Annotated in this window: 143 protein-coding genes, 1 pseudogene and 1 riboswitch; of the genes and pseudogenes, 81 read left to right on the plus strand and 63 right to left on the minus strand. The window is 68.5% G+C overall.

Annotated elements, in window-relative coordinates:
• Window positions 1-9,184: non-ribosomal peptide synthetase (locus tag C8258_RS20640; protein ID WP_233225226.1), on the minus strand; the 9,184-nt coding region annotated here is incomplete at its 3' end.
• Between the two features lie 909 nt (window positions 9,185-10,093).
• On the opposite strand from C8258_RS20640, the gene C8258_RS20645 reads away from it, so the two are divergent.
• From C8258_RS20645 to C8258_RS20665, 5 genes are all read left to right on the plus strand, one after another.
• Complete coding sequence (locus C8258_RS20645; RefSeq protein ID WP_369974793.1) at window positions 10,094-10,507, plus strand: Fur family transcriptional regulator; 414 nt, start codon at window positions 10,094-10,096, stop codon at window positions 10,505-10,507.
• A 36-nt stretch (window positions 10,508-10,543) separates the two neighbouring features.
• On the plus strand, window positions 10,544-12,769 hold the full coding sequence (gene katG / locus C8258_RS20650; protein WP_106956621.1) for a catalase/peroxidase HPI: 2,226 nt from the start codon (window positions 10,544-10,546) through the stop codon (window positions 12,767-12,769).
• A 139-nt stretch (window positions 12,770-12,908) separates the two neighbouring features.
• On the plus strand, window positions 12,909-14,120 hold the full coding sequence (locus C8258_RS20655) for a TerC/Alx family metal homeostasis membrane protein (RefSeq protein WP_106956622.1): 1,212 nt from the start codon (window positions 12,909-12,911) through the stop codon (window positions 14,118-14,120).
• A gap of 47 nt (window positions 14,121-14,167) precedes the next feature.
• Entirely contained in the window at window positions 14,168-14,533 is a 366-nt protein-coding gene (locus C8258_RS20660) for a helix-turn-helix transcriptional regulator (protein WP_106956623.1), read from the plus strand.
• The gene (locus tag C8258_RS20665) at window positions 14,526-15,482 is read left to right on the plus strand and encodes an SRPBCC family protein (RefSeq protein WP_106956624.1); all 957 of its coding nucleotides are present in this window, start codon (window positions 14,526-14,528) and stop codon (window positions 15,480-15,482) included. The genes C8258_RS20660 and C8258_RS20665 overlap by 8 nt, the downstream gene beginning before the upstream one ends.
• On the opposite strand, the gene C8258_RS20670 is transcribed toward C8258_RS20665, so the two are convergent.
• The 3 genes from C8258_RS20670 to C8258_RS20680 all read right to left on the minus strand — a co-directional run bounded on the left by C8258_RS20670 (window position 15,473) and on the right by C8258_RS20680 (window position 17,997).
• Window positions 15,473-16,888 carry an MFS transporter gene (locus C8258_RS20670; RefSeq protein WP_106956625.1) on the minus strand — a complete coding sequence of 472 codons (1,416 nt, stop codon included), beginning with the start codon at window positions 16,886-16,888 and terminating at the stop codon, window positions 15,473-15,475. The two genes, C8258_RS20665 and C8258_RS20670, sit on opposite strands and share 10 nt — an antisense overlap.
• Window positions 16,885-17,448: an isochorismatase family protein gene (locus C8258_RS20675; protein ID WP_106956626.1), complete on the minus strand. Its 564-nt coding sequence runs from the start codon at window positions 17,446-17,448 to the stop codon at window positions 16,885-16,887. The genes C8258_RS20670 and C8258_RS20675 overlap by 4 nt, the downstream gene beginning before the upstream one ends.
• 105 nt (window positions 17,449-17,553) lie before the next feature.
• Complete coding sequence (locus tag C8258_RS20680; RefSeq protein ID WP_106956627.1) at window positions 17,554-17,997, minus strand: MarR family winged helix-turn-helix transcriptional regulator; 444 nt, start codon at window positions 17,995-17,997, stop codon at window positions 17,554-17,556.
• Window positions 17,998-18,172: 175 nt separating this feature from the next.
• Here C8258_RS20680 and C8258_RS20685 point away from each other — a divergent pair, with 175 nt between their 5' ends.
• Both C8258_RS20685 and C8258_RS20690 read left to right on the plus strand, forming a co-directional pair.
• Entirely contained in the window at window positions 18,173-19,693 is a 1,521-nt protein-coding gene (locus tag C8258_RS20685) for a DNA mismatch repair protein MutS (protein WP_106956628.1), read from the plus strand.
• Window positions 19,690-21,168, plus strand: a complete 1,479-nt coding sequence (locus tag C8258_RS20690) for a DNA mismatch repair protein (protein ID WP_106956629.1) — start codon at window positions 19,690-19,692, stop codon at window positions 21,166-21,168. The genes C8258_RS20685 and C8258_RS20690 overlap by 4 nt, the downstream gene beginning before the upstream one ends.
• Before the next feature lie 17 nt (window positions 21,169-21,185).
• Here C8258_RS20690 and C8258_RS20695 read toward each other — a convergent pair whose 3' ends face one another.
• The 3 genes from C8258_RS20695 to C8258_RS20705 are packed head-to-tail and all read right to left on the minus strand — an operon-like array spanning window position 21,186 to window position 22,930.
• Window positions 21,186-21,509 carry a CopG family transcriptional regulator gene (locus C8258_RS20695; RefSeq protein ID WP_143860283.1) on the minus strand — a complete coding sequence of 108 codons (324 nt, stop codon included), beginning with the start codon at window positions 21,507-21,509 and terminating at the stop codon, window positions 21,186-21,188.
• Complete coding sequence (locus C8258_RS20700; protein ID WP_051025322.1) at window positions 21,506-21,799, minus strand: hypothetical protein; 294 nt, start codon at window positions 21,797-21,799, stop codon at window positions 21,506-21,508. Before C8258_RS20700 ends, C8258_RS20695 begins: the two co-directional genes overlap by 4 nt.
• Window positions 21,800-21,826: 27 nt before the next feature.
• Window positions 21,827-22,930 (minus strand): zinc-binding alcohol dehydrogenase family protein, encoded by a 1,104-nt coding sequence (locus C8258_RS20705; RefSeq protein WP_106956630.1) that lies wholly within the window; start codon window positions 22,928-22,930, stop codon window positions 21,827-21,829.
• A 102-nt stretch (window positions 22,931-23,032) separates the two neighbouring features.
• Here C8258_RS20705 and C8258_RS20710 point away from each other — a divergent pair, with 102 nt between their 5' ends.
• The gene (locus tag C8258_RS20710) at window positions 23,033-23,974 is read left to right on the plus strand and encodes a LysR family transcriptional regulator (protein ID WP_106956631.1); all 942 of its coding nucleotides are present in this window, start codon (window positions 23,033-23,035) and stop codon (window positions 23,972-23,974) included.
• A gap of 4 nt (window positions 23,975-23,978) precedes the next feature.
• Here C8258_RS20710 and C8258_RS20715 read toward each other — a convergent pair whose 3' ends face one another.
• Genes C8258_RS20715 through C8258_RS20730 form a run of 4 tightly spaced genes read right to left on the minus strand, consistent with a single transcriptional unit; the run spans window position 23,979 to window position 26,035 of the window.
• Window positions 23,979-24,521 carry a hypothetical protein gene (locus tag C8258_RS20715; RefSeq protein WP_036508398.1) on the minus strand — a complete coding sequence of 181 codons (543 nt, stop codon included), beginning with the start codon at window positions 24,519-24,521 and terminating at the stop codon, window positions 23,979-23,981.
• A 50-nt stretch (window positions 24,522-24,571) separates the two neighbouring features.
• The gene (locus tag C8258_RS20720; protein WP_036508401.1) at window positions 24,572-24,979 is read right to left on the minus strand and encodes a hypothetical protein; all 408 of its coding nucleotides are present in this window, start codon (window positions 24,977-24,979) and stop codon (window positions 24,572-24,574) included.
• The gene (locus tag C8258_RS20725; RefSeq protein ID WP_104379303.1) at window positions 24,976-25,248 is read right to left on the minus strand and encodes a hypothetical protein; all 273 of its coding nucleotides are present in this window, start codon (window positions 25,246-25,248) and stop codon (window positions 24,976-24,978) included. Before C8258_RS20725 ends, C8258_RS20720 begins: the two co-directional genes overlap by 4 nt.
• A gap of 40 nt (window positions 25,249-25,288) precedes the next feature.
• A complete protein-coding gene (locus tag C8258_RS20730; protein ID WP_106956632.1) occupies window positions 25,289-26,035 on the minus strand; it encodes a hypothetical protein in 747 nt (248 codons plus the stop codon).
• Window positions 26,036-26,408: 373 nt separating this feature from the next.
• Between C8258_RS20730 and C8258_RS20735 the strand changes: the two genes are divergently transcribed.
• Window positions 26,409-28,679, plus strand: a complete 2,271-nt coding sequence (locus C8258_RS20735; protein ID WP_106956633.1) for a serine/threonine-protein kinase — start codon at window positions 26,409-26,411, stop codon at window positions 28,677-28,679.
• A gap of 42 nt (window positions 28,680-28,721) precedes the next feature.
• Window positions 28,722-29,432: a metal-dependent hydrolase gene (locus C8258_RS20740; RefSeq protein ID WP_030516984.1), complete on the plus strand. Its 711-nt coding sequence runs from the start codon at window positions 28,722-28,724 to the stop codon at window positions 29,430-29,432.
• On the opposite strand, the gene C8258_RS20745 is transcribed toward C8258_RS20740, so the two are convergent.
• Window positions 29,370-30,242: a helix-turn-helix domain-containing protein gene (locus C8258_RS20745; RefSeq protein ID WP_106956634.1), complete on the minus strand. Its 873-nt coding sequence runs from the start codon at window positions 30,240-30,242 to the stop codon at window positions 29,370-29,372. The genes C8258_RS20740 and C8258_RS20745 overlap by 63 nt on opposite strands.
• A gap of 101 nt (window positions 30,243-30,343) precedes the next feature.
• On the opposite strand from C8258_RS20745, the gene C8258_RS20750 reads away from it, so the two are divergent.
• Window positions 30,344-31,063, plus strand: coding sequence for an SDR family oxidoreductase (locus C8258_RS20750; RefSeq protein WP_106956635.1), 720 nt, complete (start codon window positions 30,344-30,346; stop codon window positions 31,061-31,063).
• A 102-nt stretch (window positions 31,064-31,165) separates the two neighbouring features.
• Here the strand turns inward: C8258_RS20750 and C8258_RS20755 are convergent, their stop codons facing one another.
• The 4 genes from C8258_RS20755 to C8258_RS20770 form a co-directional block, all read right to left on the minus strand.
• A complete protein-coding gene (locus C8258_RS20755) occupies window positions 31,166-31,657 on the minus strand; it encodes a peptidylprolyl isomerase (protein ID WP_106956636.1) in 492 nt (163 codons plus the stop codon).
• Window positions 31,658-31,913: 256 nt separating this feature from the next.
• Window positions 31,914-32,300: a VOC family protein gene (locus C8258_RS20760; protein ID WP_106956637.1), complete on the minus strand. Its 387-nt coding sequence runs from the start codon at window positions 32,298-32,300 to the stop codon at window positions 31,914-31,916.
• A gap of 197 nt (window positions 32,301-32,497) precedes the next feature.
• Window positions 32,498-33,367 (minus strand): fructosamine kinase family protein, encoded by an 870-nt coding sequence (locus C8258_RS20765; protein ID WP_233225227.1) that lies wholly within the window; start codon window positions 33,365-33,367, stop codon window positions 32,498-32,500.
• The gene (locus tag C8258_RS20770; RefSeq protein WP_106956638.1) at window positions 33,364-33,993 is read right to left on the minus strand and encodes a TetR/AcrR family transcriptional regulator; all 630 of its coding nucleotides are present in this window, start codon (window positions 33,991-33,993) and stop codon (window positions 33,364-33,366) included. Before C8258_RS20770 ends, C8258_RS20765 begins: the two co-directional genes overlap by 4 nt.
• Window positions 33,994-34,329: 336 nt before the next feature.
• Here C8258_RS20770 and C8258_RS20775 point away from each other — a divergent pair, with 336 nt between their 5' ends.
• Both C8258_RS20775 and C8258_RS20780 read left to right on the plus strand, forming a co-directional pair.
• Window positions 34,330-35,037 carry a hypothetical protein gene (locus tag C8258_RS20775; RefSeq protein WP_106956639.1) on the plus strand — a complete coding sequence of 236 codons (708 nt, stop codon included), beginning with the start codon at window positions 34,330-34,332 and terminating at the stop codon, window positions 35,035-35,037.
• A gap of 198 nt (window positions 35,038-35,235) precedes the next feature.
• Window positions 35,236-37,896: an excinuclease ABC subunit UvrA gene (locus tag C8258_RS20780; RefSeq protein ID WP_199195787.1), complete on the plus strand. Its 2,661-nt coding sequence runs from the start codon at window positions 35,236-35,238 to the stop codon at window positions 37,894-37,896.
• Between the two features lie 72 nt (window positions 37,897-37,968).
• Here the strand turns inward: C8258_RS20780 and C8258_RS20785 are convergent, their stop codons facing one another.
• Both C8258_RS20785 and C8258_RS20790 read right to left on the minus strand, forming a co-directional pair.
• Window positions 37,969-38,400 (minus strand): tryptophan-rich sensory protein, encoded by a 432-nt coding sequence (locus C8258_RS20785; protein ID WP_233225233.1) that lies wholly within the window; start codon window positions 38,398-38,400, stop codon window positions 37,969-37,971.
• Window positions 38,401-38,714: 314 nt separating this feature from the next.
• Window positions 38,715-39,101, minus strand: a complete 387-nt coding sequence (locus C8258_RS20790) for a DUF1304 domain-containing protein (RefSeq protein WP_106956640.1) — start codon at window positions 39,099-39,101, stop codon at window positions 38,715-38,717.
• Window positions 39,102-39,536: 435 nt separating this feature from the next.
• Here C8258_RS20790 and C8258_RS20795 point away from each other — a divergent pair, with 435 nt between their 5' ends.
• Genes C8258_RS20795 through C8258_RS20810 form a run of 4 tightly spaced genes read left to right on the plus strand, consistent with a single transcriptional unit; the run spans window position 39,537 to window position 43,151 of the window.
• On the plus strand, window positions 39,537-39,896 hold the full coding sequence (locus C8258_RS20795; protein WP_199195788.1) for an STAS domain-containing protein: 360 nt from the start codon (window positions 39,537-39,539) through the stop codon (window positions 39,894-39,896).
• A 6-nt stretch (window positions 39,897-39,902) separates the two neighbouring features.
• Window positions 39,903-40,400, plus strand: coding sequence for an ATP-binding protein (locus C8258_RS20800; protein WP_106956641.1), 498 nt, complete (start codon window positions 39,903-39,905; stop codon window positions 40,398-40,400).
• A gap of 58 nt (window positions 40,401-40,458) precedes the next feature.
• The gene (locus C8258_RS20805; RefSeq protein ID WP_106956722.1) at window positions 40,459-42,066 is read left to right on the plus strand and encodes a PP2C family protein-serine/threonine phosphatase; all 1,608 of its coding nucleotides are present in this window, start codon (window positions 40,459-40,461) and stop codon (window positions 42,064-42,066) included.
• A gap of 26 nt (window positions 42,067-42,092) precedes the next feature.
• The gene (locus C8258_RS20810) at window positions 42,093-43,151 is read left to right on the plus strand and encodes a B12-binding domain-containing protein (RefSeq protein ID WP_106956642.1); all 1,059 of its coding nucleotides are present in this window, start codon (window positions 42,093-42,095) and stop codon (window positions 43,149-43,151) included.
• Between the two features lie 51 nt (window positions 43,152-43,202).
• On the opposite strand, the gene C8258_RS20815 is transcribed toward C8258_RS20810, so the two are convergent.
• A complete protein-coding gene (locus C8258_RS20815; protein WP_106956643.1) occupies window positions 43,203-44,555 on the minus strand; it encodes a wax ester/triacylglycerol synthase family O-acyltransferase in 1,353 nt (450 codons plus the stop codon).
• Between the two features lie 234 nt (window positions 44,556-44,789).
• Between C8258_RS20815 and C8258_RS20820 the strand changes: the two genes are divergently transcribed.
• The gene (locus C8258_RS20820; protein WP_106956723.1) at window positions 44,790-46,250 is read left to right on the plus strand and encodes an NAD(P)/FAD-dependent oxidoreductase; all 1,461 of its coding nucleotides are present in this window, start codon (window positions 44,790-44,792) and stop codon (window positions 46,248-46,250) included.
• Window positions 46,251-46,374: 124 nt separating this feature from the next.
• The gene (locus C8258_RS20825; RefSeq protein WP_106956724.1) at window positions 46,375-48,144 is read left to right on the plus strand and encodes an FAD-dependent oxidoreductase; all 1,770 of its coding nucleotides are present in this window, start codon (window positions 46,375-46,377) and stop codon (window positions 48,142-48,144) included.
• On the opposite strand, the gene C8258_RS20830 is transcribed toward C8258_RS20825, so the two are convergent.
• Entirely contained in the window at window positions 48,130-48,930 is an 801-nt protein-coding gene (locus tag C8258_RS20830) for a helix-turn-helix domain-containing protein (protein WP_106956644.1), read from the minus strand. The genes C8258_RS20825 and C8258_RS20830 overlap by 15 nt on opposite strands.
• A 101-nt stretch (window positions 48,931-49,031) precedes the next feature.
• On the opposite strand from C8258_RS20830, the gene C8258_RS20835 reads away from it, so the two are divergent.
• From C8258_RS20835 to C8258_RS20850, 4 genes are all read left to right on the plus strand, one after another.
• Window positions 49,032-49,541, plus strand: coding sequence for a GtrA family protein (locus C8258_RS20835; protein ID WP_036501181.1), 510 nt, complete (start codon window positions 49,032-49,034; stop codon window positions 49,539-49,541).
• A gap of 102 nt (window positions 49,542-49,643) precedes the next feature.
• The gene (locus tag C8258_RS20840; RefSeq protein WP_106956645.1) at window positions 49,644-50,201 is read left to right on the plus strand and encodes a hypothetical protein; all 558 of its coding nucleotides are present in this window, start codon (window positions 49,644-49,646) and stop codon (window positions 50,199-50,201) included.
• A gap of 821 nt (window positions 50,202-51,022) precedes the next feature.
• Complete coding sequence (locus tag C8258_RS20845) at window positions 51,023-51,535, plus strand: copper chaperone PCu(A)C (RefSeq protein WP_369974787.1); 513 nt, start codon at window positions 51,023-51,025, stop codon at window positions 51,533-51,535.
• The gene (locus tag C8258_RS20850; RefSeq protein ID WP_106956647.1) at window positions 51,528-52,721 is read left to right on the plus strand and encodes a Dyp-type peroxidase; all 1,194 of its coding nucleotides are present in this window, start codon (window positions 51,528-51,530) and stop codon (window positions 52,719-52,721) included. Before C8258_RS20845 ends, C8258_RS20850 begins: the two co-directional genes overlap by 8 nt.
• 83 nt (window positions 52,722-52,804) lie before the next feature.
• Here the strand turns inward: C8258_RS20850 and C8258_RS20855 are convergent, their stop codons facing one another.
• Window positions 52,805-53,155, minus strand: a complete 351-nt coding sequence (locus tag C8258_RS20855) for a hypothetical protein (RefSeq protein WP_036501167.1) — start codon at window positions 53,153-53,155, stop codon at window positions 52,805-52,807.
• A 343-nt stretch (window positions 53,156-53,498) separates the two neighbouring features.
• On the opposite strand from C8258_RS20855, the gene C8258_RS20860 reads away from it, so the two are divergent.
• Together C8258_RS20860 and C8258_RS20865 are read left to right on the plus strand one after the other, a co-directional pair.
• Entirely contained in the window at window positions 53,499-54,479 is a 981-nt protein-coding gene (locus C8258_RS20860; RefSeq protein WP_106956648.1) for a glycosyltransferase family 9 protein, read from the plus strand.
• 80 nt (window positions 54,480-54,559) lie between these two features.
• Window positions 54,560-55,258: a phosphoribosylanthranilate isomerase gene (locus C8258_RS20865; RefSeq protein ID WP_051024579.1), complete on the plus strand. Its 699-nt coding sequence runs from the start codon at window positions 54,560-54,562 to the stop codon at window positions 55,256-55,258.
• Here the strand turns inward: C8258_RS20865 and C8258_RS20870 are convergent.
• From C8258_RS20870 to C8258_RS33310, 3 genes are all read right to left on the minus strand, one after another.
• Window positions 55,197-56,054 (minus strand): DMT family transporter, encoded by an 858-nt coding sequence (locus C8258_RS20870; protein ID WP_106956649.1) that lies wholly within the window; start codon window positions 56,052-56,054, stop codon window positions 55,197-55,199. The two genes, C8258_RS20865 and C8258_RS20870, sit on opposite strands and share 62 nt — an antisense overlap.
• Before the next feature lie 4 nt (window positions 56,055-56,058).
• Window positions 56,059-57,345: a hypothetical protein gene (locus tag C8258_RS20875; RefSeq protein WP_146161290.1), complete on the minus strand. Its 1,287-nt coding sequence runs from the start codon at window positions 57,343-57,345 to the stop codon at window positions 56,059-56,061.
• Between the two features lie 1,426 nt (window positions 57,346-58,771).
• Complete coding sequence (locus tag C8258_RS33310) at window positions 58,772-59,098, minus strand: hypothetical protein (protein WP_223273776.1); 327 nt, start codon at window positions 59,096-59,098, stop codon at window positions 58,772-58,774.
• Window positions 59,099-59,303: 205 nt separating this feature from the next.
• Between C8258_RS33310 and C8258_RS20885 the strand changes: the two genes are divergently transcribed.
• Window positions 59,304-59,639 carry an RNA polymerase-binding protein RbpA gene (locus tag C8258_RS20885; protein WP_030517018.1) on the plus strand — a complete coding sequence of 112 codons (336 nt, stop codon included), beginning with the start codon at window positions 59,304-59,306 and terminating at the stop codon, window positions 59,637-59,639.
• Between the two features lie 65 nt (window positions 59,640-59,704).
• Here C8258_RS20885 and C8258_RS20890 read toward each other — a convergent pair whose 3' ends face one another.
• From C8258_RS20890 to C8258_RS20930, 8 genes are all read right to left on the minus strand, one after another.
• A complete protein-coding gene (locus C8258_RS20890) occupies window positions 59,705-60,505 on the minus strand; it encodes an ABC transporter permease (protein WP_106956725.1) in 801 nt (266 codons plus the stop codon).
• Between the two features lie 101 nt (window positions 60,506-60,606).
• Window positions 60,607-61,596, minus strand: coding sequence for a daunorubicin resistance protein DrrA family ABC transporter ATP-binding protein (locus tag C8258_RS20895; protein ID WP_036501587.1), 990 nt, complete (start codon window positions 61,594-61,596; stop codon window positions 60,607-60,609).
• The gene (locus tag C8258_RS20900) at window positions 61,593-75,242 is read right to left on the minus strand and encodes a non-ribosomal peptide synthetase (protein ID WP_106956651.1); all 13,650 of its coding nucleotides are present in this window, start codon (window positions 75,240-75,242) and stop codon (window positions 61,593-61,595) included. Before C8258_RS20900 ends, C8258_RS20895 begins: the two co-directional genes overlap by 4 nt.
• Window positions 75,243-75,612: 370 nt before the next feature.
• Complete coding sequence (gene lnt / locus C8258_RS20910; protein ID WP_369974794.1) at window positions 75,613-77,202, minus strand: apolipoprotein N-acyltransferase; 1,590 nt, start codon at window positions 77,200-77,202, stop codon at window positions 75,613-75,615.
• 206 nt (window positions 77,203-77,408) lie between these two features.
• Window positions 77,409-79,004, minus strand: coding sequence for an amidohydrolase (locus C8258_RS20915; protein WP_106956654.1), 1,596 nt, complete (start codon window positions 79,002-79,004; stop codon window positions 77,409-77,411).
• On the minus strand, window positions 79,001-79,537 hold the full coding sequence (locus C8258_RS20920) for an FxsA family protein (protein ID WP_106956655.1): 537 nt from the start codon (window positions 79,535-79,537) through the stop codon (window positions 79,001-79,003). Before C8258_RS20920 ends, C8258_RS20915 begins: the two co-directional genes overlap by 4 nt.
• 85 nt (window positions 79,538-79,622) lie before the next feature.
• Complete coding sequence (locus C8258_RS20925) at window positions 79,623-80,282, minus strand: response regulator transcription factor (protein WP_036501594.1); 660 nt, start codon at window positions 80,280-80,282, stop codon at window positions 79,623-79,625.
• A gap of 31 nt (window positions 80,283-80,313) precedes the next feature.
• Window positions 80,314-81,534: a sensor histidine kinase gene (locus C8258_RS20930; RefSeq protein WP_106956656.1), complete on the minus strand. Its 1,221-nt coding sequence runs from the start codon at window positions 81,532-81,534 to the stop codon at window positions 80,314-80,316.
• An 81-nt stretch (window positions 81,535-81,615) separates the two neighbouring features.
• Here C8258_RS20930 and C8258_RS20935 point away from each other — a divergent pair, with 81 nt between their 5' ends.
• The gene (locus C8258_RS20935) at window positions 81,616-82,383 is read left to right on the plus strand and encodes a TSUP family transporter (protein ID WP_106956657.1); all 768 of its coding nucleotides are present in this window, start codon (window positions 81,616-81,618) and stop codon (window positions 82,381-82,383) included.
• A 7-nt stretch (window positions 82,384-82,390) separates the two neighbouring features.
• Here C8258_RS20935 and C8258_RS20940 read toward each other — a convergent pair whose 3' ends face one another.
• Window positions 82,391-83,044 (minus strand): TetR/AcrR family transcriptional regulator, encoded by a 654-nt coding sequence (locus C8258_RS20940; protein WP_083870789.1) that lies wholly within the window; start codon window positions 83,042-83,044, stop codon window positions 82,391-82,393.
• A gap of 206 nt (window positions 83,045-83,250) precedes the next feature.
• On the opposite strand from C8258_RS20940, the gene C8258_RS20945 reads away from it, so the two are divergent.
• Entirely contained in the window at window positions 83,251-84,774 is a 1,524-nt protein-coding gene (locus C8258_RS20945; RefSeq protein ID WP_233225228.1) for a TldD/PmbA family protein, read from the plus strand.
• A gap of 121 nt (window positions 84,775-84,895) precedes the next feature.
• Window positions 84,896-86,281 (plus strand): metallopeptidase TldD-related protein, encoded by a 1,386-nt coding sequence (locus C8258_RS20950; protein ID WP_106956727.1) that lies wholly within the window; start codon window positions 84,896-84,898, stop codon window positions 86,279-86,281.
• 4 nt (window positions 86,282-86,285) lie between these two features.
• Here the strand turns inward: C8258_RS20950 and C8258_RS20955 are convergent, their stop codons facing one another.
• The gene (locus C8258_RS20955; RefSeq protein WP_106956658.1) at window positions 86,286-86,792 is read right to left on the minus strand and encodes a nitroreductase/quinone reductase family protein; all 507 of its coding nucleotides are present in this window, start codon (window positions 86,790-86,792) and stop codon (window positions 86,286-86,288) included.
• 96 nt (window positions 86,793-86,888) lie between these two features.
• Here C8258_RS20955 and C8258_RS20960 point away from each other — a divergent pair, with 96 nt between their 5' ends.
• Complete coding sequence (locus C8258_RS20960; RefSeq protein ID WP_158271289.1) at window positions 86,889-87,536, plus strand: TetR/AcrR family transcriptional regulator; 648 nt, start codon at window positions 86,889-86,891, stop codon at window positions 87,534-87,536.
• 9 nt (window positions 87,537-87,545) lie between these two features.
• On the opposite strand, the gene C8258_RS20965 is transcribed toward C8258_RS20960, so the two are convergent.
• Window positions 87,546-87,809, minus strand: a complete 264-nt coding sequence (locus tag C8258_RS20965) for a helix-turn-helix domain-containing protein (protein WP_039778318.1) — start codon at window positions 87,807-87,809, stop codon at window positions 87,546-87,548.
• A 77-nt stretch (window positions 87,810-87,886) separates the two neighbouring features.
• Between C8258_RS20965 and map the strand changes: the two genes are divergently transcribed.
• Both map and C8258_RS20975 read left to right on the plus strand, forming a co-directional pair.
• Window positions 87,887-88,654 (plus strand): type I methionyl aminopeptidase, encoded by a 768-nt coding sequence (gene map, locus C8258_RS20970; RefSeq protein WP_106956660.1) that lies wholly within the window; start codon window positions 87,887-87,889, stop codon window positions 88,652-88,654.
• Window positions 88,655-88,767: 113 nt separating this feature from the next.
• Entirely contained in the window at window positions 88,768-89,154 is a 387-nt protein-coding gene (locus tag C8258_RS20975) for a PPOX class F420-dependent oxidoreductase (protein ID WP_106956661.1), read from the plus strand.
• Window positions 89,155-89,165: 11 nt separating this feature from the next.
• On the opposite strand, the gene C8258_RS20980 is transcribed toward C8258_RS20975, so the two are convergent.
• Both C8258_RS20980 and cobN read right to left on the minus strand, forming a co-directional pair.
• A complete protein-coding gene (locus C8258_RS20980) occupies window positions 89,166-89,555 on the minus strand; it encodes a PPOX class F420-dependent oxidoreductase (RefSeq protein WP_106956662.1) in 390 nt (129 codons plus the stop codon).
• 94 nt (window positions 89,556-89,649) lie between these two features.
• Window positions 89,650-93,273, minus strand: coding sequence for a cobaltochelatase subunit CobN (cobN, locus tag C8258_RS20985; RefSeq protein ID WP_106956663.1), 3,624 nt, complete (start codon window positions 93,271-93,273; stop codon window positions 89,650-89,652).
• Between the two features lie 28 nt (window positions 93,274-93,301).
• A riboswitch (cobalamin riboswitch) is annotated at window positions 93,302-93,409 on the minus strand.
• Window positions 93,410-93,517: 108 nt separating this feature from the next.
• On the opposite strand from cobN, the gene C8258_RS20990 reads away from it, so the two are divergent.
• The 8 genes from C8258_RS20990 (at window position 93,518) to C8258_RS21025 (ending at window position 100,025) form a co-directional block, all read left to right on the plus strand.
• Window positions 93,518-93,772, plus strand: coding sequence for a hypothetical protein (locus tag C8258_RS20990; protein WP_146161291.1), 255 nt, complete (start codon window positions 93,518-93,520; stop codon window positions 93,770-93,772).
• Between the two features lie 4 nt (window positions 93,773-93,776).
• Entirely contained in the window at window positions 93,777-94,106 is a 330-nt protein-coding gene (locus tag C8258_RS32925) for a hypothetical protein (protein ID WP_199195790.1), read from the plus strand.
• A gap of 64 nt (window positions 94,107-94,170) precedes the next feature.
• Window positions 94,171-95,364: a precorrin-3B synthase gene (gene cobG, locus C8258_RS21000; RefSeq protein WP_106956665.1), complete on the plus strand. Its 1,194-nt coding sequence runs from the start codon at window positions 94,171-94,173 to the stop codon at window positions 95,362-95,364.
• Window positions 95,365-95,517: 153 nt separating this feature from the next.
• Window positions 95,518-96,087 carry a hypothetical protein gene (locus tag C8258_RS21005; RefSeq protein WP_106956666.1) on the plus strand — a complete coding sequence of 190 codons (570 nt, stop codon included), beginning with the start codon at window positions 95,518-95,520 and terminating at the stop codon, window positions 96,085-96,087.
• Between the two features lie 93 nt (window positions 96,088-96,180).
• Window positions 96,181-96,816, plus strand: a complete 636-nt coding sequence (locus tag C8258_RS21010) for a precorrin-8X methylmutase (RefSeq protein ID WP_106956667.1) — start codon at window positions 96,181-96,183, stop codon at window positions 96,814-96,816.
• Window positions 96,813-98,393 (plus strand): precorrin-2 C(20)-methyltransferase, encoded by a 1,581-nt coding sequence (locus C8258_RS21015; RefSeq protein WP_106956668.1) that lies wholly within the window; start codon window positions 96,813-96,815, stop codon window positions 98,391-98,393. The genes C8258_RS21010 and C8258_RS21015 overlap by 4 nt, the downstream gene beginning before the upstream one ends.
• 272 nt (window positions 98,394-98,665) lie before the next feature.
• On the plus strand, window positions 98,666-99,274 hold the full coding sequence (locus tag C8258_RS21020) for a hypothetical protein (RefSeq protein ID WP_106956669.1): 609 nt from the start codon (window positions 98,666-98,668) through the stop codon (window positions 99,272-99,274).
• A 19-nt stretch (window positions 99,275-99,293) separates the two neighbouring features.
• The gene (locus C8258_RS21025) at window positions 99,294-100,025 is read left to right on the plus strand and encodes a cobalt-precorrin-6A reductase (protein ID WP_106956670.1); all 732 of its coding nucleotides are present in this window, start codon (window positions 99,294-99,296) and stop codon (window positions 100,023-100,025) included.
• 181 nt (window positions 100,026-100,206) lie between these two features.
• Here the strand turns inward: C8258_RS21025 and C8258_RS33690 are convergent, their stop codons facing one another.
• Window positions 100,207-100,524 (minus strand): hypothetical protein, encoded by a 318-nt coding sequence (locus C8258_RS33690; protein ID WP_369974788.1) that lies wholly within the window; start codon window positions 100,522-100,524, stop codon window positions 100,207-100,209.
• Window positions 100,525-100,695: 171 nt separating this feature from the next.
• Here C8258_RS33690 and C8258_RS33695 point away from each other — a divergent pair, with 171 nt between their 5' ends.
• The 3 genes from C8258_RS33695 to C8258_RS21035 are packed head-to-tail and all read left to right on the plus strand — an operon-like array spanning window position 100,696 to window position 101,929.
• Window positions 100,696-100,914, plus strand: coding sequence for a DUF5994 family protein (locus tag C8258_RS33695; RefSeq protein WP_369974789.1), 219 nt, complete (start codon window positions 100,696-100,698; stop codon window positions 100,912-100,914).
• Window positions 100,911-101,042, plus strand: a complete 132-nt coding sequence (locus tag C8258_RS33520; protein WP_255420435.1) for a hypothetical protein — start codon at window positions 100,911-100,913, stop codon at window positions 101,040-101,042. Before C8258_RS33695 ends, C8258_RS33520 begins: the two co-directional genes overlap by 4 nt.
• Window positions 101,039-101,929, plus strand: a complete 891-nt coding sequence (locus tag C8258_RS21035) for a phosphatidylinositol mannoside acyltransferase (protein ID WP_106956671.1) — start codon at window positions 101,039-101,041, stop codon at window positions 101,927-101,929. The genes C8258_RS33520 and C8258_RS21035 overlap by 4 nt, the downstream gene beginning before the upstream one ends.
• Window positions 101,930-102,516: 587 nt before the next feature.
• Here C8258_RS21035 and C8258_RS21040 read toward each other — a convergent pair.
• Both C8258_RS21040 and C8258_RS21055 read right to left on the minus strand, forming a co-directional pair.
• Complete coding sequence (locus tag C8258_RS21040) at window positions 102,517-103,662, minus strand: hypothetical protein (RefSeq protein WP_233225230.1); 1,146 nt, start codon at window positions 103,660-103,662, stop codon at window positions 102,517-102,519.
• A gap of 1,539 nt (window positions 103,663-105,201) precedes the next feature.
• Complete coding sequence (locus C8258_RS21055; protein ID WP_233225231.1) at window positions 105,202-105,825, minus strand: TetR/AcrR family transcriptional regulator; 624 nt, start codon at window positions 105,823-105,825, stop codon at window positions 105,202-105,204.
• 97 nt (window positions 105,826-105,922) lie between these two features.
• Here C8258_RS21055 and C8258_RS21060 point away from each other — a divergent pair, with 97 nt between their 5' ends.
• The 14 genes from C8258_RS21060 (at window position 105,923) to C8258_RS21130 (ending at window position 121,238) form a co-directional block, all read left to right on the plus strand.
• Window positions 105,923-106,816, plus strand: a complete 894-nt coding sequence (locus tag C8258_RS21060; RefSeq protein ID WP_106956674.1) for a metal-dependent hydrolase — start codon at window positions 105,923-105,925, stop codon at window positions 106,814-106,816.
• Window positions 106,813-107,856: a PDR/VanB family oxidoreductase gene (locus C8258_RS21065; protein ID WP_106956675.1), complete on the plus strand. Its 1,044-nt coding sequence runs from the start codon at window positions 106,813-106,815 to the stop codon at window positions 107,854-107,856. Before C8258_RS21060 ends, C8258_RS21065 begins: the two co-directional genes overlap by 4 nt.
• Before the next feature lie 26 nt (window positions 107,857-107,882).
• Window positions 107,883-109,376: an aldehyde dehydrogenase family protein gene (locus C8258_RS21070; protein ID WP_106956676.1), complete on the plus strand. Its 1,494-nt coding sequence runs from the start codon at window positions 107,883-107,885 to the stop codon at window positions 109,374-109,376.
• Window positions 109,373-110,842 (plus strand): NAD(P)/FAD-dependent oxidoreductase, encoded by a 1,470-nt coding sequence (locus tag C8258_RS21075; RefSeq protein WP_106956677.1) that lies wholly within the window; start codon window positions 109,373-109,375, stop codon window positions 110,840-110,842. Before C8258_RS21070 ends, C8258_RS21075 begins: the two co-directional genes overlap by 4 nt.
• 208 nt (window positions 110,843-111,050) lie before the next feature.
• The gene (locus tag C8258_RS32930; protein ID WP_199195791.1) at window positions 111,051-111,971 is read left to right on the plus strand and encodes an alpha/beta hydrolase; all 921 of its coding nucleotides are present in this window, start codon (window positions 111,051-111,053) and stop codon (window positions 111,969-111,971) included.
• A gap of 89 nt (window positions 111,972-112,060) precedes the next feature.
• The gene (locus tag C8258_RS21085) at window positions 112,061-112,510 is read left to right on the plus strand and encodes an SRPBCC family protein (RefSeq protein WP_158271290.1); all 450 of its coding nucleotides are present in this window, start codon (window positions 112,061-112,063) and stop codon (window positions 112,508-112,510) included.
• 1,058 nt (window positions 112,511-113,568) lie between these two features.
• A complete protein-coding gene (locus tag C8258_RS21090) occupies window positions 113,569-113,919 on the plus strand; it encodes a hypothetical protein (protein ID WP_106956679.1) in 351 nt (116 codons plus the stop codon).
• A gap of 2 nt (window positions 113,920-113,921) precedes the next feature.
• Window positions 113,922-115,328 carry a caspase family protein gene (locus C8258_RS21095; RefSeq protein WP_106956680.1) on the plus strand — a complete coding sequence of 469 codons (1,407 nt, stop codon included), beginning with the start codon at window positions 113,922-113,924 and terminating at the stop codon, window positions 115,326-115,328.
• Window positions 115,329-115,813: 485 nt separating this feature from the next.
• Window positions 115,814-116,227: a hypothetical protein gene (locus C8258_RS21100; RefSeq protein ID WP_146161292.1), complete on the plus strand. Its 414-nt coding sequence runs from the start codon at window positions 115,814-115,816 to the stop codon at window positions 116,225-116,227.
• A gap of 96 nt (window positions 116,228-116,323) precedes the next feature.
• Window positions 116,324-116,821 (plus strand): hypothetical protein, encoded by a 498-nt coding sequence (locus C8258_RS21105; protein WP_146161293.1) that lies wholly within the window; start codon window positions 116,324-116,326, stop codon window positions 116,819-116,821.
• A 983-nt stretch (window positions 116,822-117,804) separates the two neighbouring features.
• A complete protein-coding gene (locus C8258_RS21115; protein ID WP_106956684.1) occupies window positions 117,805-119,340 on the plus strand; it encodes a CdaR family transcriptional regulator in 1,536 nt (511 codons plus the stop codon).
• A 321-nt stretch (window positions 119,341-119,661) separates the two neighbouring features.
• Window positions 119,662-120,225 carry a CBS domain-containing protein gene (locus tag C8258_RS21120; RefSeq protein ID WP_369974790.1) on the plus strand — a complete coding sequence of 188 codons (564 nt, stop codon included), beginning with the start codon at window positions 119,662-119,664 and terminating at the stop codon, window positions 120,223-120,225.
• A gap of 297 nt (window positions 120,226-120,522) precedes the next feature.
• Window positions 120,523-120,909: a TraR/DksA C4-type zinc finger protein gene (locus C8258_RS33320; protein WP_146161294.1), complete on the plus strand. Its 387-nt coding sequence runs from the start codon at window positions 120,523-120,525 to the stop codon at window positions 120,907-120,909.
• A complete protein-coding gene (locus C8258_RS21130) occupies window positions 120,906-121,238 on the plus strand; it encodes an MGMT family protein (RefSeq protein ID WP_106956686.1) in 333 nt (110 codons plus the stop codon). Before C8258_RS33320 ends, C8258_RS21130 begins: the two co-directional genes overlap by 4 nt.
• On the opposite strand, the gene C8258_RS21135 is transcribed toward C8258_RS21130, so the two are convergent.
• From C8258_RS21135 to C8258_RS21150, 4 genes and pseudogenes are all read right to left on the minus strand, one after another.
• Window positions 121,217-121,762, minus strand: a complete 546-nt coding sequence (locus C8258_RS21135) for a DUF488 family protein (protein WP_106956687.1) — start codon at window positions 121,760-121,762, stop codon at window positions 121,217-121,219. The two genes, C8258_RS21130 and C8258_RS21135, sit on opposite strands and share 22 nt — an antisense overlap.
• 186 nt (window positions 121,763-121,948) lie before the next feature.
• Window positions 121,949-122,479 (minus strand): hypothetical protein, encoded by a 531-nt coding sequence (locus C8258_RS21140; protein ID WP_106956688.1) that lies wholly within the window; start codon window positions 122,477-122,479, stop codon window positions 121,949-121,951.
• Between the two features lie 20 nt (window positions 122,480-122,499).
• Window positions 122,500-122,933, minus strand: a pseudogene (locus C8258_RS21145) (hypothetical protein); the annotation flags it as partial.
• 139 nt (window positions 122,934-123,072) lie between these two features.
• Entirely contained in the window at window positions 123,073-123,468 is a 396-nt protein-coding gene (locus C8258_RS21150; RefSeq protein ID WP_106956689.1) for a RidA family protein, read from the minus strand.
• Between the two features lie 126 nt (window positions 123,469-123,594).
• Between C8258_RS21150 and C8258_RS21155 the strand changes: the two genes are divergently transcribed.
• On the plus strand, window positions 123,595-124,569 hold the full coding sequence (locus C8258_RS21155) for a YafY family protein (RefSeq protein ID WP_106956690.1): 975 nt from the start codon (window positions 123,595-123,597) through the stop codon (window positions 124,567-124,569).
• Window positions 124,570-124,634: 65 nt separating this feature from the next.
• Here C8258_RS21155 and C8258_RS21160 read toward each other — a convergent pair whose 3' ends face one another.
• Window positions 124,635-125,072 (minus strand): nuclear transport factor 2 family protein, encoded by a 438-nt coding sequence (locus C8258_RS21160; protein WP_106956691.1) that lies wholly within the window; start codon window positions 125,070-125,072, stop codon window positions 124,635-124,637.
• Between the two features lie 46 nt (window positions 125,073-125,118).
• On the opposite strand from C8258_RS21160, the gene C8258_RS21165 reads away from it, so the two are divergent.
• From C8258_RS21165 to C8258_RS21175, 3 genes are all read left to right on the plus strand, one after another.
• Entirely contained in the window at window positions 125,119-125,634 is a 516-nt protein-coding gene (locus tag C8258_RS21165; protein WP_106956692.1) for a helix-turn-helix domain-containing protein, read from the plus strand.
• A 406-nt stretch (window positions 125,635-126,040) separates the two neighbouring features.
• The gene (locus tag C8258_RS21170; RefSeq protein WP_106956693.1) at window positions 126,041-126,742 is read left to right on the plus strand and encodes a type 1 glutamine amidotransferase domain-containing protein; all 702 of its coding nucleotides are present in this window, start codon (window positions 126,041-126,043) and stop codon (window positions 126,740-126,742) included.
• Between the two features lie 719 nt (window positions 126,743-127,461).
• Window positions 127,462-127,830: a VOC family protein gene (locus tag C8258_RS21175; RefSeq protein WP_106956694.1), complete on the plus strand. Its 369-nt coding sequence runs from the start codon at window positions 127,462-127,464 to the stop codon at window positions 127,828-127,830.
• A 64-nt stretch (window positions 127,831-127,894) separates the two neighbouring features.
• On the opposite strand, the gene C8258_RS33700 is transcribed toward C8258_RS21175, so the two are convergent.
• From C8258_RS33700 to C8258_RS21200, 5 genes are all read right to left on the minus strand, one after another.
• Window positions 127,895-128,212 carry a transposase gene (locus C8258_RS33700; protein ID WP_369974791.1) on the minus strand — a complete coding sequence of 106 codons (318 nt, stop codon included), beginning with the start codon at window positions 128,210-128,212 and terminating at the stop codon, window positions 127,895-127,897.
• A gap of 302 nt (window positions 128,213-128,514) precedes the next feature.
• Window positions 128,515-129,450 carry an oxidoreductase gene (locus C8258_RS21185; protein ID WP_106956696.1) on the minus strand — a complete coding sequence of 312 codons (936 nt, stop codon included), beginning with the start codon at window positions 129,448-129,450 and terminating at the stop codon, window positions 128,515-128,517.
• 148 nt (window positions 129,451-129,598) lie between these two features.
• Complete coding sequence (locus C8258_RS21190; protein WP_106956697.1) at window positions 129,599-130,552, minus strand: sensor histidine kinase; 954 nt, start codon at window positions 130,550-130,552, stop codon at window positions 129,599-129,601.
• Entirely contained in the window at window positions 130,549-131,397 is an 849-nt protein-coding gene (locus C8258_RS21195) for an MEDS domain-containing protein (protein WP_199195792.1), read from the minus strand. Before C8258_RS21195 ends, C8258_RS21190 begins: the two co-directional genes overlap by 4 nt.
• A gap of 155 nt (window positions 131,398-131,552) precedes the next feature.
• Entirely contained in the window at window positions 131,553-131,816 is a 264-nt protein-coding gene (locus tag C8258_RS21200; protein WP_051025504.1) for a MerR family transcriptional regulator, read from the minus strand.
• A gap of 647 nt (window positions 131,817-132,463) precedes the next feature.
• Here C8258_RS21200 and C8258_RS21205 point away from each other — a divergent pair.
• Window positions 132,464-133,579 carry an aminotransferase class I/II-fold pyridoxal phosphate-dependent enzyme gene (locus tag C8258_RS21205; protein ID WP_106956699.1) on the plus strand — a complete coding sequence of 372 codons (1,116 nt, stop codon included), beginning with the start codon at window positions 132,464-132,466 and terminating at the stop codon, window positions 133,577-133,579.
• A 19-nt stretch (window positions 133,580-133,598) separates the two neighbouring features.
• On the opposite strand, the gene C8258_RS21210 is transcribed toward C8258_RS21205, so the two are convergent.
• From C8258_RS21210 to C8258_RS21225, 4 genes are read right to left on the minus strand one after another with little or no spacing between them, the layout of a single operon-like run.
• Entirely contained in the window at window positions 133,599-134,003 is a 405-nt protein-coding gene (locus tag C8258_RS21210; protein ID WP_106956700.1) for a hypothetical protein, read from the minus strand.
• Window positions 134,000-135,175 carry a molybdopterin-dependent oxidoreductase gene (locus tag C8258_RS21215; protein WP_106956732.1) on the minus strand — a complete coding sequence of 392 codons (1,176 nt, stop codon included), beginning with the start codon at window positions 135,173-135,175 and terminating at the stop codon, window positions 134,000-134,002. Before C8258_RS21215 ends, C8258_RS21210 begins: the two co-directional genes overlap by 4 nt.
• On the minus strand, window positions 135,172-135,846 hold the full coding sequence (locus tag C8258_RS21220) for a DUF2064 domain-containing protein (RefSeq protein WP_106956701.1): 675 nt from the start codon (window positions 135,844-135,846) through the stop codon (window positions 135,172-135,174). Before C8258_RS21220 ends, C8258_RS21215 begins: the two co-directional genes overlap by 4 nt.
• A complete protein-coding gene (locus C8258_RS21225) occupies window positions 135,843-136,505 on the minus strand; it encodes a glycosyltransferase family 2 protein (RefSeq protein ID WP_063011611.1) in 663 nt (220 codons plus the stop codon). The genes C8258_RS21220 and C8258_RS21225 overlap by 4 nt, the downstream gene beginning before the upstream one ends.
• A gap of 114 nt (window positions 136,506-136,619) precedes the next feature.
• Here C8258_RS21225 and C8258_RS21230 point away from each other — a divergent pair, with 114 nt between their 5' ends.
• Genes C8258_RS21230 through C8258_RS21240 form a run of 3 tightly spaced genes read left to right on the plus strand, consistent with a single transcriptional unit; the run spans window position 136,620 to window position 139,775 of the window.
• Window positions 136,620-138,026, plus strand: a complete 1,407-nt coding sequence (locus C8258_RS21230; RefSeq protein ID WP_369974792.1) for a hypothetical protein — start codon at window positions 136,620-136,622, stop codon at window positions 138,024-138,026.
• Window positions 138,027-138,031: 5 nt separating this feature from the next.
• Entirely contained in the window at window positions 138,032-138,721 is a 690-nt protein-coding gene (locus C8258_RS21235; protein WP_106956734.1) for a response regulator transcription factor, read from the plus strand.
• Window positions 138,711-139,775, plus strand: a complete 1,065-nt coding sequence (locus C8258_RS21240) for a sensor histidine kinase KdpD (RefSeq protein ID WP_106956702.1) — start codon at window positions 138,711-138,713, stop codon at window positions 139,773-139,775. Before C8258_RS21235 ends, C8258_RS21240 begins: the two co-directional genes overlap by 11 nt.
• Window positions 139,776-139,784: 9 nt before the next feature.
• On the opposite strand, the gene C8258_RS21245 is transcribed toward C8258_RS21240, so the two are convergent.
• The 4 genes from C8258_RS21245 to fdh form a co-directional block, all read right to left on the minus strand.
• Window positions 139,785-140,852, minus strand: a complete 1,068-nt coding sequence (locus tag C8258_RS21245; protein WP_106956703.1) for an NAD(P)-dependent oxidoreductase — start codon at window positions 140,850-140,852, stop codon at window positions 139,785-139,787.
• A gap of 324 nt (window positions 140,853-141,176) precedes the next feature.
• Entirely contained in the window at window positions 141,177-142,214 is a 1,038-nt protein-coding gene (gene nrfD / locus C8258_RS21250) for an NrfD/PsrC family molybdoenzyme membrane anchor subunit (RefSeq protein ID WP_106956704.1), read from the minus strand.
• Window positions 142,211-143,116: a 4Fe-4S dicluster domain-containing protein gene (locus tag C8258_RS21255; protein ID WP_106956705.1), complete on the minus strand. Its 906-nt coding sequence runs from the start codon at window positions 143,114-143,116 to the stop codon at window positions 142,211-142,213. The genes nrfD and C8258_RS21255 overlap by 4 nt, the downstream gene beginning before the upstream one ends.
• Window positions 143,117-143,118: 2 nt before the next feature.
• Window positions 143,119-146,370 carry a formate dehydrogenase gene (fdh, locus tag C8258_RS21260; RefSeq protein WP_106956706.1) on the minus strand — a complete coding sequence of 1,084 codons (3,252 nt, stop codon included), beginning with the start codon at window positions 146,368-146,370 and terminating at the stop codon, window positions 143,119-143,121.
• Window positions 146,371-146,662: 292 nt separating this feature from the next.
• Between fdh and C8258_RS21265 the strand changes: the two genes are divergently transcribed.
• The 7 genes from C8258_RS21265 (at window position 146,663) to C8258_RS21295 (ending at window position 152,955) form a co-directional block, all read left to right on the plus strand.
• Window positions 146,663-148,060, plus strand: coding sequence for a nucleotide disphospho-sugar-binding domain-containing protein (locus C8258_RS21265; RefSeq protein ID WP_233225232.1), 1,398 nt, complete (start codon window positions 146,663-146,665; stop codon window positions 148,058-148,060).
• Window positions 148,057-149,049 (plus strand): phytoene/squalene synthase family protein, encoded by a 993-nt coding sequence (locus C8258_RS21270; protein ID WP_106956707.1) that lies wholly within the window; start codon window positions 148,057-148,059, stop codon window positions 149,047-149,049. The genes C8258_RS21265 and C8258_RS21270 overlap by 4 nt, the downstream gene beginning before the upstream one ends.
• A gap of 9 nt (window positions 149,050-149,058) precedes the next feature.
• Window positions 149,059-149,400, plus strand: coding sequence for a lycopene cyclase domain-containing protein (locus tag C8258_RS21275; protein WP_106956708.1), 342 nt, complete (start codon window positions 149,059-149,061; stop codon window positions 149,398-149,400).
• Window positions 149,401-149,402: 2 nt separating this feature from the next.
• Window positions 149,403-149,723, plus strand: coding sequence for a lycopene cyclase domain-containing protein (locus C8258_RS21280; RefSeq protein WP_106956736.1), 321 nt, complete (start codon window positions 149,403-149,405; stop codon window positions 149,721-149,723).
• Window positions 149,720-151,297: an FAD-dependent oxidoreductase gene (locus C8258_RS21285; RefSeq protein ID WP_106956737.1), complete on the plus strand. Its 1,578-nt coding sequence runs from the start codon at window positions 149,720-149,722 to the stop codon at window positions 151,295-151,297. Before C8258_RS21280 ends, C8258_RS21285 begins: the two co-directional genes overlap by 4 nt.
• Window positions 151,297-152,334, plus strand: a complete 1,038-nt coding sequence (locus C8258_RS21290) for a DUF5914 domain-containing protein (protein ID WP_106956738.1) — start codon at window positions 151,297-151,299, stop codon at window positions 152,332-152,334. Before C8258_RS21285 ends, C8258_RS21290 begins: the two co-directional genes overlap by 1 nt.
• Before the next feature lie 123 nt (window positions 152,335-152,457).
• A complete protein-coding gene (locus C8258_RS21295; protein WP_106956739.1) occupies window positions 152,458-152,955 on the plus strand; it encodes a cupin domain-containing protein in 498 nt (165 codons plus the stop codon).
• Window positions 152,956-153,124: 169 nt separating this feature from the next.
• On the opposite strand, the gene C8258_RS21300 is transcribed toward C8258_RS21295, so the two are convergent.
• Window positions 153,125-153,982 carry an alpha/beta fold hydrolase gene (locus C8258_RS21300; RefSeq protein WP_106956709.1) on the minus strand — a complete coding sequence of 286 codons (858 nt, stop codon included), beginning with the start codon at window positions 153,980-153,982 and terminating at the stop codon, window positions 153,125-153,127.
• Window positions 153,983-154,270: 288 nt separating this feature from the next.
• Here C8258_RS21300 and C8258_RS21305 point away from each other — a divergent pair, with 288 nt between their 5' ends.
• The 6 genes from C8258_RS21305 (at window position 154,271) to C8258_RS21330 (ending at window position 158,417) form a co-directional block, all read left to right on the plus strand.
• A complete protein-coding gene (locus tag C8258_RS21305; RefSeq protein WP_106956710.1) occupies window positions 154,271-154,504 on the plus strand; it encodes a hypothetical protein in 234 nt (77 codons plus the stop codon).
• The gene (locus C8258_RS21310; RefSeq protein WP_106956711.1) at window positions 154,501-154,944 is read left to right on the plus strand and encodes a GNAT family N-acetyltransferase; all 444 of its coding nucleotides are present in this window, start codon (window positions 154,501-154,503) and stop codon (window positions 154,942-154,944) included. Before C8258_RS21305 ends, C8258_RS21310 begins: the two co-directional genes overlap by 4 nt.
• 275 nt (window positions 154,945-155,219) lie before the next feature.
• Window positions 155,220-155,654 (plus strand): hypothetical protein, encoded by a 435-nt coding sequence (locus C8258_RS21315; RefSeq protein ID WP_146161296.1) that lies wholly within the window; start codon window positions 155,220-155,222, stop codon window positions 155,652-155,654.
• 102 nt (window positions 155,655-155,756) lie between these two features.
• On the plus strand, window positions 155,757-155,987 hold the full coding sequence (locus C8258_RS21320) for a hypothetical protein (RefSeq protein ID WP_106956713.1): 231 nt from the start codon (window positions 155,757-155,759) through the stop codon (window positions 155,985-155,987).
• Window positions 155,988-156,078: 91 nt separating this feature from the next.
• On the plus strand, window positions 156,079-157,320 hold the full coding sequence (locus tag C8258_RS21325) for a triacylglycerol lipase (RefSeq protein WP_106956714.1): 1,242 nt from the start codon (window positions 156,079-156,081) through the stop codon (window positions 157,318-157,320).
• A 50-nt stretch (window positions 157,321-157,370) separates the two neighbouring features.
• Window positions 157,371-158,417, plus strand: coding sequence for an alpha/beta hydrolase (locus C8258_RS21330; protein WP_106956715.1), 1,047 nt, complete (start codon window positions 157,371-157,373; stop codon window positions 158,415-158,417).
• A gap of 17 nt (window positions 158,418-158,434) precedes the next feature.
• Here the strand turns inward: C8258_RS21330 and C8258_RS21335 are convergent, their stop codons facing one another.
• Complete coding sequence (locus C8258_RS21335) at window positions 158,435-159,370, minus strand: SMP-30/gluconolactonase/LRE family protein (protein ID WP_146161297.1); 936 nt, start codon at window positions 159,368-159,370, stop codon at window positions 158,435-158,437.
• A 122-nt stretch (window positions 159,371-159,492) separates the two neighbouring features.
• Complete coding sequence (locus C8258_RS21340) at window positions 159,493-160,314, minus strand: helix-turn-helix transcriptional regulator (RefSeq protein ID WP_106956740.1); 822 nt, start codon at window positions 160,312-160,314, stop codon at window positions 159,493-159,495.
• A gap of 188 nt (window positions 160,315-160,502) precedes the next feature.
• Here C8258_RS21340 and C8258_RS21345 point away from each other — a divergent pair, with 188 nt between their 5' ends.
• Window positions 160,503-162,671 carry an acyltransferase family protein gene (locus C8258_RS21345; protein ID WP_106956741.1) on the plus strand — a complete coding sequence of 723 codons (2,169 nt, stop codon included), beginning with the start codon at window positions 160,503-160,505 and terminating at the stop codon, window positions 162,669-162,671.
• A 66-nt stretch (window positions 162,672-162,737) separates the two neighbouring features.
• On the opposite strand, the gene C8258_RS21350 is transcribed toward C8258_RS21345, so the two are convergent.
• A complete protein-coding gene (locus C8258_RS21350) occupies window positions 162,738-163,628 on the minus strand; it encodes a PHB depolymerase family esterase (RefSeq protein WP_158271293.1) in 891 nt (296 codons plus the stop codon).
• Window positions 163,629-163,892: 264 nt separating this feature from the next.
• Complete coding sequence (locus tag C8258_RS21355; RefSeq protein ID WP_036509744.1) at window positions 163,893-164,168, minus strand: GlsB/YeaQ/YmgE family stress response membrane protein; 276 nt, start codon at window positions 164,166-164,168, stop codon at window positions 163,893-163,895.
• Between the two features lie 1,904 nt (window positions 164,169-166,072).
• On the opposite strand from C8258_RS21355, the gene C8258_RS21365 reads away from it, so the two are divergent.
• Window positions 166,073-166,834, plus strand: coding sequence for a class I SAM-dependent methyltransferase (locus C8258_RS21365; protein ID WP_106956742.1), 762 nt, complete (start codon window positions 166,073-166,075; stop codon window positions 166,832-166,834).
• A 288-nt stretch (window positions 166,835-167,122) separates the two neighbouring features.
• Window positions 167,123-172,010 (plus strand): non-ribosomal peptide synthetase (locus C8258_RS21370; protein WP_146161298.1); only part of this gene is annotated, 4,888 nt, incomplete at its 3' end.

Here is a 172,010-nt window from a genome sequence, read left to right on the forward strand (position 1 = left end):
GGTCGGATTCGTCGTCGAGGTAGCGCAGGGTGATGCGCAGCCCTGGGGCGGCGGTGGGGTCGGTGTGGGTGTCGGTGGGTTCGGGGGCGACGACGAGGCTGAGCGGGTACGGGGTGGCGTCGACGCCGGTGATGTCGTCGATGCGCAGGCCGGCGGCGTCGACGAGGTGCTGCAGGGCGGGCCGGTCGACGGGGAAGGACTGGAAGGCGACGGCGGTGTCGAACAGGGCGGTCATTCCGGCGGCACGGTGGATGTCGGGCAGTCCGATGTGGTGGTGGTCGAGCATGCGGGTCTGGTGTTGCTGGATGCGGGTCAGCAGCTGCTCGACGGTCAGGGTGGGGTCCAGGGGGACGCGCACGGGGATGGTGTTGAGGAACATGCCGAGTGTGCGGTCGACCTGCGGGAGTTCGGGGGGCCGGCCGGAGACGGCGGATCCGAAGACGACGTCGGTGTCGCCGGTGAGTTCGCGCAGGGTCAGTGCCCAGGCCCCGGCGACGGCGGTGTTGACGGTGACGGTCGCGTCGGCGGCGACGCGGCGCAGGTCGGTGAGGCGCTGCGCGGGCAGCACGGTGTCGATTTCGCCGGCCGAGGTGTCGCGGTGGGCGGCGTCGGCGCGGGCGACGCGGGTGGGTGATTCGACGTCGGCGTATTCGTGGGCCCAGGCGGCGGTGGAGGCGGCGAGGTCTTGGCGGTGCAGCCAGCTCAGGTAGTCGCGGTAGCTGGGGGCGGGTTCGGCGGTGTCGATGTGGGCGGGGGTGGCGTAGTACGTGAGTAGTTCGCTCATCAGCAGCGGCATGGACCAGCCGTCGAGGATGACGTGGTGGTTGGTGACGAGCAGCCGGAAGGTGTCGGGGCGCACGGTGATCAGGGTGAACCGGATCAGTGGCGGTGCCGACAGGTCGAACCCTTCGGCGGCGTCGTCGGCGGCCACCCGGTCGAGGCCGGTGTGGTCGGTGTCGGTGAGGTCGATGTGCCGGAAGCGGACGGGTGCGTGGCCGAGCACGATCTGGCAGGGTCCGGCGCTGGTGTCGGTGAAGGCGGCGCGCAGGATGTCGTGGCGGTCGACGAGGGCCTGGGCGGCGCGGCGCAGCCGTTCGGCGTCGACGGTGCCGGTGAAGCCGATCGCGGTCTGGACGGTGTAGTTGTCGCCGGCGCCGGGATTGTAGGTGGAGTGGAAGCGGATTCCGGCTTGCATCGGCGACAGCGGCCACACGTCGGCCAGTTCCGGGTAGCGGTGGTCGAGTCGTTCGACGTCGGCGGTGGTCAGTTCGACGAGCGGGAAGTCCGCGGGGCGCGGGGGGCGGCCTTCGGCGCGGTGGGCGGGTTCGCGCGACAGCGAGGGGTCGGCGGCGACGGTGCCGCGAACCAGTTCGGCAAGGGCGGCAACGGTTTTGGCTTCGAAGACGTCGCGTGGGGTGAGGGTGAGCCCGGCCTCGCGGGCCAACGCCACCAGGCGCATGGAAACGATGCTGTCGCCGCCGAGGGTGAAGAAGTTGCTGTCGGCGTACACGGTGTCGCGGTGCAGGACTTCGGCGAACAGTTTCGCCATGAGTTGTTCGTCGGCGGTGGCCGGTGCCCGGCCCCCGGTCTCGTCGGTCCGGAAGTCGAGTGCGCGCAACGCTTTCCGGTCGATCTTGCCGACCGGGGTGCGGGGCATCTCGGCCAGTTCCACGATGGCGGCCGGGTTCATGTAGTGGGCCAGTTCGCGTTCCAGGTCGGCGTGCAGGGCGGCCGGGTCGAGGGCGGCGCCGGGTGCGGCGACGACGTAGGACACCAGCACGGGTTCGCCGGCGGGTCCGGGGCGGTCGACGGTGGCGGCGGCGGCCACGGTGTCGTGGCGGGCCAGCCGGGCGTCGATCTCCCCCGGTTCGATGCGCAGCCCGTGGATCTTGACCTGCTGGTCGCTGCGGCCGAGGTATTCCAGTTGTGGTCCGTGCGGGGTGTGCAGCCAGCGCACGCTGTCGCCGGTGCGGTAGAGGCGTTGTCCGCGAGGCGATTCCGGGTCGGCGACGAAGCGGGCGGCGGTGGTGGCGGGGCGGTCGAGGTAGCCGCGGGCCAGGGCGGGGCCGCGCACATACAGTTCGCCGGCCACGCCGGCGGGGACGGGCCGCAGCCACATGTCGCGCACGGTGACCGACAGTCCGTGGATCGGGGTGCCGATGGTGACGGGTTCGCCGGGGGTCAGGGTGTCGGATCCGGTGGCCCACACGGTGGTTTCGGTGGGACCGTAGTGGTTCATCAGCCGCCGCCCGGGTGCCCAGCGGGTGACGAGGTCGCTGCTGGTGGCTTCTCCGACGACCGCGATGGTCGTCAGTGCCGGCACGTGCGCGGGATCCATCGTGTCGAGCACCGACGGGGTGATGATGGCATGGGTCACCCCGTGGGTGTGCAGCAGTTCTTCGAGTCCGGCGCCGCCGTAGACGTCGGGCGGGGCGATCACGAGGCCGGCGCCGTGGCCGTGGGCGAGCAGCAGTTCCGACAGGCAGGCGTCGAATCCCGGTGAGGCGACCTGCAAGACGGTCGAGGTGGTGTCGACACCGAATGCGTCGGCGTGTGCGGCGGCCAGTCCGGCGAGGCCGCGGTGGGTCAGGTGCACGGCTTTGGGGGTGCCGGTCGATCCGGAGGTGTAGATCAGGTAGGCGGCGTGGTCGAGCCGCACCTCGTGCACGGTGGTGGTGTCGGGTTCGGCGGTCAGGTCGGTGTCGGCGTGGACCCAGTCGACGGTGCTGGGAAGCCGGTGCGCGAGGGCGCTGGTCGTGACGCCGAGGGCGGTGCCGGAGTCGGCGAGCAGTTCGGCGATGCGTTCGCCGGGGTTGCCCGGATCCAGCGGCAGGAACGCCGCCCCGGTTTCGGCGACCGCCCAGATCGCGACCGCCAGTTCGATCGATCGCGGAACGACCACGGCGACAACGGTTTCCGGGCGTGCGCCGCGGGCGAGCAGCCGCTGCGCGAGCCGGTGGGCCCGCGCGGCGAGTTCCCGATAGGTGAGGGTGGTGGTCCCGGCCCGCACGGCCACCGCGTCCGGGTGCGCGCGGGCGGTGTCGGCGAGGATGTCGCGCAGGGTGCGCCCGGCCGGTGCGCTGCGCGCCGGAATCGGTTCGGCCGCTTCGGTATTCGAGCTGGCGCTGATCGTGGCGACGGTCGCGGTGGGGTCGGCGGTGATCTGGTCGAGGATCTGTTCGTAGCGGTCGAGCAGGGTGCGGGCGGTGTCGGTGTCGAGCCGGTCGCAGGAGAAGCGCAGCATCACGGTGTGGGTGGCGGCGGTGGCCGCGTCGGGGTCGCTGTCGCGGCCGGGTCGCGGCGGGGTCACCTGCAGGCTCAGCGGGTACGGGGTGGCGTCGTGGGCGTCGATGTCGACGAGGCGCAGCCCGGCGTCGTGCAGATTGTGGGTCAGTTGTTCGCGATCGAGCGGATAGGACTCGAGGACGGTCACCGTGTCGAACATGTCGGCGAAGCCGGTGGCGCGTTGCAGTTCGGCCAGCCCGAGATGCCGGTGATCGAGGGTGGCGGCCTGTTCGGACTGCACCCTGGTCAGCAGGTCGGCGACGGTTTCGGCGGGTTCGAGCCGGATCCGCACGGGCAGGGTGTTGATGAACAGCCCCACCATGCGTTCGACTCCCGGCAGCTGGGGTGGGCGGTCGGAGACGGTGTTGCCGAACACGATGTCGGCGCGGCCGGTCAAGGTGGTGAGCAGCAGCGCCCACGCCACCTGCACGGTGGTGTTGGCGGTGACACCGTAGGCGCGCGCCAGGTCGGTGATCGCGGCGGTGGTCTCGGCGGACAGGTTGCGGCTGACGTCGGCGTTGTCGGCGGGCACGGTCCGGTCGGGGCGCCCGGTGACCAGGGTCGGGCTCTCGATGCCGGCGAGCACGTCGCGCCAGGCGGTGATCGCGGCGTCGCGGTCCTGGTTGTGCAGCCAGTGCAGGTAGTCGCGGTAGGTGCCGGCCGATGGCAGGGTGGCCGGGTCGCCGTCGGCGGCGTAGAGGGTGAGCAGTTCGTGGATCAGCAGCGGCATCGACCAGCCGTCGAGCACGATGTGATGGTTGGTGAGCAGCAGTTCGAATCGGCTCGGGCCGGTGCGGATCAGGTGGAAACGCAGCAGCGGCGGGCGGGCGGGGTCGAACGGGGCGGACGCGGCGCCGGTGATGCGGCGGCGTTCGCGGGCGCGTTCCCCGGCGTCGGCGATGTCGGTGAGGTCGCTGTCGTGCCAGTCGGCGCGCACGCCGCTCATCACGATCTGGCGGGGCCCGGCGGCGGATTCGACGAAGGCGGTGCGCAGGCTGTCGTGGCGGTCGATCAAGGTTTGCGCCGCGACCCGCATGCGGGCGGTGTCGACCTGCCCGTCGAGGGTGAGTGTGGCCTGCACGGTGTAGCCGTCGGCGCGGTCGGTGTCGTAGACGGCGTGGAACAGCAGACCGGACTGCAGTGCGGTCAGCGGCCACACGTCGGTCATGGTCGGATATTCCAGCTGCCAGCGGTCGATATCGTCCTGGGTGAGGTCCACGAGCGGGAAGTCCGAGGGGGTGAATCCGCCGGCGGTGTCGGTGCGGGCATGGGTGGCGAGCCCGCGCAGCGCCCGCACCCACAGTCCGGCCAGTTCCTCCACGTCCGCGGTGTCGAGCACGTCGGTGGCGAATTCCCAGGTGGCGTCGAGTTCGAGGCCGTCGGGCCCGGGTTCGGCGATCGCGTTGACATCCAGGACGGCCGGCAGCGCCATCGCCGGGTCGCCGGTCGCGGTGAGGGAGGTGAATTCGGTGGTCGGTGTCCACGGCCCGGACTGTTCGTGCACGCCGACGCGGCCGAGGTAGTTGAACGCGATCTGCGGTTCGGGCACGGCAGCCAGTTCGGCGCCGGCGTCGGGGTCGAGGCAGCGCAGCATGCCGTAGCCGATGCCGTTGTCGGGGATCGCGCGCAACTGTTCCTTGGCTCGCACGATCGCCGTTCCCGCGGCGGCGCCGCCGGCGAACGCGTCGTCGGCGTCGACGCCGCGCAGGTCCAGGCGCACCGGGAAGCGGGTGGTGAACCAGCCGACGGTGGAGCTGAGGTCGGCGCCGGGCACAGCGTGTTCCTCGCGGCCGTGCCCTTCCAGTGAGATCAGTTCGGTGTCGGTGTCGGCGCCACGGTGGCGACGCCACTGTCGCAGCGCCAGCGCCAGCGCCGCCAGCAGCGGATCGTTGGGTGTGCCGTGGAAGCGGGCCGGGACGGTGGTGAGCACCGCTTCGGACACGTCGGCGGGCACGCGCACCTCGACGCGGCCCGCGGTGGCCACGGTGTCGCGTGCCGGGTCCAGATGTCGCGTGCCGAGCAGCGTCTCCCCCGGCGCGAGCACGCTCTTCCACAACTCGAGTTCACCGGCGCGGCGGCTCGCGGCCTGTTCGGTGAGTCCGTGGCTCCAGCGCCGCACCGACGTGGTGACAGGACCGAAGGCGGGTTCGGTGCCGGCGCTGATCTGCTGCCACGCGCCGGCCAGATCGGCGAGCAGGATCCGCCACGACACCGCGTCGACCGCGAGGTGGTGGATCACCACCCACATCAGGTCGGGGCCGGTGGTGTCGTCGCTCATCCGCACCAGGTGCACCAGCACACCGTGGGCGGGATCGAGCCGGTCGGCGGCCGCCTGCAACCGGGCGTCGATCTCGGTGGCGTCGCGGCGCGGCAACCGCACCGACTCGAACAGTGCGGCGGCGGCGACCGTGCCGGGTGCGGCGACCTCGACCGACGGGTCGCCCGAGCCGGCGCCGCGCAGGACCGCGCGCAGCATGTCGTGGCGCTCCAGCACCGCCGCCAGCGCCGCCACCAGGTCGGCGTCGTCGACGTGTTCGGGCAGTTCGATGAGGGTGGCCTGCGCGAATCGGTCGAATCGGCCGCGGTCGAGCATCGCGTACATGATCGGGGTCAGCGGCATGGGTCCGACCGCGCCGCCGGGCAGTTCGGCCAGTTGCGGGCCGCCGCCGGCGTCGGTGGCGACCGCGGCCAGACCGGCCACCGTCTTGTGTTCGAACACGTCCTGGGTGGAGAAGCTCAGCCCCTCTGCCTTGGCCCGCGCCACCAGCTGGATGGACAGGATGCTGTCGCCGCCGAGGGCGAAGAAGCTGTCGTCGGCGCCGACGCCGGCCACGTCCAGGATTTCGGCGAACAGATCCGCCACGCGCTGTTCGCGCGGGCCGGACGGCGCCCGGCCGGCCGGTGCGGCGCCGAAGGCGGGTGCGGGCAGGGCGGCGCGGTCCAGTTTGCCGAACGCGTTCATCGGGAGCGTGTCCAACGCCATGATCACCGCGGGCACCAGATGCGGCGGCAGCGTGTCGCGGGCGAAGCGTTGCAGTTCCAGCGGGTCGATGCGGCGGCCGCGCACCGGCACCACATAGGAGGCCAGCACGGTGGCGTCGGCGTTGTTGCGCACCGGCACGGTGACGGAGATGTCGACGTCGGCGTGGGCGGCGAGCGCGGCGTCGATTTCGCCGGGCTCGATGCGGTAGCCGCGGATCTTGACCTGAAAGTCGGTGCGCCCCAGCAACTCCAGCTCGGGTACGGGTCCGTCGCCCACCCAGCGCGCCATATCGCCGGTGCGGTACATGCGGGCTCCGGGCCCGCCGTGGGGGTCGGCGACGAAACGGGCCGCGGTTTCGGCGAACCGGTGGCTGTAGCCGCGCGCCAGCCCGGGCCCGGCCAGATACAGCTCGCCCGCGGTGCCGGCCGGAACTGCCTGCAGGTAGCGGTCGAGCACCATCGCCGACATTCCGCGGATGGGGCCGCCGACGGTCAGATCGGCGCCTGGTGTGATGGCGGCGCTGGCGGCGGTGACGGTGGTTTCGGTGGGCCCGTACTCGTTGAACATCACCGCGGTGTGGGTCCATCGTTCGATCACGTGCGGCGGGCACGCGTCACCGCCGACCACCACCACCCGCAGTTCGCTCAGCTGCCGCGGATCCACGGTCGCCAGCATCGCCGGGGTGAGGGTGAGGTGGGTGACGTGCTGGGCGGCGAGCAGTTCGGTCAGTTCGTCGCCGCCGATCACCTCGGGCGGGACGACCAGCAGGGTCGCGCCGTTGGCGAAGCACACCAGGAACTGTTCCAGCGAGGCGTCGAAACTGGGTGACAGCGCATACGACACCCGCGCGGTCGCGTCCACACGGCACACGTCGCTGCGGTCGGCGATGAGGTTCGCCAACCCCGCGTGGGTGACCTGCACCCCTTTCGGGATGCCGGTGGATCCGGAGGTGTAGGTGATGTAGGCGAGGTCGTCGGAGCGCAGCGGGCGCAGGCGTTCGCTGTCGCCGATCGGGGCGCCGGTGGTGTTGTGGCAGGCGGCGGCGGTGCCGCGATCGTCGAGCACCACCGGGGTCACCGTGCGCGGCAGCCGGCCGTGGTAGGCGCCGACGGTGATGCCGACACCGGCGCCGCTGTCGGCGATCATGTGCTCGATGCGTTTGGCCGGATATTCGGGGTCCACCTGCACGATGGCGGCGCCGGATTTGGCGACGGCCCAGGCGGCGACGATCGAGTCGATCGAGCGGCGCAGCATGATCGCGACGGTGGTGCCAGGTCCGCAGCCATGCGTGATCAGTTGCCGGGCCAGCTGGGAGGATCGGGTGTCGAGCTCACCGTAGGTCAGTGTGGTCTCGGGTGTGGCGATCGCGTCGAAGGCGGGGTGGCGGCAGGCGCTGTCGGCGAGGATGTCGGGCAGCAGCCGGGGCGCGACCGCGTCGTCGCCGTGCACGGGCAGCAGCCGCTGCTGTTCGGCCCGCGCGAGCAGCGGCAGCCGGTCGATGCGGTGATCGGTTCCGCGGGAGAGGAATTCGTGCAGGAACATCAGGAAACGGCCGTGGTGGCCGGCGAGTTCGTCGGGGCGGTAGATGTTCGGGTTGCCCTGGAAATCGATGTGGGTGCTGTCGCGGCCGGCGCCGGGATAGATGTTGACGAACAGATCGGCGGTGGGCCCGGAAGTGAGCACATGCAAGTGACCGGTGGTGTCGCCGAGGACGACGTCGTTGTCGATCATCATCAGGTTCACGGCGGGACCGAAGGAGGCGGTCTCGTCGCGGGCGATGCCCATATCGCGGAAGATGTCCTCCTGCCGGTAGCGCTGGCGGCGCAGCGCGCTGGTCAGCTCGCCCTGCACGGCGTCGATCAGTTCGCCGACGCTGCGGGAGCCGACCCGCACACGCAGCGGCACCACATTGGCGACCATGCCGCCGGATCGGCGCAGCATCGCCGAATGCCGGCCCGACACCGGCAGGCTCAGCAGCACCTCCGTGCTGCCGGTCATCCGCGCCAGGTAGGCGGCGAAGGCGGCGACCACGATCGGTGTCACGCTCGTGCTGCGCTCGGCGACCACGCCATCCAGCAGTGCTGCGGTCTCGGGTGAGAGCGCTTCGCTGACCAGCGCCGGATGGATGGTCGGTTCGGCGGCGCGACCGGCGAGGCTGACCACCGGCGGGGCGTCGGCCAGATGTTCGGTCCAGTAGTTGCGGTCGTTGTCGAAGCGCGTCGACCCGCGGTACGCCAGGTCCTGTTCGGTGATGTCGGCCAGATCCTTCGCCGCGGCCGCGCCGGGCTCCTCACCGCGCAACCACGCGTTGTACAGCTCGGTGATGCGCTGCAGCATGGTCACCGCGGCGAAGCCGTCGAGGGCGATGTGGTGGGCGCGCTGATACCACAGGTAGTGGTTGTCGCCGACCTGGTAGATGACACAGACCATGAGGTGGTCGTGCAGCAGATCAAGGGGTGCCGCGTAGTCCTCGGTCATCAGCCGGTGGGCGGTGGCCACCGGGTCGGCGTGGCGGCGCAGATCCACCACCGAGATCGGGGCGCCGCGGAAGTGGTCGACGTACTGGCAGGGTTCGCCGTCGACCTCGATGATGTGCAGATGCCCGGATCCGAATTCGATGCTCGCGGCGCGGCAGGCTTCGACGAGCAGGTCGATATCCAATTCGCCGACGATTTCGACGTATTGCGCCACCGAAATCGGCGACTCCCCCGCAAGGTGCTGGGCGAACCATATTCCGCGCTGCGCCGCGGTCAGCTTGAATACCCCGTCCGGGGCCGGGCGCGGGAATACGTGTCCCGAGCCGTGTGCGTGTGTTCCGGTACCGGATGCCTGGTGACCGCCGAGTGGCGCTGCCCCGATCCGCGGTGACTTCGGGGTCTGTCGATCGCCGCCGAAGTTGCTTTTGAATTGGGTCACCGGTCCTCCATCGGATCTCTTTACTTCGACGCAGTGATAAGACGCCGGACCGTTCTCCGAAACGACGTTCGCCGTAATGCGTGAAGCAGGTCGAAATATGCGCCCGGAATTTATTCAGGCGCGACGAACAACGCCCGCGCGGTGCTGTGGGCGGATGTTCGTCCGGGCGCGAAGGCGGTCGTCACGGCGCCCCGACACGCCGCGCCGACCGCCCCCGTGGACCGTCGGGCCAGGTCAGTGCCTGCGTTTGCGGCGGAGCCGGTGATCGCGTGATCGCCGGTCCGCGGATTCGACGCCACCCCGGGGTTCGGAGCCGTCACCGCCGCCGTGCCGGCCGCATACCTCATGCGGGACGGCGTGGCCCGTGAGCGGGCCCGGCGGAGCGGGCGGGTTACCCACATCGTTGGTATTCATCGCGTTCACCGGATCACCTTCTGGCACGTGAAGCCTCACGGCAGTGTGTCGTAGGTAGATTCGGTGGCGGGACACGCCCGGATAAAAAGTAATTTTTTGATAACTGCGAAGTTTCCCCGGTACCGGATAGCCGGACTTTCACCCGGTCGGACGCGGGAAGAACGGGACGCTCCGGGTCGCGGCCCGCGGTTTCCGTGACGGTCGTTATGAAATCGAGCCCCGACGAGGCTCGAATTTCGGTGTGGTCACCGGCATCAGAAACCACAGAAATCACAACAATCACAGATTTCGGCGGCGCGGGACCTGTAACGCAGCGAGGTACCCGGTCCGCCCGGGGCCCGCTCGCGGCCGCCGAGCGCGCGATACCGCGGGTGCGACCCGCCGGTTCCGCGCCGGAGGGCAGAGGTCCGGAAACTGGGTTCTCAAATCCGCACCTACCGGTTACTTGAATGAGTCATACTTCGGACCGTGTCCACTACGGCGGATTTCGAGCGCATGCTGCGCCGGGCCGCGCTGCGGGTGACAGCCCCGCGGATCGCGGTGCTGACCGCTGTGGCCGACCACCCGCACTCCGACACCGACACCATCCTCGGCCTGGTCCGCGGCACCCTCGGCACGGTCTCCCATCAGGCCGTCTACGACGTGCTGCGGGCGCTGACCGAGGCCGGTCTGCTGCGCCGGATCCAGCCGATGGGATCGGTCGCGCGCTACGAGACCCGCGTCGGCGACAACCACCACCATCTGGTGTGCCGCTCCTGCGGCGTCATCGCCGACGTCGACTGCGCGGTCGGCGACGCACCGTGCCTGACCGCCGCCGACGACAACGGCTTCGTCCTCCACGAGGCCGAGGTCATCTACTGGGGGCTGTGCCCCTCCTGTTCCCTGCCGACGTCTCGATCGAACCCGTGATCACAGCCCGTTTCACTCTCTCGGAAAGGAAATACCGTGCCTGAGGAACATCCACCTATCGCCGAGGCCAACACCGAACCGCCCGAGAGCGGATGCCCCGTCGTCGGCCGCATGAAGCGACCGGTCGAAGGTGGCGGTAACCGCGACTGGTGGCCGGAACAACTCAACCTCAAAGTGCTGCAACACAATCCGGCCGAAATTCACCCGTTCGGCGCGGACTACGACTATGCCGCCGAATTCGCCACCCTGGATCTGGCGGCGGTCAAGGCCGACATCATCGAGGTGATGACGACCTCGCAGGACTGGTGGCCGGCCGACTTCGGTCACTACGGTCCCCTGTTCATCCGCATGGCCTGGCATGCGGCCGGCACCTACCGCATCGAGGACGGCCGCGGCGGCGCCGGATCCGGTATGCAGCGCTTCGCCCCGCTCAACAGCTGGCCCGACAACGCCAGCCTGGACAAGGCGCGGCGGCTGCTGTGGCCGGTGAAACAGAAGTACGGCCGCAAACTGTCATGGGCCGACCTCATCGTCTACACCGGCAACGTCGCCCTCGAGCACATGGGTTTCCAGACCTTCGGCTTCGGCGGCGGCCGCGTCGACGAATGGGAGCCCGAGGAGGTGTACTGGGGTCCGGAGCTGGAATGGCTCGGCGATGACCGCTACTCCGGTCAGCGCGATCTGGAGAACCCGCTCGCGGCCGTGCAGATGGGCCTGATCTACGTCAATCCCGAAGGGCCCAACGGCAATCCGGATCCGCTGGCCGCCGCGATCGACATCCGCGAGACGTTCCACCGGATGGCGATGAACGATGTGGAGACCGCGGCGCTGATCGTCGGCGGGCACACCTTCGGCAAGACCCACGGCGCGGGACCCGCCGACAACGTCGGCCCCGAACCCGAAGCCGCGCCGCTCGAGCAGCTGGGCCTGGGCTGGAAGAGCTCGTTCGGCACCGGTGTCGGCAAGGACGCGATCACCAGCGGTATCGAGGTGACGTGGACCCCGACCCCGACCCAGTGGGACAACAGCTTCCTCGAAACCCTCTACGGCTACGAATGGGAGCAGACCAAGAGCCCCGCCGGGGCGTGGCAGTGGGTGCCCAAGGACGGCGCCGGCGCGGGCACGGTGCCCGACGCCCACGACCCGTCCAAGACCCAGGCCCCCGCGATGCTGACCACCGACCTGTCGCTGCGCCTGGACCCCATCTACGGGCCGATCACGCGGCGCTGGCTCGACCATCCCGAGGAACTGGCGCAGGAGTTCGCCAAGGCCTGGTACAAGCTGATCCACCGCGATATGGGACCCAAATCCCGGTATCTGGGTCCGCTGGTGCCCGAGGAGACCCTGCTGTGGCAGGACCCGATCCCGGCCGTCGATCACGACCTGATCGGTGACGCCGAGATCACCACCCTCAAGGCGCGCATCCTGGATTCGGGCCTGACGGTGCCGCAGCTGGTGTCCACGGCGTGGGCGGCGGCGTCCTCGTTCCGCGGCAGCGACAAACGCGGCGGCGCCAACGGCGGCCGGTTGCGGCTGCAACCGCAGAACGGCTGGGAGGTCAACGATCCCGACGAGCTGGCCCAGGTGATCCGCACCCTGGAAGCGATCCAGGAGGCGTTCAACACCGAACAGTCGGGCAGCGTGCGCGTCTCGTTCGCCGATGTGGTGGTGCTCGGCGGTGTCGCGGCGATCGAGAAGGCCGCCCGCGACGCCGGTTTCGGGGCGACCGTCCCGTTCACCCCGGGCCGCAGCGACGCCACTCAGGAGCAGACCGACGTGGAGTCGTTCTCCGCCCTCGAGCCCAAGGCCGACGGTTTCCGCAACTACCTCGGCAAGGGCACCCGTCTGCCGGCGGAGTATCTGCTGGTCGACAAGGCGAACCTGCTGCGGCTGACCGCGCCGGAGATGACCGTGCTCGTGGGCGGTCTGCGCGTGCTCGGCGCCAACCACAAACAGTCGCCGCTGGGTGTGCTCACCGACAATCCCGGTGTGCTGAGCAACGACTTCTTCGTCAACCTGCTCGACATGAGCACCGAGTGGAAGCCGTCGCCCGCCGACGACGGCACCTACATCGGCACGGACCGCGCCACCGGCGAACAGCGCTGGACCGGCAGCCGCGTCGATCTGGTGTTCGGCTCGAACTCGCAACTGCGGGCGCTGGCCGAGGTGTATGCCGCCGACGACGCCAAGGCCAAGTTCGTCGACGATTTCATCGCCGCCTGGGACAAGGTGATGAACGCCGACCGGTTCGACCTGGCCTGATCCCGTATCGCCCGGATGCCCCGCGCACCACCGCCGGTGCGCGGGGCATCCGGGCGTCCGGGCGAGCATGGCGATCGCCGCGGCTGCGTGAGCGCGGACGCTACAGTCACCCGAGACCCCTCGGGCACAGGAGGCCGCCGTGACCGTTCCGCTGCTGGCATGGGCCGGTGCGCTGGCGCTGATCGTCGTGCTGCTGGCGTTCGACTTCGTCTTCCACGTGCGCGGTGCGCATTCCCCGACACTGCGTGAGTCGGCGGCATGGTCGGCGGCCTACATCGGTATCGCCGTGGCGTTCGGGTTCGTGGTGTGGGGGCTGGGCGGATCGGAGATGGGGGTCGAATACTTCGCCGGCTACATCACCGAGAAGGCGTTGTCGGTGGACAACCTGTTCGTCTTCCTGGTGATCTTCACCGCCTTCCGGGTGCCCGCGGCCGCCCAGCAGAAGGTGCTGCTGGTGGGGATCGTGATCTCGCTGGTGGCGCGCACCGGGTTCATCTTCCTCGGGGCGACGCTGATCAACCGTTTCGCGTGGGTGTTCTACCTGTTCGGCGGGGTGCTGCTGGTGACCGCGGGCAATATGCTGCGCCCCGAGAGCGAGGACACCCACTCCGGTGACGGGTTCGTAGTGCGGGCGACCCGGAAACTGTTGCGCACCACCGACTTCTACGACGGTGACGCGATGACCACGATCGTGGACGGGCGGCGCCGGTTGACCCCGATGATGTCGGCGATGATCGCGATCGGCGGCACCGACGTGCTGTTCGCCCTCGACTCGATTCCCGCGATCTTCGGCCTGACCCAGAACGTGTTCCTGGTGTTCACCGCCACGGCGTTCTCGCTGCTGGGTTTGCGGCAGCTGTTCTTCCTGCTCGAGGGACTGCTGGACCGGCTGATCTACCTCGGTTTCGGGCTGGCCGCCGTGCTCGGCTTCATCGGTGTGAAGCTGATCCTGCACGCCCTGCATCACAACAGCGTGCCGTTCGTCAACGACGGCGACCCGGTGCCGGTGGCCGAGATCCCCACCGGGTGGTCGCTGGTCGTGATCGTCGCGATTCTCGTTGTGACAGTGGTGGTTTCGCTGTGGAGCCCGGCCGGGCGCGCGCAGACCGCCGTCGCCGGAGCCCGCCGCTACGCCACCCGCTACCTCGATCTGGGCTACGAGGCCGACCAGGCCGTGCGCGAACGCACCTACGCGCGCATGCTGGACTCGGAACGGGCCATGGCCGGACTGCCGGACAAATATGTGCACCGCTTCCGCGCCGACGACCTGACCACGCTTCTCGACCGCGCGCACGTCGTGCACGAGGACCGCATGGAGCGCATCCGCGCCGGCCTGCCGCTGCGCATGTGACTGCCCGAACCCTCCCCATTATATTCTAGTTCGGCTATATTGCCGATATGGCATCTACGTTCGAGGCGCTGGCCGAACCGCGGCGCCGCGAAATCCTGGACCTGCTGCGCCGGCGCGAACACCTGGTCGGCGAACTGGTCACGGAGCTGCGGCTCGCGCAGCCGACGGTGTCGAAACATCTGAAGATCCTGCGCGGCGCCGGACTGGTCGAGGTCCGCCACGACGCCCAACGCCGCTGGTATCGGCTGCGACCGCAGCCGCTCACCGAGATCGACCTGTGGCTGGCCCCCTACCGGCAGCTGTGGGACACCAGCCTCGACGCGCTGGCCCGCCACCTCGACGTCCTGGCCGCCGCCGACGACAGCACCCCACCCACCGATGCCGAGACCGCGAGGAGTGATGACGATGAGTGACCCGTCCGCCGAACTGACCACGATCGACGGCACCCCGACGTTGCGATTCGAGCGCCGCTTCGCCCACCCCCGCGAACGCGTGTGGCGGGCCATCAGCGATCCGCAGCAGATGACGGCGTGGTTTCCCGCCGCCGTGCAGACCGAACTGCGCCCCGGCGCGCCGATGCGGTTCGTCTTCGACGACGAAGCGCCCGTCGACGACAGCTGGGACGGAGAAGTCCTCGAGGTCGATCCGCCGAAGGTGTTCATGTTCCGCTGGAACCGCGACGTACTGCGATTCGAACTGATCGCCGACGGCGACGGCTGCCGGATGGTGTTCACCCACGCCCTCGGCGACGGCCCGACCGGCCGCCTGGGCGCCGCCCGCACCGCCGCCGGATGGGACGGCTGCCTGACGAGCCTGACCGCCGCACTCGACGAGACCGAGGTGCGCGAGGACCCGGCCACCGGATGGCTGGCGCGAGCCGAAGCCTATATCGACAAGTTCGGGCTGGCCCGCGGCAGCGCCGAACCGGGCGCGGACCCCGAATCCGATGTGGTGCTGCGGTTTTCGCGTGATCTGGTGTGGCGGCCCGCGGACACGATCTGGGCGATCCTGGTCGAGGACCAGTCGCCGCGCGTCGGTGCGATGCCACCCGCCCGCGCGACCAACCCGCAGATCGAACCCGGACCGCTCACCGCATGCGATCCGCCGCGGCTGCTGGAATACGAGGTGTCGGTGGACGGGCAGCCGGCGGGACGGGCGCGGTGGAAGATCGTCGCCGATCCGCGACTGGGCACCCGCGTCGACTTCACCCACACCCTGCCCCACCGCCTCGCCGCGCACCGCGCCGCATTGCTGGCCGCCTGGCAGGTGCAGTTCGAACTGTTCTTCGCCGCCACCCAGGGCGAGATCCGATGCCCGTGGCCGCGGCAGCGCGTCATCGAACTGACCGCCACCTACAGTTGAGTCACCGCGCCGCCCCCCCGGCCGGTGCGGACCGGAATCGTGGTGTCCAGCAACGTCATCAGCGCGACGGCGACACCGAGACCGGCGATCACCCACGCGATGGCATGCAATCCGGCGTCGGTGGTGGCCGAACCGAAGGTCAGCGCGATCAGGCTGGAGGAGAAGATCGCCCCCATATAGGCGAAGGTGCGATACAGCCCCGACGCCACCGCGACCTGCCGGGCCGGCGCCTGCACGTACAGCGCGGCCTGGTTGGCGAACCCGCTGGCGCCGCTGGCCACTCCGAACAGCAGCGACATCGCGATCAGCATGATCACCGGCGAGTCGTGCGTGATCACGACCATCACCAGCCCGGTCGCGATCAACGCCGCACCGCTGGCGGCCAGCGGCACCCGCACCCAGCCGCGATTGGACACCAGGCGCGCGATGACGATGCTGATCGCCGACAGCGGCAGCAGGATCAACCCCACCTGGGAGGCGCTGTAGTGCGCGGCCTGTTCCATCCACTGGCTGGTCCCGTAGAGGGCGGTGTAGGTGCCCAGCGACACCACCGCCTGCCGCAGGTAGGTGCGCAACAGCCCGCCGTTGCGAGTCAGCATCCGCACATCGATGAGCGGGCTGCGGGCCCGCCACTCCCACGCCACCAGCGCGGCGGCCACCCCCAGCGTCACCGGCAGCAACCACCACAGCGGTGAGCGCAGATCCGACAGGAACGTCAGCATGCCGATCACCGCACCGGCGAACAGGCCGATGCCGACGATGTCGATCGCGGCCGGCAGCGACCCCTGATCGCGGCGGCGCGGTTCATCCTTCGGCACACCGGTCAGCGTCGCTACCAGCGCGACCAGCGCGAGCGGGATGTTGACGAAAAAGATCGCGCGCCAACCGAAAACCCCCGCCAGCAGTCCACCCAGCGGCAGCCCCACCACGGAGGTCACCTGCGCGGCGATCGAGAAATTACCCAGCACCCGCGCCGGCACCCCCGTCCCGGCGTCGTCGGCGCGCCGCCGCACCAGCGCCATCGCGGTGGGAAACGCCGCCGAGGTGCCGATCCCGATGAGCGCCCGCGACACCACCAGGAATCCGAAAGCCGGTGCGGAGGCGCCGATCACACCGGCCGCGATCAGAATGATCAGCCCGCTGGTGAATACGCGCCGCGGCCCGAACAGGGTAGCGAGTTTACCCATGGTGGGCTGGGCGACGGCGCTGCACAGATACAGCACCGAGATGAGCACGGCGGTGGTGCCGGGGCCCCGGTGGAAGTCGACGCCGATGCCCACGAGAGCGGTGGCGATAGTGGAGGTGTTGATCGGGTTGAGGGTCGAGCCCAGCAGCAGCGGCCCCACGAAGCGGGCGGTGAACGGGTCGCTGCGGACGGGCGCGGTATCGGCGGGGGCGGCTGTCACGAGCGGGCCGCCAATGTCTGTAGCACGTCGTCGGTGGTGCCGGTTTCGGCGATGCGGCCGAAGATGTGGGTGATGCTGTGGTCGTGGCGTTCGCCGTCGGGATCGGTCATCGCGTCGACGGGCAGTGTGACGTGGAACCCCTGTTCGTGGGCGTCGCGGGCGGTCGATTCGACACCGGCGCCGGTGGCGATGCCCACGACCACCACCTGGGTGACTCCGTCGGCGCGCAACCGGTCGGCCAGCCCGGTACCGGCGAAGGCGCTGCGGGCGTGCTTGGTCACCTGGATATCGCCCGGATGCGGCCGCATCTGCGGGATGAGGGCCGTCCAGTCCGGCGGCAGATCGGTCATGGTGGTGGCGCCGGCGTCGGTGCGCCCCGGCGGGGTACCGGCGACGTTGACCAGCACAACCGGCAGGTCACGGTCGCGGAAGGCTTGGGCGAGCGTGGCCGCGCGCGCGATCACCGGTTCCACCGGATGTGCCAGCGGCCGCCCGACGATGCCCTGCTGCAAATCGATCACGATGAGGGCGGTGGCCGGGTCCAAGGTGGTGACGGGCATGACGAATTCCTTTGCTGGCGTGCGAGTTTCGGAGCACCGGGTGCGGCGCGCGCGGGGACGCGCGGGCCCGGTGGCCGGGTCGCGGATTTCGGTTGTGGGCGCTCGTCAGCCGGCGCGGCCGATGCGGTCGAGCAGGTCGATCGCGGCGGCGAGTTGCCGGATTTCGGCGTCGGTGAATTCGGCCTCGATGACGCGGGTGAGCCAGTCCTCTTTCGCGCGGCGGCCGGTGCGGAATTCGTCGCGGGCGGCGTCGGTCAAGTCCAGGACGGTTTTGCGGCCGTCGGCCGGATCGGGTGTGCCCGCGATGAGACCCGCGTCTTCCAGCGCACGAACGATTTTCGCCATCGATTGCGGGCGCATTCCCGCCGCGTGAGCCAGTTGGGTGGCCGTGGCGGGCCCGCCCTGTTCGAGGCGGATGAGGACCGAGCTCTGGGATTTGGTGAGGTCGCTGCCCTCGGCCTGAGCACGCAACTGCCGCAGCAGCCGGCTGACGGCGACACGCAGATCGCTCGCCACCGCGGCGGCTGTGGGCGCAGGCTTTCCGGACATGACTCCACCGTACCATTTACTAAGCTAACTGTGTAGTTGGCTGCACAACTTCACATCGGCTTCGCCCAGGCGATAGCGATTACTTGACGGCCGGTAAGTGATGTGGCTAGCCTGACCGAAAAGCCCCCTACCGGGTCGTTCATCCGATCCGGCCGGCGTGGGAAGTGGGTGGGGAATGCAGACCGTCAGCGTGTTGTGGCCGGTGCCGGCCGAGCACGTGGCCTCCGTCGAGGTCGGCGAGGACGCGCTGACCGATCTGGAGATCGCACCGCTGATCACCGCCATCGTCGGCGAGACCGATGACCACGATCTCACCGCCCTGCTGCACCGCCCGGTCCGTGATCCCGACACCGTCCGATTCCGCCAGGAAGTGTTCACCGACCTCGACGACAGCGAAACCCACTCCGCCGCGGAAGATTTCGTGATCGCTATGTGGCGGGTGCGGCGCCGGCTGCGCGTCGCGGGCGAGCTGTTTCACCCCCATCAGCGCCACCGCCTGCACCTCGACGCCGCCGCCGACTACGTGACGGCGGTGACCGCGCTGCATACCACGACCGCACGACTGCCCCTGCGATCGCGGGCCCTGCTGCGGTGGCGCACCTACCTCGACACCTATTGCGCGAGTACGGATCTGCGCGCACTGGCCGACGACATCGACGCCACACAGGCTGCGCTGGCCCAGGTGCGGTACGGGCTGCGGATCGTCGACCGCACCCTCGAGGTGAGCGCCGCCCGCCCCGCCCTCGACTACACCGCCGCCGTGACACAGCTGCTCGCCCGCTTCGGCGCACCCCACCGCCACGACCCGCGCCCGCGACCGGAGTGGCCGGATATGAACCAGACCGAGGAGCAGATCCTCGACCGGGTCGCCGCCCGGTATCCGGCGCCGTTCGCGCGACTGGCCGAATTCGCCACCCGCCATCGTGATGTCATCGCCCCCGAGGTGGCCGACTTCGACCGAGGCATGCAGTTCTATCTGCGCTACCGCCGCTTCGCCCACCGCGCCGCCGGAACCGGGCGCAGTGTGTGCCTGCCCGAGATCGCCACACCGGGCGAACCGATCCACGCCGACCGCGCCTACGACCTCGCACTCGCTATGCGCTCGCCGAACCCTGTGGTGTGCAACGACTTCCGGCTCGAAGGCCCGCAACGGCTGGCGGTGGTCACCGGCCCCAACCAGGGCGGCAAAACGACCTTCGCGCGCACGATCGGGCAACTGGTGTACTTCGCCGCGCTCGGCGCCCCGGTGCCCGCGCAGACGGCGCGGCTGCCGTTGCCCGATCGCATCCACACCCACTTCGAACGCGCCGAACATGCCGGCGACCCGGACGGAAGGCTGCTGGCGGACCTGCGGTCGATGCGCGAGATTCTGCGCACCGCGAGCGCGGACACCCTGATCGTGCTCAACGAGAGTTTCTCCACGACCACCACCCACGACGGTGTGCGCATCGCCGGCGAGGTCCTGGCCCACATCGTGCGACGCGGCGCGTGGGGGGTGTGGGTGAGCTTCTTCGACGACCTCGCCGAGGCCGGACCCGAGGTGGTGTCGATGGTGGCACTGACCGACCCGGACGACCGCGCACACCGCAGCTACCGCATCGTGCGCCGCCCCGCCGACGGCCACGCCTACGCCACCGAACTCGCCGACCGCTTCGGACTCGGCTACGACGCGGTGGCTACGAGGCTGGCGCGATGAGGGTCCGGCTGCTCTACCCCGGCGACACCACACCCGCGCCCACCGCGCTCGGCGACACCGCCGTCGAGGATCTGGGCCTGTCCGCACTGTTCGACACGATCGCCGACAGCGACCCGGCGGCCGCCGACGCGGTGCGGGCCGTGATCGCCACCGCCCCGGCCGATCCGGCGGTGATCTCCCACCGCCACGCCGTGCTCACCGACTGCTGCGCGAATCCGCACCTCGTGCGCGCCGTCCACGACATCGCCACCAGCGCGACCGCGGTGCGGCGCTGGACATCCACCGCCGGGCGGCGAGCCAACGGCACACTGGTGCTCGCGCTGCCACCGTTCACCGAACAGCTCGAATTGCTGCGCCGACTGCGCATCCTGCTCGAACGCGACGGCGACCGCGTCACCGCCGCGGGCTGGACCGACCTGATCGCCACCACGAAACAGTTCGACGACACCTACCTGCAAGCGGTTCGCGACGAACTGAGCGTGCTGCGCTTCGACCACGGAGTCGAGTTCGAAGCAGGCCTGGGCGCCGGCAACAAGATCACCGACGTCGTGGTCCACCGGCCACCGCCGCCGCGCCGGACACGATTCGGATTATCGCGCGGCGCAAGCGTTTTCGACGCGATCGCCGACGGTGACCTCACCTCCGATCCGGTGATGCAGCTGAAGGATCACGCGCTGGCCGAACTCGCGGACGTGGTCGCCGCAGCCGCCGACGAGTTGCACGGCTTCTTCCTGCGCTTACGCGACGAAACCGCCTTCTACCTCGGCTGCCTGATCCTGCGAGACCGCCTCGACCGCACCGCGATTCCCTACTGCCTGCCACATCCCCACCCACCCGGCACGCCCCGGCTGCGCTGCCGAGGGCTGCGCGACATCACCTTGGCCCTGGGCGCTGCCCCCGCGACCGTCACGGGTAGCGACCTCGCTGCCGACGGACGATCGCTGCTGATCGTCACCGGCGCCAACAACGGCGGCAAATCCACGTTCCTGCGCAGCCTCGGCGCCGCGCAACTGATGATGCAGGCCGGAATGCTCGTCCTCGCCGAGGAATTCGCCGCCGACGTCCGCGACGGGGTGTTCACCCACTTCGCCCGCGACGAGGACCACACCCTGTCCTACGGCAAACTCGCCGACGAACTGGTCCGGATGAACGCCGTGGTCGACCGGATCGGGCCGCACGGGATGCTGCTGTGCAACGAGGCGTTCGCCTCCACCGGCGAACGCGACGCCGGCCGTATCGCCGGGCCGCTGTTGCGCGCGCTCACCGAGGCCGGGGTGAAGGTCGTGTTCGTCACCCACCTTCACGACTACGCCCGCACCCGCCACGCCGACGCGCACCCGGGCGATCTGTTCCTGCGTGCCGAACGCCGCCCCGACGGCACCCGCACCCACCGCATCGTGCCCGGCACGCCCGAGCCCGGCGGTCACGGCTACGACCTGTGGGCCGCCACCGAATTCGACGCCCTCGGACACTGACGGGCACCGCCCGCGTCTCAGGCCGAGGGACGCAGACTGCTCAGCACCCGGATCGCATCCGAGAGCGGGATCATCCGGCCGGGTTGTTCGGCGAGCAAGCCCATCTCGATGTATTGGCGAATCAGCATCGAGGGGGTGATGCAGTGTTCGGCGGCCGCCTCCCGGATCCGGTCGCGCAGATCCTTCGGCAGTTTCAGGGAGGTGGTGACCATGCCGCGTTCGATCTCCTCGCCGGTCGGCGGCAGCGCGGGTGCGGCGGCGGTGTCGTCGAAGACCAGGGCGTCCACGACCGCCTGCGGGTCGGCGCCGGGCTTCGGTTCGAAGATGTGCTTGTCGGTCATCGGTTCGCCTCCCATGCGGTGTATTCCTCGAGCTGCTGCGGGCGCATCTGCGCGGCCATCACGATCTCCCAGGTGCCGGCCGACTCCGGCGACGGCCGCATCCGCAGCATCACCACCAGCGGACGACCCGCATCGGTGCGGCCCCATACCGTGGTGACGGGCAGCCCTTCCGGGGTGCGGGCCGGGCGCGGCCAGCGCCGCGACGAATACAGCACCTCCATCACCTCCCAGGGCGCCACCTCGGCACGATCCAGGAACGAGTGGATTCCGATCCACCATGCGTACTCCACGCAGCCACCATAATACCCGCGTATTACCTACTCCGGCAGTGGTGACCGCCGCTGCGGCAACACCACCGTGCGATCGAACGCCCCGGGATGGGCCGCGGCATGCTCGACCGCCGCCGCGATCTCCGCCAGCCCGAAGGCCGTGACCGTCTCACCCGACAGATCCAGCAGCCCGCACCGCACCAGCTCGATCAGCCCGCCGACCGCGCTGCGCGGGCACATCCACTGCCCGCGCACCGTGACACTGTTGCGCATCAGCCACGGATACGGCAGCGCCAGATCGGCACCGCCCAGCATCCCCACCCCGCCCATGAGCACGACGCGCCCGAACTCCCGCACCGTCATGGCCGCGGTCCGCACCACCCGCGAATCCGCCGCGGGCGGCAGAATATCGAGCACGACATCCACCGGTCCCCCGCCCGCCGCCTGCATCGCCTGCCGATCCACCTCCTCGTCACCGGTCAACTCGACCGGGCGAACCCGCTCACCGAACAGGTCCCGCAACCGGTTCAGAGCCGCGCGGTTGCGCCCGGGAGCCACCACCCGGCTCGCCCCCATCGCCAGCCCCACCGCTACCGCCGAACCCCCGAAATTGCCGGTCGCCCCGCTCACCAGCAACGTCTCCCCCGCACGCAGGTCCGCCGCCAGCAGGCCCCCGTACGGCACCAGCGGCACCGCCAGCGCCGCCCACCGGGCCACATCCCCGGCATCGATGTCACCGAGCGGCACGGCGTTCTCGGTCGGCACGACCATCCGCTCCGCGAACGAGCCGTGATGGAAATACCGCGACAACCGCAGCCCGCCCGCCCCGCGCGAACTCCAGCCCTGCAATGTGATGTCGGGGGTGCGCGCGTCGTCGCGAGAACGCACCGTCGGGTCACACCACACCAGGTCACCGGGCCGCAGCCGGGTCGCATCCGGTCCGGCGGACACCACCCGGCCCACCCCGCCCATTCCCGGAATCACGGGAGGCTCCAGCGGGTACTTGCGCGCACCACCGAAAACCTCTGCCGCATAAGGCAATACGCAGGTCGCCAGCACATCCACCAGCACCTCACCCGGCCCGGCCACCGGATCGGGCACGGTCGTCACCGTCAACGGCCGCCCGAACTGCTCCAACATCGCCGCACGCATCGCCCGCTCCTCCTGCTTCCGAATTAGCTTCCTCGCCAACGTAGGTCGCGATCCGCCCATGCCACCAGCGAGAGTCCGGCATATCTGGTATGCCGTACCGTCATGGACCTGTCACCGGCCGGGCTGCGGGTGCTGGCCGAGGTCGCCGAACGCGGCTCGTTCACCGCCGCGGCCACTGCCCTCGGCTACACCCAATCCGGAATCTCCCGCCAAGCCGCCGCCCTCGAACGCGGGGCCGGCAAACCCCTGTTCGAACGCCACCGCACCGGCGTCCACCTCACCCCCGCCGGACTCACCCTGCTGCGCCACGCACGCGTCGTCCTCGACGCCCTGGACGCGGCACGACGCGACCTCGACGGCGACGACGTCACCCGGCAGGTGCGGCTGGGCAGCCTCATCAGCACGGGCGTGGTCCTCGTACCCACCGCGCTGGCCGCGCTGCGCCGCACCCATCCCGGCCTGGATGTGGCCACCCGCGAGGGCACCACTCCGGCGCTGGTCCGCGCTATCCGCGCCGGCAGCCTGGATCTCGCCGTGATCACCTCCCGCCCGCCGCACCGGCCACCCGACACCGAGCTACCCCGGCTGATCATCGAACACCTCACCGACGTCGAACTGCTCGTCGCAGCGCCCGCCACCGGCCGCTTCGCCGGCCGCGCCACCGTCACCGTCGACGAACTCCTCGACGCCCCCTGGATCGCGAGCCCCGCCGCCACCACCGAACCCTTGCTGGGCGTGTGGCCCGGCCTGCCCGGCCGCCCCCACATCGCCCACCGCGCCCGCGACTGGCTCGCCAAACTCGCCCTCGTCGCCGCCGGCTGCGGCCTCACCACCGTCCCCTCGGGCCTGTTCCCGATACTGCCGCCGGAGGTGATCACGGTGCGCGTGCTCACCGGTACCCACGACCGCGCCGCCACCGAGCTGCGCCGCCTGTCGCTGATCCGCCCACCCGCCGCACTCACCCCCGCGATCGCCGCCGTCATCGACGCATTGCGAAGCGCCGCAACACCTTTCGCCCCCGCTACCGGGCGGACGCCGGGCTAGTGGGTCACCAGATCAGGGTCCGCTCGGGGACCCGCACACAGGCGAAGAAACGTTTGCCGATATCGCTGCCGTCGTGGTTGTAGGCGTTCATGATCTCGGCCAGCTCGTCGGCCAGCTCCTGCAGGGCCGGACTCGGGTTGTCGATACCGCAGTCGCTGACCCAGCCCCACTCCCGCGGCACGCCCTCGATGGTGACGATGATCTTGCCGACGTACGGCGTCGCGACCGAATAGGAGATCTCGATGGGCGCATCGCGGATCGGCGAACGCTCGGCGAGCTCCGCACGATGCTGCGGCATGCTGAAGATCTTCGCGAAAGCGATGTCCTGACTGATCATCTCGGCGATGCTCGCCAGGGTGGCATGCCGGCCCACCCGGTGATAGCGGGGACCGTAGTCACGATCACCACGCGGCCCCGCCGCCTGCGGATGCTTGGCCAGGATGCGGTCGAGCATGCGCTGGGCGGCATCGCGTTCGGCGGCGCCGGTGGCGGGATGGTCGATCAGCTGGCGCAGCCGGGAAATCCGGGGGCTCAGGGCCGTTGACATGGTCGCGGTCCTCTCCTCGTCGTCGGCACGGCAGCCGCGGCCGCGGTCGGTCAGGGCAGCGGATCGACCAGCACCTGATGGTCGATGCGTCGCAACATATCGGGCCGAGCGGTCAAACACGGCCAATTGCGAGAGACCGCCTCACTGGCGGCGTGTCCGGCGGCCACCAGACCATCGGCATCCGAGCGCCCGGCCAGCAGCGCCGCGACCCGGGAGGCCGCGCCGGTGTCCAGTCCGGTCACCACGGTGTGCGGCAGCTCCAGCAACACCGCGAGAATATCGAGCCGATCCGGCCGGATCAGCGCCTGCCCCGCCGCCGCCACCGCCGCGGGCACCACGATGGTGTGACCGGCCTCGGCCGTCGCCCACGCCACGGCGTGCACATACGGCAGCCGCCGCGTCCAGCCCACCACGGCGGCGGTGTCGAACACCACGCCGCCCAGTGCGGCCGGGCTCACGCGGCGCCGGCGCTTCGCCGATCCAGATCCTCCGCCGACAGCGGCGGCAGGCCCTGCGCACGCCGGGCCTGATTCACCAACTCGAGCGGCGGCACGCCACCGAAACTGGACTCGATGGCATCCAGCGAGATATCGCGATCCATCCGATCCCGCAACGCGGCCGACACGTAGGCGGACAGATTGTCGATCCGCCCCGACGCCTTCCAGCGCTCCAAGGTCGACACATCATCCTTGGGGACCGAGATCGTCACCTTCTTCGTCTCCGCCATACCAACAGGGTACGTCAGTATGGCGAACGGACGGCAGCGACTATCGCGTGAAGATTGTGGCGTAGGCCTGCCGCAGCAGCTCGACCAACTCCTTGCCCGCGGTATCGTCCAGCGCCGCGAAGGCCGGGGCGATCAACTCGTCGGTCAAAGCCTCGGCCGCATCCCAGCGGTCCCGCATCGCGGCGCTCACCTCGGTGGCATCGACCCGCTCACCCCACCCGAACAGCCGCGCCTGCGTGGGCCCGTCGGTCCGCGGCGAACCGCCGATCAGCACCGCTTCGAACGGCGACAGCCCACTCGCCCGCACCGCGATCAGATGCAGGCCGCCGCGCAGCTCTCGCAGACAGTGGATCAACTGCAACACCCGGCCCGGGGCATCGCCGGCGAGCGGCAACGCCCGCCAGCCCGCGAACAGGCTCACCCCCGCGACATCGGCGGAATCGGTGACCACCTGCAGCAATTCGGCCAACCGGTCCACGTCGTCGAATCCGGCGAGTTTGCGGCGACCGAAACCCTGGCACGCCGCCAGATAACCGGCCGCGGCCTCGGCCGGCGCCATCGCCACCGAATTCCACGCCGCCCGAACGGTTTCCGGCTCGAAGAACCCGAACGCCGCGGTCACCACATCGGCATCCACCTCGCCGAGCACCCCGCCGCGGCCGCGGGTATAGGGTCCGATGAAGCCGTCCACGCCGGTGGTGACACCGAAGGCCTTGGCCTCGCGGGAGAACATGAACGCGCCCCCGATGGTCTGGATCTCGGATTTCACCGCGGCCGGCACCGACACGGCGGACCCCTTTCGACGAGAGCGACCGATCCGGCCGCTCGGCTCCTTCGACAATCCCCCGGAGCCTATCTCGCTTCAATCCGCTAATGCCAGCACCCGACCGCAATCCGCCGCACCCGCGAACAACCCCCGAGCTAATCCAGCGCCATCCAGCCCGCCCGCGAGACGGCCTCGCCACCGCCCGCCCGCCGAACCCACCGACCCGACGCTCGCGATATTCCGCCGCCGCAGGCGACCGGCTTCCCAGCACCGCACGGTACGCGCGAAATCCCGTATAACGTAACGGCATCGGCACGTTACCCGGAATTCATGGGAGGATTCACCTATTCTCGGGTCCGGGCCCGGGTACCACCGATTTCGAAGCGAGCGAGGGATGACCGACAACCTCGGCGCGACCGCACCCGACCCCGGTGCCGACCGCGCCACCGCCACGCAGACCGCGCTGACGTCGCTCGTCGCCCGCTTCGCCCGGCAATGGCAAACAGCCGGCGAACCACCCGATCTGTCGGCCCACCTGCCCGCCGAACCCGCGCTGCGCCGCTCCGCGCTCATCGAACTCATCAAGATCGACCTGCACGAACGCTGGCAACGCGACACCGACGCACCGCGCCTGGCCGACTACCGCGAACAATTCCCCGAACTCGCCGCGGCACCCCTGCCACCCGACCTCGTCTACGAAGAGATCAACGCCCGCAGCCGCCGCGACCACCACGCCGTCGACCTCGGCGAATACGAACAGGACTACCCCATCCAGATGGCCCGCATCACCGAAGGATTCGAGGACCTACCCCCCTCGGCACCCGGACTGCGCACCACCATGCTCGCCGACCCCACCGCCCTCGACACACTCGACACCATCAACCCCGGCGCCACCGTCGACGACTTCGACCTGCTCCTGCCCCTCGGCCAAGGCGCGTTCGCCCGCGTCTTCCTCGCCCGCCAACGCTCCATGGGCCGCCTCGTCGCCGTCAAGATCTCCCACGACCGCGGCAGCGAACCACAAACCCTGGCCCAACTCGACCACGACCACATCGTCCGCGTCTTCGACCAGCGCCAGATCACCGACCAGCGCCTCAAACTCATGTACATGCAGTACGTGCCCGGCGGCACCCTGCTCGGCGTCCTGCGCATGCTGCGCCGCACCCCACCCGCCCAGCGCAACGGAAAACTCCTGCTCGAAGCCATCGACGCTGCCACCACCACCGGCGGCGTCCTCGAACCCCAGCCCTCCCCCACCCGCACCGAACTCGCCCGGCTCAGCTGGCCCGAAACCGTCGCCTGGCTCGGCAGCCGCCTCGCCGCCGCCCTCGACTACGCCAACCGCCGCGGCATCCTGCACCGCGACCTCAAACCCGCCAACGTACTGCTCACCGCCGACGGCCAGCCCAAACTCGCCGACTTCAACATCAGCTTCAGCCGCCACCTGCCCGGCGCCAACCCCGTCGCCTACTTCGGCGGCTCCCTGCCCTACATGGCCCCCGAACAACTCGAGGCCTGCCACCCCGAATTGGACACGACCGCTGCGGATCTGGATACCCGCACCGACCTCTACGCCCTCGCCGTCGTGCTGTGGGAACTGCTCACCGGCCGCCTCCCCTTCGACGACGGCCACGACGCCGGCGAAACCGAAGAATCCCTGCAAGCCATGATCGACCGGCGCCGCACACCCGTCGCCGCCCGCTTCGAAGCCGACCTCCCGCCCGACACCCCCGCCCTGCTGCGCCACGCCCTGCTCACCTGCCTGTCACCCGACCCCGCCGACCGCTACGCCACCGGCGCCGACCTCGCCCAGCAACTCGACCTCAGCCAGGACCGCGCCGCCCGCGACCTCGTCGACCCGCCCACCCACAGCCTGCGCGCCCGCCTGCGCATGCGCCCCATGCCCGTGGTCACCCTCTCCAGCCTGCTCGGCCACCTGCTCGCCGGGCTCTACCTCGGCTCCCACAATCTGCGACTCATCCGCGACGCCCTCGGCCCCGACGCCGCCCACCAGATGGTGCGCCTCGGCATCGTCATGATCGCCATCGCCTACCCGATCGCCATCGCCGCCCTCATGTACTGGTGCCGCTCGGTGTTCGTGATACCCAACGGATTACGCCGCGGCAGACAATTCGACGCCGACACCCTCGCCCGTGCCCGCGCCGACACCCTCGCCTGCGGCGACCGCATCGCCGTGGCCACCTTCGCGGGATGGCTTGCCGCACTGGGGGTCTTCCTCGTCAAACTGCACACCCTCGGCGACGTATCCGCCGGCATCACCACCAGCCTCATCGCCTGCAACCTCGTCGCCGCCTGCGTCGCCGTCGTCTACACCTACTTCCCCGTCACCTACTTCGTCCTGCGCTGGTACTACCCGGGCCTGGTCGCCGCCGGTGCCACCACCCCCGCCGACGCCGCCATGCTCCGGCGCATGGTGCACCGCAGCCGCATCTACCTCGGCGTCGCCGCCTGCGTCCCGCTCATCGGCGTCCCAGCCGGCCTCGTATTCCTCACCCCCGACCAGCAACAGACCGTCATCGGCCCCATCGTCGGTCTCTGTGTCGGAGGACTTTTCGCCTTCCTCATCACCCTGCGCACCTTCTATCTACTCGAATCCGACCTCAACGCCCTCGACCGCATCCTCGACCCGCACCCCCACTCCTGACCGGCTGCGGTCACCAGACCAAGATCGGCTAATCTCGAGGCGGTGCTAGGACATTCACATGCGACCAGTGGTGCGCTCGCGTGGGCGGGAGCCGCTGCCGCGCTACCACTTTCGATTCTCACCTTCCCCGCCGCGCAGATCGGCCATCTCGGCACCGTCGACCTGCTCATGGGAACGTTTCTCACCGCCGGCGCCGCCCTGCTGCCCGACGCCGACCACCCCAGCGGCACCATCTCGCATGCGCTCGGACCGATCACGCACACCGCCTGCAAGATCATCTCCACCGTCTCCGGCGGCCACCGCCACGCCACCCACTCGCTGGCCTTCGTCGCGGCCGTCACCTACGGCACCTGGGCCGGCGAACACTGGATCGGCCGCTGGTTCACCCTAGGCCTGGTCTTCTTCCTGCTCGCCCTCGCCGTGCGCGCCCTGAACCTGTGCCCGCCCGGCGAAGGACTGCGCTCCTACGCCACCATCGCCGTACTCGCCGTCGCCGGCACCTTCGCCATGGACCAGTGGATCTCCGACAAACCCGCCTGGCTGCCGTTCTCCGTGGGCCTCGGCGCCCTCGCCCACCTCATCGGTGACTGCCTCACCGACCGCGGCTGCCGGCTGTTCTGGCCACTGGACATCCGCACGCGGATCCCGATCATCGACCGCACCGGCAACAAGGTCGAAACCTGGCTGATCTCACCACTGTTCGTGCTCGGCACCCTCGCCGCGCTCTGGTACGTCATCACCCACCAGCCCTAACAGCGTCACCGCGTCGCGGTCCGGGCTGCCCGGCTCGGCCTGGAACGCGACGAACCGCTGCCCGTCCGCCGCGGTCAGAATCTCCGAGGTCAACTCCATCCGGCCCACCGCCGGATGCCGGAACATCCGCCGCGTACCGCGCTTGGCCCGCACGTCGTAATGCGCCCACAGCGCCTCGAAATCCGCGGTCGCCGCGCACAATTCACCCGTCAGCGCGGCCAGCTCCACCGGATGCGACCCCGCCCCCTGCACCACCCGCAGATGCGCCACACAATCGCGCGCCATCCCCGTCCAATCCTCGAACACCGTCCGCGCCGCCGGATGCGTGAACACATACCGAATCAGATTCCGCCGCAGCGGCTCCCACTCCTCGATACCCCACAGCAACCGCAACCCCTCCGGATTGGCCGCCAGCAGATTGCTCACCTGATCGAGCACGAAAGCCGGTGTGGGCCGCACCGAATCGAGCAGCAACACCATCCCCCGCCCCGCCGATTCCACCGGCGCCGCCACCGCGGCCGACCGCGCCCCTGCCAGCCGCGCCACCCGGTAAAGATGCGCCGCCTCGTCGGTATTCAGCAGTAACGCCGACGCCAACGCCGCCAACACCTCCGGACTCGGATTGCGGTCGCGGCCCTGTTCGAGCCGGATGTAATAGTCCACGCTCAGACCCGCCAGCGCCGCCACCTCCTCGCGGCGCAGGCCCGCCGTCTGCCGCCGCCGCGTCCCCGGCGGCAGACCCACCTGCGACGGCTGCACCCGCGCGCGACGCGCACGCAGGAACTCTCCCAGGGCCCGGCGATCATTCACTCATCCAGTGTGCCCGCTTCCCAGCCACGTTGGGGTAGCCCCGCCAGGACCAGGCCACAGCCGGTCTCCCCGCCGCCCTCGCCGCACCGCACGGTGGATCCATGACCGACACCACCCACACCCTCGTCATCGGCGGCAGCTCCGGCATGGGACTCGCCCTGGCCCAACGGCTTCTGCCCGCCGGCCATCGAATCACCATCGCCGCCCGCGACACCCACCGCCTCACCGCCGCGACCGCACACCTCGGATTTCCCGATCAGGTCCGCTCACAGCGCGTCGACATCGCCGAAGAAGCCTCCATCGCAGCACTTTTCGACACCGTCGGCACGGTCGATCACGTCGTCGTCACCGCCGCCGACATGCGACACGGATACGGACCGCTCACGGAACTCCCCGCACACGACGCGCGGACGGTCCTCGACATCAAGGTGCTCGGGCCGTGGCTGGTCGCCAAATACGCAGCGGACCGGGTGACCAACTCCATCACCGTCACCTCCGGCATCGCGGCCTATCGTCCCGCTCCCGGCGGGTCGGTCGTCGCCACCGCCAACGCCGCCCTCGAAGGCCTGGTCCGAGCGCTGGCCCTGGAATTGGCGCCGATCCGGGTCAACGCCGTCTCACCCGGCTGGGTCGACACCCCGATCTGGGACGACTTCGCCGGCCCCGACAAACACGCCCGCCTCACCGCGATGGCCGCCCGGCTGCCCGCCGGCCGCATCGGCCGTCCCGCCGATATCGCGGCCGCCTTCCACGCCGTCCTCGACAACGACTTCCTGACCGGCGCAGTCCTCCACGTCGACGGCGGCCACCGCCTGGTCTGACGAGACCACCTCGCATATGGCGGCGCCCCGCACCACCCGTCATCGGCACCGCTACCACTGCGGCGCTGAATCGACGGATATGCGGGGCGCGCGCCCTGCCGGTCAGGCCAGCTGAGCCGAGACGATCGTGATCGGCTCGACCGGCACATCCTGGTGGCCGGCCTTGGAGCCCGTGCGGACACCCTCGATCGAATCCACGACGGCATTACCGTCGACGACCCGCCCGAAGACCGCATAACCCCAGCCGTCCTGACCCGGGTAGTTCAGGAAGTCGTTGTTCGCCGTGTTGATGAAGAACTGGGCACTGGCCGAATGCGGATCCGCCGTACGCGCCATCGCGACGGTGTACTTGTCGTTGCGCAGCCCGTTCTTGGCCTCGTTCTGCACCCGGTTGGGCGCCGGCTTCTGCTGCATATCGGCGGTCAGACCGCCGCCCTGCACCATGAAACCCGGAATCACACGGTGGAAGATCGTCCCGTCGTAATGGCCGGACTTGACGTAGTCCACAAAGTTCGCGGCCGTCTGCGGCGCCTTCGTCTCGTCCAATTCGAGGGTGATGTCCCCGGCTGATGTGTTGAGCAACACTGTGGTCATCCGGTCATCGTATGGCAGCCGCCCTCACCCGGCGGACAACCCCTCATCTCGGACGTACGAAAAGACCTTCCTCTTCGTGTGCTTCTTTTCGTTTTCGCTGTTTGAGCTGGAAGTCTGCGGCGCGCCATGATGGAGTCACATAGTTAGATGCGCATATCTCCATCACATATTGCTTTTGCGGTCGATCGCCGCAATGCCGCCCGGCATGGTCTCGAACGCCGGCTTCTCCTGGCCGTCACAACGGCAGAGACGGGTTTCAGGCCTCGTACAACTCCAGCGGCAAGTCGTCCGGGTCGAAGAAGAAACCGAAACGGCGACCGGTGAATTCGTCGACGCGGACCTCCTCGACGACCACTCCCCTCCCCCGCAGCTCCGCCAGGCCCGCGGCGACGTCTTCGACGGCGAAGGCGAGATGACGCAACCCGCACGCCTCCGGCCGCGACGGCCGCGGCGGCGGATCCGGGAACGAGAAAAGCTCCAGCTGGGCGCCGTCCGGCAGTGCGAGATCCAGCTTCCACGAACGACGTTCGGCCCGGTAGTGCTCCGCTACCACCCGCAGGCCGAGCACCTCGGTATAGAACGTTTTCGATCGCTGGTAGTCCAACGCGATGATCGCCGCATGGTGAATCCTCCGCAACTCCATCGCCCGACCGTAGCCACTCCGTCATGGCTGTGGTTGTCACCGGTGAGCCGGTGGTCTACCGCGCGACGACACTGCGGGTCCACATGCCTAGATGCGCATACGTCCATATCGATATGTTCCTTACTTGTGTTTCTCCGCTCGGAACTTGGCCGAACACATCGGCCCTCATCACGAAACAGTCTGTCGCCCAGACGCTTTCACCCTGCGGACAACGCCTGTTCCGCCGCAGCGACGGCCTGTTCCCGGTATCCCCCACCGAACAGCACGACATGCACCAGCAACGGATACAGCTGATGCAGTGCGACCCGCTGCTCCACGCCGGACGAGAGGGGGAAGCGCTCCTGGTATGCCCCCAGAATGTGGCCGAGATGCGGAGCGCCGAACAGCCGCAACATGGCCAGGTCCGTCTCGCGATGACCCCCGTGGGCGGCCGGATCGATGAGCATCACGCCGCGCTCGGTCCACAGCACGTTGCCCGACCACAGGTCGCCGTGAATGCGACACGGCGGTTCCGGCGGGCCGGCCAGTTCGCCGCTCTCGTCGATCACCTGCTCTACGAGCCGAATACCGTTGCGGCCCAGCACGGATGCGGCGGCGGGAAGCAGCGGCTGCAGTCGGTACCGGGCATACCAGGGCCCCCACTCCCCCGCGACCATCGCGTTGTCCTGCGGCACGGTGGCGATGCGACCCACCCACGGGGCACCGTACCGATCGACGGTGTGGGTGTGCAGGTCGGCAAGCGCCGCACCGAACTGTTCCGCGGCTTCGCGGCCGGGCGCTGTCGAGTTCAACCACGGCAGGACGAGTGTGCGGTCGTCGGCGCCCAAAACCTGTGGGATCAGACCGGCGGCGTCGGCCTCGCGCAACCAGCGCAGCCCGGCGGCTTCGGCGGTCAAGGCGTGGTCGGCGGTCGAACCCGGTTCGCCCACAGCACTTTTCACGAAGGCGTCGCGGCCGTCGGCGAGCCGCACGCGATACAGGGTCCACGCGTGGCCGCGGCCGACCGTGTGCTCGGCCACCACCGGCATGCCCAGCAGGGACTCCAGATGCGCCGACAGCTCGCTCACGAGGCGTAGACCGTCTGCCAGATCGCGCGTCCCAGCGCCCGCGCCAGTTGTTCGTCGTCCACCGGATTCCCGGCTGCGAAGGTGAAGTCGATGGCACGCTCGACCATGCAGGTCAGGGCGATGGCGGTGGCCTCCACCTCGAGGTCGGCAGGAACCCGGCCGGCCGCGCGCTCGCGGTCGAGCCGCAGACGGACGAGTTCGGTGAAGCGCTGGACCCGCTCCTGCCAGTAGCGGCCCACATCGCGGTCGTAGCCCGCCACCTCGGTGAGCGCGCGCAACACGCGATGGTGTGACCGGGTTCCGGCGATCATCAGCCGCATCGCGGTGACCACCCCGGCCTCTCCGTCGAGGTGATCCGCAGCCCACCACAGTTCGGCCGTGCGAAATTGATCGTCGGTCGCCAGGTCGGCCATCCGGATCAGCAGTTGGCTCTTGTCGGGAAAGTAGCGGTAGAAGGTGGAGCGGGCGATATCGGCCTCGGCGGCGATCCGGGCCACCGGCAGTTCGGTGTAGGTGACGCCCGTATCCAGCAGCCGATCCACGGCCGCGAGCACCCGCCGCTCCACCGCGTCACGCCGTTCGTCGCGCTCACGAGACCGCGAGCCGGGGCGGGTCAGCGACGCCATGTCGTGGGTTCGTCGAGGACGGCCATGGGCACATTGTCGCTCGAGTCACGAGACAACGCAGGTGAGCACCGGAGGGAATCACCGGACGATTCGGGCATCATGCTGGGAAAAGTCTGTGATAACAGCCACAAACGGCAGTTCAGCCGCATTCCGCTTCATTTCCGGCCTCGCGAGAAAGCATCACTCGCACTGGAGGTTTCAGACGTCTCGCCGACAGCGGGGCGGGCGTGGTGAACGGGATCTGAATGAATGGACTCCGGGCGTTCACTGTCTGTTAGCTGGCCTCGTCTGTGATTCCTTCGTCCCTGAACCACTCCGTCTCGAGGTTCCGCAGAAATGATGATGAGGAAATTCGCCGCGACCGCCGCCATGCTGGTCGCCGCCGTCGGTGTCGCGGCCGGTACCGCCCACGCCGACCCTGCTGCCCCCGCGGCGCCCGAGAGCGTCTACTACAAGGCCAGCGTCGTCGACAACGACAAAGCCGTGATCAAGACCGACGGCGGCTCGATCGTCAACGAAGACGGCATGCTGAAGATCAAGGCCGCCAACGGCACCGTGCTCGCCGGCACCCCGCTGAACTTCCGGGTCGACGACTTCGAGTTCCCGATCGCCGCCGACATCTCCGGCAACACCGCCACCCTGACCCCGCAGTTCGACGAGCAGCACGCGGTCTACAAGCCGGTCGCCCTCCCCTTCGAGGACTCGGCCCCCTGGAAGACCCCCTACGACCGTGAGACCGCCGCCTTCAACCGCCTGAAGGACACCATCTCCACCGGCGCCACCATCGGCACCCTCGCCGGTGGTATCGGCGGCGCGGCCATCGGCTGCATCGCGGGCGCCGCCCTGGGAGTCGTCGCCACCGGTGCGCTGGCCACCCTGTTCGGCCTCGGCCCGCTCGGCGGCTGCATCGCCGGTGCCGCCGCGGTCGGCTTCCTGGGTGTGCTCGCCGGCCAGATCTTCGTGACCGCTCCGGTCGCGATCGGCGCCGCGATCCAGTACTTCGCGACCATCAACGCCCCGTTCAAGCCGGCACCGAGCAAATAACGCGCTTACCGCCGCCAGTCTCCGCGACGATGCCCTCACAGCAGTTTGCTGTGAGGGCATCGTCGTAGGTGCCGGAAATTCACGGCTGGGTTCCGTGCGAGCAGTTTGCCCACGATAGAAGCGACCGGTCCCGGGTAACCGATGAGATCAGAGCATCCTTCGGCACCGGATCGACCACCGTAGACGTGAGGGCAGGTGATGACACGTACTTCCGCGCGGAAGCGAGCACCCGGCGGGGACCCGTCGATCGTCGTCCCCGACTGCGTCCAGGTGCGCGGTGCGCGGGAGCACAATCTCGCCGACGTCGATGTCGATATCCCGCGCGATGCGCTGGTCGTATTCACCGGCGTCTCGGGCTCGGGGAAATCGTCGCTGGCCTTCGGCACGTTGTTCGCGGAATCCCAGCGCCGGTATCTGGAGTCGGTAGCGCCGTACGCGCGCCGGCTCATCGATCAGGTCGGCGTTCCCGATGTCGATTCGATCGAGGGGCTGCCGCCGGCGGTCGCCCTGCAGCAACACCGCGGCGGCGGTAGTGCCCGATCCTCGGTCGGCAGTGTGACGACGTTGTCGAGCCTGGTCCGCATGCTGTATTCGCGGGCCGGTAATTACCCCGCGAAGCAGCCGATGCTCTATGCCGAGGACTTCTCGCCGAACACCGTGCAGGGCGCCTGTCCCACCTGTCACGGTATCGGCCGGGTGTACGAGGTACCCGAGAAACTGATGGTGCCCGACCCGTCGCTGACGATCCGGGACCGGGCGATCGCCTCCTGGCCCCCGGCCTGGCACGGCCAGAACCTTCGCGACATTCTGGTGTCGCTCGGCTACGACGTCGACCGGCCCTGGCGAGATCTGCCGAAGAAGGACCGCGACTGGATCCTCTACACCGACGAGCATCCGACGGTGCCGGTGTACGCGGGGTTCACCCCGGCGCAGACGCGCCGCGCGCTGAAGCAGCAGATGGAGCCCAGCTACCAGGGCACGTTCACCGGCGCGCGCCGGTACGTCCTCGACACGTTCGCGAACACCAAGAGCGCCTCGGTGAAAAAGCGGGTGTCGCGATTCATCAGCAGTGCGGTGTGCCCGACCTGCGACGGCAAACTGCTCAAACCGGAGGCCCTGTCGGTGACGTTCGAAGGGCTCGACATCGCCGAATTCTCCGCACTTCCCCTGGCCCGCCTCGCTGAACTCTTGTCGTCGGTACTCGCCGAGAACTGGCGTCCGGCCGATATCGGCTCCGACGCCGTCCTCGACGAGTCGGCCCGGCGCACCGCGGTCGAGAAACGGGTCGCGGCCGGCGGCTCCGCACACGATGCGGCTCCGGATGTCCGTCACACGCCGAATATGTCGGTCGAAAAACGTGCTGCCGCACAGCGTTTGGTCGCCGAACTGCTGGAGCGGCTGCGGCCGGTCACCGACCTGGGCCTGGGCTATCTGTCTCTGGACCGCAGTACACCGACCCTGTCGTCGGGCGAGTTGCAGCGCGTGCGGCTGGCGACGCAACTCTCTTCCCAGCTCTTCGGAGTCGTCTACGTCCTCGACGAGCCGTCGGCGGGACTGCACCCGCGCGACCGCGACGCCCTGCTGGGCATCCTGGAGGGGCTGAAGCGCCGCGGCAACAGCGTGTTCGTCGTCGAGCACTCGCTCGACATCATCCGCGCCGCGGACTGGCTGGTCGATCTCGGTCCCGGCGCGGGCGAGAACGGCGGCCGGATTCTGCACAGCGGACCGCCCGACGGCTTGCGCGACGTCGATGAATCGGCGACCCGTCGCTATCTGTTCGGCCACGAACGGCCCGCACCCCGGCCGCCGAGGCAGGCGGAGGAATGGTTGCGCCTGAAGAAGGTGCGCCGCAACAACTTACGTGACGTATCGGTGTCGTTTCCGCTGAGATGCCTGACCGCGGTCACCGGGGTCTCGGGTTCCGGGAAGTCGAGCCTGGTCAGTCAAGCACTCCCCGCGCTGGTCGGTGAGCATCTGGGCCATCCGGTGATCACGGCCGACGACGACGGAGACGACCTGCTGCTCTCGGACGAGTCGCAGACCGTCGACGGCACGATCGTCGGCGGAGTCGGCGATCTTCGCCGGGTGGTGTCCATCGATCAGAAACCGATCGGCCGCACTCCCCGTTCGAATGTCGCCACCTACACCGGAATGTTCGACTACATCCGCCGCCGTTTCGCCAGTACACCCAAGGCGCGGCGCAGGCACTACAACGCAGGCAGGTTCTCGTTCAACGTCGCGTCCGGGCGGTGCGCGACATGTGAGGGCGAAGGCTGGGTGATGGTCGAATTACTGTTCCTGCCCAGCGTTTACACGCCATGCCCGGACTGCCACGGCACCCGCTACCAGGCGAGCACACTCGAAATCACGTGGCAGGGCCGCAATATCGCCGAGGTTCTGGAGATGAGCGTCGACGAGGCGCGCGCGTTCTTCGACGGCGACGCCGACATCCTGCGCTCGCTGACGGTTCTGTGCGACGTCGGGCTCGGTTATCTCCGGCTGGGACAGCCGGCGACCGAACTGTCCGGTGGCGAGGCCCAACGGGTCAAACTCGCCACCGAACTGCAGCGCGCCCATCGCGGCGACGCCCTGTATCTGCTCGACGAGCCCACCTCCGGACTGCATCCGGCCGATACCGACCGGCTGATGCTGCACCTGCAGAAACTCGTGGACGCGGGCAATACCGTCGTGGTCGCCGAACTGGATATGCGCGTGGTGATCCAGGCCGACCATGTCATCGACCTCGGACCCGGCGCCGGCAACGAGGGCGGCCGTGTCGTCGTCACCGGCACCCCGGCCGAGGCGGCCGCCGATCCCGCCAGCGCGACCGCCCCTTATCTCGCCGCAGCTCTGCGATAGCGCGCCCCTCGAAAGATCGATATCGGGGCGGCGCGGAAGCTCTCAGGGCCGTAAACAAGGGGGGCCGGTTATTCACCCCCGCAACGCATTTCGGCGCCAGAGCGCGCCGCTCAGTACGGTGGCGAAGCCGCACCACACCGGATAGGCGGCGAGCAGGTAGCCGCTGCGGTCCACCCCGGCCGTGCGGCGGGTGAGGTCGGCGCTGCTCGCAGTCAGGGCCGCCGCGACGGCGGTGGCAGCGCCGAGGCGGTGTGCGCGGAAGAAGACCCAGCTCCAGCTCGCGTTGAGAACCAGGTTGAGCAGCAGAGCGTTGCGGAGTGCCCGGTTCTGGTTCGGCTCGGCGTGGGCGAGCGCTCGGGCGGTCGTGGCGGCGATATCGGCATACAGGGCTGTCCATGCGATGGGAAAGACCACGGGCGGGGGTTGGAAGGGCGGTTTGTCCAGCCGCTGGTACCAGTGCGAGCCGGTCGTGGTCGCGGCCGAGCCTGCTGCCGCGGCGGCGATGGTGGCCGGGAAGGTCCACCACGCTTCCTTCCATCGGCTCGAATCCGTACGCCGAGTGCGCGTTCCGATCACGAGAGGCTCCTTCCTCGCCGGGCTTGCGCTCCGGCCGTGCAGTGTCCCACCGGTGAGCTCGGAGCTGCCGCGCAATCGCGTTCGTCACGAGCCGGCAGCGTGGTCGGTCCTGCTCGGCCTACCCGCACCTCGTCGGCACTAACGGAAGATCGGCTCGCGTGTTGTTCGCCGGTTCGGCATCAGCGTCACCGCGCCGGAAAAGGTGCCCACGCCCCCGGCAGGCGACAGGAGCCACCGGCGCGTTATAGCAGGCCGATTGCCAGAAGGATCACGCCGACCAGCGGCGGCACCAGCTGTTTGAGGGCCGCGCTCGCCTTGTCGGGGCTGGACAGGAGCAGCACCAGGCCGGCGGCGGTCATCGAGCCGGCGCCGGTGAACACCAGGGTGGCGCCGATCGTCGTCTCGCCCACCGCGACGAAGACGGTGCCTGCGATCACGCAGACGGCCAGGAACAGGTTGTAGAAGCCTTGATTGAAGGCCAGCGGCCTGGTCGTTTCCGCTTCGGCGGCCGAGGACACTCCGAAGATGGCCCGCGTCTTCGGCCTCGTCCACGCCACCGATTCCAGGTAGAAGATGTAGATGTGAATCGCGGCCGCAAGGCACGCGAGGATGAGACCTGCTGTCGTCACCGAACACCTCCGTGAACGTCGTCGCGCGATATAACCACGCGGCGGCCTGGACATGTCGGCGACACGGCGGGTGTCGCGGCAGACACACCTGACCGGGCCCGCGAATGCCGCACCAGGCCACCCCGACATGCCGTTCGTCTCTCAATCGTCCATCGGCGTATGCGATTTCGCTCATCGCGCGACCAATGCGGCAGGTCCGCCGTGGGCGGGGCTGGGCGAGCGCGGCTCGATGCGTGTCCCGGAGGGCGCGCAGCGGCCGTTACACTCGGTGATCTTGCGAGGTTGAGACCACAGCCGCGCGCGGCGCCGCGAACTACGCCGAGTATCGCGGTGTTCATCATGCGCAGATGTGCCTGCACACATCCGCCCGGCCGTCACGATTCATACTCGTGGGGGCCGGACACGGATGCCGGGAGTGTAGGGAAGGGTGAACACGTGGGATACGAAGGCCACAGCGGCTGCACCGCCGATGTGATCTCGGTGGGCGGTTTCGTGGTGGTGGCCGCGGCCGGTGAGGTCGATTCGCATACCGCCCCGCGGCTGGATGCGGCTGTCCAGCAGGCCGTGACTCGCCAGCCCGGACAGTTGATCGTCGATCTGTCCGCGGTCGAGTTCTTCGACTCCTCGGGAATGAATGTGCTGGTCCGCGCGCTGCGTCAGGCGGGACGGGTGTTGGTGGTGGCGCCGCGGCCGGTGCGGCGCGTGGTGGAGGTCACCGGCTTGTCGACGGTATTCGCCCTCTTCGACGACCTCGATGCCGCGGTCGCGAACGCGGGCACACACACGAACGGCTGACATCGGATGCGTCACCCCGAGAGCGGCGGCCGGAAGGCCGCGACGACCAGCGGGCAGCGCTCGCTCGAGGATCTGCACATCGAATTCCGGGCCCGCTCCGAGGAGTTGCAGCGCGTGCGGACCCTGCTGCGGGCCTGGCTCGCGGGCACGACGCTCGGACCGGATCGTGCCTACGATCTGCTGCTAGCCGTCAACGAGGCGTGCACGAATGCGGTCGAGCACGGGCATCACGGTGACGGCCGCACCATCGTGCTGCACGCCACGGCTACGCATTCGATCCGCATCACCGTCTCCGACAGCGGGACCTGGCGCGCGCCGCGAGCGGACGAGGAGGTCGATCGCGGTCGCGGCCTGCCCATGATGAACGCCCTGATGCCCGGAACCCGCGTCGTCTCGGGCGCCGACGGTACGACCGTCGAATTCGTGGTCTCGCCCACCACCGAAAAGCGATCCGATCTCGACGCCGGACAACGGTCGCGGCGCAGCTCGGCGGAGCAGCCGTGACGCCGGTTCGGCTGCGGCGCAGCGGGTTTCGCTCGTGCGACCGGATGTGGAGGTCGCCATGCCCGAATCCGTCGTGAGTGACGTGGACCGATGGTCGGCGATACCGCATCCGGCTGTGGTGGTCGATCGCGCGGGCACGGTGGTGGCGCTGACCGGCGACGCCGCGGTGCTGGTGCCCGATGCGGTGGTGGGTGAGCCGTTGCACCGCGCCGCACTGCCCTGGTTGTCCGCGGCACACGACGCGACGGCCGCATCGGACGGCGTGTCGTCGCCCGCCTCGGCGTCCGGGCGCGCAGGCGGGCGCGAACTGCATGCGGTCGCCTCTCCGGGCGCCGAGGGGACGATCGTCTGGTGGTTGCTCGGCGACACCGCGCGCTCGCTGCAGGAGAGCCGTTCGGAGTTGGAGCAGGAACGCGAACGGACCGCATTCCTGTCGCAGGCCTCCGAACGGCTGCTGGCCTCGTTGAATGTCGACAGGTGCCTGGAGACCACAGTCCGGCTCGCCGCCCGCCATCTCGCCGATGCCGCGGTGGTCGTCACTCCCCCGGCCGGGCGGGCGCTGTCGGTCGTCTCATGTGACGAACACGGTGTGGTGCGGGTGAACGTCGTCGAGGAGGATCCCGACGCGGTGGCCGGACTGAGCGAGGCGCTGCGTGGGTTCCCGCCGATTCCCTCGCAGTGGCTCGATGCCGCGGCGGTGCCGGCGTGGCTGCTGCCGCCCGGTTTCGCCAACCGCACAGGCTCGGTGATCGTGACTCCGCTTCCCGGCCATGGAGTTTCGGCCGGGGCGCTGGTACTGCTGCGACACTCCGGCGAGCGGATCTTCGACGAGCGCGACGAAATCTTCGCCCAGTTGTTCGCCGGCCGCGCGGGTATCGCGTTGTCGGCGGCACGGCTGTACGCGGAGCAGACCAGCATCACGGCGATCCTGATGCGCGAGCTGCTGCCGCCGCAGCTGCACCGGGTCCACGGAATCGACTTGGCCGGCGCCTACCGGGCTTCGGAGAATCACGACATCATCGGCGGGGACTTCTACGACGTGCACCGCGCGGCGACACCGGACGGGGAAACCCTCGTCGTGCTCGGCGACGTCTGCGGTAAAGGTCTCGAGGCCGCCGTGCTGACCGGCAAGATCCGCAACACCGTTCACGCGCTGGTGCCGATGGCCGAGGATCACCAGCGGATGCTCGCCCTGCTGAACGACGCGTTGGTGTCCTCGCACCACGACCGGTTCGCCACGCTGGTGCTGGCATCGGCCGTATATCGGGAAGGGCGGGTGCTGCTGCGGCTGACTTCCGCCGGGCATCCGCCGCCGTTGATCGTGCGCGCCGATGGGACCGTCGAGACGGCCGAGACGCGTGGGCAATTGGTCGGCGCGCTCCCCGACATCACCGCCACGACTTTCCGGACTTCGCTCGCGCCCGGGGAGACCTGCCTGCTCTACACCGACGGTGTGACCGAGGCCCGCGGCGGCCCGCTGGGCCGGCGCATGTTCGGTGAGGAGCGTTTGATCGCCGCGCTGGCGCAGTGTGCGGATATGCCCGCGGAGGCGGTGGTCGAGCGCGTCCACATGCTCACCACCCAGTGGGTCGGCCGCAACCAGCACGACGACATCGCGGTCGTCGCGATCACCGCGCCGCGCACCCCGACCCTCGTGATCGACTGACCCGCGCAGCGAAGGAGCCGCCGTACATGTCCGAGCCGCATCGCCGAATCGCCCTCGACGCCTCCGCATTTCGTGACGAGCTGTGGACGGCGGTCACGGGCCGTGACGAACGGGCGGCGATCGGCATCGTGCTCGCGGCGCTGGATGCGGGTCTGGAACCGGAGGCGGTCCTGCTCGATGTGATCGCCGCCGTGCAGCGCCGGGTGGGTGCGGAATGGGCCGCGAACACCCTCAGTGTCGCCGACGAGCACACCGCCACCGCGATCAACGATCGTGCCGTGACGGCACTGGCTCTGCATGCAGCCGGTACGCGCCCCGCTTCGGCCGGGCGGGTGACCGTCGCGTGTGTGGACGGCGAATGGCATGCGCTGCCCGCCCGGCTGGTGGCCGAGGTGCTGCGGCTGCGTGGCTGGCACGTCGACTTCCTCGGCGCCCAGGTGCCCACGCGGCACCTGATCGCCCACCTGCACAACACCGGCCCCGATGCCGTGTTGCTGTCGTCGTCGCTGCCGACCCGCCTGCCGTCGGCGCACGGCACGATCACCGCATGTCAGGCGGCCGGAGTGCCGGTGCTCGTGGGCGGTGCGGCGTTCGGGCCGCAGGGCCGCTGGGCGGACCTGCTCGGTGCGGACGCCTGGGCGCTGGATGCCGCGACCGCGGCCGAGCTGCTCGCCCGGGGGCTGCGACGCGAGCAGCAGGCGCACCGGACGCTGCCGCATCTGACCGATCAGGAATTCACCATGATCGCCCGCAGCACACCGCAGTTGCTGGCGGCCACCATGGCGGAGCTGGAGCACCGTTTCCCCGCGATGCGCGAGTATTCCGAATTCCAGCTGGAACGCACCGCCGAGGATATCGCGCAGATACTCGAATTCCTCGCTACCGCACTGTATCTGGACGACGCCGAGTTGTTCACCGCCTTCGTCACGTGGACCGCCGACGTGCTGAGCGCACGCGCGGTACCCGCCCACTCGCTGTTTCCCGTCATCGATCTGCTCGGTGGGCAGCTGCGGGACTTTCCGCGGGCGCGACGGATTCTCACCGCCGCCACCGAGGCCCTCACCGAAACCGCCCGCATCGCCTGACCATCGAGTGACCGACCGTCGAGTCGCGTCCGGTTGCCGCGCACAGCCCGGCTACTCCAGTTCGGCGAGGGATTCGTCGAGCCCGGTCAGCAGCCGTTGCAGATGCGGCACGCTGCGGCGGCACCCGACGATGCCGAAGTGCATGGCACCATCCGAACTGATCGTCGTGATGTTGACCGCCTGTCCATCGAGGGGAATCGACGCCGGATAGGCGGCTTCCAGGCGCAGGCCGTTCCAGTACCGCGGTTCGGCGGCGCCGGGGACGTTGGAGATGACGATATTGAACGGCGGCGCGACGGCCGGCAGCCGCACCGGTAGCGCCGCCGATGCCAGTCCTGCCACATTGACCGCCGACAGCCCCAGGATCTGCAGCGGCGTCAGCCGCGACATGGCGTTCTTGGTCCGCGCCATCGAGGAGTGGATGCGGGCGAGTCGCGCGGCCGGGTCCGGTTCGTCGGTGGCCAGATCGCATAGTGCCGCACCCACCGAGTTGCCCTCTCCCGCTGCGGTTTCGGCGGTACCGCGCAGCGAGACCGGCACCATCGCGATCAACGGCTCGGCCGGTAGCGCCTGCTCGGCGAGCAGATATCGCCGCAGCGCGCCCGCGCACATCGCCAGCACCACGTCGTTCACGGTCGCCTCCGCGCGCGCTCCGACCGCACGCAACCGCGGCAGCGGCCACGACTGCGCGGCGAACCGCCGGGCACCGGTGATGGCGACATTGAACATTGTGTGCGGGGCCCCGAACGGGCGCGGTTCGGGATAATCCCGCGCGATCGTATATGCGCCCGACAGCAATTCGGGGACGGCGGTGCCGATCCGCCCGGCCGCGCGCACCGCGTCGGCCGAGCGGCGCAACAGTGTGCTCGGGCCGGCGCCGGGATGTCGGCCGGGAGAGCGCCACGGCGGCACGCAGTCGCGGGCAGCGGGGTCGGGCGAGAGGGCCCGCTGCCAGGTGCGGACCGCCGACACGCCGTCCATCAGCGCGTGATGTGTCTTGGTGTACAAGGCGATCCGGCCGTCGGCGAGCCCGTCGATGATGTAGACCTCCCACAGCGGGCGATGGCGATCCAGCAGCGATCCGTGCAGCATCGACACCAGCTCCAGCAGTTCACGCACCCGCCCGGGCGTGGGCAGCGAGAGCAGCCGGACGTGGTAGTCGAGGTCGACGTCGTCGTCGAGATCCCACCGCAGCGGGGAGAAACTCGCCAGCGACCGCGCGGGCCGGCGCCGGAACACCGAGGCGAGTTGGTCGCTGCCCGAGGCCAACTCCTCGTGTAACTGCCGTGCCGATCGTGTCTGCGTGTCCGAGGGACGAAACAGCGAGAGGCCGCCGACGTGCATGGGGTGTTCGCGCGATTCGAGCAGCAGGAATGCCGAGTCCAAGGGTGACATCAAAGCCATCGCGGTACCTCATCACGGTCGTTTCCGATCGGGCCGGGCGGCCACGCCTTCCGGTGATCATTGCGGATGCGACCGGATCAGGTGGGCGATCCGGAGTGTCACCGGCGCGGGCGGCTCGAGCGTCGGTAATTGCCGCGAACAATCGGTCCAAACATATTGACAATGTGAGAGGAGCCACTTCATTCTCTCATTAGGACATAGTGTCCGAACATAGTGACCCCGAAGGCGGCGCCGATGCCCACCGACGAACCTGCCGACTCCTCGCCGACCGATTCGGGCATCCTCGCGACCGTCCGGGAACATCCGGCGAATGACCGCGAACTCCGTGAAAACGACTGCCCGGACATCGAATTCACCGACGTGGTGGTGGTCGGTGCGCGCTGCGCGGGGTCGGCAACGGCCATCGCCTTCGCCCGCGCGGGACGGCGCGTCGTCGTCGTGGACTCGGCCCGATTCCCCTCCGACACCCTCTCGACCCATCTGCTGTGGCCGGCCGGCCTCGCCGAGGTGGCCGCGCTCGGCGCGTTGGAGCGGGTGCTGGCACTCGGCGCGCCCCGATTGCGAGTCGCGTTCGCCGCCGGCGCTGGGCAGGTGGTGCGGGCGCCGTTCACCGCTGTGGAAGGCATCGACTACGCGATGTGCGTGCGGCGCACCGGATTCGACGCAGCCCTGGTGTCCACGGCCCGCGCGGCCGGTGCGACCGTCCACGAATCGATGCGGGTCGTCGAACTCATCCGCGACGCCGGCCGAGTCGCCGGTGTGCGCGCGGTCGATCGTGCGGGGACCACCCACGAGATCCGGGCCCGCCTGGTGGTCGGCGCGGACGGGCGCCGCTCCACCGTGGCGCGGCTGACCGGAGCCCTGGACCCGTACCGCAGCAAGCCCAGCGGGCGGGCGTGCTACTTCGCCTACTGGCGCGACGTCCGCCCGGAATGGCGGTCGACGGCCGCGCAGTGGCGGGCCGGGGATCTGCTGGGAACCGCCTTCCCGTGCGAGGACGGTGCGGTGCTGTCGCTGATACAGCCTCCGGTCACCCACGGGCCGCGCACCGCCGGGCAGACCGAGCAGCGCTACCGCGACATGGTGGCCGCGATCCCGGAACTCGCTGTGCGACTGGCCGATTGCGAACCGATCGGCCGGGTGCGCTCGGCGACCGGCATCGTCTCCTACTTCCGCCGCTCCACCGGTCCGGGCTGGGCATTGCCCGGTGATGCCGGCCATTTCAAGGATCCGGTCACCGCACAGGGAATGCGCGATGCGATGCGCTACGGACGGTTGCTCGGCGAATACGCGGCACCGGTACTCGACGACGCGGCCGCGCTGGACCGGGCACTGACCCGATGGGAGCACCGGCGGGAACAGGACTGCCTGCCCATGTACCAGTGGACCAACCGGCTCGCCCGCGGCACCGAGATGTCACCGCTCGAGGTGCAGCTGTACCGCGCCGGTGCGGCCGACCCGAACCTGGCCGGCCTCGCCTTGGATGTGATGACCCGGGCGCGGACCCCCGACGAACTGCTGACCCCGGCACGGGCGGCGAAGTTCGCGCTGCAGGCACTGGCGCACGCGCCGGCGGCCACGGTGGTGGACACCGTGATTCGCGAGGTGCGCGACAGCGCGCAGGACTGGCGGGAACGTCAGGCGGCGCGGTGGGGTTCGGCGTGGCCGCGGTGGCCGGTGGCGGCGCCGAAGTGAGGGGCGGGCCGCCCGGCGGGCCCTCGATACTGCCGGACCGCGGTGAAAAAGATTCGCAGGCACAGAAATTCGGGCTTCGGGATCGACGCAGGGCCGGTCCCGCTCGCTGATTCGAGGAGTGGACATGACCGGTCGAGACGATGCGGGTGGATTCGGCAGGCGGCAGTTGCTGCGAGGGGCGGCGGTAGCGGGCGCGGCCCTCGCGACGAGCGGCGCATGGGCCACGGCCGCACGCGCGAATCCGCCACGCCGCCAGGTGGGCCCGGGACGCACGGTGGCGGTGTTCGGAGGTGGCGTATCCGGGTTGACCGCGGCACACGAACTGGCCGAACGCGGCTATGCGGTCACGGTGTACGAGCCGAACGCGCTCGGCGGCAAGGCGCGCAGTATGAGCGTGCCCGGCACCGGGGCGGGCGGGCGCGCGGACCTGCCGGGCGAACACGGCTTCCGCTTCTTCCCCGGCTGTTACCAGCACGTACCGGATACCATGGCGCGAATCCCGTTCCCCGGCAACGCGAACGGCGTGGCCGGGAATCTGATCCGGGTGGAGTCCACGGTCGCCGGATTCCCGGATCTGCCCCCGGTGACGGTGCCGACCGAGCTCGCCGGGTTGCGCGAACTGAACCCCGATCGCATCCGCAACTCACTCGTCGCCGGATTCGGCTTCATCCCGCAGCTGCCGCCGCAGGAATTGGCGTTCTTCGGCGACCGGATGATGATGTGGTTCACCAGCTCCCCCGAACGCCGCTTCGGCCAATGGGAGTACCGATCGTGGATGGACGCGGTCGGCGCCGCCGGGAAGTCGCAGGCCTATCGGGACTACCTGGCGCGAGCGCTGACCCGGATCACGGTGGCGGCGAAGTCGGAGACCAGCTCCGCGCGCACCATCGGAACCATCGGGGAGGCACTGGTTTTCGCGGGCGCCGGCATCGCGCCGCAATATCGCGGCGGGGTGGATCGAATCCTGAACGGCCCCACCAACGAGGCGTGGATCGATCCGTGGGTGGCGCATCTGTCCGGACAGGGGGTCCGGTTCGTCACCGGCGCGGGCCTGGCGAGCCTGCGCCTGTCGGGTGACCGGATCAGCGGCGCGAACGTGGGCGGGCGTGCGGTACAGGCGGATTGGTACGTGTGCGCGATGCCGGTCGACCGCGCGGCCACGATCCTCGACGACGACATCCTCGCCGCGGACCCGGCGCTGGCCGGGATGCGGGAACTGGTGCTGGACTGGATGGTCGGCGTGCAGTTCTATCTGCGGCAGCCCACCGGCGTGCCGGAAGGACATATCGCGGCACTCGGCTCGCCGTGGGCGATCACCGCACTGCGGCAGGCGCCGATGTGGCGCGGCGATTTCGCGGCCCGCTACGGCGACGGGACGGTGGTGGAATGCTTGTCCGCGGACGTCTCGGACTGGGACACCCCCGGCATCCTGTACGGCAAACCGGCCAAGCAGTGCTCGAAAGACGAAGTGGTGCAGGAGGTGTGGGCGCAGCTGAAACGCTGGCTCAACACCGGCACCGGCTGGTTACGCGACGACGACCTGCACTCGTGGTTCGTCGATCCGGGTGTGCATTTCGAGGAGGGCGGCAACCGCAACGACACCCCGCTGCTGGTGAACACCGTCGGCTCCTGGGACCACCGGCCGGAGGCGCATTCGGCGATCGGCAACGTGTTCTTCTGCGGCGACCACGTACGGACCGGCATCGATCTGGCGACGATGGAAGGCGCCTGCGAGGCGGGACGCAAGGCTGCCAACGCGGTGCTCGACGCCGCAGGTGACACGGCACCGCGGGCGGCGGTGTTCCCGATGTACGCACCGCCCGAACTCGAGCCGTTCAAGCGCATCGACGCCGACCGCTATCGGGCCGGGCTGCCGCATCTACTCGAGCTGTGAACGGCGGCGCAGGAATTCGGCGGTCTCCGGGCTCGCGGGCAGGAACGACTCGATCGCGAGCTCGGCGACCGTGACGTTCATCGGGCTGCCGAAAATGGTCATGGTGCTGATGAAATCCAGTTCTATGTCACCGCGTTCGCCGTCGTGGTGGCGCAGTCGCAGCGGGACGACGGCCTGATCCGGTTCCGGCAAGCCGGGATCGTCACGGCCCCCGGGATATCCGAGCAGTTCGGTGCGCAGCTCCGCCAGATCGGCCGAGCCGGTGGCCTCGATCTGGCGATCGACGCGTTCGAACAGATGTCCGCGCCACTGCGCCAGATTCAGGATGCGCGGCGCCAGCCCCTGCGGGTGCAGGCTCAGCCGCAGGGCGTTGACCGGCGGTGTGAGCAGGTCGGCGGGAATGCCGTCGAGGAACAGGGCGACACCGGAATTGGCGTCGACCATATTCCACTGCGCGTCCACGGCCAGGGCCGGATACGGCTCATAGCCGGTGAGGATCTGCCGCATCGCGGTGCGGACGGGGGCCATGGTGGGGGTATCCAATCCGGGTTCGGCATAGACCGGGGCGTAGCCGGCGGCCAGCAGCATCCGATTGCGTTCGCGCAGTGGGATGTCGAGCTCCTCGCTGAGGTGCAGGATCAGCTGGCGGCTCGGCGTGGACCGGCCGGTTTCGACGAAGCTGAGGTGACGGGTCGAGGTTTCGGCGCGCCCGGCCAGCTCCAGCTGGCTGAGGCGGCGGGTGCGACGCCAGTGGCGCAGCAGATCTCCGGCGGTATGGGTCGGCACCTGCCCGATCGTATGCGGGTGCGGTCGGCGTGACGATTACCTCCCGGGTCATGATCGCTGTCCGGATGCCCGGCGCCCGGCTCACGGTTAGGGTGGATTGCGTGTCGTTGGTGCAGGCTGGACTGGACCGGCTGCCCGAACGCTGGCGCGCACTGTTGCTCGCCCATCGGGAGCTGATGAAATTCGCCGTCGTCGGCGCGATCACCTGGTTCGTGGACACCGGAGTGGTGTACGCGCTCAAGCTGACCGTGCTGCCGGACAAGCCGCTCACCGCGCGCGCGTTCGGCGTGCTGATCGCGACGATCGTCTCCTACATCCTGAACCGGGAATGGTCGTTCAACACCCGCGGCGGACGCCGGCGCGGCCACGAGGCGGCGCTGTTCTTCGCCGTCAGCGCGCTGGCGGTCGGCGTCACCGTGATTCCGCAGGCGGTCTCGCTGTACGTCTTCGACATCCGGGTGCCGCATGTCAGCCCGTTCACCCAGGCCGTATCCAACTTCATCACCGGGCAGATCCTGGGCGTGCTGCTGGCGATGGCATTCCGGTTCTGGGCGTTGCGGCGATTCGTCTTTCCCCAGGATCTGCGCGAGGCCGAGCTGGAAATCCTCTGACCCCGGACCGCCGAAACCGCGAGGGGTGACGGGCATCACGCCGAGTGGGAACCGCTGGACCTGGCGGCCGAGCACACCGGCGAGCACCGATACCATGATCGGGTGCGAGCAACGGCCGACCCTTCCACGCGACTGCGTGGTGGCTCCGTCGGCGCCGCCGCCGGCACGGTGAGTATCGCCGCGCACGCCCTCGGTGGCGGCACGGTGGCACCCGGTTCCACGGCGATCATGATGCTGATCGCCGCGAGCACCGCGATCGGCTGCCTCGCCGCGCACGCCCGCACCGGACTGTTCCGGCTCATGGGCCTGCTCGCGATCGGACAGCTGCTCGGCCATCTGGCGCTGACGCTGTCGCCGGACTGCCACGACGTGCTGATCACCGCGCCCATGCTGGTCGCGCACCTGGCGGCGACGGTGGCCGGGGCGATTTTGGTCCGCGGCGCGGAAACCACGCTGCGACGCGCGGTTTCACTGATTCGACGCGCGGTCGGCGCGGTTACCCATTTCCTGGGAATCAGCGGCGCTCCGGTCGTCGTCTCGGTGCCGGATACGGTGACAGTGCCGCGGCGGCTCGTGCTGGCGTCGGGCACCGGGCGGCGTGGGCCGCCCGCCCTCAGCCGTTCGTTCGCTGCCTCGCATGGCGTCGTCGCGTGGGCGTGATACCGGTATCTCGGTGGACGTCCACTGTCTCGCCGGATCGGGACCTGAACTTCCGATGACCGTCAACAGCTGAGCTGCGCGATACGCGGATAGTCCCCAGGTAGCCGGGAGCCGCCGCAGGGTGCGCCCAGCGGGGGCCCGCAGCCCACCACCGGTGGTTCGCCACTCGGCAATCGGCAATCGGGGGTACGGCGACCCGAATGGACCGTGCCGCACGGCACCTGGACGGCCCGCTACGCGATCGGAAGCGGTCGCTCGAGCAGTCCAGGCTGCGGGACGCTGTCGGACCGGGCTCACACCCGGTATCAGCCTCGGTTGTCCGGTGCGCCGGGTCGACGTCGGCATGCCCGGCTTTTCCGGTGACGATGACCACTGTGGCCCTCCGCGACCGCCAATCGCTGATCCCAAGCAGTACTGTTCCGGCCGCCCATCCGTCCACGGTTCCGATAGAGCCCGGGTCGATCGGATGCCGGACGAGCCGCATGCGGCCGGTTCCGGGTGGTCATCCAGGTCGAACCCTCCCGCAGCTTGGCAGCAACGAGCGAATACCGATGGCGGAGTACGGCAAACGCTCACTCACCCGTATACAGCGCAACGCGCAGACCCGCGTGCAGCAAGCACCCGGTCGCGGTGAGTGTGTCCGCTACGCACCCTGCCGCCCCACGATGAAACCTCTTCTCATGCAACGGAGTTCACCAATGTTCTCTCTCCCCCACGCCGGGCGTTCCGCTCTCACTTCGGGTGACCGCGGTCCCCGGCGGCCGGCATCCGACGCCCGGCCGCACAGTGCGACACGGCCGCCTCGTGCCACGGCCGGCCCCGTGCACCGGCACCGGTCCGCGGCCCTGCTGATCACCGCCACGGCCTCGATCCCGCTGCTGCTGGCCGGATGTTCGTCCGGCGGCACATCCACTGCCGCGGACGCCAATTCGGTCACCGTGAGCGATCAATGGATCAAGGCCGCCGATGCGGGCATGTCGGCGGCGTTCGCGAATTTCACCAACAACAGCGACCACGAGACCCGCGTCGTCGACGCGACCAGCCCGGCGTCGGCGCGCATGGAGATCCACGAGGTGGTCGAGTCGAACGGTGCGTCCATGATGCGGCCCAAGGCCGGCGGTCTGGCGATACCCGCACACGGCAGCGCGAAATTGACGCCGGGTGGCGACCACCTGATGTTCATCGATCTGAAGGCGCCGCTGCGCACGGGAGCCCAGACACCGGTCACGGTGAAATTCGCCGACGGCACCAGCACCACCTTCACCGCGCAGGTGCGTGACTTCGCGGGCAATCAGGAGAATTACTCACCGACCCCGGCCGCCCACGGTGGCTGAGCGGCTCTCGCGGCGGCGGCTACTCGGCGGCAGTGCGGCCGCGGCCGGTGCGGCGGGCGTCGCGGGGCTCACCCTCGGCGCCGACCGCTGGGCGCGCCACGCCGAGACCGCCGACCCGGGCACCGCGCGCGAACCGTTCTACGGACCGCATCAGGGTGGGATCGCGACCGTGCCGCAGCAGCATGCGGCGTTCGTGGCCTTCGATCTGCGGCCCGGCACCGGCCGGGCCGACCTCGTGGGATTGCTGCGCATCTGGTCCGGCGACGCGGCGCGGCTCGCGGCCGGCGAACCCACGCTGGCCGATACCGAACCGGAGCTGGCTCGCCGGCCCGCCCGGTTGACCGTGACCGTCGGATTCGGCCCGCGGCTGTTCACCGTGGCAGGGCTCGAATCCGCACGGCCGCAGTGGCTCGCGCAACTGCCCGGCTTCACCATCGACCGGCTCGACTCCGCATTCTGTGAGGGGGATCTGCTGCTGCAGGTCTGCGCGGACGAGGCGACGACGGTGGCGCATGCGGTACGGGCGCTGTCACGCAGCGTGACCTCCCTGGTGACGGTGCGCTGGACCCAGCGCGGATTCCGCAACGCTGCTGCCGGGCAGACGATGCGCAATCTGATGGGCCAGGTCGACGGCACGGTCAACATCGCCCCCGGAGCCGATCTCGATCGGCTGGTGTGGGACGACGGCGCGACCGTGCCGTGGCTGCGCGGCGGCACCTCGATGGTGTTGCGACGGATCGCGATGAATCTGGACACCTGGGACCAACTCGACCCCGAGGGACGGGAACTGACCGTGGGCCGGCGCATCGCGACCGGGGCGCCGCTGACCGGTACCCGCGAATCCGATGATCCGGATTTCGCGGCCGTGGACGCCCACGGCATCCCGGTCATACCGCCCTCGGCGCATATCGCCCGGGCGCATCACACCAGCGACGGCGAGCGTTTCCTGCGGCGGGGCTACAACTACGACGATGCCCCCGCGCCCGGGACCACCTCGAATTCGGGGTTGTTGTTCGCCGCCTACCAGCGCGATATCGCGGCGCAGTATCTGCCGGTGCAGCGCCGCCTGGCCGAATTCGACGCCCTGAACACCTGGACCACACCCGTCGGGTCCGCGGTGTTCGTGATTCCGCCGGGAATCACCGACGCACAGGGCTACCTCGGCCAGACCCTGCTGGAGGGCTGAACGGGCGTCGGATGCGGTTCGGCAGTCGATGCCGAACCGCATCCGACGCCGCGCGGCTCAACGCGATCGCCGAGCTTCGCGGTTCAGTGCCACAACACGGCCACGAACACGTTGGCGATGGCCAGCAGTCCGGCGGCGTCGGCCATCCAGGCAATCGTCTTGCCACGCTTGGCATCTGCGTGCGCGATCTCGGCCAGACCGGCCACGGCGACCGCGATGACCAGTTTCACCACGATCTTGGCCATGTCGAGATTCTTGTCGAGGGAATCGATGCCGTCGGCCATGCCGACCAGGATCAGACCCGTGACGATCTGCGCTCGCGCACCCCACAGCATCACCTGCGACACCGCGGGCCGGCCGGCAGCGTATCCGCCGATCACCGCGGCGAGACCGAGCAGGTGGGCGATGACCACCAGGTTGTAGACCACTGTCATGGCTCACAGCGTAGAGGATCGACGCAGATTCAACGACACTGCGTAGTAGAACAGCTCTCGCCCGCCTCCCCCGCATATCCGCACCGCCCCAGGCGTTCTCGCGATGTCGCCCTTCTCACAGCGCCGGTTTCCTGCGTGTAGTCCGGGCGCTCGGCAGGTCGCCGCGACCCCCACGGGGTGCCGACCGGTTTGGATGCCGGCGCGTGGGGAAATACGCGCGTTTCACGCCGGATCGGGTCGGGTAGTCATCTTCAGGTGGCTCTCTTCGTTCGTGCCGCGGCAACGGTGCGGAATCGAGTGGGTCGGGACTGCTGGGTCGCTTGGTGATGGCTAGGAGAAGAGGGTGGCGGTTGTACTCGTGCTGCGCGCACGTGGACTGGGTGATCTCCTCACCGCGGTCCCCGCTCTTCGTGCGCTGCGCCGGGCGAGGCCACGCGATCACATCGTGCTGGCCGCACCGCACCGGCTCAAACCCATCGTCGACCTCATCACGTCGGTGGACGAGATGGTCGCCGCCGCCGACCCGCATACCATGCGCTGGGACGGCGCGCCGCCCGCGCTGGCGGTGAACCTGCAGGGCTCCGGCGCCGAGGGCATCGTCGAATTGGCCCGCACCGAACCCGCCCGGTTGCTCAGTTACCGCAATGCCGCCTTCCCCGATCTCGACGGCCCCGAATGGCAAGCGGATATGCACGACATCGACCGCTGGTGCCATCTGCTGGAGTCGGCCGGAATCAGCGCCGACCGCCGCAATCTCGGCCTGGTGCCGCCCGTGGCCACCACCAGCCACCGCGACTGTGTGGTCGTGCACGTGGGCGCCGGGGCACCCGCCCGCCGCTGGCCCGGTGAACGCTTCGCCGCGGTGATCCGGCATCTGCTCGTCCAGGGGCGCGAGGTCGTGGTGACCGGCGACGAATTCGAACGCGATCTCGCCCTCGGCATCGCCGCGCGTGCCGGCCTGTCGCACGACCACGTGCTGGCCGGGCAGCAGAATCTCATCGAACTGTCGGCCACCGTCGCCGAAGCCGCGCTGGTGGTATGCGGCGATACCGGCGTCGCACATCTGGCGACGGCATTCGGCACCCGCACCGTGGCCCTGTTCGGTCCCACCGCGCCCGGCCGCAGTGGACCGCCGCCGCATCTGTCCGGCCGCCACATCGCGTTGTGGGCGGGCAGCGCCGGTGACCGTGATGGCGACACCCCCGATCCGGGTCTGTTGCAGATCACCGTTCCGGATGTGGTGGAAGCCGTCGACACGCAGCTGGACCGGCGCCGGTGGGCCGAGGCCGACCGCCGCGGCACCGCATATCGCCGCGTCGGCTGAGTTCCGCGCCGCGGACGCGGTCAGCGTGGTAATCGCCACGAACCACCGGACTGGACACGTTCGGGCAGTATCGTGTGCCGATGATCACCGTCCGAACCAAAATCTGCGGTATCCGTAGCGAGTCCGATCTCCGGGCCGTCGTCGCAGCCGATGCGGACGCGGCCGGATTCATTTCGGGCACGACGCATTTCAGCGAAGACGAACTCGACCCGGAATCCGCCCACCGATTGTCCAGGCTGGTGCCCTCCTCGATGGAACGCGTACTGGTCACCCATCTCACCGACGCGGGCGAGGTTCTGCGCCTCGCCGATCGGATCGGCGTCGACTGCATCCAGTTGCACGGCCTGATCTCACACGACACCGCACGCGCGGTCCGGCGCGGCGCGGGCGGTCGGCGGGTGATCCGCGCGATCCACGTCACCGGGCCGGAGGCGATCGACGCCGCCGAGCGGGCGGCGCCCGATTGCGATGGGCTCGTACTGGATTCGCGATCCACCGACCGGCTCGGCGGCACCGGGCGCACCCACGACTGGTCGATCAGCGCACGCATCGTCGAACTGTTCGACAGCCCGGCCTTTCCGGTCATGCTCGCCGGCGGACTCAACCCGCACAATGTCCCCGCGGCGATCGACGCGGTCCGGCCGTCCTGGGTCGATGTCAATTCCGGCGTCGACGACGGCCGGGGTGACAAGGACCCCGCGCACTGCACCGAATTCGTCAGGGCGGCACGCGATGTCGCGGCGCCGATCGCTGCTCTAGCCCGGCCGCGATCAGAATGAGCAGCCCCGCGGCGGCGGTCGCCGCCGTGGGCAGACTGTGCGTGGCCACCGCTCCCACCAGAGTGGCCACCACGGCCTCGTTCAGCCCGATGACGCTGGCCGTGGCCGCGCTCAGTTCCCGCAGGGCCTGCCAGTAGAGCGCGAATCCGGGTCCGAGGAGAGTGGCGCCCACCGCGGCCAGTTCGATCGCCACCCGCCCGGAGGGTGGATCCAGCAGCAGCAGCGGACTGCTCGCGATACCGCCGAACAGCAACTGCAACGCCGCCGAGGTGATCGTGTGGTCCGGACCCGAGTGCCGGGCGATCACGCTGACCAGCAACGCGACACAGGCCGCACTGCCCAGTGCCAGAACGCATCCGGTCACCGCGGCGATCTGCGGGTCGCCGCCCGGGTGCCGCCAGGCGACCAGCCCGATCGCCGCCGCGACCAGGAGCAGTTCGAGCAGTACCGGCAGCGTCGGCGCGCGCCGGCCGCGGACCAGTGCGGCGGCGATGATCAGCATCGGCGCGGTCAGGTGCAGGGCGACCACCACCGGCAGCGGCCCGATCCGCAGCGCCGCCACGTACAGGACCAGATTCGCCGCCTCCAGCCCGCCCAGCCGGAAGTACAACGCCGGATGGGCGGTGAGCGTTGTCCACGGGTGCTGACCGCGCAGCCGCGCCGACACCAGCAGCGGCACCGCTCCGCCGAGAGCCACCAGGCCCGCGGTGGTGGGAGCGGCCAGCGTCGCCAGCAGGGCGCTGGAGGTACCCCACAGGCAGGTCACCGCGACCATGCGCAGGAGCGGGGCGCTCATCGGCTCAGGCGAGCAGATAAGTGACCACCGGCATGACCAGCGCGGTGAACGCGGCGAATACCGCGCTCGCCACCCGCCGCTTGGGTAGTCGCGGAAAGCGCGTCGCGAGACCGCAATACGTGCCCACCGCGATGAGTACCGTGCCCCATACCACCAGCGCGCGGCTGCCGACCGTGCCGAATACGGTGTCGAAACCGACCGCCAACGCGAACACCGTCGCGCCGGCGGACGCCGCCAGCACCAGCAACGCCTGTCCCGCAGTCGAATTCATCAGCAGGCGATGCCCGCCCAGTGTGGCGATCGCCTGCGGGTCGGTGCGATGGGCGCCGTCGACCCGGCAGATCTCGTCGTACACCTTCGCCGGATTCACGCGCTCGTTGATCGCCGGGCGCACCTGCAGCAGTGCCTCCAGCGCCTGCGTGGTGGCATACGAGGTGACCGGCCCCTCGTCCGAGATGCGGAAACCGCCCCGGTAGATGGCCAGTGCGTCCATCTCCTGCATATCCAGCAGCGCGACGATCGCCGCCCGCACGGCCGGGTCGAAGATCGTGCGGCTGTCGGCCGCGATCACCGCCCCGACCGCCAGGTGCAGGGTGAGATGGCGCCAGGTGTCGACGAGATCGTCACGGCGGAAGATCTCGGTCTCGATATCCCACTCACCCCGGCGCAGTCCGGTCAGCAGTCGCTTGACCGCCAGCTCGCACGCGCGTTCGGCGCGTTTGTCACCGATCCGGACGATCTCCGGCCGGGCGAGCACGGCGGCGATGTGGGCCGCCGCGTACATCGGCAACGTCCGCGGCTCCTGATACGTCGACGACACCAGATAGGCGATGCCCCGCGAGATGGCCTGGTGGCGTTCACCGTCGAAGGCCCCGCCACCGATCAGCGCCTCGACCGCGGCAGCCGTCGCGGTGATCGACACCGGGCCCAGGAAGCCCGACATGCGCCAGCCGCCGGTTTCGGAATCCTGTTGGTCCAGCAGATTTCGCACGGCCCCGGCCAGATCGGTGTCGGTCTCCGCGATTCCGAGACAGCGCAGGGCGCGGATCCGCCACGCGACGTCGATCGGGGTGCGGAAGTACCATTCGTCGCCGATCGGCCGTTGCACGACCGTTGCCCGCACCAGCATGGCAACTTTTGCGGCACGCGGGATTTCGCACCCGGCCCGATGCAGGATGCAGACCACCTCGGCGGTGTTCTGCGGATTCGGCGGAACATCGGGGATCCAGCCCCACCCCGCACCCCCGTCGAGATGCGGTAACTGACTGCCGCGCAGCCATTCCACTGCCATCCGGATACGCTCGTCGATGTTCGACACGGCCCTCCGCCCCCTTGATACGAAGCCCCGGAGATTTTCGATGGGGCTGATAACCGCCAAGTTACTCGGATGGTCCGACAAGCCGCGCCGCCGAACAATGCCCGAATTGCCTGGTAGCGAGCATATTTCGGTTTCGTCTCGAGCCGCGGCATCCCGTTCGCCGTGGCCTGTGCAGCGAAACGCCAAGGCCGCGAGCGGGATTCACGCGGGGTGTGCGTGGATGTCGGCAACCGTGGATGGGCCTGTTATCTGCCGGCAGCCGTCCCGTGGCCGTACCGCTTCCGGTCCGACTCGGAATTGCAATCCACGACGCGCCGATAAGGTCGGCGACAGACCGCCGGAGGCAAAACCCGTGACAGAGCTCGCCTTCCGCCGCCACGTACCGGTACCGGAGTATGAGAGCCGAACAGTACGTCCGGGGGACGCGCGACGGGCATCGCCGCTCCTACCTTCGCGTCATGACCACGATCACCTCCCCCGCCCGCCGATGGCACCGGCCGCTGTTGTGCACCTCGGCGGCGATGGCGGCACTCGCCCTGTGCTGCCTGTGCGCCATGCCGTTCGACGATCGCCGCATCCTCGGTGAGTCGGTGTGGCTCAAACCCGGCAAGTTCGGGATCGCCTTCTGCCTGTACACGCTGACCCTGGCGTGGCTGCTGTCGGTGCCGCATCGCGGTGCGCGCGTGACCTGGTGGGCGGGAACCGTTTTCGCCGTCACCGGCGTCGTGGACGTGGGTTTCATCGTGGTGCAGGCCGCTCGCGGCACCTTCAGCCACTTCGACACCGAAACCGATGCGGTCAATTCGATCGGCCAGATGGTGTTCGCCTCCGGGGTCCCGGGCCTGTTCCTGGCGAATCTGGTCGTGGCGGTGATCCTGTGCCGCCAGCGCGTCCTCGACCGCCCCACCAGCCGGGCAGTGCACGCCGGGCTCGCCATCGCGGTCGCCGGGATGGCGCTCGGATATCTGATGGGCTTCACCGGCGAGCAGACCGTGCGGGACGCGCAGGGTCGTCCGGTGCGGCTGGCGGCCGGGCATACGGTGACCGATACCGCCCTGCCCGTGCGCGACGGCGTCGGCGACATGCCGATCACGCATTGGAGCACGATCGGCGGTGATCTGCGGATTCCGCATTTCGCGGGACTGCACGGCATCCAGGTCCTGCTCGCGGCGGTCGCGATCACGGCCTGGCTCGCACGCCGGCGGCCCTGGCTCGACGAACGGGTGCGCGCCCGGTTGATCGGTGTGCTGGGCCTCGGGTACGCCGGGCTGGTGGCGCTGCTGTTGTGGCAGGCGCTGCGGGCGGTGCCGTTGATCCACCCCGATCGCGCCACCGTGCTCGCATTTCTCGCGCTCGGCGTGGTGACCCTGGGCGCGGGCGCGGCCGTCGTGCGGCACGGTCAGCGCAGCCGTTCGGCGTCCTTGGCGAGTGCCACCAGATTGGCGGTCAATTCGGCCAGCTCCGAGGGGTCGGCGCCCTCGGCGACGGCGGTGGCGACATCCTCGGCCGCGCACCGGGCGGCGAACCAGCGGTCGGCGAGGTCGGCGGCCTCCTGAGCGCTCAGCACCACCGAATCCTCCGGTATACCCGTCCCCTCCAGCCCCTTTCGATGTTCGTAGGCGCGCTGGCGGCAGGATTGCCGGCAATACCGGCGGCGACGGCCGATCTCGGTATCGGCGATTTCCCGGCCGCACCACAGGCACGACGACAGCACACGGCGCGACATGACCCGACACCTTAGCCGCCCGCCCGCCACCCGCGCCCGGGCCTCGCCGGAACCGGCGAATCACCGCTACCGGCCGGGCCGAAGGCGGCGAGGCCCGGCCGAGACCGTAAAATACTGCGGTTGACCGTCGCGGGAACCGATCGGGCCGCCGGCGCGTTGATAGTCCAGTAGAACGTTGCCGACAGGCCAGAGAGGACCGCACACCATGGCAGATCGCGTACTCCGAGGTAGCCGGCTCGGAGCGGTGAGCTACGAGACGGACCGCGACCACGACCTGGCACCACGTCGAGTGGCGCGGTACCGGACCGACAACGGTGAGGAGTTCGACGTCCCGTTCGCCGACGACGCCGAAATCCCGCCGACCTGGCTGTGCCGTAACGGTCAGGAGGGCATCCTGATCGAGGGCACCACCCAGGAACCCAAGAAGGTCAAGCCCCCGCGCACCCACTGGGACATGCTGCTGGAACGCCGCTCCAAGGAGGAGCTCGAGGAGCTGCTGCAGGAGCGCCTCGAACTGCTCAAGACCCGGCGCGGCCGGTAATTCGAGGAACAGCAAAAAGTCCCCCCGCACTGCAGGTGCGGGGGGACTTTTCGCTGTCGGGACGGTCAGTGGCTGGCGACCTTGCGGTACTGCAGCAACGCCAGCGGCACCGCGATGAGAAGAATCGCCACCGAACACGCCACCGCGTATTCCACGCAGTGATCGACCGGCCAGCCGTGCGGGGCGGTGAAGGTCGGCGGTGAGCTGTTGGCGAACAATTTCCTCCCCGATGCCGAGACCGCGGTGATCGGATTCCACTCCGCGATCGAGCGCAGCGGGCCCGGCAGGGTCTCGGCGGAGATGAAGGCCGAGGAGATGAACGTGACCGGGAACAGCCAGATCAGTCCCGCGCTTTGGGCGACCTCGACATTCGGCGCGATCAGCCCGGTCAGCGCGCCCACCCACGACATCGCGAACGCGAACAGCAGGATGATCGCGAACCCCAGCGCCGCATCGGCCACCGAGCCGTTGATCCGCCAACCGACCAGATAGCCGCAGGCCACCATGACGGCCAGCGCCACCACGTTGACCATCGTGTCGGACAGGGTGCGGCCCATCAGCACCGCCATCCGCGACATCGGGAGCGTGCGCATCCGGTCGATGATGCCCTTCTGCAGGTCGTTGGCCAGGCCCACGGTGGTGAACGCGGCGTTGAAGGCGACCGTCTGGGTGAAGATGCCGGCCAGCAGGAATTCGCGGTACTGGCCGCCGCCCAGCGACGCCCCGAAGATGTAGGCGAACAGGAACACGAACATCAACGGCTGGACCGTCGCGGTGACCAGCAATGTCGGCACCCGCAGGATGGTGAGCAGATTGCGGTAGGCGATGATCGCGCTGTCGCGGAAGACCCGGACCGGCGCCGCGATGGTATGGACGTCCTTGTCGATGTCGGGCCGCGTCACCGCCGCGTCTGTCTGCGTGGGCTCTGCCGCCGTCTCCGATTCGGCGACCGCCGCTTCGACGGTACTCACGACATGATCTCCTCTGCTACGTCTTCGGTTTCGGATTCTTCGATCGGCTCCGCGGGCGTACCGGTCAGCGACAGGAACACATCGTCGAGACTCGGCCGGGTCACCTCCGCGTCCACCACGCACACCCCCGCGTCGTCGAGCCGGCGCAACGCCTCGACCATGGTGCGGGTGCCGTCGCCGACCACGATCGAGACATGATCGGCGCCCGGTTCGTGGATGGGCTCGCCGAGACCGACCTCGCTCAGCACCGACTTCGCCGGGCCCGGGTCCTGCCCCTCCGCGAGGGTGACGGTGAGGCGGTCGCCGCCGATCGATGTCTTCAGTTCGTCGGCCGAGCCGCGTGCGATCACCTTGCCCTTGTCGATCACGGTGATCCGGTCGGCCAGCTGATCGGCCTCCTCCAGATACTGAGTGGTCAGCAGCACGGTGGTGCCGTCGTCGACCAGGTCGCCGATCACCTTCCACATGTCGAGCCGCCCGCGCGGGTCCAGGCCGGTGGTCGGCTCGTCGAGCACCACCACCGTGGGCCGCGCTACCAGCGCACCGGCGAGGTCCAGGCGGCGGGCCATACCGCCGGAGTAGGTGCCCGCACGGCGCCCGGCCGCATGTTCCAGTCCCAGCGCCGAGAGCAGTTCGGTCGCGCGCTCGGCGGATTTCTTGTGGTCCATCCCGTACAGCCGGGCCACCATCCGCAGGTTCTCGAAGCCGGACAGGTTCTCGTCGACCGCGGCGTACTGCCCCGACAGCCCGATCCGGGTGCGCACCCGCGCCGGATGATGCACCACGTCGACCCCGGCGACCCGGACGTTGCCGGAGGTCGGTTTCAACAGGGTGGTGACGATCCGGACCGTCGTCGTCTTCCCGGCGCCGTTGGGACCCAGCAGACCCATCACGGTCCCCGAGGGGATCTCCAGATCGATGCCGTCGAGCACCCGGGCCTTGCCGTAGGTCTTGACCAGATCGGTGACTTCCACTGCCAAACTCACAGCGTCTCCTCCGTGTCGCCGCCGGCGGCGGCCTCGAGTTGTTGCCGCAGCACCGGGCCGATGACGGCCAGCGCTTCCGGCGTCGTCATGCCGGAATGCCGGCAGCGCAGTTTGCGGTCGGAGATCACACCCGTCACGAACGGTTCCCACGCCGCGGCGCAGCGCTGCGGGTCGGCGAGGTTGATCTCGTCGTCGGCGGCGGTGAAGAACAGCAGATCACCGTCGAAGACCCGCGGCCGGAATCCGTTCGCCTGCACCGTGCCGTTGGCGTATCCGGTGTAGAGCCGCTGCAGATGGTCCATGGTCAGCGCCGCGAACGGGCCGGGCCGGTTGCGCAGCAGCTCGGCCGCCTCGTCCAGGGTCAGACCCGGGTCCACACCGTGGTCGCCACCGAGCAGATCGCTGCCGAATTCGCCGATGATGTCGGCCACGCCCGGCATCGCCTGGTCGAGCCAGCGATCCCCGAGCTGGTAGCTGTCCATCATCGCCAGCAGCGCCACCTGCTGGCCCGCCTCCTGCAGCTGGACCGCGATCTCGTGCGCGATCAGACCACCCAGCGACCAGCCCAGCAGATGGTACGGCCCCTCCGGCTGCACCGAACGCATATGCGTGACATAGTCTTTCGCGGCCGCCCGGATGGAGTCGTGTTCCTGCTCACCGGTGATGTGCGGGGCCTGCAGCCCGTAGACCGGGCGGTCGCCGGGCAGATGCGCCAGCAGGCCCGCGTAGCACCACGACAGACCGATCGCCGGATGCACGCAGAACAGCGGCTCGAGCGTGGACTCGCCGGCGGGCCGGATCGGCAGCAGCGGCTGCATCGCAACCGCCAGCACATCCTCGCCGGAGGCCGCCAGCTGCCGGGCGATACCGGCCGGAGTGGATTCGGCGAACATCAGCTGCACCGGCATCTCGATCCCGGCCGAACGCATGTGCGCCACCACCTTCGTCGCGAGCAGCGAGTTGCCGCCCAGATCGAAGAACCCGTCGTCGGCGCCGGCCTTCTCGACTCCCAGCACCTCGGCGAAGGCGGCGCAGACGGCCGTCTCCAGCGGGCCCGACGGCGCGCGGTAGCCGTGTTCGGCGGCGAAGACCGGTTCGGGCAGCGCCTTGCGATCCAGCTTGCCGACCGGGCTCAGCGGCACCGACTCCAGCAGCATGATCGATTGCGGCACCATATAACTCGGCACCAGACCGGCCACATGGGTGCGCAACTGCGCCGCCGTCGGACTCGTGCCGGTGCGCGGCTTCACATACGACACCAGCGCGGTGGCGCCCGCGGCGGTCCGGTGACCGATCGTGGTGGCCCATTCGACCTGCTCGTGGCGGTGCAGCGCGGCGTCGATCTCGCCCAGTTCGATCCGGAAACCGCGGATCTTGACCTGGTGGTCGGTGCGGCCGACGTACTCGACTTCGGCGCGGCCACCGCGCTGTACCCAGCGCACCAGATCGCCGGTGCGGTACATGCGTTCGCCGGGCTTGCCGAACGGATTGGCCACGAACCGCTGGGCACTGAGCCCCGTGCGATTGTGGTAACCACGCGCCAGCGCCGGACCCGACAGATACAGCTCACCGACCACGCCGGCCGGGGTCGGATGCAGCCGCGAATCCAGCACCACCGCGTGCACGCCGCGGATCGGTTCGCCGATGGTGATCGGCGCCCCCGGCGCGATCGGGGGGGCCATCAGGGTCACGATGGTCGTCTCGGTCGGTCCGTACACGTTGTGCAGGTTGCGGCCGGGCGCCCACCGCGCCACCAGCTCCGGCGGCAACGCCTCGCCGCCGACGAGCACGTGCCGGAACGAGTCGAGCCCGGCCGGATCCACCGTGCCGAGCGCGGCGGTGGTGATGAACGCGTGGGTGATGTCCTCCTCGGCCAGCAACCGCGCCAGATCCGGACCGCCGTACACCCCGGTCGGGGCGATGACCAGCGTCGCCGCCCCGCCCAGGGCGAACAGCAGATCGAGCATGGCCGCGTCGAAGCTCGGGGTGGCGAAGTGCAGCACCCGGCTGTCGGGTCGCACGTCGAACCGTTCGGCGGTTTCGGCGGCGAAGTTCGACAGACCGCCGTGGGTGACCACCACACCCTTCGGTGTGCCGGTCGAACCGGAGGTGTAGATGACGTAGGCCGGGTTCTCGATGCGCAGCCGGCCCCGCCGCTCGTGCGGCGCGATCGGCGCGTCGGAGGCGCGCAGTACGCGCTCCTGCAGGGCCGGTGCGTCCAGGACGGCCCATTCGGCGCCCGCGGGCATCCGATCGCGGTGGGCGTCGAGCGTAATGCCCAGGGTGGCACCGGAATCGGTGAGCATGTGGGCGATGCGGTGTTCGGGGTAGTTCGGGTCGACCGGCACGAACGCCGCACCCGTCTTGGCCACCGCCAGCGTCACCGCCACCGATTCCATCGATCGCGGAATGCCCAGGGCCACCAGCATTTCCGGTCCGACACCGAGCGAGATCAGCACCCGGGCCAGCCGGTTGGTCCAGCGGTCCAGCGCACCGTAGCTGATCTCGGCGTCCGCGGTGCGCAGAGCGATCGCGCGCGGATCGACGGCCACCGCAGCGGCGAAGACGTCGGGCAGTGTCCCCGGCCGGCCGGCGAGCGCACCCCGCACCGGCGCCAGCGTCGACCATTCGATGGGGTCGAGCAGTTCCAGATCACCCACCGGCAGTTCGGGATTCGCGGCCGCGGCCTCCAGCAAGCGGGCGAACCGCGCGCCGAGGCGGGCGGCACTGGTGTCGTCGAACAGGTCGCGGGCGAAATTCACCGAGACCGTGATGCCGGCCGGTTCCCGCTGCTCGGTCCACGATTCGGTGAGGGTGAACTGCAGATCGAATTTCGCGATCCCCGGATCGGCGTCGCACGCCTCGATCGTCAGCTCCGGCAGTTCCAGGCTGCGCACCGGCTGATTCCGCACCGAGAGCATGACCTGGAACATCGGGTGATGCGCCTGCGAGCGCGCGGGATTGAGCACCTCGACCAGCCGCTCGAACGGCACGTCCGCATGCGCGAAGGCCTCGAGGTCGGTGTCGCGGACGGCGCGCAGCAGATCGGCGAAGGTCTGCGCGCCGCTCACCGGCGTGCGCAGGACCAGGGTGCCGACGAACATGCCGACCATCGGGTCGAGGGCCTGCTGTCCGCGTCCGGCGATCGGCGTGCCGACGGTGATGTCGTGCTCGGTGCTGATCCGGTGCAGCAGCGAGGCCAGCGCGGCGTGCAGGACCATGAACATGGTGACGCCGTGGCGGGCGGCGACGACCTGCAGTTCGCGGTGGGTGTCGGCGTCGAGGACACAGTCCACCGTGCCGCCGCGGTAGCTCGGCGTCGCCGGACGACGCCGGTCGGTGGGCAGCGGCAGCAGTTCGGGAATGCCGTCCAGCGCCTCGCGCCAGTAGTCGAGCTGACGGCTGATCGGCGATTCCGGATCGTCCTCCGCGCCGAGCGTGTCCTGCAGCCACAGCGTGTAATCGGCGTACTGGACGGGAAGTTCGGTCCATTGCGGCGCCGACCCGGACGCATACGACCGGTACGCCTCCGCGATATCGGCGGCCAGCGGTTCCAGCGACCAGCCGTCCATGGCGATGTGGTGAACGACCAGCACCAGGACGTGATCGTCTGCGGCGATCCGCAGCAGCTGCGCCCGCAGCGGTGCGGTCGACGCGAGATCGAATCCGGCGGCCGCGAAAGTCCGTACGGTGCCGGTGATTTCGCCCTCGTCCACATCGACGACCGGCAGCGCCACCGCGGCCTCGCCGGGTGCCAGCACCCGCTGGTACGGCTCGCCCTCGACTTCCGGGAAGACCGTGCGCAGCGTTTCGTGCCGCCGCTGCACCGCGTGCAGCGCCGCGCGCAGCGCCGCCACGTCCAGCGCGCCACGCATCCGCAGGGCGACCGGCACGTTGTAGACGCCGGACAGGTCCTCGGCCGAGGAGGCGTTGAACCGGTTGAGGAACCACAGCCGCCGCTGCGCCGCGGACAGCGGCACCCGGGCCGGGCGCTCGCGCCGGGTCAGGGCGGGGCCGTGGTCGCCGTCGCCCGTGCCGCCGTCGAGCAGCGCGGCGAGTTCGGCCACGGTCGGGGCGCCGAAGACCGAACGCACCTGCACTCGCACCCCGGTGGCGTCGCTCAGCCGGGCCACCAATTGCGTTGCCAGCAGCGAGTTTCCGCCGATCTCGAAGAAATTGTCGTCCGCGCCGACGGATTCGGCGCCGATCAGCTCGGCCATCACCTGCGCGACCAGGCGTTCGGTGTCGGTGCCCGGTTCCCGCGCCGCAGTGGTGATCTGCTGCGGTTCCGGCAGCGCGGCGCGGTCGAGTTTGCCGGTCGGAGTCAGCGGAATCCGGTCCAGCACGGTCACGCTGCCGGGCACCATATGCGCCGGCAGATGCGCGGCCACATGGGTTCGCAGCGCCTCGACGTCGATGGCGGCGCCGGGCTCGGCGGGCTGGACGTAGGACACGATCCGCTGTGTGCCGGCGATCTGGCGCACCTCGGTGTGGGCGAAGCGCAGCGCCGGGTGCGCGGCCAGCACCTCGGTGATCTCGCCGAGCTCGATCCGGAAACCACGCAGTTTCACCTGGTGGTCGCTGCGGCCGAGGTAGACGATCTCGCCGTCGGCGCGCCAGCGCACCACATCGCCGGTGCGATACATCCGCGCGCCGGCGGGCCCGTACGGGTCGGCGACGAATCGCCCCGCGCTCATACCGGGCCGGTCGAAGTAGCCGCGCGCGACGGACTGGCCGCCGAGATACAACTCGCCGGGCACGCCGACCGGGACGGGCCGCAGCCGCTCGTCGAGCACCACCGCATGCACTCCGCGCACCAGCGAGCCGATGGTCACCTGGTCACCGACCGCGATCGGTCCGGCGATCGTGACCACGATGGTCGTCTCGGTCGGGCCGTACCCGTTGAACAGCATCCGGCCCGGCGCCCACCGCCCGATCAGATCGGTGCCGAGCGCCTCGCCGCCGACCATGATCGCGCGCAGGTGTGGCAGCGGCCAGCGCCGATGGTCGATGGTGGCCAGCGCGGCCGGGGTCATGAAGGTGTGGCTGATGCATTCGCGTTCCATCAGCGCGGCCAGTTCGTCGCCGCCGTAGATATCGGGCGGGCAGATCACCATGGTGGCGCCCGCGCCGATCGCCAGCAGCAGATCCAGCACGGCCGCATCGAAACTCGGGCTCGCGAAGTGCAGGGTGCGGGCGTCGCGGTCGACGCGCATCCGGTCGCGGATCTCGTCGGCGAAATTGGACAGCCCGGCGTGCGTGACGGCCACGCCCTTGGGCTTTCCGGTCGAACCGGAGGTGTAGATCAGGTAGGCCAGGTCGGTCGTCCACACCGTGCGCCGCCGTTCGGCGTCGGTAATCGTGCGCTCGTCCTGGGCGTCCAGCTCGGCGCGCAGTGCCGCGTCGTCGAGCAGCAGCCACTCGGTGCGCGGCGCCGCGCCGTTGCCCTCGGTGGCGCGGCGCAGCCGGTCCCTGTGGGCGGTCACGGAAATGCCGAGGGCACAACCGGAATCGGTGAGCATGTGCCGGACCCGGTCGGCCGGATAGTTCGGGTCGACGGGCACGAACGCCGCACCGGCTTTGGTGACGGCCAGGGCGGCGGCCACCGATTCGATCGACCGGGTCAGCCCGACGGCCACCCGGTCGCCGCTGCCGACGCCGCGGGCGATCAGAGCGCGTGCAATCCGATTCGAGCAGCGTTCCAGCTCGGCGTAGCTGAGCTCGTCGTCGCCACTACGGATCGCGGTGCGGTGCGGATGCAGGTGAGCGGTGGCGGTGAAGTAGTTCGCCAGGCTGCACTGCGGGGTGGCGGCCGGGCCGCGGCGCGGGGTGAAGTGCGTGCGTTCGATTTCGGTGCGCGCATCGATGTCGCGCACCCGGATGTGGGCGTCGGCGCTCACCGACTCCAGCACCAGCAGCAGGCGCTCGGCCAGCGTACACACCGTGTCCTCGTCGAAAAGCTCTGCGGCGTAGATCATTTCGAGGTCACCGGTATCGGCGGGCGCCCGCAGTTCGAGATCGAACTTGGCCACCGCGATGTCGAGCTCCTCGGCCCGCAACCGCAGCCCCGGCAGTTCGAGGGCCGGCGGTGTGGTGTCCTGCACGGTGAGCGCGACCTGCAGCAACGGCCGCAGTCCGCCGTTGTCGCGGCCGAGTTCCTCGACGATGCGCTCGAACGGCAGTTCCGCATGTGACATGGCGGAGAGTTCACCGTCGCGGTCGGCGCGCAGCTGATCGGCGAAGGCCTGGTCGGGATCGACGTCCGAGCGCAGCATCAGGGTGTTGACGAACATGCCGACGAGATCGTCGAGGCGGGTGTCGGCGCGCCCGGCCACCGGCGTGCCGATGACGATGTCGCGGCCGCCGGTGACGATGCGCAGCACCACCGCCAGCGCCGAGCGCAGCACCATGAACATGCTCACACCCTGCGCGCGGGCCAACTCGTCGAGCCGCTCGCGCAGGTCCTCCGGCATCCGGATCCGGACAGTACCCGCACGGTTGGTCGGCTCGGCCGGACGTGGCCGGTCGTAGGGCAGCGGCAGTTCCTCCGGCAGGCCGGCAAGGGTTTCGCGCCAGAACCCCAGCTGCACCGCCGCGGCGCTGGCCGGATCGGATTCGTCGCCGAGGCATTCGCGTTGCCACAGACTGAAATCGGCGTACTGCACCGGCAGCGGCGCCCACGCCGGGGCCGCGCCGTCACGGCGCGCGGTGTAGGCGACCATCAGATCGGTGGTGAGCGGTCCCAGCGACCAGCCGTCCGCGGCGATGTGGTGGACCACGATGCCCAGCTGGTAGGTGCGGATTCCGGTGCGCAGCACCGTCATTCGCAACGGGATCTCCCGGGTGAGGTCGAATCCGCGCTGGGCCAGGTCGCGCAGCGCCAGCTGAGCGCCGCGTTCGTCGGTCACCACGGGTTCCAGCACCGGCAGGCACCGGTCGGAGTCGAGAACCAGCTGATACGGACCGGCCTGATCCTCGGGGAAGATCGTGCGCAGCACCTCGTGCCGGTCGACCAGATCGGCCAATGCGGCGCGCAGCGCGGGCAGATCCGGGTCGCCGTCGATGCGCAACGCGAAAGCGATGTTGTAGGCGCTGGATTCGGGTGCGTAGCGGTTCAGGAACCACATGCGCTGCTGCGGCAGCGACAGCGGAATCCGGGCGGGGCGCGGGTCGTACTGGGTCAGCGCCACCCGGTTCGTGCGCGGCGCGTGTTCCAGATGGGCCGCGACCCCGGCCACGGTGGGCGTTTCGAAGACGGCCCGGACCGGCAGTTCGACACCGAATTCGGCGTGCAGCGCGGCGGTGAGCCGCGTCGCGAGCAGGGAGTTGCCGCCGGCGTCGAAGAAGCTGTCCTCGGCGCCCGGTACGGCATGGCCGAGCACCGTCGCGAAGACCTGCGCGACCCGCTTCTCGAGCTCCGATTCCGGCGCCCGGGTCGGCCCGGCGGAGGTGAAGACCGGCGCGGGCAGCGCCTTGCGGTCGACCTTGCCGGCCGGAGTCACCGGTACCCGGTCCAGCACCGTGATCGCGGCGGGCACCATATAGGCCGGCAGGTGGCGGCGCGCGGTCTCGCGCACCTCGGCCGGGTCGATATCGGCGCCGGCGTCGGCGGCCAGGTACGAGGCCAGCCGGGCCGCCCCGTGCTCCCCGGTGTGCACGACGGTCATCGCGAACCGCACACCCGGATGTGCGCGCAGCACATGGTCGATTTCGCGCAGCTCGATGCGGAAACCGCGAATCTTCACCTGATCGTCGGCGCGGCCGAGGAAGTGCAGCACGCCGTGCCCGTCGGTCATCACGAGATCGCCGGTGCGGTACATGCGCTCGCCGCGGCGCCCGTGCGGATTCGCCGGGAACCGGGTCGAGGTCAGGGCGTGGCGGCCGAGGTAGCCGCGGGCCAGTCCGGGTCCGGAGATGTACAACTCCCCCGCGACGCCGGGCGGCACCGGATGCAGCCGGTGATCCAGGATGAACAGCCGCATCCCGCGCACCGGCTTGCCGATCGGGACGGGGCGGCCCGCGACCATCGGGTCGCTGGCGGTGGCGGCGACGGTCGCCTCGGACGGCCCGTACATGTTGTGCATGCGACGCCCGGCGGTCCAGGTGCGGACCAGATCCTCGGGGCACGCGTCACCACCGACGATGACGGCCTCGAGATCGTCGAGGCCGTCCGGGGTTACGGTCGCCAGCGCGGCCGGGGTGATGAATGCGTGGGTGATCCGCTCGTCGCGCAGCAACCGCGCGAGTTCGGCGCCGCCGTAGAGTCCGGCCGGCGCGACGACGATGGTGGCACCCGCGGCGAAGCCCAGCAGCAATTCGAGCACCGAGGCATCGAACGAGGGCGAGGAGAAGTGCAGCGTGCGCGCCATATCGTTGACTTTGAACAGATGCATCTGCTCGTGCGCCAGCGAGGCGATACCGCCGTGGGTGACCACCACCGCCTTGGGTTTGCCCGTCGAACCGGAGGTGTAGATCAGATACGCCGGATGCGAAATGCGCAGCGGCAAGAGCCGATCCCGGTCGGTGACCGGCGCGGACGAGACCCGCGCCAGGGCATGGGTGAGGACGGGGGAATCCAGCAGCAGCCAGTCGGCGCCCTGTTTGCGGTGCCGGCCGCGGTGCATCGGCCGTTCCGGCAAGTCGGCGTGACTGCGGGCGTCGGTCAGACCGAGCATCGCACCGGAATCGCTGAGCATGTGCTCGATGCGTTCGGCGGGATAGCCGGGGTCGACCGGCACATAGGCCGCGCCGGTCTTGGCGACCGCCCAGATCGCGGTGATCGAGGCCAGGCTGCGCGGCAGCGCGATCGCGACCACCACCTCCGGTCCGGCGCCGTGTTCGATCAGCACCCGGGCCAGCCGGTTGGAGGCCTCGTCGATCTCCCGGTAGGTGCTGTCGCGGCCCAGGTATCGGACCGCGACCAGATCCGGGACCCGCTCCGCGGTCTCGTGCAGCAGCCGCGCCAGGCTCAGCGGCGGCACGCCCGGCGCACCGGCGATCGGCACCAGATTGCCGATCTCGCGGGCGTCGAGAATCGGCAGATCACCGACCGCGGTCTCCGGCGCGACGACCGCGGCGTCGAGCAGCCGGACGAAACGCCGGGCCACCGCCTGCACCGTGGTGTGGTCGAAGACATCGGCGGCGTAACCGAATTCGGCGCACAGCGGGCCGTCCTCGGCATCGGCGGCATCGCTGTCGTGGACGATCAGTTGCAGATCGAATTTCGCGACGCCGACATCCATCGGCAGCACCCGGGCACTGAGACCGGGCAGGTCGACCCGCAGTTCGGGCGAGTTCTCGTAGGACAGCATCACCTGGAACAGCGGGTGACGGCCGGCGTCGCGGGACGGGTTGACGACCTCGACCAGCCGCTCGAACGGCACATCGGCATTGGCGAAGGCATCGAGGTCGGTTTCGCGGACGCGATCGAGCATGCGGTCGAATCCGGTGGCGGGGTCGACCTCGGTGCGCAGCACCAGGGTGTTGACGAACATGCCGACCAGGTCGTCGAGCGCCGGATCGGAGCGCCCGGCGATCGGGGTGCCGATGGCGATATCGGTGGTGTTGCACAGACGCGAGAGCAGGCTCGCCAGGGCGGCGTGCATGATCATGAACGTGCTGACGCCGCGTTCGGCGGCCACCTCGGCCACCGCGCGCCGGGTTTCGGCCGGAATCGTGAATTCGACTCGGCCACCGGCGGTGTCGCGCTGACGCGGGCGCGGGCGATCCAGCGGCAGGTCCAGCTGATCGGGCAGTTCGGCCAGGGCGGTGCGCCAGTAGGCCAGCTGCCGCGCCAGCGCACTGGTGGGGTCGGTCTCGTCGCCCAGCAGTTCGCGCTGCCATAGCGCGAAGTCGGCGTACTGCACCGGCAGCGGCGCCCAGTGCGGGGCCTGTCCGGTGGTGCGCGCGGCGACCGCGCCCATCAGATCGCGAGCCAGCGGCGCCACCGACCAGCCGTCGCCGCAGATGTGGTGCAGGACGACGAGGAAGACGTGTTCGTCGGGCCCGGTGGCGTACAGCGCCACCCGGATCGGCGCCTGGCTGCGCAGATCGAAGCCGTATCCGGCGTATTCGGTGGCCAGCGCCAGCGCGTCGGCACCGGTGACGTCGATCGGCTCGAGGTTCAGCGGGATCTCTTCGGCCGGATGGATCACCTGGACCGGGCCGGTCGGCGAATCGGGGAAGGTGGTGCGCAGGCTCTCGTGCCGTTCGAGCACGTCGAGCAGCGCGGCGCGCAGCACCTCGACCTCGAGCGGTCCGGACAGCTCGACGGCCAGCGGCATGTTGTAGGCGCCGGCGTGTTCGGCGAAACGGTTGAGAATCCACAGCCGCTGCTGCGCGAGCGAGAGCGGAATGTGTTGCGGCCGTGGGCCCGCGACCAGTTTCGGGGAGGACCGGTCGACGCCGTGCGCGCCGATCCGCTCGGCGAGCTGGGCGACCGTCGGCGATTCGAACAGATCCCGGATGGTCAGCCCGGAGCCGAAGGCGGCGTTGATCCGCGCCACGGCCCGTGCGGCGGACAGGGAATTGCCGCCGAGGTCGAAGAAGCTGTCCTCGACGCCGAGGCTCTCGCAGCCGAGGACCTCGGTGACGAGGACGGCCAGCTGACGTTCGGTGGCCGTGCGGGGCTCGATGATGCTGTCGCCGCCCCGGCGCGCGGGCGCCTCCGGTGCCGGCAGGGCCTTGCGGTCGATTTTTCCGTTGGCGCTCAACGGCAATTCGTCGAGCACGACGACCACGGTGGGCACCATGTACCCGGGCAGCACACCGCGCAGGTCGGCGATCAGCGCGGCGCTGTCGACGGTGCGTCCCGGCGCGGCGACCACATAGCCGACCAGCTCGTCGCCGGCCGGGGTGGTGTGGGCGACGCAGACCGCGCGGGCGATCCGCTCGTCGGCCAGCAGCGCCGCCTCGACCTCACCGAGTTCGATTCGCTGGCCGCGGATCTTGACCTGAAAGTCACTGCGTCCCAAGTATTCCAGGACCGCGGGCAGCCGGTCGGCGCCGGTCGCCGGCGGAATCGGATCCATCCGCCAGCGCACCAGATCGCCCGTGCGATACATGCGCTCGCCGGGTGTGAACGGATTGGCGACGAAGCGGTCGGCGGTCAAGGCGGGGCGGCCCAGATAGCCGCGGGCCAGCTGCACGCCGGCCAGATACAGTTCGCCGATCACCCCGGGCGCGACCGGCCGTAGGGTCTCGTCGAGGACGTAGACCTGGGTGTTCCAGACCGGCGCGCCGATCGGGATGACGTCGTTCTCCGGCGCGCACGCCCAGTAGGTGACGTCGACGGCTGCCTCGGTGGGGCCGTACAGGTTGTGCAGCTGCGCCCCACCGTCCGATGCCGAGGACCCGGCCCGCCGCGCGCCGGGAACGGCGGCGTGGAAATCGCGCACGGTCGCCGCGGGCAGCGCCTCACCGCTGCAGAACACCCGGCGCAGGCCGTCGCAGCCGCGCACATCGGTGTCGGTGACGAACACCGACAGCATCGACGGCACGAAATGGGCTGTGGTCACACCCTTTTCGGCGATGACGCCCGCGAGATAGGCCGGATCGCGGTGGCCGTCCGGGGCGGCGATCACCAGCCGCGCGCCGATCTGTAACGGCCAGAAGAACTCCCACACCGACACGTCGAAGGTCGCGGGGGTCTTCTGCAGGACGGTGTCGCTGTCGTCGAGCGGATAGCGGTGCTGCATCCATGCCAGGCGGTTCACGATGGCGGCGTGGGTGATGCCGACGCCCTTGGGTTTACCGGTCGAGCCGGAGGTGAAGATCACGTATGCCAGGTGGTCGCGGCGCAGCGGTGCGCGCCGGTCGGCGTCGGTGATCGGTGGCTCGGCGCCGGACTCGGCCGGGTCGAGCTGTTGTAAATCGATCACCGCGACGTCGCCGGGGAGGTCGACCTCGTCCCGGGCCGCGGTCAGCACGCACAGCGGCGCGGCCTGTTCGAGGATGTGCGCGGTGCGCTCGGCCGGATGATCGGGGTCGATCGGCAGATAGGCCGCCCCCGCGCGCACGATCGCGTACATGCCGACCACCAGGTCGAGACTGCGCCGCATGGCCAGGCCCACGACCGTGTCGGGTCCGGCGCCGCGGGCGATCAGCATGCGCGCCAGCCGGTCCGCGCGCTGGCGTAGCTGTTCGTAAGTCAGTGTGTCGCCGTCGAATTCGAGTGCGATCGCATCCGGCGTGGCCCGCGCCTGCGCGCCGAACCGATCGGCGAGCGTGCCCGGCTGCTCCGGCACCGCGGTCGCGTTCCACTGCCGCAGCACCTCGTCGCGTTCGGCCTCGGTGATCACCGGTACCGCCGCGATCGGCTCGGCCGGATCCGAGGTGAGGAAGCGGTTCAGGTAGGCGAGGAACCGCTCGTGGTGACGGGTCAGCTCGGCCGCGCCGTAGAGCTGCGGATTGGCCTCGAAATCGACGTGGATGCGCCCGCCCTCGCCGTTGTAGAGGTTGATCGACAGATCCTCGACCGGGCCGGTCGACAGCACGTTGAGCGAGCCGACGAAGCTGCCGAAGTTCAGTTCGCTGTGGAACAGCATGATGTTGACCATCGGCCCGAAGAAGCCGCGGGCATCGCGCGAATAGCCGCAGTCGCGTCTGATGTCGTCGTGGCGGTAGCGCTGGTGCCGCAGGGCGCCGGTGATCTGCAGTTCGGTCGCCTTGACGACATCGGCGACCGTGGTGCCGGCGTCGAATCGCACCCGGATCGGCACCACGTTGGACACCACGCCCGCGGAACGGCGCAGCGCGACCGTGGTCCGCGCGGACATCGGCAGGCTCAGCACCACATCGGAGGTGCCGGTCACCGCGCGCACGTACCCCGCCAGCGCCGCGACCACCAGCGCCGAATTCTGCGAGTCGAATGTGGTGGCGGCAGTGGTGAGTTCGGTCTCGGTGGCGGCGTCGAGCACGGCCGCCGCGAGGCGCCGGCCCGGATCCGGCATGGACGAGGCGATCCCCGACGACGACAGTGTCAGCGGCTCGCCCACCCCCGCGAGCTGCTCACGCCAGTACTCCTGATCGGCGCGAAAGCGGCTCGACTCCCGATACCGCGACTCCCCAGCGTAGATCTCCGCCAGCGGGGTCGCCCGCGAGGCCGAGGGCTCGGTGTGGTTCTCCAGCGCGGTGTAGATCTCGGCGGTGCGGGTGAGCGCGTTCATGGAGCCGTAGCCGTCGATGACGATGTGGTGGGCGCGGCAGTACCAGAGGTAGTCCTGGTCACCGACGCGCAGGACGACGTTGATGGTCAGCGGCTCGTGTTCGATATCGATCGGGCTGCTGGCGTGGTCGTTCATCCACCGCAGCGCCGCCGCGCGCGGATCGGGCTCTTGGCGCAGATCGATCCGAGCCCAGCCGGGCCGATGCGCCGAATCCACCACCTGCTGCGGCACACCGTCGATCTCGACGACGCGCAACTGACCCACCTGGGATTCCGCGCCGAACCGCTCGATCGAGTAGAGCAGCCGGCCCACATCGAGATCACCGTGAATCTCCACGTACTGCGCGATGGTCAGTGGCACATCGGGTCGAATCCGCTGCGCGTACCACAGGGCGGTTTGCGCCGGTGACAGAGCGAAGGGTTGTGCTGAAAATTCGCCGGAAGCACATTGGTCGACACGATCGGTGGCCAATGAACTCATCAATCACTCCGTTCTGCCGCTGTATACGCAACTCCCCGGTCCCCATCCGCGGGCGGAAAAGCGCGCGCCAGCGGGAGGACGTGATCCACGCCCTATGATTCGGAGCCCCGTTGCGGCCGGACTGGTAACGATGTCGTGATCTTCGTCCACGAACGCCACAGGCAGATGAAGCAATTGATTGGCTATTTCACCGCAAACAACGGCCGTTCAGCGCTGATCGCCCGTCAAGGACAAGATCGGCAGCGCACGATGTCCGGATGTGCAACCGAACGGCGAATGCGGATGGGCGGCCCGGAATCGACGGAGTGTGAGAAATTTCGATTCGCGGGTACCCGCGATGTGTGATTGTCCGGGAGAACTGCGGTGGCCGTCAGTCGAATGCCGGGTCGCCGGTGACGTCCTCATCGGTACGACGGGTCGAGCGCATCGTTCGCCGCCGGATAGCCGCGACCAGGGCGACGGCCGCAGCAAGAATACACAACATGCGTTCCGGAAGGGGACCCATCGCGGTCGCGGGTGTCGTGTCGCTGCGCAACGGCAGCGTCGCCTCGAGTGCGGCGGGCACGAATTTTCCGGTGTGCTGCCGCACCACCCCGTCGGCGGTGACGACGGCACTCACTCCGGTGGTCGCGGCGACCACCAGCGCCCGGCCGTGTTCGACGGCCCGCACCCGCGACATGGCCAGCTGCTGATAGGTCATATCGCTGTCGCCGAAGGTGGCGTTGTTGGTGGGAACGGTCAGCAGTTGCGCACCGGCGCGCAGCGAATCCTGGAAGGCCCGGTCGAAGGCGACCTCGTAGCAGGTCGCCACGCCGATCGCGACCATCGGGCCACCGCTCGACGGGCGGGCGTGCACGACACCGTCTCCGTGTCCGGGCACGAAGTAGCCCGCGCGGTCGGCGTAGCTGGAGAAGTGACGGAAGAAGCCGCGATAGGGCAGATATTCGCCGAAGGGCTGGATGATCTTCTTGTCGTGGCGCTCCCCCGGCCCGTCGGCGTCCCACACGATCACCGAATTGGTGGTGGTGCGGTCGTCGTTGACGAGGACGGCGCCCACCAGGATCGGGGCGTGGATGTCGCGGGAGGCCGCGGTGATCTCGTCGTAGGCGTCGGAATTGCGCAGCGGGTCGATATCGGAGGAATTCTCCGGCCAGATCACCACATCCGGCGCAGCGGCGGTGCCGGCGGCGACCGCGCGGGCCAGTTCCTCGGTACGGCGAATGTGATTGTCCAGCACGGCGCGGCGCTGGGCGTTGAAGTCCAGGCCCAGCCGCGGCACGCTGCCCTGGATAGCGGCGACCGTGATCGACCGGTCTCCGTCGTCCGGGGCGGGCAGCGCGGTCCGGAGGATCACTCCGGTAATCGGGATAATAGCCACAAGCGTTGCGAGAGTGATAATTACGACGGGACCACGTGCGGTTACCCGGGGACGCAACCTCAGCAGCAGGGCCGCCGAAACGGTTCCGGTCAGGGCGACCGCGAAGCTCACCACCGGCGCACCGCCGAGCCAGGCCAGCGGCAGATACCAGCCGTCGGCCTGCCCGAAAGCGAGCCGGCCCCACGGGAATCCGCCGAACGGAAAGCTGGAGCGTCCCCATTCGGTGAGCGTCCACATCAAGGCCACCCACACCGGCCAGCCCGGTAGCGGGCACACCAGCCGCGACAGCAGCCCGAACAGGCCGACATAGATCGCGCACGCGGCCGAGAGCGCCAGCCACGGCACCGGGCCGACGTAGATGCCGGTCCACGGCAGCAGCGGCAGGAAGAACGCGAGCCCCGCCAGCAGTCCGTAGCCGAATCCGCCACGCACCCTCGTCGCATCGCGCACGACCAGGGTCAGGATCGCGATGCCGATCGGCGCGAGATACCAGCACGTGCGGGGCGGAAAACTCGCGAAGACCAACAGCCCGGCGACGACAGCGGCCCCGATCCTTCCCCACACCCGCCACGTCACGCCCAGCACCGCGCCAGCCTACTGGGATACCGCGCACCGGCCGGTGCCGGGCTCCGGGGCGCACGCATGCCGGGCCGGGGCGCGTCGTCGATGTCCACGGCGCTCGTCGGTTACCCGGGTCCGTGCAGTGGCGGTGGACGAACGAGTCATGCCGGGCGTCCGCCACGCGCCCACAGGGACGAAGCGCGGCCGATGTCGGTCGCGCACCTTCCTCAGGCCGCGTAGATGATGACTCCCTCACGGACCGTACGCAGGCAACGCGGGAGTTCGGCGCCCGCGTCCAAGGACGGCAGGCCGGGGACGCGTGAGCGCGGATCGGTGGACCAGCGTTGCACCGTGTCCGAGGCGGCGGCGACCACCAATTCCGTTGTGTCCCATATCGCATAGTTGGCCGGAGCGCCGGGCACCAGCGTGCCGGCGATACCGTCGCGCACGCCGCCCGCTCGCCACGCGCCACGGGTGGCGGCGGCGAAGGCCGCGCGCGGGGAGATGTGGTGTCCCGGGGTGCGGTGGTTCGCGGCCGCGCGGACGGCCGCCCACGGGTTCAGCGGCGTCACCGGGGCGTCGGAGCTGATGGCCAGGGAGATGCCGGCGGCGGCCATCGCCGCGAACGGGTTGGTGGCCGCGGCGCGTTCGGCGCCCAGCCGGGTGGCGTACATTCCCTCGGCGCCACCCCAGGCGGCGTCGAATCCTGGTTGCACACTGGCGATCACACCGAATTCGGCCAGTTTCGCGATCTGGGCGGCATCGAGCAGTTCGGCATGTTCGACGCGGTGGCCGCGGGTGGCCACCGCCGGTGCGCCGAGTTCGCCGGCGACGCGGGCGAAGCCCTCGACCACGGCATCGACGGCGGCGTCGCCGATGGCGTGGAATCCGGCCTGGATTCCCGCCTCGGTGCAGGCCCGGACGTGGGCGGCGATCGCCGCGGCGTCGAGGTAGGAGACGCCGGTGGTGTCGCGGTCGGCATACGGTTCGCGCAACCAGGCGGTGTGGGAGCCGAACGAGCCGTCGACGAACAGGTCCCCGGCGAGCCCGTGCACGCCGAGTTCGCCGACCAGCGCCCGCGCCTCGTCGGCGGAGGTGACGGCCTCACCCCAATACGCCCGCACCTGCACACCGTGCTCGAATTCGAGCAATTCGCGCACATCGGTGCGGCCGGAGATCTGGGGGCCCGCGCATTCGTGAACGGCGACCACACCGTGCGCGGCCGCGTAATCGAGTGCGGTGGCCCGGGCCCGGTCGCGCTGAGCGCGGTCGAGACCGTCGAGAGCGGCCTCGCGGACGAGGTGATGCGCGTCGGCGCGCAGCGGTGCGCCGGCGGTGTATCCGGCGGCCGCGCGAACGGCGGCCACCGCGTCGAGCAGCGCGGTCGAGGCGACGGCGGAATGGGCGTCCACACGGGACAGATAGACCGCGCGGCCGGGCCCGGCCGCGGCGTCGATCTCCTCGACCGTCGGCGGGCGTCCCTCGGGCCAGCGGGTCTCGTCCCAGCCGTCGCCGATGATCGTTCCGGAATGCGTGGCGGCGTACTCGCGCACCAGATCCAGGCACTGAGTGAGCGAATTCGCCTGGGACAGATCCAGACCCGTCAGTTGCAGGCCCAGCGCGGTGACGTGCACGTGCGGATCGACGAAGGCCGGGGCGACGAAAGCGCCGTCCAGATCGATGATTTCGGCGTCGGGATGCAGGGCGCGGCCGGGACGTTCGGCGCCCAGCCAGACCACGGTGCCGTCGGTGACCGCCATCGCGGTCGCGTCGGGGGAACTGGAACTGTAGATTCGGCCGCCGACCAGCAACTGGGTACTCACGGGTGACCAGTGTGCCGCACGGCCGGCGGCATGCGATCAGTGCGGGTCGACCAGCGGGGATCGATCATGCGCCGCGCGGGGCCCTGACCGTCGTCGTAGTACTGCTCGACGACCACGCCGTCGACGACCTCACCGGAGGGTTCCACCACCACGCCGCGATATCCGGTGGCCATGGTCAGCCGATCGATGCGCCGCAGCGCCGCGGCCGAGACCAGCGGTCGCAGCAGTGCGCGGGTGGGCAGGAGCAGCAGCAGTCCGAACACCGAGGTGACCAGACCGGGAACGAACATCAGCAGCGCGCCCACCCCGACGAGCGCGCCGTCGGCGACGGCGGTGCCCGGGGCGATTTCGCCGCGCCGGGCCCGGCGGAACTGCTGGAAGACCCGGCGGCCCTGGGAACGCACCAGGATCAACCCGAGCGCGGATCCGGCGATGAGCAGCAGAATGGTCGGCACGGCACCGATGAGGTGGCCGACCACGACCAGCGCCGCGATCTCGACGACGAGATAGAGGGCGAACAACAGGGCGGGCATCGGCGATCCTTTCCACGATCTACCCTGCCCAACGCGCGACGATCCCGATTTTCTCCCGATCCGGGCATATCGCCCCAGACCTGGGTCAGGTACCCGGTGTGACCAGCCCGGTTTCATAGGCCAGCACGACCGCCTGCACCCGGTCGCGCAGTCCCAGTTTGGTCAGCACCCGGCCGACGTGCGTCTTCACCGTGGCCTCCGACAGATACAGTTCGGCGGCGATCTCGGCGTTGGAGCGCCCGGCGGCGATCTGTTCGAGCACCTCGCGTTCGCGCGCGGTGAGCACGTCGAGCACCGACGGGTCGCGCACGCGGGCGGGGTCGGCGGCGATCAACCGGTTCAGCAGCCGTTTGGTCACCTTCGGCGAGACCACGGCGTCGCCCGCAGCGACGCTGCGGATCGCGGAGATCAGATCCTCGGGCGGGGTGTCCTTGAGCAGGAAACCACTGGCTCCGGCGCGCAGCGCGCCGAGCGCGTGTTCGTCGAGGTCGAAGGTGGTCATCACCAGAACCCGGCTGCCGCATCCGGATTCGAGGATCTGGGCGGTCGCGGCGACGCCGTCGACCACGGGCATCCGCACATCCATCAGTACCACGTCGGGGGCCAGTTCACCGGCCAGGCGCACGGCGGTCGCGCCGTTGTCGGCCTCGGCGACGACGTCGACGTCCGGGTGCGCGCCCAGCACCATCTTGAGTCCGGCGCGCATGAGTTCCTGGTCGTCGACGACGAGTACGGTGATCGGCACCGCACCAATCTAACCGGGACTCCTCCCCCGGTCAGTCGGGTAGTTCGCGCTGCAGGGGAATGGTGGCGCAGACGCGCCAGCCGCCCTCGGGGCGTCGTCCCACCTCGAGGGTGCCGCCGAGCACCGCGATCCGCTCCCGCATCCCGACCAGCCCGAGACCGCTGCCGGCGATGCCGTTGCGCAGTGCGGTGTCGTCCACGCCGGGCGCCTTCGCCGCCACGGTGGACCCGGTCGCGGCCGGTCCGGCATCGCCGCGGTCGAGGACTTCGACCAGCACGTCCGCGTCGCGCCGGCGCACCCGGACCCAGGCCTGCGGGTCGGGGCCGGCGTGGCGGAAGGTGTTGGTCAGCGATTCCTGCACGATGCGGTGCATGCCGAGGCTCACCTCGGGCGCGACGTCGTCGAGTTCTCCGGTGAGTTCCAATTCCACGGCGAGTCCGGCGTTGCGCATCATCTCCACCACCTTCGCCAGCCCGGCGGTGCCGTGCTGCGGCAGCTGTTCCGGGGCGTGTTCGGTGCGCAGCAGTTCCACGGTGCGGCGCAGTTCGCGCAGCGCCTCGCGGCCGGTGGCGGCGATGGTGGCCAATGCCTGTTCGGCGATCTCGGGGTCGCGGCGCAGGGCGTATTTCGCCCCGTCGGCCTGCACGATGATGACGCTGACCGCGTGCGCGACCACATCGTGGAGTTCGCGGGCGATGCGGGTGCGTTCGGTCGAGACCGCGTCGTGGGCGCTGCGTTCGCGGTCGTAGTCGGCGACGGCGAGCCGGGCCGCCACCTCGGCGTCATAGGCGTGGCGGGCGCCGAGGAATTCCGCGAGGGTCCAGCACAGCGCATAGAACATGATCAGGAAGCCGATGACGATCGGCACCGACTGGTCGACCACGGCCAGCGAGAACGCCCCGTCCACCGCGAGGCCGACCAGATACAGCAGACCTTCGCGCCGGCCCACATACGCGACGAGCGTGTAGAGCGCCACGCCGACCGCCAGCAGCGCCGGCGGCTGCAGATCCTCGTGCAGCACAACGCTCACCGCGCTGGTCGTGATCGACAACACCAGCAGCGCGACCGCGCTGGCCCGCGGGTAGCTGCGCCGCCAGATCACCGGCACCGGTACGAGCAGCCCCAGGATCAGATAGACGATCGCGTGATCCTTGCCGCCGAGCGTGAGCAGATCGAACAGCACCAGTGCGGCCGCGAGGATGGAATCGGCGACCATGGGTTTGCCACGGAGCCATAGACTGAATCGGCGCACCCGCTCAGCCTAGGTGGCCGCCACCGCAGTATCGGGCGCCACGATTTGCCGCACGTCGCGAACTCTGATTGTGTCGCCGACGTGGATGTGGCTGATTGGGCGGTGCTGCTGCCCGCGGCCACGGTCGCGGGGTGGGTGGACGCCGTGGTGGGCGGCGGCGGGCTGATCATTCTGCCGACCCTGCTGCTGGTGGCGCCGACGCTGGCCCCGCAGACCGCCCTGGGCACGAACAAGATCGCCGCATTCGCCGGAACCAGCGCCGCCGCCCTGACTTTCGCGCGCCGGGTGCCGATGAACCGGCCGCTGATGCTGTCGGGTGCGGTGATCGCGGCGTGCGCGGCGGCCGCCGGTTCGGCCGCGGTGGCGCTGATCGACCGGCGCTATTTCATCCCGATCGTGATGGCAGTGCTGATCGGTGTCGCGATCGTGGTGGCGACGCGGCCCTCGATCGGGGTGACGATGGCCACCCACCCGCCGACCCGGCGCCGCACGATCCTGGTGGTGGGCCTGTCGGCCGGATTGATCGGCGGTTACGACGGGCTGGTCGGTCCCGGCACCGGCACCTTCCTGATCATCTCCTTCGCCACCCTGCTGGGCACCGAGTTCGTGCGCGCCGCGGCCATGGCGAAGGTGATCAACTGCGGTTCCAATCTCGGCGCGCTGATTCTGCTCGGCGCCACCGGGCACATCATCTGGTCGGTGGGCCTGGGCATGGCGGTGGCGAATATCGCGGGGGCCTTGGTGGGTTCGCGGATGGCGCTCGCCCGCGGCGCCGGGTTCGTGCGCGCGGTGCTGCTGATCGTGGTGACCGCGATGGTCATCCGCCTCGGCTGGCAGCAGTTCGGCTGAGCCGCGCTCAGCAGCGCGCCTCCGCGGTCAGATGCCGCCCGGCCGAGAGCCAGGGCGCCAGCACCCGCGACGTGGTCTCGCGAATGGTGCGATGCAGTCGCTCCCCGTCCTCGATCGCGTGGCGGCCGGAGAACAGTACGGTCAGCGCGCCCGACACCGCGCCGACGACGGCGCCGACCAGCGCGGCCGCGCCGACCTCGTCCAATTCGTCGGGGAACGCGTCGCGCAGCCGCCGCGCGATCTCCTGCTGCGCGGCCAGCTGGGCGTGCGCGGCCCGGCCGCTCACGGCGGGAACGGTGCGCGAGACCTGGGCGCGCAACACCGCGATCCGGGCCGCGAGATCGTCGCCGAGGTGGTCACCGGGGTTGTCGCCGGCGGCGCGCAGCGCGCGCAGCAGCACCTCGACGGGGCGTTCGTCACTGCGGCGGCTCGCGATCGCGGCCACCGCCGCGGTCACGCGTTCGTCGGGTTCGGGGAAGAGCAGTTCCTCTTTGCTCTCGAAGTAGTTGAAGAATGTTCTGGTACCCACCTCGGCGGTCGCGGCGATATCGGCGACGGTGGTCGCCTCGTAGCCGCGCGATTCGAACAGGTCGGCGGCAGCCTCGAGGAGGGAGCGGCGGGTGCGTTCCCGCTTGCGGTCACGGAGTGCGGATGGCGGCACGCGGGCAGACAGTACGCCATCGGTGCCGCAACCTGCGGCAGGCTGCGCGTTTCGCGCGCGTTTCAGTCCGTGCCACACCGCATTTCGTGCATGTTTGCATCATCTGCAAACTTGCACGGCGTGTCGCGTTGGGGCCCGGAGTGTTTCGCCGCACCCGTCGGCGAATCTGTTGGCCCGGTCGGCGGTCAGCAATTAGCGTAGGCCGGGTGAGCATCGCATCCGCGACCGTGGACGAACAGTTCCGCGCGCTACCGCTGGCCGCCCTGACCGATGCGGCGCTGACGGCGGCACGCGCGGCCGGCGCCGAACACGCCGATCTGCGGGTGCACCGGCTGGTGACCCAATCGATCCGATTGCGCGACGGCCGGGTCGAATCCGTCGACAACGCCGTCGACCTGGGCTTCGCGGTCCGGGTGATCGTCGACGGCACCTGGGGTTTCGCCTCGCACTGCGAGCTGACGTCCGCGACCGCCGTGGCGGTGGCTCAGCGCGCGGTCACGGTCGCGGCCACCGTGCGGGCGCTCAACCGCGAGCGGGTCGAACTCGCCGACGAACCGGTATACCGCGACGCCACCTGGGTCTCGCCCTACGACGTGGACCCGTTCACCGTGCCGACGCCGGAGAAAGTCGCGCTGCTGCAGGACTATTCGCAGCGCCTGTCCTCGGCCGCGGGCATCGATCACGTCACGGCCTCGGTGCTGCAGGTCAAGGAGCAGACCTACTACGCCGACACCGCGGGTTCCACGATCACTCAGCAGCGGGTGCGGCTGCATCCGCAACTCGAGGCGATCACCGTCGACGCGGCGACGGGTGGTTTCGAGACCATGCGAACGCTCGCCGCCCCGGCCGGGCGCGGCTGGGAGTACGTCACCGGCGCCGACGGAGTCTGGGACTGGGGCGACGAATTGGCGCGGATACCGCAGTGGCTGGCCGAGAAGGTCGCCGCGCCCTCGGTGACGCCGGGTCCCACCGACCTGGTGATCGATCCGACCAATCTGTGGCTGACGATTCACGAATCCATCGGTCACGCCACCGAATACGATCGCGCGATCGGCTACGAATCGGCCTACGCCGGAACCTCCTTCGCCACCCCCGACAAGCTCGGGACGCTGCGCTACGGCACCCCGATCATGCACGTCACCGGCGACCGGACCCAGGAGCACGGCCTGGCGACGGTCGGTTACGACGACGAGGGTGTGGCCGGGCAGCGCTGGGATCTGGTGCGCGACGGCACCCTGGTCGGCTATCAGCTCGACCGGGTCTTCGCGCCACGTCTCGGGGTGCCCCGGTCCAACGGCTGCTCCTACGCCGATTCCGCCCACCACGTGCCGATTCAGCGCATGGCCAACGTGTCGCTGCAGCCCGATCCGCAGACCGATACCAGCACCGCCGAGCTGATCTCGCGCGTCGAAGACGGCATCTACATCGTCGGTGACCGGTCCTGGTCGATCGACATGCAGCGCTACAACTTCCAGTTCACCGGGCAGCGCTTCTTCCGGATCCGCAACGGAGAGCTGGCCGGACAGCTGCGCGATGTCGCCTACCAGGCCACCACCACCGACTTCTGGGGCGCGATGGAAGCCGTCGGCGGCCCATCGACCTGGGTCTTGGGCGGGGCGTTCAACTGCGGTAAGGCCCAGCCCGGCCAGGTCGCGGCGGTGTCGCACGGGTGCCCGTCGGTGCTGGTGCGTGGGGTGAACATCCTCAACACCCGCCAGGAGGCGGGGTGAGTAACACTCGCGCAGCCACTCATCCTGCCGACCGGGTGCGGGTGTCCCGCATGACACAGGAGGCCGGGTGAACGGTCACGGTTCGGAATTCGCAGACAATACGGGAGGCCGGTCGGTGACGATGATGCACGGCGGGGAGGTCGTGGAGCGGGCGCTGGCCGTCGCACGCGCGGACGAGACGATCGTCATCGTCACCGACGCGTCGGAGGCCTCGCTGCGCTGGGCCGGTAATTCCATGACCACCAACGGGTCGTCGGTGTCCCGATCCTGGGCGGTGGTGTCGATCCTGCGCGAGGGCCCGCGCTCGGCGCGGGTGGGCAGTGTCGGTTCCACGAGCGTAGACCCCGCCGAGATCGAGGCGGTGGTGCGCAGCGCCGAGGAGGCGGCTCGCACCGCCGAGCCCGCCGCCGACGCGATGCCACTGCTGGACCCGGAAAACGCGGGCGCGCAATCGGATTCGGACTGGTCAGGCCCGGTGCGCGAAACCGGTATCGAGGTGTTCACCGGACTCGCCGGTGAGCTCGCGGTCGGATTCACCGGCGCCGACCGGCTCTACGGTTTCGCCCATCATCAGCTGCACACGACCTGGCTGGGCACGTCGACCGGCATCCGCCGCCGGTGGACCGAGCCCACCGGATCCATCGAGATCAACGGCAAACGCGGCGACAACGACCCGGCCAGCGCCTGGGTGGGCGCGCCGACCGCCGACTTCACCGATATCGGCGTCACCGCACTGCTGGCCGAGCTGAGCCGGCGCCTGGACTGGTGCGCCCGCCGGGTCGAACTGCCGGCCGGCCGCTACCCCACCCTGCTGCCGCCCTCGGCGGTGGCGGATCTGCTCATTCCGATGCTGTGGTCGATGGACGGGCGCGGCGCCCACGAGGGACACACCGCATTCGCCCGGGCCGGCGGTACCCGTGTCGGCGAGCGGCTCACCGACCTGCCGCTGACGTTGTACTCGGACCCGGCTGCCCCCGGATTGCAGTACCGGCCGTTCGTCGCGACCGCGGCCTCGTCGGAGACGTCCTCGATCTTCGACAACGGCCTGTCGGCCGGTCGCGTCGACTGGCTGCGCGAGGGAGTGATCGAGTCGCTGATCTATCCGCGCGCCGTGGCCGCGCAGTACGACGCTCCCGTCACGGTGGCCGGTGAGAATCTGCTGCTGAGCGGCGGGACGGATCGCACACTCGAGCAGATGATCGCCACCACCGAGCGCGGTCTGCTGCTGACCTGCCTGTGGTACATCCGTGAGGTCGATCCGGCCACCCTGTTGCAGACGGGCCTGACCCGCGACGGTGTGTATCTGGTGGAGGACGGCGCGGTCACCGCCGCGGTCAACAACTTCCGCTTCAACGAGAGCCCGCTGGATCTGTTGCGCCGCGCCACCGAGGTCGGCGCCACCGAGATCACGCTGCCGCGCGAATGGAAGGACTGGTTCACCCGCACGGCCATGCCGCCGATGCGGATCCCCGACTTCCACATGTCCTCGGTCAGCCAGGCCACCTGAGCGCTCAGCGCATCGAGCGCGGCCGCAGCCGCACGACCACCGTGCCGCGGCCGATCGCGGCGCGCAGTTGTTCTCGCTCGACATTGCCGTCGGCGTCGAGGCCGATACCAGCGAAGCGGCCGTGCGTCGGGTTCTGGGTGAGGATGATGCGGTAGGGCTCGGCGATCTCGTCTTCGCCGGAGATCACCTCCCAGTCCGCGAGCCGCTCCCGGCCGCGCCAGGTGATCCGCACCGGTTCGCCCGCCCGCAGATTGCGCCGCCAGCCCGCCGCCGTACCGACCAGCAGCGCGCCGTCGGATTCGGCGTAGCCGACCGGATTCGGGTAGACGCGGCCGGTTTTGCGGCCGACCACGGTGACGATCATCAATTTGGCGCTGAGCAGACGATGCAAGGGCGACCGCAGCAGCGCGCGCATGGCGGCGTCGACCGCCGTCTGCAGGCGCAACCGGCCGCGGCCCGCCGACTCGACGGCCGGGGTGCCGGTGGCGGGAGGTGTGCTGGAAGTGGACATGACGACAGCTCCGATCAGTATTTTCGAGTGCCTACTCAGAAAATACGACGGGTTGCGGCATACTGCAAGAGCACGTCCGATCGGAAGGAAGATGTGGTGCCCCGCCAGCACACCGAGCCCACCGAACCGCCCGCACGCACCCGAGGGCGGCCGCGCAGTGGGGTGCGGGAGGCCGTGATCGCCGCCGCACAGGAAGTCCTCACGACATCCGGGGTCGCGCGGCTCACCACCAAGGAGATCGCCACTCGCGCCGGGGTCGCCGAATCGAGCATCTTCTATCACTTCGGCGATCGCACCGGTCTGCTCCAAGCGGTGATCCAGCATCATTTGCGACCGCTGAAGGATATGCTCGCCGATCCCCCGCATTCGGTGGACGAGGCCGAATCGCCCGATCTGCGAACCGATCTCGTGCGCCTGGTGATCGTGCTGGAGGACTTCTTCCGCGCCGCGCTACCGGTCATCGCGGCGATCGAATCCGATGCCGAATTGCGCGCGGTCTACTCCGAACGCAGCCGCGACTTCGATCTGGGCCCCCATCGCGCCCTGGATGTGGTGATCGGGCACCTCTCCGCCCGCCACCGCATCGTCGCCGAGCCACGCACTGCGGCCCTGCTGGTGGTGGGCGCGGCACATCAGCGGGCACTCCAGTCGCGAATGAGCCCGCCGGAGGCGCGCGCCGCACTCCCCTCCCCGGAGGCGATCGCCGACACGGCCCTGCCCCTGTTCCGCGCCGAGAAGAACTGATCGGGACCGTCAGGCCGAGGCGCTCAGGCGTGCGGACTGCCAGACCTCGGCCAACTCCTGCAACGGAATTCCCAGCGCACCGGAGAGTCCGACGACCGTGCCGAACGCCGGGCTGGGCAGCCGGCCGGATTCGATCTTGCGCAGTGTCTCCGGCGAGATGCCGGCCGCCCGGGCGATCTCCGCGGGGTCTCTATCGCCTCGGACCGCACGCAGATGCGCACCCAGGCGGCGACCGGCCTCCACCTGGGCCGGGGTCAGCGGAAGTCGAACCATGCCCTCAGCATAGAGCTGGTATTCAAATACCGCTACGGTTAGAGTCGGTATATAAATACCGATTCCAGGGAGGTTTCGTGGTCGAACTGAAGACAGCCGCCGAGATCGAGCGGATGGGCGTGGCCGGGCGCTTCGTCGCCCAGGTGCTCGCGGAGCTGCGGGAGAAAGCCGAGGTCGGGGTGAACCTGCTCGATCTGGAAAAGCATGTGCGCCGGCGCATCCGGGAACGAGGAGCGGTGTCGTGCTACTGGGACTACGCGCCCTCGTTCGGGCGCGGCCCGTTCCGCAACACCGTCTGCCTGTCGGTCAACGACGCGGTCCTGCACGGCCTGCCCTACGACTACCGGCTGCGCGACGGCGATGTGCTGACCATGGATCTGGCGGTCTCGGTCGACGGCTGGGTCGCCGACGCCGCGGTCAGCACCATCGTCGGCACCGCCGATCCCGAGGACGCCCGGCTGGTCACCGCCACCGAGGAGGCCTTGGCCGCCGCCGTCGAGGTCGCGCAGCCGGGTGGGCGGCTCGGCGACATCTCCGCGGCCATCGCGGCGGTCGCGCGACGGCACGGCTACCCCGTCAACACCGAATTCGGCGGTCACGGGCTCGGCCGCACCATGCACGAGGATCCCCACATCCCCAACGCCGGACGCGCCGGGCGCGGCATGCGGCTCGTCCCCGGCCTGACCATCGCTATCGAACCCTGGTTCGCCCGCACCACCGACCGCATCATCACCGATCCGGACGGGTGGACGATCCGCTCCGCCGACGGCTCGCGCACCGCACATTCCGAACATACGGTCGCCATCATCGACGACGGTCCTCGAATCCTCACGCACACGCCATGATTCACGTCGGTCTCCCGACCGATCGGGCAGTGTCGTTCGGAGCCCGATCCGGGAGCCCTCCGTGGTGACGCTCCGCTGCCGCCTCCGGGCTCGACCGATTAGGCTCGGCAGTCGTGGACAATCCTTTCGGGCCCGCGGGTACCGCGAACTACGTTCTGCTCACCACCTACAAGAAGGACGGCACGCCGGTCGCGACCCCGGTGTGGGCGGCGCTCGACGATTCCAAGTTGTACGTCTGGACCGAGACCGCCGCGTGGAAGGTCAAGCGGGTGCGGCGCAATCCGGACGTCACCCTGCAGCCGTGCAGCGTATCCGGCAAGCCGCACGGGGAGATCGTGCGCGGCACCGCCCGCGTGCTCGACGAGCAGGACAGCGACCGGACCCGGCAGCTGATCAAGCGCAAGTACTCGATCATGGGCTGGCTGATCGTGACCGGCAGCGTGCTGCGACGCGGACGCAAGGGCACGATCGGCATCGAAATCACCGCTGCACCAGCCTGATTCGGCGGCGATTACTCCCCCGCCGGTTCGGCGGTGATCGCCAGTCCGACCGAGCGATCCTTACCGAAGATCAGCTTGTGCCCGCGGATCAGCACCGTGCCGATCACGCCGTATTTGTGGGCCACGAGATCGCGGACCCGTTCGGTCCCGTCCGCATCGAGGATGCGCGCCGTACCCGCGCTCACCGGCGATCCGGATGTCCGGCCGCGGGCGTCGCAGGCCTGGACCGTCACCGCGGCGTTGCGGCGCAGCCGCTTCACCTTCCAGGTCTTCGGATTGGTCCAGACCACCAGCCGGTCGCCGTCGGGAGCCACCCAGACCGGGGCCGCGACCGGCGTGCCGTCCTTCTTGTAGGTGGTGAGCAGGACGTACTTCTGCTGCGCGAGTTCGTTCCAGGTCATATCCCCACGGTAGGGCCGAACTCGCACCTCGCACATCCGCCGCGCGGCGCAGGATCCGGTGCGCCCGCCGACGTAGCGGCCGCACCCGGTCGCGCTACTCCAGTTCGCCCTCGGTTTCGAGGTAGATCTGCCGCAGCCGGTCCAGAGTTTCCGGCTGCGGGGTCTCCCACAGTTTGCGTTCGGCAGCCTCGAGCAGTCGTTCGGCGATACCGTGCAGCGCCCACGGATTCGACTCCGTCATGAACTTGCGGTTCACATCGTCGAATACGTAGCTCTCCGAGAGCTTTTCGTACATCCAGTCGGCGACGACATTGGTGGTGGCGTCGTAGCCGAACAGGTAGTCGACCGTCGCGGCCATCTCGAACGCGCCCTTGTAGCCGTGGCGGCGCATCGCCTCCAGCCAGCGCGGATTGACCACGCGGGAGCGGAACACCCGGGTGGTCTCCTCGGAGAGGGTGCGGGTGCGCACGGCGTCGGGACGCGTCGAATCGCCGATGTAGGCCTCGGGATTCTTGCCGGTCAACGCGCGGACGGCGGCGACCATACCGCCGTGGTACTGGAAGTAGTCGTCGGAATCGGCGATGTCGTGCTCGCGGGTGTCGGTGTTCTTGGCCGCGACCGCGATGCGCCGGTAGGCGGCGCGCATATCGTCGGCGGCAGGCGCGCCGTCCAGACCACGGCCGTAGGCGTAGCCGCCCCAGGTGGTGTACACCTGGGCCAGGTCGTCGTCGGTGCGCCAGCTCTTGGAGTCGATCAGCTGCAGCAGGCCGGCGCCGTAGGTGCCGGGTTTGGAGCCGAAGATCCGGGTGGTGGCACGACGCCGGTCACCGTGCTCGGCCAGATCCGAATCGGTATGCGCGCGAACGTAATTCGACTCCGCCGGTTCGTCCAGCTCGGCGACCAGCCGGACCGCGTCGTCGAGCAGCGCCAGCACGTGCGGGAACGCGTCGCGGAAGAAGCCGGAGATCCGGACGGTGACGTCGATGCGCGGGCGGCCGAGTTCGGCCAGGTCGATCACCTCCAGGCGGGTGACGCGGCGGCTCGCCTCGTCCCACACCGGCCGCACACCCAGCAGCGCGAACACCTCGGCGATATCGTCACCGGCGGTCCGCATGGCCGAGGTGCCCCACACCGAGAGCCCGACCGAGCGTGGGTAGTCGCCGTGGTCGGCGCGGTAGCGCTCCAGCAGCGAATCCGCCATCGCCTGCCCGGTCTCCCACGCCAGCCGCGACGGCACCGCCTTCGGATCCACGGAATAGAAGTTCCGCCCGGTCGGCAACACGTTGATCAGACCGCGCAGCGGCGAGCCGCTCGGGCCGGCCGGGATGAAACCGCCGTTCAGGGCGTGCAGAATCCGCTCGATCTCGACTCCGGTCTGCCGCAGCCGGGGCACGACCTCGGTCGCGGCGAAACGCAAGACGGCGGCGAGAGTGTCCGGAGCACCGGGTTCGTAGCGGGCCACCAGCTCCCCGACCGCCTCCGGCGACCACTCCGCCGCCTGCAGTGCGGCCAGCAGCTGCCGGGCGCGCTGCTCGACGACGTCGACGCGCTCGCGTGATTCCTCCCCGGATTCGTCGAGCCCCAGCGCCTCGCGCAGCCCCGGCACCGCGACCTCGCCGCCCCACAGCTGGCGGGCGCGCAACATGGCCAGCACCAGATCCAGTTCGCCCTCTCCGGCGGGTGCCTGGCCCAGGATGTGCAGGCCGTCGCGGATCTGCACGTCCTTGATCTCGCACAGCCAGCCGTCGACGTGCAGCAGCATGTCGTCGAAGGTGTCCTCGTCCGGCCGCTCTTCCAGCCCGAGGTCGTGGTCCATCTTCGCGGCCCGCATCAGGGTCCAGATCTGCTGGCGGATCGCGGGCAGTTTGGCCGGATCCAGCGCCGAGATGTTGGCGTGCTCGTCGAGCAGTTGTTCCAGGCGCGCGATATCGCCGTAGGTTTCCGCACGCGCCATCGGCGGAATGAGATGGTCGACCAGTGTGGCGTGGGCGCGGCGCTTGGCCTGGGTGCCCTCGCCGGGATCGTTGACCAGGAACGGATAGATCAGCGGCAGATCGCCGAGGGCGGCATCGGTGCCGCAGGCCGCCGACATGCCGAGCGTCTTGCCCGGCAGCCATTCCAGATTGCCGTGTTTGCCCAGGTGCACCATCGCGTCGGCGCCGAACCCGCCCTCGTCGGCCGCCGCGGACAGCCACCGGTACACCGCCAGATAGTGGTGGCTGGGCGGCAGATCCGGATCGTGGTAGATCGCGACCGGATTCTCGCCGAAGCCGCGCGGCGGCTGCACCAGCAGCACGATGTTTCCGAAACGCAGTGCGGCGATGACGATTTCGCCGTCCGGATCGGCGGAGCGGTCGACGAACAACTCGCCCGGCGGCGGCCCCCACGCCGCCACGACCGCGGTGCGCAGCTCCTCGGGCAGGGTATCGAACCAGGCCGAGTACTGCCGGGCGCCGATGCGAATCGGGTTGCCCTCCAACTGTTCCGCACTGAGCCAGTCCTGATCCTGGCCACCGGCGGCGATCAACGCGTGGATGAGCGCGTCGCCGTCGCGCTCCTCAAGCCCCGGCACCTCACCTGCCGCGCCGAGATCGTAACCGGCCGTACGCATCTCGGTCAGCAGCCGGATCGCACTCGCGGGGGTGTCCAGCCCGACGGCATTGCCGATGCGGGCATGCTTGGTGGGATACGCCGACAGCATCAGCGCGATCCGCCGCTGTGCCACGGGCAGATGCCGCAGCCGCGCGTGGCGCACCGCGATGCCCGCGACCCGCGCCGCCCGCTCCGGGTCGGGCACATAGGTGGACAGACCGTCGGCGTCGAACTCCTTGAACGAGAACGGCACCGTGATGATCCGCCCGTCGAATTCCGGGACCGCGACCTGGGTGGCGACGTCCAGTGGCGAGAGCCCGTCGTCGTTGTCCGCCCACTGGTCCCGGCCGCTGGTCAGGCACAGGCCCTGCAGGATCGGCACATCCAGGTCGGCGAGCGCGCCGATATCCCAGGCCTCGTCGTCGCCGCCGGCGGCGGCGGTCGCGGGTTTGGTGCCGCCCGCGGCCAGCACGGTCACCACCAGCGCGTCGGCGCGGCGCAGCGTGTCGAGCAGGTCCGGTTCGGCATTGCGCAGCGACGCGCAGTACAGCGGCAGCGGGCGGGCGCCGGCCTGTTCCAGCGCGCGGCACAGCGACTCGACGTAGGCCGTATTCCCGGCCAGGTGCTGGGCGCGGTAGTACAGCACGGCCACCGTCGGCGCGGCGGCGAGGCGGGAATCGTTGCCGGACAACACCTCCGGGGCCCGGTCGAGTTCACCCCAGGAGGGCAGCTGGACCGGCGGCTCGAAGCCGTGACCGGTCAGCAGCACCGTGTCGGACAGGAAGTTGCGCAGCTGCAGCAGATTGCCGGGCCCGCCCGCGGCGAGATAGTTGTGCGCGTCCGCTGCGACTCCACCCGGGACCGTCGAGCACTCCATCAGCTCGGCATCGGGCGCCATCTCGCCGCCCAGGGCGACCAGCGGAATCCCGCTGGCGCGCAGCGCGTCCAGGCCGTCCTCCCAGGCGCGGCGGCCGCCCAGAATGCGGACCACGATCAGATCGGCGCCGTCGAGCAGTCCGGGCAGATCCTCCACCAGCAACCGGGCCGGGTTGGCGAGCCGGTACTCGGCGCCGCTCGCGCGCGCGGACAGCAGATCTGTGTCGGATGTGGACAGCAGCAGGATCACGGTTCTCCTCGGGTGACGCGCCCATGATGGATACGGCCGCCCGCCCGGAGGGTCTGACTGTCACAGTGGCGCGACCGCACCGGAATTGCACCGGCTTTCCTCGTATCGGCGAGCCTCCGGATGCTATCGCACTGCTGTGACCGGTATTTTCCGATCCGACTCCGCGGCGTACGCTGTGAATATGCCGAACACACCGGGATGGAGCAGGCGGAACCGCTTTGCCGCCTGGTCGGGAATTACATGCATGATGATTGCTGTTGCATTGCTGGCAATGGCTCTGGCCGCTGCGGCGGGCGGCCACGGCGGGCTGTTGCTCGTCGCCGCCGGCGCCTGCGCGGCGGTCGCGATCTTCGGGCTGCTGGTCTTCGAGTCCACGGTCCGCCGCGACCACCACGAGCGCCACGACAACCCACACCTGTTGTCGGACAGTTACGTCGACGATCAGCTGTGGAAGGCCGTGATCAGCGCCCGGGACAGGGATACCCCGAAGGATCGGTGATCCCATGCCCGCCACCCCGCCTTGGGTGCGGCGCAACCGTATGGTCGCCTGGACCAGCTACTTCTGCGTTCTGATCGGCTTCGGCACCCTGGCGATGGGGCTGACCGCCGCCGGCAGCGGACATCTCGGCTGGGCCCTCGTCGCGGGCGCTGTCTGCGCCGGCGCCTTCGTCGGCGGTATCAGCCTGTTCGGCGCGACCGCCTATTACGACCGGACCGCCCACCACACCGGCCCGAGCGTGCTGTGGGATTCCTCCTGGCCGGGCGCCACACTCGAACCGTCCCACGCGCCGCACGCCGCGCGTCACCGGCTGCGCCTGCGCCGCGGTCACTGACCAGCCCGGCCTCGGACGCACCGGCCGCATTCCGGGCACGCCCGGCTCGTAGGCTGGGGACATCATGACGCGCTCCGCTCCCGACTCCTGCCCCGGTGTCCTGCGCCTGCATCAGGCCGCCGACGGTCCGCTGGCCCGGATCCGGCTGCCCGGCGGCGCGGTCACCCCCGACCAACTGCGCGCGCTGGCCGCGGCGGCCGGCGAGCTCGGCAACGGCAGCATCGAACTGACCTCGCGCGGCAATGTGCAGTTGCGGCAGATGCACGACGCCGCGGCACTGGCCGAGCGGCTCGAGCACGCCGATCTGCTGCCGGCGCCCAGCCACGAGCGGGTGCGCAACATCGTGGCCTCGCCGCTGTCGGGCCGGTCGGGCGGCTGGAGTGATGTGCATCCGCTGGCCGCGCAACTCGACGCGGGGCTGCGGGCGGCCCCGGAATTGGCCGCGCTGCCCGGGCGCGTGCTGTTCACCCTCGACGACGGCCGCGGCGACATCAGTGGTCTCGGCGGCGATATCGGCGTCCACGCCACCGATGAGGCCGAGTTCGCGCTGGTTCTGGCCGGGCGCGATTCGGGCGCGCGCATCGGCGCGGACCAGGCGGTGGACACGATGCTGGCCGCCGCACAGAGCTTCCAGCGGGTGCGCGGCGAACAGTGGCGGCTGCACGAGGTCGCCGACGGCCCGGCTCGGATCCTGACCGAACTGGCTCTGGAACCGATCGCCGAACCGATGGATTTCGTTGCCCGCCACGATATTCCGATCGGCTGGCTCACCCAGGCCGACGACCGGGTCGCGCTCGGGGCGGCGGTGCCCCTCGGCGCGCTCCCGGCCCGGACCGCGGAATTCGTCGCGGCGGTGGAACATCCGATTCTGATCACCCCCTGGCGCAGTCTGGTCATAGCCGATATGGACGAGTGGACGGCCGAGCAGGTGGTGCGGGTGCTGGCACCGATGAGCCTGATCTTCGACGCGAACTCACCGTGGCTGGCGGTGACCGCATGCGCCGGGCGGCCGGGCTGCGCGAAATCACTCACCGACGTGCGAGCCGATGCCGCCGACGCCGTCGCCTCCGGGCGGGTGCTGCCGGTCGGCGCCCCGGCCCCGGACCTGTCCGGCGTCGCGGCCGATCAGGTGGTCGTCGCCGGGCGACAGCACTGGTCCGGGTGCGATCGGCAATGCGGACGTCCGGCCGGGCCGGTGACCGAGGTGGTCGCCGAAGCCGGCGGTTATCGCATCACCGGGCCCCGCGCGGATCGCTGAGACTCACACCGCCGCGACTCCGACTGCGCACCTTCGGCCACGGCCATCCGCAGTCCGGCCTCCCCGGCCGAGGGTGCGATCATCGGGACGAACTCCCTCCGATTCGCGGCGACTCGCTACACCTCGTCCCTGGGGTTCGCGCACACTGAATCGATGGACCCGTCCGCCCCACAGCCGTCCACCGCCGCCCTGCTCTCCGATGCGCAGATCGAGGAGCTTTCGCTCGCCCAGCGGCTCGAACTGGTCGCGCGCCTGCGGCCGGACCGGGTACGGCCGAATCCCCGCCGTGTGCGCGTGGCGCGCGGGCTGCGGTTGTCGCTGATGGTCGGCGGCTCGGTCGCGATGATCCCGTGGCTGGTCTATCTCGGACTCACGCTGCCGCCGGAGTACAGCGCGAACAACTGGTCCCTCGTGTGGATCGGATTCGACATTCTGCTGGTGGTGATGATGACGACCACCGCCTATCTCGGCTGGCGGCGCCGGGCACTGCTCATCCTGCCCGCCTTCGGCACCGGAGTGCTGCTGCTCGCCGACGCCTGGTTCGACACGACGACCGCCGGACCCGACGACATCCGGGTGTCGATCGCGACGGCCGCGCTCGCCGAAGTCCCGCTAGCGGTGCTACTGCTCACCGGGGCGCTGGCCCTGTTCCGCTACCTCGTCTTCGCCAATCCCCTGCACGATCCTGCCGAATCGCCGTGGCGGGCCCGGCTGCCGTTCTGAGGTCGCGGGCCGGGCGCCCGAGGTAGCGGACCGGGCGGTGCCTCGCCCACGGTGCCGCTCGGGGCCCGGATTCCCACCGCTAGGGTGATGCCCATGTCCGATGTGCGTACCAGCTACCTCACCGACGGGGCCGAGATCTATCGGCGCTCGTTCGCGACGATCCGGGCCGAAGCCGATCTGGCGCGGTTCCCGGCCGATGTCGCGCAGGTGGTGGTGCGCATGATCCACGCGTGCGGACAGGTCGATCTGACCACCGATATCTCCCACACCCCGCAGGTCGTGGCGGCGGCCCGCACCGCCCTGCGCGGCGGCGCGCCGATCCTGTGCGACGCCACCATGGTCGCCTCCGGCGTCACCCGCAAACGACTGCCCGCCGGCAACGACGTGCTGTGCCTGCTCGCCGATCCGCGCGTACCGCAGCTCGCACAGCAAATGGGCAATACGAGATCGGCTGCGGCACTGGAACTGTGGCGTGATCGGCTCGACGGTGCCGTGGTCGCGATCGGCAACGCCCCGACCGCGCTGTTCCATCTGCTGGACATGCTCGACGCGGGCGCGCCCCGCCCCGCCGCGGTGCTGGGAATCCCGGTGGGCTTCGTCGGCGCCGCCGAATCCAAACAGGCCCTGGCCGAATACGGCGACGTCGAATACCTCACCGTGCACGGCCGGCGCGGCGGCAGCGCCATCACCGCCGCCGCCCTCAACGCGATCGCGAGTGAGCAGGAATGAGCGCGCCCGGAAAGCTGTGGGGTGTGGGTCTCGGCCCCGGCGACCCGGAGTTGGTGACGGTGAAGGCGGCCCGCATCATCGAATCGGCCGATGTCATCGCCTTCCACAGCGCCCGCCACGGTCGCAGCATCTCGCGCTCGATCGCGGCGCCGTATATGCGGCCCGGCCAGCTGGAGGAACATCTCGTCTATCCGGTGACCACCGAGACCACCGACCATCCGGGCGGCTATCAGGGCGCGATCGATGAATTCTACGAACGCGCCGCCGACCTGCTGGCCGGCCATCTGGCCGCCGGCCGCACCGTCGCGCTGCTGGCGGCCGGCGATCCACTGTTCTACAGCTCGTACATGCATATGCATCGGCGCCTGGCCGACCGGTTCCCCGCGGAGATCATCCCGGGCATCACCTCGGTCAGTGCCGCCTCGGCCGCGCTCGGCACACCGTTGGTGGAGGGTGAGCAGGTGCTGACGGTGCTGCCCGGGACCATGACGCCGGATCAGCTCGCCGAACGCCTCGCCGACGCCGACGCCGCGGCGATCATGAAACTCGGCCGCACCTATCCCGGTGTGCGGCAAGCGCTGTCGAAGGCCGGTCGCCTCGACGACGCCTACTACGTGGAACGCGCCAGCACTGGGCGGCAGCGGATCCTGCGCGCCGCCGACGTCTCCGACGCCGACGTGCCGTATTTCGCCATCACCGTGGTACCCGGACCTGCCCCGACCACCGAAATACCGTTCACCACCACCGAACCCGCTGCGGCCCAGGAGGATTCGCCCGCCTCCCCCGCTCCCGAGGTGGGCGAGGTCGTGGTCGTGGGACTGGGACCCGGCTCCCCGCAGTGGACCACGCCCGAGGTCACCCGCGCCCTCGCGGCGGCGACCGACATCGTCGGCTACACCACCTACGTGAATCGGGTGCCCGTCCGCCCGGGGCAGCGCCGCCATCTCAGCGACAACCGGGTCGAATCCGAACGCGCCGCCATGGCCTTGGATCTGGCGAAGTCCGGAGCCCGCGTGGTTGTCGTGTCCTCCGGCGATCCCGGTGTTTTCGCGATGGCCGCCGCGGTCGTCGAGGAATCCGCGGATCCGCAATGGCGTGACGTGCCCGTGCGGGTACTGCCCGGCGTCACCGCGGCCAGTGCCGTCGCCGCCCGCATCGGCGCGCCCCTCGGCCACGATTTCGCGATGATCTCGCTCTCGGACCGCCTCAAACCGTGGGAGACCGTGGCACAACGCATTTCGGCGGTCGCCGCCGCCGATATGGCGATCGCGATCTACAACCCGGCCTCCACCCAGCGACGGTGGCAGGTGGGCGCACTGCGCGAGCTCGTCCTCGAACACCGCGGCCCGGACACCCCGGTCGTCCTCGGCCGCGACGTCGGTGGGCCGACCGAATCGGTGCGCGTGACGACCCTCGCCGAGCTGAACCCGGACGAGGTCGACATGCGCACGCTGCTCATCATCGGCGCATCCACCACCGCCACCGTCGAAACCCCGCAGGGGACACGGGTTTTCACCTCACGGCGGTACGGGCAGGCAGTACGGGACAACACGGCGTCGGTCGCGGCCGACCGGTAGGACGGCAGCCGGACACGGCCGCCGCGAACGCCGAGCGCAGACGAACGCGCGGACCTGCCGTTCGTCTCCAGCGACGCGGGGAGCTTCGGGCGCGGGTTTCAGCGCAAGGCGTTCGACAACTCCCAGCGGCTGGAGTACCTGGATCGCCAAAGTGACGGTAAAGTAACGATTCTGATCCGATTCCCACAGGCGGCAACCGGCTGACCTGCGGAAATGTTTCGGGTTAGCATAATCCGATCGTTATGTCGGGTGATCGATCCGATGGGAAATAGATGAGATTCACCAACATTGTCGGCACCTCGCTGATCGCCATCGCGGCGACGAGCATCGCCTACGGTACCGCTTACGCCGAGCCTGCCGCGCCCGCGCCGGCGCCGAGCCAGGTTCAGACCCAGCAGAGCCCGGCCGTGCACGGCACGGACCAGGGTGTCGGCTACACCACCGAACTCGCCGATATGGGCAACAAGATCGTCACCACGGTGACGGGTGGCAAGTTCGCCCTCGCCTCGGACAAGTCGGCGGTCACCCTGACCAACGACAAGGGCGCCGTGGTGATGAGCTACCCGCTCTCGGCCAAGGGGCCCAACGGCACAACCGTCGCCGCCGCGGTGAACGAGGACGGCACCAGCCTGACGCTGACCCCGCAGGGGCAGCCGATCTCGTCGGTGAAGAACATCTCCGGTCAGGACTGGTTCTTCTCCGAGCTGCAGCACGCCTCGCTGGGCGCCGCGGTCGGCGCGGTGATCGGGTTCCTGGTCGGGCTGATCTTCATCGGCGTCGGCTCGATTCCGGGCGCGGTTCTGGGCGGTGTGATCGGCCTGCTGGTCGCGGGCGGCCAGCCGCTGATCGACTCGGCCTTCGCCTACTTCAGCGGTAACTGACACCGGAAGTGCTGCGACACTGAAGGTTCTGATTCTCGGCGGCACCCGGGAAGCCCGGCAGCTCGCCGATATCGCCTCCGGCGAGCGAGGATTCGACATCGTCTCCTCGCTCGCCGGCCGGGTGCGCGAACCCGTCCTGCCTGCCGGCGCGGTGCGCATCGGCGGCTTCGGCGGCACCGAGGGGCTACGGAAATGGCTGGCGGACAATGCGATCGACGCGGTCGTCGACGCCACCCATCCCTTCGCCGGCACCATCTCCTCGCATGCGGCCGCCGCGGCACGAGCGGACGGGGTGCCGATCGTGCACCTACGCCGGCCAGGCTGGTCCGAACAACCCGGTGACCGGTGGTCGCGGGTGCCGGATCTGGCCGCGGCCGCCCGCACCGTGACCGCATTCGACCGCGTCTTCCTCACCATCGGCCGCCAGGGCGTGGGTTCCTTCGCCGAGCTCGGTGAGCCGTGGTTTCTCATCCGGGCCATCGATCCGCCCACCGGACCCGTTCCGCCGCAGCATCTTCTGCTTCTCGCCCGTGGCCCGTTCACCGTGGCACAGGAGGTCGATCTGCTGCGCGAGCATCGCATCTCCGCGATGGTGACCAAGGACAGCGGCGGCGACCTCACCGCGGCCAAGCTGACCGCTGCCCGTCGGTGCGGCATTCCGGTCGTGGTCGTCGATCGGCCACCGGTGCCCGAAGGCGTCGAGTGCGCGGAATCGGTTGCGGCGGCGTGGGAATGGCTGAACGCGCGCTGACACCGTCGTCCGTGCCGCCCGTGAAGGTGGCGATGAGGCAGCCTCCGAAAGGCCGCTCAATTAATGCGTGACTCCGTCGCCCCTGTACGGATCTCTCACTCCCCCAATCGATTTGCTCCGCAGAGCGGATCGGGTCGTCGCCTGATGATGTTGTCCGTCGTGTGGACCGCGGGTGCCGAGATCACTCCCGATAGATCTTCACGTAAGCGTTCGTCGTCGTCCCCACGCTCATCGGGCCCAGGCACGAGGCCGTGCCCTGGCCGGACGGGCCGAAGGAACCATTCCACGACCCCTCGTAGGGGCCGACGGCCATGAGCGGAAACGCGCCGGGGATGCCGTGCAGACCGAAACACTCGACGATCAGCGCGTACTCCCGACCAGCGGGGCCGTCGTCGTGACACGTCGCCGACGCACCGAATAGATCCCGCGATACCGCACAGTCCTGCGGCGCAGCGTCGGCCACACCGGGGCCGAGCAGTGCCGCGAAACCTGACACCACGGCTGCGGCAACAATGGCGCGTGTCGCGACAACTGTCGTCCTGTTCATTCGTTTCCCGTCTCCCGATGGCCTCACTGTCGCTCGATATTTCGATCGCCTCCACTGCGGCGTTAACGGCGGCAACGACAACACACCCAGAATCGGATCGAACTGCCCGCGCTGCCGGCCACCGTGACAGGTCGGCTCGGCCGAGGCCGCCGGGTCACCTACCGCCTCGGTGAGTGGACGAGCGCGCCCAGCGATCTGGTCATCGAGGGGTTGGTTGTCCGTCTCGAAGGCCACCGCAACGGCACCGTCAACACGATCGATATGCTGGGCACTCGCGACCGTCGACTGGTTATCCTGGTGACCCACCCTTTACCGACGACCATCAGGCCTTCGCCGCGATGACCGCCGCATCCCCCACCGGCAACGTCTCCACCGTGGAGGAACTGCTGATGATCAGCCCGGCAGAACGACGAGATCGCACCACACGAGCGGAGGCGGTACGCCGATGGAGCTCCGAGGACCAGCGTTGACCTTGAAGGGTCGCGCACTCGATCTCGGCTACGCGGCCGGTTGGCAGTTGGTACGTACCCTGCCGCAGCAGTGGGCGCTGGGCCTGTTCGGTCTCGCGGCCGATCGTGCGACCAGAGACGGTGGTCCGGTTCAGCTACGGCGCAACCTGGCCAGAGTGCTGGGCACTACCCCCTCGCGGGTGCCGGACGACCTCGTGCGCGCGAGCATGCGCTCCTACGCACGCTACTGGTGCGAAACTTTCCGGTTGCCATCGATGGATCCGATGCGGCTGGCCGAGACCGTCGACTCCTCGGCCACCGGCCTCGAACATATCCACGAGGCGCTCGCCCGCGGACACGGCGCGGTGCTGGCGTTGCCGCACAGCGGCAACTGGGAGGTGGCAGGGATCTGGCTGGTGCAACGGGTAGGTTCACCCACTGTCGTCGCCGAGCGACTGCGGCCGGAATCACTGTTCCGGCGCTTCGTCCGGTTCCGTGAACGTTTGGGTTTCGAGATCGTCCCGCTCACCGGTGGCGCTGCCCCACCGTTCGAGCTGCTGACCGCGCGCCTGCGCGAGGGACGGACAGTCGGGCTGCTCGGTGAACGCGATTTGACCGGCGCCGGAGTGCCGGTCAGCTTCTTCGGTGAACCGGCACGCATGCCCGCCGGTCCGGCCCGGCTGGCGATCGACATCGGCGCACCGCTGCTGCCGGTACATTGCTGGTTCACTCCGACCGGCTGGGGATTTCACGTCGGCGCACCGATCGGCACCACCGGCGGAGTACAGCAGACCACGCAGGCTCTGGCCGACCGGTTCGCCGCCGGAATCGCCGCCCACCCCGCCGACTGGCACATGCTCCAACCACTGTGGACGGCTGACCAGCCCATCCACGCGCAAGCGCGTTGATCTCCCGTCTGCCCGAATCGCAGGAGCATCAACGTCCCCTGGATGCCTCGACCACAAGCACACGTGCGCGCAATGCCAGACAACAAAGAAACCGCAGGCCGATGACCTGCGGTTTCCTACACCGGGGGCCGAACGCTCCGCAACCCGAACACATCGACCGTCGATGGCCCCAATCCAGATCAAAACCAACGCGGGCCCGCCCAGTACCTCGGCCGGCCTCAGCACGTTCGCGGTGCCGTCGACATTGGCCGACCAGATGGCTTCCTGGTTCCGGTCTTCGTACTGCAGGGAGGCGGCGCAATGCCAGATGCGGTCGCTACGCAAGTAGACTGAGTCAGTTCGTCACCCACCCCCGTCTGCCCCGTTTCGATGAATAGCAAACCCGCAGTTCAGATGCATTTCGATACGGCAAGAGCTTATTTTTTTCACTAGCGGACGCCGATTCATACGGACCTACACGCCGTTCGGCCTTGTAGTAATTCTGCCGGGCTACCCCCAGCACTCGGCAGCACCGGTCTACCGGCGCCGCGGCCGCGGCGAGCCTGTCGATCAGGCGTCTTGCCATCACCGAAATACCTTGCAGCACATCAGCTGTGGCCGCAATTCGCACTGCATCCACCAGCCCCGCTTCGGCTGCCGGACCACGTCTCGTTGATATCGTCGCGCGCCCATTCGACGATGTCACCATCGGCGCGGACGTCATCGGTGAGCCAGAACGCTTCGTCGGGTGCCCATCCCGCGATCACCGACGCCGTATCACCGTCGACACCGATAGCGATGCCCGCAGCCGCGAGATAGCCGACGACGGTGAGGTGCACTCCCCCGTACTCCTCGGCTACGGCATGCCAGTCGGGCACAACCCACCGTCCGTCGCGGCCCGTGGTGCGGTACCAGTCGTGGCGTTTCTGCGCCGTGACCTCGAGCGGGAACCGCCGACACAGGTGCGCCCAGGCGGCGGCGCCGTCGATTTCGAACACATCGATGTCTGCCGGGATGATCTGTCGTCGAGCCCAGGCACGATTCTCACCCGCGGAGTCTTCGACGAACCACAGAGACGCGGGCGAACCGTCATCGAGTGTCCGCGTCGAGCACGGAACACCGAGCGGCGACGACCACCACACACCGGAGTAGGCGGCTGTCGGATCGGTGAGGCGTTCCCGCGCCGCGCGTTTCTCCTCCGCAATCACCCCGCCCAGCCATGCGGTGAGCACTTTCCCGACCGGAGGAACGCTGTCGCGCCGCTTGCCCCACCCCACTGACCACTGCTCGTCGCGAACAACGCCGGTGGTCCACCACCGGGCGTGCTCCGACGCACCGATGTGTTCGGCGACGCGTCGCAGTTCTCGAAGCATCGGGTCCGTCATAGCGAGAACATCTTCACCTTCGGGTTCCTGCCAGTACCGGGCGGAATCAGTGGTCGCCGCGAGCGAGGTATGCAGGTCCTTTTTCGTCACATCGGGCAGCGGCACGTCCGCCAGCAGTCGCGCGACTTCTTCGGGCGGGACCCGCGGGAGGGGCTGGTCGGCGCCGGGCCCGTAGATGACGCATGCGGTTCCGCCTCCCGCATCGAGTTGGTGAGCGGCATAGAACACTCCGGAGCAGAAGGAGTCCTGCGCGTGTTCGACACACGCACGCTCGTCGGCGATGCGCGCGTACTCGAGGAGAAGACGACGACCGCGTGGGCCCGCCAGCAGTGCCTCGATGAGCGTCGCCGGAGTTTCCCGTGCCATCATGAATCCAGTAGATCACCACCGCTGTGTCGACTTCGATCGAACGGCGGTACCGGCAAGCCTATCCGGATCGACGCAGGTCGGGCTTTGTTGTGCCACTTGATGGTTGACGATTCGAGCGGTGGTTCGATCGCAGAGGTCTCAGGCCGCGTGATCGGATCACCCGTCCGCCGTGAGGCACGGCCCTGTGTTCACGGCAGGGCCATCACGGCCAGCAGGACGACCAGAAGCGAGAACGCGACCGTGATGTGGCTGCGCCGGCAATGCCGCGACGAATTCGCGCAAGAAAGCGGCGGGCAGGAAATAAGCGGCGGCCCGAGACCTCGGCACTGGGCATCGATACCGAGGCGGCGGGTCAGCCCGGCAGTCCGGAGACGTGAAGTTACTGGTTACCACCGTGATTCGGAGCTGCTCCGGGTCGATACCGCGCCGGTTCAGCTCGCGTAGGCAATGACGCAGATTCTCGGCGGTGTTGCGCGAGTGGCGTTCTCGAACGATTCTCTCGCCTCGCATAATGGCCAGAAAACCGGTGTCTGGCCGCCGGTAATACCCGCTTCACACCACGGCCGGGCCCTGGCACGCGGAAACGCCGGGCGTCGGAAAGTGGTCAGAGGCTCAGCACGCTGCTTCCGAGGCTGAGAACACTGCTGCCCGCACTGAGCAGCAAGCTGATGATGCTTTGAACGTCCATGTCCGATCTCTTTCCATCCGAGGAAACTGGGTCAGGCTCCGAAGAGGGATGATCCCCCACCGCCGCCGTCCAGGTCCGGCGAGCCTTCCCATCAATGGCGAATCGCTCGGACGAGCGGTACGTCAGGCGCGGAGTCTCGGACAAATACGCCATGGTCGAGTCATTCCGGACGACCGTACCCCGCGGGTACTGGTCGGCGCGTAGTCCAGCCCACGCCGGTCCGGCCATCGCCGCGGACGCTCGCCAGGGACAAGCCCACCCCAGGGGTATAGGACAGATTGGGCGGAAAACCCTCACTGTTCCGAGCAACATTGCAACTCATTTTGTTGCGTTATAGCATAGGTATCGATTCCTCTGATGACACGACCAGCACCCCTGACGGTGAGGCCTTATGGCACTGACAGCAGAGACGCGACCTGTCGCCAGTCACGACCCGGCTGGTTGTCTACACACTTGTGCTCCGGCGGCGACCTCGACTCTCGGGCAGGTCCATCGGCCTGGGCGGCCCACGCCCTGCTGGTGTGGCAATATTTCGGCGGAGCGGTCAGCAGCGCCGTCGGCGACGGACCGCCGGTGCCACGGGTTCGGTGCGCTGGAGCCTGGCGGTGATGTGTATCTGCGGCTGTGGTTGCGCGGCAGTCGCTTCGACTATGTGGTCTCGGCGGCGGCCTTGGACAATTTCCTCCACGATTGGATGAAATCGCGCTGGTGCACCCTCGAGGTGATCAGCAATCCGCGTGGCGAACACCGGCCTCCACGTCTACCGTGCGAACGGTTGTTCCTCGGGCCGTGACGGATACGCGGTCGCGCCGCCGTCTCGGCGGGCAGGCGGCGTCGGGCGGCAGGGCTGATTACCGGGGTTCGGCCAGGATCGGGGCGAGGTAGCGGTGCGCGTACTCGGCGAGATCGCTCTCGGTGAGCAGTTGGTCGACGACGCCGTGAGGGGCGAGGATCATCGAGTGCACGATGCGGCAGACGACCTCGGCGCGAGCCGCCAGATCACGCTCGGCGGGTAGCAGCCCGCGTGCGACGGCCCGCTCGAGCATCAGCGTGGTAGCCGCGACGGTCATATCGAAGGTTTGCTTGCCGCCGTCGAGGGTCAGTTTCGACACGACCCGGTCGGGTTCGACACTGAGCATCGTCGCGACGAGCGGATGGGTGCGCCAGCGGGTGATCACAGTGACGAAGACGGCCGCGACGAGGTCCTCGATCATGTCGTGACTCTCGGCGAGCGCGGTGATCTCGGCGAGCACCGTGGCCACTTCACGGCTGATAACGGCTTGGACCAGGTCGTCGCGCGAACCCATGCGCCGATAGACGGTGACCCGGTCCAGCCCCGCTTGGCGCGCGATGTCTTCGATGGTGGTCTTCTTGACCCCGACCTTTTCGAATCGCGCCAGTGCGGCGTCCAGGATCCGCGCCTCCATGCTGTCGGCATCGGTGCGGGTCGCAGCGGTTTCCGGGGCGGCGGTCACGGTTCCACGCTAACAGAAACGACCACCGCTGCAACAGGTGTGGCAAATATGTTGCCGCAACAGTGCAATGTATTTTGTTGCTGTGTAGTTTGGTGGCATGGCTCACACCGATGGCGCGACGAAGCGCCCCTACCGCGACGAAGCGCACGCGATCAACGCACGCGATGTGCGTTTCGACTTCGATTCGGTGCCGATGCACTACATCCCCGGCGAGGTGCTGGCCACCCACATCGTCAACGTCATGCACCTGGTCTTGCCCGAGGGAGAGCGGGCGATGGCCGCAGCCCTGTCCGAGGCACTGCCCAGCATCGATGACCCGCGGCTGCGCGAAGAGGTGGTGGGCTTCATCGGGCAGGAGACGATGCACGCCGACAGCCATGACGCGGCTCGCCGCCACCTGCAGTCCATCGGGCTGGATGTGAACTCCTACGTCGCCGGCATCGCCTGGCTCGTCGACAGGGTCCTCGGAGACCACGGTTTGAGCGGTCGCGCGAGAAAGCAATGGCTCCACGAGCGGCTGGGCTTGTTCGCCGGTATGGAGCACTACACCGCGGTGCTGGGGGAATGGTTGCTCAATGCCGAGATCCTCGAAGCCAGGGGCATGCATCCGGCGATGCTGGATCTGGTGCGCTGGCACGGCGCCGAGGAGGTCGAGCACCGCAGCGTCGTCTTCGACGCCTACATGCATCTGGACGGCGGTTACGCCCGCCGGATCCGAACCGCGCTACTGGCCGCCGCGACGCTGCTGCCGTTGTTCGTGTTCTCGGCCGCCTACCTCTATCGAAGCGATCCCTCGCCGGACAAGGGCCGGTTCTGGCTGTGGCAGTTTCTGCGCGCCACCCGGCGCGGGGTGATCCCGAGCTGGACGGTGTTTTTCACCGAGCTCCCCCGCTACCTGCGGCGTGACTTCCACCCTTCCCAGCTCGGATCGATGGACACCGCGCTGCGGTATCTGGCACATTCTCCGGCAGCGCGAGCGGCGGATCGATGATCACAAGCGAGCAGCCGGCGGTGCCCGCCGGGTTGCGGGCGATCGCGACCGCGGTCGACGCCTACAAACGCGTGTTCGTCGCCGGATTCGCCAGCGATCTGCTGTCACGACCGAATGCCGTGCGGCGCAGCGGTTTCGAACTCACGGTGACCATCGAGGCGATCACCCCCGAAGCCGAGGACGTCGTCAGTGTGGTGATGCGCGGCTGCGGGGACGAGCCGTTGCCGGCATGGCGACCGGGCGCACACCTCGATGTGGTGTTGCCGTCGGGGCGACAGCGCCAATACTCACTGTGCGGTGACCCGCGAGACCGCAGCAGATACCGGATAGCGGTGCGGCAGATCACCGACGGCAGCGCCTCGACGGAGGTGCACCAAAGCCTGCGTGCCGGTGATCGGCTGCGTATCCGCGGGCCCCGCAACGCCTTCGACCTCGTGCACGCCCCGGCGTATCTGTTCATCGCCGCCGGTATCGGTATCACTCCGATCCTGCCGATGACCAAAGCCGCGGGCGCGGCCGGGCGGCTGATCTATCTCGGCCGGTCCCGAGCGAGCATGCCGTTCCTGCATGAGCTGCCCACCGATGCCGAGGTGCACTGCGACGACGAGCACGGCGTCACCGACATCGCACAGCTGATCGCCACGGCGCCGCCGGGTGCCGCGGTGTATGTGTGCGGGCCACCGCCGATGGTGGCCGCGGCCGGCCGGTGCATGTGGCAGATCAACCCGACCGGATCACTGCACACCGAACGGTTCTCGGCGGCACCGGTGCGCGACGGGCGCGAATTCACCGTGAGGCTGGCTCGATCGGGTGCCAGCGTGCGCGTGGGCGCGAGAGAGACCGCGTTGACCGCCATCCGCCGCCGACTGCCGGATGTGAGCTACTCCTGCCAGCAGGGTTTCTGCGGCGCCTGCAAAGTCGCGGTCCTGGCCGGTGCGGTCGATCACCGCGATCGGCTGCTCAACGCCCAGGACCGCGACGACCACATGCTGGTCTGCGTCTCCCGCGCGGCGGACGCAGAAATAGTGCTCGACCTGTGACGACGAAGAAAAGGACAACGCCGTCGATGACCGTCCACCCCTTTGCTCCGAGCCCCTCGACCTTCGAGGTGCACAATCCCGCCACCGGTGAACTCGTCGGTGTCTACCCGCTGCACCGCGGCGATGAGGTCGACGTGGCGGTGTACGCAGCGACCGAGGCCGCGAGCTGGTGGGATCAGCTCGGATTCGCCCAGCGCGCACGGCGCCTGGACGCCTGGCGCGGGGAGATCGCCCGCGGGCGTGCGGCATTGGCGCATGTCATCCATACCGAGATGGGCAAACCGATCTCCGACGCCAACCTCGAGATCGCGATGGCACTCGAACACCTGACCTGGGCCACGCGCAACGCGGAAAAGGTCCTGGGCCGGCGGCAGATGGGGTCGAGTCTGCTCACCCTGGATCACAGCGCCAGCCTCGAATACCGCCCCTTCGGGGTGGTCGGTGTCATCGGCCCCTGGAACTACCCGGTATTCACGCCTCTGAGCTCGGTGTCGTTCGCGCTTGCCGCGGGTAACGCGGTGGTTTTCAAACCCAGCGAATACACCCCGGGTGTCGGGGTGTGGCTGGCCGAGGCGTTCACCCGCGCCGTGCCCGAACACCCGGTGCTGCAGGTTGTCACCGGAGACGGTGCGACCGGGGAAGCGTTGTGCCGCAGCGGGGTCGGCAAAATCGGATTCACCGGCTCCACCGCGACCGCCAAGAAGGTGATGGCAGCATGCGCGGAAAATCTGACCCCGGTGCTGATGGAATGCGGCGGCAAGGACGCGCTGATCGTCGACGCCGACGCCGACGTGGACGCAGCGGCCGACGCCGCGGTGTGGGGCGCACTGTCGAATGCCGGGCAAACCTGCCTCGGCATCGAACGCGTCTACGTCCACACCCGAGTCTATGAGCAGTTCCTGCAAGCCCTGCTGACCGCAGCGCGCCCGGTCCGCGCCGGCGACGACGAGGCCGAGATCGGCCCGATCACCATGCCCAAACAGGTCGAGGTCATCCGCGGCCACATCAGCGAGGCACTCGCGCTCGGCGCCCGAGCCCTGCTGGGCGGCCGCGACAGCATCGAGGGGCAATTCGTTCAGCCGACCATCCTTACCGACGTCCCCGACCACGCGGCCGCGATCACCGAGGAAACCTTCGGCCCGACCCTGACCCTCACACGCGTCCGCGACATCGACGAAGCCATCGAGAAGGTCAACGCCACCGACTACGGGCTCGGGGCCACCGTGTTCTCCCGCCACCACGGACCCGCGATCGCGCAGCGGATCCGCGCCGGCGGTGTGTCGATCAACGCCTTCGTCGCTCACGCCCTGGTTCCCACTCTGCCACTGGGTGGCGTCGGCGCTTCCGGATTCGGGCGCGTGCACGGCGCCGACGGACTCAAAGAGTTCACCTACGCCAAAGCCGTCACCCGCCGGCGGCTTCCCTCGCCGCTGGCGTTGACGACATTCCGGCGCACCGAGCGCGTCGACGCCATCGTCGACACCCTCATCGGCATCCTGCACGGACGGAGCCGACGATGACCAGCACGGCCCGAGAACACACCCGCATCCTCATCGTCGGCGCCGGGTTCGGCGGCATCGGACTGGCCGTGAAACTGCGCCGAGCCGGATTCACCGACCTGGTCATCATCGAACGCGCCGACGACCTGGGCGGCACCTGGCGTGCCAACACCTATCCCGGCTGCGCCTGCGATGTCCCCTCCCACCTCTACAGCTACTCCTTCGCCCCCAACCCCGACTGGTCACGCACCTACGGCCGCCAGCCCGAGATCCTCCGATATCTGCGCGCCGTGGCCACCGAACACGAAGTGACACAACACATCCGGCTGCGCACCGAACTGCTCGACGCCCGCTGGAACGATGCCGATTCCCGCTGGCACATCACCACCAGCCGCGGACCCATGACCGCCGACATCCTCATCTCGGCCACCGGGATCTTCGACGAAGCGAAATACCCGGCGCTGCCCGGACTCGATACATTCACCGGAACCCGCTTCCATTCGCTGCACTGGGACCATGACCACGACCTGACCGGTGAACGAGTCGCGGTCATCGGCACCGGCGCCTCCGCGGTGCAGTTCGTGCCCGAAATCCAGCCGCAGGTAGCGAAACTACTCGTGTTCCAGCGATCGGCGCCGTGGATCATGCCGCGACTGGACAGACCCACCACCGCCGCCGAACGAAAACTGCTGCGCGGTGTGCCTGTGGTGCAGAAAGCGATCCGCGCGGGCTGGTACGGCGCAATCGAAGCGTTCGGCCTGATCTCACTGGTCGATCAACGCTTCCGCCATCCCTACGAGGCACTGGGCCGGCTGCAACTGCGCCGCCAGGTCCGCGACCACGCCCTGCGGGCACGGCTGACACCGGACTATGTGATCGGCTGCAAACGCGCCATCTTCTCCGACGCCTACCTGCCGGCCCTCGACCAACCCAACGTCGAGGTGATCACCGACGCGATCAGCCATGTGCGCGCAAAATCAATCGTGACCGCCGACGGGCGAGAACACCCCATCGACACGATCATCTTCGCCACCGGCTTCGCCTCCATTCCCACCGCCTACGAACGATTCACCGGTGCCGACGGCCTCACCTTGGCCGAGCTGTATCGCAAGAAGCCGCACAGCTACCTCGGTGTCGCGGTGGCGGGGTTCCCCAACTTTTTCTGCACGCTGGGGCCCTTCGGCGCCGCCGGCAACCAGTCGGCGGTCTACATGATCGAATCCCAGATCACCTACATCGTCGACGCGATCGCCACCGCCCAACGCGTCGGCGCCACCCGTATCGCGCTGCGCCCACACGCCCAACAACGATTCCTGACCGAAATGCAGGACCGTAGTCGCTCGACGGTGTGGCTGACAGGCGGATGCACCAGTTACTACACCACCGCCGACGGCGACAACGCGGGGCTCTATCCCAACTGGAGCTTCGAATACCGCCGCCGCACCGCACACTTCGACGCCGACTCCTACGAACTGAGTAGCCGATGACCCCGCGACCCCGCCGCCGAGATCAAATGTCACCGATGCCGCCCCACCGGAACGCGCCGACCACCACGCACGGCATCGGCATCACACCCGCCGCGCGGCAGCCTCACTGCGGGCTACACGGAATCGTCAACGACCTCGCCGCTGCCCGCCCGACCGACCCAGGCCTGCGCGCTGGTGTGCGCCGGCGCCAGCACTCCACGGTGACCTCATGAACCCCGCTCCTCCCGTGTCGCTGCGTGCGCGCGCCCTGCACCGCGGGCTCGGGCCCCTGACACCGATCATGACAGGAACCATCCCGGTCAACGCTCACACCTTGCCGGCGATGCGCGCGGTGATCGACCACGTGATGCGGGCGGCGGCGCCGGTACTGCGCGGCAGCATCATCGAACCGGTTACCAATGGTCCCGTCCGCGGCGAATGGGTCATCGGGCCGCGCGTGCACCGCCGCGACGCAGCCGTGCTGTATGTGCACGGCGGAGGGTTCGTCGCAGGCTCACCCCACGGGTACCGCGGACTGACTTCCCGGCTGTCGACCGTGACACGGCTGCCGGTCTTCGCCGTGGACTACCGCCTCGCCCCCGAGCACCCCTATCCCGCCGCTGTGCACGACGTCGCCACCGCCTACGCCGCCCTGCGCGATCGAGGGCTGAGCGCCGAGCAGATCGTGTTGGCCGGCGACTCGGCGGGCGGGTACCTGGCCGCCGACCTGGCCTTCACCCACGCCGCACACGGCCGTACCAGCGCTGCGGCGATGGTTCTGCTGGCACCCATGACAGACCTCACCTTGCGCACCGCGCGCCAGGCAGCCCATCACGACCCGCTGCTGTCGGCCGCGGTAGCCAGCGCAGCGGTCACGCAATTCACCGACCAGCCCCTGCAACTTCGCCCGCCACACGGCGCCCCGCTACCGCCCACGCTGATCCACGCCAGCGACGAGGAGTTCTTCGCCGCCGACGCGATCGAACTGGCCGCTCGCCTGCACACCGCCGGCGCGCAATGCCGGCTACACACCTGGTCCCGGCAAATTCACGTCTTCCACGCGCTACCGGCATTCATCCCCGAATGCCGCGCCGCCTACCGAGCCATCGGCCGATTCGTCACCGGCCGACTCGAACACATCGCCGCATAGACGTCACGCCCTCCACCGCCCCATCACCCGCCCGCGTCCGCCTGTCCTCAGCGCGGCGACGGCGGTGTTCTTACCGGAAAGCCGACCACATGCCGCTGACAGTGACCCGCACCATCGACGCACCCATCGAGACGGTCTTCGCCTGGCTGGCCGATGCCCGCAACTACTCCCGCGCACCCGGAGTACTGCGCGTGCGCGACCTCAGCCACGGCACACCCACCGCGCACGGCATCGGACATCGCCGCCAAATACTCGCCGGCGGAGTGCTGTTCACCGAGACGATCACCGAATACCGCGAACCCACCCACATCGCCTACGACGTGAACGCCACACGCCCCCCACTTCCCCACCGCGGCGGCAGCATCGACCTCGAGCGGCAAGGAAACCGCACCCACGTCGTGTGGAGAATCAACTTCGCCATCACCACTCCACTCATCGGCGGCGCTCTCACCCGACTCGGGCAGACACTGCTGGGCGTCGGATTCCGACTGATCCTGCACACCGCCGCCCGCGAAACCACCCGCACCTCAACCATGTAACCGCGCGAACCGGCACCGGTGCCACGAGTTGCGGGCATCCACGCCGCCGGCGTCGCAGGTTCAAGCCTTCGGCCGGACCGGCCGGTCGCCACGATGCCGCAGCGTACTCGGCCGGCGTCCGACAGCCAGCGCCGAATGCCAGTGCCGCAGACTGTGATCGACCTTGAAATCACCGATCACACCACGCCTGCTATACGAGCCCGGGCCCGCAGCGTGCATCTGCGCGCCGCGGGCCGCAGGGCTTCATCTCGCTCGAAGGTCGTATGGCGATAGCCGATACAGCCAGCCTTCGGCGCACACCCGGTTCGAGATCGACACGTCGCTCTGACCATTGGCGCTCCCGCCAGCAGCGCTCGATCCCCATGCTCGTCCGGGTATCGCTGTCGGCGACCACACAGCTGACGCGGGCGACTGGTAGATTGCCAAGAAGCTGGTCAGTTGACTAGCAGCGCAGGGGCCGGTGGGGCACTGGGGGCGGCTCAATTCCCATTTCCAGTGCGCCACCAACCCTCTTCAGAACGCCGTCGCCGACGCTCCCCTTCATCGCTGAAGGGTCGCCCACGCTAGCATATCTCCGTAACCCCGCGTAACAACTATCTCGACGGCGCGCCGATGCCGCCACCGCCCCGGGTCAGGGTCTATCTGGTGCGTGACCATCATTGGGCGCCGTGACCGATTGGCACGTGAGCACAACCTGACCGGCCCGGCAGAACGACTGCGGAGGAACATCGCCGCGCGGTGTCACTGATCGTTGATCCGCTGTGTCGTGCCGAGGGGATACCGCTGGTGGGCGGTAGGCGTACGGATCTGCGCACGGGTTTCGCCAAAGCCCTACGCGCGCAACCCCCGTCGGATGTGCTCATGGTGCTGACCGACGGTCGAATACCCGTGGCCGACCAGTCGGCCGGCAGCGTGTCGCCATCCGTGTGTGAACCCTTGACCGAGGAGATAGCAACTGCCCGAACCGATTTGCCCTACCAACTGCGCACACCCTTGTTGCCCCGGGACGAGCCACCGGATTAGCCTGGATGCGGCGCTCGGCACGGAAGGAGCCACACGTGGGGGAATTGCTGGCATTGGCTGTCGATGGCGATGAAACCGGGGACGCCCTGGGGGACTTGCTGGATTGGTTGCGGGACGAGCCGAAACTCCGCGTGCACGTCCGTGCGCAGAACCGGGTGCCCGAGCCGGGCTATATGGGTTCACTGATGGACCTCGCTGTGCTGATTTCTGCCAGCCCAGTGCTGGTGGCGCTCGCATCGTCGTTGAAGGAGTGGTTGCGCCAACCGCGGAAAAGGAGCGTCGATCTGCGGATCACCACCGAGCACGGCCGCAGTATCGAGGTCAGCGCACAACATGCCGATGACCTGGAGCGGATGTTGACGCGCCTGCTGGGTCAGCAGGACTAGGCATGCGTCTGCGTCTGCCGGACCCGGACCGGTCACGCGCGATCCTGGTCGGCGTCGGCAGCTACCACCATCAGCCGGGGTTGGAAGGGGCCCACGAGGGCGCGCGTGCGCTACGGAAGGTCTTGACGGATCCGCGGCTCGGCTCGATGAAGCCCGAGCACTGTGTGCTACTGCCGGAGGACGTGTCGGTCGATCAGCTCGGCAGTGCACTGGCGCATGCCGCAGCACAGGCACAGGATCTGCTGCTCTTCTACTTCGCCGGGCACGGTGTGCACCCGGAGACCCGCCGAGACGATTTACACTTGGCGCTGTCGGGCACCCGGGACGAGGACATGGGTTTCAGCGGCGTCCGGTTCGACGCGGTCCGCGATATGGTGCTCGACAGCACCGCCGCCGCGAAGGTCGTGCTCCTCGACTGCTGCTATTCCGGCTCGGCGATCGGGCGCGGCATGTCCAGCACAATGAGGATCCTCGACGAGGTCGATATCGACGGTACGGCGGTGCTGACCTCGTCTCCCCGCAACAGGCGCTCGAGAATCCTTCCCGGAGAGACCTATCCCGCGTACACCACGCGCCTGCTGAAGGTGATTCGGCAGGGTGTGCCCGGTGGCGATCAGCTTCTCACCCTGCGGACCCTGCACGACGAGCTCCGGCGCAGCCTCAAAAGTTCCGGGCTGGACGAGCCACAGGCGCGTTCACATATGTCGCTGGACGGCCTCGGGCTCGTCCGAAACGTCGCCTGGACCGGGAAAGCAGGGGTGGACGGAAAACCTGCCGCGCAGCCCGACACTCCGGCTAGGCCAGTGCAGTCGGTCCGGTCCGAGCCGGTCGTTCCGAACGAGCAGGCGCCCTGGGAGGACCTGGCGCGACGTGCCCGCAGCGACCGACCGGCAGACCGCGCCTCCGCCTATCACGATGCGATACTTCGGCTTGCGGGTGATGCCGCCGCAGGAAGGATCACACCCGGTGATCTCGTGCCTTCTGCCGCAAGCGGACCAGTGGTCACGTCTGCCGCGAAACCGCGTCCTCCATTCGACCTGCCCCTGGGAAAACCGAGCTTCTACTACTACCTCGCCCTCGGCGGCGCCCTATCGCTCATGTTCATCGCCATTCTCCACGATTTGGGCGGAGAACAGATCAGCAAAGCCGTGACGAACGGATTCGGCGAGTCCGCCGGCTACATCCTCGCGGGTATCGCGTTGTTCGCGGGGACTGGAATTCTCGTCGTAGGGACCGGACTCGGAATCGTGCGGCCCAAGCCGACTCCACTCACCTTCGGCTGTGGGTTCCTCTCGGCCACCGCCGCTGCACTCACTTTGGGGGTACACGTGTGGCCGATAGCGCTCAGCGTTGTCACGATCGGCGCGTCGCTCGCCCTGGCCAGTCTCCTGAGCCGCCACCCCTCCTGATCAACTGTCCCCGACTACATGCCGCCGCAACCGATCTGGCCGAGCGCTGACCGAAATGAGCGACATTTTCTCGGCGGAGTCGATGGGCCGACCCAAGATGCGGCGGCCGAAGCATCCAGGACCGCGGCGCGATAGACCCCGCCTTCCCTCGCGCGGTGGACCGTGTAGAGATCGAACCGGGGCGCGGTGCCGATGTTGCCATCGCTCCGTTTCCCCTGCCCGCCCCCGAACCGCCGTACGCCTGCGCAACGGGCTCTCTGCGGGTTATGCCGTTGTGGCAGTGACTATTTCCGGTTCTCGCCCACCCACGCGGCGAGATGCCGGCCAGCGACCGCCTCGGCTTACAGACCGTCTGCTGCGATTACGGCGACGCGACCCGCCTTCGCTGCTGTGGGTCACAGCAGCGCTCATCAAGGGCGCAGAAGGGCAGACATCAACTGAGCACCCGACTCCCCCGCAACGGCGCGAACCCGGCGGATGACGCCATGACACAACTACACGGCCCCGACCCCGATGAGTTATGGCACGCCGTAGCAGCACAGTTGAGTCAGTGGGGCACGGTGGTCAGCGGCGACACCTTCGGGTTCACACGGGCCGGCGGCGGGCACGCGGCACCGACTATCAGTGCACGTTCCTGCCTGAGACCGGATTCGAATCTGCTCGCCGAGATCGGCCGCGTGCGAGCCGACAACGACGGCACCTTCGATCAGCCCGGTCCCGTACACATGGTGACCCTGGCGTTGGCCGTCGACCAGGCCGCTGCATCCGGCGAGGACATCGACAAGGTCGTCGATTACCGGGAGGCGACAGCCTGGCGCAACGTCCTTCTGCCCCGGATGACCTGGTGCTACGTATTGGAGGACCCGAGCGAGCCAGGTGCACACGCTGCACGGTCGTGATTCTTCACCTTTTTCCTCGGCACGCAGGATCACCCACCGCCGGCACCCGCCGATTTCGACTGGGTGGCCCACCGGGTGCGGTACCGCGGACTGCTGGTGTCGCTCGTCGATGACGACGGCCGACGGGTCGAGACGGTGTACGAGAACCCGAGGTTCCCGCGGTTCTATCACTCGTATACCGAAGCGCGAGGGCGCTATTGGGACATCGAAGTGAACCAGCCATCGGCGGATGCCGGGATCACCCGGTGTTTCGACGTCTTGGCCAAGGCCCTCGCGCGGCGGGCAGCGATCGCTGAAGTCCTGCGCCCGATGTCACTGTCGTGGCAGCAGGGCAATCGGGTGGAGTTGGTCCTGCGCGACGACCAGACCCGGCGCCGCTATGGGCTCGAGTTGACCGTCCCTACCGATGCAGACATCGACCGCGGTGATTGCCTGCTGCCCGCGGAGCCAGGCGGTCTCAGCGCAGCACTTGTCGAGCCCGAGCAATACGCCGCCGGGCAGGTGCACCGTCTGCGAGAGCTCGGACGAAACGAAATCATCCGCCACGGCATTCCGACGGACTGCCCGGTGCAGAACCGCGCGATCGACCGGTGAGAGCGGCACGCTCACGCCCCATGCCCAGTACGGACGAGGGTCGAATAGGCCCGAAATGCAAGCCGACGTGACGACGCGTTGGAATTCGTTGGGTGGCGCGGGGGCTGCCATGTCCTGCGGCGCCGCGGGTTCAGGCCAAATCCCTGGCCGTGCGACTGCTTTCGCGATGAGTGGCTGCCGCGGTGGCCCAAGCGAGCAGATGTGATGCGCGCCGCGCGGGGTTGAGACGGAGCCGAACGCTGTCACGTCGACGCTGCGGCGGTGTCGAACAGCCATTGCTCGATCAGATCGGTGCGGGCGCAGCCGCATTCGCCGCGCCGGCTGCCCAGCAACCGCATATAACGGCACTCGGCATCGGCGGACGCGTCATAGGCGTCCGCATGGGGTATCAACGCGAGGGGTCGGCGTCGGCGTCGGCTCGGATCCCGGTGCGATACTTGTTGGACCTCGACCGGCTCGACCCCGTCGGGGACCAGGATCGCTGTGGCCCGCCCGGCGGGCGGTGGCGGGATAGGTCCGAAAACGAGGGTCTCGCGAAGTTCGAGGCCAGCTGGGACCACCTCGCCGCCGAACTGTCGAGCGCGCTCACCGAATCGAGGCGGTGACCACCATGGCCGCCCAGGACAAGGTAGTGATCGCTGGCGCCCCTACGAGCGGCCACCTCTGTCCGAGAATTGCCTGCAGGGCAAGACCGGACGCGACAGCATCGACGTACACGAACCCGGCTACTACCATCGGCCACGACATCGACCTTCGTCTCGGCAACGCCGTCACTTCGATCAACTCGCGTGAGCGCCCGCAACAGCGAGGTGTGAGCACATGACGCCATGCGCAGGCACGTTCGACACCACAGCATGTCCACGCCGTCGACCGCGTCGTAGCGGCCGATCCCCCACGACCGCCGCGATAGCGCATCACGTCGCGCGACCGACTGTCACTGGGGCCACCGCAACTCCGGGTCGGCCGCACGACGGGAGCAACTCGTGGTGACGTTGGACCGTCTGGCGGACGTGCTGAGTGGCTACGGGGTGCGAGTGCGGTTGGGTGCGGTAGCTCGATCCACCCCCCTGCGCAGCGTGGTGATCCACGGGCCTGGCACCGACCCCACGGAAGCCGGCGATGTGCTGCTGGGCATCGGCGCACGCTCGGTCTCGGAGGTAGTGGCCTGGGCAATGTCGGCGCGCGCCGTTGTGGCGCTCATCCGTGGCGGCGAGGATATCGGCGACGTGCCGGTGCTCGAGGATGTGGCTGTGCTCGAAGTCGACCCCGCGGTGGCCTGGAGCGAGGTGGCCGCCGTGGTCTATGGGCTGGTATTGGAAGGCCGAGAGACCGAGGCAGGGCGCGGACCGACCGATTTGTTCGCCCTGGCCGACAGTCTCGCCGACGCGGTCGGCGGTGCGGTGACGATCGAGGACCATCGATCCCGCGTGCTGGCGTATTCGAGGCCGCAGTCCCACCTCGACCCCGCCCGGATCGAGACGATCCTGGCCCGGCAGATGCCGCCCTGGCTGCATGAACTGTTCGACGAGTGCGGTGTCTTCGCCCATGTGAGGGCCTCGGACGAACCACTGTTCGTTGCCGCTCAACCGGAGCACGGGATGGCCGGGCGGATGGTGGCGGCCGTGCGGGTGGGCAAGCAACTGCTGGGATCGGTATGGGTATCGTCCCCGACACCTCTGCAGGGGGACCGACGGGCCGCATTGGTCGACGGCGCGCACACGGTGGCCCTGCACCTGCTGCGGTCGCGCGCAAGCGCAGACCTGGAACGACACGTCGAATCGGAACTGGTAATCGCACTGATCGAAGGGGCCCCGGACGCAGCGACAGTGGCCAGCAGGCTCGGATTGGCATCGACCACCATCCGAGTGATCGCGCTCCGCGCCCGAACTCACGAGCCGCACACCGCCTTGCTGCTCATCTTCGAGCGAGCAACAACCGGATTCGGCTGGTCCCGCCCGAGCCGCAGCGCCCTGATCGGCGACACCATATACACCCTGCTGCCCGCAGATTACCCGGACACCGCACGCCGCTGGATAAGCGAACTGCGCGCGGGCCTACACGAACAGCTCACGGTGCTTGCCGGCATCAGCGGTGTCGCCCAGGCCACGGAAGTGTCATTGGCGCGCCGAGAAGCCGAAGAATGCCTGGCGCTGCACGAGACTCGGCCGGCAGGCACGCCGCCGCCCGCCTACGACGAAGCATGGGACGACATCGTGCTCCAGCGATTGCGCACCGCGGGGCTCGCGGGACGAACCCCCGCCCGCGGCCCGCTCGCACAGCTACGACACTACGACCGCAGGAACTCCACTCAATATGTGGCGACACTGCGCGCCTGGTTACAAGCCCAGGGCGACCCCGTCCAGGCGGGCGAACTGCTGGGCGTCCACGAGAACACCGTCCGCAACCGGCTACGAAAGATGGCGGAAGTGACCGACCTCGGCTTGGACGAGCCCCGCAAACGGCTCGCCATGCTGATCGAACTCGCTGTCACCGAATCATCCGACACAGCTCCCCAGTGACATCTCCACAATCTGCACGACCGGATTGTCCGATCAGCGCAACCGATCGCCGTAGCCTGCGCCTCATACTTGGTTGACCAGCAACGCCGCAGGCACACGCAGAGAACGGTGCGGTTCGATCAGACCGGCAACCGGCCTCTGCCGGTCGCCGAAGACGAAAGTCGTCCGACTGCGATCCACGACGAACGAGCGCGCCGTTGCACGCGGTCTGGACAGACCGCACAAGAGCGTGGAGTCCAGGGGACAGCGCCCAGCGAGGAACCGGCTTTCGATGTACAGCCGGTAATAACTGATGGAACGGAGTTGAACACAATGAACACCATGCCGGTATGCGAGGTGATGAGCCGGCCGATCGTCGCCCTGAGGCACAACAACACCGCACGCGAGGCGGCGCTGCTGCTCGCCGAATCGGGTTACGCGGCATTGCCCGTCCTCGACCGGGACGATCGGCTCATCGGAGTGCTCACCAGCGGCGACCTGCTGCGGGCCGGTGAACTCGACGACATGGTCGCTGCGGTGATGACGACACCGGCGGTGTCGGTTCCCGGCAGTGCGCCGGTGGCCGTGGCGATGACCGAACTGGTGATCCACGGCCTGCGCAGTCTGCCCGTCGTCGACGCCGACAACCATGTGATCGGCATGCTCAGCCGCGGCGACGTGTTGCGCATCTTGCTGACACCCGACGACACCCTCGCAGCAGAAGCACAAAATCGCCTCGATCAATACGCCGGCCCAGGGCGCTGGCACGTCGCTGTGGCCAATGGCCACCTCGGCGTCTCGGGCCTGTTCACCGACGAATCCGAGCGGCGCATCGCCATCGCCCTGGCCCGCACGGTGCCCGGCGTCCGCACCGCGACCATCACGACCACTACTGCTGTGCACTGACCCCGACGAATCGGCCTCAGGGTGGGAGTGGAGAGCGGACAAGTTGTGCACCCGCACTTGTCGCGGACGGACAGGCGCCGCTGTCCCACACCGGCGATCCTGGCCTTGTCAGCAAGACATTCGCAGAGCACGGAGGTGATGGTCATGCAGCCCCAGCGCGACCCATCCACCCGATACCGAACCACGTTCCGGACCCCGCCCCTGGAGATCAGCATGACCCACGCACCCTCACGCACACGCCTTACCGACCATCTGCCCGCCCTCCGACACGCTCTGAACCAGCAACGCCGATTCCGTGTGCAGCAACTGACCGCATTGGACGCCGAACTCGGCGACGTCCCCATATTCGCCACCGCGGCTGACAGGGCCAGACGTGAAGTCACCGTCACATTGGTCGTCGCGGCACGACAAGCACTGACCGACATCGACGAAGCGCTCGCGCTCATAGCCGCGGGACGATACGGCCGCTGCCGCGCCTGCCACACCGATATCCCGATTCATCTACTACAAACCATTCCCACCACCCAGTGGTGCCTGGACTGCCGGCAGCAGCTCCCTGACCGCGACGACTCCCGCCCGACGCGCAGAAAGCTGTTTCGCCGGCGCTCCCCTGCGCCCCGAAACCACCACCCGGTGCGCCGCCGAACCGCCGCAGCCACGCGACCTCCGGTCCGGGTCGAATGAGTCGGGTAGGGAGTGGGGCGATATCGCCGTTCGCGCGCCGCGTCCTCGACGTGATCGACCAGATTCCGCCCGGCCGGGTGATGTCTTACGGCGCGATCGGCGATCTGGTCGGCGCCGGGCCCCGGCAAGTCGGACGGGTCATGACCGCCTGGTCCGACGAGACCCACTGGCATCGGGTCGTGCGTGCCGACGGCACGCCCGCGTCCTGCCACGCCGGCAGCGCCGTCGACCTGCTGCGCGCCGAAGGCACCCCGATGCGCGGGAGCCGCGTGGACATGACGCACGCGCGATGGAACGGCCCGCCCGATCACTCCGGCATCGACGGATAGCTGACTCGTGTTCCAGCGGCCACCGCGAAGCTGGTCATCGTCGCCGGTGTGAGCTGCGACGCCCCCATGATGTGCTGTACGTCCATGCCGCGCACGAGAAGTGCGTCGGCAACCAGGCGGCGATGACAGCGCCAGAAGACAGCCTCAGCGCACATGATGACGACGACCTCTTCTCCGGCAAGCGCGATGAGCTCATCGAGCGCGTCCTCGAATGAGGGCGTCTGCATATAGTCGGCGTATCCGCGGAAGGACGTGTTGCGCCATCCGGTGTTGATCGAGCCTTCCGCCGGCTTGCGTAGTCCGCCCAGCCCCGGCATCGGCCGGTAGTCGATACCCGCGGCGGCCAGCGATCCCGCGAGCCGATCGACGTGGAACTGTGGATTGTGCCGGGACTTGGGCACGGTTCGGATGTCTGCCACCACACCGATGCCGAAATACTGCAGTAACCCGATGAACTCCGTGATGGCATGCGTGGAATGACCGATGGTGTAAACGGTCGACATAGCACTCCGAAGGTCGGTCATATTGCCTTCTCGACAACAGGATTCATCGGATCGTGGAATCGCGAGCCTGATTCGTGAAATCTGCGAACCCACCGCACCGGGGTGATGCCCTCCGCGGGAATGAGCAGCCGCAGCGACCACCAGTACGGTACGAACCGGGTGTGCCTGGGTTTCCCCATTCGGCGCGATCAGCACCCACAGTGTTTGTTATTGCCTGAAAGGCTCCGGGTCGGCCGCGGAGGCCGCGTTCGTCGTCAGTGCGTGTGCCTGTTCGAGATGACGGAGTACGACCGGCCATTCCCGATCGCCGGGCTCGATTCGACGTTTGTGCAGGAGGGAATGATGAAGGCGGAGTAGATCTTTGGTCGCGGCGGCGGCGCGGCGCGCTGCTTCCAGTATCAGTGTTCGCCGGGTCCTCGCGGACTCGGTCTGCATGTGGTTCACCCGGCTGACAAGCCAGAACGCCTCGAAAACCGTTTGCTCGATCGGATCTTCACCGTCGAACCAGGGAGCGCGCGGGACAGCGGCCGCCCCGCGCGCTTCTATCCGCGATACTTCCCCGTTCTCGGTGATGGCCTGGCGTAGGGCAGTTCCGGCAACCCGATACAGCAGGCCCGCCAACAGCGCTCGCTCGATATCGGGCAGGCCAGCATCCGCCGAGTTCGCCCCTCGCGATGAGATGTGATCGGAATCGATGCCGAGCACCGCCAACGCTGCTCGCAGCTGCGCACTGTTCATAACCACCTCCTATCACTACATCAGTACCCGGAGGCGGAGCGCATCCTCACGCCGGGGTGCGCGGCATCGCGTTCAGCCGCCAGGGACATGCCCAGTGCGGTGACGACGCCAACCGCTGCGGCGCAGGCTAGGACCCACCAGGCGTGTTGGAATGCGTTGTGGGCCATGTCGTAGCCGATCGGTGTGCCGAGGATGGCGACCAGGATGCTGACTCCGAGTGCGGTGCCGATTTGGCGGCTCATGTGCGACAGCGAAACGATGATCCCTCCGGCGCCGAACAGGGCGCATCCGGCCGCCACGTTCCAGCCGATCGGCAGTCGGGTGGCCAGCCGGTGAGCCAGGACTGCGAACACCGGCACCATCAGCGGTCCCGGAGATACGGCGAAACGGTCTTGATCGCCGAATGTCCCCACACCTGTTGCAGCCAGAGAATATTGGCGAGCAGGGCACCGGCGTGAACCGCAATTCCATCGCCTGAATCCGGGCGAGGTGCCCAGGTCGTGTCTCCCAGTGATTTGAGCCATTCGACGTTGAGAGCCAATGCTGCTCGCGCCAGCCAAACCGACACGAGCAGCAGGAGCGGCAAGGCCGCGTTACGCGACGGCGGTTCCCTCGAGTTCGACCATCTGGCCGGGAATCGCCAGTCGCGTCACCGCGAGCATCGTGGTCGTGGGAGCGACGCCGGCGGCTCCGAGCCTCCCAGCGAGCCCGCCGTAGTGTGGGAACAGCGCGTCCACGTCGGTGGTGTACACGTTGAGACGAACCAGGTTCGCCAGGGACATCCCCGCCTCCGTGAGCACGGCTTCGAGATTGTCCACAGCCAACGCGAGCTGGGCCGCGATGTCCCCGTCATGCTCGGGCCGACCGTTCTTGCTCATCGCGGTCTGGCCCGAGATGTAGAGGGTCCGGGTCTCCCCGGAGACGACCTCACCCTGGTTGAACCCCATCTCCAGCGACCACGTCACCGGGTTGACTGCGGTTCGTTCCATTGCCACTCCGATCCTCGAGATTGCGTGCGTCCGGCGGCCGGGTGGCCACCGTCCTCGACGCCCGCAGAATCAGCCTTTCAATAAATCACGACACCTGGTGTCATGATTTTTGGTAAGAACGAAACTATGCGCGCCGATCGGTTGGTCTCGCTGGTGCTGCTGCTGCGCCAACGTGGTCGGATGACCGCGGACGAGCTCGCGAGGGAGCTGGAGGTGTCCGCACGTACGGTGCTGCGCGACATCGAGGCGCTGTCCACGGCCGGCGTGCCCGTCTACGCCGACCGCGGGCGGAACGGTGGGTTCTCCCTGCTTCCCGGCTTCCGCACAGAGCTGACCGGACTGAACCACGACGAAGCCCTCGCGCTGTTGACCGCCGGGGCGGGCCGGGGCGAGAAGGTCTTCGGCCTCAGCACCGCCCTCGCCTCCGCGATGCGCAAGGTGGTCGACGCGCTTCCCGAAGGCCACCGAACCAGCCTGGACGACGCCGCCAAACGATTCCTGGTCGAGCCCGAGACCGACCTGCTCTCACGACGTCTGGTCACCGAGGACCTGGCGAGCGGCGTGATGAGTGTGGTCCGCCATGCCGTGCTCACCGGACACAAGCTCCGCTTCCACTACACCGCACCGGACCAGGAGCCCCGTCGGCACACCGTCGACCCGCTCGGGCTGGTCACCGTCCGCGACCGCACATACCTGCTGGCCGCCGCATCGGGAGAAGATCGCACCTACCGGCTCTCGCGCATGTCGACCGCCGAGGAACTTCCGGAACTCGCCGACCGGCCCGACCAGGCCGACCTCGACCGAATCTGGGCCGAACGCAGCGCCCGGTTCCTGTCCGAGAACCACATCCCTGTACTGGTCAGGGTCGAGCCCACGCGACGAGAGGAACTACTGAACACCACGCGCGCCGTCCGCGCCGAGGAACACGAAGCAAATGGCTGGGTCCGTCTCGACGTGACCTTCGAGGACCTACGACACGCGGTTTGGGCAATCTGGCAGCTCGACACCGCCGCCGAAGTCCTCGCCCCCGAGTCCTTGCGCGCGGCCCTCCGCGACCGGGCAGCCACCCTCGCGGCCAGATACGAGCATTCTCCGGAATGAAGCACGGGACTCAGCGCCCGCTGGCCGGTGGCGTAGAGATCGTTCATCGCGTGTTGCCGACGACCTCAAAGCGATCGGGCGATCGCCCCGTCTGCCTGCTGCCGGTCGAGGGCGCGTTGCAGGGTCAGGGTGTCCTCCAGGACCAGATCGTCCACCAGCTTGCCCCAGCGCAGGGTGAGCCACTGCATTGCGGTGTTGCGGTAACCGCTGCCGTCGGCCAGGGTCCCGCTCACCTGTAGCTGGACCGCGACCTTCGTTCTCCAGGGCGGGCCGCTGGAGACCACATCCACCAATTCCAGGCGCAGTCCCGGCAGCAGTTGATCGAAGCGAGCGAACCAATCGCGAAACGCCTCCGGTCCGCGCAGGTCGGCGCCGAGCGCGGTATCGCCGAGGAAGCGGAATCGCAGGTCCGGCGCCGCCATCGCCACGGCGGCGTCATGATCGCCCGAGCCGGTGCGCCGCCACGTTCTCCGGACCAGGAACCGTACGATAGCGTTGTACATAAAACGACTGTAAGCAGCTAGCTTGCTTAAAGCAAGGGACTGGAAGATGGGGCGAACGAACTTTCACGAGATCGCATGCTCGATCGCGCGTTCGGCGTCGATCGTCGGAGACTCGTGGACCCTGCTGATCCTTCGCGATGCGGCACTGGGCCTGCGGCGTTTCGAGGAGTTGCAGCGCGACCTCGGAATCGCCACCAATGTGCTGAGCCAGCGATTGCAGCGGCTGGTGGACCAGGACGTATTGCGGCGTCACCGCTACGAGCAGCGGCCCGACCGATACGAATACCACCTGACCGACAAGGGTCAGGAATTGATTCCGGTGCTGTTCGCCCTCATGGCATGGGGCGACAAATGGGAGTCCGCGGCCGAGGGGCCGCCGCTGGTCCTGCACCATCGCACGTGCGGTCATCGAGTCGAGGCGACGGTGACATGCGATGGCTGCGGCGGCGAGCTGACGCCGGAATCGGTTGTGTATCAGCCGGGTCCGGGAGGCCGCACCGGCGAAGGTACCGCGCTGATCGCGACCGTGCTGAATTCCGCAGGCGACCGCACAGCACCGTAAACGAGATCGGTTCGCCGCAGTTCGTCTCCTGGCGCACAACGGGTCGCAGCTGCTGCCCCGCTCCGGGCTCAACGGCCCGCGCCTGCCTCGCCGCCCTGAGGGAGCGCCGCGGTGGATGGCGGGACAGGCGCAACCATCGATTTGACCGGCGCGCCGGCAGGCATCAACACCACGTTGCGGGTCACGGCCCCGCTCGCCACCGTGGTGCTCTCGAGCGGTATGACCGCACCGGTCACGCTCGACTACGGGTCACTGTTCATCAAGGGAATCAGATGGCCTATGCACACAGACAACGCAAGACGCGCACCCGTCGCTGTCTCGAATCCACGCTTCACAGCCGGGCACGAGCGCCGGGATGGTTCGGGTGTCAGGCTGAAGGAAGGGGCCGATCCGAGAGGAGTGCATCATGTCCAAGCCGAAGATCTTGTTCATCGTGAGCGGGGCTACATACTGGGTGCTCAAGGACGGAACGAGGTACGCGACCGGCTACTGGGCCGAGGAGTTCGCCAACCCCTACAAGATGCTCACCGACGCAGGCTACGAAGTCGTCGTCGCCACTCCCGGCGGCACTACACCGAACGTCGACATGATGAGCCTGCGCCCCGCGATGGCAGGCGGCGAACAGGGCGCGCTGGATCTGGAAGCAATCATCCGCGACGCGGAGGCTCTGCGCCGGCCGCTCCAGCTGTCGAACGTACGCCTGGAGGACTACGTGGCGGTCTACTTGCCCGGCGGCCACGGCCCCATGGCCGACCTGGCGTTCGACGCCGACGCGGGCCGCCTGCTCACGGCGCAACTGGAGTCGGGCAACCCGCTGTTCATCGTGTGCCACGCGCCCTCCGCGATGCTGGCCACCAGAATCCACGGCGTCTCCCCCTTCCAGGGCTACAACGTCACCGGCTTCTCCAACGAGGAGGAAGAGGCCGTCGGCCTCGCCTCACGGGCCACATGGCTGCTGGAAACGGACCTGAAAGAGAAGGTCAAGGTCAACTACAGCCGTGGCCCCATCTGGGAGCCCTACATGGTCGAGGACCGCAACCTCGTCACCGGCCAAAACCCGCACTCCGCCGCGATTCTGGGAGGGCGGATGCTGGAAATCCTCAATTAGGGACGCCAACCCACTGCGACCGAAAACACAACACGCACGCCGATCCTGCCTCCGATGACCAAGCAGGTCGGTCCGAATCCGACCCAGATCACAGCTATCCGAGAAACCCGGATCGTCACTACCTCTCGACGACGTCAAAACGATCAAAAAGTCCGTCGACGGCACCGCCAACGATGTGGTGATGGCGCTGTGCACAACAGCGCTGCGCCGGTGGCTGATCGATCACGGCCTGCCCGCCGACCGACCGCTGTTATCGGCCATACTGGTATCCGTGCGCGAGCCCGAGCAATGCGGGACCCGCGCCCCAGTCCCCGCTGAACTCGCAGAACCGTTCCAGCGCAGCGGCTTCGGTGGGTGCGGAGTAGAGCGAACGATCTGCGGCTCGAAACTCCCATCCCGTCACGCGTGACGTCGATCTCGACCGGACCGACATCGGTCATCACCGTCTTGGCACGGATTCCATTGCGCGAGTTAGGTGTCCGCGGCGGAAGTGGTCGGCACACTCGGTCAGACAGCCGCTGTAGGCGCCGTAGGTGTGTTGCCCAGCGAGTTCGATCAGATACCGAAGCGCAGAAGGCAGTGACGGTGGGGAGTGGACCTCGGCGACCGCTTACGGCCGCCGATCTCGGGCTCGGGCCGGTGTCGCGTTTTTGCAATCGTATGCGGCGTCCGGTGTTGCAGGCTGACTGACAGTAATCTTGTTGCGGAGAGGAAAAATCATGGCGGTTGCCACGCTGAAAATGCTCACTCTGGACAGTGCCGACGCACGGCGAGACGCGGAGTTCTGGGCGGCGGCGCTCGGTTGGAAAATCGCGCACGTGCAGGACGAGTACGCCATGCTCACCGGTCCGGATCACGCGCTCGGATTCGGCACGATCCCGGACTATCAGCCACCGGCCTGGCCGAACGAGAACGGCACCAAACAGTTCCACCTGGATTTGGCGGTCGAAGACCTCGAGATCGCCAGTAAACAGCTGGTCGAACTGGGCGCCACCGTGCCGGAGTTTCAGCCCGGTGAGAGCTGGCGGGTGCTGCTCGATCCCAGCGGCCACCCGTTCTGCCTCACCCTCGCTGCCAACTGGGGCTAGGTCGTGTCTCCCGATGATTCGAGCCATTCGACGATGAGAGCCAGTGTGAATCCGGCGCGGTAGGTCAGGGCGAGCTTGTCGTAGTGAGTCGCGACCCCGCGCCAGTGTTCGGCCTTGTTGAACGCGCGCTCGACCGCGTTGCGTCGTTTGTATTCGACCTTGTCGAAGCCTGGCGGCCGTCCACCGAGGCGTCCGCGCTTTTCCGGTTGGCGGCCTGGTCGGATCGGTGGGGTATGACGCTGCGGATCCGTTTGCGCCGCAGCAGGTCCCGGTTCGAAGCTGCCGAGTACGCCTTGTCCGCGATGACCGTGTCCGGGTTGCGCCGAGGTGGGCCGCCGGCGAGCCGGGGCACCGCCACCTGCTCGAGCACTGCGGGCAACATCGCCCGAGTCCGCGGCCTGGCCAGGCGTGATCAGCACGGCCAGGCCGCAGGGCGTTGCCGTCGGTGGCCACGTGGGCCTTGGTGGTCACCCCCGCCCCGCGAACGGCCCACCCCGTGGTCGGCCGGTTCATAAATCGCCCTCCGGGCCGGCGGTGTGGGCGGAAGCGATGATCGGAACGACGGCGCGACATACCGCTTCGAGAGCCGATGTGGCGCTGCGGGTTCCACTTGCGGTTGGTGGTTCTCTATCGACATGTGAGCTTCCGTCCCCCGAAAGACGTCAGAAACTGCTTCGTCGGTGGTCATACGGAATACCGAACACCGGTGAGGTCCTCGGACATCTCCCATAATCTGCGCTGAAGCAGGACATCGCGGGAGGTGGCAGACGAGCTGACGATCCGGGGATGGCCTCGTAGTTCGCCCAGTCCTCCGGGACCGAAGTATTGGCCGCCTACAACTGCGGGATCCGTTGCGGCGCGCAATATCGGCAGTGCTCCCATCGCAGGGCCTTGACGCAAGCTGCCGAGCAGTCTGTTCTGCAGCCGTATGGACATCGGGGCGTCCCTGACGAGGTGTGTCTTCGTCGTGCCCGGGTGCGCTGCCACGGCGATGGCGTTCGTACCTGAGGCAGCAGCCAGCCGACGTTGGAGTTCGTATGTGAAGAGCAGGTTGGCGAGCTTGGCCTGGCCGTAGGCGTGTACCCACTTGTAGGGACGCCGTTGCCAGTGTGGGTCGGCGAAGTCGATGCCGTCACCAGCCATGCGGTGGCCGAAGCTGCTCACGGTCACGATTCGGGCTCCGGGTGTGTTCATCAGCAAATCCAAGAGCAAGCCTGTCAGCGCGAAGTGTCCGAGGTGACACACGCCGAAGTGGAGTTCGAAGCCCTCCTCGGTGGATCCCTTCGTAAACGCGACCAGCCCCGCGTTGTTGATCAACAGGTCGATGCGGGGGTAGCTTGCGCGCAGTTCGGCGGCCGCGGATCTGACAGATCGCATGGATGCGAGATCAAGCTGCTGCACGCTGACGGTAGCGCCGAGTTGAGAGTCGGCGATTCTGGCGGCAGCTTCGGTTCCCGCGGCGATGTCTCGCACGGCGAGCACCGTGCGGGCTCCGCGACGCGCAAGAGCAGCGGCGATCTCGTACCCGATACCCGAATTAGCGCCTGTTACAACGACAGTGCGCCCCGATTGATCCGGTATCGCGTCAGCCGTCCAACGCTGACGCCGGTTCATTTTCATTTCACCTCGCTCACGTCGGGGGACCGGATACTCCTCCAGTAGGGTCGTAGCGGTTGGTCAGGTATCCGGAGTCGGCCGACCCTGCGAATCGCAGCGCCGCCCAACAGATCGGACCTGCGGGGCGAGGCAGTACCACCGGATCAGCGGTTCAGCGCGCATGGACGTGGAGCAGAACACGCCAGGTGGTGCCGTGGGGTGTGGAGTGGATGCGGACCAAGTCGGCGAGCTCGTTGACAAGGAACAGACCGCGGCCCCCGAAGCGATCCCGGACCGGCGGACGCCGCCCGATCAAGGGATCGGTCACCTGCCCGAAATCACGCAGGTCGAAGACGATGTCGTCACCCTCGCGCCACAGCCGCCACCGGCACGGTCCCCCGGTATGGACGAGACTGTTGGTGACCAGCTCCGTCACGATCAATTCGAAGTCGGCAATCCGTTCTTCGGCCAGGCCGAGCCGGCGGGCTTCGGCTGTGGCGGATCGGCGGGCGTCCGATACCTCGGCGGACGTGTCGACGGGGTGTTCCGTCACCTCGACCGGCACGACCAATTCCTCGTTGTATCGGCTGACCACGCTGTCCGGGTCGTATCGATCGCTGCGGTACCGCCGGTCGGTCTCCCAGACCAGCGGGTGGGTCAGATACGCGTCGGCGAGTGCGTCGGGAGCGAGTCGCGTCGCGTCGTAGGGGCAGGCGATCGTCACGTCGCGACCGGCGAAGGCCGCGTTGATCAGCGCCTCGTGCTGAGCGCACGCGGGGTATTCGGTGGCGGTGCGCCCCTGCCAGATCGGCTCACCGATGATGCGCACGTGCCGGTCGGGGTGTGCGTCGGCGAATCGCCGCAACACCCCGGGAATGATCCGGCCCGGATTCCTGCCGGCCTGCGCCATATCGATCCACGTCACGGTTTCCCCAGCGGATCCGACGGCATCACGTAGCACTCGAAGCCGGGGGCCGGGAACTGCGACCGCTATCGGATGCTGCTGTTCCAGGCCCTCGGTGATGAACGGCGCGAGCGTGGCCAGGTAATCCTCGTCGGATCGATAGAACACGGCGGGGTGGACGAACTCACCTGCTCGCGGGCCCGTGCGGGTTGTCGACGTCATAGGAGCTGCTCCGCTCGCACGTTGGAAATATCGAGTAGCCGAATCACTCGATCGATACCGGACCACTGGGTGCGGATCACCAGCTCCGCATCGCGCACCGCCGCCCAATCCGCCAGCCGAGTCAGGCCGACATGGTCGATGAATTCCAGCCCGGTGGCGTCGAGGACCACGTCGCCGCCCTCGGGCTTCACCTCGAATCGCTCCAATGTCGGCGCGAGGACCTCACGGGTGGACAGATCGAGTTCACCGGCGAGAGCGACGGTGTGACTCGCCGACAGCGGAGCGTACAACCGGAACCCTGCTGCGCCGGCATCGGTACACGGGTGCAGACAGGCCAGCTGGGCCAGCACCCCGGCCTCGACCGCCGACCGATCGTAACCACACAGTGCCGAGAACGGATGGCCGGCCATATAGCGGTCCATCAGATGTTCGTAGCGTGCGAGAACCGCCAGCCGAGTCGCAGTGCCGACCAGCGACGTGCAATCGGCCGCTACTCGCAGTCCTCGAAACCCGTCCGCCACGGCACGCTCGGTCGCCTCGGCGTGGGCCCGGACCTGGCCGGCCGGGTCCAGGACCTCGTCGGCGCCGTAGAGGTCCTCGAGCGATACGGCCTCGGCGCTGCCATCCCGCAACGCCTCGCTCCAGCCCGCCAGCTCACGCAAGTCGTCGGCGATGTCGCCGACCGCGCCGGGCCGGGTATAGCGGACGCGACAACCGGCGTCCAGACCGTCGGCGAGGAACTCTGCGGCACGGGCCCTGAACTCCGCCACCCCCGTATAAGCCCAGCACACATGGTCGCGCAGCCCCAGGCCACGCACATGCTGCAACCGAGCAGATCGTCTCACCGCGCCGAGTCTAACCGCGGCGCGTTCGACCGGTGCCCCGGGGCGACCGGGTCGATCCCCCGGCCGGCCAGCCACACCGAGCGTGTCGGCCATCGAATCGACCTGCGCGACAACATGACTGACGTCGATGCCCCGGTCGACCGGGTCGCGGAGGATCAGCCGGATCGGTCTTCTCGGCTGAGTTTGGCGTTGAGCTCACGAGCTTCGGCAAGCTGGTCTTCGAGGATGATGATCCGGCACGCCGCCTCGAGCGGGGTGCCCTGGTCGACGAGCTCACGGGCACGGGCGGCGATACGCAGCTGGTAGCGCGAGTAGCGGCGGTGCCCGCCGGCCGAGCGTTGCGGGGTGATCAGTTTCGCCTCGTCCAGGGTGCGCAGAAACGCTTGGGTGGTGCCGAGCATGTCCGCGGCCCGGCCCATCGTGTAGGCGGGGTAGTCGTCGTCGTCGAACTTCTCGTTCGCGGTGGGTGATTCAGAAATCCTGCGGCCTCCATACGCCGGAGCGCCCCGATGCCAGGCGGCACCGGGGCGCTGAAAGGGGGAATGTACTTGCGTCTTCCGACATGTAACCGAAACGTCGGCGATCACACGGACCGGACGTGCTCCCGGGTGACCCGACGGGCAACTCCTCCCTTCTCCTCACGGGCTACTTCAACTTTCCGTTCCACTTCATTTCTTGCCCGGCGGGCGGCGAGACCGTCGTACTCGCTGGCCCCGCAGCCGCGCCCGCCGTCTTCACTCACGGGCAGTTCATCATCTCCCGTGCCGTTTGGACACTTTCTTCACTTCCGACAAGACAGAAGTTACCGCATCGCTCAACGAATGTCTACTGTCGTCACTGAAGATTTTTTTCCTGGGTCGGCAAGCAGGGCCCGTCACCGGAGCTGAGCAATCGAGCCTGGCCGCCGAAGGCCTGACGTCATGGTTTCGTCATCGCGTCGCGGGGCATGTCACGCTCCGAGTGCGCGATGATCATCAGGGACTTCCGCCCATGACGCTGTAGCGGCAGGGCACCTCCGTACCGGGCGAATCACATCGACGAGGGCGACCTACCGAGGAGATTTGAGGTGACAACTGTCGCCGAACGCGTGCAGCAACACATCGAGCGCGGCCACACGGCGGATCTGCGGGAGGCCAGGCTGTTCTTGCGCGGGCCCGCGGCCGCCACCACCGACATCGCACTGTCGACCAGCGACTACCTGGCGCTGTCCGAGGACAGGCGCATCACAAGCGCCATGACCGAGTCCTTCCTCGCCCCGGACGAGGCCGATTCCGGCCCACTGGCGCGGCGGCTGGCGCACTACACGCACACCGCGGCGGCGGTGGTGTGCCAATCCGGCTGGGCGGCGAACATCGGATTGTTGCAAGCCATTGCCGCGCCGGGCATTCCGATACACGTCGGCGAGAACACGCACATGTCCTGGCGACAGGCAGCCCTCGCCGCGGCCGCGCCGCTACATATTTTCGGGGACAACGACCCCACTCGGCTGGCCGCACAGATCCGCGACCACGGCCCCGGCATCATCGCCGTCGACGCGATCGACAACACCACCGGCACGCGCAGCCCCCTCGCCGCGCTGTGCGACGTCGCCGAGGCGACCGGCTCGGTACTCGTCGTCGACGAATCGCACTCGCTCGGCGTCGACGGCCCGCACGGTGCGGGTGCGGTCGTCGGGCTCGGCCTCGCGTCCCGTGTACCGTTCCGCACCGCGAGTCTTGCCAAGGCCTTCGTCGGCCGGGCCGGGCTGGTCACCGCACTCGACCGCGACTTCGTCCCCTATTTCGAGTCGGTGGCCCATCCCGCGATCTTCTCCTCGGCGTTGCGGTCCCACGACATCGCCGGGCTGACCGCCACTCTGGAGGTGATCCGGGCCGAGGACGGTCGCCGTACCCGGCTCCGCGACATCGCCTGCACCGTCCGAAATGCCCTCGCCCACATAGGGTTCGACATGGCCGGGACCGACAGTCACATCGTTTCACTACCTACCGGCACCGAAGCCGGCGGCCGTGCCGTGCGCGCCATCCTGGAAGCACACGGCGTCCGCGGCGCTCCCTTCTGTCCGCCCGCGACCCCTCCGGGCAAGTCGCTGATTCGGCTGTCGCTGCATTCCGCGCTCACCGCCGAACAGATCGAACGCATCATCGCCGCATGCGCACAGGTCCACGCCGAATACCACCGCTGACAGCGACCCGCGCCGACCGTCACGAGCGCGAGCGCCGGATGCGCCACAGCATCATGACACCGACACCGGCCCAGACCACCGCCAGCGCGACAGCGAGGCCGGCACCGTAATTGCGGTCCAGCACAGTCGAATTCGCCACCGCACCCGCGCGTCCGATGACCGGAACGCTGACGATCGCCAGCACCACGGTGGCGACGACCCCGATGGTGACCGGCCCGCGCACGGAGCCGGGAATCAGATGCCGGACCGAGACGCCCACGCCGGCCGACAGCGGCGCGAAGACGGCGTCGTGCAACACCAGCAGCCCGACCGACCACACCGCGATCGACATCAGATCGGTCGTATTCATGTGCAGTACAAGGCTGATGCCGTAGCCCGCCGACGCGATACCCGCCGCGGCCAGCAGCACTCGCACGGCGTTCATCCGAGTGCCTCGATCGCCGACAGCCACTTGGTTTGCAGGACACCGGGCCGGTTGGGCGCGATCAGGCGGCAGGGGTAGCCATGATCCACATCCAGATCGGCCCCGTTGAGCCGCAAGGCGACCAGGGTCGCGTCGTCGATCGCGAAGTTGTGCGGCAGAGTCGAACTACCATAGAGCCCAGCCGATTCCAGCGATCGGAAGCCGACCGCGCCGCCGCGGTAGTCGCCCACGGCCGCGAGCAGGTCCCGGAGCCTGACACCGGTCCAGCGCGCCGATACGCTCCAGCCCTCCACACAGGAGATCGGCAGATCCACCGTGGTCTGCGGTAACCGCGCCAGCTCCGTTCGCGAGAATGTGCGGCGACCGCGTGCCACGCTCACCGCGAGTCGATACTCCGGATCCAGAGCTCGTTCGGTGACCGAAGCCTGTGCGGCGGTGCGGTTGACCGGTACGCCGAGCGGACCCATGCCGCTTCGCGGCGCCAGCACCGAGATCCGGCGCAGCCACGGCACCGACTGTCCGGCTACCGACAACCCCGCCAGCCCGGCCGACACGGCCGCCGCGCGGAGCACTGTCCGGCGCGAGACGGCCTGCTCCCCCGGCCGGGCCTGCGACCCCGAGCCGGACACCGCGGCACCGTCGTCACCGCCGAGGGCGGCCCGGACGGTCGGCAATTTCACCGCCAGGTGGATCGCGAGCGCACCGAATGCGACGTAGGCCATCGCGTAATGCGTTGTGGTGAAGAAAAACCGCCACGCATAGAACTGAGCGATATTGAACAGCCCGGTCGCGACCTGGAACAGCATTGCCGCTACTAGCACCGCGATCGAACCCCGTTCGGCCAGCCGCATCGGACCACCGATCACGGGGCGGGCGAACAACCGCGGATATACCGACCACAGCTTCACCAGGACCAGTGGAATGGTGATCACGCCCGAGATCACGTGGGTTCCCTGTGTCACGCGATAGAGCCATATCGGGTGAGCGGGCCACCGGAACCAGTCCGGCGGATGCTGAATCCAGTGGCTGATCAGACCGGTCACGAAACAGATCGTGACCGTCACCGCGATGGCGATGCCGATCCGCGCGGCCACGAACGGCGAGCGGGCCGGCGAGATGCGAGAACCGACCGCCGCCGGCAGGAGCAACCGGCGGTCGTGGTCGGTACTCATCGGCGCCGGGCCGCCGTGAGCGATTCGGCCGCCGCCGCGAACAATCCGCGGCACCCCGCGGCCACCTCGGCGATATCGGTGAACAGATCGACATCGTTGAGTTCGCGCAGCATCGCGACGCGGCAACCGTTGCGGGCCAACGCCTCTCGGGTGAGATCACCGGTTCGATCGGTGGACATCGGCACCTCCGCGAGTACTCGCGCCGCACGCACATCACACAGACCCAGTGCCCACCAGCCGCCGTCGGCCGCCGGCCCCAGCACCGCATCCGGGCCCGCCAGCAGCCGCGCCCCGCACTCGGCCAGCAGCGCCGGCCCGGCCTGCGGCGTGTCCATCCCGATCTGCAGGACAGGCAGCCCGAGACGAGCCGCGTCCGCGTGCGCGTTGGCCAACCGCACACCGAAACCGTCACCACGCTGCGGGACCACATCGAAATCGTGTAGCGCCGAACCGATTTCGCGAGCACGACAAGCCCGCTCCAAGTCGCCGGTCCACGCGACCACACCCCGCGCCGCCCCGCTGTCGCGGACCGCGGCCAGCGTGTCCAGAAGCGCGGCGGCGGCCAGATCCGCGGCCTCGGCCGGGGACAACGGCGGAGTCAACCGGGTCTTGGCGAATCCGGCGACAGGCGCCTTCGCCACCACCAGCAGTGTCAACGGCAGAACTGTCATCGCACACTCCAGAAGTCGCGGGCGGCACGCACCGTCCCGAGTACCGAACCGGAAACCTTCGACACACCGTGCGTGCGCGGGCGGTAAGTGACATCACGCTCGACGATCCGCCATCCGGCACGCGCCGCCCCCGCCAGCAGCGCCAGCGGATATCCCGACCGCGGATGCAGCGGGCCCAGCGCCACCAACTCCGTGCGGCGAACCACTCGCATCGCGGCCAGATCGTGGACCGGCAACGCGTAGCGACGCCGCAGCCACTGCGCCAGTAGCCAATTACCGAGGCGCGCATGCCACGGCCAGGCGCCGCGGACCGGGCGTCGGCGCCCGGCCACCATGGTGACACCGGGGCCCAGTTCGGCCACCAGCGACGGCAATTCGTCGGGCGCCATCGAACCGTCACCGTCGAGGACGGCCACCAGTTCGGTGGTCGCGGCCGCGATTCCCGCTTGTACGGCACTGCCGTAGCCGGGTACGGATTCGACGACCACCGTCGCGCCCGCGGCACGCGCCACCGCGGCGGTGTCGTCGGTCGAACCGTTGTCCACCACGACCACTCGATATTCCGGGGGAACCGCCGACAGGACGCCCGGTAGCGCGCCCGCTTCGTTCCGGCAGGGGATCACCACGGTCAGCTCTCTACTGGTTTCGACTGGGGTCACAGGGTTGACCGTAAGGCCGATCGCCGCGAAAAGGGCTGGTGACACAGGTGACGAAAGTATGACGACGCGATCTCGGCGGTGCCCGCCGGTGGCGTCGAGACCTACGGTGAACGGGTGAGCGATACCCGCAGCAGCACCGCATCGCAGACACGGCGAGTATCGGGCGTGCGCGCCGACATCCTCTGCGCGGCGGCAGCGGCGATCCTCGTCGCCGCCGCCTTCGTCGTCCCGAGGATCAGCACGCCGCACTATCGCGATTCCCTCTACGCCGCGGCGGCGCCCATCTTCGGCTCCTGGCTTCCGCACCTCGGATGGGGTACCGGGCCTGCGATCGTGCTCGCCGTCGCCGTCATCCTCTACGGCCCAAAGCTCGCCGCCGCGCTCCCCTGGCGTCGTCTGCTGCTGGGCACCTGGGTGACCGCGCTCGCGTGGGCGTTCTCCCTAGCCATGGTCGATGGGTGGCAGCGCGGTTTCGCCGGCCGGCTCACCACGATGCACGAATATCTGCACGAAGTCGGCGGAGTGCACGACATCCCGGCGATGCTGCGCGGGTTCTCCGGCCGGATCCTGGACTATCAGCCCGACTCGTGGACCACCCACGTGTCCGGCCATCCGCCGGGCGCACTGCTGGTGTTCGTCTGGCTGGACCGGATCGGATTGGGCGGCGGCGCATGGGCTTCCACGCTGTGCGTTCTGGTCGGGTGCAGCGCGTCGGTGGCCGTGCTGGTGGCGATGCGGGCATTGGGCGCCGAAGGCAGGGCGCGCACGGCCGCACCGTATCTCGCACTCGCTCCCGCGGCGATCTGGCTGGCGGTCTCTGCGGACGCGTTCTTCGCCGGAGTGGTCGCCTGGGCGGTGGCCGCACTCGCGATCGGAGTGGGTGGCCCGCGGTCACGCCCGCTGATCCTGTTCGGCTCCGGGGTGCTGTTCGGGTTCGGCATCTATCTCAATTACGGGCTGGTCCTGATGGCCGTCCCGGCCGCCGCGGTGGCGCTGCTGCGCGGTGTGCGAGCGGTGTGGCCCGCGGCGCTCGGCGTGCTGGCGGTGATCGCGGCATTCACCCTGTCCGGCTTCTGGTGGTTGGAGGGATATCACCTCGTGGTGCAGCGCTACTACCAGGGCATAGCGACGACGCGACCGATGTCCTACTGGATCTGGGGCAATCTGGCGGCCACCGTGTGCGCGGTCGGATTGGCATCCGTGGCGGCGTTGCATCGACTGCCGGGTGCCCTGCATGTGCCCGCACCGGCGGAGATTCGCGCCGCTCCGGCAACGGCGTTCGCGCGCTGGCGCACCCGCGCCGATCCGGCCGCGCTACTGGCCCTGGCGGCACTGAGCGGCTTGCTGCTCGCCGATCTCAGTGGCCTGAGCAAGGCCGAAACCGAGCGGATCTGGCTGCCGTTCGACATCTGGGTGATCGGCGGAACCGCCCTGCTGCCGGCGCGCACTGCCCGCGCCTGGCTGGCCGTTCAGGCCATCGGCACCCTGGTGCTGGCCCACCTCGTCCTCACGAATTGGTGAGCGCGATGCGCATTCTCGTCGCCGACGACGACCCCGTAGTGCGGGAGGTGGTCCGCCGCTACCTCGAACGCGACGGCATGACGGTCATCGAAGCCGCCGACGGCGTGCAAGCCGAACGCGCCCTGACCGGCGGTGATATCGACCTGGCCGTTCTCGATGTGATGATGCCCGCGCCCGACGGCATCGCGTTGTGCCGCGCGGTGCGCGAGGGCGAGCGTCCCGAGACACCGATCATCATGCTCACCGCCCTCGGTGAGGAGGAAGACCGAGTACTCGGACTGACCGCGGGCGCCGACGACTACCTGACGAAACCGTTCAGTCCGCGGGAGCTGGCGCTGCGAGTGGCATCGGTGCTGCGCCGCACCCATGCGCCGCCACCGACGGCCGGCGTGCTGCGCAGTGGCGAGATCCGCGTGCGGCCGGCCGCGCGGACCGTGGATGTCGCCGGTCGGCCGGTCTCACTGACGGCGCGCGAATTCGACCTGTTGTGTTTTCTGCTGTCCCATCAGCAGCGCGTGTTCAGCCGTACGGAACTGCTGGCGCAGGTGTGGGGGTGGGATTTCGGCGACCAGTCGACGGTGACGGTGCACGTCAAACGTCTGCGTGCCAAACTCGGCGATACCCACCGGATCGAGACGGTGTGGGGGCGTGGCTACGCCTGGGGTGCCGGGACAGGAGTTGACAGTGCCGAATGATGTTGCGGGACTGATCGGATGGGCCCTGGCCGGATCGGTGCCGGTCGTGGCACTCGGCGCGATGCTGCTGCGCGCCCTGCGCAACCGGGCCCTCGGGCTGTCGATGGTGATTCTGGTGTTGATTCCGACGCTGGCCACCCTCTGCGGTTTCCTCGCGGTCAGCGGTCTGATGTTCACCGACGCGCTCGCCAAGATGTTGGTGGTCCTCGTCGTGGTCACCGCGGTGACGGTGCCCGCGGCGGTCGTGCTGGGCCGGGCGCAGGCGCGGCAACTGGTCTGGGAGAAACAGATGCTCGATCAGGAACGCGCCGCCGAGGCGTCGCGGCGTGAACTGGTGGCCTGGGTCAGCCACGATCTGCGCACCCCGCTGGCCGGGATCCGGGCGATGGGCGAGGCGCTGGCCGACGGGGTGGCCGACCGGCCCGGCGACGTCGAACGCTACGGCGCGCAAGTCGTGCGCGAGACCACCCGATTGTCGGGCATGGTCGACGACCTGTTCGAGATGTCGAAGATCAACGCCGGGGCCCTGCGCCTGCACGTGGAACCACTGGATCTACGCGAGCTCATCGACGAAGTGGTCGCCGCCAACGCACCGGCCGCCGCACGCGCTGGAGTGAAACTCCGTGCCCGGCAACCCGATACGGCAATCACCGTCGCCGGCAGCGACCAGGCGCTGACCCGGGTGCTGACCAATCTCGTCGCCAATGCCGTTGCCCACACCCCGCCGAAGGGAGGCATCGACATCTCGGCGGGCACGGCGGACGGCAGTGCGTGGGTGCGCGTCGACGACAGTGGTCCCGGCATCGCCGAGGCAGACCTTCCCCGCATCTTCGAGGCCGGCTATCGCGGCACCGCCGCCCGTTCCCCGGCGGCCGAGGGCAGCGGTAGCGGTATGGGGCTGGCGATCGCCGCCGGTCTGCTGTCGGTCCAGCACGGTGAGATCACCGCATCGAACCGAGACAGCGGCGCCCGCTTCGAGATCCGGCTACCGCTACTGCTCGACGCTGCCACACGGTCGCGGCCTCACAACGGCAGGCTTTCGGCTTCCCGATGATCCGACCGGTCAGCAGTGCCGCCACTGCGGCGCTCCGACCCCGGCCGCTGCCCGTAAGGGCGCGGTGGCGAACTCGGTGAGACCCCGCGCGGGGTCGATCGCCGCGGTGAAGCCCAGCAGTTCACGTGCCCGATCCGGTCCGGCGACGATATGGCGCACATCGCCCGCACGGAATTCGCCGGTCACCACCGGCTCGGGACCACCGTGGGCGCGAGCGAGGATCGCGGCCACCGCGCCGATGCTGATCGGCCGTCCCGAGGCGATGTTCAGCGCCGTGAACCCGTCCAACGGCTGTTCGACGGCTCGCAGGTTGGCGACGGCGATATCGCCGACATGCACGAAATCGCGCATCTGGGCACCGTCCTCGAAGACACGCGGCGCCGAACCGGCCTCCAGCGCCGACCGGAAGATGGCGGCCACGCCGGAATACGGTGTGTCCTTGGGCATTTCGGGGCCATAGACGTTGTGGTAGCGCAGCGCGGTCACCGTCGAACCGGTGGCGGTGGCCCACGCCGCGGCATAGTTCTCCTGGGCGAGTTTGCTGGCGGCGTACAGGCTGCGCGGATCGAGTGGTGCGTCCTCGGGCACCGGCGCCCACCGCAGTGGCGCGCCGGTATCGGGGTGGCGATGATCGAATACGCCGCGCTCGAGGTCCGCACGCCGCCGCGGCAACGGCGTCACAGCCACGGAATCGGCTGTGCGGTAACACCCTTCGCCGTACACCACCATCGACGACGCCAGCACCAGCCGGCGGCAACCGGCCCGGTCCATCGCGGCCAGCAATACCGCGGTCCCCAGATCGTTGTGACTGGCGTAGGCGGGCGCATCCTGCACAGTCACCCCCGCCCCCACCACCGCGGCTTGATGGCACACCACATCGATGCCCGGTAGCAAGCGGTCCAGCGCATCCTGATCGCGCACGTCGACGCAATGCAGGCCGGTCGGTGGCCGGGCCTGGTCGCCGTGCGCCGCGGTGAGCATCGCGTCGACCGCCACCACCTCGTGCCCCGCATCGCTGAGCGCCCGCCACACATGAGATCCGATAAACCCGGCCGCGCCGGTCAGCAGAATCCGCATACCGAGATTGTGGCCACCCTCCCGGCGTGCCGCGGGTCCGCAGCGCCACCGGTAAGCAAACCGTCACATTCGCACCGGCCTCATCCGGCGTCAGCCGCGGCGGCGGGTCGCCGAACGCCGAAGTCGCCTCCGGGGTCGACCAAGGGTCGGCGAACGCGGTTTCGGGCCTGGCTCACACGGTCGTCGCTTGTCGGTCGCTGCCGACGGGCTGTGCGGTGGTTTCACCCTGTTCAGGTGAGCCGCTGACCGGCCGAGCTGCCTACCGTCGCAGTGACCACGGCCATGACAGCCCCGCCGTCGGCCCGCGGCCCGGGTGCCGGTCCCTCAGTCGGGAACACCCTCACGCTTCGCGAGCCGTTCTCGTTGCGGGATCACGGTGTACTTGGGGTCTTCGGCGGATGTGACGCCGGCGTGGAAGATGCCGAAGCGGGTGCACGCCGAGCTCGCCACCGCGGCGGCACCACCGATGATCGCAGCGGTCCTCGAGCGATGGCCCCACATTCCCCCGACCAGCGCACCGAATACCGATAATGCCTTGGCGGCGTTCATCAGTCGTCCCGCCGTCCCCTGGTGCAGCGGCTCTGCCGATAAACCCATTCGGCGGCTCATCAGTTCGCCGGCCGTCAATTCCGTTGCCGCACCGAGGATCAGGGCCCGGCGCGCAGGTGCCGCCTCGCTCGAGGGCGAGGCGAGGACCGCCAGTCCGCCCGCCGCCGTGGCGGCCGAGCCGACGAAGAGAAACGGCATCTCGCGATACCCGTCGTGCCAGGTCGGCACCGCGGTGTCCGACATCAGCGCCGCGGTGTAGGAAGCGACGGCAGGGCCGACGAAGCCTGCACCGACGGTCGCGGCCCTGCCGACGCGGGGAAACCACCCGGTGACCTCCGTGGCCGCGGCGACTCCCGCCAGCGGACCGTAGGTGGCCAGAATCCAGGAACCGACGCTCATCGGCGAACTCGGCTTGAAGACCCGCAACATCCGAACGAATCGTTCCGGTCGGCCCAGATCGTGGACCAGCGCCACCAGCGAGGCGAGAATGGCGACCAGGCCGCTGACCTTGGTGGCGCGGGCCATCTTTCGACGCCCGGTCAGCTCCGCGCCCATCGCCAGGACCGACGATCCGCCTGCCAGGCCACCGAGAAACAGGTAACCGGCGATGTCGCGTGCTTCCCACGTCGGCTTGTTGAGTATGGGCTTGCCGTAATAGGACTCGAAGTGCGCGTCGGGCACCATCTTCTTCTCGCCCCGGCCGCGCCCCCGCCGGCGGCGCGGCAACCGACCCACGTCTCCGGTGACGGCCATCCGATCCGGCGGCGCGAAAGGATCTTGTGGAATGCCGGTCCGCCTCTCGTGCTCGTTCATCGCCGCCCCTTCACGAACGTCGCCGACAGGCCGGCGAGCATGCCCAACGCCGCGATACCGACATTGCGCCACATGGCCGGTAGATCACGGGTGGTGACGATCGGGTCCGGCGGCAGGCCGTACACCTCCGGTTCGTCGAGCAGCAGGAAAAACGCTCCGGTGCCACCCACCCCGTCATGGGGATCCTCGCCGTACAGCCGGGCATCCGTCACGCCGGCGTCGTGGAGCTGCTGCACGCGTTCTTCGGCGCGCTCGCGCAGCTGCGACAGTTCGCCGAACTGGATGGAATCGGTGGGACAGGTTTTGGCGCAGGCAGGTTCCATCCCGTCCCCGAGCCGGTCATAGCACAGCGTGCACTTCCATACCCGGCCGTCGTCCTCGCGCTGGTCGATGACGCCGTACGGGCAGGCCGGCACGCAGTAGCCGCACCCGTTGCAGATGTCTTGCTGCACCACGACCGTTCCGAACTCGGTACGAAACAGCGCGCCGGTCGGGCAGACATCGAGGCATGCGGCGTGCGTGCAGTGTTTGCACACATCCGACGACATCAGCCAGCGGAACTCGCCCCGCTGCCCGTCACCGTCTCCCGGTTTGCTGGAACTCGGCATCCCGAGATCGACCACCTCGGCGGTATTCGCTTGTGCCGCAATCGGTTTGCGTTGTTCGACGAATGCGACGTGGCGCCAGGTGTCGGCGCCCAGCCCGCCGGTGTTGTCGTAGGACATGCCGGTGAAGTTCAAGCCGTCGTCGGGAACGTGGTTCCACTCCTTGCACGCCACCTCACAGGCTTTGCAGCCGATGCACACCGTGGTGTCGGTGAAGAATCCCATCCGCGGCTGCCGGTCCGGGTAGCCACCGTCGTACGGCGGGTCGTCGGCGGTCAGGTCTCGTTCGAGGTCCATGCTCACACTCCCGTGCCGGTCTTGTCGGTGACTCCTGCTCGCCGCTGGTAGTCGGCGACCATCGCGGTGGCGTCGGCGCCGCGCGGGCGACGTCCGGGGCGGATGTCGACGGTGAACGCCTTGACCTCCTGGATATGCGAATTCGGGTCCAGCACAACCGAAGACAACTCGTTGGCGGCGTCTCCCGTACTGAGTCCGTTGGGTCCCCAGTGGTACGGAAGGCCGACGTGGTGCACCGTGCGGTCCGCCACGATCAGCGGCGTCATCCGATCGGTGACCAGTACCCGGGCCTCGATCACCGCGCGCGGGCTGACAATCGTCGCCCACTCGCCGTTGATCAGGCCGCGTTCGCCGGCGAGTTCGGGTGAGACCTCGCAGAACATCTCCGGCTGCAGCTCCGACAGATACGGCGTCCAGCGCGACATTCCACCCGCGGTGAACTGCTCGGTGAGCCGGTAGGTGGTCGCCACGTAGGGGTAGACCCGAGCACCGGCATCGCCGGCGTCGGGTGCGTAGCGATTGTGCTGGTTGGCGAACACCATTCGTGACGGACTCCGCTGCTGACCGTAGAGCTCGTTGCGCACCGGTGAGTCCTGCGGCTCGTAGTGGGTCGGCAGCGGGCCGTCGGCGAGGCCGGCCGGGACATACAGCCACCCCTTGCCGTCGGCCTGCATGATGAACGGGTCGATGCCCGACAACGCGTCCACACCTGCGGCGTCGTCGCCGGGCCGGTAGTCCGGCGGCTTGGTCGCCTGGAAATCCGGCACATCCAGGCCGGTCCACTTCTGCTGGTCGGCGTCCCACCACACGAGCTTCTTGCGTTCGCTCCATGGGGATCCGTCGGGTGCGGCCGAACAACGGTTGTACATGATCCGTCGGTTGTCGGGCCAGGCCCAGGCCCATTCGAGCGCGACCCAGTCCTGCTCGGTGTGCGGTTTGCGGCGCGCTGCCTGGTTCACGCCGTCCTTGCGAACTCCGCAGTAGATCCAGCATCCGCACGTGGTCGAGCCGTCGTTGCGCAACTGCGTGTAGCTGTCCAGCGGCTTGCCCTGTCCGTCGAAGCCGTTGATCTCGGCCAGCACGGCGTCGGCGTCGGGTTCGGCGGTATCGCCCGATGTCGGGTAGTCCCAGGTGAGATCGAGGATCGGACGGTCTCTCGGGTCGGTGGAACCGGCCATCTTCTCGCGGATGATGCGCCCGAGGTGATAGGTGAACCACAGGTCGCTACGGGCGTCGCCATCGGGCTCGACGGCCTGGTCGTGCCACTGCAGCAGGCGGTTGGTGTTGGTGAAACTGCCCGACTTCTCGGTGTGCGCGGCGGCGGGAAAGAAGAACACCTCGGTGGCATTGTCCTCCGGATGGATCTCACCGGTCTCGACTTCGGGGCCGTCCTTCCACCAGGTCGCACTCTCGATCAACGAAAAGTCGCGCACCACAAGCCAATCCAGATTCGACATGCCCAGCCGCTGCAGTTTGGCGTTCGCCGAGCCGACGGCCGGGTTCTCGCCCAACAGGAAATAGCCCTTGCACCGGCCTTCCAATTGCTCGAAGACCGTGTCGTAGGTGCTGTGCGAGCCGGTGAGCCGGGGCAGATAGTCGAAGCAGAATTCGTTGTCCGCGGTCGCCGCGTCGCCCCACCACGCCTTGAGCAAGCTGACGAGATAGTCGTCCATGTTTGCCCAGAAGCCGATACGGGCGGCGTGTGAGGCGATGAAATCGGCGCGGCTCTGCCGCGGCATCGCGTACGGCATCGGAATGTAGCCGGGCAGCAGGTTGAACAGCGTCGGGATATCGCTGGAACCTTGGATGCTGGCGTGCCCGCGCAAGGCCTGGATACCGCCGCCGGGCCGGCCCATATTGCCGAGCAGCATCTGCAGCACGCAGGCGGCGCGGATGAACTGGCTGCCCGTGCTGTGCTGAGTCCAGCCGACCGCGTAGACGAATTCGCTGGTGCGTTCGAGGCCCGAATTCTCCGTCAGATGCCGGCAGACCTCGGCAAAGGTTTCCGGCGGGATGCCACAGATGCGGTGCACCATGTCGGGCGTGTAGCGGGCGTAGTGACGCTTCAGGATCTGGAAGACGCAGCGCGGATGCCGCAACGTCTCGTCGCGGACGAACTCGCCCTCCAGAGCCGCGCCGCCCATACCGTGCTGCTCCGGGCGACCGGCGGAACGCACGTCGTCTTCCTTGTGCGGCTCACCCGATCCACGGCCACGCTGCCCCGACGCCGAGGCCACATCGACGCCTTCGTATTGCCACTCGGCGCTCTTGTAGTGCCGGGCCTCCGGTTCGAAACCGGAGAACAGGCCGTCGAGGTCTTCGGTGTCCTCGAACTCCTCGTCGACGATCGTCGCCGCATTGGTGTAGTTGACGACGAACTCCCGGAAGTACTGGTCCTGGGAGAGAACATGATTGATGATCCCGCCCAGAAACGCGACATCGGTGCCCGCGCGGATCGGGACGTGCAGATCCGCCAGTGCGCTGGTGCGCGTGAACCGGGGATCGACGTGAATGACCACCGCGCCGCGCGCCTTGCCCTCCATCACCCACTGGAAGCCGACCGGATGACACTCGGCGAAATTGGATCCCTCGATGATGATGCAGTCGGCGTGCTGCAGGTCCTGCAGAAAGGTTGTTGCCCCACCGCGACCGAAGGAGGTGCCCAGGCCGACGACGGTCGAGCTGTGGCAGACCCGGGCCTGATTCTCGATCTGCACGACGCCCAGCGCGGTGAACAGCTTCTTGATCAGATAGTTCTCTTCGTTGTCGAGCGTGGCGCCGCCCAGACTCGCGATACCCATGGTGCGGGCGGTGCGATTGCCGTCGACCTCGTCCTGCCAATACTCGCGCCGAGTGGCGATCACTCGATCCGCCACCATATCCATGGCCCGCTCGAGGCTGATCGGTTGCCAGTCGGTGGCATGCGGCGGCCGATAGAGGACCTGATGCCGCCGCGCCTCCCCGGTCGTCAATTGCAGGCTGGCAGCACCTTTCGGGCACAGTCGCCCGCGGCTGACCGGTGAGTCCGGATTGCCTTCGATCTGAACGACCTTCTCGTCTTTGACATAGACCTTCTGCGAACACCCCACCCCGCAGTACGGGCACACCGACGTGACGACACGGTCTGCCTCGGTCGTTCTGGCCCGCAACGATCGACTGTGCTCGGACTGCGCGGCGGCCGCTTTGCCGAGGGGATCGTCGCCGGTCAATTGCCGGTAGACCGGCCACTCCGTGATCCACTGACGTACACCCACCGCGCCTCCTCGGCTCGGACGTCGAAGTCCTCGCCGGGCTACCCGCGATCTCGGGACTCAAACGTGGCGCACCGACAGTTCCGGCGTCGACGCGGTGTGGCAGGGCAGTGATCCGACGGTGCCGATCCCGGCGGATGTTGCATCGAGTTTGCATCGTTCGACGTATGATCGGGTCGAGTCGGGCCGGAAAGCCCGATTCGGATGTCTCGGTCTCGGAAGTCCCTGGCCGATGTGATCGACGCGGCGCTCATTGCGTGATCCGCGCGTTGCCACGCTGGTTTCGTGGCGGTCGGTGAATGCCGTTCAGTACTTCCGGACTTGTTCGAACCGATGGCGGCGGCAGATCGTGGAAGGGAAATCCCGCGTGGCCCGGTACCTTGTTGCGGCCACCCCGATTCCGGGGCATGTGGCGCCGATGCTGGCCGTCGCCGCCGATCTGCGGCGGCGCGGCCATCAGGTGCGCGTGCTCAGCGGTGCGGCCTTCGCCACCGCGGCACAGTCATCGGATGTGCCCTTTGTGCCGTTACCCGCAGATGCCCAGGTCGTGCGCGTCCCGGAGTCGTCTGCTGGTATGCCGGGGCCGGCGCGGCGATGGCGAACCGGGCGGGCCGAGATGCGTTCCGGGTTTCTGGCGCCGCTCGCGGGTCAATATCGCGCACTCACCGCTGAACTGGCGCGCTCGCGCGCCGATGTGGTGCTGGCCGACGTCATGTTCACCGGCGCCATCCCACTGCTGCTCGCCGCGCGGCAGCGGCCACCGGTTGTGGTGTGCGGGGTGGTCCCGCTGATGCTGAGCAGCGCCGACAGCGCACCGTTCGGTATCGGCTGGCAGCCGACGGCCGGCCGCGACTACACGATGATGAACCGAGTCGTCCACACAGTGCTGTTTCGTCGCGATCGGTCGGCTTTCGACACGATCCTACGAAAGCTGGGAGTGGGTCCATCCCCGATATATCCGCTGGACTGGCCGATACTGGCTGAGCGAATGCTCCAATTCACGGTGCCGGAGTTCGAATACCCCCGCCGCGACCTGCCACCTTCGCTGGTCTTCACCGGCCCCGTTCCGGTGTCACCATCGGAGGCGGCGTTGCCCGGCTGGTGGGATGAAGCGTTGTCCGACGGGCGCAAGGTCGTGATCGTGACCCAGGGGACGTGGAACAACAGCGATCTCGGGCAGCTGATCCGGCCGACCTTGTCCGCATTGGCGGGGCGCACCGACGTCGTGGTCGTCGCCTGCACAGGAGGCGCGCCGACGCGGATTCGGCCCGTCGCGGCGAATACGTACGTGGCCGACTTTCTGCCGTATGCGCGGCTGCTGCCGCATGTCGCGGTGATGATCACCAACGGCGGGTACGGCGGCGTGCAGCAGGCGCTGAGCCACGGCGTGCCGCTGATCGTCGCGGGCGACGCGGCCGACAAACCCGAGGTCGCGGCGCGGGTGGCATACACCGGTACGGGCATCGATCTCGGCACCGGACATCCGAGCCCCGCTGCTCTGGCCGAGGCTGTGAACCGAGTCCTGTCCACGCCTCGATTTCGTACTGCGGCAAGCCGATTGGCGAGTGCGATGGAGCGCACGACTCCCTTCGACACGATCGACGAGCAGCTCGCCGCGGTAGCCGGCAACCGATTTCCCTCGGGGCCGCCACTTCCGTCGGCGGATGTCTCGGCCGATCGGCGCACGTCATGACACGGGCGGAATTCGACGCGGCCGGCATCTTCGAGCCCGGGCTGCGGCAATCGTATCGACTGTGCCGGAAAATCAACGCTCGCCACGGGAAGACGTTCTTCCTCGCCACCCGGCTGCTGGCCCCCGATCAACGACCTGCCGTCCATGCGCTCTACGGGTTCGCCCGCCGCGCCGACGACATCGTCGACGAGATCGACCCACAGCGCACCGCTGACCGGCGTAGAAGCGAATTGGACACGCTGGCAACGCAATTCACAGACGTCGCGATGTCCGGCGACCCGGTACTCGCGGCGGTGCGACACACCGCCGAAAGTTACCGCATACCCGCCGACCTGTTTCAGTCCTTTCTGGCTTCCATGCGTATGGATCTGTTCGTCACCGACTACCCGGACCGAGCCGCTCTCGACCGTTACGTGTACGGGTCGGCCGAGGTCATCGGATTACAGCTACTGCCGGTCCTGGGCACTGTCGAATCGGAAACGGCCGCAGCCCCGTACGCCGCGGCACTCGGAAAAGCCTTCCAGCTCACCAATTTCCTGCGCGATATCGACGAAGATCTCGCACGTAACCGCGTCTATCTACCGGCCGACGAATTGGCCGCTCACGGCGTCGACCGCGAGTTGCTGGCCTGGTGCCGCCGTCGAGGCCGCATCGAGCCCCGAGTACGACAGGCCCTGATCGCACAGCACGAGATCACCCGTGAGATATACGAATTCGCGCGCGGCGGGATCGAGCTCCTGGCCCCGCGATCGCGCCCGTGTGTTGCCTCGGCGCTGACGCTGTATTCGGAAATTCTCGATCGGATCGCCGCGGCGGAATTCGAGGTTTTCGGTCGTCGGGCCACCGTCACGACCGCCCGGAAGGCGCGCGTCGGCGCCGCCGGCATGGTGCGGGCTTGGCTGGCTCGCCGATCGTCGCCTCCCGCACCACGGTGGGCGGAAACCTCGCGTCGGGCGTCCACCACCACCGAATCACCCGGCCGGGAGTGAGGAACCGGGATGGATCGATGGCAGTATTTTCTGGTGCTGGCCGCCTGCCTGATCACCACGGCGCCACTGGAATTCCTCGGCTCCGGTGTGTATCGCAGGCCCCGCCGGCTTGCCGCGGCTCTGACACCGGCTTTGGTGTTCGTCGTCTGGGATCTCATTGCGATCGCCGCCGGAGTCTGGGGTTTCTCCGCCCGCTACCTCGTCGGGGTCCGGCTGCCCGGCGCGATTCCGCTCGAGGAACTGCTGTTTTTCATCGTCATCCCCCTGTGCGGCCTGCTGACCTTCTCCGCGGTCGAAAGGCTGCTGGCCATTCGACCGCGCGGCCGTGCCGGAAAGGAAGTGGAGAAATGACCTTGCACGGAATCGGATACACCCTGCCTGCCGTGTGCGCGCTGGCGGTGGTGTGCGCGGCGGAATATGCGTGGCTGCGAACCGGACTGTTTCGCCGGCCGGCGTATTGGTTGACGATGATCATCGTGCTCGTCGTCCAGATCCCGGTGGACGGCTGGCTGACCAAGCTGGACGCGCCGATCGTTCGTTACGACACCGACCAGATTCTCGGTCTGCGATTCCCCTGGGATATCCCGGTCGAGGATTTCCTGTTCGGTTTCGCGTTGGTGACATCGGTTCTGCTGGCCTGGGAATGGGCTCGGCGACGGGAGCCCGCACGATGAAACGCCACGCGACGCCCCCGGTCGACCAGGCCCGCGACCATCGGCGAGTGCACTACCCGGCCGCTGCGGGCCGACGGGATCTCCGGCAGGAAGGGCGAGCGCCCCACGCGGTGGTCGTGGGCGCCGGCATCGCGGGTTTGGCGGCCGCCACCGGGCTGGCCGAGCGTGGCTTCCGAGTCGAGGTGGTCGAACGCGAGCGATACCTCGGCGGTCGGGTGGGCGGCTGGACCCAGCAGCTCGACGACGGCACACCGGTCGGCATGAACCGCGGGTTCCACGCCTTCTTCGCCCAGTACTACAATCTGCGTAAACTATTGGCGCGCAGTAACACTCGCCTGCTTCGCCTCGACGACTACCCGCTCGTCGACGACCGCGGCCGCCGCGACACCTTCCGCGGGCTACCCCGGACACCACCGTGGAACGCGCTCGCCTTCGCCCTGCGCAGTCCGACATTTCGCCTGCGCGACCTCCTGCGCATGGACCCGCGCGCCGCTGCCCCGTTGGCCACGGTCTCGGTGCCGGAAACCTTCGACCGACTCGACCACCTGGATGCGGAAACGTTTTTGCGCGCGATCAACTTTCCCGACGCCGCCCGCCACCTCGCCTTCGAAGTATTTTCCCGCAGCTTCTTCATCGAGCCCGGCCGGATGTCGGCGGCAGAGCTGGCCATGATGTTTCATATCTACTTCCTCGGCTCCAGCGAGGGCCTGTTCTTCGATGTCGCGCGGGACAATTTCGATGTCGGCCTGTGGTCCCCCCTGGCGGAATATCTCTGCGGGACAGGCGTTCCCGGCAGGCCGGGCCGCACCGAGTTCCATACCGGCGTGACGATCGAGCGGATAGAACCCCGCGGCGCGGGCTTCCGGGTGATCGACGACAACGACGCCGCAGTGGACACCGACGCCGTGGTACTGGCGACCGATGTGGGCGGGCTGAAACGACTCGTTTCCGCGTCACCGGAATTGGGCAATACCGAATGGCGTTCACGCGTAACCGAATTGGCCACCGCACCGTCGTTCGCGGTGCAGCGACTGTGGCTCGATCGCCCGGTGCGTGCGGATCGACCGAGTTTCCTCGGCACCGGCAATCTCGATCCGCTCGACAACATCAGCGTCGTGCACCGCTACGAGAAGCAGGCCGCGGCGTGGGCGGCGAGGACCGGCGGTAGCGTCGTCGAATTGCACGCCTACGCGGTGCACGACGGCACAGCCGTTCGCGCCGTCACCGAGAAGCGCCTGCTGGAGCGGTTGCACGAGATCTACCCCGAAACAGCCCCCGCTCGGATCGTGGGACAAACCACGCTGTGGCGGCAGGACTGCCCTCGCTTCGCACCCGGAGACTTCGCGCGCAGACCCGGGACGACGACACCGCATCCGCAGCTCGTACTCGCGGGAGACGGTATCCGGGTCGATCTTCCGGTGGCCTTGATGGAACGCGCCGCGACGACCGGTTGGATCGCCGCCAACACCCTGCTGGCGCGGTGGGGTGCGGCCGGGCACGATTTGCATACGGTGCCCTCCCAAGGACGGTCATGGGCATTGCGCACGCTCGCTATGCGCGGGAGGACATCCTGATGAGCACCGGCCCCGAGCCGTCACGGCGATCCGGACGCTCTCCCCTGCAACGGTTCTCCGCCGAACGATGGACACAGCAGAAGCCCACCTACCGCGACGCGAACCCCGCGTTGATCGGTGCCGTGCTGCGGTGGTCGCAGCAGCAGCCTTCGGGAAATTGGTACGCCTTCGCCGCCAGCCGCAGCATTCGCCGCGACCGGCCCTACGGCACCACCGTCGGCGGGGTCGAGATCGTGGCGTGGCGCGACGGGGACAACACACTGCACGTGGGCCCCGGAGCATGCCCTCATCTGGGCGCCGACCTGGCGACCGCGCGAGTCGACGATGCCACGCTGATCTGCCGGTGGCACGGTATGCGGGTCGGTGACAACGGATCCGCGCGCTGGTGTCCGTTCCCCAGCCACGACGACGGTGTGCTGGCCTGGGTGCGGCTCGACGCGCTCGGTGAGGAAACCCCGACCGACGCACCGATACTCGGCGCCCGCCCCGCCGACTGCACCGTGCACGCGGTCACCCGCCTGATCGGGGTATGCGAACCGGCCGACATCATCGCCAACCGGCTCGACCCCTGGCACGGCGCCTGGTTCCATCCCTATTCGTTCGCCCGCCTGCACGTGACCCGGACACCGCCGCGCACCGGAATCACCGCGGACAACCACCGGTTCGTTCTGGCGGTCACGTTCCGAGTAGCCCACGGCATCGGCGTACCCGTCGAGGCCGAGTTCACCAGCCCGGATCCACGCACGATCGTGATGCGGATCGTGTCCGGCGAAGGCGTGGGCAGCGTCGTCGAAACCCACGCCACGCCATTGGGTCCCGGCTCCGACGGCCTGCCCCGCACCGCCGTCGTCGAAGCCGTCGTGGCCGACTCCGAACGTCCGGGTTTCCGGTATGCGCGCCGGGCGACGCCATTGCTGCGACCGCTCATGAACTACGCGATGCGGCGCCTGTGGCGCGATGACCTCGCCTACGCCGAGCGCCGCTACCATCTTCGCCGATCGAAGTCCTCGACCCGGCCGCCGCAACCACATGCGTGACGATCACGAACTGCGGCAGCTTCGCCCCGACTCACCGCGATGTCACAGTCCGCGGGTCTGCTCCGTCGACTCTGTAGCAGGCACCACCGGGTGCCGCACCCGCCGAAAACCTACGGAGCTCCGATGACCGCTTCCGCGCAGACCGCCCCCGTCCTCGTACGTGCCGATGAGGCCGAGAACCTCCAGGACGGCGCGCTGAGCCTGATCACCCTGCTCGCCGACGCCGGACAGACCGGCGGGGCGCTGACCGCCAACAAAGCGACCCTGCGCAAGGGCTCCCCCGGCGCGCCGGCCCATTTCCACACCGCCGCGACCGAAATGTTCCTGGTGCTGAACGGATCCGTGCGGATTCTGCTGGGCGAGAACATCGTTCGTCTCGAACAAGGTGATTTCCTGACGGTGCCGCCCACAGTCCCCCACGCGTTCGCCCCGGCCGCAGGGGCCGATGCCGAACTGCTCGTGGTCTTCACTCCGGGGTTGCACCGGTTCGACTACTACCGACTGCTCGAACGGGTTCATCGCGGCGAGGCGAGCGTCGAGGAGATCCGGGCGAGCTCGCAACGCTACGACAACCACTACGTCGACAGCCCCGTCTGGCGAAATGAGCTCGCCGACGCCTGAGCATCCGCGAAGCTCCGCGTTTCGGCAAAGAGGGGCCCGGCGGCTCGGATCCGCCGGGTCCCGCACTGTCATGGAGTGCCACGACATCGCACGCATGTTGGCCGGCCAGACCTCCCCCGCCGAGGGCGATCGCGATGCCTCTATCGGTTACCGGTGACAGCTGCGCGGTCTACACGACCGCGGGGCGGCGGGCGGCGTTGGCGTCGATGGCCGTCACGATCTCGTCGAGCAGCGGGGCGGGCAGGTCGTGGCCCATCGCCGCCAACGGCAGATAGGTCGATCCGGGGACCGCCGCGTGGGTCGCTTCGCCGCCGGCGATCGTGATGAGCGAATCCTCGGCGCCGTGGATGACCAGGGTCGGCACCTGCAGCGTGCGCAGGCGCTCGGTGCGGTCCGGGGCCATCAGGGCCGCCGACATCTGGCGGAATGGCCCCTCGGGGTGGCGACCGCGTGCACGGTCGTATGCCAGGGTGGCGACGGCGTAGCGGCGCTCGCGTTCACTGTCGGCGTAGGTTTTCGAGCCGATGAGGGCATACAGGGCCACGATCTGCTCGATCGCTTCCTCGCGATCGGGGGGCAGGGGTTTGAGCATCTCCTCGCGCACGTCGTCGCTGGGAGCGCCGACGCTGGAGTGCGGCGTACTCATGATCGAGCAGAGCGACCATACCCGCTCGGGATGCTGGATCGCGAGGAGTTGGGCGACCATTCCGCCCAGCGAAGCGCCCACCACGTGAGCCTTCTCGATCCCGAGGTGATCGAGCAGTTCGACGGTGTCGCTCGCGATCGCTTGCAAGAAGTACGGGCCCGGCGTGGCCGTCCACTCGGTGAGACCGCTGTCGCGGTTGTCGGGGCGGATCACGCGGTAGCCGCGGACGCCGAGGTTTTCGACGATTTCCTGGGGCCAATGAATCAACTGCGAGTTCAGACCCATGATCAGCAACAGCGGTTCCCCCGCCGGGTCACCCTCGTCGCGGTAACACATGGTGACCTTGGACAGGTCGGCGAATCTGTCGATCGCATCGCTCATGACAAACCTCCCGAAGTTGTGGACGACCATGGCAAACGCGGAGCTTGCAGGACGAGCTGTACTCGGGTGTTCGTGAATCGGAGAATCGCGATGGTCCACTTCGATGATCGGAACCGCCACCGCCTATCCATGATTACCCAAGGCAGCGTTGCGGCGCAACGATTCCGCAAGCGTCCACGAAATCGACTCCGCCGGCGAGCCCCCGTCACGGTGCAGCGCCGACTCGGACCGTGCGTCGTCGCGGGCGGAGAATGAACAGGAACCGACCGAACGACCGTGGAGGGCCCTGTGACCGGCAATCAGCCACCTGAGTTCGACGGGAAGTGCGCCTTCGCCGTCAGTGCCGCCGGTGTCGAACGTGCGCCGACCGGCAAGTCGAAGCACACCGTGGTCGAGGACGGCAAGACCTATGTCTTCGGCGGCGCGGTACCCAAGCTGCTGTTCCGGCTTCTGCCCGGCAGTGCCCGGCGGGCGCAGGCACGCTGGGCGGCCGGACAGACCGGCGGGACCGGTTCGGTGTGAGGATCGCTGCAGCACGCGCCGAATATTTCGACGGCTTGTCGGCGCTCGTCGTGGCCTTCTACGCCGAGGGCGGGTTCACCACGCCCGAAAGCGTATTACGGCGAAACCTCCTGTCGCTGAACGGATCCGACACGGCCAGGGTCTGCGTCGCCGACAACGACGGTCGCCTGCTCGGCTTCGCGGTCACCACGACCAGCTTCGGCTTGGAGCACGGGCTCATCGCCGAGCTCGAGGACCTCTATGTGATTCCGGCGGCACGACGCCGCGGCGTCGCCACCGCCCTGATCGACGACAGTGCCACGTGGGCGCGAACCCGCGGGTGCCACCACCTCGAACTCGTCATCGCACCCACCAGCCGCGATGCCGCCCACCTGGACAGTTACTACCGATCGCGAGGCTTCCGCGACGACGGACGCCGACTCCTGACCCGAGAACTCTGACCACCTCACCTGCACGGCAGCGACCCGCTCGCCCGCTCTCGGATACCTCGCACTACGGTGCGGCGTCGAACCGGGCCTCCGGCCGGGGCGCCGACGGCGAAGGTGCCGATGCCGGCGAATCACCGCGCCGTTGCGATTCCCACCGGCGGCCCGGGGTGTTCAGCGGCGGCAGGTCAACTGTTGCAGCACAACAATATACGAGGTGCTCCGTCGAACCGGAGCAGCGGCGCTGATGCCTGGTTGCACCGTCGCGTCCGAAAGGCGATTCTGGAGGAGTGCGAGCCCGTGACGTGGAGATCGGGCACACCTACGTGGTCCTGGTCCCCCACCGACTACCGATCGCCCGCTACCCCGAACGCGAGCTACCGGGCACACCGATATGGGTCGCCGGACTTCTGGCCGGCGCCCGCTTCCGGCTCACCGTGACCAGTATCGACCGCGACACCGACCCAGCGACCGCCGAAGGGCTCCGGCTCATCGAACGCGCCCACACCGACATCGCGCTCACCTCCGGCCAGGCGGCCGACCTCGGCCTGCCCGCCGGCCAGGGCTACCGAGTGGTGGGAATGCTGGTCGACCGCACCGGCCGCCCGGCCCGCGTGCCGTCCCTCGAGACCATCCGGGTGCCGGTCCGGTGGCTGTACCCGGCCGAAGATCCACGCCTACTGGCCAAACCCCACCGCGACGCCGACCTATGGCCCTTCATCTGAACCACACAGCGCATGGACCTCATCGGGCAGGTCGGTAGAAGCTGCCTTCGACCATCCCCACCGCCGCAACCACCGCGTTGGCCACTCTGACACGGCGACAGCATGTCCGAACCGGAAAACGCCGCCGCCTGTGGTGCGCCCCTCGACACGCAACTGCGGCTGTTCTGCTATCTCATGCTCGGCTCGGTCGACGCCGCCGACCGCATGATGCGGCAGATCTACCGTCACGCACCCGACCATCAAGATGATCGGCAGACCGAGCAATCAGAACGCGCCCGACTGTTCGGTATCGCCGCCGACCTCTGTGGCGTCCGCAATTGTTCACCGCACTGATCGGAGTGCTGCCGCGATGAAGCTGTCGGCCGCGGGAGTCGATATGCCCTAGCGGTTCACAGCTTTCAGTGCACGGTCGTACACTGAATCGATGAGCGATCGGCAACAGTCGGAGATCGAGGCGCTCGCCCGGTTGGCGGGCGATGAACTCGGCGGTGCCGTCGACGGGGTCGCCACGGTGCATCGCGCCATCTCCGATCACGTCTTCGCGGCCGTGCGGCTGGGCGTCGGCCCGGCGGCTCTGCCGGTGCAGGTGGTGCACGACATCATCGCCGACAGCGTGTACCGGATCGCCAGCGGTTCCGCGGTCTCGGCGGGCATGCTGGCCGAACATGCCGCGACGTTCTCCGGGGTATCCGCTCCATCGCGTACGGTTTTCGGTTCGGGCTTCCTCGCTGCCCTGCAGGGGTTGATCGGTGACACTCTCGCCCAGCAGCGGCCGATTCTCGCCCCTCCCATGACGTTTCGCTCCGGCGGCGAACCGGTGGCGCCGGAACGGCTCGCGGAGTACATCACGAACCCGAGCGGTCGGGTCGTGATCTTCCTGCACGGTTTGGCGGAAACCGAACACGCGTGGCGTCTCGGCGGCAGACCGACCTATGCCGAACGACTCGAGGCCGATCTCGGCTGCACATCCCTTCAGGTGCGGTACAACAGCGGTCTGCACATTTCCGAGAACGCCCGGCAACTGGACGATCTGTTACAGCGCCTCGTCGAGCACTGGCCGGTCGAGGTCGAACAGTTGTCGCTGGTCGGCCACTCGATGGGTGGGCTCATCGCCCGTGGTGCGTGTTTCGACGCCACCGAGGAGGGGCGTTCCTGGGTACGCCACGTGCGCCAGATCGTCTGCCTCGGGTCACCTCATCTCGGGGCGCCGCTCGAGCAATTCGTCCATTACCTCTCCGCGGCGCTGGTCCGCCTCCCGGAGACCCGCCCGTTCGGACGACTGCTACGCCGCCGCAGTGCGGGCATCCGCGATCTGCGTCAAGGTTCACTGGTCGATCAGGACTGGGACGGTGTGGACGCGGACGCGTTGCGCCGCCGAGCGATCCGCGAGGTTCCGCTGCTCGAGGGCGCCGATCATTACTTCGTCACCGCGACCATCACTCGCAGCCCGCACCATCCTCTGGGCCGCGTCATCGGGGACGGTTTGGTGCTCACCACGAGCGGTTCGGGCCGAAATCGCGCCCGGCGCATCGGTTTCGACGACGACAACGGCATGCATTTGCCCGGGGCGAACCATTTCACGCTGCTCAACCATGAGGCAGTCTATGAAGCGTTGTCCCACTGGTTGCGCGGCGAGCGCGAACAGAAGTCGCTACGTTCGCGCTGAGTCGGACGAAGCTGTGTACACGTGGCGTCGACAAGCAAGAATGGAACCCCGTGAGCCCGACCTTCAGGATCCTGACGACCGCGATACAGGCAGCGGGCGCTCGCGCACTGTCGATGCCCTCGGCGGGGTGGTCGCTGCTGGCGCCCAAGCGCCCCGTCGTCGACGGTCAGCAACTCTCCCCGCGCCTGCACGTGTTGGCCACCCTCGGAAAACGTGAACTGCTCGCCCGACGGCCCCCGTCCCCGGCAACTCGAGCCCGCTTCGATGTCCTGACACGCATCGCCGGCGGCATCGACCACACCGAGGCCGCTGTCGAAACCATCCAGCTGAGCGGTCCGGCCGGCCCGCTCAGCGCGCGACTGTACGAACCCACGCAACTGCGGCGACCATGCGGCCTGCTGGTGTACGTGCACGGCGGCGGATGGCATCTGGGCAGTGCCGCCGGTTTCGACGCACCCGCCCGACTCCTGGCCACGCGCGCCCGCGTGAAAGTACTGTCGGTCGACTACCGGCTCGCGCCCGAACATCCCTTCCCCGCGGCATTCGACGATGTACTCGCCGCGTACCGATTCGCTGTCGATCACGCACCGGACTGGAGTGTCGACAGCACCCGGATCGCGATCGGCGGCGACAGCGCCGGCGGCAATCTGGCATCGGCGATCGCCCTGCATCTCGGTGCGGACTCTCGATACCGACCGGCTCTGGCTGTGCTGCTGTATCCGGTGGTCGACACCAGCATGGACGGCTACCGATCCAGCGACCTGTTCACCGTCCCCTTGGATCGCGGCTGCGTCGAACGAGCCCTGACTTGGTACGCCCCCGGCCCGCACACCGCCCTCGACCCACGAGTGTGCGTGCTGCGCGCGCAGAATTTGAGCCTCATGCCCGCCACTCACATCGCCACCGCCGGAATGGATGTCCTTCGAGACCAAGGCGAAGCCCTGGCCCGTCGACTCGACGACCTCACCGTACCGGTATCGCTCGAACGCTACGACAACCTGCCGCACGGATTCGCCACCATGCTCGCAGATCCCGACGCACGCGCCGCCACCGAAGACATCGCCGATGCCGTCCGCGCACGAATAGGCGAGCCCTAGCACCAGGCGGATCGGCGTCAGGCGGGGAGGTGGACGCGCAGGACGTCGCCACTGCCCGTCGCGACGACGAGATCGCGGTCTCCGTCAGGCGACACCGCGACCGCCGCGAGGGGGCCGCCGGTCAGCACGGTGCAGACGCTGTGGGTGTCAGGATCGACCCGAACGAGGTTGCCCACCGTGGTGGCCACGTAGAGGAATCCGCCGGGGCCGACAGCCAGATCGTCGGACATGCTCAGGTCCGCGACCGTGGTCGGGCGGGCCGGTGCGTCGATCGGGATGCGCAGGACTTGCCCGCGGGCGCTCAGGTAGAGCGTGGTGTAGAGCGAACCGCCTTGCACGACAAGACCATTGAGTCCGGACATCCTGGCCTGCGCGGTCCAGTCGGTGTCGATGGTGGCGTCGGGGCGGACGCGGACCACGCCCGACCCGGTATCGGCGATGTAGAGGTTGCCTGCCGCGTCGAAGGCGGCGCCGTTGGCCATGGCGAGGCCGCTCACGAACGCCTCGGGAACGGGCGCGGTGGCAGTGGGATCGAAGCGGACGACACCGCTGCCATGGGAGCCGGGAATCAGGTTGATCGAATTGTCGCCGTAGACGACATAGAGCTTGTGGTCGGGCCCGAGCCGGATCGCGCCCGGCGAGGTGACCGCCACGGTTGCCGTGACCCGGCCCGCTGTGTCGTAGCGCTGCACCTCGTTTCGGTAGAGCCGCGACACCCACATGTCGCCCTGTGCATCGAAGGCGAGGTTCTCGGCCCAGTCCAGATACGGGACGGCGGCCGTGGTGACGCTGGTCGCGGTGGCGGGTGCACAGGATGCGGGTTCGGCGTACCCGCTCGTGGGTACCGCGGCACCGATCGCGGTCAGCGCCACGACGACGCAGGACGAGGCGATTACGCGCTGCCGACAGCGGTTGCGCGAGCGTGGGTGGGCCGAGGGCCGCGGATTCGGCACGAGTTCTCCTGCACGAGGTGACGGGTTGCCGCGAGCATGCTCGCAGCGGGGCTCATGCACTGTATGAACGGCCGTTATCACCGTGCCTGGGTGCGAGACACCCAGGCACGCGGCACCGCCGGTCAGGACCGGGATTCGCGGCCGTCGCCCATCAGGGCGCGCAGCCGGACCAGCGCGTCGACGGAGGCCCCGGCTTCGGGCTGGTAGAGCATCAGCCGTTGTCCCGGGGCCTCGCGCACTTCGAAGGACCGGTACGTCAACCGCAGCGGTCCCACCTCGGGATGGACGAATGCGCGCGAATCGGTGCTCGCGACACACACCGCGTAGGAATGCCACAGTTCAGTGAATTCAGCACTGGCCGTGAGAAGTTCGCCGATCACGCACCGCAGACGGGAATCGTCGGGATACAGTGCGCCGGCTTGACGGAACCCCGCGACGATCGCCTGGCATGTCCAGGTCCGGTCGACGCAGAAGTCCCGGCTGACCGGTTCGAGGAACGTCATTCGAGCCACATTGTCGATGCGTGGATATGCCGAGAAGAACGCCCTTGCCATGACGTTCGCCGCAAGGATGTCCATCGACGAATTCATCACGAACGCCGGTGCGGCCGAATAGTTTTCCAGCATCTGCCGGAGTACGGGATCGACCGTTTCCACCGCGCGGGCGGCCGGAACGACGCCGGCCAAACGGAACAGATGCTCCCTCAACGCGTCCGAGAGAAGCAGGGTCCGACTCAGCGCGTCGAGTATCTGCGCGGAAGGATGTCGCTCACGCCCACGCTCCAGATGGGTGTAGTAATCGGCACTCATTCCCGCCGCGTCGGCGACTTCCTCACGCCGCAGCCCGGCCACCCGACGACGACCATACGAGACCAGCCCGATCTGATCAGGTCGCACGCTTGCCCGCCGCGCCCGCAGGAACTCGCCGAGTTGGTTGCCCGTCACTCCGTCCACGTTAGGCGGTCCGTGAAACACGGGTCCAGGACTTCCTTCGAGTCTCGGTCCGAGGGAATTCCGCGATGTCGAACCGCCGAATTCGACCATAAGTAGCACATCCGGCACCGCAAATTCGTCAGCCACGAAACCGGCACGTCGTCGCGTCACGACCGGGGCGATCAATCACAATGCTGCACATGACGGACACGGCCGTGGGCGGGTTGGCAAATCGGCAGGCAGACCGGGTTCACCATGCATCGCAGCCCCGGGAAGGATTTCGGCCCGATATCGAGGGCCTGCGAGCGGTCGCTGTCGTGGCAGTCGTGCTGTTCCATGCGGGAATTCCGGGTATAAACGGTGGATTTGTCGGTGTGGACGTCTTTTTCGTGATTTCCGGATTTCTGATCACCGGCATACTGTGGCGAGAGGTAAGGGCCAGCGGCACCATCGGGCTGGCCCGATTCTACGGAGCACGCGCTCGCCGGCTGCTGCCCGCGGCGGGCATCGTGGTGGTCGCCACCGCGATCGGCGCGGCGGTGCTGCTGCCGCCGCTGCAGGCGCGCCAAGTCCTCGGCGACGGGATCGCCAGCGCGTTGTATGTCGGGAACAATCGGCTCGCCCTGCGCGGCACCGACTACCTCGCGGCGAGCGAGCCGCCTTCGCCGTTCGAGCACTTCTGGTCACTCGGCGTGGAGGAACAGTTCTATCTGGTGTGGCCGGTGCTCATCGTCGCGTCGGCATGGCTCGTGCGGCGCCGCCGCACCGGATCGGCCGGGCCACTTCCCTATCTGATCATTCTTGCGGCTGTCGCCGCGCTCTCGTTCACGATCTCACTGATCTGGACCGGCACGCTGCCACCGTGGGCATTCTTTTCACTGCCCGCCCGGGCGTGGGAGTTGGCCGCCGGCGGCCTGGTGGCGCTCTCGGTTGTCGTGTGGTCCCGGTTGCCGCACTCGGTGGCCGCGCCGGCCGGATGGATCGGTCTGGTTCTGGTCCTCGTTGCTTGCACTCAATTCGACGGCAGGACACCCTATCCCGGCAGCGCGGCCCTGATGCCCGTCGCGGGTACTGCTCTGATGATCGTATCCGGTTGTGCCGGACCGCGTTTCGGGGTCGGTCGGTTGCTGACCCGCGGTCCGGTACGGGCGGTCGGAGCCGTGTCCTACACCTGGTATCTGTGGCATTGGCCGGTGTTGCTGCTGGCACCGCATATGCTGGGCCATCCGCTCGGGCGAGTCGGCGCAATCGGTGCGCTCGTGATGGCCGGCGGGCTTGCCCTGCTCACCCAGTGGACGGTCGAGAATCCGGTCCGCTTCGCGGCACCGTTGCGGAACTCGGCCGCGCGCAGCCTCGCCTGCGGCTTCGCCTGCACCGCACTCGCCACGAGTGCGGCACTCGTCCTGCTGGCGCTCGTCCCCGCCCCGGTCGGGCACGGCGAGGCCGCACCGTCCCTCGTACTCACCACGCCCCGCGACTCGGCCGCGACCGCCGCCGACCCCCGTGACGAGGCGGTCCGGCAGCTGATGGCACAGGCGCAATCCGCGGTCGCCGCCTCGGCCGAAATCCGTGCTGTTCCATCGAATCTCACCCCCTCGCTCGACATCGCGCCCGGCGACAAGGCCGACGCTTTCACCAACGGCTGTGTCCGGTCGTGGCGCGAGGTCGGCCAGGCCGAGTGTGCCTCGGGTGATCCGGACTCGTCCACCACGGTGGCCCTGGTGGGCGATTCACATGCGGCGATGTGGAATCCGGCGCTCGAGCCGATCGCCGAGGCGCGGCACTGGCGGCTGGAAACGATGGCCAAGGTCACCTGCCCGCTGCTGGACCTGCCCATCACCAGCCCGTACTTGGACCGGGAGTACACCGAATGCGAGCAGTGGCGCGGCCAGGTGCTGAACCGGCTGCGCAACGAGCGCCCGCGGTTGGTCGTGGTGGGCATGTCCCGACGCTACGGCGGCGATTTCGGCTTCGTCTCCTACGATCGAGCCTGGGTCGACAGCCTGGCCCGCCTTGTGTCCGAGCTGCGCGCGATCGGTTCGGCGGTGCTCGTTCTCGGCCCGATCCCCGATCCCCACAGCACGGTGCCGACGTGCCTGTCCGAACACCTCGACGATGCCACCGCATGCGCACCTGCACGCCCGGTCGGAGTGAACGACGCCGGAGTCGCGGCCGAGCAGGCGGCAACCACAGCCGGTGGCGGCGAATACGCCGATCTCACCTCGATGTTCTGCACTGCGGGCCGCTGCCCCGTCATCGTCGGCAACACTCTGGTGTTCCGCGACGACAATCACCTCACCGTCAGCTACGCCCAGACCCTCGGACCAGCGATCGGTGCCCTCACCGACCGCGCCCTCGCCCACGGATGACGGGCATCGGAATCCCACTGCGACATCGGACGCCGGCTCTGCCAGTGCAGAGTGCCCGCTCGGCTCTTACGGGAGAGTGGTGGCGAACATGAAGTTCCACAAACGATCTCGCAGATCCTCGCCCGCCGCGCCGGACGGCCACTGGTGAAACTGGCCGTTTTCCACCCGGTACTGCACGGAGGTCCCGCTCCGGCACGGTCCGTAGCCGGCCGTCGTGCCGAACGCGTCGCTGGACTGGGCCGGACGGACGGGGCAACCATCGCGATTCACCCATGCGCCGACGTTGGCCACACCGGCCGCCGGATCGGAGATCGGGTCGAGCTGTCCCTGGGCGATGACGACGGAGATCGGTCGAGCCGGATTGCAGGGCGACCCGGGACTGGGAATCAGCAGGGTTGGGTTGGGGAGGGTGGGATCGCCTCCCTCCCAGGAGGTTACGTCCGCGAAGACGTCGGAGGCGTCGCACGCCAGCCGCTGCGACATGATGCCGCCGTCGGACCAGCCGCTGCTGTATACGCGTCCGGGGTCGATGCACCAATTCGCCTCGATATCGGCGACGACCGAGCGCAGGAACCGGACGTCGATCGAGCCCTGCTGGAATTCCCAATCGTTGCCCACCAGACCGTTACCGGGATCCAGCGGCAGATTGTTGGCGTTGCCCTGCGGGTAGGCGACGATGAAGTGGTGCGCGGCCGCGTAGGGAGTCCAGCCCGAGACCTGCTCGAAATCTGCCGCATTGCTGGCATTTCCATGCTCGGCGAGCAGCAGCGGCATTGAGTGTCCGGCCAGGCCGGCGGGAACGTTGAGCCGATAGATCCTGTTACCGATGGTCCGTACGACGGTGCCGGCTGTCGGTGCCAGACTGCATTGCGCCGCGGCGGGGCGAACCGGGCTTCGATCAACGTGTGTCACATGCGCAATCTGCAATGACGCGACGACTACGGCGATGGCGGCCACGGCCGCGGCGAGGTGAATTGCGATAGCGCGCATACTTTCCCATCATCGAGACGGCGATGGGCAGCAGCCTACTGTGGCCATGGATTTCCATAGTGGTAAACGGTTGAATCGGTTCACCTCGCCTACGCGCGACCGAATCTCGTGGACACAGTGCTGGGCTCGGAGGCTACGACGGCCTCCGAGCCCAGCATTACGTCTCGGTTCATCACACCCAGCTCACGCCCGACCAGGCGGGCGAACGGGCGATCCCGAGGCGAGGCGCGCTTATCGGAGTGCGCGTCCGCGGCCGGTGACCATACCGACCAGGAACAACAAGACCACCGCGCCGCCGAGGCAGGTGAAGAAGCTGAACCACAAGCCTCCACCCTCGACATCGACGCCGAACAGTTTCAGCAGGAACCCGCCGATGAGGCCGCCGACCACACCGACCACAATATTGAGCAGAATGCCCTGCTGAGCATCAGTTTTCATGATCTTGCTGGCCAGCCAGCCCGCCAATCCACCGATGATGATCCAACCGATAATTCCCAGACCCAACATCGTGTCTCCTCTTTCGAACGTCGAAACGCTCCTCATCCGAGCGTGCTCGACCCCGATATACCCCACATCCCGACAACCAACCAACCGACATCGAAAACGCCAAACACTCTGTGTGACAGCCACTTCGCGAGCCGACAGTCTCTCCGCGTCCATGCCGGGCCGGGCATCGCCGTACCGGGCCCGCGGTCGAAGATTCGGCCACGCCCACATCCTGATCACCACCGTCCTCGCGCATATCCGGGAAACCCGCATCGTCGGTGTTCGACCAGCCGGCGGTGATCGGCGGATTTGCGGGCCACCGCTCCCCCGGGAAAGCCGGGACCGCTGGTCGCTGTTTCGACACCAGCAACGGCGGTAGCGTAGAGAGGGCGGGCGGCAGGAGCGGCCGCCGGAAACTGCATCGAAAATGTGAACCTGGCACACCCGCTGTTTCGTGCTGCTGGATAAGACGAAGGATAGAAGGGCAAGCTTCTCACCAACGAGCACAACGGCGAGTTGCGGCAGGGAGTGCCATGAGCAAGCTCGGACAACAAGCCATCGTCTGCGGTGCGAGTATGAGCGGGCTTTTGGCCGCCCGGGTGCTGTCGGACTTTTACGAGCAGGTCACCATCGTCGAGCGGGACCCGCTGCCCGACGGTCCTGAGCAGCGACGAGGTGTGCCCCAGGCGCGGCATTTTCATGCTCTGCTGAGTACGGGATCGAATGTCCTGGGCCAGTTGTTTCCCGGCCTGCTCGATGAACTCGTCGCCGCAGGCGCGAATGTTCTCGCCAATGAGCCGTCGCGGGTCTATGTCCGGTTGGGCCGGCATGAGCTCGGCGGTTCGGACAAGTACGCCGACCCGGCATCGCTGGTCGTCTATCAACCCAGCCGGCCATTTCTGGACTCCCATGTCAGGCGGCGAGTCCGCGCCATCGAGAATGTGAAAATCCTGGACAGCCATGGTGTCGTCGCGCCGACCACCGACGGGGCCCGTCGGGTCACGGGCGCCCGAGTGGTCAACCGCCACACGGGTGAGGAAACCGGGCTGAATGCCGAACTGGTGGTCGATGCGATGGGTCGCTCCGCGCACACCCCGGCGTTTCTCGACAACCTCGGCTGCGAGCGACCGATCGAGCAGCGCTACCCGGTGCATCTGAGCTACGCCAGCCAATTTCTGCGCGTTCCCGCTGACATCGTCGGCGACAAATTGGGCTTCTCGGTCAGCCCGCTGCCCGAACGACCGGTCGGGGTGGTGGCCGTGGCCTATGAGCACGACACCTGGATCCTGACCTTGTTCGGCGTGGACGGGCACAAACTTCCCCATGACCTGTCCGGCGTCATCGAATGCGCCGCGCAATTCGCGCCGCCGTCCCTGATCGCTGCGCTGCGGTCTGCCGAGCCGCTCGGCGCGATGTCTGCGCAGCATTACCCGGCCAGCACATGGAGACGCTACGACAAGATGCGTCAATTCCCACCGGGGCTGCTGGTGATGGGCGATGCGATCTGCAGCTTCAACCCGGTCTATATGCAGGGCATGACCATGGCCGCGCTGCAGGCGGTCGCGCTGCAAAACTGTTTGAACGATCGCGACGGAGACTTGAGCCGGCGATTCTTCAAGGCGACTGCCAAGCAGATCGGCCCTGTGTGGCGGGGGAATCGGTTCACCGATTTCACCGTGTCCCAGGGAGATGGTTGGCGCCAGGCGCCGAGACGCGTGGTGAACTGGCCCATAGACAAGGCACAGGAAGCGGCCGCGAACGATCCGGCGGTCGCCGAAGCGGTCCTTCGTGTGATGCATTTCGTCGACCCACCTGCCCGCCTCGCGCGACCCTCGTTCCTGATGCGACTGGTCGCGGCCAACCGCCGAGCCGCAATGGCCGCGAAACGGCAGAAAGGTGGCGGCGCGGAGAGCAGGGTGAACGATATGGCCACCGAAACCTTCGACATCGACCGCATGCCGCGCGGTGGACCGGATGCGTCGTGGCTGGACCGGCGGTTGCAGACCGATCGTCTGGAGTACCTCGACCGCGACGACGTCGATAAGCGCAAGCGCAGCATCATGCGGTCGCTGGACCGCGGCGAAAGGGTTTTCGGGATCCATCGGAGGCTCGCGCGCATCGTGCTCGACGAGGTCACCGGCGTGCGCGATCCCACAATCCTCGAACTCGGCGCCGGCCACGGCGGGCTGTCGCGGGCGCTGCTGTCGATGCATCCCACCGCCCAGGTCACTGTCACCGACATCGAGCCCGCATCCGTAGCCGCCATCGACGCCGGTGACCTGGGCAGTCATCCGCGGGCCACCGTGCGCGAGATGGATGCCACCGCCATCGACGCGCCCGACGGGTACTACGACCTCGCCGTGTTCGCACTGTCCCTGCACCATCTGCCACCACCGTCGGCCGCCCGAGTGTTCGCGGAAGGCACCCGCGCCGCCGATAAACTGCTGATCGTCGACTTGTCGCGGATGCCTTCGTTGCTGCACCTCGTCATGGTGGCGTTGGCGCTGCCGTTGACGATCGTTCCGTACTGGCACGACGCGTTGATCAGCTCGTTGCGCGCCTACAGCCCGTCGGCGCTGCGCGCGCTGGCCCGCTACGCCGACCCGGCGATCACCGTCGAGTTGCGCAGGCAGCCGCCCGTTCTCCCCGGAAGCCCGCAGATCGCGGTGGCCAGTGCTGCCCGGTAGCCCAGATCCTCTCCTGACTCCTGATGTCTTCCAATCCTGTTGGGCGTAGGGTGCTCGTGAGGCCACATCGTCAGTGGCTCCCCGCGAGCGTCCACGGCAGCTCCCTCAGACGATAGGGGCCGGACGCGTGGACATTCGATTGAACCGATCGGCATCGAGGCCCGTGACCACGAGCATGGGTGCAGTGTGCGTTATCGCCATCACCGCTACAGCCGGCCCGAGATCACATGATCGGTCGTCGGGTTGCCGGGATTTGAAGCCTCGAGGACATACGAGGAATTCGTCATCATGCTCAACTACGGTGCTCAACGGGAGGTTCTGGGGTCGTTAACCGCCGCTCAAAGGTCGATATGGGCTGCCCAACAACTCCGGCCCGAAGTCCCTTACAACGTGGCAGCTTTCCTGACGATCGATCACGATGTCGACGCCGAAAGGCTCATGGTCGCGTGCGAATCGGCGGCCACGCGGTTCGGCACACCCTGCGCGCGGCTGTCCCTCGACGACGGCGAACCGGTTTTCATAGTCGACCGCTCGATTCCGGACTCCCTCCGTTGTATCGATCTGCGCGCCGACCGCGACCCGGAATCGGCTGCTCGCGACTGGATGGACAACGACTACCGCCGGCCGATCGATGTGGCCCGTGACCGGCTCACCGACTTCGCACAGCTGCGGATCGCCGACGAACTGTCGTACTTCTACCTGCGTACACACCACCTTCTCTTGGACGGGTACGGCGCCGACAATCTGATGCGGCACATCGCGGCCGTCTACTCGGGCGCAGCGCCCGATACGGGCGAAATCGACTTCTCCGAGTTCGACCTGATCCGCAGCGCGGATCAGAAGTATCAGCAGTCCTCGCGCAGCCGGGCCGATGCCGAGTACTGGAAAGCCGTTGTGCGTGAACCTCTCGACATCACCGACCTGGGCGGGACGCGGAGGCCGGTGGCGCCACGCCACCCGCTGATCCGGGAACTGAAGTGCCCGCATCGGCTCGCGGAGAACCGGCATGTCCGCTTCGATGTCGCAAGGTTTGTCGCGACCGTAGCCGTGTTCATCGCGAAAACCACAGGACAGCAACATGTCTCGTTGTCGCTGCCGGTTTCGGCACGGACGACCGCGGCACTGAAACGGTGTACGGGCATGGTGTCGAACATGGTGCCGCTGGTCATCGACGTCCATGACGACGACACCATCGGTGCACTGAGCGATCGGGTAGCCACGGCCATGATCGGTGCGTTGCGGCATCAACAATTCCGGCGCTGGCCAGACCTGATCGCCCAGGCGACCCGACCCGATATGAACATCGAATTCGGCCCGGCGATCAACATCCTCGACTTCGCCGCCCCGCTTCGTTTCGGGCCTTCCGAAGTGACGTACAACGTATTGACCACCTATCCCATCCAAGATTGCGCAATCAACATCTATCCGCAACTGGGTGACGGCGCGCCACGAATTCAGTTCACGTGGAATCCGGACCGGTACGCCGGCGACGATATCGCCAGGCACATAACCCGACTGGAAATGCTTGTCGACCGCCTTCTGGTGGCGGATTCGTCGGTGACGGTGGGAGAGGTGTCGCTGCTGGCCACCGGTGAACGCGATCTGGTGTTGTCGAAGTGGTCCGGTGCGCGCGTGGCGGCGCCGGTCGGGTTGGCGCCGCAGTTGCTGGCTGCGGCGGTGGCGGCCTGCCCGGACGCGCCGGCGGTGGTCGACGGCGCCCGCGAGGTGTCGTATCGCGAGCTCGACCAGTGGTCGACGCGGTTGGCGTGGGTGCTGATCGAGGCGGGCGTGGGTCCGGAGCGCGCGGTGGGTGTGGCGATGGATCGCTGCGTGGAGTTGGTTGTGGCATGGTGGGCGGTGGCCAAGGCCGGCGGGGTGTATGTGCCACTGGACCGGGCTCATCCGGTCGAGCGGATCACCGCGGTGCTGGACGCAGTGAGGGCTGTATGCGTAGTGGCTCGGGGGTCCGGCACGGTAGCCGGGGCCGCGACGCGTCCGATCGTGCGCGTCGACGCTCCGGATGTGCCCGAGCGCTCCGCGGCGGCGATCACCGACGCCGATCGGCCGGCCGAGCTGCGGGTGGACAACACCGCGTATGTGATGTTCACTTCGGGATCCACCGGTGCCCCCAAGGGGGTGGCGGTCAGTCACGCCGGCCTGTCGGGATTGGCCGCGGCCCAACGGGCGGTGTTCGGGCTGGGCACGGATGCGCGGGTTTCGATGGTGGCCGCGCCGACCTTCGATGCGTCGATCTTCGACATGCTGTGGACGGTCGGATCGGCCGCGGCGTTGGTGGTGGCGCCGCCGCAGGTGTACGCCGGGGAGGCATTGACCGCGTTCCTGGAGGACCAGCGGGTCAGCGCGGCGGTGCTGACCCCCACCGTGCTGTCGTCGCTGGATCGGACCCGGCTCGACCGGGTGGGCACGGTGATCACCACCGGTGAGGCCTGTCCGCAGGAGTTGGTGGCCGTCTGGGCGCCGGGACGGCGGATGTTCAACGGCTACGGGCCCAGCGAGACCACCATCGGTGCCACCCTCGCGCCTGTGTCGGCGGGGCAGCCGGTCAGCATCGGCACCCCGATCCCAGGGATATGCGCGCTGGTGCTCGACGCGCGGCTGAACCCGGCCCCGGTCGGGGTGGTGGGCGAGCTGTATCTGGGCGGGCCCGCGCTGGCGCGCGGCTATGTGGGCCGGATGGAGTTGACCGCGGAACGGTTCGTGGCCAACCCCTATGGTGAGGCCGGGGCGCGGGTGTATCGCACCGGTGACCTGGTGCGCTGGACCTCCACCGGCACCCTGGATTACGTGGGCCGCGCCGACACCCAGATCAAGCTGCGCGGGCAGCGTATCGAACTGGGTGAAATCGAAAACACGCTGCTGGCCTGCCCACAGGTCAGCCGGGCCGCCGCCACCATGCACCGGAGCACCACCGGCGACCACCTCGTCGCCTACGTCGTCCTCGACCACACCACCACCGCCGACACCGAAATCGTCGAACAGTGGCGACACATGAACGACGAGTTGTATGACGCCGAGGTAGCGGCGCCGGGGTTCGGCACGGATTTCCGTGGCTGGAACAGCAGCTACACCGATGATCCGATTCCGCTCGAGGAGATGATGGAGTGGCGTTCGGCCACCGTGGATCGGATCCTCGCCCTGCAGCCGCGGCGAGTGTTGGAGATCGGTGTCGGCTCCGGGCTGGTGCTGTCACAGATCGCCCCGCGCTGTGAGCACTACGTTGCCACCGACGTGTCGGCGGTGGCGATCGACACTATCGCGCACTCGCTCGAGCAGATGCAGATCCCGTGGCGTGACCGAGTCCAGTTGCTGACCCAGCCGGCTCACGTCACCGAGGCACTGCCACGGGACTATTTCGACACGATCATTCTCAACTCCGTCATCCAGTACTTCCCCAACAGGGATTACCTGACCGAGGTAATCGATGCTGCCCTGGATCTGCTTGCCCCCGGTGGGGCGATGTTCATCGGCGATGTCCGTAACCACACCCTGCAGGGCGCGTTCCACACCGCGGTCACGCTCGCCCGCACCGCCCCCACCGACGCCGCCGAGATCCGCCGGCGGGTCCGGCTCGCCGTGCTCGCCGAACCCGAATTACTGCTGGCCCCAGAGTTCTTCACCAGGTGGGCCGCCGGCCATCCGTCGGTGGCCGGACTCGACATCCAGGTCAAACGCGGATCAGCCGACAACGAACTCAACCGGTACCGGTACGACGTCATCGTCCACACGACGCCGACGCCGGTCCGCTCATTGGCCACAGCACCCACTCGGACGTGGACCCGAGTCGCAGGCCTGCGCGGGCTGCACACGCAGCTGATCTCCGAACATCCTGCCACTCTGCGCATTACCGACATCCCACGTACGGGACTGATCACCGATGTCCGCCTCGAACGCGCCCTCGCCGACGGACTATCGCTAGCCGACGCACTCGCCCGAGCCGACACTACCTCGGACACCGTGACCCCCGAACAACTGCACCGCGTAGGCGAAACCACCGGATATCAGGTCGCCGTCACGTGGGGCACCCACCCCGGCACCCTCGATGCCGTTTTCCTCGCCCCCACCGACCCCCACCGCCGGCACGCTCCACCGCTGACCGACCTCTACCTGCCTGCCACCGGAGACCATCGAATCACCGCCCACGCCAACGACCCCCACACCGACACCGAAATCGCCGCCATCCGTCAGCGGTTGAGCTCGTGGTTGCCCGATTACATGGTGCCGGCGCAGATTGTGGTGCTCGACGAGTTCCCGCTGACCTCCTCGGGGAAAATCGACCGTCAGGCCTTGCCGGCACCGACGTTTGCCGCCGCGCCCTTCCGGGAGCCACAGACTCGGGCCGAAAAGATCATCGCCGAGGCGTTCGCGGAGGTATTGGGCCGAGACCGGGCGGGGCTCGATGACGATTTCTTCGCCCTCGGTGGAAACTCGTTGACTGCTACCCGGGTGAGCGCGCGGCTGCAACTCGCGCTGGGCAGGGAAGTGCCGGTGCGGTATCTGTTCGATGCGTCCACGGTCGAGGGTCTCGCCGACTACCTGAACCGCAATCGTGGCGGCCCCGCTCAGTCGACACTACAGGTTGTGCCGCGCCCGGAGCGGGTCCCGTTGTCGTATGCGCAGCAACGACTCTGGTTCATCGACCAACTCCAAGGACCCTCCCCGGTCTACAACATGCCGATCGCATTCCGGATCAACGGACCACTGGATACCGAAGCACTCGACGACGCACTCGACGACGTCCTCGCCCGCCACGAATCACTCCGCACCATCTTCCCCCACACCGACGGCGTGCCCTTCCAGCACGTGCTGCCCGCAAGAGCAGGAATGTGGCGACGCGACGGCGCGGCAGTCGTGCCGCTGCCCGAACAAGACTTGACCGACACCTTGGCAGAACTGGCCCGGTACCGGTTCGACCTGTCGGCCGAGATCCCCGTCCGCGCTCAGATCTACTCGGTGGGGCCCGAGCAGTATGTCGTGGGGATTGTGTTGCACCACATCGCTTTCGATGGATGGTCCCCGATCCCCATGGCTCGCGACGTGAGCGAAGCCTACCGAGCGCGCCGACACGGCCACGCCCCGCACTGGACGCCGCTACCGGTGCAATATGTCGACTACGCACTCTGGCAACGCACCCAACTCGGCGAACTACACGACCCCC

Origin of the sequence: Nocardia sp. MDA0666, assembly GCF_003023875.1 — a bacterium.
GTDB lineage: Bacteria > Actinomycetota > Actinomycetes > Mycobacteriales > Mycobacteriaceae > Nocardia > Nocardia aobensis.

What these genes read in the sequence shown, in the direction of transcription:
- C8258_RS21165 (WP_106956692.1), top strand. Translation starts at nt 125,119, where the DNA reads ATGGGGCGAACGAACTTTCACGAGATCGCATGCTCGATCGCGCGTTCG.
- C8258_RS20645 (WP_369974793.1), top strand. Translation starts at nt 10,094, where the DNA reads ATGCTGCGCCGGGCCGCGCTGCGGGTGACAGCCCCGCGGATCGCGGTG.
- C8258_RS33700 (WP_369974791.1), bottom strand. Translation starts at nt 128,212, where the DNA reads ATGTTGCCCGCAGTGCTCGAGCAGGTGGCGGTGCCCCGGCTCGCCGGC.
- C8258_RS32930 (WP_199195791.1), top strand. Translation starts at nt 111,051, where the DNA reads ATGAACCCCGCTCCTCCCGTGTCGCTGCGTGCGCGCGCCCTGCACCGC.
- C8258_RS20865 (WP_051024579.1), top strand. Translation starts at nt 54,560, where the DNA reads ATGATCACCGTCCGAACCAAAATCTGCGGTATCCGTAGCGAGTCCGAT.
- C8258_RS20675 (WP_106956626.1), bottom strand. Translation starts at nt 17,448, where the DNA reads ATGCCCGTCACCACCTTGGACCCGGCCACCGCCCTCATCGTGATCGAT.
- C8258_RS20755 (WP_106956636.1), bottom strand. Translation starts at nt 31,657, where the DNA reads ATGACCACAGTGTTGCTCAACACATCAGCCGGGGACATCACCCTCGAA.
- C8258_RS20705 (WP_106956630.1), bottom strand. Translation starts at nt 22,930, where the DNA reads ATGCGTGCGGCGATGTTGGAGCAGTTCGGGCGGCCGTTGACGGTGACG.
- C8258_RS20870 (WP_106956649.1), bottom strand. Translation starts at nt 56,054, where the DNA reads ATGAGCGCCCCGCTCCTGCGCATGGTCGCGGTGACCTGCCTGTGGGGT.
- C8258_RS20735 (WP_106956633.1), top strand. Translation starts at nt 26,409, where the DNA reads ATGACCGACAACCTCGGCGCGACCGCACCCGACCCCGGTGCCGACCGC.
- C8258_RS20715 (WP_036508398.1), bottom strand. Translation starts at nt 24,521, where the DNA reads ATGTCAACGGCCCTGAGCCCCCGGATTTCCCGGCTGCGCCAGCTGATC.
- C8258_RS20710 (WP_106956631.1), top strand. Translation starts at nt 23,033, where the DNA reads ATGGACCTGTCACCGGCCGGGCTGCGGGTGCTGGCCGAGGTCGCCGAA.
- C8258_RS20900 (WP_106956651.1), bottom strand. Translation starts at nt 75,242, where the DNA reads ATGAGTTCATTGGCCACCGATCGTGTCGACCAATGTGCTTCCGGCGAA.
- C8258_RS21160 (WP_106956691.1), bottom strand. Translation starts at nt 125,072, where the DNA reads ATGTACAACGCTATCGTACGGTTCCTGGTCCGGAGAACGTGGCGGCGC.
- C8258_RS21270 (WP_106956707.1), top strand. Translation starts at nt 148,057, where the DNA reads ATGACACGGGCGGAATTCGACGCGGCCGGCATCTTCGAGCCCGGGCTG.
- C8258_RS20950 (WP_106956727.1), top strand. Translation starts at nt 84,896, where the DNA reads ATGATGCACGGCGGGGAGGTCGTGGAGCGGGCGCTGGCCGTCGCACGC.
- C8258_RS21235 (WP_106956734.1), top strand. Translation starts at nt 138,032, where the DNA reads ATGCGCATTCTCGTCGCCGACGACGACCCCGTAGTGCGGGAGGTGGTC.
- C8258_RS21295 (WP_106956739.1), top strand. Translation starts at nt 152,458, where the DNA reads ATGACCGCTTCCGCGCAGACCGCCCCCGTCCTCGTACGTGCCGATGAG.
- C8258_RS21345 (WP_106956741.1), top strand. Translation starts at nt 160,503, where the DNA reads ATGACGGACACGGCCGTGGGCGGGTTGGCAAATCGGCAGGCAGACCGG.
- C8258_RS20750 (WP_106956635.1), top strand. Translation starts at nt 30,344, where the DNA reads ATGACCGACACCACCCACACCCTCGTCATCGGCGGCAGCTCCGGCATG.
- C8258_RS21005 (WP_106956666.1), top strand. Translation starts at nt 95,518, where the DNA reads ATGGACCCGTCCGCCCCACAGCCGTCCACCGCCGCCCTGCTCTCCGAT.
- C8258_RS21170 (WP_106956693.1), top strand. Translation starts at nt 126,041, where the DNA reads ATGTCCAAGCCGAAGATCTTGTTCATCGTGAGCGGGGCTACATACTGG.
- C8258_RS33520 (WP_255420435.1), top strand. Translation starts at nt 100,911, where the DNA reads ATGACCGCCGCATCCCCCACCGGCAACGTCTCCACCGTGGAGGAACTG.
- C8258_RS21245 (WP_106956703.1), bottom strand. Translation starts at nt 140,852, where the DNA reads ATGCGGATTCTGCTGACCGGCGCGGCCGGGTTTATCGGATCTCATGTG.
- C8258_RS21095 (WP_106956680.1), top strand. Translation starts at nt 113,922, where the DNA reads ATGCGTCTGCGTCTGCCGGACCCGGACCGGTCACGCGCGATCCTGGTC.
- C8258_RS20805 (WP_106956722.1), top strand. Translation starts at nt 40,459, where the DNA reads ATGCCCGAATCCGTCGTGAGTGACGTGGACCGATGGTCGGCGATACCG.
- C8258_RS21085 (WP_158271290.1), top strand. Translation starts at nt 112,061, where the DNA reads ATGCCGCTGACAGTGACCCGCACCATCGACGCACCCATCGAGACGGTC.
- C8258_RS21100 (WP_146161292.1), top strand. Translation starts at nt 115,814, where the DNA reads ATGACACAACTACACGGCCCCGACCCCGATGAGTTATGGCACGCCGTA.
- C8258_RS20920 (WP_106956655.1), bottom strand. Translation starts at nt 79,537, where the DNA reads ATGCCCGCCCTGTTGTTCGCCCTCTATCTCGTCGTCGAGATCGCGGCG.
- C8258_RS20695 (WP_143860283.1), bottom strand. Translation starts at nt 21,509, where the DNA reads ATGACCGACAAGCACATCTTCGAACCGAAGCCCGGCGCCGACCCGCAG.
- C8258_RS21015 (WP_106956668.1), top strand. Translation starts at nt 96,813, where the DNA reads ATGAGCGCGCCCGGAAAGCTGTGGGGTGTGGGTCTCGGCCCCGGCGAC.
- C8258_RS20680 (WP_106956627.1), bottom strand. Translation starts at nt 17,997, where the DNA reads ATGTCCGGAAAGCCTGCGCCCACAGCCGCCGCGGTGGCGAGCGATCTG.
- C8258_RS20775 (WP_106956639.1), top strand. Translation starts at nt 34,330, where the DNA reads ATGATGATGAGGAAATTCGCCGCGACCGCCGCCATGCTGGTCGCCGCC.
- C8258_RS21190 (WP_106956697.1), bottom strand. Translation starts at nt 130,552, where the DNA reads ATGACGTCGACAACCCGCACGGGCCCGCGAGCAGGTGAGTTCGTCCAC.
- C8258_RS32925 (WP_199195790.1), top strand. Translation starts at nt 93,777, where the DNA reads ATGCCCGCCACCCCGCCTTGGGTGCGGCGCAACCGTATGGTCGCCTGG.
- C8258_RS21040 (WP_233225230.1), bottom strand. Translation starts at nt 103,662, where the DNA reads ATGATGGCACGGGAAACTCCGGCGACGCTCATCGAGGCACTGCTGGCG.
- C8258_RS21325 (WP_106956714.1), top strand. Translation starts at nt 156,079, where the DNA reads ATGAGCGATCGGCAACAGTCGGAGATCGAGGCGCTCGCCCGGTTGGCG.
- C8258_RS21285 (WP_106956737.1), top strand. Translation starts at nt 149,720, where the DNA reads ATGAAACGCCACGCGACGCCCCCGGTCGACCAGGCCCGCGACCATCGG.
- C8258_RS20760 (WP_106956637.1), bottom strand. Translation starts at nt 32,300, where the DNA reads ATGGAGTTGCGGAGGATTCACCATGCGGCGATCATCGCGTTGGACTAC.
- C8258_RS20820 (WP_106956723.1), top strand. Translation starts at nt 44,790, where the DNA reads ATGCCCACCGACGAACCTGCCGACTCCTCGCCGACCGATTCGGGCATC.
- C8258_RS20810 (WP_106956642.1), top strand. Translation starts at nt 42,093, where the DNA reads ATGTCCGAGCCGCATCGCCGAATCGCCCTCGACGCCTCCGCATTTCGT.
- C8258_RS20800 (WP_106956641.1), top strand. Translation starts at nt 39,903, where the DNA reads ATGCGTCACCCCGAGAGCGGCGGCCGGAAGGCCGCGACGACCAGCGGG.
- C8258_RS20815 (WP_106956643.1), bottom strand. Translation starts at nt 44,555, where the DNA reads ATGGCTTTGATGTCACCCTTGGACTCGGCATTCCTGCTGCTCGAATCG.
- C8258_RS21255 (WP_106956705.1), bottom strand. Translation starts at nt 143,116, where the DNA reads ATGGACCTCGAACGAGACCTGACCGCCGACGACCCGCCGTACGACGGT.
- C8258_RS20825 (WP_106956724.1), top strand. Translation starts at nt 46,375, where the DNA reads ATGACCGGTCGAGACGATGCGGGTGGATTCGGCAGGCGGCAGTTGCTG.
- C8258_RS20665 (WP_106956624.1), top strand. Translation starts at nt 14,526, where the DNA reads ATGAGTGACCCGTCCGCCGAACTGACCACGATCGACGGCACCCCGACG.
- C8258_RS21220 (WP_106956701.1), bottom strand. Translation starts at nt 135,846, where the DNA reads ATGACAGTTCTGCCGTTGACACTGCTGGTGGTGGCGAAGGCGCCTGTC.
- C8258_RS21210 (WP_106956700.1), bottom strand. Translation starts at nt 134,003, where the DNA reads ATGAACGCCGTGCGAGTGCTGCTGGCCGCGGCGGGTATCGCGTCGGCG.
- C8258_RS21185 (WP_106956696.1), bottom strand. Translation starts at nt 129,450, where the DNA reads ATGAAAATGAACCGGCGTCAGCGTTGGACGGCTGACGCGATACCGGAT.
- C8258_RS21020 (WP_106956669.1), top strand. Translation starts at nt 98,666, where the DNA reads ATGAGATTCACCAACATTGTCGGCACCTCGCTGATCGCCATCGCGGCG.
- C8258_RS21065 (WP_106956675.1), top strand. Translation starts at nt 106,813, where the DNA reads ATGATCACAAGCGAGCAGCCGGCGGTGCCCGCCGGGTTGCGGGCGATC.
- C8258_RS20955 (WP_106956658.1), bottom strand. Translation starts at nt 86,792, where the DNA reads ATGTCCACTTCCAGCACACCTCCCGCCACCGGCACCCCGGCCGTCGAG.
- C8258_RS21135 (WP_106956687.1), bottom strand. Translation starts at nt 121,762, where the DNA reads ATGACCGACCTTCGGAGTGCTATGTCGACCGTTTACACCATCGGTCAT.
- C8258_RS21355 (WP_036509744.1), bottom strand. Translation starts at nt 164,168, where the DNA reads ATGTTGGGTCTGGGAATTATCGGTTGGATCATCATCGGTGGATTGGCG.
- C8258_RS20725 (WP_104379303.1), bottom strand. Translation starts at nt 25,248, where the DNA reads ATGGCGGAGACGAAGAAGGTGACGATCTCGGTCCCCAAGGATGATGTG.
- C8258_RS20990 (WP_146161291.1), top strand. Translation starts at nt 93,518, where the DNA reads ATGATGATTGCTGTTGCATTGCTGGCAATGGCTCTGGCCGCTGCGGCG.
- C8258_RS20965 (WP_039778318.1), bottom strand. Translation starts at nt 87,809, where the DNA reads ATGGTTCGACTTCCGCTGACCCCGGCCCAGGTGGAGGCCGGTCGCCGC.
- C8258_RS21155 (WP_106956690.1), top strand. Translation starts at nt 123,595, where the DNA reads ATGCGCGCCGATCGGTTGGTCTCGCTGGTGCTGCTGCTGCGCCAACGT.
- C8258_RS21290 (WP_106956738.1), top strand. Translation starts at nt 151,297, where the DNA reads ATGAGCACCGGCCCCGAGCCGTCACGGCGATCCGGACGCTCTCCCCTG.
- C8258_RS21075 (WP_106956677.1), top strand. Translation starts at nt 109,373, where the DNA reads ATGACCAGCACGGCCCGAGAACACACCCGCATCCTCATCGTCGGCGCC.
- C8258_RS21140 (WP_106956688.1), bottom strand. Translation starts at nt 122,479, where the DNA reads ATGAACAGTGCGCAGCTGCGAGCAGCGTTGGCGGTGCTCGGCATCGAT.
- C8258_RS21300 (WP_106956709.1), bottom strand. Translation starts at nt 153,982, where the DNA reads ATGAGCGATGCGATCGACAGATTCGCCGACCTGTCCAAGGTCACCATG.
- C8258_RS21150 (WP_106956689.1), bottom strand. Translation starts at nt 123,468, where the DNA reads ATGGAACGAACCGCAGTCAACCCGGTGACGTGGTCGCTGGAGATGGGG.
- cobG (WP_106956665.1), top strand. Translation starts at nt 94,171, where the DNA reads ATGACGCGCTCCGCTCCCGACTCCTGCCCCGGTGTCCTGCGCCTGCAT.
- C8258_RS20875 (WP_146161290.1), bottom strand. Translation starts at nt 57,345, where the DNA reads ATGGCAGTGGAATGGCTGCGCGGCAGTCAGTTACCGCATCTCGACGGG.
- C8258_RS20855 (WP_036501167.1), bottom strand. Translation starts at nt 53,155, where the DNA reads ATGACAGTGGTCTACAACCTGGTGGTCATCGCCCACCTGCTCGGTCTC.
- nrfD (WP_106956704.1), bottom strand. Translation starts at nt 142,214, where the DNA reads ATGAACGAGCACGAGAGGCGGACCGGCATTCCACAAGATCCTTTCGCG.
- C8258_RS21070 (WP_106956676.1), top strand. Translation starts at nt 107,883, where the DNA reads ATGACCGTCCACCCCTTTGCTCCGAGCCCCTCGACCTTCGAGGTGCAC.
- C8258_RS21215 (WP_106956732.1), bottom strand. Translation starts at nt 135,175, where the DNA reads ATGAGTACCGACCACGACCGCCGGTTGCTCCTGCCGGCGGCGGTCGGT.
- C8258_RS21320 (WP_106956713.1), top strand. Translation starts at nt 155,757, where the DNA reads ATGTCCGAACCGGAAAACGCCGCCGCCTGTGGTGCGCCCCTCGACACG.
- C8258_RS20660 (WP_106956623.1), top strand. Translation starts at nt 14,168, where the DNA reads ATGGCATCTACGTTCGAGGCGCTGGCCGAACCGCGGCGCCGCGAAATC.
- C8258_RS21130 (WP_106956686.1), top strand. Translation starts at nt 120,906, where the DNA reads ATGAGTCGGGTAGGGAGTGGGGCGATATCGCCGTTCGCGCGCCGCGTC.
- C8258_RS20685 (WP_106956628.1), top strand. Translation starts at nt 18,173, where the DNA reads ATGCAGACCGTCAGCGTGTTGTGGCCGGTGCCGGCCGAGCACGTGGCC.
- C8258_RS21275 (WP_106956708.1), top strand. Translation starts at nt 149,059, where the DNA reads ATGGATCGATGGCAGTATTTTCTGGTGCTGGCCGCCTGCCTGATCACC.
- C8258_RS20885 (WP_030517018.1), top strand. Translation starts at nt 59,304, where the DNA reads ATGGCAGATCGCGTACTCCGAGGTAGCCGGCTCGGAGCGGTGAGCTAC.
- C8258_RS21200 (WP_051025504.1), bottom strand. Translation starts at nt 131,816, where the DNA reads ATGGGCCGGGCCGCGGACATGCTCGGCACCACCCAAGCGTTTCTGCGC.
- C8258_RS33310 (WP_223273776.1), bottom strand. Translation starts at nt 59,098, where the DNA reads ATGTCGCGCCGTGTGCTGTCGTCGTGCCTGTGGTGCGGCCGGGAAATC.
- C8258_RS20690 (WP_106956629.1), top strand. Translation starts at nt 19,690, where the DNA reads ATGAGGGTCCGGCTGCTCTACCCCGGCGACACCACACCCGCGCCCACC.
- C8258_RS20780 (WP_199195787.1), top strand. Translation starts at nt 35,236, where the DNA reads ATGACACGTACTTCCGCGCGGAAGCGAGCACCCGGCGGGGACCCGTCG.
- C8258_RS20980 (WP_106956662.1), bottom strand. Translation starts at nt 89,555, where the DNA reads ATGACCTGGAACGAACTCGCGCAGCAGAAGTACGTCCTGCTCACCACC.
- C8258_RS21060 (WP_106956674.1), top strand. Translation starts at nt 105,923, where the DNA reads ATGGCTCACACCGATGGCGCGACGAAGCGCCCCTACCGCGACGAAGCG.
- C8258_RS21365 (WP_106956742.1), top strand. Translation starts at nt 166,073, where the DNA reads ATGGCCACCGAAACCTTCGACATCGACCGCATGCCGCGCGGTGGACCG.
- C8258_RS21120 (WP_369974790.1), top strand. Translation starts at nt 119,662, where the DNA reads ATGCCGGTATGCGAGGTGATGAGCCGGCCGATCGTCGCCCTGAGGCAC.
- C8258_RS21010 (WP_106956667.1), top strand. Translation starts at nt 96,181, where the DNA reads ATGTCCGATGTGCGTACCAGCTACCTCACCGACGGGGCCGAGATCTAT.
- C8258_RS21175 (WP_106956694.1), top strand. Translation starts at nt 127,462, where the DNA reads ATGGCGGTTGCCACGCTGAAAATGCTCACTCTGGACAGTGCCGACGCA.
- C8258_RS20770 (WP_106956638.1), bottom strand. Translation starts at nt 33,993, where the DNA reads ATGGCGTCGCTGACCCGCCCCGGCTCGCGGTCTCGTGAGCGCGACGAA.